192 protein-coding genes, 7 tRNA genes and 1 pseudogene (2 of these 200 cut by a window edge) are annotated in these 230,686 nt (G+C 73.2%); 103 read left to right on the top strand and 97 right to left on the bottom strand.

The features are described 5' to 3' along the window. Positions 1-592, top strand: the 3' portion of a protein-coding gene (locus ACZ6KF_RS03305; RefSeq protein WP_356627281.1) for a YidC/Oxa1 family membrane protein insertase. 116 nt of this gene lie to the left of the window's left edge; the window shows 592 of its 708 coding nt (coding positions 117-708); its start codon lies beyond the left edge, outside the window; the stop codon is at positions 590-592. A 157-nt stretch (positions 593-749) separates the two neighbouring features. Next, the gene (locus tag ACZ6KF_RS03300; protein ID WP_469158426.1) at positions 750-1,607 is read left to right on the top strand and encodes a fumarylacetoacetate hydrolase family protein; all 858 of its coding nucleotides are present in this window, start codon (positions 750-752) and stop codon (positions 1,605-1,607) included. 136 nt (positions 1,608-1,743) lie between these two features. Here ACZ6KF_RS03300 and ACZ6KF_RS03295 read toward each other — a convergent pair whose 3' ends face one another. Next, entirely contained in the window at positions 1,744-2,262 is a 519-nt protein-coding gene (locus tag ACZ6KF_RS03295; RefSeq protein ID WP_356627283.1) for a heme-degrading domain-containing protein, read from the bottom strand. Beyond that, positions 2,259-3,344: a Gfo/Idh/MocA family protein gene (locus ACZ6KF_RS03290; RefSeq protein WP_469237078.1), complete on the bottom strand. Its 1,086-nt coding sequence runs from the start codon at positions 3,342-3,344 to the stop codon at positions 2,259-2,261. Before ACZ6KF_RS03290 ends, ACZ6KF_RS03295 begins: the two co-directional genes overlap by 4 nt. A gap of 56 nt (positions 3,345-3,400) precedes the next feature. Between ACZ6KF_RS03290 and ACZ6KF_RS03285 the strand changes: the two genes are divergently transcribed. The 6 genes from ACZ6KF_RS03285 to ACZ6KF_RS03260 all read left to right on the top strand — a co-directional run bounded on the left by ACZ6KF_RS03285 (position 3,401) and on the right by ACZ6KF_RS03260 (position 8,688). After that, on the top strand, positions 3,401-4,675 hold the full coding sequence (locus ACZ6KF_RS03285) for an ROK family transcriptional regulator (protein ID WP_469237075.1): 1,275 nt from the start codon (positions 3,401-3,403) through the stop codon (positions 4,673-4,675). A 216-nt stretch (positions 4,676-4,891) separates the two neighbouring features. After that, positions 4,892-5,797 (top strand): hypothetical protein, encoded by a 906-nt coding sequence (locus ACZ6KF_RS03280; RefSeq protein ID WP_469237073.1) that lies wholly within the window; start codon positions 4,892-4,894, stop codon positions 5,795-5,797. Between the two features lie 181 nt (positions 5,798-5,978). Then, positions 5,979-6,239 carry a hypothetical protein gene (locus tag ACZ6KF_RS03275; RefSeq protein WP_469237071.1) on the top strand — a complete coding sequence of 87 codons (261 nt, stop codon included), beginning with the start codon at positions 5,979-5,981 and terminating at the stop codon, positions 6,237-6,239. Positions 6,240-6,349: 110 nt separating this feature from the next. Continuing rightward, positions 6,350-7,129 (top strand): HAD-IIA family hydrolase, encoded by a 780-nt coding sequence (locus tag ACZ6KF_RS03270; RefSeq protein WP_356627288.1) that lies wholly within the window; start codon positions 6,350-6,352, stop codon positions 7,127-7,129. Positions 7,130-7,473: 344 nt separating this feature from the next. Beyond that, positions 7,474-8,013, top strand: a complete 540-nt coding sequence (locus tag ACZ6KF_RS03265; protein WP_356627289.1) for a hypothetical protein — start codon at positions 7,474-7,476, stop codon at positions 8,011-8,013. Between the two features lie 6 nt (positions 8,014-8,019). Continuing rightward, on the top strand, positions 8,020-8,688 hold the full coding sequence (locus tag ACZ6KF_RS03260) for a class F sortase (protein ID WP_356627290.1): 669 nt from the start codon (positions 8,020-8,022) through the stop codon (positions 8,686-8,688). A 93-nt stretch (positions 8,689-8,781) separates the two neighbouring features. Here the strand turns inward: ACZ6KF_RS03260 and ACZ6KF_RS03255 are convergent. Continuing rightward, positions 8,782-8,855 (bottom strand) — tRNA-Lys (locus ACZ6KF_RS03255). A gap of 207 nt (positions 8,856-9,062) precedes the next feature. On the opposite strand from ACZ6KF_RS03255, the gene ACZ6KF_RS03250 reads away from it, so the two are divergent. After that, the gene (locus ACZ6KF_RS03250) at positions 9,063-10,085 is read left to right on the top strand and encodes an SPFH domain-containing protein (protein WP_469177805.1); all 1,023 of its coding nucleotides are present in this window, start codon (positions 9,063-9,065) and stop codon (positions 10,083-10,085) included. Positions 10,086-10,175: 90 nt separating this feature from the next. Beyond that, positions 10,176-10,781: a lytic polysaccharide monooxygenase auxiliary activity family 9 protein gene (locus ACZ6KF_RS03245; protein WP_356627292.1), complete on the top strand. Its 606-nt coding sequence runs from the start codon at positions 10,176-10,178 to the stop codon at positions 10,779-10,781. 134 nt (positions 10,782-10,915) lie between these two features. Here ACZ6KF_RS03245 and ACZ6KF_RS03240 read toward each other — a convergent pair. The 6 genes from ACZ6KF_RS03240 to ehuB form a co-directional block, all read right to left on the bottom strand. Next, positions 10,916-10,989 (bottom strand) — tRNA-Lys (locus ACZ6KF_RS03240). Positions 10,990-11,089: 100 nt separating this feature from the next. Further along, entirely contained in the window at positions 11,090-11,848 is a 759-nt protein-coding gene (locus ACZ6KF_RS03235; protein WP_356627293.1) for an IclR family transcriptional regulator, read from the bottom strand. Between the two features lie 146 nt (positions 11,849-11,994). Further along, on the bottom strand, positions 11,995-12,777 hold the full coding sequence (gene ehuA / locus ACZ6KF_RS03230; protein WP_469158434.1) for an ectoine/hydroxyectoine ABC transporter ATP-binding protein EhuA: 783 nt from the start codon (positions 12,775-12,777) through the stop codon (positions 11,995-11,997). Next, positions 12,767-13,417, bottom strand: coding sequence for an ectoine/hydroxyectoine ABC transporter permease subunit EhuD (gene ehuD, locus ACZ6KF_RS03225; RefSeq protein WP_356627295.1), 651 nt, complete (start codon positions 13,415-13,417; stop codon positions 12,767-12,769). Before ehuD ends, ehuA begins: the two co-directional genes overlap by 11 nt. Then, a complete protein-coding gene (gene ehuC, locus ACZ6KF_RS03220; RefSeq protein ID WP_356627296.1) occupies positions 13,414-14,061 on the bottom strand; it encodes an ectoine/hydroxyectoine ABC transporter permease subunit EhuC in 648 nt (215 codons plus the stop codon). Before ehuC ends, ehuD begins: the two co-directional genes overlap by 4 nt. Then, positions 14,058-14,978, bottom strand: a complete 921-nt coding sequence (gene ehuB / locus ACZ6KF_RS03215; protein ID WP_469237067.1) for an ectoine/hydroxyectoine ABC transporter substrate-binding protein EhuB — start codon at positions 14,976-14,978, stop codon at positions 14,058-14,060. The genes ehuC and ehuB overlap by 4 nt, the downstream gene beginning before the upstream one ends. Before the next feature lie 134 nt (positions 14,979-15,112). On the opposite strand from ehuB, the gene ACZ6KF_RS03210 reads away from it, so the two are divergent. After that, the gene (locus tag ACZ6KF_RS03210) at positions 15,113-15,853 is read left to right on the top strand and encodes a maleate cis-trans isomerase family protein (protein WP_356627298.1); all 741 of its coding nucleotides are present in this window, start codon (positions 15,113-15,115) and stop codon (positions 15,851-15,853) included. A gap of 131 nt (positions 15,854-15,984) precedes the next feature. Next, complete coding sequence (locus ACZ6KF_RS03205) at positions 15,985-17,103, top strand: LLM class flavin-dependent oxidoreductase (RefSeq protein ID WP_469158436.1); 1,119 nt, start codon at positions 15,985-15,987, stop codon at positions 17,101-17,103. Here the strand turns inward: ACZ6KF_RS03205 and ACZ6KF_RS03200 are convergent. After that, a complete protein-coding gene (locus ACZ6KF_RS03200) occupies positions 17,082-18,944 on the bottom strand; it encodes a putative bifunctional diguanylate cyclase/phosphodiesterase (RefSeq protein WP_469237065.1) in 1,863 nt (620 codons plus the stop codon). The two genes, ACZ6KF_RS03205 and ACZ6KF_RS03200, sit on opposite strands and share 22 nt — an antisense overlap. Positions 18,945-19,308: 364 nt before the next feature. On the opposite strand from ACZ6KF_RS03200, the gene ACZ6KF_RS03195 reads away from it, so the two are divergent. After that, the gene (locus tag ACZ6KF_RS03195; RefSeq protein ID WP_356627368.1) at positions 19,309-20,649 is read left to right on the top strand and encodes a M6 family metalloprotease domain-containing protein; all 1,341 of its coding nucleotides are present in this window, start codon (positions 19,309-19,311) and stop codon (positions 20,647-20,649) included. Between the two features lie 104 nt (positions 20,650-20,753). Here ACZ6KF_RS03195 and ACZ6KF_RS03190 read toward each other — a convergent pair. From ACZ6KF_RS03190 to ACZ6KF_RS03160, 7 genes are all read right to left on the bottom strand, one after another. Further along, a tRNA-Lys gene (locus ACZ6KF_RS03190) sits at positions 20,754-20,827 on the bottom strand. Then, positions 20,818-21,414 (bottom strand): bifunctional DNA primase/polymerase, encoded by a 597-nt coding sequence (locus tag ACZ6KF_RS03185; RefSeq protein WP_356627301.1) that lies wholly within the window; start codon positions 21,412-21,414, stop codon positions 20,818-20,820. Before ACZ6KF_RS03185 ends, ACZ6KF_RS03190 begins: the two co-directional genes overlap by 10 nt. 267 nt (positions 21,415-21,681) lie before the next feature. Beyond that, complete coding sequence (locus ACZ6KF_RS03180) at positions 21,682-22,044, bottom strand: hypothetical protein (protein WP_356627302.1); 363 nt, start codon at positions 22,042-22,044, stop codon at positions 21,682-21,684. An 821-nt stretch (positions 22,045-22,865) separates the two neighbouring features. Continuing rightward, entirely contained in the window at positions 22,866-24,206 is a 1,341-nt protein-coding gene (locus tag ACZ6KF_RS03175) for an AAA domain-containing protein (RefSeq protein ID WP_356627303.1), read from the bottom strand. After that, complete coding sequence (locus ACZ6KF_RS03170; RefSeq protein WP_469237063.1) at positions 24,203-25,804, bottom strand: hypothetical protein; 1,602 nt, start codon at positions 25,802-25,804, stop codon at positions 24,203-24,205. The genes ACZ6KF_RS03175 and ACZ6KF_RS03170 overlap by 4 nt, the downstream gene beginning before the upstream one ends. Beyond that, complete coding sequence (locus ACZ6KF_RS03165; protein WP_356627305.1) at positions 25,795-26,949, bottom strand: hypothetical protein; 1,155 nt, start codon at positions 26,947-26,949, stop codon at positions 25,795-25,797. Before ACZ6KF_RS03165 ends, ACZ6KF_RS03170 begins: the two co-directional genes overlap by 10 nt. Next, on the bottom strand, positions 26,900-28,114 hold the full coding sequence (locus ACZ6KF_RS03160; RefSeq protein ID WP_469237061.1) for a phosphatase PAP2 family protein: 1,215 nt from the start codon (positions 28,112-28,114) through the stop codon (positions 26,900-26,902). The genes ACZ6KF_RS03165 and ACZ6KF_RS03160 overlap by 50 nt, the downstream gene beginning before the upstream one ends. 203 nt (positions 28,115-28,317) lie before the next feature. Here ACZ6KF_RS03160 and ACZ6KF_RS03155 point away from each other — a divergent pair, with 203 nt between their 5' ends. Further along, a complete protein-coding gene (locus ACZ6KF_RS03155; RefSeq protein ID WP_356627307.1) occupies positions 28,318-28,914 on the top strand; it encodes a histidine phosphatase family protein in 597 nt (198 codons plus the stop codon). A gap of 12 nt (positions 28,915-28,926) precedes the next feature. Here the strand turns inward: ACZ6KF_RS03155 and ACZ6KF_RS03150 are convergent, their stop codons facing one another. Continuing rightward, on the bottom strand, positions 28,927-30,372 hold the full coding sequence (locus ACZ6KF_RS03150; RefSeq protein ID WP_469237059.1) for a hypothetical protein: 1,446 nt from the start codon (positions 30,370-30,372) through the stop codon (positions 28,927-28,929). 331 nt (positions 30,373-30,703) lie between these two features. On the opposite strand from ACZ6KF_RS03150, the gene ACZ6KF_RS03145 reads away from it, so the two are divergent. Then, positions 30,704-31,102 (top strand): hypothetical protein, encoded by a 399-nt coding sequence (locus ACZ6KF_RS03145; RefSeq protein ID WP_356627309.1) that lies wholly within the window; start codon positions 30,704-30,706, stop codon positions 31,100-31,102. 159 nt (positions 31,103-31,261) lie between these two features. Further along, on the top strand, positions 31,262-32,128 hold the full coding sequence (locus ACZ6KF_RS03140; protein WP_469237057.1) for a spermidine synthase: 867 nt from the start codon (positions 31,262-31,264) through the stop codon (positions 32,126-32,128). A gap of 124 nt (positions 32,129-32,252) precedes the next feature. On the opposite strand, the gene ACZ6KF_RS03135 is transcribed toward ACZ6KF_RS03140, so the two are convergent. Then, positions 32,253-32,852 carry a hypothetical protein gene (locus ACZ6KF_RS03135; RefSeq protein ID WP_469177824.1) on the bottom strand — a complete coding sequence of 200 codons (600 nt, stop codon included), beginning with the start codon at positions 32,850-32,852 and terminating at the stop codon, positions 32,253-32,255. Positions 32,853-32,959: 107 nt separating this feature from the next. On the opposite strand from ACZ6KF_RS03135, the gene ACZ6KF_RS03130 reads away from it, so the two are divergent. The 3 genes from ACZ6KF_RS03130 to ACZ6KF_RS03120 all read left to right on the top strand — a co-directional run bounded on the left by ACZ6KF_RS03130 (position 32,960) and on the right by ACZ6KF_RS03120 (position 36,704). Further along, positions 32,960-33,670: a response regulator transcription factor gene (locus ACZ6KF_RS03130; protein ID WP_469158443.1), complete on the top strand. Its 711-nt coding sequence runs from the start codon at positions 32,960-32,962 to the stop codon at positions 33,668-33,670. Next, positions 33,667-35,127: a sensor histidine kinase gene (locus ACZ6KF_RS03125; RefSeq protein WP_469237054.1), complete on the top strand. Its 1,461-nt coding sequence runs from the start codon at positions 33,667-33,669 to the stop codon at positions 35,125-35,127. Before ACZ6KF_RS03130 ends, ACZ6KF_RS03125 begins: the two co-directional genes overlap by 4 nt. 110 nt (positions 35,128-35,237) lie before the next feature. Further along, complete coding sequence (locus tag ACZ6KF_RS03120; protein WP_469237052.1) at positions 35,238-36,704, top strand: glycoside hydrolase family 18 protein; 1,467 nt, start codon at positions 35,238-35,240, stop codon at positions 36,702-36,704. Positions 36,705-36,867: 163 nt separating this feature from the next. Here ACZ6KF_RS03120 and ACZ6KF_RS03115 read toward each other — a convergent pair whose 3' ends face one another. The 4 genes from ACZ6KF_RS03115 to ACZ6KF_RS03100 all read right to left on the bottom strand — a co-directional run bounded on the left by ACZ6KF_RS03115 (position 36,868) and on the right by ACZ6KF_RS03100 (position 41,751). Beyond that, positions 36,868-38,397 carry a GH1 family beta-glucosidase gene (locus ACZ6KF_RS03115; protein WP_469237050.1) on the bottom strand — a complete coding sequence of 510 codons (1,530 nt, stop codon included), beginning with the start codon at positions 38,395-38,397 and terminating at the stop codon, positions 36,868-36,870. A 107-nt stretch (positions 38,398-38,504) separates the two neighbouring features. Next, the gene (locus ACZ6KF_RS03110; RefSeq protein WP_356627316.1) at positions 38,505-39,407 is read right to left on the bottom strand and encodes a carbohydrate ABC transporter permease; all 903 of its coding nucleotides are present in this window, start codon (positions 39,405-39,407) and stop codon (positions 38,505-38,507) included. 11 nt (positions 39,408-39,418) lie between these two features. Then, positions 39,419-40,432, bottom strand: coding sequence for a carbohydrate ABC transporter permease (locus ACZ6KF_RS03105; protein WP_356627317.1), 1,014 nt, complete (start codon positions 40,430-40,432; stop codon positions 39,419-39,421). 5 nt (positions 40,433-40,437) lie between these two features. Continuing rightward, the gene (locus ACZ6KF_RS03100; RefSeq protein WP_356627319.1) at positions 40,438-41,751 is read right to left on the bottom strand and encodes an ABC transporter substrate-binding protein; all 1,314 of its coding nucleotides are present in this window, start codon (positions 41,749-41,751) and stop codon (positions 40,438-40,440) included. Positions 41,752-42,106: 355 nt separating this feature from the next. Here ACZ6KF_RS03100 and ACZ6KF_RS03095 point away from each other — a divergent pair, with 355 nt between their 5' ends. Both ACZ6KF_RS03095 and ACZ6KF_RS03090 read left to right on the top strand, forming a co-directional pair. Continuing rightward, positions 42,107-43,162 carry a LacI family DNA-binding transcriptional regulator gene (locus ACZ6KF_RS03095; RefSeq protein ID WP_356627320.1) on the top strand — a complete coding sequence of 352 codons (1,056 nt, stop codon included), beginning with the start codon at positions 42,107-42,109 and terminating at the stop codon, positions 43,160-43,162. 428 nt (positions 43,163-43,590) lie between these two features. Beyond that, entirely contained in the window at positions 43,591-43,869 is a 279-nt protein-coding gene (locus ACZ6KF_RS03090; RefSeq protein ID WP_356627321.1) for a hypothetical protein, read from the top strand. Positions 43,870-43,909: 40 nt separating this feature from the next. On the opposite strand, the gene ACZ6KF_RS03085 is transcribed toward ACZ6KF_RS03090, so the two are convergent. From ACZ6KF_RS03085 to ACZ6KF_RS03075, 3 genes are all read right to left on the bottom strand, one after another. Next, positions 43,910-43,982 (bottom strand) — tRNA-His (locus tag ACZ6KF_RS03085). A 118-nt stretch (positions 43,983-44,100) separates the two neighbouring features. After that, positions 44,101-44,703: an oligoribonuclease gene (gene orn / locus ACZ6KF_RS03080; protein ID WP_356627322.1), complete on the bottom strand. Its 603-nt coding sequence runs from the start codon at positions 44,701-44,703 to the stop codon at positions 44,101-44,103. 108 nt (positions 44,704-44,811) lie between these two features. Beyond that, on the bottom strand, positions 44,812-46,068 hold the full coding sequence (locus tag ACZ6KF_RS03075; RefSeq protein ID WP_356627323.1) for a helix-turn-helix domain-containing protein: 1,257 nt from the start codon (positions 46,066-46,068) through the stop codon (positions 44,812-44,814). Between the two features lie 778 nt (positions 46,069-46,846). Between ACZ6KF_RS03075 and ACZ6KF_RS03070 the strand changes: the two genes are divergently transcribed. Beyond that, entirely contained in the window at positions 46,847-47,374 is a 528-nt protein-coding gene (locus tag ACZ6KF_RS03070; protein WP_356627369.1) for a universal stress protein, read from the top strand. A gap of 121 nt (positions 47,375-47,495) precedes the next feature. Here the strand turns inward: ACZ6KF_RS03070 and glmS are convergent, their stop codons facing one another. From glmS to ACZ6KF_RS03010, 12 genes are all read right to left on the bottom strand, one after another. Next, positions 47,496-49,313: a glutamine--fructose-6-phosphate transaminase (isomerizing) gene (glmS, locus tag ACZ6KF_RS03065; RefSeq protein ID WP_356627324.1), complete on the bottom strand. Its 1,818-nt coding sequence runs from the start codon at positions 49,311-49,313 to the stop codon at positions 47,496-47,498. A gap of 21 nt (positions 49,314-49,334) precedes the next feature. Continuing rightward, a complete protein-coding gene (locus ACZ6KF_RS03060) occupies positions 49,335-49,592 on the bottom strand; it encodes a hypothetical protein (RefSeq protein WP_356627325.1) in 258 nt (85 codons plus the stop codon). Between the two features lie 148 nt (positions 49,593-49,740). Beyond that, positions 49,741-51,513: an IucA/IucC family protein gene (locus tag ACZ6KF_RS03055; protein ID WP_356627326.1), complete on the bottom strand. Its 1,773-nt coding sequence runs from the start codon at positions 51,511-51,513 to the stop codon at positions 49,741-49,743. Beyond that, complete coding sequence (locus ACZ6KF_RS03050; protein WP_356627327.1) at positions 51,510-52,040, bottom strand: GNAT family N-acetyltransferase; 531 nt, start codon at positions 52,038-52,040, stop codon at positions 51,510-51,512. The genes ACZ6KF_RS03055 and ACZ6KF_RS03050 overlap by 4 nt, the downstream gene beginning before the upstream one ends. Further along, positions 52,037-53,338 carry a lysine N(6)-hydroxylase/L-ornithine N(5)-oxygenase family protein gene (locus ACZ6KF_RS03045; protein ID WP_356627328.1) on the bottom strand — a complete coding sequence of 434 codons (1,302 nt, stop codon included), beginning with the start codon at positions 53,336-53,338 and terminating at the stop codon, positions 52,037-52,039. The genes ACZ6KF_RS03050 and ACZ6KF_RS03045 overlap by 4 nt, the downstream gene beginning before the upstream one ends. Continuing rightward, a complete protein-coding gene (gene desA, locus ACZ6KF_RS03040; protein WP_469158454.1) occupies positions 53,322-54,764 on the bottom strand; it encodes a lysine decarboxylase DesA in 1,443 nt (480 codons plus the stop codon). The genes ACZ6KF_RS03045 and desA overlap by 17 nt, the downstream gene beginning before the upstream one ends. Positions 54,765-54,944: 180 nt before the next feature. Beyond that, positions 54,945-55,817, bottom strand: a complete 873-nt coding sequence (locus ACZ6KF_RS03035) for a siderophore-interacting protein (RefSeq protein ID WP_356627330.1) — start codon at positions 55,815-55,817, stop codon at positions 54,945-54,947. A 55-nt stretch (positions 55,818-55,872) separates the two neighbouring features. Next, positions 55,873-56,919 (bottom strand): ABC transporter substrate-binding protein, encoded by a 1,047-nt coding sequence (locus tag ACZ6KF_RS03030; protein ID WP_469158455.1) that lies wholly within the window; start codon positions 56,917-56,919, stop codon positions 55,873-55,875. Between the two features lie 532 nt (positions 56,920-57,451). Next, positions 57,452-58,612: an acyl-CoA dehydrogenase family protein gene (locus ACZ6KF_RS03025; RefSeq protein ID WP_356627370.1), complete on the bottom strand. Its 1,161-nt coding sequence runs from the start codon at positions 58,610-58,612 to the stop codon at positions 57,452-57,454. 8 nt (positions 58,613-58,620) lie between these two features. Then, positions 58,621-59,565, bottom strand: coding sequence for a hydroxymethylglutaryl-CoA lyase (locus tag ACZ6KF_RS03020; protein ID WP_469237046.1), 945 nt, complete (start codon positions 59,563-59,565; stop codon positions 58,621-58,623). Then, positions 59,562-61,523 (bottom strand): acetyl/propionyl/methylcrotonyl-CoA carboxylase subunit alpha, encoded by a 1,962-nt coding sequence (locus ACZ6KF_RS03015; RefSeq protein WP_469237044.1) that lies wholly within the window; start codon positions 61,521-61,523, stop codon positions 59,562-59,564. Before ACZ6KF_RS03015 ends, ACZ6KF_RS03020 begins: the two co-directional genes overlap by 4 nt. Before the next feature lie 11 nt (positions 61,524-61,534). Then, on the bottom strand, positions 61,535-63,151 hold the full coding sequence (locus tag ACZ6KF_RS03010) for a carboxyl transferase domain-containing protein (RefSeq protein WP_469158457.1): 1,617 nt from the start codon (positions 63,149-63,151) through the stop codon (positions 61,535-61,537). Between the two features lie 87 nt (positions 63,152-63,238). Here ACZ6KF_RS03010 and ACZ6KF_RS03005 point away from each other — a divergent pair, with 87 nt between their 5' ends. After that, positions 63,239-63,847 (top strand): SACE_7040 family transcriptional regulator, encoded by a 609-nt coding sequence (locus ACZ6KF_RS03005; protein ID WP_356627335.1) that lies wholly within the window; start codon positions 63,239-63,241, stop codon positions 63,845-63,847. On the opposite strand, the gene ACZ6KF_RS03000 is transcribed toward ACZ6KF_RS03005, so the two are convergent. Both ACZ6KF_RS03000 and ACZ6KF_RS02995 read right to left on the bottom strand, forming a co-directional pair. Then, positions 63,826-64,413 (bottom strand): hypothetical protein, encoded by a 588-nt coding sequence (locus tag ACZ6KF_RS03000; RefSeq protein ID WP_469237041.1) that lies wholly within the window; start codon positions 64,411-64,413, stop codon positions 63,826-63,828. The genes ACZ6KF_RS03005 and ACZ6KF_RS03000 overlap by 22 nt on opposite strands. An 82-nt stretch (positions 64,414-64,495) precedes the next feature. Further along, positions 64,496-65,539 carry an esterase-like activity of phytase family protein gene (locus ACZ6KF_RS02995; RefSeq protein WP_469237040.1) on the bottom strand — a complete coding sequence of 348 codons (1,044 nt, stop codon included), beginning with the start codon at positions 65,537-65,539 and terminating at the stop codon, positions 64,496-64,498. A gap of 225 nt (positions 65,540-65,764) precedes the next feature. Between ACZ6KF_RS02995 and ACZ6KF_RS02990 the strand changes: the two genes are divergently transcribed. Next, positions 65,765-66,568, top strand: a complete 804-nt coding sequence (locus ACZ6KF_RS02990; RefSeq protein WP_356627338.1) for an endonuclease I family protein — start codon at positions 65,765-65,767, stop codon at positions 66,566-66,568. A gap of 380 nt (positions 66,569-66,948) precedes the next feature. Beyond that, positions 66,949-67,314, top strand: coding sequence for a peptidase inhibitor family I36 protein (locus tag ACZ6KF_RS02985; RefSeq protein WP_356627339.1), 366 nt, complete (start codon positions 66,949-66,951; stop codon positions 67,312-67,314). Positions 67,315-67,344: 30 nt separating this feature from the next. On the opposite strand, the gene ACZ6KF_RS02980 is transcribed toward ACZ6KF_RS02985, so the two are convergent. Next, complete coding sequence (locus ACZ6KF_RS02980; RefSeq protein WP_356627340.1) at positions 67,345-69,030, bottom strand: thiamine pyrophosphate-binding protein; 1,686 nt, start codon at positions 69,028-69,030, stop codon at positions 67,345-67,347. Then, positions 69,027-70,022, bottom strand: a complete 996-nt coding sequence (gene speB / locus ACZ6KF_RS02975) for an agmatinase (RefSeq protein WP_469158460.1) — start codon at positions 70,020-70,022, stop codon at positions 69,027-69,029. The genes ACZ6KF_RS02980 and speB overlap by 4 nt, the downstream gene beginning before the upstream one ends. Before the next feature lie 110 nt (positions 70,023-70,132). On the opposite strand from speB, the gene ACZ6KF_RS02970 reads away from it, so the two are divergent. Further along, positions 70,133-71,695, top strand: coding sequence for a PucR family transcriptional regulator (locus tag ACZ6KF_RS02970; protein ID WP_469237039.1), 1,563 nt, complete (start codon positions 70,133-70,135; stop codon positions 71,693-71,695). Between the two features lie 87 nt (positions 71,696-71,782). Then, positions 71,783-72,571 carry a phosphatase gene (locus ACZ6KF_RS02965; RefSeq protein WP_356627342.1) on the top strand — a complete coding sequence of 263 codons (789 nt, stop codon included), beginning with the start codon at positions 71,783-71,785 and terminating at the stop codon, positions 72,569-72,571. A 194-nt stretch (positions 72,572-72,765) separates the two neighbouring features. Here ACZ6KF_RS02965 and ACZ6KF_RS02960 read toward each other — a convergent pair whose 3' ends face one another. Continuing rightward, entirely contained in the window at positions 72,766-73,638 is an 873-nt protein-coding gene (locus ACZ6KF_RS02960; RefSeq protein WP_469237036.1) for an acyl-CoA thioesterase, read from the bottom strand. A gap of 35 nt (positions 73,639-73,673) precedes the next feature. Further along, positions 73,674-74,831: an acyl-CoA dehydrogenase family protein gene (locus tag ACZ6KF_RS02955; protein ID WP_356627344.1), complete on the bottom strand. Its 1,158-nt coding sequence runs from the start codon at positions 74,829-74,831 to the stop codon at positions 73,674-73,676. A gap of 190 nt (positions 74,832-75,021) precedes the next feature. On the opposite strand from ACZ6KF_RS02955, the gene ACZ6KF_RS02950 reads away from it, so the two are divergent. From ACZ6KF_RS02950 to ACZ6KF_RS02940, 3 genes are all read left to right on the top strand, one after another. Then, complete coding sequence (locus ACZ6KF_RS02950; RefSeq protein ID WP_356627345.1) at positions 75,022-78,741, top strand: ABC transporter ATP-binding protein; 3,720 nt, start codon at positions 75,022-75,024, stop codon at positions 78,739-78,741. 72 nt (positions 78,742-78,813) lie between these two features. Next, positions 78,814-79,203, top strand: coding sequence for a hypothetical protein (locus tag ACZ6KF_RS02945; protein ID WP_469237034.1), 390 nt, complete (start codon positions 78,814-78,816; stop codon positions 79,201-79,203). Positions 79,204-79,348: 145 nt separating this feature from the next. Further along, positions 79,349-80,776, top strand: a complete 1,428-nt coding sequence (locus tag ACZ6KF_RS02940) for a S28 family serine protease (RefSeq protein WP_469158465.1) — start codon at positions 79,349-79,351, stop codon at positions 80,774-80,776. Positions 80,777-80,870: 94 nt separating this feature from the next. On the opposite strand, the gene ACZ6KF_RS02935 is transcribed toward ACZ6KF_RS02940, so the two are convergent. After that, positions 80,871-82,703, bottom strand: a complete 1,833-nt coding sequence (locus ACZ6KF_RS02935; protein ID WP_469237032.1) for a glycoside hydrolase family 3 protein — start codon at positions 82,701-82,703, stop codon at positions 80,871-80,873. Between the two features lie 214 nt (positions 82,704-82,917). Here ACZ6KF_RS02935 and aroA point away from each other — a divergent pair, with 214 nt between their 5' ends. After that, complete coding sequence (gene aroA, locus ACZ6KF_RS02930) at positions 82,918-84,156, top strand: 3-phosphoshikimate 1-carboxyvinyltransferase (protein WP_356627349.1); 1,239 nt, start codon at positions 82,918-82,920, stop codon at positions 84,154-84,156. Next, positions 84,153-84,815, top strand: coding sequence for a GNAT family N-acetyltransferase (locus ACZ6KF_RS02925; RefSeq protein WP_469177853.1), 663 nt, complete (start codon positions 84,153-84,155; stop codon positions 84,813-84,815). The genes aroA and ACZ6KF_RS02925 overlap by 4 nt, the downstream gene beginning before the upstream one ends. On the opposite strand, the gene ACZ6KF_RS02920 is transcribed toward ACZ6KF_RS02925, so the two are convergent. From ACZ6KF_RS02920 to ACZ6KF_RS02910, 3 genes are all read right to left on the bottom strand, one after another. After that, entirely contained in the window at positions 84,799-85,602 is an 804-nt protein-coding gene (locus ACZ6KF_RS02920) for a sugar phosphate isomerase/epimerase family protein (RefSeq protein WP_469237029.1), read from the bottom strand. The genes ACZ6KF_RS02925 and ACZ6KF_RS02920 overlap by 17 nt on opposite strands. Before the next feature lie 33 nt (positions 85,603-85,635). Further along, positions 85,636-86,235, bottom strand: coding sequence for a dihydrofolate reductase family protein (locus ACZ6KF_RS02915; protein ID WP_356627352.1), 600 nt, complete (start codon positions 86,233-86,235; stop codon positions 85,636-85,638). A gap of 251 nt (positions 86,236-86,486) precedes the next feature. Then, positions 86,487-87,548 carry a LacI family DNA-binding transcriptional regulator gene (locus tag ACZ6KF_RS02910; RefSeq protein ID WP_356627353.1) on the bottom strand — a complete coding sequence of 354 codons (1,062 nt, stop codon included), beginning with the start codon at positions 87,546-87,548 and terminating at the stop codon, positions 86,487-86,489. Positions 87,549-87,962: 414 nt separating this feature from the next. Here ACZ6KF_RS02910 and ACZ6KF_RS02905 point away from each other — a divergent pair, with 414 nt between their 5' ends. From ACZ6KF_RS02905 to ACZ6KF_RS02895, 3 genes are read left to right on the top strand one after another with little or no spacing between them, the layout of a single operon-like run. Continuing rightward, the gene (locus ACZ6KF_RS02905) at positions 87,963-89,114 is read left to right on the top strand and encodes a Gfo/Idh/MocA family protein (RefSeq protein ID WP_356627354.1); all 1,152 of its coding nucleotides are present in this window, start codon (positions 87,963-87,965) and stop codon (positions 89,112-89,114) included. Further along, the gene (locus ACZ6KF_RS02900; RefSeq protein ID WP_469237027.1) at positions 89,111-90,262 is read left to right on the top strand and encodes a dihydrodipicolinate synthase family protein; all 1,152 of its coding nucleotides are present in this window, start codon (positions 89,111-89,113) and stop codon (positions 90,260-90,262) included. The genes ACZ6KF_RS02905 and ACZ6KF_RS02900 overlap by 4 nt, the downstream gene beginning before the upstream one ends. Next, positions 90,259-91,095, top strand: coding sequence for a sugar phosphate isomerase/epimerase family protein (locus tag ACZ6KF_RS02895; RefSeq protein ID WP_469237023.1), 837 nt, complete (start codon positions 90,259-90,261; stop codon positions 91,093-91,095). Before ACZ6KF_RS02900 ends, ACZ6KF_RS02895 begins: the two co-directional genes overlap by 4 nt. Positions 91,096-91,177: 82 nt before the next feature. Here ACZ6KF_RS02895 and ACZ6KF_RS02890 read toward each other — a convergent pair whose 3' ends face one another. Together ACZ6KF_RS02890 and ACZ6KF_RS02885 are read right to left on the bottom strand one after the other, a co-directional pair. Beyond that, a complete protein-coding gene (locus tag ACZ6KF_RS02890; protein ID WP_469237020.1) occupies positions 91,178-93,157 on the bottom strand; it encodes a pentapeptide repeat-containing protein in 1,980 nt (659 codons plus the stop codon). A 23-nt stretch (positions 93,158-93,180) separates the two neighbouring features. After that, on the bottom strand, positions 93,181-93,624 hold the full coding sequence (locus ACZ6KF_RS02885; RefSeq protein WP_469237017.1) for an ATP-binding protein: 444 nt from the start codon (positions 93,622-93,624) through the stop codon (positions 93,181-93,183). Positions 93,625-93,850: 226 nt separating this feature from the next. On the opposite strand from ACZ6KF_RS02885, the gene ACZ6KF_RS02880 reads away from it, so the two are divergent. From ACZ6KF_RS02880 to ACZ6KF_RS02860, 5 genes are all read left to right on the top strand, one after another. After that, positions 93,851-94,702: a helix-turn-helix domain-containing protein gene (locus ACZ6KF_RS02880; protein WP_469237015.1), complete on the top strand. Its 852-nt coding sequence runs from the start codon at positions 93,851-93,853 to the stop codon at positions 94,700-94,702. An 8-nt stretch (positions 94,703-94,710) separates the two neighbouring features. Beyond that, the gene (locus ACZ6KF_RS02875; RefSeq protein ID WP_469158471.1) at positions 94,711-94,905 is read left to right on the top strand and encodes a DUF397 domain-containing protein; all 195 of its coding nucleotides are present in this window, start codon (positions 94,711-94,713) and stop codon (positions 94,903-94,905) included. Next, entirely contained in the window at positions 94,905-95,102 is a 198-nt protein-coding gene (locus ACZ6KF_RS02870) for a DUF397 domain-containing protein (protein WP_469237013.1), read from the top strand. Before ACZ6KF_RS02875 ends, ACZ6KF_RS02870 begins: the two co-directional genes overlap by 1 nt. Positions 95,103-95,192: 90 nt before the next feature. Further along, positions 95,193-97,475, top strand: coding sequence for an SF1B family DNA helicase RecD2 (gene recD2, locus ACZ6KF_RS02865; RefSeq protein ID WP_356631455.1), 2,283 nt, complete (start codon positions 95,193-95,195; stop codon positions 97,473-97,475). Between the two features lie 209 nt (positions 97,476-97,684). Then, a complete protein-coding gene (locus ACZ6KF_RS02860; protein ID WP_356631457.1) occupies positions 97,685-98,974 on the top strand; it encodes a citrate synthase in 1,290 nt (429 codons plus the stop codon). A 583-nt stretch (positions 98,975-99,557) separates the two neighbouring features. Here ACZ6KF_RS02860 and ACZ6KF_RS02855 read toward each other — a convergent pair. The 3 genes from ACZ6KF_RS02855 to ACZ6KF_RS02845 all read right to left on the bottom strand — a co-directional run bounded on the left by ACZ6KF_RS02855 (position 99,558) and on the right by ACZ6KF_RS02845 (position 101,148). Then, positions 99,558-99,797 carry a heavy-metal-associated domain-containing protein gene (locus tag ACZ6KF_RS02855; RefSeq protein ID WP_356631459.1) on the bottom strand — a complete coding sequence of 80 codons (240 nt, stop codon included), beginning with the start codon at positions 99,795-99,797 and terminating at the stop codon, positions 99,558-99,560. Between the two features lie 214 nt (positions 99,798-100,011). Continuing rightward, complete coding sequence (locus ACZ6KF_RS02850) at positions 100,012-100,269, bottom strand: hypothetical protein (protein WP_356631461.1); 258 nt, start codon at positions 100,267-100,269, stop codon at positions 100,012-100,014. Between the two features lie 84 nt (positions 100,270-100,353). Then, entirely contained in the window at positions 100,354-101,148 is a 795-nt protein-coding gene (locus ACZ6KF_RS02845) for a TetR/AcrR family transcriptional regulator (protein ID WP_469177869.1), read from the bottom strand. A 164-nt stretch (positions 101,149-101,312) separates the two neighbouring features. Between ACZ6KF_RS02845 and ACZ6KF_RS02840 the strand changes: the two genes are divergently transcribed. Continuing rightward, positions 101,313-103,607, top strand: coding sequence for an MMPL family transporter (locus ACZ6KF_RS02840; RefSeq protein WP_469237010.1), 2,295 nt, complete (start codon positions 101,313-101,315; stop codon positions 103,605-103,607). 71 nt (positions 103,608-103,678) lie between these two features. After that, complete coding sequence (locus tag ACZ6KF_RS02835; RefSeq protein WP_469237007.1) at positions 103,679-104,722, top strand: zinc-dependent alcohol dehydrogenase family protein; 1,044 nt, start codon at positions 103,679-103,681, stop codon at positions 104,720-104,722. A 108-nt stretch (positions 104,723-104,830) separates the two neighbouring features. On the opposite strand, the gene ACZ6KF_RS02830 is transcribed toward ACZ6KF_RS02835, so the two are convergent. Continuing rightward, a complete protein-coding gene (locus ACZ6KF_RS02830; RefSeq protein WP_356631467.1) occupies positions 104,831-105,031 on the bottom strand; it encodes a helix-turn-helix transcriptional regulator in 201 nt (66 codons plus the stop codon). A 342-nt stretch (positions 105,032-105,373) separates the two neighbouring features. Between ACZ6KF_RS02830 and iolC the strand changes: the two are divergent. The 5 genes and pseudogenes from iolC to mmsA form a co-directional block, all read left to right on the top strand. Beyond that, a pseudogene (gene iolC / locus ACZ6KF_RS02825) lies at positions 105,374-106,318 on the top strand (5-dehydro-2-deoxygluconokinase); the annotation flags it as partial. Positions 106,319-106,680: 362 nt separating this feature from the next. Then, positions 106,681-107,571: a Cgl0159 family (beta/alpha)8-fold protein gene (locus tag ACZ6KF_RS02820; protein WP_469237003.1), complete on the top strand. Its 891-nt coding sequence runs from the start codon at positions 106,681-106,683 to the stop codon at positions 107,569-107,571. Between the two features lie 8 nt (positions 107,572-107,579). Next, entirely contained in the window at positions 107,580-108,410 is an 831-nt protein-coding gene (iolB, locus tag ACZ6KF_RS02815; protein WP_356631471.1) for a 5-deoxy-glucuronate isomerase, read from the top strand. After that, on the top strand, positions 108,407-110,284 hold the full coding sequence (gene iolD / locus ACZ6KF_RS02810; RefSeq protein WP_469237001.1) for a 3D-(3,5/4)-trihydroxycyclohexane-1,2-dione acylhydrolase (decyclizing): 1,878 nt from the start codon (positions 108,407-108,409) through the stop codon (positions 110,282-110,284). The genes iolB and iolD overlap by 4 nt, the downstream gene beginning before the upstream one ends. A 14-nt stretch (positions 110,285-110,298) precedes the next feature. Then, positions 110,299-111,801 carry a CoA-acylating methylmalonate-semialdehyde dehydrogenase gene (gene mmsA, locus ACZ6KF_RS02805; RefSeq protein ID WP_469236999.1) on the top strand — a complete coding sequence of 501 codons (1,503 nt, stop codon included), beginning with the start codon at positions 110,299-110,301 and terminating at the stop codon, positions 111,799-111,801. Positions 111,802-111,888: 87 nt separating this feature from the next. Here the strand turns inward: mmsA and ACZ6KF_RS02800 are convergent, their stop codons facing one another. After that, positions 111,889-112,731, bottom strand: coding sequence for an SCO4651 family lipoprotein (locus tag ACZ6KF_RS02800; RefSeq protein ID WP_469236996.1), 843 nt, complete (start codon positions 112,729-112,731; stop codon positions 111,889-111,891). Positions 112,732-113,010: 279 nt separating this feature from the next. Here ACZ6KF_RS02800 and ACZ6KF_RS02795 point away from each other — a divergent pair, with 279 nt between their 5' ends. From ACZ6KF_RS02795 to ACZ6KF_RS02770, 6 genes are all read left to right on the top strand, one after another. After that, positions 113,011-115,674, top strand: coding sequence for an alpha/beta fold hydrolase (locus ACZ6KF_RS02795; protein WP_469158482.1), 2,664 nt, complete (start codon positions 113,011-113,013; stop codon positions 115,672-115,674). Further along, positions 115,671-116,558 (top strand): ABC transporter permease, encoded by an 888-nt coding sequence (locus ACZ6KF_RS02790; protein WP_356631481.1) that lies wholly within the window; start codon positions 115,671-115,673, stop codon positions 116,556-116,558. The genes ACZ6KF_RS02795 and ACZ6KF_RS02790 overlap by 4 nt, the downstream gene beginning before the upstream one ends. Before the next feature lie 148 nt (positions 116,559-116,706). Beyond that, entirely contained in the window at positions 116,707-118,269 is a 1,563-nt protein-coding gene (locus ACZ6KF_RS02785; protein ID WP_469236994.1) for a vWA domain-containing protein, read from the top strand. Between the two features lie 104 nt (positions 118,270-118,373). Further along, entirely contained in the window at positions 118,374-120,326 is a 1,953-nt protein-coding gene (locus ACZ6KF_RS02780; protein ID WP_469236992.1) for an AMP-dependent synthetase/ligase, read from the top strand. Positions 120,327-120,618: 292 nt separating this feature from the next. Beyond that, positions 120,619-120,846, top strand: coding sequence for a chaplin (locus tag ACZ6KF_RS02775; protein ID WP_356631487.1), 228 nt, complete (start codon positions 120,619-120,621; stop codon positions 120,844-120,846). A 121-nt stretch (positions 120,847-120,967) separates the two neighbouring features. After that, positions 120,968-121,843: a chaplin gene (locus tag ACZ6KF_RS02770; RefSeq protein ID WP_469236990.1), complete on the top strand. Its 876-nt coding sequence runs from the start codon at positions 120,968-120,970 to the stop codon at positions 121,841-121,843. Positions 121,844-122,047: 204 nt separating this feature from the next. On the opposite strand, the gene ACZ6KF_RS02765 is transcribed toward ACZ6KF_RS02770, so the two are convergent. Both ACZ6KF_RS02765 and ACZ6KF_RS02760 read right to left on the bottom strand, forming a co-directional pair. Further along, a complete protein-coding gene (locus ACZ6KF_RS02765; protein ID WP_469236987.1) occupies positions 122,048-123,316 on the bottom strand; it encodes an FAD-dependent oxidoreductase in 1,269 nt (422 codons plus the stop codon). Next, positions 123,316-124,605, bottom strand: coding sequence for a carboxylate--amine ligase (locus ACZ6KF_RS02760; protein ID WP_469158487.1), 1,290 nt, complete (start codon positions 124,603-124,605; stop codon positions 123,316-123,318). Before ACZ6KF_RS02760 ends, ACZ6KF_RS02765 begins: the two co-directional genes overlap by 1 nt. A 129-nt stretch (positions 124,606-124,734) precedes the next feature. On the opposite strand from ACZ6KF_RS02760, the gene ACZ6KF_RS02755 reads away from it, so the two are divergent. Further along, complete coding sequence (locus ACZ6KF_RS02755) at positions 124,735-125,967, top strand: glycoside hydrolase family 26 protein (protein ID WP_469236985.1); 1,233 nt, start codon at positions 124,735-124,737, stop codon at positions 125,965-125,967. A 31-nt stretch (positions 125,968-125,998) separates the two neighbouring features. On the opposite strand, the gene ACZ6KF_RS02750 is transcribed toward ACZ6KF_RS02755, so the two are convergent. Genes ACZ6KF_RS02750 through ACZ6KF_RS02705 form a run of 10 tightly spaced genes read right to left on the bottom strand, consistent with a single transcriptional unit; the run spans position 125,999 to position 136,766 of the window. After that, on the bottom strand, positions 125,999-127,207 hold the full coding sequence (locus ACZ6KF_RS02750) for a GNAT family N-acetyltransferase (protein ID WP_469236982.1): 1,209 nt from the start codon (positions 127,205-127,207) through the stop codon (positions 125,999-126,001). Further along, positions 127,204-127,845, bottom strand: a complete 642-nt coding sequence (locus tag ACZ6KF_RS02745) for a YveK family protein (RefSeq protein WP_356631499.1) — start codon at positions 127,843-127,845, stop codon at positions 127,204-127,206. The genes ACZ6KF_RS02750 and ACZ6KF_RS02745 overlap by 4 nt, the downstream gene beginning before the upstream one ends. After that, positions 127,842-129,074 carry a glycosyltransferase gene (locus ACZ6KF_RS02740; protein WP_469236980.1) on the bottom strand — a complete coding sequence of 411 codons (1,233 nt, stop codon included), beginning with the start codon at positions 129,072-129,074 and terminating at the stop codon, positions 127,842-127,844. Before ACZ6KF_RS02740 ends, ACZ6KF_RS02745 begins: the two co-directional genes overlap by 4 nt. Next, on the bottom strand, positions 129,074-129,829 hold the full coding sequence (locus ACZ6KF_RS02735) for a polysaccharide deacetylase family protein (protein ID WP_469158490.1): 756 nt from the start codon (positions 129,827-129,829) through the stop codon (positions 129,074-129,076). Before ACZ6KF_RS02735 ends, ACZ6KF_RS02740 begins: the two co-directional genes overlap by 1 nt. Continuing rightward, positions 129,813-131,465, bottom strand: coding sequence for a murein biosynthesis integral membrane protein MurJ (gene murJ / locus ACZ6KF_RS02730; protein WP_356631505.1), 1,653 nt, complete (start codon positions 131,463-131,465; stop codon positions 129,813-129,815). The genes ACZ6KF_RS02735 and murJ overlap by 17 nt, the downstream gene beginning before the upstream one ends. After that, on the bottom strand, positions 131,462-132,778 hold the full coding sequence (locus ACZ6KF_RS02725) for an O-antigen ligase family protein (RefSeq protein WP_469236976.1): 1,317 nt from the start codon (positions 132,776-132,778) through the stop codon (positions 131,462-131,464). The genes murJ and ACZ6KF_RS02725 overlap by 4 nt, the downstream gene beginning before the upstream one ends. A 3-nt stretch (positions 132,779-132,781) precedes the next feature. Then, positions 132,782-134,206 carry an exopolysaccharide biosynthesis polyprenyl glycosylphosphotransferase gene (locus tag ACZ6KF_RS02720; protein ID WP_469236974.1) on the bottom strand — a complete coding sequence of 475 codons (1,425 nt, stop codon included), beginning with the start codon at positions 134,204-134,206 and terminating at the stop codon, positions 132,782-132,784. Next, positions 134,203-134,460, bottom strand: coding sequence for a hypothetical protein (locus tag ACZ6KF_RS02715; protein ID WP_469236971.1), 258 nt, complete (start codon positions 134,458-134,460; stop codon positions 134,203-134,205). The genes ACZ6KF_RS02720 and ACZ6KF_RS02715 overlap by 4 nt, the downstream gene beginning before the upstream one ends. After that, on the bottom strand, positions 134,457-135,635 hold the full coding sequence (locus ACZ6KF_RS02710; RefSeq protein WP_469236965.1) for a glycosyltransferase: 1,179 nt from the start codon (positions 135,633-135,635) through the stop codon (positions 134,457-134,459). Before ACZ6KF_RS02710 ends, ACZ6KF_RS02715 begins: the two co-directional genes overlap by 4 nt. 51 nt (positions 135,636-135,686) lie before the next feature. After that, entirely contained in the window at positions 135,687-136,766 is a 1,080-nt protein-coding gene (locus ACZ6KF_RS02705) for a DUF3344 domain-containing protein (protein ID WP_356631515.1), read from the bottom strand. Between the two features lie 236 nt (positions 136,767-137,002). Between ACZ6KF_RS02705 and chpG the strand changes: the two genes are divergently transcribed. The 5 genes from chpG (at position 137,003) to ACZ6KF_RS02680 (ending at position 139,921) form a co-directional block, all read left to right on the top strand. Next, complete coding sequence (chpG, locus tag ACZ6KF_RS02700) at positions 137,003-137,242, top strand: chaplin ChpG (RefSeq protein ID WP_356631517.1); 240 nt, start codon at positions 137,003-137,005, stop codon at positions 137,240-137,242. 221 nt (positions 137,243-137,463) lie between these two features. Further along, positions 137,464-137,739 (top strand): hypothetical protein, encoded by a 276-nt coding sequence (locus tag ACZ6KF_RS02695; protein ID WP_469236963.1) that lies wholly within the window; start codon positions 137,464-137,466, stop codon positions 137,737-137,739. A gap of 179 nt (positions 137,740-137,918) precedes the next feature. Further along, on the top strand, positions 137,919-138,536 hold the full coding sequence (locus ACZ6KF_RS02690; protein ID WP_469236959.1) for a vitamin K epoxide reductase family protein: 618 nt from the start codon (positions 137,919-137,921) through the stop codon (positions 138,534-138,536). Between the two features lie 127 nt (positions 138,537-138,663). Further along, positions 138,664-139,071, top strand: coding sequence for a tyrosinase family oxidase copper chaperone (locus tag ACZ6KF_RS02685; protein WP_356631523.1), 408 nt, complete (start codon positions 138,664-138,666; stop codon positions 139,069-139,071). After that, positions 139,055-139,921 carry a tyrosinase family protein gene (locus ACZ6KF_RS02680; protein ID WP_469236955.1) on the top strand — a complete coding sequence of 289 codons (867 nt, stop codon included), beginning with the start codon at positions 139,055-139,057 and terminating at the stop codon, positions 139,919-139,921. Before ACZ6KF_RS02685 ends, ACZ6KF_RS02680 begins: the two co-directional genes overlap by 17 nt. A gap of 156 nt (positions 139,922-140,077) precedes the next feature. Here the strand turns inward: ACZ6KF_RS02680 and ACZ6KF_RS02675 are convergent, their stop codons facing one another. Together ACZ6KF_RS02675 and ACZ6KF_RS02670 are read right to left on the bottom strand one after the other, a co-directional pair. Beyond that, a complete protein-coding gene (locus ACZ6KF_RS02675) occupies positions 140,078-140,347 on the bottom strand; it encodes a chaplin (RefSeq protein ID WP_356631527.1) in 270 nt (89 codons plus the stop codon). A gap of 171 nt (positions 140,348-140,518) precedes the next feature. After that, positions 140,519-140,594: transfer RNA gene (locus ACZ6KF_RS02670), tRNA-Arg, on the bottom strand. Positions 140,595-140,913: 319 nt separating this feature from the next. Between ACZ6KF_RS02670 and ACZ6KF_RS02665 the strand changes: the two genes are divergently transcribed. The 7 genes from ACZ6KF_RS02665 (at position 140,914) to ACZ6KF_RS02635 (ending at position 150,552) form a co-directional block, all read left to right on the top strand. After that, the gene (locus tag ACZ6KF_RS02665; RefSeq protein WP_356631529.1) at positions 140,914-142,527 is read left to right on the top strand and encodes a dynamin family protein; all 1,614 of its coding nucleotides are present in this window, start codon (positions 140,914-140,916) and stop codon (positions 142,525-142,527) included. A gap of 3 nt (positions 142,528-142,530) precedes the next feature. Then, positions 142,531-144,831 (top strand): YfjP family GTPase, encoded by a 2,301-nt coding sequence (locus tag ACZ6KF_RS02660; RefSeq protein WP_469236952.1) that lies wholly within the window; start codon positions 142,531-142,533, stop codon positions 144,829-144,831. Between the two features lie 348 nt (positions 144,832-145,179). Beyond that, complete coding sequence (locus ACZ6KF_RS02655) at positions 145,180-145,665, top strand: single-stranded DNA-binding protein (RefSeq protein WP_469236949.1); 486 nt, start codon at positions 145,180-145,182, stop codon at positions 145,663-145,665. Between the two features lie 273 nt (positions 145,666-145,938). Next, entirely contained in the window at positions 145,939-147,357 is a 1,419-nt protein-coding gene (locus tag ACZ6KF_RS02650; protein WP_469158496.1) for a Cys-Gln thioester bond-forming surface protein, read from the top strand. Positions 147,358-147,767: 410 nt separating this feature from the next. Further along, a complete protein-coding gene (gene ettA / locus ACZ6KF_RS02645) occupies positions 147,768-149,432 on the top strand; it encodes an energy-dependent translational throttle protein EttA (RefSeq protein ID WP_356631537.1) in 1,665 nt (554 codons plus the stop codon). Between the two features lie 2 nt (positions 149,433-149,434). Next, positions 149,435-149,878 carry an acyl-CoA thioesterase gene (locus ACZ6KF_RS02640; RefSeq protein WP_469236947.1) on the top strand — a complete coding sequence of 148 codons (444 nt, stop codon included), beginning with the start codon at positions 149,435-149,437 and terminating at the stop codon, positions 149,876-149,878. After that, on the top strand, positions 149,875-150,552 hold the full coding sequence (locus tag ACZ6KF_RS02635; RefSeq protein ID WP_469158497.1) for a DUF8185 domain-containing protein: 678 nt from the start codon (positions 149,875-149,877) through the stop codon (positions 150,550-150,552). The genes ACZ6KF_RS02640 and ACZ6KF_RS02635 overlap by 4 nt, the downstream gene beginning before the upstream one ends. Before the next feature lie 39 nt (positions 150,553-150,591). On the opposite strand, the gene ACZ6KF_RS02630 is transcribed toward ACZ6KF_RS02635, so the two are convergent. Then, on the bottom strand, positions 150,592-151,005 hold the full coding sequence (locus ACZ6KF_RS02630; protein ID WP_356631543.1) for a globin: 414 nt from the start codon (positions 151,003-151,005) through the stop codon (positions 150,592-150,594). Between the two features lie 100 nt (positions 151,006-151,105). Here ACZ6KF_RS02630 and ACZ6KF_RS02625 point away from each other — a divergent pair, with 100 nt between their 5' ends. Then, positions 151,106-152,161: a methyltransferase domain-containing protein gene (locus ACZ6KF_RS02625; RefSeq protein WP_469236945.1), complete on the top strand. Its 1,056-nt coding sequence runs from the start codon at positions 151,106-151,108 to the stop codon at positions 152,159-152,161. On the opposite strand, the gene ACZ6KF_RS02620 is transcribed toward ACZ6KF_RS02625, so the two are convergent. The 8 genes from ACZ6KF_RS02620 to ACZ6KF_RS02585 form a co-directional block, all read right to left on the bottom strand. After that, a complete protein-coding gene (locus ACZ6KF_RS02620) occupies positions 152,158-154,221 on the bottom strand; it encodes an FHA domain-containing protein (RefSeq protein WP_469236942.1) in 2,064 nt (687 codons plus the stop codon). The genes ACZ6KF_RS02625 and ACZ6KF_RS02620 overlap by 4 nt on opposite strands. Before the next feature lie 76 nt (positions 154,222-154,297). Further along, the gene (locus tag ACZ6KF_RS02615; protein ID WP_469236940.1) at positions 154,298-155,644 is read right to left on the bottom strand and encodes a vWA domain-containing protein; all 1,347 of its coding nucleotides are present in this window, start codon (positions 155,642-155,644) and stop codon (positions 154,298-154,300) included. 101 nt (positions 155,645-155,745) lie between these two features. Next, positions 155,746-157,077, bottom strand: coding sequence for a PP2C family serine/threonine-protein phosphatase (locus ACZ6KF_RS02610; protein ID WP_469236937.1), 1,332 nt, complete (start codon positions 157,075-157,077; stop codon positions 155,746-155,748). Between the two features lie 3 nt (positions 157,078-157,080). Beyond that, a complete protein-coding gene (locus ACZ6KF_RS02605; RefSeq protein ID WP_469236935.1) occupies positions 157,081-159,600 on the bottom strand; it encodes a serine/threonine-protein kinase in 2,520 nt (839 codons plus the stop codon). 22 nt (positions 159,601-159,622) lie between these two features. Next, a complete protein-coding gene (locus ACZ6KF_RS02600) occupies positions 159,623-160,933 on the bottom strand; it encodes a hypothetical protein (protein WP_469236934.1) in 1,311 nt (436 codons plus the stop codon). Positions 160,934-161,006: 73 nt separating this feature from the next. Next, on the bottom strand, positions 161,007-162,026 hold the full coding sequence (locus ACZ6KF_RS02595) for a glutamate ABC transporter substrate-binding protein (RefSeq protein ID WP_356631557.1): 1,020 nt from the start codon (positions 162,024-162,026) through the stop codon (positions 161,007-161,009). Between the two features lie 14 nt (positions 162,027-162,040). Further along, a complete protein-coding gene (locus tag ACZ6KF_RS02590) occupies positions 162,041-163,516 on the bottom strand; it encodes a hypothetical protein (protein ID WP_469236931.1) in 1,476 nt (491 codons plus the stop codon). Between the two features lie 285 nt (positions 163,517-163,801). Continuing rightward, complete coding sequence (locus tag ACZ6KF_RS02585; RefSeq protein ID WP_469158504.1) at positions 163,802-164,905, bottom strand: mechanosensitive ion channel family protein; 1,104 nt, start codon at positions 164,903-164,905, stop codon at positions 163,802-163,804. Between the two features lie 341 nt (positions 164,906-165,246). On the opposite strand from ACZ6KF_RS02585, the gene ACZ6KF_RS02580 reads away from it, so the two are divergent. Continuing rightward, positions 165,247-165,783, top strand: a complete 537-nt coding sequence (locus tag ACZ6KF_RS02580) for an HNH endonuclease (protein ID WP_188179413.1) — start codon at positions 165,247-165,249, stop codon at positions 165,781-165,783. 148 nt (positions 165,784-165,931) lie between these two features. On the opposite strand, the gene ACZ6KF_RS02575 is transcribed toward ACZ6KF_RS02580, so the two are convergent. The 3 genes from ACZ6KF_RS02575 to ACZ6KF_RS02565 are packed head-to-tail and all read right to left on the bottom strand — an operon-like array spanning position 165,932 to position 168,515. Further along, the gene (locus tag ACZ6KF_RS02575; RefSeq protein ID WP_469236928.1) at positions 165,932-167,251 is read right to left on the bottom strand and encodes an FtsX-like permease family protein; all 1,320 of its coding nucleotides are present in this window, start codon (positions 167,249-167,251) and stop codon (positions 165,932-165,934) included. Then, positions 167,248-167,985, bottom strand: coding sequence for an ABC transporter ATP-binding protein (locus tag ACZ6KF_RS02570; protein WP_469236926.1), 738 nt, complete (start codon positions 167,983-167,985; stop codon positions 167,248-167,250). The genes ACZ6KF_RS02575 and ACZ6KF_RS02570 overlap by 4 nt, the downstream gene beginning before the upstream one ends. Then, positions 167,982-168,515: a PadR family transcriptional regulator gene (locus ACZ6KF_RS02565; protein WP_469174609.1), complete on the bottom strand. Its 534-nt coding sequence runs from the start codon at positions 168,513-168,515 to the stop codon at positions 167,982-167,984. The genes ACZ6KF_RS02570 and ACZ6KF_RS02565 overlap by 4 nt, the downstream gene beginning before the upstream one ends. Positions 168,516-168,648: 133 nt before the next feature. Here ACZ6KF_RS02565 and ACZ6KF_RS02560 point away from each other — a divergent pair, with 133 nt between their 5' ends. The 3 genes from ACZ6KF_RS02560 (at position 168,649) to ACZ6KF_RS02550 (ending at position 171,490) form a co-directional block, all read left to right on the top strand. Continuing rightward, positions 168,649-168,858 (top strand): hypothetical protein, encoded by a 210-nt coding sequence (locus ACZ6KF_RS02560; protein WP_356631569.1) that lies wholly within the window; start codon positions 168,649-168,651, stop codon positions 168,856-168,858. Next, positions 168,859-170,988 (top strand): 4-alpha-glucanotransferase, encoded by a 2,130-nt coding sequence (gene malQ / locus ACZ6KF_RS02555; RefSeq protein ID WP_469236923.1) that lies wholly within the window; start codon positions 168,859-168,861, stop codon positions 170,986-170,988. Between the two features lie 232 nt (positions 170,989-171,220). Further along, positions 171,221-171,490 (top strand): hypothetical protein, encoded by a 270-nt coding sequence (locus ACZ6KF_RS02550; protein WP_356631573.1) that lies wholly within the window; start codon positions 171,221-171,223, stop codon positions 171,488-171,490. A gap of 170 nt (positions 171,491-171,660) precedes the next feature. On the opposite strand, the gene ACZ6KF_RS02545 is transcribed toward ACZ6KF_RS02550, so the two are convergent. Further along, entirely contained in the window at positions 171,661-172,251 is a 591-nt protein-coding gene (locus ACZ6KF_RS02545) for a TetR/AcrR family transcriptional regulator (RefSeq protein ID WP_356631575.1), read from the bottom strand. 197 nt (positions 172,252-172,448) lie between these two features. On the opposite strand from ACZ6KF_RS02545, the gene ACZ6KF_RS02540 reads away from it, so the two are divergent. Then, on the top strand, positions 172,449-173,990 hold the full coding sequence (locus tag ACZ6KF_RS02540; protein ID WP_469236921.1) for an FAD-dependent monooxygenase: 1,542 nt from the start codon (positions 172,449-172,451) through the stop codon (positions 173,988-173,990). 4 nt (positions 173,991-173,994) lie between these two features. Here the strand turns inward: ACZ6KF_RS02540 and ACZ6KF_RS02535 are convergent, their stop codons facing one another. Further along, positions 173,995-174,519 carry a MarR family winged helix-turn-helix transcriptional regulator gene (locus ACZ6KF_RS02535; RefSeq protein ID WP_356631579.1) on the bottom strand — a complete coding sequence of 175 codons (525 nt, stop codon included), beginning with the start codon at positions 174,517-174,519 and terminating at the stop codon, positions 173,995-173,997. 134 nt (positions 174,520-174,653) lie between these two features. On the opposite strand from ACZ6KF_RS02535, the gene ACZ6KF_RS02530 reads away from it, so the two are divergent. Then, positions 174,654-175,721, top strand: a complete 1,068-nt coding sequence (locus ACZ6KF_RS02530) for an EamA family transporter (RefSeq protein WP_356631581.1) — start codon at positions 174,654-174,656, stop codon at positions 175,719-175,721. Between the two features lie 1,032 nt (positions 175,722-176,753). On the opposite strand, the gene ACZ6KF_RS02525 is transcribed toward ACZ6KF_RS02530, so the two are convergent. Then, complete coding sequence (locus ACZ6KF_RS02525; RefSeq protein WP_469236917.1) at positions 176,754-177,881, bottom strand: HesA/MoeB/ThiF family protein; 1,128 nt, start codon at positions 177,879-177,881, stop codon at positions 176,754-176,756. A gap of 39 nt (positions 177,882-177,920) precedes the next feature. On the opposite strand from ACZ6KF_RS02525, the gene ACZ6KF_RS02520 reads away from it, so the two are divergent. Together ACZ6KF_RS02520 and ACZ6KF_RS02515 are read left to right on the top strand one after the other, a co-directional pair. After that, positions 177,921-178,073: a hypothetical protein gene (locus ACZ6KF_RS02520; protein WP_356631585.1), complete on the top strand. Its 153-nt coding sequence runs from the start codon at positions 177,921-177,923 to the stop codon at positions 178,071-178,073. Between the two features lie 13 nt (positions 178,074-178,086). Further along, a complete protein-coding gene (locus ACZ6KF_RS02515; RefSeq protein WP_469158512.1) occupies positions 178,087-179,337 on the top strand; it encodes a M14 family zinc carboxypeptidase in 1,251 nt (416 codons plus the stop codon). 524 nt (positions 179,338-179,861) lie between these two features. On the opposite strand, the gene pepN (ACZ6KF_RS02510) is transcribed toward ACZ6KF_RS02515, so the two are convergent. After that, complete coding sequence (gene pepN / locus ACZ6KF_RS02510; protein WP_469236914.1) at positions 179,862-182,435, bottom strand: aminopeptidase N; 2,574 nt, start codon at positions 182,433-182,435, stop codon at positions 179,862-179,864. Positions 182,436-182,827: 392 nt separating this feature from the next. After that, positions 182,828-183,844: an aspartate-semialdehyde dehydrogenase gene (locus ACZ6KF_RS02505; protein WP_356631591.1), complete on the bottom strand. Its 1,017-nt coding sequence runs from the start codon at positions 183,842-183,844 to the stop codon at positions 182,828-182,830. Positions 183,845-184,069: 225 nt separating this feature from the next. On the opposite strand from ACZ6KF_RS02505, the gene ACZ6KF_RS02500 reads away from it, so the two are divergent. Both ACZ6KF_RS02500 and ACZ6KF_RS02495 read left to right on the top strand, forming a co-directional pair. Continuing rightward, positions 184,070-184,612, top strand: coding sequence for a sigma-70 family RNA polymerase sigma factor (locus tag ACZ6KF_RS02500; protein WP_356631593.1), 543 nt, complete (start codon positions 184,070-184,072; stop codon positions 184,610-184,612). 1 nt (position 184,613) lies between these two features. Then, entirely contained in the window at positions 184,614-185,369 is a 756-nt protein-coding gene (locus tag ACZ6KF_RS02495; protein WP_356631595.1) for a hypothetical protein, read from the top strand. Positions 185,370-185,643: 274 nt separating this feature from the next. Here the strand turns inward: ACZ6KF_RS02495 and ACZ6KF_RS02490 are convergent, their stop codons facing one another. Next, positions 185,644-188,952, bottom strand: a complete 3,309-nt coding sequence (locus tag ACZ6KF_RS02490; RefSeq protein WP_469236911.1) for a S8 family serine peptidase — start codon at positions 188,950-188,952, stop codon at positions 185,644-185,646. Positions 188,953-189,323: 371 nt separating this feature from the next. Here ACZ6KF_RS02490 and ACZ6KF_RS02485 point away from each other — a divergent pair, with 371 nt between their 5' ends. Both ACZ6KF_RS02485 and ACZ6KF_RS02480 read left to right on the top strand, forming a co-directional pair. Beyond that, positions 189,324-189,770, top strand: a complete 447-nt coding sequence (locus tag ACZ6KF_RS02485; protein WP_356631599.1) for an NUDIX hydrolase — start codon at positions 189,324-189,326, stop codon at positions 189,768-189,770. A 340-nt stretch (positions 189,771-190,110) separates the two neighbouring features. Beyond that, on the top strand, positions 190,111-191,874 hold the full coding sequence (locus ACZ6KF_RS02480; protein WP_469236909.1) for a TIGR03767 family metallophosphoesterase: 1,764 nt from the start codon (positions 190,111-190,113) through the stop codon (positions 191,872-191,874). Between the two features lie 22 nt (positions 191,875-191,896). Here the strand turns inward: ACZ6KF_RS02480 and ACZ6KF_RS02475 are convergent, their stop codons facing one another. Both ACZ6KF_RS02475 and pepN (ACZ6KF_RS02470) read right to left on the bottom strand, forming a co-directional pair. Next, positions 191,897-192,940, bottom strand: a complete 1,044-nt coding sequence (locus ACZ6KF_RS02475) for a hypothetical protein (protein ID WP_469236908.1) — start codon at positions 192,938-192,940, stop codon at positions 191,897-191,899. A gap of 228 nt (positions 192,941-193,168) precedes the next feature. Then, on the bottom strand, positions 193,169-195,739 hold the full coding sequence (gene pepN / locus ACZ6KF_RS02470) for an aminopeptidase N (RefSeq protein ID WP_469236905.1): 2,571 nt from the start codon (positions 195,737-195,739) through the stop codon (positions 193,169-193,171). 159 nt (positions 195,740-195,898) lie between these two features. Between pepN (ACZ6KF_RS02470) and ACZ6KF_RS02465 the strand changes: the two genes are divergently transcribed. After that, entirely contained in the window at positions 195,899-196,537 is a 639-nt protein-coding gene (locus ACZ6KF_RS02465; protein WP_356631607.1) for a mycothiol-dependent nitroreductase Rv2466c family protein, read from the top strand. A 6-nt stretch (positions 196,538-196,543) separates the two neighbouring features. Here ACZ6KF_RS02465 and ACZ6KF_RS02460 read toward each other — a convergent pair whose 3' ends face one another. Then, positions 196,544-196,732, bottom strand: a complete 189-nt coding sequence (locus tag ACZ6KF_RS02460; RefSeq protein WP_469158517.1) for a hypothetical protein — start codon at positions 196,730-196,732, stop codon at positions 196,544-196,546. Positions 196,733-196,960: 228 nt separating this feature from the next. Further along, positions 196,961-197,602, bottom strand: coding sequence for a superoxide dismutase (locus ACZ6KF_RS02455; protein WP_356631611.1), 642 nt, complete (start codon positions 197,600-197,602; stop codon positions 196,961-196,963). Positions 197,603-197,982: 380 nt separating this feature from the next. Here ACZ6KF_RS02455 and ACZ6KF_RS02450 point away from each other — a divergent pair, with 380 nt between their 5' ends. Continuing rightward, a complete protein-coding gene (locus tag ACZ6KF_RS02450) occupies positions 197,983-198,573 on the top strand; it encodes a biotin transporter BioY (RefSeq protein WP_356631613.1) in 591 nt (196 codons plus the stop codon). Positions 198,574-198,671: 98 nt separating this feature from the next. Here the strand turns inward: ACZ6KF_RS02450 and ACZ6KF_RS02445 are convergent, their stop codons facing one another. After that, positions 198,672-200,126 (bottom strand): amino acid permease, encoded by a 1,455-nt coding sequence (locus ACZ6KF_RS02445; RefSeq protein ID WP_356631615.1) that lies wholly within the window; start codon positions 200,124-200,126, stop codon positions 198,672-198,674. A gap of 197 nt (positions 200,127-200,323) precedes the next feature. Here ACZ6KF_RS02445 and ACZ6KF_RS02440 point away from each other — a divergent pair, with 197 nt between their 5' ends. Together ACZ6KF_RS02440 and ACZ6KF_RS02435 are read left to right on the top strand one after the other, a co-directional pair. After that, positions 200,324-200,809, top strand: a complete 486-nt coding sequence (locus tag ACZ6KF_RS02440) for a ribose-5-phosphate isomerase (protein ID WP_356631617.1) — start codon at positions 200,324-200,326, stop codon at positions 200,807-200,809. A gap of 552 nt (positions 200,810-201,361) precedes the next feature. Continuing rightward, positions 201,362-202,171, top strand: coding sequence for an Fpg/Nei family DNA glycosylase (locus ACZ6KF_RS02435; RefSeq protein WP_469158519.1), 810 nt, complete (start codon positions 201,362-201,364; stop codon positions 202,169-202,171). Positions 202,172-202,193: 22 nt separating this feature from the next. Here the strand turns inward: ACZ6KF_RS02435 and ACZ6KF_RS02430 are convergent, their stop codons facing one another. Continuing rightward, the gene (locus ACZ6KF_RS02430) at positions 202,194-203,486 is read right to left on the bottom strand and encodes a GNAT family N-acetyltransferase (protein ID WP_356631621.1); all 1,293 of its coding nucleotides are present in this window, start codon (positions 203,484-203,486) and stop codon (positions 202,194-202,196) included. Between the two features lie 163 nt (positions 203,487-203,649). On the opposite strand from ACZ6KF_RS02430, the gene ACZ6KF_RS02425 reads away from it, so the two are divergent. The 3 genes from ACZ6KF_RS02425 (at position 203,650) to ACZ6KF_RS02415 (ending at position 205,682) form a co-directional block, all read left to right on the top strand. Then, the gene (locus tag ACZ6KF_RS02425) at positions 203,650-204,837 is read left to right on the top strand and encodes a PP2C family protein-serine/threonine phosphatase (protein WP_356631623.1); all 1,188 of its coding nucleotides are present in this window, start codon (positions 203,650-203,652) and stop codon (positions 204,835-204,837) included. After that, positions 204,834-205,298 carry an HD domain-containing protein gene (locus tag ACZ6KF_RS02420; protein WP_469236902.1) on the top strand — a complete coding sequence of 155 codons (465 nt, stop codon included), beginning with the start codon at positions 204,834-204,836 and terminating at the stop codon, positions 205,296-205,298. The genes ACZ6KF_RS02425 and ACZ6KF_RS02420 overlap by 4 nt, the downstream gene beginning before the upstream one ends. A 189-nt stretch (positions 205,299-205,487) precedes the next feature. Next, positions 205,488-205,682, top strand: a complete 195-nt coding sequence (locus ACZ6KF_RS02415; RefSeq protein ID WP_356631627.1) for a hypothetical protein — start codon at positions 205,488-205,490, stop codon at positions 205,680-205,682. A gap of 86 nt (positions 205,683-205,768) precedes the next feature. Here the strand turns inward: ACZ6KF_RS02415 and ACZ6KF_RS02410 are convergent. Then, a tRNA-Gly gene (locus tag ACZ6KF_RS02410) sits at positions 205,769-205,842 on the bottom strand. Positions 205,843-206,006: 164 nt separating this feature from the next. Between ACZ6KF_RS02410 and ACZ6KF_RS02405 the strand changes: the two genes are divergently transcribed. From ACZ6KF_RS02405 to clpX, 5 genes are all read left to right on the top strand, one after another. Next, positions 206,007-206,083: transfer RNA gene (locus ACZ6KF_RS02405), tRNA-Pro, on the top strand. Positions 206,084-206,375: 292 nt separating this feature from the next. Continuing rightward, positions 206,376-207,761: a trigger factor gene (gene tig / locus ACZ6KF_RS02400; RefSeq protein ID WP_356631629.1), complete on the top strand. Its 1,386-nt coding sequence runs from the start codon at positions 206,376-206,378 to the stop codon at positions 207,759-207,761. Between the two features lie 528 nt (positions 207,762-208,289). Then, a complete protein-coding gene (locus tag ACZ6KF_RS02395) occupies positions 208,290-208,901 on the top strand; it encodes an ATP-dependent Clp protease proteolytic subunit (RefSeq protein WP_356631656.1) in 612 nt (203 codons plus the stop codon). 77 nt (positions 208,902-208,978) lie between these two features. After that, a complete protein-coding gene (locus ACZ6KF_RS02390) occupies positions 208,979-209,659 on the top strand; it encodes an ATP-dependent Clp protease proteolytic subunit (RefSeq protein ID WP_356631631.1) in 681 nt (226 codons plus the stop codon). Positions 209,660-209,830: 171 nt separating this feature from the next. Beyond that, positions 209,831-211,117 carry an ATP-dependent Clp protease ATP-binding subunit ClpX gene (gene clpX, locus ACZ6KF_RS02385; protein WP_356631633.1) on the top strand — a complete coding sequence of 429 codons (1,287 nt, stop codon included), beginning with the start codon at positions 209,831-209,833 and terminating at the stop codon, positions 211,115-211,117. 74 nt (positions 211,118-211,191) lie between these two features. Here the strand turns inward: clpX and ACZ6KF_RS02380 are convergent, their stop codons facing one another. Continuing rightward, positions 211,192-212,136 carry a hypothetical protein gene (locus tag ACZ6KF_RS02380; RefSeq protein WP_469236898.1) on the bottom strand — a complete coding sequence of 315 codons (945 nt, stop codon included), beginning with the start codon at positions 212,134-212,136 and terminating at the stop codon, positions 211,192-211,194. Between the two features lie 136 nt (positions 212,137-212,272). On the opposite strand from ACZ6KF_RS02380, the gene ACZ6KF_RS02375 reads away from it, so the two are divergent. From ACZ6KF_RS02375 to ACZ6KF_RS02330, 10 genes are all read left to right on the top strand, one after another. Next, positions 212,273-214,897 carry a valine--tRNA ligase gene (locus ACZ6KF_RS02375; protein ID WP_356631637.1) on the top strand — a complete coding sequence of 875 codons (2,625 nt, stop codon included), beginning with the start codon at positions 212,273-212,275 and terminating at the stop codon, positions 214,895-214,897. Positions 214,898-215,144: 247 nt separating this feature from the next. After that, positions 215,145-216,671 carry a bifunctional tetrahydrofolate synthase/dihydrofolate synthase gene (gene folC / locus ACZ6KF_RS02370; RefSeq protein ID WP_469158521.1) on the top strand — a complete coding sequence of 509 codons (1,527 nt, stop codon included), beginning with the start codon at positions 215,145-215,147 and terminating at the stop codon, positions 216,669-216,671. Positions 216,672-216,676: 5 nt separating this feature from the next. Further along, positions 216,677-217,033, top strand: coding sequence for a DUF4233 domain-containing protein (locus ACZ6KF_RS02365; protein WP_356631641.1), 357 nt, complete (start codon positions 216,677-216,679; stop codon positions 217,031-217,033). A 64-nt stretch (positions 217,034-217,097) separates the two neighbouring features. After that, a complete protein-coding gene (gene ndk, locus ACZ6KF_RS02360; RefSeq protein ID WP_356631643.1) occupies positions 217,098-217,508 on the top strand; it encodes a nucleoside-diphosphate kinase in 411 nt (136 codons plus the stop codon). Between the two features lie 221 nt (positions 217,509-217,729). Next, the gene (locus ACZ6KF_RS02355) at positions 217,730-218,749 is read left to right on the top strand and encodes a rod shape-determining protein (protein WP_019325389.1); all 1,020 of its coding nucleotides are present in this window, start codon (positions 217,730-217,732) and stop codon (positions 218,747-218,749) included. Between the two features lie 142 nt (positions 218,750-218,891). Next, a complete protein-coding gene (gene mreC, locus ACZ6KF_RS02350) occupies positions 218,892-219,863 on the top strand; it encodes a rod shape-determining protein MreC (RefSeq protein ID WP_356631645.1) in 972 nt (323 codons plus the stop codon). Positions 219,864-219,876: 13 nt separating this feature from the next. Then, positions 219,877-220,554, top strand: coding sequence for a rod shape-determining protein MreD (gene mreD / locus ACZ6KF_RS02345; protein WP_356631647.1), 678 nt, complete (start codon positions 219,877-219,879; stop codon positions 220,552-220,554). Positions 220,555-220,628: 74 nt separating this feature from the next. Next, complete coding sequence (gene mrdA, locus ACZ6KF_RS02340) at positions 220,629-222,872, top strand: penicillin-binding protein 2 (protein ID WP_469236892.1); 2,244 nt, start codon at positions 220,629-220,631, stop codon at positions 222,870-222,872. Further along, positions 222,869-224,068, top strand: coding sequence for a rod shape-determining protein RodA (rodA, locus tag ACZ6KF_RS02335; protein ID WP_469158523.1), 1,200 nt, complete (start codon positions 222,869-222,871; stop codon positions 224,066-224,068). Before mrdA ends, rodA begins: the two co-directional genes overlap by 4 nt. A gap of 109 nt (positions 224,069-224,177) precedes the next feature. Further along, on the top strand, positions 224,178-226,109 hold the full coding sequence (locus ACZ6KF_RS02330; RefSeq protein WP_469174581.1) for a TIGR03960 family B12-binding radical SAM protein: 1,932 nt from the start codon (positions 224,178-224,180) through the stop codon (positions 226,107-226,109). Positions 226,110-226,214: 105 nt separating this feature from the next. Here ACZ6KF_RS02330 and ACZ6KF_RS02325 read toward each other — a convergent pair whose 3' ends face one another. Both ACZ6KF_RS02325 and ACZ6KF_RS02320 read right to left on the bottom strand, forming a co-directional pair. Beyond that, positions 226,215-226,925: a cation efflux transmembrane domain-containing protein gene (locus tag ACZ6KF_RS02325; RefSeq protein WP_469236889.1), complete on the bottom strand. Its 711-nt coding sequence runs from the start codon at positions 226,923-226,925 to the stop codon at positions 226,215-226,217. After that, positions 226,925-227,260, bottom strand: coding sequence for an ArsR/SmtB family transcription factor (locus ACZ6KF_RS02320; protein ID WP_356637511.1), 336 nt, complete (start codon positions 227,258-227,260; stop codon positions 226,925-226,927). Before ACZ6KF_RS02320 ends, ACZ6KF_RS02325 begins: the two co-directional genes overlap by 1 nt. A gap of 195 nt (positions 227,261-227,455) precedes the next feature. On the opposite strand from ACZ6KF_RS02320, the gene ACZ6KF_RS02315 reads away from it, so the two are divergent. Then, the gene (locus ACZ6KF_RS02315; protein ID WP_356637509.1) at positions 227,456-228,256 is read left to right on the top strand and encodes a TIGR03936 family radical SAM-associated protein; all 801 of its coding nucleotides are present in this window, start codon (positions 227,456-227,458) and stop codon (positions 228,254-228,256) included. 251 nt (positions 228,257-228,507) lie between these two features. Beyond that, a protein-coding gene (locus tag ACZ6KF_RS02310; RefSeq protein ID WP_469236887.1) for an Rne/Rng family ribonuclease crosses the window boundary here: on the top strand, positions 228,508-230,686 show its 5' portion. 1,907 nt of this gene lie beyond the right edge of the window; only the first 2,179 of its 4,086 coding nucleotides appear in the window; the start codon lies at positions 228,508-228,510; the stop codon falls past the right edge of the window.

The following is a 230,686-nucleotide window of genomic DNA, read 5'->3' as shown; positions in this document are numbered from 1 at the left end:
GCTGCCGCTCTCGCTGGCCGCCGCGCGAGGGCACAAGGCGCGGGCGGCGCTGCAGCCGAAGATCGCCGAGCTGCGGAAGAAGCACGCGAAGGACCCCGAGCGGCTGCAGCGGGCCGTGCTCGCGCTGCATGCCGAGGAGAAGGTGTCCCCGCTCGCCGGCTGCCTGCCGGGGCTGCTGCAGGCGCCCGCCTTCCTGCTGCTCTACTACCTCTTCTCCAGCCCTTCCATCGGCGGTGAGGCCAACGCCCTGCTCGGCGAGCGGCTGCTGGGCGCGCCGCTGGGCGACCGGTGGGCCGACGCGCTCGGCGCGGGCGGGGTGTTCGGGGAGGCGGGGATGGTGTACGTCGTGCTGTTCGCGGTCGTCGCGTGCGTCGCCGGGTTCACCTTCCGGCGTACGCGGCGGATGGTGGCCGCCGGTGAGTTCGGCGGGGGCGACCAGGCGGTGCCGGGGGCGGCGGCCATCGGCAGGGTGATGCCGTTCGTGTCGTTCTTCACGCTCGTCACCGTGGCCGTGGTGCCGCTGGCCGCCGCGCTGTACGTGGTGACCAGTACGACGTGGAGCGCGGTGGAGCGGGCGGTGCTGTACCGCTAGCCGCAAAGGGGCGTGCGGTGCGGGGTTGTGGGCCTCGCCGGCCAGGTCCAGTACGTGAACGGGGTCTTGCGGAGTGGACCTTGCCCTTGGAGGATCGACCAGTCCTCCGGTGGCTGCACCCGCCCGAGGGCGCCCGTGACCGAGGGAGACTGTGATCATGAAGCTGCTGCGAGTCGGTACGGCCGGGGCGGAGCGGCCCGCGCTGCTGGACGCCGAGGGTGTGCTGCGGGACCTGTCGGGACTCGTGCCGGACATCGACGGAGCACTGCTCTGCGACGACGCGGCCCTCGGCCGGATCCGGGACGCGGCCGACGCCGGGGAGCTGCCCGCGCTGGAGGCGGACGGGCTGCGGGTCGGGCCGCCGGTGGGGCGGATCGGCAAGATCGTGTGCATCGGGCTGAACTACCACGACCACGCCCGCGAGACCGGCGCCGAGCCGCCGTCCGAGCCGGTGATCTTCTTCAAGGCCGCGGACACGGTCGTCGGCCCGTACGACACCGTGCTGGTGCCCCGGGGTTCCGAGAAGACCGACTGGGAGGTGGAGCTGGCGGTCGTCATCGGGCGTACCGCCCGCTATCTGGAGTCGGCCGAGGACGGGCTCGCGCATGTCGCGGGGTACGCGGTCGCGCACGACGTCTCCGAGCGGGAGTTCCAGATCGAGCGGGGCGGCACGTGGGACAAGGGGAAGAACTGCGAGACGTTCAACCCGCTGGGGCCGTGGCTCGTGACCGCCGACGAGGTGGGCGACCCGCAGAAACTGGGGCTGCGGCTGTGGGTGAACGGGGAGCTGAAGCAGGACGGGACGACCGCCGAGCAGATCTTCTCCGTGGGGGAAGTGGTGCGCTACGTCAGCCGGTTCATGGTGCTGTACCCCGGTGACGTGATCAACACGGGGACGCCCGCGGGGGTGGCCATGGGGCGGCCGGAGCCCAAGCCGTATCTGCGGGGCGGGGATGTGGTGGAGCTGGAGATCGACGGGCTGGGGCGGCAGCGGCAGGTGTTCGGCCAGGCGTGACGGTCCCTCGGGGCGGGGCCGGTCCCCTGGGGGCGCGGGTGACTGTGCGGGCCCGTCGTGGCCTGTCGCACAGTTCCCCGCGCCCCTGAACGCGCGGTTTTCCGCGCCCCTTCAGGGCGTCGCTCGTCCCGGCGTTCTAGAGGTTCAGGTACTCCTCCAGCGCCTCCACCACGAAGCGGTGGTCCTGGAGCTGGGGGAGGCCCGAGACCGTCACCGCGCCGATGACGCCCACGTTCTCCACCGTGATCGGGAAGGAGCCGCCGTGGGCCGCGTACGCGTCCGGGTCCAGGCGGGAGGAATCCTCGAACGTCGTGCCCTTGGCGCGGAACCGGGCGCCCACCAGGTACGACGCGCTGCCGTAGCGCTCGACCACGCGGCGCTTGCGGTTGATCCAGGCGTCGTTGTCGGGGGACGAGCCGGGCAGGGCGGCGTGGAAGAGCTGCTGGCCCGCGCGGTGGATGTCGACGGCCACCGGCGCCTGGCGCTCCTGGGCCATCCGGACCAGGAGGCAGCCGAGGTTCCAGGCGTCGTCGTTGGTGAACTGCCGGAAGACCAGGCGGCGTTCCTGCGCCTCCAGTTCCTCGATGCTCGGCGTCAGCTCGGGGGTGATCTTCGGGGTCAGCGGGGTCGTCGCGTGCTTGTGCGTGCTCGTCACAGCGTCACCGTCACTCCGTCTCGGGCCGAACGGCGAGCCGCCTCCAGGACGTCGAGGGCGGCGGCCGCCTCCAGCGCGGTCACCGGGTTGGGGCCATCCTCCAGCAGTGCCTTCGCCACCGCCGCGTAGTACGCCGGGTAGTCGCCCGGCAGGGTGGGCTCGGGCCGGCCGCCGCCGGTCAGCGGGGACTCCCCGGAGCCGACGCGGCCCCACAGCGTCTCGGGCTCCGTTCCCCAGTCGGCGCCGGCCGATCCGGGACGCAGGCCCTCGCGCAGGGCGGCCTCCTGCGGGTCGAGGCCGTACTTCACGTACCCCGCGCGCGAGCCGAGCACCCGGAAACGCGGGCCGAGCTGGGCGGTCGTGGCGGAGACGTAGAGGTGGGAGCGGACGCCGCTCGTGTGCGTCAGCGCGAGGAACGTGTCGTCGTCGGTCTCCGCGCCCGGCCGCCGTACGTCCGTCTCCGCGTAGACGGACGCCACCGGGCCGAACAGCACCAGCGCCTGGTCGACGACATGGCTCCCGAGGTCGTACAGCAGCCCCCCGATCTCGGCCGGGTCACCGGACTCGCGCCAGCCGCCCTTCGGCTGCGGGCGCCAGCGCTCGAAGCGGGACTCGAAGCGCCACACGTCGCCCAGCTCGCCGGCGTCGAGCAGCCCCCGCAGGGTGAGGAAGTCGTTGTCCCAGCGGCGGTTCTGGAACACGGAGAGCAGCAGGCCCCGCTCCTCGGCGAGCGCCGCGAGCTCCCGGGCCTCGGCCGCCGTGCCCGCGACCGGCTTGTCCACGACGACCGGCAGGCCCGCCTTCAGGGCGGCGGTGGCGAGCGGCACGTGCGTCTTGTTCGGGGACGCGACGACGACCAGGTCCAGCTCGTCCGCGCGGTCGAACAGTTCGTCGGCCGTGGCGGCGACGCGTACGTCCGGGAACTCGGCGCGGGCCTGCTGCTGCCGCTCGGGGTTCGAGGTGACCACCGTGTCGAGGGCGAGGCCCTCGGTGGCGGCGATCAGCGGGGCGTGGAAGACGGAGCCGGCGAGGCCATACCCGATCAGGCCCACGCGGAGGGGAGTACCAGTCGTACCAGTCATGGCACCCACTTTCGCAACGCTGTTGCCAAAGTGCAAGCGGTGAGGAAAATGGGGGTGTGAACAGGTCGAACGCGGTCTCCCCGGTCCCGTCCGCCGCCGCGGGGGTCAACCTGCCGGCGCTGCGCAGCCACAACGCCGCCCTCGTCCTGGACCTGCTGCGCACCGCCGGCTCCGACGGCATCTCACGGCTCGAACTCGCCGACCGCACCGGTCTCACCCCGCAGGCCGTCAGCAAGATCACCGCCCGGCTGCGGGCCGAGGGGCTGGCCGCCGAAGCGGGGCGCCGCGCCTCCACCGGGGGCAAGCCGCGCACGGTCCTGCGCCTGGTGCCGGACGCCGGGCACGCGGTCGGCGTCCACCTCGACCGGGACGAGCTGCGGGCGGTGCTGGCCGACCTGACAGGGGCCGTGGTGGAGGAGCGGAGGGCCCCGCTCGGGCTGGGCGCGGGCGCCGACGCCGTGGTCGACGGGCTGGTGGGCGAGGTGCGGGCACTGCTCGCGGACGCCGCCGGGGCCGTGCGGCGCGGGGCGGTCCTCGGCGTCGGGGTCGCGCTGCCGGGGCCGCTCGACCATGCGCGCGGGGTGCTCCACCGGGTCACCGGGTTCCCGGAGTGGGACGGCTTTCCGCTGCGGGACGCGCTGACCGAGCGGCTCGGGATGCCGGTCGTGGTCGACAAGGACACCAACGCCGCCGCGCTGCGGCTGGCGGTCGGCGGGGGCCTCGACGGGGTGGCCGACGGGGCGGCCGACGGGGCCTTCGCGGGCGGGGCGGGGTCCTGCGTCGGCGGCGAGGGCGGTGCCGTCGTGGCCGAGGGCGGGTCCTTCGTCGGAGGGAGTGATTCCTTCGTCGGCGGGAGTGGTTCCTTCGCCTACCTCCACCTCGGCACGGGACTCGGCGCCGGGCTGGTGATCGGCGGGCAGGTGCACCGGGGGGCGCGGACCGGGGCCGGGGAGTTCGGGCACCAGGTCCTCCAGCTCGACGGGCCGCCCTGCACCTGCGGCGACCGGGGCTGCGTCGAAGCGCTGTGCCTGGCCGCCGTGGCGCGCGACGACATCGGCGAGGCGGCCCGCGTGCTCGGCGCGGGCGCCGCGAACCTCGTCGGGCTGCTCGACATCGACCTGGTGCTGCTCGGCGGCCGTACGGTGACGGCGGCGCCGGACGTCTTCGTGCGCGGGGTCGCCGAGGTCGTCGGGGCGCGCGCCCGGCGCGAGGGCGGGGGCGGGGGCACGGCGGAGGCGGTGCCGGTGCGGGTCGCGCCGGGCGGGGAGCGGGCGGTGGCGGAGGGGGCGGCACAGTTGCTGCTCGCGCCGCTGTTCGGGCGGGGGGAGTGAGAGGGGTCGGGGTCGGCCGTTCCGGGCGAGGAGGAGCGCCTGGGACTCCCTGTCCGGGCGGGGCGTCCGGGCTCCGCCGCCCGCGCGGGCGTGAGCGCCCGACGCCACCGTCCGGGCGAGGGAAAACCCCCGCGGTGCACTGATCGGGCGTCGTTGCTCCGCCATCCGGAGCGGTGGCCGCGCGGACGTCACCGGTCGCGCCCAGGTTGGGTGTTCATGCGACTGCGTACGTCCGCCCTGCTCGTCCTGTCCCTCGCCCTCGCCCCTCTGGCCCCCCTCCCCGCCCACGCGGCCCCCCACCCCGACCCCGCCCCCGACTGCGCCGCCTCCACCGCCCGCCGCTTCCCCCTCACCACCCGCATCCACGGCGGCCCCGACGCCTACGCGGCCGGCGGCGGCCACGGCGACTGGTCCCTCGACCTCACCAACACCACCGACCGCCCCTGCGCCGGCGTCCACCCGGTGGTCGTCCTGGTCGACGAACGGCGGGACCTGAGACCGGGTCAGGTGAGCCTGGAGTTCTCCGACGGTCCACGCGCGCACCGGGTGCGGTTCGAGGCGACGGAGGAGGACGAGCTGGTCGGCGCGTTCGGCGGCCGGTTCCCGGGGTTCACGGTGGCGCCGGGGCGGACCCTCACCGTGCGGGTGAGGCTGGCGATCGCCTCCGACGCCGTACCGAACGAAGTCACCGCCAACGCGGCGGTCGTCCGGCGGCGTGCGGGGGACGGCGACTGGGTGGGGCAGTCGAACGACTACCGCTTCCGCATCGAGGGCGGCGACACCGAGGCGGGCGACGCCGACGCCGTCGAGCCCGGAGAGGCCGCAGGCCGAACGGCGCCGGGCGATCCGGCCACGGACTCCCGTCAGGACCCGCCCCCGCGGGACCCGCGCCCTTCCCCGGGCGCCCCCGCTTCCGCCACCCCGACCCCCGACGCCTCCCTCTCCCTCACCGAGGAACCCGCCGACGGCCTCGCCGACAACCCCGGCGGCGAACCCACCGACGCCCTCAACCACCGCCTCGCCGCCACCGGCCTTCCCGCCCGCCGCGGCGCCCTCGCCGCGACCGGCGTGCTGTTCCTCTCCGCCGGCAGCGTCCTGCTCCTGGCCAGCCGACGCCGCTGACGCCGACCTCCGTCGCCGCTGAACGTCCCGGTGACGGGCCTGTCGTGCCGTTCGGTGACACCACCCGTGCCCATCGCGGAGTCGCCGACCGACCAGCCGGCCGGCGCGGGTGTGGCCGAACAGCCGGCCGGGATGCCGGCCTCGCCTGCTTCGACTCCGCCCTGGCCGGTGCGGCCACCCGGTGACCGGCGGCCGCACCGCCATCCTGACCTGCACGACCTTCTGCCGGCAGGAGAACCCGCAGAAGGGCGAGGTCACCGTCTCCTACGACGGTGGGGCGCCCGTCACCGTGCGCACCTGCACCGCCGACGTGCCCTCCCGCACCGGGACGGTGACCCTCCAGGTCCCGGCCGGCACGTCCACCGCCCGCGTCCGGTTCCGCCGCACCGCGGGCGACAACTGGTTCCGGGTGATCGACGGGGTCCGTTCGGCGCAGTCCTGACTAGGCTGAAGGGCGTCGGTACGCCGTGGTTCCGGCGCCCTTCCCGCACGTACTGCAGGACGTCTCGGCACGTACTTGCACGACCCACGCACGCCAGGAGTTCGAAGCACATGGCAGAACGCAAGCCGATCGAGTCGTGGCTCACCGACATGGACGGTGTCCTGATCCACGAGGGCGTGCCGATCCCCGGCGCCGACGCCTTCCTGAAGAAGCTCCGCGACACGGAGCGGCCGTTCCTCGTCCTGACCAACAACTCGATCTACACGCCGCGCGATCTGCACGCCCGGCTGCGCCGCATGGGCCTCGACGTGCCCATCGAGAACATCTGGACCTCCGCCCTGGCCACCGCCAAGTTCCTGGACGACCAGCGGCCCGGCGGCTCGGCGTACGTCATCGGCGAGGCCGGTCTGACCACCGCCCTGCACGACATCGGCTACATCCTCACCGACCACGAGCCCGACTACGTCGTCCTCGGCGAGACCCGCACCTACTCTTTCGAGGCCATGACCAAGGCCGTACGGCTGATCAACGCGGGCGCCCGCTTCATCTGCACCAACCCCGACGAGACCGGCCCCTCCACCGAGGGCCCGCTTCCGGCGACCGGCGCCGTCGCCGCGCTGATCACCAAGGCGACCGGCAAGAAGCCCTACTTCGCGGGCAAGCCCAACCCGCTGATGATGCGCACCGGCCTGAACGCCATCGGCGCCCACTCCGAGACCAGCGCCATGATCGGCGACCGGATGGACACCGACGTCCTCGCCGGCATCGAGGCCGGGATGCAGACCTACCTGGTGCTCACCGGCCTGACCCGGCCGGAGCAGGTGGAGAACTTCCCCTACCGGCCGTCGAAGATCGTCGACTCGATCGCGGACCTCGTCGAGCGGATCTGACGGTTCGCGCCGGATACGCCCGCGATCGGAACCGCGGGGGATACCCCCGAGATCGGAACCGACGGGTCGCGGGGGGGATACCCCCGGGATTGGAACCGACGGGTCGCGGGGGGATACCCCCCGGGATTGGAACCGACGGGTGACGGGTCGCGGCGGACACGCCCGCGATCGTGAACCGACGGGTCGCCGGGGGACACCCCTCGACCGGACCTGACGGTTCACGGGGGGACAGTCCCCCTAAACCGGACAGGCGGCAGATCTCACCCGAGCGGAGCAACCCCGGTGCCGTCGAGGATGCGGTGCCGGGGCCCGCGGGGGAGCCTTCGGACAACTGGAGGTTCACGATGGGCTCACTGCCACTCACCGTCCGTGCCGGCGTCCTCGCCGCCGGCCTCGCCGTGGCCGCCCCGCCGGCGCACGCGGCCGGCGGCGGGGTCTCGGTCAGTCCCTCCACCCCCGCCCCCGGCAGCGACCTCGCGCTGCGGGTCACCGGCTGCCCCGGCGCCACCGGCACCGCGGCCTCCGCCGCCTTCGTCGCCGACGCCCTGCTCACCGGCGCCGAGGGCACGCTGACCGGCGAGACCCGCGTCCGCTCCATGCTCACGCCGGGCACGTACGAGGTCCGGGTCGACTGCGCCAGCGAACGAACGCCCAGGACGCTCCGGGCGGCCCTCACCGTCGCCGGCGCGGACGCCCCCTCCGCCCCCGCCTCCCCGGTCGCCCCCGTCACCGCCGGAGGGGGCGGTGCGGCCCGCCTCGCCTCGGTGGACGCCGCCGAGACCGGCCCCAACATCGCCCAGACGGTGACCGGCCTGGTCCTCGCCGGCGTCGCCGCCGTGGCCGTGGTGCTCACCGGCGCCCGCCGGAGCCGCAGGACGGACTGAACGGCCATGCACGACCCGGAACACTCCACCGGCGCCGGCCGCCTGGTCATGGGCCTGACCTGGGCGGCGCTGCTGCTCGGGCTCTGGCTGTGGGGACAGGGGGCGACCGACGTGCCGCACGGGACGGCCGCCGCCCCGGCCACCGGTGACATGGCCGCGGCCGGCCGCCCGCCCCGCGCCGCCCTGCCGTCCGCCGCCCGGCCCCTGCCCGACGCCCTGCCCCAGCGCCTGGACGTCCCCGCCCTCGGCGTGCGCGCCCCGGTCGTCGCCCGCGGCCTCGACCGGCGCGGCGCGCCCGAGCCGCCGCCCTACGACCAGTCCGGCGTCGTCGGCTGGTACGCGGCCGGCGTCCGGCCCGGCGCCAGGGGAGCGGCGCTGCTGGTCGGGCACGCCGACACCGAGACCCGCCCGGCCGTCTTCCACCGCCTCGACCTGCTGCGGCCTGGCGAGCGGGTCCGGGTCGTCCGCGACGACGGCACGATCGCCGAGTTCACCGTCGAGGACGTCGCCGTCCTCACCCGCGACCGCTTCGACGCCCACCGGGCCTACGGCGTCCGGCAGCCCGGGCGCGCCGAGCTCCGGCTGATCACCTGCGCGGGCGTCTTCGACCGGGAGACCCGGAGCTACTCGGCCAACGTCGTCGTCTCGGCGTATCTCACGGGCGCCGGCCCCTGACGGCTCCGGCTCCGGCCCTTGACCGGCTCCGGCTCCGGCCGTTCCCGGGCAAAGCGAAAGGCCCCTCGCTGCTGCGAAGGGCCTTGCTGTCGGTGCGCCGCCAGGGACTCGAACCCCGGACCCGCTGATTAAGAGTCAGCTGCTCTAACCAACTGAGCTAGCGGCGCCTGCTGACGTCGTTAACTCTACATGACCTGCGCGGGTGCCCCGGACCACCGGCCGGGGTCCGCGAGGGGGGCGGGAAGCGCCCGGCGCAGGGGACGGGGGCGGCGTACATCATTCGGACCGTCAACATGCGAGCCGGAAAGACAGTTGTGAAACTGATCGTCGTGCACCGTCCTGGACGTCTCCGCCCGGAGTGTGAGGGGAATCGCATGACGGCTCCGGCATCCGAGCACTTCGATCCCCCGGCGGACCGTCGCGACGTCGAGGCGGTCCGGTCGGCCCCGGCCCGTGCGGCCCGGCTCATCCACACCGAGGCGACCACCGAGATCCCCGTCCACCTGCTCTTCCGCGACGATCCCGACCCGGTGGCCACGCCGCCGGGGCCGTCCGTGGTGGGCAGCCGGCAGGGGAGCGGGGAGCAGCCCCGGGTGCGCCGCCCGGTCCCGCTGCGGGCCCGCCCGGTCCCGCGGGTCGACCCGGCGCTCACCGAGCGGCCGGGGCGGGTGCTGCCCGGCGCGGCCGGGGTGCTCGCCGGCGCGGCGGGCGCCGCCGGGTGCGCGGTCACCTCCTGGTGGGCGGGCGTGCTGCCGCCGGTCGCCGTGGCCGCCCTGGGGCTGCCGGCGTCCGCCGCGACCGGGCCTGGACCGGCGCAGTGGGCGTCGTACGCGGGCGCGGGCGCGCTCGCCCTGTTCGGCTTCGGAGGGCTCGCGCGCGGGCGCACGGGGCGCGCCTGGGTGCTCGGGCTGTTCGGCCGCTACCGGGGGACCGTTCGGCACACCGGCCTGATGTGGGTCAACCCGCTGCTGCTGCGTCGCCGGGTCGACGTACGGCTGCGGCACTGGCGCAGCGAACCGATGCCGGCGGTGGACGCGAGCGGGGCCGCGCTGCGGGTGGTCCTGCTGGTGGTGTGGCGGGTGCGCGACACCGCGCGGGCCGCGCTCGGAGTCGAGGACCACGAGGCGTACCTGCGCGCGTGCGTGGAGGCGGCGCTGGTCCGGGTGCCGGTGGAGGCGCCGGGCTCGGGGCGGGGCACGGTCGCGGCGGCGGGGCAGACGCTCACCCGGCTGGCTGCGGCGGACACGGCGCCGGTCGGCCTGGAGGTGTTCTCGGTGCTGCCGGTCCGGGTCGAGTACGCCCCCGAGGTGGCGGCGGAGAGGAGCCGGCGGCGGATCGCCGCGCCGGACGACGCCACGGCGGGGTTCTGCGCGAGGTGTGGTGAACCCGGTCCGTGATTGGTATGGACATGTTCAACTCACGGCAATAATCTGAACTTGGTCTAGACCTGCAAGCTCAATGATCCTCCCCACATCAGGAGCGGCAGTATGCGCAAGAAGACCAAGTTGTCCGTCGCGATGGTGGGCCTGGCCACCACGGGAGCGCTCGTGCTCTCGTCCGGCGGCGCCAGCGGTCACGGCTACACCGACCTGCCCATCAGCCGGCAGAAGCTCTGCCAGAACGGCACCGTCACCAACTGCGGCAACATCCAGTGGGAGCCGCAGAGCGTCGAGGGCCCCAAGGGCTTCCCGGCCGCGGGCCCGGCCGACGGGCGGATCTGTTCCGGCAACAACACGCCGTTCGCCCAGCTCGACAGCCCGCGCACCCCGTCGGGCGGCGCCTGGCCGGCGACGAAGGTGACCGGCGGCCAGAGCTACACCTTCCGGTGGCAGTTCACGGCCATGCACGCCACGAGCGACTTCAAGTACTACATCACCAAGCCGGGCTGGAACCAGAACCACGCCCTCGCCCGGTCCGACCTCAACCTCACCCCGTTCCTGACCGTCCCCTACGGCGGTCAGCGTCCCCCGCAGACCCTCTCCCACAGCGGAACACTGCCGACCGGGCTCAGCGGCCGGCACGTGATCCTCGCGGTGTGGACGGTCGCGGACACGGCGAACGCGTTCTACGCCTGCTCGGACGTCACGTTCTAGCGGTGACGTTCCGGACGTAATGGTCCGGACGTAATGGTCCGGAACGTGACGCTCTGCACGTCACGTTCCGGACATGGCGTTCCGGTCGGGACACGCGAAGGAGCCCCCCGCTCGCGCGAGGGGCTCCTGTGCTGTGCGCCGCCAGGGACTCGAACCCCGGACCCGCTGATTAAGAGTCAGCTGCTCTAACCAACTGAGCTAGCGGCGCATGACTCCCGCCGTCCGCTCCGCGCGGTCGGCGACGAAGAAAATAGTACCTGGTCCGCGGAGGTGCTTCCGACCACCGCGGACCAGGCACCGGCCTGCGCCTACACCGTCAGCGACAGGAGCATCCCGGCCGCGTTGCGGTTGAGCGTGTCCGCCGCCTGGCGCAGGCGGTGGGCCTGCTCCACCGGCAGCGACAGCGCCAAAGACCCCACCGAGGCGCCCGCGGTGATCGGGACGGCCGCGCAGACCGTGCCCACCGCGTACTCCTGGAGGTCCAGCACCGGCGCCGTGGGCGGCTGGGCCGAGAGCCGGGACAGCAGCAGCCTGTCGCTGGTGATCGTGCGCGACGTCAGCCGGGCCATCCGGTACCGGGCCAGATGGTCGCGCCGGCCCGCGTGGTCGAGCTGGGCGAGCAGGCTCTTGCCCATGGCCGTGGCGTGGGCGGCGTGGCGGAAGTCCACCCACTCGTGCGCGGCCGGCGCCGCGGGACTCTCCGCGTACTGGTCGATCCGTACCTCCCCGTCGACGTACCGGCCGAGATACACCGCGGCTCGTACCGAGTCGCGCAGCCGGTTGAGGTTGTGCTGGAGCTGCTCGCGCACGGCCTGGTCACGGCCGTGCGACGAGCCGAGGCGGGCGAGGGCGCCGCCGGTGACGTACGCCCCGTCGGTCACCTGCTCGACGTAGCCCTCGCGCCTCAGCATGAGCAGGAGCGTGGTCAGGCGCTCCGGGCTCATGCCGGTGTGGCGGGCGATCTGGGTGTCGGTGACACCGGTGGAGTGCCGCGCCACCGTCTCCAGGACGCGCAGGGCGTCCTGAGCCGAGTGGTACGGCGCGGTCGGCTCGTGCTTCAGCGCCACGGTTTCCCCCTGTGCGCTTGCTGTCTTGCCGTAATCCGGACGGCGGATATGTCCTCACGATAGCCGTGGGGGAGTGCGCCGTAGGTGAATGTCGAACGGATTACGCCCCGAGGGACGGCCGCACCCCGGGTTGGCATATGCCGACGTCACAGCACCGCGCCGAGGAACTCCCGGGTCCGCTCGTGCTCCGGGTCGGCGAAGATCTTCTCCGGCGTCCCCGACTCGATGATCCGGCCCGAGTCGAACATCAGGACCTGGTCGGAGATGTCCCGGGCGAAGTTCATCTCATGGGTGACGCAGAGCATGGTGATGTCGGTGCTGCGCGCGATGTCCCGCAGCACGTCCAGCACGCCCGCGACCAGCTCCGGGTCGAGCGCGGAGGTCACCTCGTCCAGCAGCAGCACCTGCGGCCGCATGGCCAGCGCCCGCGCGATCGCCACGCGCTGCTGCTGGCCTCCGGACAGCCGCGAGGGCCGGGCGTCGCACTTGTCGGCCAGCCCGACCATGTCCAGCAGCTCTCGGGCGCGCGCCTCCGCCTCGTCCCTGGACAGACCGAGGACGGTGACCGGCGCCTCGGTGACGTTGCGCAGGACGGTCATGTTCGGGAACAGGTTGAACTGCTGGAACACCATCCCGATCTTCTTGCGCACCTCGCGGCGCCGCTTCTCGGAGGCGGGGAACAGCTGTTGCCCGTCGACGGTGATGGTGCCCTCGTCGGGCTTGGTGAGGGTCATCAGCAGCCGCAGAATCGTGGTCTTGCCCGATCCGGACGGGCCGATGAGGGTGACGTGCCGGCCCGCGTCCACCGAGAAGTCCAGGTGGTCGAGGACCGTGTTCTCGCCGAACCGTTTCGTCACCCGGTCCAGACGGATCAGCGGGGACCGCTCGGGGAGGGCGTCGGCCGGCTGCTTGCTGCTGTCAACGGACAAGACGTCGCTCCAGGGTGCGCAGAAGAAGGGAGGCCAGGTACGAGACGACGACGAAGGCGACGCCGATCACGGTGAGGGGCTCGGTGAACCGGAAGTGCTCCTGGGAGAACAGCCGCGCCTGACCCAGCATCTCCAGCACGGTGATCGCCATCAGCAGCGGCGTGTCCTTGAGCATCGACATCACGTAGTTGCCGAGCGCCGGCACCACCCGGCGGACCGCCTGCGGAAGGATCACCGCCCGCCACGTCCGCGTCACCGGCAGGCTCAGCGCCGTCGCCGCCTCCCACTGGCCGGCCGGCACCGCCTCGATGCCGGCCCGGTAGACCTGCATCGTGTACGTCGAGTAGTGCAGCCCGATCGCGAGGACGCCGGTGGCCATGGCGGAGAAGGCCAGCCCCCACTCCGGCAGTACGTAGAAGAGGAAGAACAGCTGCACCAGCAGCGGCGTGTTGCGCACGAACTCCGTGAACGCCCCGACCGGCCAGCGCACCCAGCGGGTCGGCACGCGCATCAGCAGCGCCCACACCAGCCCCAGGGCGAAGGAGATCAGCGAGCCCAGCACCAGCGCCTGCAGGGTGACGGCCAGGCCGTCCCAGAAGTGCGGCATGAAGTCGCGTACGGCTTGCCAGTCCCAGTTCACCGGGCCACCCCCGCCTTCAGCCGGCGCTCCAGGCCCCGCATCAGCCGGGTGAGCACGAACGCGATCAGGAAGTAGATGACGAGCACGTACGCGTAGATCTCCGCGCTCTCCTGGAGGGCGAGCCGCACCAGGTTGCCGCTGAACGCCAGATCGCCCATGCCCATGACCGACACCAGGGCGGTGCCCTTGAGCAGTTCCACGAGCAGGTTGGAGAAGGAGGGGATCATCTCGGGCACGGCCTGCGGCAGCAGGATCAGCCGCATCCGCTGCCAGGGCGTGAAGCCGAGCGCGATGCCGCCCTCCCGCTGCGCGGGGTCGACGGCGTTGAGCGCGCCGCGCACGATCTCCGTGCCGTACGCCCCGTAGGTCAGGCCGAGCGCGAGCGTGCCCGCCCACAGCGGCACCAGCTGCCAGCCGAAGGCCAGAGGCAGCACGAAGAACACCCAGAAGATCATGACCAGCGCCGAGGTGCCGCGGAACACCTCGGTGTAGAGGCCCGCGAGGAAGCGGACGATCCACAGCCGGTGGGTGCGCGCGACGCCCACGACGAAGGAGACCGCCGTCGCCAGCAGTCCGCTGAGGACGAGCAGCTGGATCGTGACCCAGACGCCCCCGAGCACCAGTTCCCACAGTCCGGAAGTCATCCGCCGCACAGCTCCTTCGCGGTCAGCTCCGTCATCTCGGCCTCGGTGAACCCGAACGGCCTGAGGATGCGGAGCAGCTCGCCGCTGTCCTTGAGCTTGTGCAGCTCGACGTTGAAGGCGTCGCGCAGCTTCGTCTCGGTGGGCCGGAACGCGAAGGCGCCGCCGTCGATGCGCGGTTTGCCGTCGACGACCGGCTTGAACGGCTCGGTCGCCTCGGTCCTCGGGAACTTCTTCACCACGTCGCGGGCGGTGACCGCCGTCGCGGCGAACACGTCCACGCGCCCGGCCTCCACCGCGTTCAGCCCGGCGACCTGGTCGGGGACGATGAGGAGGTCGCTCTCCGCGTACCCGGCCTCGACCGCGTACTGGATCTGCGCGTAGCCGGTGCCGGTGGCGAACCGCGCCTTCTTCGCCACGACGTCCCGGTAGTCGCGCAGCCCCAGCGGGTTGCCCTTGCGCACGACGAACGAGTCGAGCATCTGGTAGTCGGGGTCGGCGAAGATGACCTGCTCGCAGCGCTCCGGGTTGACGTACATGCCGGCGGCGACGACGTCGAACTGCTGCGAGTTCAGCCCGGGGATCAGCGAGCCGAACTCGGTCGGCACCGGCTGGACCCGGTCCACCCCCAGCCGCTTGAAGACGACCTTGGCCAGTTCCGGCGCCTCGCCGGTCAGCTCGCCGTTCCTGTCGATGTACCCGAAGGGGATCTCCCCGGCGATGCCCAGCCGAACCACGCCCGCCGCCCGGATCCGTTCCAGCAGGTCACCGCCGTCCCTGCCCGACTCGGTCGCCACGCGCGAGCAACCCGAGGCGCCGAGCACGCCGAGCGCGGCCGCTCCCGCGAGCAGCGAGCGACGGGTCGGACCTGGCGGGCGGGGTCTGTTTTCGGCTGTCCCTGTTCCCTGTGGTGAAGCCATGGGCGCGCGGCTACCCAAAGTCCATTCCGCTTATGCGGACGGCTTTGGACGGCTTTCGGGCGAAGGCGGGTACCCGAGGCGGTGCCGCGAACGGCAGGACCGGTACCACTCGCAGGGATCAGCAGGAGGCTGACATGACCGCACTCGGAATTCTCTACCCGGGGCATCCGGCCGAGGACGACTATCCGCGCATCGAGCAGCTCCTGGGCAGTGACATCCGGGTCGACCTCGTCCGCACGGAGGGCGAGGAGCGGTTGCGGGGGGCTACCAGGGAGGACGTGCTGCGCGAGCTGGGCGCCCCGCAGCGGCTGGCGGCGGGCGTGGAGGAGCTGCGGCTCGCCGGGGCGGAGGCGGTGGTGTGGGCGAGCACCGAGGGCAGCTTCGTGCACGGCTGGGACGGCGCCCTGGAACAGGCGCGGTCGCTCGCGGTCGCGGCCGGGATGCCGGCCTCCTCGACGGCGATCGGCTTCGTGCACGCGGCGCGCGAGCTGGGGGTGCGCCGGGTGGCGGTCGGCAGCACCGCCCCGCGGGAGGTGACGGCGCTGTTCGGCCAGTTCCTGCGGGCGGCCGGCCTCGAGGTGGTCTCCGTGCGGGCCGGCGCCGGCGGGGCCGCGGCGGACGGGGCCGGCTGGGGCGAGGCCGAGCTGCGGGGGCTGGTCGGCGAGGCGGACCACCCGGACGCCGAGGCGCTGCTGCTGCCCGACGCCGCCCTGCGCACCGCCGCCCACCTCACCACCCTGGAGCGCGGGCCGGGCAAGCCGGTCCTCACCGCCAGCCAGGTCACCGTGTGGGAGGGACTGCGCCTGGCGGACCGCCGGGTCAACGCTCCCGTCCTCGGCGCCCTCTTCACCCGGGAGCCGCTCGTGCAGGCGTGAGGCCGGGACCGGGGAACGCGGGATCGGGGAACAAGCGGGGGGCGCCTCCTGTTGGCACCGTGCGTACGGAGACGGACCGTACCGCGACAACCCACGCACGCGGCACGGCGACGACGCAGGAGGCACCCCAGGTGGCGGCAGACGAGAACCGGGACGGCACCACGCACCCCGACGAGATCCGCGGCCGGACACGGGGCTCGGCCCCCGTCCCGCTGTCCGTGCTCGACCTGGTCACCGTCGGCGCCGGCCGCACCGCCACCGACGCGCTGCGCACGAGCGCGGCCCTGTCCCGGCTCGCCGAGTCCCGCGGCTACCACCGCTACTGGGTTGCCGAGCACCACTCCATGCCGGGCGTGGCCTCCTCCTCCCCGGCCGTGATCCTCGCCCACCTCGCCGCCCACACCGAGCGCATCCGGCTCGGCTCGGGCGGCGTGATGCTGCCCAACCACGCCCCGCTGGTCATCGCGGAGCAGTTCGGCACGCTGGAGGCGCTGGCCCCCGGCCGGATAGACCTCGGCCTCGGCCGCGCCCCCGGCACCGACGGGGCCACGGCCGCCGCCCTGCGCCGCACCGACCGGCTGGGCGAGGGCGCCGACGACTTCCCCGAGCAGCTGGCGGAGCTGACCCGCTTCCTGGACGACGACTTCCCCGACGGCCACCCCTACCGCCGCATCCACGCCGTACCGGGGCCCGTGCAGGCGACCTCGCCCGGCGGCGTGCAGTCCCCGCACCGGCCGCCGATCTGGCTGCTCGGCTCCTCCGGCTTCAGCGCCCGCCTGGCCGGGCTGCTCGGCCTGCCGTTCGCCTTCGCCCACCACTTCTCGGCGCAGAACACCATCCCGGCCCTCGACCTGTACCGGGACTCCTTCCGCCCGTCCGCCGTGCTGGACGAGCCGTACGCCCTCATCGGCGTCTCCGCGCTCGCCGCCGACGAGGAGCGCGAGGCCCGCCGCCAGGTGCGCGCCGGCGCGCTCAGCATGATCCGGCTGCGCTCCGGCCGCCCCGGCCTGATCCCCACCCCGGAGGAGGCCGAGGCGTACCCGTACAGCCCGCTGGAGCAGGAGGTCGCCGACTCCTGGACGGCGAACGTCATCCACGGCACCGCCGACGAGGTCCGCTCCGGCCTGGACGACCTGCAGAAGCGCACCGGCGCCGACGAACTGATGATCACCGCCAACGCGCACACCGGCGAGCTGCGGCTGCGCTCCTACGAGCTGATCGCCGACGCCTACGGGTTCCCGACCGCCTGATTGGCCTGCCCGGCCCGGTCCGACGGACGTCCCAGCAGCTCGGAGATGCGGTCCGGGGGCACCGGCCGGGAGTACAGCCACCCCTGACCGGTGTCGCAGCCGATCCTGCGCAGCCGGGCCGCCTGCGCCGAGGTCTCCACGCACTCCGCGGTCACCGTCAGCCCCAGCCGGTGGGCGAGCTGGATCATCGCCTCCACGATCACCTCGTCCGCCGGCGACGCGCCCGCACCGGCCTCCTCGTACTGGAAGCCCCGCACGAACGACCCGTCCAGCTTCAGCACCGACACCGGCAGCCGGCTCAGATAGGCGAGGTTGGAGTAGCCGGTGCCGAAGTCGTCGATGGCGATGCGCACGCCCATGTCGCTGAGCGCCTGCAGGGCCTGGAGGGGCCGGCCCGCCGAGCCCATCACCGCCGACTCGGTCAGTTCCAGCTGCAGCAGGTGCGGCGCGAGGCCGGTCTCGTCGAGGATCCGGGCCACGTCGGCGACCAGGTCGGAGTCCCAGACCTGGCGCACGGCGACGTTGACGCTGACGAACAGCGGAGGCTCGCACGGGTGCTCCAGCTGCCAGCGGCGGGCCTGCCGACAGGCGGTGGCCAGCACCCAGCGGCCCAGCGGCACGATCGCCCCGTCCTCCTCCGCCAGTCCGATGAACCGATTCGGCGTCAGCGTCCCGAACTGCGGGTGGTTCCAGCGCACCAGCGCCTCCACTCCGCTCAGCCGACCGTCCGCCATGCCGACCAGCGGCTGGTACTCCAGCGTGAACTCGCCCCGCTCGATGGCCGGGCGGAGCGTGGAGGCGAGCGCCTGACGGGTCATGCGGTGGGCGTTGCGCTCCGGGTCGAACAGCGTCCAGCGGGACTTGCCGTCAGCCTTCGCCCAGTACAGCGTCGTGTCGGCGGCCTGCATCAGACCGGTGGCGGAGGTCCCGGCCACCTGCCGCTCCACGACCCCGATCGACGCGGACAGCGACAGCCGCCGCCCCGCCAGGTCGAACGGCTCCTGAAGCGCCGTCAGCACCGCCTCGGCCAGGTCGGCGACCTGCTCGGTGCCGGTGGAGCCCTCCACCAGCAGCGCGAACTCGTCGCCCCCGAGCCGCGCCACCAGCGGCGCGCTCGCCCTGCCGTACCCGGCCTCGTCCGCGCACGCGGTCAGCCGCTCGGCCACGGCGGCCAGCAGCAGGTCGCCGATGCGGTGGCCGAGGGTGTCGTTGATGGCCTTGAAGCCGTCCAGGTCCAGATAGCACAGGCCGACCCGGCCGGTGCCGCCGCGCGCGTACGACTCGACGTCCAGCGCGGCCGACAGGCGCTCGAAGAACAGGGCGCGGTTGGGCAGCCGGGTCACCGGGTCGTGCATCTGCAAGTGCCGCAGCCGCGCCTGGAGCTCCTGTCGGTCGCTGATGTCGGCGGCGGCCATCAGCACGCCCCCGGCCTCCCCGGGCAGCGGGGAGACGGTGACCTGCACCCAGACGCTCGCCCCCGCCGCGCGCTTCAGCCGCCGGGTGCAGCGCAGCCGCGCGTCCCGGCCGCCCAGCAGTTCGCGGTACGCGTGCCGGGAGCGCGCGTCCGACGCCAGGTCGACCAGGTCGGCGGCCGGGCGCCCGGCCAGGGCGCCGGGGACGACGCCGAGCAGCGCCCCGAACGCGTCGTTGGCGCTGACGACCAGACCGTCCCGGTCGACCACCGCCATCGCGAGCGGCGCCGACCCGAACGCGGCCCGGAACGCGCCGAGCCGCTCTCCGGCACGGCCGCCGGTACCACCCGGCGCATCATGATCACTGTCTGTGACGGCCGGCCGGATGAGGTCTGCCGCGGGCGCCGGCCCTTCGGACGTTCCGCTCACCGCTCGCTCCCGCAGTGCACTCGATCTGCTCGATCTCTGCTCGATCTCTGTCCGGGCAGGAAAGGTCAGGAAAGTGTGCCGATCATAGAGGTTGGCCCCGGAGTCCTGCAGCCACTGTCCAGTGTCCCGGAACCCTTTCGAATCCACGCGCTGTCCCGACAGATCGTTTCTGCCCACTCCGGACCCGGTTCCCTCCTCTACCGACCAGTTGTGACGGACCGTGAACAATCCCAGCGCGTAGACCGCGTGTCGCCCGAACGGCCCTCACTCGTCCGGTGCAGACAAACAGGGCATACAGGAATTTAGTCACACAGGCTGGGTGCGGTGTCCCGCGAACCGCACCCGGAGGTCTCCCGTGCCGCGTCTGCCGCGTCCGCTCCCGCGCCCCCGACTGCGCGGCGCCGCGGCCGTGTTCACCACCCTCTCCGCCCTCGCCGCCACCTCCCAGGTCACCGGCCCCTCGATCGCCGAGCCCCTCGCGGCCCCGCCCTGCGCCCTCGCCCGCACCGACGCACACCACTCGGAGGGCCTGGACACCTGGAACGCCGCCTATCCGCGGCCGGACCGCACCCTCGACGCGGTGATGGTGTTCCTGTCCTTCCCCGACGCGCGCCCGGCGACCACCCCGGCCGAGCTGGCCGCCGACCACTTCCCGGTGACCAGCCAGTACTTCGCGCGTGCCTCCTACGGCAAGTTCCGCCTGCGCGCGCACCCGCTGCCGCAGTGGATCCGCATGCCGCGGCCGTCCGCCGACTACGCCATACAGCGGGACTGGACCCCGCGGCACCGCGCCGCCTATCTCCGCGACGCGCTGGCCGCCGTCGACGACCGGGTCGACTTCTCCCGCTACGACGTCGTCTACTTCGTCGCCGACCCGGACGCGCCCGGCGTGGACTCCGACGCGACCAAGGTCGTCAACCTGGAGCGCCCGCTGCGCGCGGACGGCACGGACATCCGCCGGGTCGTCACGGTGTTCGAGCAGCATCCGCCGGACCGGCTGGTCCTCGCCCATGAGACCGGGCACGTGTTCGACCTGCCCGACCTCTACCACCGCCCGTCGGACGGCAGGGGCGACTGGGACACCTACGTCGGCGACTGGGACCTGATGGGCAGCCAGTTCGGGATGGCCCCGGATCTGTTCGCCTGGCACAAGTGGAAGCTGGGCTGGCTGGAGCCGCGGCAGGTGGTGTGCGTACGGGGGGACGAGCCGGTGCGGCTGACGCTGGAGTCGCTGGGGGCGGGGCCGGGGGCGGTGCCGGTTGCCGGTGCGGCGGGCGCGACGGGTGGCGCGGCGGGGGCCTGGGCCGGTTCGACGGGTGCGGGGGCCGGCCCGACGGGGGCGGGGGGTGGGGCGGCCGGGGTCCGGCCCGGACGCGGGATCAAGCTCGCGGTGGTGCGGACCGGGCCCGACACCGTGCTCGCCTTCGAGGCGCGCGGTGCGGTCGGCAACGACCGCACCGCCTGCCGGCAGGGCGTCCTCGTGTACCGGGTGCACAGCGGGGAGGAGTCCGGCGGCGGGCCGGTCCAGGTGATCGACGCCCATCCGCGCACCGAGGCCTGCTGGGAGAACTCGGTCTACCCGCCGCTGGCCGACGCGCCGGTGGGCGTGGGGGAGAGCTTCGCGGTGCCGGGCGAGGACGTGCGCGTGGAGGTGGAGGGACGTACGGCGACGGGGGCGTGGACGGTGCGGATCTCGCCCGCGTGAGCCGGGCGGGGGCGCCGGCGTGAGCTGAGGCGGGGGCGTCGGCGCGTCTGCGTGCGCATACGACGATGGCGGGCGATCCACGATCGCCCGCCATCCGCATCATGTGCGCCGCCAGGGACTCGAACCCCGGACCCGCTGATTAAGAGTCAGCTGCTCTAACCAACTGAGCTAGCGGCGCCTGCTGACGTCGTAGACCTTAGCACCCTGCTCGGCGGGAGGAAAAATCGTTATGCGCACCGCGGCGCGGGCCGCCCGCACGGCCGCCCAGACCAGGATCTCCGGCCCGGGGAGCCAGGGCTGCCTGGTGTCCGGGGCGACCAGCCAGCGCGATCCCGAGCCGGGAGGCGTGTCGGGGTCGGCGGGGTCGGGGGCCGGCTCGGCGGTCGGGGCGGGGACGGTCACCGCGTCGCCGTTGCCGTGGCACAGGAGCGGCGGGATGTCCTCGGCGCGGCTGCCGCCGGAGCTGCCCCACTCCTCCCACTCCAGCAGGGACGGCAGCCGCTGGGCGGTGCCGGGGGCGGCGAACAGGAGGATCCGCCCGCGGTACGCCGCGACCGGCCCCGAACCCGGGCCCTCCTCCCACAGCCGGTCCAGCATCCGGCGGCCGAAGACCGCGGGCGCGCTGACGATGTCGAAGGCGGAGCCGCAGGGCAGGACGACCGGTGCGTCGGGCCGCTCGGCCCAGAGCGCCAGCGTGCTACGCGGATACGTTCCTGCCGAGGCGAGCCATGCGGCGCCGTCCGGGGTGATCGTGCTGCTGCTCATGGCAACAACATCTACCGGTCGTGAGCGGTCCGTTTCTCTGAGTTGCGGGAAATGGGGGCAGGGAAGCCACGAAGGGAGTATCTTTCGCGCGCCACGGGCATATGCCCGGCGGGTTGCGGGTTGCGGGTTGCGGGTTGCGGGTTGCGGGTTGCCGGGCTCGGGTCGTCGGTGGCCCGGTGGCCCGGTCGCCGGTTGGCGGCGGCCGGCCGACGGACTCCGGCTCTCGGCCGACGGTGCGGGTCGCGGGTGTCGGCCGACGGGCGCCGGTCACACCGGGTCCGGACCCCGCCCTTCCGCACCGCGCATCAGGTCCCGCCCGAACTCGACCATCTTCCTGGCGTAGTCCTCGGTCCACTCCGCCTGCTCGGCGATGTCCGCGGCCGTCAGCCGGTCGAACCGCCGGGGGTCGGCGAGCTGCGCCGCCGCCATCGCCTGGAACTCCACCGCCCGGTCCGCCGCCGCCCGGAAGGCGAGCGTCAGCTCCGTGGCCCTGGCCAGCAGCGCGCGCGGGTCGTCGATCGACTCCAGGTCGAAGAAGTGCTCCGGATCGGCGGCCGCTTCCGCGGGCTCGAAGAGCAGGGGCGCGGGGCGTAGCCGCGGTTCGTTCCGACGCGGCGTGGGCTCCGCCATGTCTTGTCCTCCTCGTACGGTTCGGGGGGCGCCCCCAAGGGCGGACCACCGTCAATTGTCTCGCGCCCGCGCAAGGGGGCGTCCGCCCGAGATCGAGGGCTGGTGGAGGTTGGGGGGAGATGGGGCGTCGGTGCTGGTCGGGGGCGTGCGGGTGGGGTGCGCGGGCGTCGGCGGGGGTGGCGGGCAGGGGAGGTCGTCCGCACCGGCAGGGTGGCGGATGGTCGAGGCGCGTCCCTACAGGCGGGGGCGGTGGGCAGCGGAGGTCGTCCGCATCGCGCGGGGGTGGGCCTGCCGTCGTCGGCGTGGGCGGGTTCGCCGTTGTCCGGCGCCCGGCATAGCACCCACCGGGCAGAGCCCGGTCCGCGCGGACCCCGCGCGGGCGACCCGGCCGGGTTGCCGCCCGGCGCACCGAGGCGGCCCGCCCGTGTGCCGCCCGGCGCACCGAGGCGGCCCGCCCGTGTGCCGCCCGGCGCCGAGGTGAGAGCGGGCCGAGCGGTCCGCACGGGGCGCGGGCCGTGAGGGACCCGGTGTTCCGACCGCGCGGGCGCGACCCCGCCATGCCGAGGCGGGGAGCCGCACCGATCGGTTTAGCACGGGGGCACGGGCGGTGAGGGACCCGGTGTTCCGACCGCGCGGGCGCGACCCCGCCATGCCGAGGCGGGGAGCCGCACCGAGCGGTTTCGCCCGGGGGCACGGGCGGTGCGGGGCCCGGTGTTCCGGCTCCGCGCGCGCAGCTCATCGTGCGGAGCCCGATGTACGCCCGGCCCGGCCCGTGTGCCGCCCGGCGCCGAGGTGGGAGCGGGCCGAGCGGTCCCGTCGGGTCACGGACGGTACGGGACCCGGTGTTCCGCCAGGTGGGCCAGGACCGCGTGGTTGGCCTCCCAGCCGTCCGGGAACTTCACGAGCGTTCCCAGCTGGACCGGTTCCGTGGACGGGTAGGCGTCCAGGAGGTCGCCGACGCCCTCGCGGCAGACCACGATGCACGCGTGCCGGTGGCGGGAGGCCAGCACGCACAGGCGGCCCGTCTCCAGATGGAACGCCGTCGCGTCGGGGCGGCCGGACAGCGGATGCAGGACGACCGTCACGTCGTACTCCCGCCCCTGCAGCCGGTTCGCCGTGTCCACCGTCACATCGCTCACGCCCAGGTCGGCGAGTGCCGCGCGGACCGCCGCCGCCTGGTCCCGGTGCGCCGTGCCCACGGCGATGCGGGCCGGCGTCAGCGGTGCCGGCTCGGGCGAGCGCTCAGAGACGGCCGCGCCGTCCCGGTCCAGCAGCCGCCGCACCACCGCGGCCACCGCCCGCACCGCCTCCGGGTCCGTGCGCGGGGTGTGCCGCGCGGGCAGCTCCAGCAGGCCCCAGCCCGACCGTGCCGCCTCGTCGATCACCCGGTCCGGCCCCGAACCGTCCGAGGGCGTCGCGAAGGCGAGCCGCCGGTCGCCGTGGTCCGTGCCGCTGCGGAACGGCGTGTACGGGTAGAACGCCGCCGACACCAGCGGCGCGGCCGACGCGGGCAGCCGCCAGGACACCGGCAGCCGGTGCTGCGGCAGGTCCGGGTTGTGCGCGAGCAGCGTCGTCACCGCCGACGCCGACGGGTCGTACGACAGCCCCGCCCATTGCTCGCTGCCCACGATCGCGAACGGGTCCAGCTGCCCCGGGTCGCCCACGAACAGCGCCCGCTCGAACAGTCCGGCCACCGCCAGCAGCGCGTCCGAGCGCATCTGGTACGCCTCGTCCACGATCGCGTGCGCCCACGGCTCGTCGGCCTTGACGTGCGCCCACTTCGCCGCCGTGGAGATCACGACCGGCAGCCCGGCCAGGTCGCCCGCCTTCGCCGACTTCCGTACGTGCGGCAGGTCGTCCAGCGCCTTGTCGTAGGCGTCGGCGTCGCTGCTGTGCAGCCGACCCACCGGCAGCCCGGGCTCCTTCTCGGCCAGCCTGAGCACCAGGTCGTCCACCTGCGCGTTGGTCTGCGCGACGACCATCAGCGGGCGCCCGGCCTCGGCCAGCTCCAGCGCGGCGCGCACCACGAGCGTGGACTTGCCCGCGCCGGGCGGGGAGTCCACGACGACGCCCCGGTGCGTGCCGTGCAGCGTGTCGCGGAGGATCGCGTCGGTGGCCCGGGCCGCCGCGGCGCCGGGCTCGAAGGCGGTCTCCGTGGTCACAGGACGTCCTCCTCGGTCGCGGCGTCGGCCGGCTCGGGCGTGGGCTGCTCGCCGGGCGGCCCGCCGTGCGTCCACGGCGTCTGCTCGGGGTCGGGCAGCTTCGCGCCGCCCCGCTGCTCGTGCTCGAACAGCGTGAAGCACACCGCGTCGCCCTTCTGCGGCACCGAACCGGCCTCCGGCTCCTTGCCGCGGCCCATCTTGTCGAGGACGCGCAGCACCACCACCGTGCCCTCGCCGTCGTCCTCCCGGCTCACGCACTCGGCGGTCTGGGGCTTGCCGCCGAGCGAGCGGTACGCCTTCGCCCGCTCGGCCAGATGCGGCCGGTCGTCCGTGCGGACCACGACCAGCGGGCGCGGACTGGGCCGCTTGCCCTCGCTGTACGCCATGACCACGTCCACGACATCCCCCGCGAACGCCTCCCCGGCCAGCCGCCGCCCGGCCATCACCAGCGGGTCGTCCAGCGCCTCCTGCGCCTCCAGCCGGGCCTGCTCGCGCTCCCGCGCGGCGAGCTTGTTCGCCGCCGTCACCGCGTCGTCGCGGCGCGGCTGCGGCGGCTCGCCCGCCAGCACCCGGTCGCGGTGGCCGGTGAACGACCAGCGGTCGCGCGTCCACCGCTCCTCCACGTGCGCCCCCTCGGGCAGCGCCCGCAGCAGGTCGATCCCTCGCCACACCGCGTCCCAGGTGGGGCGCGTACGACTCTCCACCAGGGCCCGGATCTCCCGCTCCGCGGCGGTCAGCTCCCCGAGCCACGCGTCGGCGCCGGCGCCGTCCTCGGCGGCGGCCAGCGCGGAGCGGGCACGGTCGTAGCGCTCGATGGCGGGGGCGAGCAGCTTGTTGTCGAAGGCCGGGTCGGTGGCCGGGCCGGCGGGCGGGCACAGCAGCTGGCCCTTCCCGTCCCGCTCCAGCTCGGCACGGAGCGCCGCCTCGGCCCCGGAGAGCCCGTCCGGCGGGTCGATCCAGGCCAGCAGTGCGCCCAGGTGCTGGTCCTCCAGGCTGGACTGGCCGGTCGCCCAGTGCCGCGCGAGCACGTCGGTCAGCGCCAGCAGCAGCGAGGAGCCCGGCACCCTGGCCCGCTCGCCGTAGTGGGTCAGCCAGCGCCCGAGCAGCGGCACCCTCGGCGGCGCCGGGTACGGCGTCTCGGGGTCCTGCTCCGCCGTGCGCCGGAACCGCATGGAGCGGCCCAGCAGCCGTACGAACTCCACGCCCGCGCGGCTCGGCACGATCAGCTGGGCCGCGTCCGCGCACAGGTCGACCTCGACCTTGACCCGCTTGCCCGTCTCCGGGTCGGTCTCGGTGCGCTCGGCCGTCTCCACCTGCTCGGCGTGTGCGTCGATGTGCGGCAGGACGACATCGGCCAGCTCGGCGAGGAACGCGAATCTCAGGTCCCGGTCGCGCGGCTGCGGCACCACCAGCAGGCGCGGGGCGTCCCGGTCGGCGCCCACCAGCGCGCCCAGCGGGGCGCCGGCCTCACCGGCGGTGGTCAGCGGCACGAACACCAGCGGCCGTTCGGACAGATGCCGGTGCCGGACGGTCGCGGTGGGCTGGGCGCGACCGGTGTCGACGGCCTCCAGCCGGGCGAGGGTGGTGATCAGCGACACGGGGCGCCCTCCGGGGAGTCCGTGGCGGGGTGGGTCCGGCGGCCGAGGGCCTGCGCGCGTAGCCGCGCGGCCCGCCGCAGCGCCGCCACGGCCGGGTCGTCCGGGTCGCCGGCCTCGCCGCGGGCCGCCGCCAGGACGTCGCCGACGGTCGTCAGCCCGCCCAGTTCGGCGCGGGCCGCGCGGCCGAGCGAGGTCACCGCGTCCGCCGCGCGGGACCGCTCCCGGCAGTGGAAGGCCAGCTCACAGGCGGACAGGCACTCCGGCGCGTACGTCGCCGGAACCGACTCGACGGCCTCGGCGAGCCGCTCGGCCGGCAGCCCCGGATCGAAGCAGACGCCGTCCGGGAGCGCGGCGGCGATGTCCTCGATGCGGGTCAGCCGGGCGAGCTGGCGGCGCGTCACCGCGTGCTGCTTGCGCACGTCCACGGCGGAGGCGGCGGGCAGGTTGGAGAAGTCCTTGGGGCACACCAGCAGCACCCGGTGGCCGACCGGCGGGGCCGTGTCGAGCCGGGCGGCGACCTCCTCCAGCGCGAGTACGTAGACGGCCGCCTGCCGGGCCGCCGCGCCCACCTTCGCCGGGTCCGCGGAGCCGTCCAGCATCGGGAACGACTTGATCTCCACGACCGTCCAGCGGCCGTCCGGGTGCACCACGACCGCGTCCGGCTCCAGGAACGCCGGGGAACCGGCGACGTCCAGCGCCAGCATCGGGTGGTCCAGCAGCGTCCAGCCGCCCGCCTCGACGGCCTCGCGCAGCGCCAGCGCGGTCCGCGCGGTCCGTCCCTCGGGGCCGATCGCGGACAGGTCCGGGGCGCTCGCCCCCACGGGCGGCTCGGCGCCCGGGTCCAGCTTCTCGTGCGCCAGCCGCAGCAGTTCGGCGCCGCCGTCCGCCTTGACCTTGGCCTCGAAGGCGTTGCCGCGCGTGAGGGCGAACTGCGACTGCCCGAAGGCCGACGGCGAGCCCAGCGCGCCCGCGACCGCCGCCTTGTCCACCCCGGCGCCGTCGAGGATCGCCCGCCGCGCACAACCCGGGTTCGCGGCGAGGGCCGCGAGGGCGCGCGCGTCGAGTGCCTTGGCCGGTACGTCGGGACCGCGCAGCTCAGCGAGCCGCTGCCGGAGCGCCGTCCCCCCTGTCCGGGGAGGAGGCACCCGGCTCGGCTCCCGGTCCGAACCGTGACTCGCGCTGCCGTGGTATTCGCTCACCCGCCGAAGTCTGGCATCCGCCACTGACAACCGAGGCACGCGCGGTCAGGGAGTCCAGCGAGACGGCCGTGCCGTCCGCGGCGGAAAGTGAATCCCCGACCGGCGCCGACACCGAATCCCCGGCCTGCGCGGAACCGGAACCCCCGGCCCGGACGGTGACGGACTCCTTGGCCCGGACGGTGACGGACTCCTTGGCCGGGACGGTGACGGACTCCTTGGCCGGGACGGTGACGGACCCACCGGTCGGTGCGGAGACGGACCCGGCGGCCGGTGCGGCGCCGGCATCCGCGGCCTGCCGGGAGGCGGCCCGGGCCGCCCGGACGACGACGCGACGGGTCGTCAGCCACGTCCGCGCCCGCTCAGCCCCCCGCGTCACCCAGGGCGCCGCCAGGTACCCGGCGCCCATCACGGCGGCGCCGGCGACCGCGTCGAGGAAGTAGTGGTTCGCGGTGCCCATCACCACGATCGTGGTCACCAGCGGGTAGACGACCGCCGCGATCCGCGCCCAGCGCGTCCCGCCGAACCGCCACAGGATCACTCCGCACCACAGCGCCCAGCCCACGTGCAGGCTCGGCATGGCCGCGTACTGGTTCGTCATGCCGCCGAGCCCGCGCGGCGCGCTCGCCTCGCCGGCCCACCAGCCGTACCCGCTGTACTGGGCCATCGTGTCCACGAAGCCGTACCCCGCCGACAGCAGCCGCGGCGGGCAGGTCGGCACCAGGGTGAAGCCGATCAGCCCGATGAACGTGGACGTCATCAGCCAGGTGCGCGCCGCCCGGAAGTGCGCGGCACGGCGCCGGAACAGCCAGATCAGCAGCGCCGGCGTGAGCACGTAGTGCAGCGAGGCGTACCAGAAGTCGGCCGGCACGCCGAGCCACGCCTCGCGCGTGAACAGCCGGTTGAGCGGGTGCTCGGCGTTGAGGTGCAGGGCCTTCTCGATGCGCAGGATCGCCAGGCCGTGGTCGACGGCGGTGGTGACGTCGCCCCGGGCGAGGAGCCGGCCCGCCGAATAGCACGCGTACACCAGAAGGATCAGCGGCAGCTCCGTCCACCAGCGCAGCCGGAGGCGCGAGGACGCCGCCTCGATGCCCGGTGTCTCGGCGTGCGGCATCCGATCGCCCTCCCCCTTCTCAACGCGCGGCCCCGACCCGCCCGGTGGCCGGTCATCCCACTTTACGGTGTATGTGTCGGGCCCCCGAGAAGTGCCTTCCGGTGCTGAGAGACGCAGAGATCGCCCGCCGGGTTGCCCTGGGACAGGGTGCGCGATGATGGAGGGGTTCCGCCGCTGATTTCCCTCGGAAGGTCGATTTTCCCATGGCACCGCGCATCCTGCTGGCCCGGCACGGACAGACGCAGTGGTCGCTGTCCGGCAAGCACACAGGCAGGACCGACATCCCCCTGCTCGACGAGGGCAGGCGGGGCGCGAAGCTGCTCGGGGAGCGGCTGCACCAGCCGCCGTACGACGGTCTGCGCGGCGTCGAGGTGCGCACCAGCCCGCTGGCACGCGCGCGCGAGACCTGCGAGATCGCCGGATTCGGCGACCGCGCGCAGACCTGGGACGCGCTGCTGGAGTGGGACTACGGCACGTACGAGGGCCTCACGCCCGCCGAGATCCAGGCAGCCCGGCCCGGCTGGCTGATCTGGCGCGACGGCGTTCCCGGCGGAGAGTCCCTCGCCGGGATGACCGCCCGCGCGGACGAGGTCGTCGCCTGGGCGCGCGAACGGGACCGGGACGTCCTGATCTTCGCCCACGGCCACATCCTGCGCTCCATCGGCGCCCGCTGGCTGGGTCTGCCCCTCGACTTCGCGGCCCGCATCCGGCTGAATCCGACCTCGCTGTCGGTGCTGGGCTGGGCCTACGGCGAGCCGGCGATCGAGAGCTGGAACGACCTGGGCCACCTCGCGGGCTGACCGCCGCTGCGGCTACACCGCGCGCGGCACGGCGGCGTGCCGTTCCAGGAAGTCCGACACCTCCGGGGCGCGCCGGTGGGGGAGGAGCACGCGCGCGGTGCCGGCCAGCATGGTCCGGATGCGGGACGACTGGACCTGGTTCAGCAGGTCCAGCACCCGCATGCCGGCGGCCGCCGCCTCGTCGGGGCTGCCGCCGCGGGCGAGGTCGTCGGCGAGCTCGGCGGTGTAGAGGGCGATGTTGCGGCTGAAGTGCGGGTCCTGGAGCTCGGCCGCCCGGCGGGCGTGCCGGGCCGCGCGCGGCCAGTCGCCGAGGGTGGACCAGCACTGCGCCTCCAGGGCCTCCAGTTCGGCCTCGCCGTAGAAGCTCATCCACTCGGGGTCGGCGTCCGAGGGGCCTCGCTGGAAGAGGGCGTGGGCGCGGGTGAGGGCCTGTCGGCAGCCGGTCGGGTCGGAGAGCCCGGCCCAGCCGCCGGCCTCGCGCAGCGCTAGCAGCGACATCAGCCGGTCGGAGCCGAGAGGGCGCGCGATGCGCTGAGCGGCCTGCGCGGCGCGCAGCGCCTCGCGCGGGCGTCCGGCGTCCCGCGCGAGAAACGCCGTGTTGCAGAACGCGTGCGCCTCCAGGGCCGCGTCGCCGGTCATCCGGGCCGTGGCGAGCGCCTCCGCGTAGTGGGAGCGGGCGTCCTCGAACCGGCCCGAGTCGTGTGCCAGCCAGCCCACGGAGATGGCGAGCTCACCGGCGCCCGAGTACAGCCGGTCGGCGGTCGCCTGCCGGGTCGCGCCGGCGTCGAGCAGCGCGTAGGCGGCGCGCAGGGGTCCTGCCGCGCGCCGGTAGAGGCCGTCGGCGCCGTGCCGGTCGTCGAGCAGCCGGATTCTGCGGACGGCGTCCTCGAGGGCGCCGGCCTCCTTCGAACCGACGCGGCCGGGCGGACGTTCCGCCGCCGAGGCGTCGAAGGCGAGCCCGAAGGGGCCCAGGGAGGCGGCGGCCACGGTGGCGCCGCCCCCGGTCATGAATGCGCGACGCAGCACGTCGCTCTCCTCGTAGTTGAAGTGCGTGTCGTACGGATCCTGCGTGTCATACGGCTCGTACACCCGTTCCGTCTCAGGGGTGGCGAGTTCCGGACGGGGCGTGGGCGCCGACGGCGGCTCCGCGGCGGCGGCGCGCGCCCCCCGTCCGCGTACGGACGAGCGTGGCGCGAAGCCCAGGTCGGCGAGCGTGCGGCCGGGGAACATGTGCAGGAACACCCGTTCGTACGCGTAGTTGGGGCAGCGGATCTCGCCCGCCTCCACCCGGCCGATGTACCGGGCGTCACAGCTGACCTGCTCGCCGATCTCCCGTGCGGCCCGGCGGACCGCGGCCGCGAACTCGGCCGGTGAGCGCCGGCCGCGCAGCCGGCGGAAGGCGAGGTTGGGCCGGGGCGGGCGGTCGGGTCGAGACGAGGTCACCGTTGACGACGCCATGGCCGGGTCCTCTCGTGCGAACCGTCGAACCATGCCGGAGCGGGGACGAGTTGACCGCGTGGTCGGTGCGCTGTCCTGTTTTCCGGCGGCAAGAACGTACCTTCTGGGGCGGGTCCACCACACGGAGTTTGGTGGCAAAAGGGATATCCCGCCCGTGATCTGCCATGAACTGCCATCCTTTGCGGGGCACTTTGGCCGTAGCTCTTGACGCGGCCGTGCGTTGAGCACCGTGGACCGGGAACGGCCCGATTCCCGTCCTGTTCGACCTTGTTCCTCGTGGTTCTTCGTCGTTCCTCGTCGTTCTCAGTGCTCGTTCAAGGAGGGATTTCCGGTGGAGGTTGGCTCGGACACCGGCCGGAACCTCGACGCCCGCGCGTGGGACGTCGTGACCGTGCCGGCCCGGCAGGGGCTGGAGGCGGTCGACATCCTGCGGCGCGGCGCCGGGGACGAGGCGGTCGGCCCCGTGCTGCACGACGACACCGGCGACACCCTCGGCTTCGTCGTGCCCCCGGGCACCGCGGCCGCCTGGGACGTCCCCGGCAGCACCTGCACCCACACCCACGCCGAGGGCAACGGCCCGCCCGCGCGGCCCCCCGCCACGGGCACGGCCGGCGGCGGTTCCTGGCTCCTCCCGCCCGGCACGACCGAACCGGCCACGGACCCGGCGGTCCTGCGCGAGGCCCTGGACGAGGCGGCCCGTCTGATCGAGGCGGCGGACAGCTGCCGCTGACCGGCGCCGGCGGTCGGCAGCGGGCGGCTGCGTCGGCAGCGCGGGCCGATGGCGTCGGTGGCGTGCGACGCGGGCGGCAGCCGAACCCGCCCCTCGGACACGGGTGCCGCTGCCCGGCCCTGGGCGGCGGCACCCCGCGCGCCTTGCGAAAATGGTCCGATGGGAAAGTCCAGGACCCCCCGGCGGGCGCCGGCCGCAGACTCGGTCGTCGAAACCGTCGACGGCGGGCTCGCGCAGTTGATACCCGACCGGGACCGGGCGCGGGCCTGGACGCTGCTGATCGACGGGGCGCCGCAGTCGCACGTCGATCTGGACGATCCGGCGTATCTGTCCTTCGAGTACCAGCGCCGCCTCGGCCACGTGGCCGACCTCGCCGCCCCGCCCGGCAAACCCGTGCACGCCGTCCACCTGGGCGGCGGCGCCTTCACGCTGGCCCGTTACGTCGCCGCCACCCGCCCCCGCTCCACCCAGCAGGTGGTCGAGCGGGACGCCGCCCTCGTCCGGCTCGTCCGGCGCGAGCTGCCCCTGGCCCCCGGCGCGCGGATCCGGGTGCGCTCCACCGACGCCCGGGAAGGCCTCGGCAAGATTCCGGACGACTGGGCCGACCTCGTCGTCGCCGACGTGTTCAGCGGGGCGCGCACTCCCGCGCACCTGACCTCCACCGAGTACCTGGACGAGGTGCGCCGGGCGCTGCGGCCGGGCGGGCTGTACGCCGCCAACCTCGCCGACGGACCGCCCCTCGCCCACGTACGCGGCCAGATCGCCACCGCGGCCTCCCGGTTCGCGGAACTCGCCCTCGTCGCCGACCCGGCGGTGCTGCGCGGCAAGCGCTTCGGCAACGCCGTCCTCGTCGCCTCCGACGGCCCGCTCCCGATCCCCGAGCTGACCCGCCGCGCCGCCTCCGACCCGCACCCCGGCCGGGTCGAACACGGCAAGGCGCTCACCGACTTCGCCGGAGGCGCGGCACCGGTCACGGACGCCGCGGCCGTCGCCTCACCCGCGCCGCCCGCGTCCGTCTTCCGCTGAGACCCGCCCGGCAGGAGGCCTCCGCCCGCGCCCGGCCCGGCGGTCACCGGTCTCGTCCCAGCCGGTTCGACCGGCGCCCGGTCTCCGCCTTTGCGGCTCGGCGGACGCCTCGCCTCCGCCCGGCTCAGTACGTGCCGATCTCCACCCGCGGCGGCCCGTCGTGCCAGGTGCAGAACACCGACACCCGGTCGGCGCCCGCGCTGAACTCCACCCGGATCCACGTCTGCGTCTTCCACACCTGCATCGACCAGCCGGGACCGGGGCTCGCCGACACGAGCGTCGCCGACGTCCTCCCCAGGTCGAAGACGACCCGGCCTCCGTCCGTGGCGTAACTCCTCACCTCGCCGGGCCCGTCCGCCGACGCCGAACCACCGGCCGTGGCCGAGGCCGTGGCGGCGGAGTCGGGTCCGGCGGTGGCCGTGCGGCCCGAGTCCGAGTCCGGTCCCGGGTCACGGTCCGCCCCGGTCGCCGGCGCCCCGGACGGCTCCGGCGACGGCTTCCCGCCCGGCGCCGGACTCGTCGACGGCGCCGGACGCCGTGTGCTCGCCGAGGTGGCCCGCGGCTCGGGCGAGGCGGCGCCCGCCGCGACCGGAAGGGCGCGCGGCGGGTCGTACGCCGTCCCCGCCATGACGCTGTGCACGCCCCACCACGACAGCGTGGTCGCCGCGCCGGTGGCGAGCGACCAGGCCAGTACGTGTACGAGTCCTCTGAGCATCGCGGTCATACTGCCACGGGGGTTGTCCACAGGGTCGTCACGGGGAGTTGTCCACAGGGCAGAGGTTGTCCACAGGCCCCGGACCGGGCCGGTCCGGATGGCGTACGGTGCGGCGCATGGCAAGTGTTCTCGTGGTCGAGGACGACCAGTTCGTACGCTCGGCGCTCATCCGGCACCTCACCGACGCCTCGCACACGGTGCGCAGCGTCGGCACGGCGCTCGAGGCGCTGCGCGAGGTCGCCCACTTCCGTTTCGACGTGGTCATCCTGGACCTCGGGCTGCCCGACCTGGACGGGGCCGAGGCGCTGAAGATGCTGCGCGGCATCACGGACGTGCCGGTGATCATCGCCACCGCCCGGGACGACGAGTCGGAGGTGGTCCGGCTGCTGAACGCCGGCGCGGACGACTATCTGACCAAGCCCTTCTCCGTCGACCATCTGTCCGCCCGGATGGCCGCCGTCCTGCGCCGCTCCCGCACGCCGGCGGGCGACGCCCCCGCCTCCCCGATACTGCGCGTCGGCGGCCTGACCGTGGACCCGCTGCGCCGCCAGGCCGAACTCGACGGCATACGGCTGGACCTGACCCGGCGCGAGTTCGACCTGCTCGCCTTCCTGGCCGGTCGGCCCGGTGTGGTCGTGCCGCGCCGGGAGCTGCTCGCGGAGGTGTGGCAGCAGTCCTACGGCGACGACCAGACCATCGACGTCCATCTGTCCTGGCTGCGGCGGAAACTGGGCGAGACCGCGGCCCGGCCCCGCTATCTGCACACCCTGCGCGGCGTCGGCGTGAAGCTGGAGCCGCCGGCCGCGGAGACGGGGCCGGCGCGATGAGATGGGCACTGGTCAAGGTCTCGCTCGCGGTCACCGCCATGGTGGTGGTCGCCTTCGCGGTGCCGCTCGGCCTGGTCATCCGGGAGATGGCCCGCGACCGCGCCTTCTCCGACGCCGAGCGCGACGCGGCGGAGATCGCCCCGGCGCTGTCCATCACCACCGACCGAGCCCAGCTCGAACGCGTGGTCGCCTCGGCCGGTTCCGGCGAGGGCATGGCCGTCCACCTCCCCGGCGGCGACGGCGCGGACGCCTTCGACATCGGCCGGCAGCGGGCCGGGGACGCGGACATCGCCGCGACCCGGAGGATGGGCCGCGCCTCGACCGCGGAGGCGCCCGGCGGCTCGGCCCTGCTGCAGCCGGTGGCGCTGAGTTCGGGGCGGATCGCCGTCGTGGAGGTCTACATACCCGACACCGCCGTCTCCAAGGGCGTCGGCGCCGCCTGGGCGGTGCTGGCCGGCGTCGGTCTGACGCTGATCGTCGGCTCCGTCGCGGTCGCCGACCGGCTGGGCGCGCGGATGGTGCAGCCCGCCCAGCGCCTGGTCGAGGGCGCGCGCGAACTGGGCGACGGCAAGCTCGGAGCGCGCGTGCCCGAGCAGGGACCCCGCGAACTGCGGCTGGCGGCGGTGGCGTTCAACTCCATGGCCGACCAGGTCGTCCAACTGCTCGCCAACGAGCGGGAGCTGGCCGCGGACCTCTCGCACCGGCTGCGCACCCCGCTGACCGTGCTCCGGCTGAACGCCGCCTCCCTCGGCGACGGTCCGGCCGCCGAGCAGACCCGCGCCGCGGTCGCCCAGCTGGAGCGCGAGGTCGACACGATCATCCGCACCGCGCGGGAGGCCAAGCCGCAGACCGCGGCGGCCGGCCCCGGCGCCGGGTGCGACGCGGCGGAGGTGGTGCGCGAACGGATGGAGTTCTGGTCGGCGCTGGCGGAGGACGAGGGCCGCAAGGTCCGCGTGGCCGGCGTGGACCGGCCGGTGCGCATACCCGTGGCCCGCGCCGATCTGGCCGCCGCCCTCGACGCACTGCTCGGCAACGTCTTCCGGCACACCCCGGAGGGCACCGCCTTCGCGGTCGACGTGCACAACGGCGAGGACGCGGTGATCGTCCTGGTGTCCGACGCGGGGCCGGGCATACCGGATCCGGAGGCGGCGATGGCGCGCGGCCGGGGATCGGGCAGCGACGGGTCGACGGGGCTGGGACTGGACATCGTGCGCCGGCTCGCCGAGGCCACCGGCGGGGACGTGCGCATCGGGTCGTCGGTGCTGGGCGGCACGGAGGTGCGGATCTGGATCCAGCTGGACGGCCGGGAGGGCGCGTCCGTGCGACGCGGTCACCGGGGCATGCGCCGCCGCCGGCCGAGCAGGCCGAGGAGGACCGGCAAACCGAGCCAATCCGTCGAGCGGGAGGAGAGGGACGAATCGACCGCCGGTTTTAACCGCTCCCGATCCCTCCCTTAAGCCCGCCCTAAGATCACCGACCGCCGTCCGGATCGGGCCGTTCGCCCGGTTCCGGATCGCTAGCGTGCTGCCGCACCTCACCCCCGTGAACAGCGAAGGCAGGCACGTTGATGACCACGCACCGGCGCAGGATCAGTGGCAGGAACAAGGCGATCGGCGGGGCCGTGGCGGCGGCCGTGGCCGCGGGCGGCGCGTTCCTGTTCACCGGCACCGCGCAGGCGGCCGGCGTCGGCGCGGCGTACACGAGGACCAGCGACTGGTCGACGGGCTACACCGCGCAGTACGTCGTCACCAACGACAGCGGGCAGACCAGGGCCGACTGGACGCTCCGGTTCGAGCTGCCGGCCGGCGCGAAGCTCGGCTCGCTGTGGAACGGGCAGTCGAGCGTGAGCGGACAGCGCGTCACCGTGAAGCCGCCCACCTGGGACAAGGAGGGCCTGGCCGCGGGCGAGTCGGTCACCGTCGGCTTCGTCGTCAACGGCTCCGGCGACCCGACCGGCTGCGTCATCGACGGCGCCAAGTGCTCCGCCGACGACTCCGCCACCCCCGAGCCCACCGGCCGCCCCACCGGCCCCGCCACCCCGGCCCCCACCCCCACGCCGACCCCCACCCGCACCGGCGCCCCCGCACCCACCGCGACCCCCACCGCCACCCCCTCCGAGAGCACCGGCACCGGCACCCCGGCCGGCGCGGCCTTCGCCCCGTACGTCGACACCTCGCTCCACCCGGCGTTCGACCTGCTCAAGAGCGCGGAGACGACCGGCGTGAAGGACTTCAACCTCGCCTTCGTCACCGACGGCGGCGGCTGCACCCCGAAGTGGGGCGGCGTCACCGACCTGGCGAGCGACGCGGTGGCCGCCCAGATCGGCGCGCTGCGCGCCAAGGGCGGTGACGTGCGGGTCTCCTTCGGCGGCGCGGCCGGCCGCGAGCTGGCCACCGCCTGCTCCTCGGCCGACGCGCTGAAGGCGGCGTACGAGAAGGTGGTGAGCGCCTACAGGCTCACCAAGGTCGACTTCGACGTCGAGGGCGGCGCACTGCCCGACAAGGCGGCCAACACCCGCCGCGCCCAGGCCATCGCCGCACTCCAGCGTGCCCACCCGGAGCTGGACGTCTCCTTCACCCTCCCGGTCATGCCCGAGGGCCTCACCCAGGACGGCGTCGGCCTGCTCGCGGACGCCAAGGCCAACGGGGTGCGGATCGACGCGGTGAACATCATGGCGATGGACTACGGACCGGCGTACAGCGGTGACATGGGCACGTACGCCGAGCAGGCGGCCACCGCCACCCAGGCGCAGATCAAGAGCGTCCTCGGGCTCTCCGACAGCGCGGCCTGGAAGACGGTCGCGGTCACCCCGATGATCGGCGTCAACGACGTCACGACCGAGATCTTCACCGTGGAGGACGCCACCCAGCTGGTGAACTTCGCCAGGTCCAAGGGGCTCGGCTGGCTGTCCATGTGGTCGGGCACCCGCGACAAGCAGTGCCCCGGCGGCGCCAAGAACCAGGCCGACCCGACGTGCAGCTCGATCCTCCAGCAGGACTTCGCCTTCACCAGGGCGTTCGCGGCCTACAAGTAGCAGGCCCCGCGACCCGCGAGGGGCAAGCCCGCGGTCTGTGAGCGGCAAGCCCCGCGACCCGCAAGGAGCAAGCCCCGCATGCTGCACGGGGCAGGCCCAGCAAAAACGGGGCGCGACACCCCCCCAGGTGTCGCGCCCCGTCCCCCGACCCTGCCGCCCGGTCTCAGACCTCCGCGACCGGCGGCAGGGCTTCCGAGACCGGCGGGAGGGCTTCCGCGACCGGCGGCAGAGCTTCCGAGACCGGCGGGAGGACGTCCGTGACCGGCGGCAGCGCGCCCGTGCGGGCGGCCTCGCGGTACCACAGGGCGCTCGACTTCGGCGTCCGCTCGAGGGTCGCGTAGTCGACGTACACCGCGCCGAAGCGCTTGCCGTAGCCGTACGCCCACTCGAAGTTGTCCATCAGCGACCACAGGAAGTACCCGCGCACGTCCGCGCCGTCAGTGATCGCCCGGCGCACGGCGGTCAGGTGACCGTGCAGGTAGGCGATGCGCTCGGGGTCGTGCACCCGGCCGTCGGGGTCGGGCTTGTCGTCGTAGGCCGCGCCGTTCTCGGTGATGTACAGCGGCAGGCCCGGGGCCTCGCGCGTGTAGCGCATGATCAGCTCGTGCAGGCCGCTCGGGTCGATCGTCCAGCCCATCTCGGTGCGGTCGCCCGGCGTCTGGTGGAACGCCACGTCGTCGGCGGCCGGCCAGGGGGAGTGCTCGCTGGTGCCGTGACCGTCGGCGCGCGGCCCCTTCGGCGCGTTCTCGACCGAGGAGACCAGGGTGGGCGTGTAGTAGTTCAGGCCCAGGGCGTCCAGCGGCTGGTGGATGGCGCTCAGGTCGCCGTCCTGGACGAACGCCCAGTCCGTGAGCGAGGCCGTCGAGTCGAACAGCGACTGCGGGTACGCGCCGTGCAGCATCGGGCCGTGGAAGACGCCGTTGGCCCGGTCGTCGATCTTCTTGGCCGCCGCCAGGTCGCCCGGGTCCTGCGACAGGGGGCGCACCGAGGCGGAGTTGAGCGACACCGCGACCGAGTTGCGGGCCGGCATCACCGAGCGCAGGGCGGTGGTGCCCAGGCCGTGCGCCAGGTTCAGGTGGTGGGCGGCGCGCAGGGAGGCGGCCGGCTCGGTGCGGCCGGGCGCGTGCACGCCGGAGCTGTAGCCGAGGAAGGCGCTGCACCAGGGCTCGTTGAGGGTGATCCACTGCTCCACGCGGTCGCCCAGGGCCTCGCCGACGATCTGCGCGTACTCGGCGAACCGGTAGGCGGTGTCGCGCTCCGGCCAGCCGCCCGCGTCCTCGAGCTCCTGCGGCAGGTCCCAGTGGTAGAGCGTGATCGCGGGCTTGATGTCGTGCGCGAGCAGCTCGTCGACCAGCCGGCGGTAGAAGTCCAGGCCGACCTGGACGGCGGGGCCGCGGCCGGTGGGCTGCACCCGGGACCAGGAGATCGAGAAGCGGTACGCGCCGAGGCCCAGGTCCGCCATCATCGCGACGTCGTCGCGGAAGCGGTGGTAGTGGTCGACAGCGATGTCACCGGTCTCGCCGCCGGCCGTCTTGCCCGGCGTGTGGCTGAAGGTGTCCCAGATCGACGGGGTACGGCCGTCCTCCCGCACCGCCCCCTCGATCTGGTAGGCGGACGTCGCCGCGCCCCAGAGGAAGGCGGGAGGAAAGGTCACGGGGTTCGCCGGGGTGGCCGGATTCACGGGCTCAGGCATGGAAGCGCTCCCATTGGGTCGTAAGACCGACGAGTAGGGGGAGGGGGAAGGAAGTGAGGAAAGGGGCCGAGGCGGCGGTGGCTCGGCCCCCGGGGAGGAGGCGGGCGTCAGCCCTTGACCGCGCCCTGCATGATGCCGCCGACGATCTGCTTGCCGAAGATCGCGAAGACGAGCAGCAGGGGCAGCGTGCCGAGCAGCGCGCCGGCCATGATCAGGGACTGGTCGGGGGTGTACCCGCGGCCCAGGCCCGCCACCGCGACCTGCACGGTCGGGTTGCCGGTCTGGGTCAGGACCAGGAACGGCCACAGGAAGTCGTTCCAGGTCTGGACGAACATCAGCATGCCCAGGACGGCCATCGCGGGCCTGGCGGCCGGGAAGACCACGTGCCAGACCACGCGCCAGCTGCTCGCGCCGTCCACCCGGGCGGCCTCGATGATCTCGTCGGGCAGCGCCTGGATCAGGTACTGCCGCATGAAGAACACACCGAAGGCGCTGACGAGCGACGGCAGGATCACCGCCTGCAGCTGGTCGGTCCAGTCGAGCTTGGCGACCATCATGTACAGCGGGATCACGCTGAGCTGCGGCGGCACCATCATCGTCCCGACGACGATCAGCATCAGCGCGTTGCGGCCCTTGAACCGCAGCTTGGCGAAGGCGAACCCGGCGATCGTCGACAGCACGACGATGGTGATCGCCGAGATGCCGGCCACGATGGTGGTGTTGAGGAACGCCTCGCCCAGGTTGGCGTCCGTCCAGGCGATTTCCAGGTTGTCCATCAGGTTCGCGCCGAACCAGAACGGCGGCGGGCTCTGCGCCAGCCGGGCGTTGTCCCGGGAGGCGGCGATCGCCGTCCAGATCAGCGGGAACAGCGAGACCAGCGTGAACAGTCCCAGAAGCACATAGGCGAGCGGACCGGCGTGCATGGTGCCGCCCGCGCGCGCTGCCTTCGACCGGCGTGCGCGCGCCGGCTTCTTCTCGGTGTCGTCCGCTGGAGTCAGTGTCGTCGTCACGGCCGGTTCTCCTAACTACTGGCGCGCAGCCGGCGCGAGATGACGTAGTTGACGATCCCGATCAGGATGAGGATCAGGAACATCGCCCAGGCGATCGCGGAGGCGCGGCCCAGGTGCTGGTTGACCCAGCCCTGCTCGTACAGGTAGAGGCCGAGCGTCTGGAACTGGTGCTGGGATCCGCCCGACGCGCCCTTGTTCGCGTCGAACAGCAGCGGCTCGCCGAACAGCTGCGAGGCGCCGATGGTCGACACGACGACGGTGAACAGGATCGTCGGCCGCAGCGACGGCAGCGTCACGTGGAAGAACTGCTGCCAGCGGTTGGCGCCGTCCAGCGCCGCCGACTCGTACAGGTCCTGCGGGATCGCCTGCATCGCGGCCAGGTAGATCAGCGCGTTGTAGCCGGTCCAGCGCCAGATGACGATCGAGGAGACCGCGAACTGGGAGGGCCACTTGTCGTTCTGCCAGTCGACGTCGTCGAAGCCGAGACCGCCCAGCACCCAGTTGATCATGCCGTAGTCGCGGCCGAACAGCAGCACGAAGACCAGCGACGCGGCGGCGATCGAGGTGGCGTACGGGGCGAGCATGACGACCCGGTAGAAGGTCGAGGCGCGCAGCTTGTAGTTGAGGATGTGGGCCAGGCCCAGCGCCATCAGCAGCTGCGGGACGGTCGAGATGACCCCGATGGTGAGGGTGTTCTTCGCCGCGTTCCAGAAGAAGTCGTCGTCGAAGATCCTCGTGTAGTTGCGCAGGCCCACCCACTCCATGTCGGTGGGCGCGGTCAGCTCCACCTGGTGCAGCGAGGCCCAGCCCGTGTACACGAGCGGGAACAGTCCGAACGCCAGGAAGAGCAGGAAGAAGGGCGAGACGAACGCGTACGGGCTCCAGCGCATGTCCCGCTGCCAGCGGCGGGACAGCCGGGCCCTGCGCTTCTCGCTCTCCGGGTCCGGAGCGTTCTTCGACGAGCGGGCCGGGGCCGCGCCCCCCTTGACGGGGGACGCGGCGGCGGTGTCGTGCCCAGTGGTCATACGGGTCACTGGTCCAGGTTGTTGTCGATGGTCTTCACGGCGTTGTCCCAGGCCTCCTTGGGCGACTTGCCCTGGGCGACCAGGATGACGCCGTTGTCGGTCAGACCCTGCTGGATGATCTGGTCCTTCGGGCCGATCACCTGGACGGGGCTGGCCTTGGCGGCCTCGGCGAAGATCTCGCCGATCGGGGCGTCACCGGTCATGTCGTTCTTGGCGCCGGTGACCTCGGGGGTGTCGTACGCGGCCGGGGTGCTGGGGAAGCTGCCCTGCACGGCGAACAGCTTGGCCTGCTGCTCGGGCGCGGTGAGCCAGGCGGCGAGCTTGGCGGCTTCCTCGGTGTTCTTGCCGGCCTTCGGCACGGCGAGGAAGGAGCCGCCCCAGTTGCCGGACTTCGGAGCCTGGGCGACGTCCCACTTGCCGGCCGCGTCGGGCTTCGACTTGCCCTTGATGTAGCCGAGCATCCACGGCGGGCAGGACATCGCCGCGAACTTGCCGTTGGCGATGGTGGTGTCCCACGCGGGCTGGAACTGCGTCTGGTTGCCGACGAGCCCGTCCTCGGCGGCGGCCGCGGTCAGGTCGAAGGCGTTCTTGACGGCGGGGTTGGTCTTGTAGATGACCTCGCCCTCGGCGTCGTAGAAGCGCTCCTCCTCACTGGAGAGGATGGCGTTGATCAGACCGCCGGGCGAGTCCATGAAGGTGGTGCCCTCGGGCGCCTTCTTCTGGTAGTCGCGACCGGTCTCGACGAACTTCGCCCAGTCGCCCGCCCACAGCTTGCCGACTTCCTCGCGGTCGGTCGGCAGGCCGGCCTTCTCGAAGAGGTCCTTGCGGTAGCAGATGGCCATCGGGCCGACGTCCGTGCCCAGACCGACGGTCTGGCCCTCGGGAGTGGTGGCCTGGGCCCACTTCCACTCCAGGTAGTCGGCCTTCTTGCCGTACTTCGAAAGGTCGAGAAGCTTCTCCGACTGCGTCTGCACCACCTCGGCGATGTTGCCGACTTCGACGCCCTGGATGTCCATCAGGCCACTGTTGGTGGTCAGATGGTTGACCAGCGCGGGATAGTAGTTCTCGTTCCGCTCGACGACGTTCTCTTTGATGGTGATGTCGGGGTTGAGCTTCATGTACTCGTCGTAGAGGCCGGCCTCCTTGAAGCCGAACGTGCCGAAGAGTCCCAGGGTGATGGTGGTCTTGCCGCCACCGCCCTCCGACGACTTGGTCTCGTCGTCGCCGTCATCGGCACAACCGGCCAGCAGGCCGGCGCCCAGCGACGCGACGGCCGCGAGAACCACCGCCTTGCGGCGGATTCGGATAGGTGCTCGCATAACGTCCTCCTGTTGCCTGACGTGCCGACCCCCCGGCCAGAAATACGTGGTTGTTGCCCGTAGATGTTCTCGCTGCGGCTCGGGCGGGGAACGTGCGGGTTGTGTATGTGTCAGGTACCGTGGGAGCGCTCCCATCGGTGATGTGTTGAAGGTTCGTGGGTTCGAGCGGGGGTGTCAAGGGCACGGACGCGGAAGCGTGTGTTCAGTTATCGGCCTGTTAACTGGAACACGACGGTCCGGCCGGAATCCACCCCCCGGTCCGTCTGCGACTCGGAGTCCCGGTCCGTCCTGCGCCGAGGGGCGGTGTCACTGTTAGATTCCAGGCCAACGGTGCAGGACGGGAGGGCGTCAGACCATGGCAAGCCACGGAACGCGGGGCCGCAGCGGCGGTCGGCCGACCCTCGAAGAGGTCGCCGCACGTGCCGGCGTCGGCCGGGGCACGGTCTCGCGGGTGATCAACGGCTCGCCACGGGTCAGCGACGCCACCCGGGCGGCCGTCGAGGCGGCGGTCGCGGAGCTGGGTTACGTCCCGAACACGGCCGCCCGCGCGCTCGCCGCGAACCGCACCGACGCCATCGCCCTCGTCGTCCCCGAGCCGGAGACCCGGTTCTTCGCCGAGCCGTACTTCTCCGACATGCTGCGCGGCGTGGGGGCCGAGCTGTCGGAGACGGAGATGCAGCTGCTGCTGATCTTCGCGGGCAGCGACCGGGAGCGCCGCCGGCTCGCCGAGTATCTGGCCGCCCACCGGGTGGACGGCGTCCTGCTGGTCTCCGTCCACGCGGACGACCCGCTGCCCGACATGCTGTCCCAGCTCGAGATCCCGGCGGTCATCAGCGGCCCGAGATCCGCGCAGGAATCGCTGACCTCGGTCGACTCCGACAACTACGGCGGCGCCCGCTCAGCCGTCGAACACCTGCTCAGTCGGGGACGCCGGCGAATAGCGCACATCACCGGCCGCCTCGACGTGTACGGCGCCCAGCGGCGTTCCGACGGCTACCGCGCGGCCCTGCGCGACGCCGGCCACGCGGTGGACGAGCAGATGATCGAGTCCGGTGACTTCACCGAGGAGGGCGGCCGTCGCGCCGCGGCCGCACTGCTGGCCCGCTGCCCCGACCTGGACGCCATCTTCGCCGCCTCCGACGTGACGGCGGCGGGCGCCCGCCAGGCCCTGCGCGAGGCGGGCCGCCGCATCCCGGACGACGTCGCCCTGGTCGGTTACGACGACTCGGCCATCGCCCGCCACATGGACCCGCCGCTGACGAGCGTCCGCCAGCCGATACAGGACATGGGCCGCCGCATGATCGACCTCCTCCTCTCGGAGATCGCCGACCGCCGCCCGGCGGCGTCCCGGGGGCTGGAGCGCCGGCAGGTGGTACTGGCGACGGAACTGGTGGAGCGGGCGTCGTCCTGACGGCCACGGGGGCCTCCTGACGGCCACGGGGGCCCTGGGCGGGTGAGCGCCCCGCGCGTACGCCCGGTGCGGGCCCACCGGTCTGCACGTGCGCGTCGCTCGTATACGGCTCTCCAGCGCCCCGCTGCCCGCCTCCGGCCGACGGACGGCAACCCGGACGGCAGCCGCCCGGCCCACGCCGCCTGGGAGGGTCCCTGCGGCCTTTTGCGAGGGCCTGTCGCGGGGAGTGGGGAAGGCGGGAGCCGACCGGGGCGGCGGAGGCATCGGCGTGGCCGACGGCACCGGCGCAGCCCGGGACGCGCCCGCTCGGCCGTTCCGTGGGCCCGCAAGGCCCCGGCATGGCCCGTCCAGGGCACGACGCATCGCGCGCGCACCCTTGATGGGCGGGTTGTGGAGGATGTGTGCGGGTCCGTGCGTAAGATCCGCGCGTGGGACACACCTTCGAGGAACTCGTGGCGAAGCAGCGCGCCGTGGCCGAGGCGCACGCGCGGGTCGTGCAGTTGCGCGACTCCTTCGGTCCGCCGACCCAGGAGGGCGGCTGGAACGAGAACCAGACCGAGACGTACGAGACCGCCTGGCGGGCCTGGCGCGACCTGGACCGCGACGTCCGCGCGACGGTGGCGGAGTTCGCGAAGACGGAGGGCCGCTCCCGCCAGGAGGTCGAGGCGGAGCTGGAGCGGGCGGTGGCGGAGCCCGGTGACGACTGAGGGCCGATCCGCTTCCACGGACCGGCCCTCAGTCGTACAGGGTGAGTGACGGGACTCGAACCCGCGGCATCCTGGACCACAACCAGGTGCTCTACCAGCTGAGCTACACCCACCATGACCGGCTTGGGAATCAGACTGCTTTCCCCGACCGGCCGAGAAAAAGTGTACAGGGTCCGAAGGGGTGCTCGCGCCCGGCATTCCCGGGGGTCCGCACGGGCCCCGGCCGGGCGGCTACTCCGAGGGCAGGACGTGCTTCGCGGCGATCGTCCTGGCGGTGTCGGAGTCCGGACCGGGCTGGGGGACGAAGATGGCCTCGCGGTAGTAGCGCAGCTCCGCGATGGATTCGCGGATGTCGGCGAGGGCGCGGTGGTTGCCGTTCTTCTCCGGGCTGTTGAAGTACGCCCTCGGGTACCAGCGGCGGGCCAGCTCCTTGACGGAGGAGACGTCCACGATGCGGTAGTGCAGGTAGTCCTCCAGCGTCGGCATGTCACGCAGCAGGAAGCCGCGGTCCGTGCCGACGGAGTTCCCGCACAGCGGCGCCTTGCCCGGCTCCTTGACGTGCTCGCGGACGTAGGCCAGCACCTGCTCCTCGGCGTCCGCCAGCGTCGTGCCGCCCGGCAGCTCGGCCAGCAGCCCGGAGGCGGTGTGCATCTGACGCACCACGTCCGGCATCGTCTCCAGCGCCCGCTCCGGCGGCCGGATGACGATGTCCACCCCTTCGCCGAGCACGTTCAGCTCGGAGTCGGTGACGAGGGCGGCAACCTCGATGAGCGCGTCGTCGGACAGCGAGAGGCCGGTCATCTCGCAGTCGATCCACACCATGCGATCGTTCATGCGTCCACATTACGGCCGACATCCGCCGGTGGACGCCCCGCGTGCGGGCGGTAATGACAGGGGCCGGGATCCGTGACGGATCCCGGCCCCGAGGTCATCCGGCCCGGCTCACGCGCCGCTGCGCTGCCCGGGCAGGCTCGCCCGGCCGCCGACGTACGCCTCGCGCGGATGGTCCTGGGCGAGGGACGGCGAGGCGCCGATCGCGCTCGCCGCCGTCCGCCGGGACTGCAGCGGCACCGGGCTGTCCGGGTGCAGCGCCGTGCCCGGCAGGCCCGACGGCGTGGCCGCCGACCCCATGGGCGTGGACGGACCCGGCTGGCCCTCGCCGTCCGACGCCCGCTCGGACTGCGGCCGGCGCGCCCGGTAGGCCGCCCGGTACGCGGCCGGGGACGAGCCCAGCTGGCGGCGGAAGTGCCCGCGCAGCGCAACCGGCGAACGGAAGCCGCAGCGGCCCGCCACCTCGTCCACCGAGTAGTCCGACGTCTCCAGCAGTCGCTGCGCCTGCAGCACCCGCTGGGTGATCAGCCACTGCAGGGGAGCGCTCCCCGTCAGCGAACGGAACCGGCGGTCGAAGGTGCGCCGGCTCATGTACGCACGAGCGGCCAGCGTCTCCACGTCGAACTGCTCGTGGAGGTGTTCCAGCGCCCAGGCGACGACCTCGGCCAGCGGGTCGGCGCCGATCTCCTCCGGTAAAGACCGATCGAGGTAGCGCTCCTGACCGCCACTGCGGCGCGGCGGGACCACCAGCCGGCGGGCCAGCGCGCCGGCCGCCTCGTTGCCGTGGTCCGTCCGCACGATGTGCAGACAGAGATCGATTCCGGCCGCCGTGCCCGCGGACGTCAGCACGTCGCCGTCGTCGACGAACAGCTCCCGTGGATCGACGTGCACCGACGGATAGCGCTTGGCCAGCGTCGGCGCGTACATCCAGTGGGTGGTGGCCGGCCGTCCGTCCAGCAGTCCGGCCGCGGCCAGCACGAAGGCGCCGGTGCACAGACCCACGATCCGTGCGCCCTCCTCGTGTGCGCGGCGCAGCGCGTCGAGCGCCTCCTCCGGTGGTGGGGAGGTGATCGAGCGCCAGGCCGGCACGACGACCGTGCCCGCTCGGGAGATCGCCTCCAGACCATGTGGCGCGGTGAGTTCGAGACCCCCCGTGGTCCGCAGCGGGCCTTCCTCACCGGCGCACACCAGCAGCCGGTAGCGCGGCACGCCGGCGTCCTGACGGTCGATTCCGAACACCGACAGCGGGATGGAACTCTCGAAGATGGGGCCGCCGCTGAACAGCAGCACCGCGACGATCTCCTTGCGGCGGCGTCCGGAGAGCTTCCGGCCCGCTCCATCCGGCGCGGCAGTGGAGTCGTGGCTCATACTGCTAAGCCCCCCTCGGTGGTCGCGGCTCCTCGGTTGTGTCGCACCTGCACGTTTCCCCTCGGTCCTGCACGAGTCCCCCGCCGTAAGACAGTCAAGATCGAATCTACTGTGTTGCGCTGCGCCGGGTTGGCCAGTTCGGCGCCCGACGCATTGTCGACTTGGCAACTTGGCGTGAAGCATTCGATCACGAAGCGTTGCACTCGGGGAGCGTGCAGGGAAGTGCGCCTCGTGGCAGTGGCCAAACCGCGTAGGGTGCGGGAACCCTCCGAGACCCTTTCCGTGCAGGTGGAACGTGGGTTGGGGGGTGCTCATGACCCCTGATGCACACCCTTCGGAAGTTGGCTGAAAACAAACGTTCGTGTGCGCGGAAACCGGTCAACCGACCGGTGTGCGTCCCCCGTGGGCGCCGACCGCCCCGACGGGGGCCCTCCGGAACGGAGTTCGCGTCCAGGGCGCCGGCGTGACGAACCTCCTCCGCGGGGTGCGCGGGGTCCCGGGAGCCCACGCGGTCCGACGCCCGTCCGTCCGATCGGTCGCCGCCCGGTGGGCCGCAGATGAATGCCGGGCGAACCGCCTGTACGGGACAGCGACCATTGCGTTACCGGCGCCCCCTCGTGCATGCTCCGGTGAACCACTGCGTGCGTGCGCGGAAACCGGGCGAAGGAGGCGTATCGCCGTACCCTTGGGGGTATGGGGTTGGGAAGATGATTCCCGGACACAGCTCCGCCGCCGCACTGTCGTCCCACCCGTGAAGGATCACAACGCCGAGACAGCCATGGCCGGTCACGAATTCTTTGAACCCGCGGACCGCAAGCGGCCGGTCGCCGACCCCACGGCGGCCGATCCCCTGGCGGCGGACGAGTCGCGCCACGCGTGCGACCCCGCCTTCAAGCACGGCGTCGTCGTCGGCTTCGACGGCTCCACCTCCAGTGAGCGCGCCCTTGCCTACGCGATCGGCATGGCGCAGCGCTCCCGCGCGGGCCTGATCATCGTCCATGTGGCCAACCGGCTGCCCACCACGGTCTGGGCCGGCTGCGAGCCGCCCGTCTTCGTGGACGTCCCCGACCACCGCACCGAGGTGCTGGGCCTGGAGCTGGCCTGCGCCGACTACCTGGCCGAGGTGCCGTGGATCCTGGTGGAGCGGGGCGGCGACATCTGCCACGAGCTGGAAGAGGTCGGGCGGGAGTACGAGGCGGACGCGATCGTGGTGGGCTCCACCCACGGGCTCGTCGGGCGCATCTTCGGCTCGGTGGCGGGCCGGCTGGCCAAGCGGGCGAAGCGGCCGGTCGTCGTCATCCCGTAGGTCCGGCATGCGGACGGCCGCGCCCGGCCCCGCGGACGGCCGATCCGGCACACGACAGCAGCGGCCCCTCGCCCGCCACCGGGCGCGAGGGGCCGCTGCTCGTACGGGGTGCGGGGTGCTCCTACTCCACCGTCACCGACTTCGCCAGGTTCCGGGGCTTGTCGATGTCCCGGCCCAGGGCCAGGGCCGTGTGGTAGGCGAGGAGTTGGAGCGGGATGCCCATCAGGATCGGGTCCAGCTCGTCCTCGTTCTTCGGTACGACGATCGTCTGGTCGGCCTTCTCCTGCTCCTGGTGGGCCACCGCGAGGATCTGGCCGCTGCGGGCCTTGATCTCCTCCATCGCGGCGCGGTTCTTCTCCAGCAGGTCGTCGTCCGGCACGATCGCGACCGTCGGCAGCGCGGGCTCGATCAGCGCGAGCGGGCCGTGCTTCAGCTCGGAGGCCGGGTAGGCCTCGGCGTGGATGTACGAGACCTCCTTCAGCTTCAGCGAGGCCTCGCGGGCGACCGGATAGCCGCGCACCCGGCCGATGAAGAGCATCGAGCGGGCCTCGGCGTACCGCAGGGCCAGCTTCCGGATCTCCTCCTCCTGCTCCATGATCTCGGCGATCTGGCCGGGGAGCCTGCGCAGGCCCTCGATGATCCGCTTGCCGTCGCGGACCGAGAGGTCACGGGTGCGGCCCAGATGCAGGGCGAGCAGCGCGAAGGCGACGGTCGTGTTGGTGAAGCACTTGGTGGAGACGACGCAGACCTCGGGCCCGGCGTGCACGTAGATGCCGCCGTCCGCCTCGCGGGCGATGGCCGAGCCGACGACGTTGACCACGCCCAGCACCCGCGCGCCCTTGCGCTTCAGCTCCTGGACGGCCGCCAGCACGTCGTACGTCTCACCGGACTGGGAGACGGCGACGTACAGCGTGTCGGGGTCGACGACCGCGTTGCGGTAGCGGAACTCGGACGCCGGCTCGGCGTCGGCGGGGATGCGGGCCAGCTCCTCGATCATCTGGGCGCCGATCATGCCCGCGTGGTACGAGGTGCCGCAGCCGAGGATCTTCACCCGGCGGATCCGGCGGGCCTCGCGGGCGTCCAGGTTGAGGCCGCCGAGGTGCACGGTGGAGAAGCGGTCGTCGATGCGGCCGCGCAGCACGCGGTCCACGGCCTCGGCCTGCTCGTGGATCTCCTTGTGCATGTAGGTGTCGTGGCCGCCCATGTCGTAGGAGGCGGCCTCCCACTCCACGGTGGTGGGCTCGGCGGTGGTGCGGGTGCCCTCGGTGGTGTAGGTGCGGAAGTCGTCGGCCTTGAGGGTGGCCATCTCGCCGTCGTCGAGGGTGACGATCTGCCGGGTGTGGGCGACCAGGGCGGCGATGTCCGAGGCGACGAACATCTCCTTCTCGCCGATGCCGAGGACGACCGGGGAGCCGTTGCGGGCGACGACGATGCGGTCGGGGAAGTCGGCGTGCAGCACCGCGATGCCGTACGTGCCCTCGATGAGCCGCAGCGTGTCGCGGACCTTGTCCTCCAGCTTGACCGCCTGCGAGCGGGCGATGAGGTGGACGAGGACCTCGGTGTCGGTCTCGGAGAGGAACTCGACGCCGTCCGCCTCCAGCTTGCGGCGCAGGTCGGAGGCGTTGTCGATGATGCCGTTGTGGACGACGGCGACCTTGCCCTCGGCGTCCAGGTGCGGGTGGGCGTTGACGTCGGAGGGGGCGCCGTGGGTCGCCCAGCGGGTGTGGGCGATGCCGGTCGTGCCCTTGAACCGCGCCGGGACCTTGGTCTCCAGGTCCCGGACCCGGCCCTTGGCCTTGACCATCCGCAGGCCCGACGCCTTCGGGGAGGTGACGACGATCCCGGCCGAGTCGTAGCCGCGGTACTCCAGGCGCTGCAGGCCCTCCAGGAGCAGCGGGGCGACGTCGCGCTTCCCGATGTAACCGACGATTCCACACATACAGGTATGACCCTCAGTTCCTCAGCCGTAGACGATGCGCCGCAGCTGCCGGAGCGAGAGCTCGGGCGGGGCCACGGCGCGGTACTGCAGTTCCGCCGCGATCCGTTCGAAGATCTCCGCGTTCACCAGGCCCTGGGCCTGCAGCTCGCGGTGGCGGCGACGGACGAATTCCTCGGTCGTCTCGTCGAAGTAGGCGAGCACGTCCTGGACCACACGCAGCGCCTCGCCCCGGCTGAGGGGCGTGGACCGCGTCAGATGATCGAGAAGTTCGTCGTGCACCCGGTAGATCCTGCGGCAGTGGAAGGAGATGCGCAACAATGCTGCCCGGAATCGGGCAGGACAAGGCGACGGGCGCCTCGGAGGACCGTCTCCGGGGCGCCCGTCCGGTCGCGTCAGGGGCGTGTCGTCACGGCCCCGCGATGGGTTGTCACAGCCCCGCGATGGGGTTCGTCAGGTTGCCGACCAGCTGCAGGGCGGCCGAGGGGTCCGCGAGGTCGACCATCTGCCTGTTGTTGCGCAGCTGGAGCCGGTTGAGGCAGGACAGCGCGAACTCAGGGGCGAACATGTCGTACCGCTCGAACTTCTCGGCGAGTTCCGGCACCGACCGCTGGTACTCGCGGGTGACCTCGGCCACCGTCTTCCAGAAGGCGTCCTCCGTCAGGACGCCCTCGGTGGCGAGGTTCGCGGCGAGGAAGCGGAAGAAGCAGTCGAAGACGTCCGTGAAGATCGACAGGAGTTTCATGTCGTCGGGGACCTCGGCGCGGATGCGCCGCACCTCGGGCGGCAGCGCCGCGTCCGGGTCCATGACGACGATCTCCTCGGCGATGTCCTTGTAGATCGCCCGCTGCACGACGCCGTCCTCGAGGACCAGGATGACGTTCTCGCCGTGCGGCATGTAGACGAGGTCGTAGGCGTAGAAGCTGTGCAGGAGCGGGGTGTAGTAGGCCCGCAGGTAGCGCCGCAGCCACTCCTCGGGGGCGAGCCCCGACCGCTCGATCAGCGCACCCGCCACGGACGTGCCCTCGTGGTCGACGTGGACCAGACAGGCCATGGTGGCGAGGGTCTCGCCGTCCTGGAGGGAGGGCACGGGGCTCTCCCGCCACAGCGCGGCGAGCATCTTGCGGTACGGCGAGTAGCGGTCGGTCGCCCGCTCGTACTCCAGGTGCCGGTAGCCGACCGCGGCCCGCTCGCGGATGATCGACAGGCCCGTCGACTTCAGCACCGGGTCGCCGTCGATCAGCTGGGCCAGCCAGTCGTTGATCGCCGGCGTGGCCTCCATGTAGGCGGCCGACAGCCCGCGCATGAAGCCCATGTTGATGACGGACAGGGCCGTCTTGACGTAGTGCTTCTCGGGGTGCGAGGTGTTGAAGAAGGTGCGGATGGACTGCTGGGCCAGGTACTCGTCGTCGCCCTCGCCCAGGCACACCAGGTGCTGCCGGGCGACCTCCGCGGCGAAGGTGACGCTGAGCTTGTTCCACCACTGCCAGGGGTGGACGGGCATGAGCAGGTAGTCGGCCGGGTCCAGCCCCTTGTCGCGCAGGACGCCGTGGAAGCGCTCGACGGTGTCCGCGCCCAGCTCCTGGCGGACGAAGGACTCGTACTCGATGCCCACGCCCGCGGTGAACGCCGCCCGCGAGCGGTGCGCGGCCAGCCACACCAGGCGGATCGGGCTCGCGGTCTCCGGGGCGTACGACAGGTACTCGTGGATGCCGAAGCCCAGCCGCCCGTTGTTGGCGACGAAGCAGGGGTGGCCCTCGGTCATGCCGGTCTCGATGTCCTGGAAGCCTGCGCGGGCCAGTTCGGCGGACGTGACCCGCGGCTTGGCGAGCTTGTAGCAGGTGCCGGAGAGGGTGGAGGAGATCTCCTCCAGGTAGACCGGGAGGATCTCGTCGCTCAGGCCGAGGGCGTCCTTCAGCTCGATGAAGAAGTCCAGCGCCGCGAGCGGGAGTTCCGTCCCGCCCTGGTGGCGGGTGATCGACTCGGCGTCGATCTGCCAGTGGTCGAGGGCGCGGCGGACGGCGGCGAAGCGGTACGCGGTCGCGCCGTCGTCGCTGCGGACGACGTACCGGCCCGCCCCGGTCTCCTCGGGCGTGATCAGCCGCTCGTGCGCGAACTCGGCGAGCGCCTTGCGGATCAGCAGGCGGTTGGCGCGCTCCCAGCGTTCGGGGGACAGGTGGTCCACGGCGTCGGCGAGGCTCATACGGCCACCCCCGTCGCGGCCAGGAACTGCTCCCTGGTGCAGAAGCTCAGCAGCGCCGTCTTCTCCGGCTTGCGGATCTCGCGCTCCGGCACGAAGCCGACGGCCTCGTTCAGGGCGTGCACCGCCTTGTTGGCGACGTCGGGCTCCACGACCACGCGGGCGGTGGCCGGGTCCTCGAAGAGACGGGCCATGACGGCCGTGATGACCGAGCGGGTGAAGCCGTGCACGGGCCGGTCCGTCGGCGGGGTCAGGAAGTGCATGCCGACGTCGCCGGGCTGCGGCTCGTACAGGCCGACCAGCTCGCGGTGGGCGGGGTCGTAGCGCTCCATGAGGAAGGCGGGCTCGCCGCCCTGCAGGCCCAGTTCGGCGTGGTGGTGCTCGTCGGCCGCGATCTCCATGTAGGCGCGTTCGACGTCCTCCAGCCGGGCGTCCTGCATCATCCAGAACGCGGCCTTGGGGTGGGTGACCCACCCGTGCAGCAACTCGGCGTCCTTCAGCGGGTCGAGGGGGCGGAACGTGAAGGTCATACGGCGAACTCCTGGAACGCGATCGACTTCTCGACGGGGTAGTACTCGCTGCCGAGCAGCTCACGGATGATGCAGCTGTTGCGGTACGCGCCCATGCCGAGGTCCGGCGAGGTGATGCTGTGGGTGTGGACGCCCGCGTTCTGCAGGAAGACGCCGTGGCCGGTGACGTCGATCGCGTAGGTGCGGGTGACGTCGTAGCGGCCGTGGCCGTCGAAGCGGAGGCGGTGGCGGATCGGTTCGAGGAAGGCCGGCGGCTCGTAGTGGTAGCCGGTGGCCAGCACCAGGCCCTCGGTCTCGATCTCGAAGTCCTTGCCCTGCTCGTCCTGGTGGAAGCCGAGCCGGTAGACGCCGTCCTCGTGACGCGCGGTGCGCAGCGTGGAGTTGGTGAGCAGCCGGGTGGGGACCGGGCGGTCGCCGCTCTCGACGTGCTTCTGGTAGAGCAGGTCGAAGATCGAGTCGATCAGATCCGAGTTGATGCCCTTGAACAGGCCCTTCTGCTGCTTCTCCAGCCGGTAGCGGGTCTCCTCGGGCAGCGCGCGGAAGTAGTCGATGTAGTCCGGGGACGTCATCTCCAGGGTCAGCTTGGTGTACTCCAGCGGGAAGAACCGCGGGGAGCGGGTGACCCAGTTGAGCTGGTAGCCGTGGACGTCGATCTCGGCGAGCAGCTCGTGGTAGATCTCGGCGGCGCTCTGCCCGCTGCCGACGATCGTGATCGACTTCTTCGACCGCAGCTCGTCCTTGCGGTGCATGTACTGCGCGTTGTGGAAGAAGTCCCCGCCGAGTCCCCGGCAGGCCTCCGGGACGTACGGGACGGTGCCGGTGCCGAGGACCAGCCTGCGGGCGCGGTACGTCCCGCCGCGCTCGGTGCGCACGGCGTACACCCCGTCCGTCTCGTCGTACGTCACCTCGGTGACCGTCGTGCCGAAGCGGATGCTGCTCAGCTTGCCGGCGGCCCAGCGGCAGTAGTCGTCGTACTCCACGCGCAGCGGGTAGAAGTTCTCGCGGATGTAGAACGAGTACAGCCGGCCCTTCTCCTTGAGGTAGTTCAGGAAGGAGTACGGCGAGGTCGGGTCGGCGAGGGTGACCAGGTCCGACATGAACGGCGTCTGGAGGTGGGCGCCGTCGAGGAACATGCCGGCGTGCCACTCGAAGTCCGGCTTGGACTCCAGGAAGACGCCGTCCAGTTCGCCGATCGGCTCGGTGAGGCAGGCCAGGCCGAGGTTGAAGGGGCCGAGCCCGATGCCCACGAAGTCGTAGGTCTTGTCGCTGGACTGGGCGGCTTCAGGAAGCGCGGTCAAGGGATTCTCCCAGGTACTGCTCGGCGTGGCCGGCGATCAGGTCGAGTACGGCGGCGATGTCGTCCGGCGTGGTCTCGGGGTTCAGCAGGGTGAACTTCAGGTAGTGGCGGGCGCCGACCTTGGTGCCCGCGACGATGGCCTCGCCGGAGGCGAACAGGGCCTTGCGGGCGTAGAGGTTGGCCCGGTCGACCTCGGCGGGGTCGGTGACGTTCGCCGGGACGTAGCGGAAGACCAGGGTGGACAGGGTCGGCTCGACCACCACGTCGTAGCGCGGGTCGGCGGCGAGCAGCTTCCAGCCCTCGGCGGCGAGGTCGCACACCTCGTCGAAGAGCTGTCCGATGCCGTCGGCGCCCATGACGCGCAGGGTCACCCACAGCTTCAGGGCGTCGAAACGGCGGGTGGTCTGGAGGGACTTGTCCACCTGGTTGGGTATACGTTCCTGCACCATGCGGCGCGGATTGAGGTACTCCGCGTGGTAGGTGGCGTGCCGCAGCGTGGTGGCGTCACGGACCAGCACGGCCGAGGAACTCACCGGCTGGAAGAAGGACTTGTGGTAGTCGACGGTGACCGAGTCGGCGCGCTCGATGCCGTCCAGCAGGGCGCGGCGCTTGAGCGAGGTGAGCAGTCCGCAGCCGTAGGCGGCGTCGACGTGCATCCAGGCGCCGTACTGGGAGCACAGCTCGGCGATCTCGGGGAGCGGGTCGATCGAGCCGAAGTCGGTGGTGCCGGCGGTGGCGACGACGGCCATCGGGACCAGGCCCTCGCGCCGGCAGCGCTCGAGCTCGTGGGCGAGGGCGACGGTCTGGAGGCGCTTGTCGTGGTCGACGGGGATGGGGACCACGGAGTCCTGGCCGAGGCCCAGCAGTTTCGCGGACTTCTTCACGCTGAAGTGGCTGACCTCGGAGGCGAAGATGCGCAGTTTCGCCAGGCTGTCGGTCTTCGCCTCCTCGCGGGCCAGCAGCAGCGCCTGGAGGTTGGACTGGGTGCCGCCGGAGGTGAACACGCCGTCCGCACAGGGCCCGAGGCCGATGCGCTCGGCGGTCCAGTCGATCAGCCGGCGCTCGATCAGGGTGCCGCCGGCCGACTGGTCCCAGGTGTCCAGGGAGGAGTTGACGGCGGACAGGATCGCCTCGCCGAGCACCGCCGGGATGACGACCGGGCAGTTGAGGTGGGCGAGGTAGCGGGGGTGGTGGAAGTAGACGGCGTCCCGGAGGTAGACGTCCTCCAGTTCGTCCAGCACCGCGGTGGTGTCGTGCAGCGGCTTGTCGAGATCGATCCGCTCGATGAGGGGGGCGAGGGCGTCGACGCTGACGCCGGTGAACGGCCTTTCTGCGGTGGCGAGTTTGGCAGCCACCCGCTCGACTCCCTCGGTCACGGAGCGGCGGTAGTGCTCCGCGGTGGTGTCGTTGAGCAGGTGCGAGCGCATGTGGGGGTCCTCCGATGGGGACGGTCCGTGCGGGCGGAAGAAGGATCGGAACCCGAGGTTCAACTTAGGGTAGCCTAACCTAAGTTGATCTGTGGTGCGGCAGCCTCGTTCGTGACCGCCGTCACGTCGGACGGCGGTCATGTCAGGGCGGGTCGACCGGCGGCTCGGAGCGCCGGCCGGCTACTCCTCGCCCATCTCGCGCAGTTGCTCCTCGGTCAGCCCGTGGCGCCAGTAGCCCACGAAGGTGACCCGGCGGCGGTCGATGCCGCGTTCGCCGACGAAGTGCCGGCGCAGCTGCTTCACACAGCCCGACTCGCCGGCGATCCAGACATAGGGGTGCTCCGCGTCCGCGAGCTTCGCGTCACGGATGACGGGGAGGGCCAGGGGGGAGTCCTGGCCGGGGGAGTCGCCCTGCACCAGCCACTCGATCTCGGCATCGGCCGCCGTCTCGATCTCCTGGACGTCGCCGGCGTCGCGCACCTCGATCCAGGCCTTCACGGGCGTACCCGCCGGCAGCGCCTCGATGATCGCGGCGGCGGCGGGCAGGGCGGTCTCGTCCGCCCACAGGACGACCAGGTCGGCGTCCTCGGGCGGGCGGAAGCGGATCGAGCGGTTGTCCGCGATCCGGGGGCCGATGAGCACGACCCGGTCGCCGGGCTTCGCCCCGGCGGCCCAGCGGGAGGCGGGGCCGGCCGGGGTGGCGGAGCCGGGCTCGACCCCGTGCAGCACGAAGTCGATGTCGATCTCGGTGGTGACGCCCTGCGCGTCGCGGCGCAGGGACCGCAGGGTGTACGAGCGCATCACCGCCCGTACGTCCTCCGGGAGTTCCTGCCACCCCCGCCACCAGTCCTCGCCCATCTCGATGGGCACGGCCGGCGCGTCCTGTCCCGGGTGGGGCAGGAACAGCGACAGTGACTGGTCCTGTCCGTCGGAGCGGAAGTCGGCCAGGTCCGGCCCGGCGAAGGCGACCCGGACCAGCGACGGGCCGAGCCGTCGCGTCCGTACGACCTGGAGGGAGAAGAAACGGAACGGTACGGCCGCGGCAGCCGTCATCGGGACTCCTGAATGTCGGTCAGGGGCGGAAGGGCGACGGGAGGGCGGAGCGGGGTCAGCCGACCTTCTTGGCCTTCTCGATGGCCTCGGCCAGGGTGGTCAGCAGCGGGGTGCACTTGGCGTAGGAGAGGATCGGCTCCGGCGAGCGGGCGATGACCTGGCCGGCCTTGACGGCGGGCAGCTTCTTCCAGGTCCCCTCGGTGATGTCGGCGGGCTGGATGGTCTGGGAGCGGTCGTCCATCATGATGATGTCGGCGTCGTACTTGTCGACGTTCTCCCAGCTCAGGCCCTCGTACCAGCCGCCGCCCTCGGCCTTGGCCTCCTCCGGCGGCTCGACGAAGTTCACGCCGAGGGCCTTGAAGTACTCCAGGTCGATGGAGAGGTTGGTGCCCGAGACGTAGAACAGCTCGGTGCTCGCGGAGCCGGCCATCACCTTGATCTCCGGGCGGGCCTTCGCGGCCTTGCGCAGGCGCTCGGCGGCGGCCTCGAAGTCCTGCTTGGCCTTGGTGACCTCGGCGGCCTTCATGTCCGCGCCCAGCGACTCGGCCAGCTCCCACACCCGCTGGAGCGGCTCGGTGATCTGCCGGTCGTACACGGAGACGGCGACGCTCGGGGCCAGCTTGGCGATCTTGTCCTTGGACGCCTCGGGGACGTACCAGAGGGTGCCCGCGTCGTCGAACGTGGTGGAGATGAGCAGCTCGGGCCGGAAGGCCGCGTACTGCTCGACGTTGAACTGGTCCCAGACGTTGCCGAAGACGGTCAGCTTGCTGACGTCCATGTCGCCGGCCTGGACGTCGGCCTTGCCGTCCTGGGTCTTGGTGGGACCGAAGACGCCCTCGACCTCGATGCCGTAGTCGTGGAGCGCGGCGGCGACGCCGACGAAGGCGACGATCCTCTCCGGGGTCTTGTCCAGCTTGACCGTCTCACCGCGGTCGTCCTTGAAGGTCCAGGGACCGGAGGCCTTGGCGGACGCCGTGGAGTCCGAGCCGCCGCTCTTCGTGTCGTCGTCGCCGCAGGCTGCGAGCACGGCACCGAGGCCGAGGGCACCGCCGGCGGCGAGGATGCCGCGACGGGTGAGGTGGGTGGCACGGGCGTTGGACATGAGTGTGGCTGCTTTCGAACAGGGCGGAGGGCCCGCCGGACAATTCGAAGGTAGGTTAGCCTAACCTCAGATCATCTTGTCCAGAGGCGGGTGACGATCATCCGTCATCACGTGACCCACCTGCGACGCGCCGTGTCGGCCGGGGCCCGTCAATCTCCGGGCCGGTTCTCGCAGTTGTGATCCTCTGGCCTCGAACGACAGGTTTTTTCGGCCAGGTCGGTCTTCCGGTGTTCGAACTACCCGCCGGTCGCGGTGCGTAAGGCCCGGGGCGCGAAACGTGATCAACACCACGCGGGGTGGAGCGGGTGCGGGTGGGAGCTGGGGCCGCGTCAGGAGGGCGCGCGGTGGGGGCCGTGGGGGCCGTGGGGTGCCGTGGGGTGCCGGGGGCGGTGCCGACGTGCAGGGCCGTCGTGCGGGGTCGGGGTCGGCGGGGTCGGTGTACGGGGCGTCGGGCCGAGCGGCCGCCGCCCTCGACGCCCCGTACGCCCCCGTGCACGCCCCCTGACACCGTCGTGCGTCGCCCGGGCGGCCGCTACCCTGCCAGCCCCAACTCGCGGGCGATCAGCATCCGCTGGACCTCGCTCGTGCCCTCGCCGATCTCCAGGATCTTGGAGTCGCGCCACATGCGGGCCACCGGGTACTCGTTCATGAAGCCGTAGCCGCCGTGGATCTGGGTGGCGTCGCGGGCGTTGTCGACGGCGATCGTGGACGAGTACAGCTTGGCCAGGGCCGCCTCCTTCTTGAAGGGCTCGCCGGCCACCAGGCGGGACGCGGCGTCGCGCCAGGCGAGGCGGGCCGTGTGGGCCTTCATCTCCATGTCGGCGATCTTGAACTGGATTGCCTGGTTCGCGCCGATCGGGCGGCCGAAGGCGTGACGTTCCTTCGCGTACTTGACCGACTCGTCCACGCAGCCCTGCGCCAGCCCCGTGGCCAGCGCCGCGATGGCGATGCGGCCCTCGTCCAGGATGCGCAGGAACTGGGCGTACCCGCGGCCCTCCTCGCCCAGCAGGTTGGCCGCGGGGACGCGGACGTCGGAGAAGGACAGCTCGCGGGTGTCGGAGGCGTTCCAGCCGACCTTGGAGTACGGGGGCGCGACCGTGAAGCCCGGGGTGCCCGAGGGGACGATGATCGCCGAGATCATCGGTCTGCCGTCCGGCTTGCGGCCGGTGACGGCGGTGACGGTCACCAGGCCCGTGATGTCGGTGCCGGAGTTGGTGATGAAGCACTTGGTGCCGTTGATCACCCATTCGCCGGTGTCCGGGTCGAGCCGCGCCGTCGTGCGCGTCGCGCCCGCGTCCGAGCCGCCGTCCGGCTCGGTCAGGCCGAACGCGCCCAGGATCTCCCCGGAGCACAGCCGCGGCAGCCACTCGCGCTTCTGCTCGGGCGTGCCGAACAAATGCAGCGGCATCGCGCCCAGGGAGACGCCCGCCTCCAGGGTGATGGCCACCGAGGAGTCCACGCGGGCCAGCTCCTCCAGGGCGATCCCCAGCGCCAGGTAGTCGCCGCCCATCCCGCCGTACTCCTCCGGGAACGGCAGCCCGAACAGGCCCATCCGGCCCATCTCGCGGACGATCTCGTACGGGAACTCGTGCCGCTCGTAGTGGTCGCCGATCTTCGGGGCGACGACGTCGTGCGCGAACTCCTCCACGGTGCGGCGGAGTTCCTCCAGCTCGGGGCTCAGACGGTGGTCCATGGCGGTGATCACGGCTCCTGGTGGGAGAGGGCTCGGACGGTGCGGGACGGGCTGGGCCGGCCCAGGCGGCCCGCCATCCAGACGCTGGTGGCGACGAGGCCGTCCAGGTCGACCCCGGTGTCGATGCCGAGGCCGCGCAGCATCCACACGAGGTCTTCGGTGGCGAGGTTGCCGGTGGCGGACTTGGCGTAGGGGCAGCCGCCCAGCCCGCCGGCGGAGGCGTCGACGGTGGTGACGCCGTGCTGCAGGGCGGCCAGGGTGTTGGCCAGCGCCTGCCCGTAGGTGTCGTGGAAGTGGACGCCGAGGGCGCCGGCCGGGACGCCGGCCTCGAAGAGCGCGGCGAGCAGCGCGCCGACATGGCCGGGCGTGCCGACGCCGATGGTGTCGCCGAGGCTCAGCTCGTCGCACCCCATGTCCAGCAGGGACCGGCACAGCCGCACCACCTGCGCGACCGGCACCGGGCCCTCCCACGGGTCGCCGAAGCACATGGAGAGGTACCCGCGCACGTGCAGGTCCTCCGCCTTGGCCCGGCTCACCACGGGGGCGAACATGGCCAGCGCCTCGTCCACCGTGCGGTTGAGGTTGGCCCGGGCGAAGGCTTCGCTGGCGCTGGCGAAGACGGCGATGCGGCGGGCGCCGAGCGCGAGCGCCCGGTCGAGGCCGCGCTCGTTCGGCACCAGCACCGGCAGCGCCACGCCGGGCAGGTCGTTCACCATCGGCAGCAGCCGCTCGGCGTCCGCGAGCTGCGGCACCCATGTGGGGTGGACGAAGCTGGTCGCCTCGATCGTGCTCAGCCCGCAGCCTGCCAGCCGGCGGATGAACTCCGCCTTGACCTCGGTCGGGACGGTCTCCTTCTCGTTCTGCAGGCCGTCGCGGGGGCCCACCTCGTGGATCCGCACCCGGGCAGGCAGTCCCGGCGCCGGTACGGTCATCGGCAGCCCGTGCGCCGTCATCGCGCCGCCTCCTGTCCGGGCTCCCGCTCCGCTTCCCGTCCCGGTTCCCGCTCCGCCTCCCGTGGCGTGATCACGGCCAGGACCTGGTCCATGGCGACCGTGCTGCCGGGCGCGACGTCCAGCTCGGCGACCGTGCCGGCGTGCGGGGCGGAGATGACGTGCTCCATCTTCATCGCCTCCACCACCAGCAGGCTCTGACCGGCCGCCACCTCGTCGCCGACGGCGACCTTCACGACCGTGACCGTCCCCGGCATGGGCGCGGTCAGCGAGTCGGCGCCCGCGTGGGCGGCCCGGCCGAGGGACGCGGCGACCGGATCGTGGTCGCGCACGTGCCAGGCGTCGCCGTCCCGGCCGAGCCAGTCGCCCGCCCGGTGGAAGGTGTGCCGTACGCCGTCCAGGGTCACGGACACGCGGTCGGCGGCGACCGCGTGCTCGCCGCGCGGGGTGTACGTCACCGGCTCGGAAACCCGCAGCGGGAAGGCGGCGGGCCTGGTGGCGCCGCCCATCCGCCAGCCGCTCGGCACCGAGAACGGGTCCGTCCAGCCGTCGCCGCGCGGGCGCAGCGCGTCCAGCCGTACGGCCGCCGCCGCCTCGTACACCTCCTCCGGCACGTCCGTCGCGACCAGCGACTCGGCCTCCCGCTCGACCAGCCCGGTGTCCAGGTCGCCGGCCACGACCGCCGGGTGGGCCAGCAGCCGGCGCAGGAACCCGGTGTTGGTCGGCACGCCCAGCACGACCGTGTCCGCGAGGGCGGCACGCAGCCGGCGCAGGGCGATCGCGCGGTCGGGGCCGTACGCGACGACCTTGGACAGCATCGGGTCGTAGAGGCTGCCGACCTCCGTGCCCTCGCTGAGCCCGGAGTCCGTGCGGACGCCGTCGCCCTGCGGCTCGCGCAGCCTGAGCACCGTGCCGCCGGAGGGCAGGAACCCGCGGGAGGGGTCCTCGGCGCAGACGCGGGCCTCGATGGCGTGACCGGTCAGGGCGATGTCGTCCTGCCCGAACGGCAGCGGCTCCCCGGCCGCCACCCGCAGCTGCCACTCCACCAGGTCGAGACCCGTCACCAGCTCGGTGACCGGGTGCTCCACCTGGAGGCGGGTGTTCATCTCCATGAAGTAGTACGACGAGGGGTCGCCGCCCGGGACGATGAACTCCACCGTGCCCGCGCCGACGTACCCGCAGCTGCGCGCCGCCTGCACCGCCGCCTCGCCCATCGCGGCCCGCGTCGCCTCGTCCAGGAGCACGCTCGGCGCCTCCTCGATCACCTTCTGGTGCCGGCGCTGCAGGGAGCACTCGCGCTCGCCGAGGTGGACGACGTGGCCGTGGGCGTCGGCCAGGACCTGGATCTCGATGTGCCGGGGCCGGTCGACCCACCGCTCCACCAGGAGGGTGTCGTCGCCGAAGGACGCCGCCGCCTCGCGCCGGGCCGCCGCGATCTCCTCGTCCAGCGCGGACAGGTCCCGCACCAGCCGCATGCCCTTGCCACCGCCGCCCGCGCTGGGCTTGAGCAGCACCGGCGCGCCCAGTTCACGGGCGGCCTCGGCGAGCTTGGGGTCGCGCCCGCCCGGTACCACGGGCACCCCGGCCGCCTGCACCGTCTCCTTGGCGCGGATCTTGTCGCCCATCAGGGCGATCGCGTCCGGCGGGGGGCCGATGAAGACCAGGCCCGCCTCGGCGCAGGCGCGCGCGAAGCCGGCGTTCTCGGCGAGGAAGCCGTAGCCGGGGTGCACGGCCCGGGCGCCGCTGCGGCGGGCGGCCTGAAGCAGCCGCTCCACGGACAGATAGCTCTCGGCCGCGGGCGGCGGTCCGATCCGCACCGCCGTGTCCGCCTCGCGGACGTGCCGGGCGTCGGCGTCGGCGTCGGAGAAGACGGCCACCGAGCGCACGCCCAGCGCGCGCAGCGTCCGGATCACGCGGACGGCGATCTCACCGCGGTTGGCCACCAGAACTGTGTCGAACATGGGTCCCCTCCTCACATCCGGAAAACGCCGAACCCGGGGTCACCGAGGGGCGCGTTGGCGCAGGCGGTCAGGGCCAGGCCCAGCACCTGCCGGGTCTCCAGCGGGTCGATGACGCCGTCGTCCCACAGGCGGGCGGTGGCGTAGTAGGCGTTGCCCTGGCGCTCGTACTGGGCGCGGATCGGGGCCTTGAAGGCATCCTCGTCCTCGGCCGGCCACTGCTCGCCGCGCGCCTCCAGCTGGTCGCGCTTGACGGTGGCGAGGACGGAGGCGGCCTGCTCGCCGCCCATCACGGAGATCTTGGCGTTGGGCCACATCCACAGGAAGCGGGGGGAGTAGGCCCGGCCGCACATCGAGTAGTTCCCGGCGCCGTACGAGCCGCCGACCACGACCGTCAGCTTCGGCACGCGCGTGCAGGCGACGGCCGTGACCATCTTGGCGCCGTGCTTGGCGATGCCGCCGGCCTCGTAGTCCCGGCCGACCATGAAGCCGGAGATGTTCTGCAGGAACAGCAGCGGGATGCCGCGCTGGTCGCACAGCTCGATGAAGTGGGCGCCCTTCTGGGCGGACTCGGAGAACAGGATGCCGTTGTTGGCGACGATGCCGACCGGGTGGCCGTGGATGCGGGCGAAGCCGGTGACCAGGGTCTGTCCGAACTCCGCCTTGAACTCCGCGAACCGGGAGCCGTCGGTGATGCGGGCGATGATCTCGCGCACGTCGTAGGGCGTGCGGGGGTCGGCGGGCACGGCGCCGTACAGCCCGTGGGGGTCGACCTTCGGCTCGACGGCGGGCCGCACCTCCCAGGGCAGCGGGCCGCGCGCGGGCAGGGTGGCGACGATGGTGCGCACGATGCGCAGCGCGTGCGCGTCGTCCTCGGCGAGGTGGTCGGTCACGCCCGACACGCGCGCGTGGACCTCGCCGCCGCCGAGCTCCTCGGCCGTGACGACCTCGCCGGTGGCGGCCTTCACCAGGGGCGGGCCGCCCAGGAAGATGGTGCCCTGGTTGCGGACGATCACGGCCTCGTCGCTCATGGCCGGGACGTACGCCCCGCCGGCGGTGCAGGAGCCGAGCACGGCGGCGATCTGCGGGATGCCGGCCCCGGACATCCGGGCCTGGTTGTAGAAGATCCGCCCGAAGTGCTCCCGGTCGGGGAAGACCTCGTCCTGCATGGGCAGGAAGGCGCCGCCCGAGTCGACCAGGTACAGGCACGGCAGCCGGTTCTCCAGCGCCACCTCCTGGGCGCGCAGGTGCTTCTTGACGGTCATCGGGTAGTACGTGCCGCCCTTGACGGTGGCGTCGTTGGCGACGATCACGCACTCGCGCCCGCTCACCCGCCCGATCCCGGCGATCACCCCCGCGGCCGGGGCCTGTCCGTCGTACATCCCGTCGGCCGCCAGGGGCGCCAGCTCCAGGAAGGGCGAGCCGGGGTCCAGCAGGCCGTCCACCCGGTCGCGCGGCAGCAGCTTGCCGCGAGCGGTGTGCCGGGCCCGGGCCTTCTCACCACCTCCCAGACGGGCGGCGGCCAGCTTGGCCCGCAACTCCTCGACCAGCGCGAGATGCGCGGCCTCATTGGCCTGCCAGGCCTCCGACGCGGGATCCGCCGCGGTCGTCAGCTCCGGTGCCTGGTCCATCCTCGCGGCCCCTTCATTGTGTTAGTGACCGTTAACGCGTTGCCCCCAGGTTAACGACCGCTAACCTCCCTGTCTAGAATCGCTTCCATGGCCACCAGAACGGACGCCCCGACCCGCCGCGAGCAGATCCTCAAGCAGGCCGCCCGGCTCTTCGCCGAGCGCGGCTTCCACGGCGTCGGGGTCGACGAGATAGGCGCCGCGGTCGGCATCAGCGGCCCCGGTCTCTACCGGCACTTCGCGGGCAAGGACGCGATGCTCGCGGAGCTGCTGGTCGGCATCAGCGGCCAGCTGCTGACCGGCGCGAAACGCAGGCTCGGCGAGGCCGGAGGCGTGGCGCCGGGGAAGGTCCTCGACTCGCTCATCGAGGGCCACATCGACTTCGCGCTCGACGACCGTCCCCTGATCACCCTGCACGACCGCGAGCTGGACCGCCTCCGGGACACCGACCGCAAGCTGGTCCGCCAGCTCCAGCGGCAGTACGTCGAACTGTGGGTGCAGGTCGTCCGCGACGCCTACCCGGCCCTGGCCGAGCCCGCGGCCCGCTCGGCCGTGCACTCGGTCTTCGGCCTGCTCAACTCCACCCCCCACCTGGGCCGCGGGGGCTCCCTGCCCGGCCGCGGCGCGACGGCGCAGCTGCTGCACCGCATGGCGCGGGGCGCGTTCGCGGCGGCGGCTCAGGCCTCCGGCGAGGACTGAGCGGTCCGGGGGAAGCCCAGCGCGTCGAGCAGGCCGTCGAAGAGGTCCTCCACGAAGGGCTCGTGCGCGCGCAGCAACTCCTTGATCCACGTCCGCTCCGCCGCGGCCCACGCGAGCGCGCCCGCGGCGTCGGCGGGCACGTCCGCGTCCAGCTCCGCGCGCTTGCGCCGCACGGCCTCGTCGAACTCGGGGGTGCCGATCCACAGGCCGGTGTCGTCGACGTCCTCGGGCTCCTCGGTGAGCAGGGCGGCGGCGTTGTCCAGGTTGAGCCATGCCCGCCGGCGCCGCCCGCCGGTGCCGAGCCCCGTGACGAGGGCGACGCCGCTGTCCGAGACGTCGGCGACGCAGACCGGGGCGCCGGTCGGAGCGACCAGCGCGGGGAGGTCGTCGTCACTCCAGAGCCCGTGGGTCAGCTCCAGGGTCTGCCATCCGCCCGGCCGCGGCTCCCCCGCGTGCACGGCGTCGCCGGGCTCCGGGCCGAGGCCGGCGAACACGGGCGCTGCCGCCGGCGGGCGCGGGCTGCGGGCGAAGAGCGGGTGACCGGAGAAGCCCACGGGAACTGCCATGGGAGAGAGACGGTGTGCGCACTGTACGGGCGACCGCCGACATCGCCGGCCGGCGGCCTCCCGGGTCTCCCGCGTCGCTCGCTCAGCCGTTCGCGCGCACCCGCAGCGAGTAGAAGCGCGTCGTCTGGGCGGCGTTCTGGTTGTCGTCGCTGGCCAGGAGGACGTCCAGGGCGCCGCGGTCCCGGCCGGTGGCCGTCATCGCCTCGATGTTGTCGAGGAGCGGGTTGGGCTGCGGCTGCTTGGCCGTGGCGCCCAGGTCGGGGCAGTCGGCCAGGTCGGCCAGCAGGGTCTTGCCGACCAGGCGTACGCCGTCCTGCCCCGTCAGGTACGTGGTGTCGCCGACGTCCGTGGCGTGGCGCGGGTCGGCCAGGTAGAGGCGGACGGTGTTGCCGACCCCGGCGGTGAAGCCGCGCTCCAGGACGAGCAGGCGGCCGTCCGGCGTGGCGGTGATCTCGGGGACGCCGAGCCCGGCGTCGGCGCGGTAGGCGTACTGCGCGCCCGGCGTGAAGCCGCCGCGCCCGCGGTTCCAGGTCTGCAGGCGCACGATCCCGGCGCTGTCGCCGGACAGGGCGTACTCCATGGAGGCGATCAGCGTCCGGCCGCCCGGCAGCAGGGTCAGGCCCTCGAACGTCCCGTTGACCGCGGCGCGCCCGGCCGGGGCGACCCGCAGGGCGTCGGGCACGGGCAGCCGGCCGAGGATGCGGCCGTCGCGCGAGTAACGGCGTACGGAGGGCTCGGTCTCGGAGGAGACCAGGTACGTGCCGTCCCGGTCCACGACAAGGCCCTCGGAGTCCAGCGCGGCCCCGTTCTCGTCGGCGAGCGGCACCACGCCCCGCGGCCGGAGCGTGCGCGCGTCCAGCGTGAACAGCGCGGAGCGGTCGGAGAGCGCGGCCAGCGTGCCGTCGCGGTGCGGGGCGAGGGCGGAGAAGTTGCCCACGAAGGTGTTCTCGTACGTCGTCTTGTCCAGGGCGTCGGAGAAGCCCCGGACGGAGACGGACGGCGAACAGGCGTTCTCCCGCGAGCCGTTCGGGTGGGCGGCGGCGGGGCCGGCGGCGGTGAGGCAGGCGGCGGCCGACAGCGCGGCGGTGGTGGCGGCGAGTGCGGTGCGTACGGTTCTCAGGCGCATGGGCGTCACCGTAGGGCGGGCCGGTGACGGCGGGGAGGCGGGGCAGTGAAGGGCCGGTCGCCCGCGGCCCGGGCATGGTGGCTCGTCGGCAAATCGCCCGACCCTGCCTCCACTTGACGGTTTCCGTCATGCGCACGACACGTTAAGTTCACGCCCGGGAGCCCATGTCCATGTCACGCTCCCGTTTGCCCGCTCACTCAACACGCGTAGAACGGACGTCCCCTCATGCCCGCGACGCAGACACGCCGCTGGAAGTCCGTGGCGCTCGCCACGTCGGCCGTACTGGTCGGCCTCACCCTCCCCGCCCTGACCGCGACCCCGGCCGGCGCCACCACCACCGCGTACGACAGCACGTACTACGCGCCGGCGATCGGCAAGACCGGCACCGCGCTGAAGTCGTCCCTCCACACGATCGTCAGCAAGCAGACGAAGATCTCCTACTCTGCCGTCTGGGAAGCGCTGAAGGTCACCGACCAGGATCCCGGCAACACCAACAACGTCAGGCTGCTCTACTCCGGCATCTCCCGCAGCAAGTCCCTCAACGGCGGCAGCACCGGCAACTGGAACCGCGAGCACGTCTGGGCCCAGTCGCACGGCGACTTCGGCACCTCCGCCGGTCCCGGCACCGACCTGCACCACCTGCGTCCCGAGGACGTCCAGGTCAACAGCATCCGCGGCAACAAGGACTTCGACAACGGCGGCAGCAGCTTCACCAACAGCGGTGGCAGCCTCACCGACTCGAACTCCTTCGAGCCCCGCGACGCCGTCAAGGGCGACGTGGCCCGCATGATCCTCTACATGGCCGTCCGCTACGAGGGCGGCGACGGCTGGCCCGACCTGGAGCCCAACGACGCGGTCACCAACGGCAGCGTCCCGTACCACGGGCGCCTGTCGGTCCTGAAGCAGTGGAACGTCGAGGACCCGCCGGACGCCTTCGAGGAGCGCCGCAACCAGGTCATCCACTCGACCTACCAGGGCAACCGCAACCCGTTCATCGACCACCCGGAGTGGGTCGAGGCGATCTGGTAGCCCGTCGGCCGGCATCCGCCGGGCACCGTCACACGGAGCCCGGCGGCGCCTCTTCCACGCTCGCGCTGCCTGCCCCGAAGCGGCCGTCGGCCGCAGTGCGTCGATCGTGGACGGCGTGCTCCGCGGGAACGTCCCAAGCGGTGGCCGGGTCCACGCGGCGCCCCCGGCACGGGCGGCGCGCCCCGCGCCACCGGTGCGCCCGCGTGACCGGCGCTCGCCATGGCCGGTGATCGCGCCGTCGGGCCTCCGGTTCGCTCCATGAGGTGGTGTGGGCGCCCACCCCGGGCGTGGCGTCGCGGGACGTGGGGACCATGGCGTCACCCCGGCGGTCCCGTCGGGGCGATGCCGTCCCGCAAACACCGGAAGAACTGGAGCGTCCCATGAAGCTTCGTACCTGGTCCGCCGCCGTCGCGCTCGTCCTGACCGCCCTCGTCCTGCCGGCGCAGGGGGCCGCCGCGCAGCCGCAGGAAGCCGCCGCCCCGCCGTCCTGCCCGGACGGGTCGATCTGCTTCTACAGCAAGGAGAACTTCCGCGGCAGCACCTGGGAGTGGACGGCGCGCAGCGGTTACCGCGACATGCCGTCCTTCCTCCACGACCACGTCGGCTCGTTCGTCGCCAGCACCCGCGCCTGCTTCATCAACTGGTCCCCGGTGGAGAAGCGGGACGTCTTCAACGGCGACTGGCGCTCGCGCTACCTGAGCGACTTCGGCGGCCGGATCGACGGCGTGGGCCGCGGACCCTGCTGACCGGGCCGCCGCTCGCGCCGCCGGCCCCGCTCACCCCGTGTGCGTCGGCGCGAACATCCGCAGTACCGCCGGGAGCACCACCACCGACGGCCCCGGGGTCCCCAGTGCCTTGGTCAGGTCCGCCGTCAGGGTCCCCGGGGTCGTGCGGACCGCGGGGACGCCGAAGGACTCGGCGAGGGCCGCGAAGTCGGGGCCGGTCAGGTCGGTGGCCGTGGGGGCGCCGTAGGCGTCGGTCATGTACTCGCGCAGGATGCCGTAGCCGCCGTCGTCGACGATCAGCCAGGTGACGTCCAGGCCGTACTGGCGGGCCGTGGCCAGCTCGGCGACCGAGTAGAGCGCGCCGCCGTCGCCGGAGACCGCGAGGACCGGGCGGGTGGGGTCGGCGACGGCCGCGCCCAGGGCCGCCGGGAAGGCGTAGCCGAGGCCGCCCGCGCCCTGCGCCGAGTGCATGGTGTTCGGGGCCTTGGGGTCGAAGGCGGACCAGGCCCAGTAGCCGAGGATCGTCATGTCCCAGAAGGACGGGGCGTCGGCCGGGAGGGCCGCGCGCACCGAGGCCAGGACGTCCTGCTCCACAGCGAGTCGCTGGCCGGCGAGCCGTTCGCGGACGCGGTCGAGGACCGCCCGCACCCGCGCGGGGGCGGCGGTGTCCTCGCGCGGCCCGACCGTCTCCAGGAGGGCCTGCAGGGCGAGGCGGGCGTCCGCGTGGATGCCGAGGGCCGGGTGGTTGGACTCCAGCTTGCCGAGGTCCGCCTCGATCTGGATCACCCGCCCGCGCGGCCGGAACGTGTGGTAGTTCGAGGAGAGTTCGCCCAGCCCCGAGCCGACCACCAGGAGCACGTCGGCGTCCTCCAGGAAGTCGGTCGTGTGCCGGTCCTCCAGCCAGGACTGAAGCGACAGCGGGTGGTTCCAGGGGAACGCGCCCTTGCCGCCGAAGGTCGTCACCACCGGGGCCGAGAGCCGTTCCGCCAGCTGCCGCAGCTTCTTGGCGGCGTCCGCGCGGACCACTCCGCCGCCCGCGACGATCGCCGGGCGGGCCGCCCGGGACAGCAGGTCGGCGGCCACGGCGGTGAGTTCGGGGCGGGGCGGGAGGTCCTCGGGGGTGGCGTCGACCGCCGTGACGACCGGCAGCGCGGCCGGGGCCGTGAGGACGTCCTGCGGGATCTCCACCCACACCGGGCCGTGCGGGGCGGTCAGCGCCGACCGCCAGGCCGCCGCGATCGCGGAGGGGATCTGCGACTGGCTGCGGACGGTGTGCACGGACTTGACCACGCCCCGGAACGACGCGGCCTGGTCGGGCAGTTCGTGGAGGTAGCCGCGCCGGCCGCCGCCGAGGCCCGCCGTCGGGACCTGGCTGGCGACGGCCAGGACCGGGGCCGAGGCCGCCGCCGCCTCCTGGAGCGCCGGAAGGGACATCAGCGCACCCGGCCCCGTCGACAGCAGCAGCGGCGCCGCCTCGCCGGTGATCCGGCCGTACGCGTCCGCCGCGAACCCGGCGTTGTTCTCCGTGCGCAGCCCGACGTAGCGCAGGTCCGAGCGGCGCAGGGCGTCGAACAGGCCGAGCGCGTGCTGCCCGGGCAGGCCGAAAACGGTGGTCGCGCCGAGCCCGGCCAGCGTCTCCACGACCAGGTCCCCGCCCGTGCGGCCGGGAGGAGGATGCAGCGCGGCCTCCGTCTGGGCGGCCGTCGGGCGCAGTTCCAGGTCGTGGTCGTGGGTCACTTGCCCTCGCTCTCCTCGCGGTTCTCCTCGCGGGCGGCGGCGATCCGGCGCGACATGATCGTGGTCAGTTCGTACGCCGTGTGGGAGGCGGCCACCGATGTGATCTCGGCGTGATCGTACGCGGGGGCCACCTCGACCACGTCCGCGGAGACCAGGTTGCAGGAGGCCAGGCCCCGCAGGATCTCCAGCAGCTCGCGCGAGGTCATGCCGCCGGCCTCGGGCGTGCCGGTGCCGGGCGCGTGGGCCGGGTCCAGGCAGTCGATGTCGATGGAGATGTACAGGGGGCGGTCACCGATGCGCTGGCGGAGCTGGTCGGCGACCTCGTCGGCGCCGCGGCGGTAGACGTCCGCCGAGGTGACGATGCCGAAGCCCATCTTCTCGTCGTCGGTGAGGTCCTGCTTGCCGTAGAGCGGGCCGCGGATGCCGACGTGGGACAGGGCGGAGGTGTCGAGGACGCCCTCCTCGACGGCTCGCCGGAACGGCGTGCCGTGCGTGTACTCGGCGCCGAAGTAGGTGTCCCAGGTGTCGAGGTGGGCGTCGAAGTGGAGCAGGGCGACCGGGCCGTGCTTCTTCGCCACCGAGCGCAGCAGGGGCAGGGCGATGGTGTGGTCGCCGCCGAGGGTCATCAGGCGGGCGCCCGTGCCGAGCAGCTCGTCGGCGGCGGCCTCGATGGTGTCCACGGCCTCGTTGATGTTGAACGGGTTGACCGCGATGTCGCCGCCGTCCGCGACCTGCGCGAGGGCGAAGGGGGAGGCGTCCTGCGCGGGGTTGTACGGGCGCAGCAGCCTCGACGCCTCGCGGATGGCGTTGCCGCCGAAACGGGCGCCCGGCCGGTAGGAGACGCCGGAGTCGAAGGGCACGCCCACGACGGCGACGTCGGCCGTGCCGACCTCGTCCAGGCGGGGGAGGCGGGCGAAGGTCGCGGGGCCGGCGTAGCGCGGGATGCGGGAGGAGTCGACGGGGCCGCGAGGCGTGTCGTTGCTGCTGCTCATGGGGGCGCTGCCTACTTTCCTGCGTTTCACTGTGCTGCGGGCCGGGACCGAGCCTAGGTGGCCGCAGGGCCGAGACGAAGAGTACGTTTCCTCCATTCACGTCATGCCGAATGGAGGAAACGCACACCGTGTCGGACGCCGCCTCCCCGCCCAGCCCACAGGCCCCGACTACCCCATATGCCCTGAACCCCCCTTCCGCCCCGCCGCATCCACCGGTCCCGCCTTCCCCACCCGTCCCGCCGACCCCTCCGGTCCCCCTCGCCGCCCTGCTGGCCCGCGACGACCTGGCCCTGCGGCAGCTCGCCGGGCCGTCGGGTCCGGACGTGGCGATCCACTGGGCGCACACCTCGGAGATGGCGGACCCCTACCCGTACCTGCTGGGCGGCGAGCTGCTGCTCACGGCCGGGGTGCACATCCCGGACGGGGCGGAGCAGGCGTATTTCGACGGCTATGTCGCGCGGATCGTCGACGCGGGCGGCGCGGCCCTCGGGTTCGGGGTGGCTCCGGTGCACGACACGGTGCCGGACGCGCTGGTGGCGGCCTGCGAGGCGCGTGGGCTGCCGCTGCTGGAGGTGCCGCCGCGGACCACCTTCTCCGGCGTGGCCCGCGCCGTCGGGCAGCTGGTCGCCCAGGCCCGGCTGGCCGAGCTGCGCCGGGTGACCGAGGCCCAGCGGAGCCTCGCGGCGGCGGCGTCCCGACCGGACCCGGCGCCGGCGGTGCTGCGGAGGCTGGCCCAGTGGGTGCGCGGCCGGGCGGTGCTGTACGGGCCGGACGGCACGGAGCTGGCGGCGGCCGGGCGGACGCCGGGCGAGGAGGCGTCGGGGGCGCTGGCGGGGCTGGCGCGCGCCGTCACCGAGCGCGCCTCGGCGTCGGCGTCGGACACCGTGGGCGCCGCGCACCTCACCGCGTACGCCCTCGGCGCCGGGCGGGGTCATGTCCTCGGCGTCGCCGCGCCGGGACGGGAACCCGGCGACCACACGATCGCCTCGGTCGCGGCGGTGCTGCTGACCCTCCTCACCGGCGAACGGCACGGCGCCGGCGCCGCCGCCCGCTCCTCCGCCCTCGTACGGCTGCTCCTCGGCGCGCGCCCGCAGGACGTGGCCCCGCTCCTCGGCGAGGGCCCCTGGCTGGTGGCGCACGCCCTGCCGGACGCGCCGCCCGCCGACCCGACGGCCGCCTCCGCCCTCGGCGCGGCGCTCGGCACCGCCCTGCTCGACCTGGCGCCGGACGTCGTACGGCTGCTGCTGCCCGCCGGCCGGGATGTGGCCCCGCAGCCGGGCTGGACCCTCGGCGTCAGCGCCCCGGCCGGTCCCGAGGCGTGGCCGGCCGCCGACGCGCAGGCCGCCCGCGCCCTGGCCCGCGCCCGCGCCATCCGGGCGCCCCTCGCCCGGCACGGCGCCGACCGCGCGGGACTGAGCGCACTCCTCCCCGAGGCGGAGGCGCAGGCTCACGCCCGTGCACTGCTCGCGCCCCTGGCCGCCGTCCCCGCGCTCCCCGAGACCCTGCGCACCTGGCTGTCCCTGCACGGCAGTTGGGACCGCACCGCCGTGGCCCTGTCGGTGCACCGCAACACCGTGCGGCAGCGCATGGCCCGGTGCGCGGCGCTGCTGGACGCTGACCTGGACGATCCGGACGTGCGGATGGAACTGTGGTTCGCCCTGCGGCACATGTGAGGCGCCCGGGACGGCCGGGGAGTGACGCACGTCCCAGCGGACGGGACGCCCGGGACGCGCACAGGCGTCTGCCCCACAATGGGAGCCATGCCGATATCCGGGACACCCAGCCGCGCCGAACTCGTCGAACACCTCGTGAGGACCCGTATCGCGGGCGACGTGGCCACCCCTCGTGAGAACAACCTCTCCCACTACCGTCAACTGGCGAACGGCGTCCGCAACTTCTGGCTCGGCCTGGAGCTCGGCGACCGCTGGACCGACGAGCAGGACGTGCTCGCGGTGATGGCGGAGCGGGTGGGCGTCAACGACGACCCCGAGTACCGGTTCGGCCAGGACACCATCGACCCCGAGCTGACCGTCGCCGGACTGGAGCGGCTGGCGGCCCGGCTGCGCAAGGCGGCCGACGGCGGGCAGCGGGTGCTGTTCGCGACCGGTCACCCGGGCGGCCTGCTCGACGTGCACCGCGCGACGGCCGCCGCGCTGCGGGCCGCGGGCTGCGAGATCGTCGTGATCCCGGAAGGGCTGCAGACGGACGAGGGCTATGTGATGCAGTTCGCGGACGTGGCGATGCTGGAGCACGGCGCGACGCTGTGGCACACCCACTCGGGCGAGCCGATGAAGGCGATCCTGACCGCCCTGGAGCGCGAGGGCCGCCCCCTGCCCGACCTGGTCGTCGCCGACCACGGCTGGGCGGGCTACGCCGGTCAGCACGGCGTCGACTCCGTCGGCTACGCCGACTGCAACGACCCGGCCCTGTTCCTCGCGGAGGCCGAGGGCACCGTCCAGGTGGCGGTCCCGCTGGACGACCACGTGGTCAGCCCCCGCTACTACGACCCGATGACGGCGTATCTGCTGTCGGAGGCGGGACTGGCGTAACGGGCCGCGCGCCCCCGCACGGGCGCGCGTTCCCCCCATCGGAAGCCGCCGGAAGCCGCCGGAAGCCGCCGGAAGCCGCCGGAAGCCGCCGGAAGCCGCCGGAAGCGGCCGGAAGCAGTTGAGAGGCCGCCGGAAGCCGCCAGAAAGCCGTTGAGGACGCCCGAAGCCTTCGGAGGCCGCCGGTGCGCGCCGCCTCAGCCCTCGCGCGGCACCCGCAGCACGCCCTCCTGGATCACCGATATCGCCAGCCGCCCGTCCTGGGTGTAGATGCGGGCCTGGCCCAGGCCCCGGCCGCCGTGGGCCGTCGGCGAGTGCTGGTCGTACAGCAGCCACTCGTCGGCGCGGAACGGGCGGTGGAACCACATCGCGTGGTCCAGCGAGGCGCCGACCACGTCGCCGACGGCCCAGCCGCCGCGGCCGTGGGCGAGCAGCACGGAGTCCAGCAGCGTCATGTCGGAGACGTACGTCGCGAGGACGACGTGCAGCAGCGGGTCGTCCGCGAGCTTGCCGTTGGCGCGGAACCACACCTGGGAGTGGGGCGCGCGGGGCTCGCCGTACCGGCCGAAGGGCGGGTCGTCGACGTAGCGCAGGTCGACCGCGGCGCGGGCCTCGATGAACCGCTCGACCGTCTCGGGGTCGAGGTGCGGGTAACCGCGCAGGCGGTCCTCGGAGGTGGGCAGCGTGGCCGGGTCGGGCGCGGGCGGCATCGGAGTCTGGTGGTCCAGGCCCTCCTCGGGCCGCTGGAAGGACGCCGACAGGGCGAAGATCGGCTTGCCGTGCTGGACGGCGACGACCCGGCGCGCGGTGAAGGAGCGGCCGTCGTTCATGCGGTCGACGGTGTAGACGATCGGCGCGCCCGGGTCGCCCATGCGCAGGAAGTACGCGTGCAGGGAGTGGGGCAGCCGGTCCGCGGCGACCGTCCGGCCGGCGGCGACGAGCGCCTGGGCCGCGACCTGCCCGCCGAAGACGCGGGGGACCACGGCGGAACGGGACGTGCCGCGGAAGATGTCCTCCTCGATCTGCTCCAGGTCGAGCAGATCGAGGAGGTCCTGAAGTGCCTGGTTCATGGCACCTTTTCTACTGGCCGGTAATTGCGGGGACCTTACAGGCCCATATCCTTCGCGATGATCATCTTCATGACCTCGCTGGTGCCGCCGTAGATCCGGTTGACCCGGTTGTCCGCGTACAGGCGGGCGATCGGGTACTCGTTCATGTAGCCGTAGCCGCCGTGCAGCTGGAGGCAGCGGTCGATGACGCGGTGGGCGACCTCGGTGCAGAACAGCTTGGCGCTTGCGGCCTCGGCGGCGGTCAGCTCGCCGGCGTCCAGGGCCTCCAGCGCGCGGTCGGCGACGGCCTCGGCGGCGTCCACCTCGGCCTGGCAGGCGGCCAGCTCGAACTTGGTGTTCTGGAACGCGGCGACCGGCTTGCCGAACACCGTGCGCTCCCGCACGTAGTTCTTGGCGAACCGCACCGCGGCCTTGGCCTGGGCGTAGGCGCCGAAGGCGATGCCCCAGCGCTCGGAGGGCAGGTTGGCGCCCAGGTAGGAGAAGCCCTTGTTCTCCTCGCCGAGCAGGTCCTCGACCGGCACCTTCACGTCGACGAACGCCAGTTCGGCGGTGTCGGACGTCTTCAGGCCCAGCTTGTCCAGCTTGCGGCCGACGGAGTAGCCCTCGGACCTGGTGTCCACGGCGAACAGCGAGATGCCGTGCCGGCGGTCCTCGGCGGTCGGCGGGGCGGTGCGGGCGCAGACGATCACCTTGTCGGCGTGCACGCCGCCGGTGATGAAGGTCTTGGCGCCGTTGAGGACGTAGTGCGTGCCGTCCTCGGAGAGCCGGGCGGTGGACTTCATGCCCGCGAGGTCGGAGCCGGTGCCCGGCTCGGTCATCGCGATCGCCCACATCTCCTCGCCGGAGACGAACTTCGGCAGGAAGCGCTTCTTCTGCTCCTCCGTGGCGAGCATCTTGATGTACGGGAGGGCCAGCAGCACGTGCACGCCGGAGCCGCCGAAGGTGACGCCCGCGCGGGCGGTCTCCTCGTACTGGATCGCCTCGAACTTGTGCGTGTCCAGGCCCGCGCCGCCGTACTCCTCGGGCACGTTGATGCCGAAGACGCCCAGCTCGCCGAGCTTGTAGTAGAAATCGCGGGGCGCCTGGCCCGCCGCGAACCACTCGTCGTACACCGGCACGACCTCGGCCTCGATGAAGGCGCGCAAGGTCTCCCGGAACGCCTCGTGATCCTCGTTGAACACCGTACGGCGCACGCCGCCACCTCCACGGGTACATGTCTAAGCGCTTGCTCACTCACCGTACCGGCGGGTAGGAACCGCGTCCAGACCGTCCGCCGGGTAACCCTCGTCACTCGCCGCGGCGCCCCGCGGGATGAAATCCGCCCCCACCGGTGTTGGTGCCTTCCGGCAGATCAGGTCCGTCGGCAGAAACGGAAGGCACCGCGTGGGCGCGCAACGGGGATGGGCACGACGGCTGGCCGGGTACGCCTGGCGTCATCCGAAGGACGTCGTCCTGGCCCTCGGGTCCTCACTCGCCGGCATGGCCGTGATGGCGCTGGTGCCGCTGATCACCAAGGTGATCATCGACGACGTGATCGGCGACAGGAGCCGCGCCATGGCCCCCTGGGCCGGCGCCCTCGTCGTGGCCGCGCTGCTCGTCTACGTCCTCACCTACATCCGCCGCTTCTACGGCGGCCGGCTCGCCCTCGACGTCCAGCACGACCTGCGCACCGAGATGTTCGAGACGATCACCCGGCTCGACGGCCGCCGCCAGGACGAGCTGTCCACTGGCCAGGTGGTCGGCCGGGCCACCAGCGACCTCCAGCTGATCCAGGGCCTGCTGTTCATGCTCCCCATGACGATCGGGAACTTCCTGCTCTTCCTGATCTCCCTGGTGATCATGGCGTGGCTGTCGGTCCCGCTCACCCTCGTCGCCCTCGCCGTCGCCCCCGCCATCTGGTGGATCGCCCAGCGCTCCCGGACCCGGCTGCACCCCGCCACCTGGTACGCGCAGGCCCAGGCCGCCGCCGTGGCCGGCGTGGTCGACGGCGCGGTCAGCGGCGTCCGCGTGGTCAAGGGCTTCGGACAGGAGGACCAGGAGACCGGGAAGCTGCGCGAGGTCGGCCGCAAGCTGTACGCGGGACGGCTGCGCACCATCCGCCTCAACAGCCGCTACACCCCTGCCCTCCAGGCCGTTCCCGCCCTCGGCCAGGTCGCCATGCTCGCGCTCGGCGGCTGGCTCGCCGTCCGCGGCGACGTCACCCTCGGCACCTTCGTCGCCTTCTCCACCTACCTCGCACAGCTCGTCGGCCCGGTGCGGATGCTCGCCATGGTCCTCACCGTCGGCCAGCAGGCCCGCGCCGGCACCGAGCGCGTCCTGGAGCTGATCGACACCGAGCCGACGCTCGCCGACGGCGCCCTGGAACTGCCCGCCGACGCCCCCGCCACCGTCGAGTTCGACGACGTCTCCTTCGGCTACGACCCCGACCGCCCCGTCCTCCAGGGCCTCTCCTTCGAGATCCGCCCCGGCGAGACCCTCGCCGTCGTCGGTTCCTCCGGCTCCGGCAAGTCCACCGTCTCCCTGCTCCTGCCGCGCTTCTACGACGTCACCCGCGGAGCCGTCCTCGTCGGCGGCCACGACGTGCGCGAGCTGACCCTGGACTCCCTGCGCGCCGCGATCGGACTCGTCCCCGAGGACTCCTTCCTCTTCTCCGACACCGTCCGCAACAACATCGCCTACGGCCGCCCCGATGCCACCGAGGAACAGATAGAACAGGCCGCCCGCGCGGCCCAGGCCCACCGTTTCATCGCCGAGCTGCCCGACGGCTACGACACCAAGGTCGGCGAGCACGGCCTGACCCTCTCCGGCGGCCAGCGACAGCGCGTCGCCCTCGCCCGCGCCATCCTCAGCGACCCCCGCCTGCTCGTCCTGGACGACGCCACCTCCGCCGTCGACGCCCGCGTGGAGCACGAGATCCACGAGGCCCTCCAGCAGGTCATGCGGGGCCGCACCACCCTCCTCATCGCCCACCGCCGCTCCACCCTCAACCTCGCCGACCGCATCGCCGTCCTCGACGGCGGCCGGCTCGCCGACATCGGCACCCACGAGGAACTCCAGCGCCGCTGTCCCCTCTACCGCCGCCTGCTCACCGACCCCGACGAACTCGGCGGCGTCTCCCCGGGCCACGCACGGCCCGCCGCCCCGCCGGAGGACACCTCCGTCCGCGAGGAGCTGGACGCCGAGTTCGACGCCGAGCGCGGCGTCACCCCCCGGCTGTGGAGCGGCGACCGCGAGCCGAAGGACCCCGCGCTGGCCGGCACCCCGGCCACGCCCGAGCTGCTCGCCCAGGTCGACGCCCTCCCGCCGGCCGACGGCACGCCCGACGTGGACGAGGCGCGGGCGGTGCGCGCGGAGGAGTCGTACGGCCTGAAGCGGCTGCTGCACGGGTTCGGGCTGCCGCTGCTGGTCAGCCTCGGGCTGGTCGCCGTGGACGCCGGGATGGGCCTGCTGCTGCCGGTGCTGATCCGGCACGGCATCGACAGCGGCGTCGGCGAGGCCGCCGTCGGCGCGGTCTGGGCGGCCTCGCTGCTGGGCCTGCTGACCGTGCTCGCCCAGTGGGCCGCGCAGACCGGCGAGATCCGGATGACCGGCCGCACCGGCGAACGCGTCCTCTACGCGCTGCGGCTGAAGATCTTCGCCCAGCTCCAGCGGCTCGGCCTCGACTACTACGAGCGCGAGCTGACCGGCCGGATCATGACCCGGATGACCACCGACGTCGACGCGCTGTCGACGTTCCTGCAGACCGGCCTGGTCACCGCGTTCGTCTCCGTCGTCACCTTCTTCGGCATCATGGCCGCCCTGCTGGTGATCGACCTCCAGCTCGCCCTCGTGGTGTTCGCCACGCTGCCGCCGCTGATCATCGCCACCTACTTCTTCCGCAGGGCCAGCGTGAAGGCGTACGAACTCGCCCGCGAGCGCGTCTCCACCGTCAACGCCGGGCTCCAGGAGACCGTCGCCGGACTGCGGATCGTGCAGGCGTTCGGGCGTGAGCGGGACGGCGCCCGGCGGTTCGCCGAGAGCAGCGACAGCTACCGTCAGGCCCGCATCCGCGGCCAGTGGCTGATCTCGGTCTACTTCCCGTTCGTGCAGTTCCTGTCCTCGGCCGCCGCCACCGCGGTGCTCGTCGCGGGCGCCGGCCGGGTGGACGCGGGCACCCTGACCACCGGCGCGCTGGTCGCCTACCTGCTCTACATCGACCTGTTCTTCGCCCCCGTCCAGCAGCTCTCCCAGGTGTTCGACGGCTACCAGCAGGCCTCCGTCTCCCTCGGCCGCATCCAGGAACTCCTCCAGGAGCCGACCTCCACCAAGAGCGCCGACGAGCCCCGCGAGGTGCTCTCGCTGCGCGGCGAGATCGCCTTCGAGGACGTGCACTTCGCCTACGGCGACGAAGAGGAGGCCCTGGCCGGCATCGACCTGCGCATCCCCGCCGGGCAGACCGTCGCCTTCGTCGGCGAGACCGGCGCGGGCAAGTCGACCCTGGTCAAGCTGGTCGCCCGGTTCTACGACCCGACCCGCGGCCGGGTCACCGCCGACGGCCAGGACCTGCGCACCCTCGACCTCACCTCGTACCGGCACCGGCTCGGCGTCGTCCCGCAGGAGGCCTACCTCTTCCCCGGCACCGTCCGCGACGCCATCGCCTACGGCCGCCCCGGCGCGACCGACGCCGAGGTGGAGGCGGCGGCCCGTGCGGTCGGCGCCCACGAGATGATCGCCCGCCTGGAGGGCGGCTACCTCCACCAGGTCGCCGAGCGCGGACGCAACCTCTCCGCCGGGCAGCGCCAGCTGATCGCGCTGGCCCGCGCCGAGCTGGTCGACCCGGACGTGCTGCTCCTCGACGAGGCGACGGCCGCGCTCGACCTGGCCACCGAGGCGCTGGTCAACCAGGCGACGGACCGGATCGCGGGCCGCCGTACCACGCTGGTCGTCGCGCACCGGCTGACCACCGCCGCCCGCGCGGACCGGGTCGTCGTCATGGACCACGGCCGGGTCGCCGAGGACGGCACGCACGACGAACTCCTCGCGCGCGGCGGCCGGTACGCCGAGCTGTGGCGCACCTTCGTCGGCGCGCCCGACCCCGAGGAGACGGTCGGCGTCCGCGGCTGAGCAACCATCCGGCGTACGTCCCGCGTCCGTACACCAGTACGCTCATCACTGGGGTGACGGGGAGGACGAACAGTGAACGGGAGAGCGATACGACGCCGGGCGGCGCTCGGGACGGCGCTGCTGACCGCGTCCGGACTGCTCGCGCTCGCCGCGCCCGCCGAGGCCCACGCGGCGCCCTCAACCTGCGCCGGACGCAAGGTCAGGACGCTGCCCTTCTCCACCGGTTCGGTGCAGGTCTACAAGAGCGGCGGCTACGTCTGCGCCCTCACCCTCGCGAAGAACCCGGGCCCCCGGCGCACCATGTCGGTCAGCGTCCAGGCGCGCGGCAGCCGCCCGGTCGTCGACAAGGGCGAGTACCGCAGGCACGCGGGTCCGGTGACCGTGCACGCCGGGCAGCGCTGCGTGTGGGTCAAGGGCTCGGTGTCGAGCGGCTCGGTCAGCTCGGGCTGGATCCTGTGCTGACCGCCTGACCGCCTGACCGCCTGACCGCCTGACCGCCTGACCGCCTGACCCCCTCCGGCCCCTCACGCGCCGTCATTCCCCCTGGTGCACAGTCGTGTTCCTCCGATAGCTTCCGGCGCACATCTGTTCTCACAGGGGAGGGTGCATGCGCAAGGCGCTCAGATGGCTGCTCGCGCTCACCGTGTTCATAGGCACGCTGAGCACGGCCGGGGCGGCCACCGCCGCCCAGCCGGAGGCCACCGGTACGACGGACATCAGGGAGAGGCTGCTCTCCATACCGGGGATGAGCCTGGTCGAGGAGAAGCCGTACCCCGGCTACCGCTTCTTCGTCCTGAACTACACCCAGCCGGTCGACCACCGGCGGCCGTCCCAGGGCACGTTCCAGCAGCGGATCACCGTGCTGCACAAGGACGTCTCCCGTCCGACGGTCTTCTACACCGGCGGCTACAACGTCTCCACGACGCCCAGCCGCCGCGAGCCGACCCAGATCGTGGACGGCAACCAGGTCTCCATGGAGTACCGCTACTTCACCCCGTCCCGGCCCGCGCCGGCCGACTGGAGCAAGCTGGACATCTGGCAGGCCGCCACCGACCAGCACCGCATCCACCGGGCGCTGAAGCCGGTCTACTCGCAGAAGTGGCTGTCCACGGGCGGCTCCAAGGGCGGCATGACCGCCACCTACTACGAGCGTTTCTACCCGCGCGACATGGACGGCGTCGTCGCCTACGTCGCCCCCAACGACGTGGTGAACCAGGAGGACTCCGCCTACGACCGCTTCTTCGCCACCGTCGGCACCGAGGAGTGCCGCGACCGCCTGAACGGCGTCCAGCGCGAGGCCCTGGTGCGCCGGGAGGCGCTGGAGAAGCGCTACGAGGCCTACGCCGCCGAGAACGGCTACACCTTCCACACCGTCGGCAGCCTCGACAGGGCGTACGAGGCGACCGTGCTCGACTACGTCTGGGGCTTCTGGCAGTACAGCCTGCTCTCCGACTGCGACACCATCCCGGCCGACGCGGAGAACGCCACCGACGACGAGATCTGGACCTCGATCGACACGATCGCCGGGTTCTCGTTCTACACCGACCAGGGCCTGGAGCCGTACACGCCGTACTACTACCAGGCGGGCACCCAGCTCGGCGCGCCCACCATCCACTTCCCGCACATCGAGAAGCAGTACGTCCGCTACGGCTACCTGCCGCCGCGGTACTTCGTGCCGCGGGAGATCCCGATGAAGTTCGAGCCGGGCGCGATGCGCGACGTCGACCGCTGGGTCCGTCACAACGCCGACCGGATGCTGTTCGTCTACGGCGAGAACGACCCGTGGGGCGCCGAGCCGTTCCGCCTCGGCAAGGGAGCGCGCGACTCCTACGTCCTCACCGCGCCCGGCGCCAACCACGGCGCCCGCGTGGCCGGCCTGGTCGAGGACGAGAAGGCCCTCGCCACCGCGAAGATCCTCGAGTGGGCGGGCGTCGCCCCGGCCGCCGTCCGCGCGGACGCGTCCAAGGCCAAGCCGCTGGCCCGCTACGACGCCAAGCTGGACAAGCGCGGCCCGGAGCGGACGCTGCGCCCGTAACCGACGGCCGTACCGGCACCACCCGTCGCCCGGCTCCTGGTCTCCAGGGGCCGGGCGCTCGCCGTCCGCCCGCTCCGTACGTCCGTCCGTCCGCTCAGTACGTCAGCCCGTGCCCCAGCGGATACAGCACAGCCGACGGGTCGTCCGCCCGCTGCACCGGCACCGGAAGCCGCCCGTCCGGGGACACCCTCCCGGCGATCGCCCGCGCCGCCGCCCGCAGTTCGACGTCCGTCCAGGAGTACGTGGCCAGGTACGCGCGCACACGCGGCAGGTGGGCCACGTCGTACGGGTTGCGGATCGCCACCGCGACCACCGGACGCCCGGTCGCCAGCAGCCGTTCCACCAGCGTCTTCTGCGTGCTGCCCGCCGTGACGTTGTACGTCGCGACCACCACGGCGTCCGCCTGCCCGGCCGCCGTCACCGCCCGCTCGACGACCGCCGAGGACGGGGCCGTGCCCGTCGACAGAGCCGTCGCCGTGAAACCCAGCTCCGTCAGCGCGGCGGCCAGCACCCGCGTGGGCGGGCCCGTGGTGCCGGACGGCGAGGCCGGGTCGGCGCCGACCACCAGCAGCCGGGGATGCTCGCCGCGGGACAGCGGGAGCAGCCCGCCCTCGTTGACCAGGAGCGTCGTGGTGCGGTCGGCGATCCGGTCGGCCGTCGCCAGATGCGCGCGCCGGCCCACCACCCGGCCGACCTCGGCCTCGTCGGCGTAGGGCTGCTCGAACAGGCCCAGCTTCGCCTTCAGCCGCAGCACCCGCAGGATCGATTCGTCGAGCCGGGCCTCCGTCAGCTCGCCGTCGCGCACGGCCCGCAGGACGGCGTTCCAGGCGAGGTCCAGCTTGGGCGGGTTGAGCAATTGGTCCACGCCCGCCTTCAGCGCCAGCACCGGCACCCGGTCGTCGCCGTACTTCGTCCGCACGCCCGCCATGTCGAGGGCGTCGGTCACCACCACCCCGTCGTAGCCGAGCCGTTCGCGCAGGAGGCCGGTGACGATGGGGCGGGACAGGGTCGCCGGGTCGCCGGAGTCGTCCAGCGCGGGGACCAGGATGTGCGCGGTCATGATCGAGTCGATGCCGGCCTCGATCGCGGCGCGGAACGGCGGCGCGTCCAGCGCCTCCCACTGCTCCCGCGTGTGGGTGATGGTGGGGAAGCCGTAGTGGCTGTCGACCTCCGTGTCGCCGTGTCCCGGGAAGTGCTTGGCGGTCGCCGCGACCCCGCTGCCCTGGTACCCGGCGACCTCGGCCGTGACCAGCCGGGCCACCGCGTCCGGGTCCGCGCCGAAGGAGCGCACGCCGATCACCGGGTTGGCCGGGTTGACGTTCACGTCGGCGACGGGAGAGTAGTCCTGCCGTACGCCCATCGCGCGCAGCTCCCGGCCCGCGACCCGGCCCAGGGTGCGGGCGGCGCCGTAGGAACCGCTCGCGCCGATCGCCATGGCTCCCGGGAACAGGGTGGCCGGCTTGCCCACGCGGGCGACGATGCCGTGCTCCTGGTCGGTGGAGACCAGCAGCGGCAGGCCCCGCTCCGGTGCGAGGGAGGCCCGCTGGAGGCCGTTGGACAGGCCGGCGATCTGGCGCGGGTCACGGGTGTTGTGCGCCCACACGAAGTAGATGACGCCGCCCAGCCGGTACTTGGCGACGACCTCGGCGGCCGTCCGCACGCCGAAGTCGGCGAGGTTGGCGTCCACGTCGGCCTGTTCGGGGGCGGTGGCGGAGTGGCCGTAGACGCGGGAGACGAAGAGCTGGCCGACCTTCTCCTCCAGCGTCATCCGGGAGATCAGGGCGCGCAGGGCGTCGTCGTCCGGCCCCGCCGCCCGGGCGGATCCGCCCACGGCGAGGGCGGCCGTGACCCCGGCCGTGGCGGCGAGGACGGTGCGCCGGGAGGCTGTGGCGGGTCGAGCGGTGTTTCCCGTGCTGGTGTGGTGCACGTGCGCTCCTTCCGGAGGAGGTCCGCTGAAGGATCTGAAGGAAACTTCCGAGGAGTCACCAATATCCGGGAAGTTTCTGCCGGTCAAGGGAGTGCACAGTACCCGGCGGCCCGGCCCGTCGCCCCCGTGGACACGGCCCCCGCGCGGGCCGCGGTCCCGGTCCATCCCGTGGACGCCCTGGCGCACGGGGCCGCCGCCGCCCGATCATGAGTCCATGCCTGTAGCCGAGATCCCCGGTTCCAAGTCCATCACCGCCCGCGCGCTGTTCCTCGCGGCGGCGGCCGACGGAGTCACCACCCTGCGGCGGCCGCTGCGCTCGGACGACACCGAGGGCTTCGCCGAGGGGCTGACCCGCCTCGGCTACCGGATAGGCCGGGCGCCGGACGCCTGGCAGGTCGACGGCCGCCCGCAGGGACCCGCCGTCCCGGAGGCCGACGTCTACTGCCGCGACGGCGCCACCACCGCCCGCTTCCTGCCCGCCCTCGCCGCCACCGGCCGCGGCACCTACCGCTTCGACGCCTCGCCCCAGATGCGCCGCCGCCCCCTGCTGCCGCTCACCCGCGCCCTGCGCGACCTCGGCGTGAACCTGGTCCACGAGGAGGCCGAGGGCCACCACCCGCTGACCGTCCACGCGTCCGGCGTCGAGGGCGGCGAGGTCACCCTCGACGCGGGCCAGAGCTCCCAGTACCTCACCGCGCTCCTCCTGCTCGGCCCGCTCACCCGCACCGGCCTGCGCATCAGGGTCACCGACCTGGTCTCCGTCCCGTACGTCGAGATCACCATCGCGATGATGCGGGAGTTCGGCGTCGAGGTGCGCCGGGAAGGAGACGTCTTCGTCGTCCCGCCCGGCGGCTACCGCGCCACCGCCTACGCCATCGAGCCGGACGCCTCCACCGCCAGCTACTTCTTCGCCGCCGCGGCCCTCACCGGCGGCGAGGTCACCGTCCCGGGCCTCGGCGAGGGCGCCCTCCAGGGCGACCTCGGCTTCGTCGACGTCCTGCGCCGGATGGGCGCCGACGTGGAGACCACCGCCGACCGCACGACCGTCCGGGGCACCGGCACGCTCGGCGGCGTGACCGTCAACATGCGGGACATCTCCGACACCATGCCGACCCTCGCCGCCATCGCCCCCTTCGCCTCGGGACCCGTGCGCATCGAGGACGTCGCCAACACCCGCGTCAAGGAGTGCGACCGCCTGGAGGCATGCGCGGAGAACCTCCGCCGCCTCGGCGTGACCGTGGAGACCGGCCCCGACTGGATCGAGGTCCGGCCCGGAGCGCCCGGACGCGGCACCGAGATCAAGACCTACGGCGACCACCGCATCGTCATGTCCTTCGCGGTCGCCGGCCTGCGCGCGCCGGGCATGACCTACGACGACCCCGGCTGCGTGCGCAAGACCTTCCCCGACTTCCACGAGGCGTTCGCGGCGTTCCGGAAGGAGCTGGGGGCGTGACCTTCGACCTGCGCACGCCGGTCCTTGAGGGCACGCTGGTGCGCCTGGAGCCGCTGGAGCACCGCCACGCGGCCGGCCTCGCCGAGGCGGCGCAGGAGAACCGGGACACCTACGGCTACACCCTGGTCCCCGGCCCCGACGACGTCGGCGACTACATCGACGGCCACCTCGCCCGCGCCGCCGCCGGCCGCCAGGCGCCCTTCGCCCAGGTGTCCCTGGCGACCGGCCGCGTGGTCGGCTCGACGTCCTTCTGGGACCCGCGCTGCTACCACTCCGCCGACCGCCTGGACGCCGTCGAGATCGGCTACACCTGGCTGGCCCGCTCGGCCCAGGGCACGGGCGTCAACGCCGAGGCCAAACTCCTGCTCTTCCTGCACGCCTTCGAGGAGTGGGGCGTCGCCCGCGTCGACCTGAAGACCGACGCCCGCAACGCCCGCTCCCGCGCGGCCATCGAGAGCGTCGGCGCCCGTTTCGAGGGCGTGCTGCGCAACTGGTCCCGCTCCTGGGCGCCGGGCGAGGAGGGCCTGTCCCGCGACTCGGCGATCTTCTCGATCACGGCGCAGGAGTGGCCGCAGCGGCGGCGGGCGCTGGAGGAACGCGTGGCGTCGTACGCGGCAGGGTCTCGGACCGAGGGGCCCGGCGTCACGCCGACTCGTTGAGCAGCCGCCCCAGGTGCTCCCGGCCGGCGGCCAGCAGGCCGGGGAGCGGGGCGGCGGCCTCGTACCACCGCTTCTCGTACTCCCAGCACAGCCAGCCGTCCCAGCCGTGCCGGGAGAGCACCTCGACGCACTCGGCGATCGGCAGGACGCCCGCGCCGAGCGGGAGCGGGGTCGTGTCGTCGGGGGAGGCGATGTCCTTCACCTGGACGTAGCCGAGGTGCGGGGAGAGGGCGGCGAAGGTCTCCGACGGCTGCTCCCCGCCGAGCCAGGTGTGCATCACGTCCCACAGGGCCCCGGCGTTGCGGTGCCCGACCGGTCCGAGGACGCGGATGACGTCGGCGCCGGTGCGGTGCGAGTCGTGGGTCTCCAGCAGGACGCGCACCCCGGCGTCGGCGGCGTACTCGGCGGCGGTGCCCAGACGCCGGGCGGCGACGGCGTCGGCCTCCTCGGGCGGCTGGCCGTTGACGTCGGCGCCGGGGAAGACGCGGATGTACGGGGCGCCCAGGTCGCGGGCCAGGTCGAGCAGGGCGCGGATCTCGTCGAGCACGGGCCCGTCGTCCCCGGGCGCGGCCACGCGGGCGTACCCGGCCAGGCCGAGCACCTCGACGCCGGCCGCCTTGAACGCGGCGGCGGCCTCCTCGCGCGCGTCCGTGTCGAGGCCGGGGTGCACCGGTTCGTCGGGGTGGGCGCGCAGCTCGACACCGTGATAGCCGTGCGCGGCCGCCAGTCGCAGGACGTCCGGGAGGGGCATGCCGGGGACACCGAGGGTGGAGAACGCCAGTTTCATGCCCTCAGCTTGGTACACACCCGCCCCACGGGGCTACCGCGCCTCGGCCCGCCGGTAGACGCAGACCTGGGCGCCCGCGGGCCCAGCGGCTGCCGAGACCGGCTCGAACACCGTCTTGCGCCCGCCCTCCGGGAAGATCGACTTGCCGCCGCCGAGGATCACCGGCGACACGATCAGCCGCAGCTCGTCGACCAGGTCCTCGGCGAGGAGCAGCCGGGCGAGGGTGGGGCTGCCCATGACGAGCAGGCTGCCCTCCCCGTCGGCCACGCGCAGCTTGCGCACCTCGGCGACGGCGTCGGCGGCCGGGATCAGCGTGCTGTTCTCCCAGGTCAGGTCGGTTTCGGCGAGGGTGCCGCTGACGACGTACTTCCGGATGGAGTTCATCCGGTCGGCGAACGGGTCCCCCGCCCGCTCCGGCCAGGCCCCGGCCATCGTCTGCCAGGTCCGCCGCCCGAACAGCAGCGCGCCGGCCTCGTCGAGGGCCGCGTCGAAGGCGCCGCCGACGACCTCCGGGTCGAAGAAGTCGTGCGACCAGCCACCGTGGGCGAACCCGCCGTCGGTGTCCTCCTCGGGCCCGCCGGGGGCCTGGACGACGCCGTCGAGGCTGATGAACTCGCTGATGACGATGCGCATGGGGTGGCTCCTCGTGCTTCCGAACGTGTGCGACGGGCCCGAACGTGTGCGGTGTCCGGACGCCTGCGATGTGTCCTGCGTCCGCGGTGCCCGGACACCGGCGGTGTCCGAACGTCCGTCCGGGACGTATCCGAATGGCTTACGGCGATGAAGACCGCGGCGCCGCGCGAAAATCATCGCTCGGCCGGAACACGAGTGCGACGGCGCCGGGGGCGACCCCGTCGCTCACCCGCACTCACTCCGGCCGTCCCTCACCCCACCGCCCCCGTCGTCCGCGGCGCCCCGGAGGATCCCCGCACCATCAACTCCCCCCGCGCGGTGGCGATCCCCCCGGGCGGCGGCTCCTCCCGCCCCATCGCGATCCGCCCCGCCCGCGCCCCCGCCTCCGCCAGCGGCAGCCGCACCGTCGTCAGCGCCGGCACCGCGTCGATGCTGAACGGCAGATCGTCGAACCCGGCGACCGACACGTCCTGCGGGATCCGCAGCCCCGAATCCCGCAGCGCCGCGCACGCCCCCAGCGCGACGGAGTCGTTCGCGGCGACCACGGCCGTGAGCGTCGGGTCCCTGCGCAGGAGTTCGAGCGTGGCCTCGTAACCGGAGCGCCGGTCGTAGCGCCCGTGCACCGTCCAGCGCGGGTCCTCCTCGATGCCGGCCTCGGCGAGCGCCGCCCGGTGGCCCTCCAGCCGGTGCCGGGTGGTCGTCCGCTCCTCGGGACCCGCGATGTAGCCGAGCCGCCGGTGGCCCAGGCCGATCAGGTGCTCGGTGAGCTGTTTGCCGCCGCCCCGGTTGTCGAAGGTGAGGGCGATCGCCGCGGTGTCCGGTGCGGGCGGGCGACCGCAGAGCACGACGCGGGTGCCGGCGTTCGCGAGCTTCACGAGCTTCGCCGACACCGCCGCCGCGTGCGCCGAGTCCTCCACCGCGCCGCCGGTCAGCACGACCGCCGCGGCCCGCTGCCGCTGCAGCAGCGTGAGGTAGGTCAGCTCCCGCTCCGGGGAGCCGCCGGTGTTGCAGACGACCGGGAGCCGTTCGCCGCCGGCCCGCCCGCCGGGGCCGCCGATCTCGGACTGGATGGCGCTGGCCATGATCCCGAAGAACGGGTCGGCGATGTCGTTCACCAGGATGCCGACCAGGTCGGAGGTCGCGGCGGCGAGCGCGCTCGCGGGGCCGTTGAGGACGTAGTCCAGCTCGTCCACGGCCTTCAGCACCCGTTCCCGGGTGGAGGCGGCCACGGGATAGTTCCCGTTCAGCACCCGCGACACCGTCGCGGGGGAGACCTGTGCGCGGGCCGCCACGTCCGCCAGGGTCACCGTCATCTCGTCGTCCTCCGGTCGCGCATCTGGTCCCCACCTGTCCTCGTCCACCACCAGGACGTCACGTCCTGCCGCAGCGCGTCCCGCCCGTGCGGCAGTACGTCCGTCCCGCCGCGGTACGCCACGCGTACGCCACCTCACTCCATCTCACGTCAGGTCGCGTCACGTCTCGTCCTGCGTCCTTGACGTCGTACACGTCACGCACCGGGCCGCGGTTGCGAACAGACCTTATGGCCCCCGCCCCGCGGCCGTTGGCGCGCCCGATCGACCCGAACAACTCGAAACGGTCACACCCTTGTCCGGACCCCTGGTCAGAGGCTAGCTTCTCATCAGATAGAAAGCGCTTGCTGTACGGCTTACCCGTCACTCGGGCAACACAGAAATCAGGGCGCCCGCGCGCCCGCGAAGGGAACAAACGTGACACGCAAGACGGTGCGTATCGCCATGAACGGCGTGACCGGGCGCATGGGCTACCGCCAGCACCTCGTCCGCTCGATCCTGGCCATCCGCGACCAGGGCGGCCTCGACCTCGGCGACGGCACCGTGCTGTGGCCCGAGCCGATCCTCGTGGGCCGTCGCGAGCACGCGCTGAACGCGCTTGCCGAGCGCCACGGCCTCGACCACGTCTCCACGGACCTCGACGCCGTCCTCGCCGACGACACCGTGGACATCTACTTCGACGCCCAGGTCACCTCCGCGCGCGAGGAGGCCATCAGGAAGGCCATCGCGGCGGGCAAGCACATCTACACCGAGAAGCCCACCGCCACGGGGCTGGAGGGCGCCCTGGAGCTGGCCCGGCTGGCCGCCGAGAAGGGCATCAAGCACGGCGTCGTCCAGGACAAGCTGTTCCTGCCCGGCCTGCTCAAGCTGAAGCGCCTGATCGACGGCGGCTTCTTCGGCCGCATCCTCTCCGTGCGCGGCGAGTTCGGCTACTGGGTCTTCGAGGGCGACTGGCAGGAGGCCCAGCGCCCGTCCTGGAACTACCGCTCCGAGGACGGCGGCGGCATCGTCGTCGACATGTTCCCGCACTGGGAGTACGTGCTGCACGAGCTGTTCGGCCGGGTGAAGTCCGTCCAGGCCCTCACCGCCACCCACGTCCCGCAGCGCTGGGACGAGAACGGCAAGCCGTACGACGCCACCGCCGACGACGCCGCCTACGGCATCTTCGAGCTGGACGGCGGCGCGATCGCCCAGATCAACTCCTCCTGGACGGTCCGCGTCAACCGCGACGAACTGGTCGAGTTCCAGGTCGACGGCACCGAGGGCTCCGCCGTCGCCGGCCTGCGCAACTGCCGCGTCCAGCACCGCAGCCTCACCCCCAAGCCCGTCTGGAACCCGGACATCCCGGCCACCTACTCCTTCCGTGACCAGTGGCAGGAGGTCCCGGACAACGCCGAGTTCGACAACGGCTTCAAGGCGCAGTGGGAGCTGTTCCTCAAGCACGTCTACGCGGGCGCCCCCTACCACTGGGACCTGCTGGCCGGCGCCCGCGGCGTCCAGCTGGCCGAGCTGGGCCTGCAGTCCTCGGCCGAGGGCCGCCGCATCGAGGTTCCGGAGATCGCGCTGTGAGCATCCGCCTCCCCGACGCCGACGGCACGCTGCGCACCTACGAGCCGCGCACCGAGCCCCTCGCGCTCACCCCGGGCGCCCCCATCACCTCCCGTACGGTCTTCTCCGCGGCGCACGTCGTCGCCGACCCGTTCGCGGACGTCACCCCCGACTCCCCGGCCGCCGTCGACTGGGACGCCACCCTCGCCTTCCGCCGCCACCTGTGGTCGCACGGGCTGGGCGTCGCCGAGGCCATGGACACCGCCCAGCGCGGCATGGGCCTGGACTGGGCCTGCGCGGCCGAGCTGATCCGCCGCAGCGCCGCCGAGGCCAAGACGGTCGGCGGCCGCATCGCCTGCGGCGTCGGCACCGACCAGCTCGCCGCCGGCGACCTCAAGGAGGTCCGCGCGGCCTACGAGGAGCAGCTCGCCGTCGTCGAGGAGTCCGGCGCGCAGGCCATCCTCATGGCCTCCCGGGCACTCGCCGCCGCGGCCCAGGGTCCCGAGGACTACCTGGAGGTCTACGGCCACCTGCTGCGCCAGGCCTCCGAGCCGGTCGTCCTGCACTGGCTCGGCCCCATGTTCGACCCGGCGCTCCAGAGCTACTGGGGCTCGGACGACCTCGACGCCGCCACGGACGTGTTCCTGGAGGTCATCGCCGCCCACCCGGACAAGGTCGACGGCATCAAGGTCTCCCTGCTGGACGCCCAGCGCGAGATCGACCTGCGCCGCCGGCTGCCGCAGGGCGTGCGCTGCTACACCGGCGACGACTTCAACTACCCCGAGCTGATCGCGGGCGACGACCAGGGCTTCAGCCACGCCCTGCTCGGCATCTTCGACCCGCTGGGCCCGCTGGCCGCCGAGGCGGTGCGCGTCCTGGACACCGGGAACACGGAGGGCTTCCGTGCCCTGCTCGACCCCACGGTCGACCTCTCCCGCCACCTGTTCCAGGCCCCGACCCGCTTCTACAAGACCGGCGTCGTCTTCCTGGCCTGGCTGGCCGGCCACCAGTCGCACTTCACGATGGTCGGCGGCCTCCAGTCGGCCCGCTCCCTCCCGCACTTCGTCCGCGCCTACGAACTCGCCGACGGTCTCGGCCTGTTCCCGGACCCGGCGCTCGCCGAGGAGCGGATGAAGAACCTGCTCGCGCTGTACGGAGTGACGCAATGACCGGTGACCTCTCCCGCTTCTCCATCAACCAGATGACGGTGAAGCAGCTGTCCCTGCCCGAACTGGCCGAGGCATGCAAGGAGCTGGGCGTCGGCAACGTCGGCCTGTGGCGCGAGCCGGTCCAGTCCTACGGCGTCGAGGCGACCGCGAAGCTCGTGCGCGACGCGGGCCTGGCCGTCACGACCCTGTGCCGGGGCGGCTTCCTCACGGCGATCGACCCCGAGGAGCGGGCGGCGGCGCTGGCCGACAACCGCCGCGCGGTCGACGAGGCGGCAGCGCTGGGCACCGACACGCTGGTCCTGGTCTCGGGCGGCCTGCCGTCCGGCTCCAGGAACCTGCGCTCGGCCCGCGAGCGCATCGCCGACGCCCTCGCCGAACTCGGTCCCTACGCCGAGGAACACGGGGTGAGACTGGCCATCGAGCCCCTCCACCCCATGTTCGCCTCCGACCGCTGCGTGGTCTCCACCCTCGCCCAGGCCCTGGACATCGCGGAGCGCTTCCCCGCGCACCAGGTCGGCGTGACCGTGGACACGTACCACATCTGGTGGGACGACACGGCCCCGCTGCAGATCGCCCGCGCGGGCGCGGCCGGCCGCATCCACACCTTCCAGCTCGCCGACTGGACCACCCCCCTCCCGGAGGGCGTCCTCAACGGCCGCGGCCAGATCGGCGACGGCGCGATCGACATGCGCGAGTGGCAGTCGTACGTGGAGACGGCGGGCTACACGGGCCCGATCGAGGTCGAACTCTTCAACGAGGACCTGTGGGCCCGCGACGGCCGTGAGGTCCTGGCGGAGACGGCGGCGCGGTTCGTGGAGCACACGGAACGCTGAGCCGACGCCCCGCCGACGGGCCTTCGACTCCCGTCCCGCCGCACGAACGGCGGGACGGGAGCCGAGGGCCCGTGTCGCGTGGTCAGCGTTTGACGCGACTGCGGACGGCGAGCACGGCCAGGCCGAGGAGGACGGGTTCGACCAGTCGTGAGGTCATCTCGGTGTAGGTGCCGGTGGTGGTGAGGTCCTGGCCGGAGGAGCGGAAGACCACCGAGTTGACCACCACCCGCAGACCCTTCTCGAACCGTGCGGTCGTGACGCGTCCGGTGAGCGGGCCGGTGGGATTGACCGGGTCGGGCGTGTCGGTGGTGAGGACGATCTCCTGCCCGGCCCGGACCTGGCGTCCGGTGGTCCGGGGCTTCGGGTCGTCGGAGGGCAGGCCCCACATCATCATGACGGCGACGGTGAGGGCCATGAGGCCTCCCAGCCAGGCCAGTGCGCGGGCGGCCCGCAGCCCGTACCCGGACAGCGCCCAGTAGAGGGCCAGCAGCGCCCGCTCGCCCCAGGGCCGGGTGGAATCGTGGCGGCGCATCTCGCACTCGCCGTAGTAGAAGTCGGCGGCGTCCGGCTCGTTCTTCCCGTCCTCCAGGGACTTGCGCACCTGCCGGTACAGCGCCGCCACGGCGGCCGGCTTGAGCGCGGGAGCGTCCTGCGGCGGGCTGTCCCAGCCGCCGGGGGCGTAACGGGCGGTGCGCGCCCGCCAGTGGTGCTCCTCGGTCAGGGTGTTGCGCCGGCTCCACCGCCAGGGGAAGCGCCGGCTCCAGCCGGCGGGCGTAGGGGCGAACGTGCACCAGCCGTCGACCTTGAGCTGGTCGAGATGGATGGCCCCGGCGAACCGGCAGGTGCTCAGGTCGATGTCGTGCAGGGCGAGGTGGGCGGTGTCGACGCCGCCGAGCGAGGTGAGGCGTACGCCGGGCCGCAGACCGGCGAGGGCGGTCTCCGGCAACGCCTCGGCCACGCGGCCGGAGCCGGGGAAGGGCGTGGGGCGGGCGGAGACCAGCACCGGGTACTCGAGCACCGCGTCTCTCAGGTCCAGCTCGGCGTACCGCAGGTGCAGCGTGGCGGTGGACGCCCACCGGGTGCGCGCGCAGCTGACTCGGCGGGCGGCGATCTCCAAGGTCACGGGCTGCTGGAAGACGGCGGCGTCCAGTCTGACCCGCTTACCGCACACCAGCGGGCCCAGGTGGGTCGCCTGTTCGAAGCGCGCCTCTCTGAACAGGGCGAGGTGGGAGAAGCGCGCACCGGCGAATCGGGCAGCGCCGGAGAAGGATGCCTCGTCGAACCAGGCAGTGCCGGAGAAGGACGCTCCACCGAACCAGGCATCACCGGAGAAGGACGTGCTGCCGAACCAGGCGACGCGGGAGAAGGCTGCCTGCTCGAACCAGGCGTCGCCGGAGAACGAAACGCTGCTGAACTGGGCATCGCCGCGGAGGGAAGTCCCGGTGAACCAGGCGATGCCGTCGAAGGACGCTCCGCCGAATTGGGCATCGCCGCCGAAGGAAGCCTGGTCGAACCACGCGTCACCGGAGAAGGACGCTTCACCGAATTGGGCGTCATCGGCGAAGGATGCCTGGTCGAAGCGGGTGCTGCCGGAGAAGGACGCCTCGTTGAACAAGGCATCGTCGGAGAAGGCCGCCTCCTGGAAATGGGCGTCGGCGAAGGATGCCCTGTGGAGTCGTGTGGTGCCGGAAAAGGACGCCTGGTTGAACAGGGCGTCGCCGGAGAAGGCCGCCTCCTGGAAATGGGCATTGTCGAAGGATGCCTGGCTGAACCAGGCGGCGCCCGTACGGGGTTTGCCCGTGGCGGGGTCGGTCAGCGCGGCGAGTAACTCGCCCAGCAGTTCACCAGTGAACGGCGTGCCCCGATGGTCGATGTCGGCGCCCGGCGACAGCGTCGCGAGGTGGGCGCGGCGGTCGGCGTCGTCCAGGTGGGCCAGACAAGCGGTGTAACCGGTCACGCGGATGCCCCGGCAGCCCACCGGATCGGCCGGAGCGGCGTCGTGGCCGCAGTGCGGCCACGACGGTGGGGTGGCGGACGGCGGTTCGGGCGCTGCGGACGTCATGACCGAGGAACGTACCCGTGTCGTCAGGGAGTTGGGGCACGTCCGGGTACGGCTGCCTGCTCGGAGGCCAGCTCGCACCACACGTACTTGCCCCGGTTGCCGAGCCGGGTCAGGGGATGCCAGCCCCACAGATCGGAACACGCCCGCACGAGCCCGAGCCCGCGCCCGTGCTCCAGTTCGCCGAGCCGTTCAAGGTCGGCGGGCGGCTCGGGTGGTGCGGGGTCGGCGTCCCAGGCGCCGATGCGCAGGGTGCCGGGCGGTGACCAGCACACGCGGAGGGCGGCGGGGCCTTTGGTGTGCAGTACGGCGTTGGAGACCAGCTCGGCGGCGAGCAGTTCGGCGGTGTCGACCAGCCCGATCTGCCCGTGCAGGGTGAGGATCAGGCGCAACGTGCGTCGGCTGACGGTGACGGCGCGGGGGTCGTTGGGGATGGAGAGGGAGTACTCCCAGGGCTCGATTTTGGGCATGGGGAAGCTCCGTGAGATCGAGGGGGGTCAGTGGCGGCGGGCGTGCGGTGTCATTGCCGCAGCCGTCATGGCAGGACGGAGCGGTGCGCTTCCGGTTCCCGAAGAATCCGCAGAGTATGCGGTACGTCACCGACCGTAGGGCTAACTTGTCATCCGGGGCAAGTCGGTCGCGTAAACTGACTCCCAACGGGGCTGTTTCCCCGACGTGTTGCACGAGGGGCACTGAATGGTCTTGAGGCGTGAACCCACCGCACGCCAGGTGCGGCTGGGGACGGAACTGCGTCGGCTCCGCGAGGCGGCCGGGTTCACTGGCCGTGAAGCTGCAGCGCTGCTCGGGACGGGGCGAGTGCAGATCAGTCACATCGAAGCCGGGCTCACAGGTGTGAGCGAGCAGCGACTCCGTAGCCTCGCATCCCACTACGCCTGCACGGATGAAGAGTTCGTCGATGCCTTGGTCGCCATGGCCACTGACCGAACTCGGGGCTGGTGGGAGGACTATCGAGGCACCCTCTCGACGCTGTTCCTGGACTTGTCAGAGTTGGAGTACCACGCCACCTATCGATGGGACGTGGACTTCCTGCATGTCCCAGGGCTGCTTCAGACGGAGGACTATGCCCGGGCGGTGTTCTCGTGTCGCGTGCCGGAGCTGCCGGAAGAGGATGTGGAGGCGCGCGTGCGGCACCGCTTGCAACGGCGCAGCGTCATCGAAGGGCCGAAGCCCATCCCGTACAGCGTCGTCGTGCACGAGGCGGCACTGCGGATCAGGGTGGGAGGTCGCCTCGCCTCGCAGGCGCAACTCGTCCACCTGCTCCAGTGGTCGGAGGCCGAGCACATCACTGTGCGTGTCATTCCGTTCGAGCTGGACGGCTTCGCGGACGTCACCGCCGCGATGGTCTACGCCGGTGGTGCCGTGCCGAAGCTGGACACTGTGGTCCGCGACGGTCCGCATGGTGCGCTGTTCATCGACTCCGAGGCCCAACTCGCCGTCTTTCGAACGCTTTTCCGTAGAGTGGTGGCGGCGTCACTCCACCCTGTGCGGTCGCGTGACCTCATCCACAGACTGGCCAAGGAACTGTGAGGCGTCCTGTGTCCATCCCCGACAACTGGCGGAAGTCGTCGTACTCCGGCAGCGGCGACGGAAACGCCTGCGTCGAGGTCGCCACCACCCCCACCCGCGTAGCCGTCCGAGACACCAAGGACCGCCCCCGAGCCACCCTCACCTTCGGCATCCCTGCCTTCGCCCCCTTCCTGGCAGCGCTCAAGACGAAGCCGGAGATCTGATGACGTCGACCGAGGCATGGCGAAAGTCCTCGTATTCCGGCGACGGCGAGGGTGACGACTGCGTCGAGGTCACCACCACCCCCACCCGCGTAGCCGTCCGAGACACCAAGGACCGCCCCCGAGCCACCCTCACCTTCCGCGCCCCCGCCTTCGCGCCCTTCCTGGAAGCCCTCAAGCGCGAGCCCGGACTGCGCTGACCGTCCGGGGCGGTCGCCGGACCCGCGCCGCCCCGCGGAGCGGCAAGCGCACCGGCCCCGCTGTCAGCGCGGGCCGGTACCGTCGCAGTCATGGCACAACCAGCAGGCGGCGAGGGCGGCGAGCGCCGGCTCGCCGTGCTCGAAGGCGTCCTCGAGCGCATCACCTACGCCAACGAGGAGAACGGCTACACCGTCGCCCGCGTCGACACCGGGCGCGGCGCCGGCGACCTGCTCACCGTCGTCGGCGCGCTGCTCGGTGCGCAGGTCGGCGAGTCGTTGCGGATGGAGGGGCGCTGGGGGTCGCATCCGCAGTACGGCAAGCAGTTCACCGTGGAGAACTACACGACCGTCCTGCCGGCCACCGTCCAGGGCATCCGGCGCTATCTCGGCTCGGGTCTGGTGAAGGGCATCGGACCCGTGTTCGCCGACCGCATCACCCAGCACTTCGGGACCGACACCCTCCGGATCATCGAGGAGGAGCCCAAGCGGCTCATCGAGGTGCCCGGCCTCGGCCCCAAGCGCACCAAGAAGATCGCCGACGCCTGGGAGGAGCAGAAGGCGATCAAGGAGGTCATGCTCTTCCTCCAGACCGTCGAGGTGTCGACGTCGATCGCGGTGCGGATCTACAAGAAGTACGGCGACGCCTCGATCTCCGTGGTCAAGAACCAGCCCTACCGTCTCGCCGCCGATGTGTGGGGCATCGGCTTCCTCACCGCCGACAGGATCGCCCAGTCCGTCGGCATCCCGCACGACAGCCCCGAGCGGGTCAAGGCGGGCCTGCAGTACGCCCTCTCGCAGGCCACCGACCAGGGCAACTGCTACCTCCCGGAGGAGCAGCTGATCAAGGACGCGGTGAAACTCCTCCAGGTCGACACCGGCCTGGTCATCGAGTGCCTCGCCGAGCTGGCCGAGCCGCCCGAGGACGGCGGCGATCCGGGCGTCGTACGGGAGAAGGTGCCCGGGCCGGACGGCGGCGGCGAGCCGGTCACCGCGGTCTATCTGGTGCCGTTCCACCGCGCCGAGCTGTCCCTGTCCGCCCAGCTGCTGCGCCTGCTGCGCACCGACGAGGACCGGATGCCGGGCTTCCACGACGTCGCCTGGGACAAGGCGCTGGCGTGGCTGAAGGGCCGTACGGGCGCGGAGCTGGCCCCCGAGCAGGAGGCCGCCGTCAAGCTGGCGCTGACGCGGAAGGTCGCCGTCCTCACCGGCGGTCCCGGCTGCGGCAAGTCGTTCACCGTGCGGTCGATCGTCGAGCTGGCCCGCGCCAAGAAGGCGAAGGTGCTGCTGGCCGCCCCCACCGGCCGCGCCGCCAAGCGCCTCGCCGAGCTGACCGGCGCGGAGGCATCCACCGTCCACCGCCTGCTGGAGCTCAAGCCCGGGGGCGACGCCGCGTACGACAAGGACCGGCCGCTGGACGCCGACCTGGTCGTCGTGGACGAGGCGTCGATGCTGGACCTGCTCCTCGCCAACAAGCTCGTCAAGGCCGTGCCGCCGGGCGCCCACCTGCTGTTCGTCGGCGACGTCGACCAGTTGCCCAGCGTCGGCGCCGGCGAGGTGCTGCGCGACATGCTGGCCGACGGCAGCCCGGTCCCGGCGGTGCGCCTGACGCGCGTGTTCCGCCAGGCCCAGCAGTCCGGCGTGGTGAGCAACGCGCACCGGATCAACGCCGGGCAGCATCCGCTCACCGACGGGCTGAAGGACTTCTTCCTGTTCGTCGAGGACGACACGGAGGCGGCCGGCCGGCTCACCGTGGACGTGGCCGCACGGCGAATCCCGGCCAAATTCGGGCTCGACCCGCGCCGGGACGTCCAGGTGCTGGCCCCCATGCACCGCGGCCCCGCCGGCGCCGGCGTCCTCAACGGCCTCCTCCAGCAGGCCATCACCCCGGGCCGCCCCGACGTGCCGGAGAGGCGGTTCGGCGGCAGAGTCTTCCGTGTCGGCGACAAGGTCACCCAGATCCGTAACAATTACGACAAAGGGAAGAACGGCGTCTTCAACGGCACGGTCGGCGTGGTGACCTCGCTCGATCCGGTCGACCAGCGCCTGACCGTGTTGACGGACGAGGACGAGGAGGTGCCGTACGAGTTCGACGAACTGGACGAGCTGGCCCACGCCTACGCCGTGACCATCCACCGTTCCCAGGGCAGCGAGTACCCGGCGGTGGTCATCCCGGTGACCACCGGCGCGTGGATGATGCTCCAGCGGAACCTCTTGTATACGGCCGTCACACGGGCCAAGCGGCTGGTCGTCCTCGTCGGCTCGCGCAAGGCGATAGGGCAGGCGGTGCGCACGGTGTCGGCGGGCCGGCGCTGCACGGCGCTGGACCACCGGCTGGCTCCGGGACCACTCTTGCGGACCCCTCCGATGGCTTGATCGTAAAAAATGATCGATCAAATGAGTCGGAAAGGTCACACAGACCTTCCGCAAGGGCAACGGAGGGTGGAGGATGAGCGGTTGGCGGCACTGAGTGCCGCCATTAAGCCCAATGGTCGACCCCGAGTGCACTCTCCTGAGCCAAATGGGGGATGGTAGAGACAGTCAGGGCACCTCGAAGATGAGGCACTACGTCGGTGAGGGAAGACGTGAGCGACAACTCTGTAGTACTGCGGTACGACGGCAGCGAGTACACCTACCCGGTGATCGACAGCACCGTCGGGGACAAGGGCTTCGACATCGGGAAGCTCCGGGCCCAGACCGGTCTCGTGACCCTGGACAGCGGTTACGGCAACACCGCCGCGTATAAATCCGCGATCACCTACCTCGACGGCGAGCAGGGAATTCTCCGGTACCGCGGCTACCCGATCGAGCAGCTGGCCGAGCGCTCCACCTTCCTGGAGGTCGCCTACCTGCTGATCAACGGCGAGCTGCCGACCGTGGACCAGCTCACCGGCTTCAGGAACGACATCACGCAGCACACCCTGCTGCACGAGGACGTCAAGAACTTCTACCGGGGCTTCCCGCGCGACGCCCACCCGATGGCCATGCTGTCCTCGGTCGTCTCCGCGCTGTCCACCTTCTACCAGGACAGTCACAACCCGTTCGACGAGCGGCAGCGCAACCTCTCCACGATCCGGCTGCTCGCCAAGCTGCCGACGATCGCGGCGTACGCGTACAAGAAGTCGATCGGTCACCCGTTCGTCTACCCGCGCAACGACCTGGGCTACGTCGAGAACTTCCTGCGGATGACCTTCTCGGTCCCCGCACAGGAGTACGAGCTGGACCCGATCGTCGTCTCCGCGCTGGACAAGCTGCTCATCCTGCACGCGGACCACGAGCAGAACTGTTCGACCTCCACGGTCCGCCTGGTGGGCTCCTCGCAGGCGAACATGTTCGCCTCGATCTCCGCCGGCATCAACGCCCTGTGGGGCCCGCTGCACGGCGGCGCCAACCAGTCCGTGCTGGAGATGCTGGAGGGCATCCGCGACGCGGGCGGCGACGTCGACTCCTTCATCCGCAAGGTGAAGAACAAGGAGGACGGCGTCCGCCTGATGGGCTTCGGCCACCGGGTCTACAAGAACTTCGACCCGCGCGCCAAGATCATCAAGGCCGCCGCGCACGACGTCCTCTCGGCCCTCGGCAAGTCCGACGAGCTGCTGGACATCGCGCTGAAGCTGGAGGAGCACGCGCTCTCCGACGACTACTTCGTCTCGCGCAGCCTCTACCCGAACGTCGACTTCTACACCGGCCTGATCTACCGGGCCATGGGCTTCCCGACCGAGATGTTCACGGTCCTGTTCGCCCTCGGCCGCCTGCCGGGCTGGATCGCCCAGTGGCACGAGATGATCAAGGAGCCCGGTTCCCGCATCGGCCGCCCGCGCCAGATCTACACGGGCGTCGTCGAGCGCGACTTCGTGCCGGTCGAGGCGCGCTGACCGCGGGCTTTCACCCCGAACGACAGAAGGCGCCCTGGCGCCGGTCCCCCCACGGGCCGACGACCAGGGCGCCTTCCCATGTCCCGGTACGGATTCCCCCCACGGGATCCGGCCGGGCGCCTGTGAGAACCAGCGCCTGAATCGCTGTGTCATGAGCTCTGCCGGGACAGCGCACGCAGGGAGGGCCGCTCAAAGCTTCCCGGTGTACGTGTCCCGGCAACGCGACTCCAGGGAAGTCCCCCAAGACATCCCCGGATGCCAGTCGGCGCCCCCCAAGACGCCTTCTGACATCGCCAACTTAGACCCTCGAATCCCTTCGATGGTTACGTTCACACCACTGTGATCTGCGTCTCTTGCATATGTCCTGAAAGATGCCGAGAGACCCGATCAGGTGAACGAGGCCCAGCGTAAGGAAGCTGCGTGAGCCTTGTGAAGAGCTTATGTGAGGCCCGCGCGGGACTCCAAGGGGATGAGCGCCCCGATTTCGGTGAAATAGTGAAATGAGAATGGTATTCAGCGGGAACGTCCGCGGCGTTGAGTGGAAGGGCCGCGGCGCTCGGCGCGGCCCGGCGCCGGGAGTGTCTCAGGCGCGGCCGACCAGCTCGAAGCCGGCCTCGTCCACGGCGTCGCGCACGGCCTCCTCGTCCAGCGGGGCCTCGGAGACGACGGTGACCTCGCCGCTGGCGGCGACGGCCTTCACGGAGGTGACGCCGGGGATCTCGGAGATCTCACCGGAGACGGCGCCCTCGCAGTGGCCACAGCTCATGCCGCCCACCTTGTAGACGGTGGTCACGGAACCCGGGGTGTCGGTCTGGGTGGTCATGTCGTCGCTCCTCCATCGTTCCAACTTCTCCGACCCTTTCAACTGTATACCCCTAGGGGGTATTCCGGGCGCTCCTCCGCCGTGAGCGGACGGCCGTGGCGCGGAGTGCGTCGCCGGATGTCCCCCCGCCCGGCGCGCGGACTCGTTGCGCGGCTCGTCGTGGGGGCGCGTCGCGCGGGGCTCGCTCTGGCGGCCCGCTTCGCCCGTTCCCCGTCTACCGCCGTCGGCTCCGTCGACCGTACGCCCACACGGCCAGCGCGGCGGGGATCACCGGGCCGCCGAGGAGGAGTGCGGCGGGCAGGCGGGCGGGGTCGCCGACGCAGGTGACGAGGACGGTGATCGCCCACACGGTCGTCCAGCCCCACAGGCAGCGGCGCCAGAAGACGAGCTGCGGCTCGGGGCGGGGTGGCGGGGGCTTCCGTGGGGCGGGGATGCGGGCCCGGGGCGCGCCGGGCGGCGGGGAGTGGGTCACGCTGTCCCCTCCTGCTCGTCCGGTCCTGCTCGTCCGGTCGCCGTGCCGCGTGTCCGATTCGTCCGATGCCTCTGGTCCCGAACCCTATGCGGTCTCGGCGTGCGGCGCAGTCCGGGACGGTCCGGCGTCGGCCATGGGTTCGAGGTAGCGCACCAGTACGGCTTTCAGCTCCCGGATGTACTCCTCGCGCTCGGCGCCCTCGTGGGCGAGGACCAGTTCCAGACCCGCCTTGTACAGGCTCAGGCAGACGTTCGCGGTGCGGGCGACGTCGGCCTCGCTCGCCTCGGGCAGCAGGGAGGTGAGCAGCGTCGCGACGCGCTGGAGCAGGGTCGCGTGCAGGGCGTCGTGCTCGTCGGTGATCCGGCCCGGGATGTCGGGGCCGTGCATCAGGGCGAAGAAGACCGGGTGGCGGCAGTTGAACTCGATGAACCGGTCGACGGCGGCGTGCACGGCCTCCTCCAGCGGTGTGGAGGGGTCCACGGGGGCGAGCGCCTCGCCGTAGGCGTTCCGCATCTCGTGCATCAGCCGGTCGCCCAGCTCGACCGCGATCGCTTCCTTGTTCGGGAAGAACTGGTAGAGCGTGCCCGGTGAGACGCCCGCCTCGCGCGCGATGGCGTTGGTGCTGGCGGCCGTGTAGCCGGTCGTGCAGAAGACGGTGGCGGCGGCCTCCAGCAACTGGGCCACGCGCCGCTCGCCGCGCGCCTGGCGCCGGCGTGGCTTGGCGTCGGCGGTGGCCTCGCCGGTTCCGCCGGTTCCGCTGGACTCGGTGGGTCCGCCGGATTCGGCGGTTCCGCCGGTTCTGTCGGTCCCGCCGGTTCCCTTGGCTTCGCCGGTCCCGCCGGATGCGGTGGTTCCGCTCGTCTCGCTCGTCTCGGACACGAGTTATCCCCAACTCTCCGAACGCGATTGACAAACGCGAGTGGTCGCTCGCATTCTAAAGAAACGCGAGCGATGTCTCGTGTTCGCCAGTCTATTGGCAATGGTCGGTCCATGGTGCCTGCCCGCACGCCGCGGGTGGGCCAGGGTGAAGGGGACACCGCACGATGACCGAAGTCAGCAGCCCGCGCCGCACGGACGACGGGCCGCCGCGGCCCGGCGGGTGGACGCGGTTCGTGACCGCCCGGCCCCGGCTGTCCCTGTTCGCCGCCCTGGTCCTGACCGTGCTCGCGGTGCTGGCCGGCGGCGGGGTGGCCGAGCGGCTGGGCAGCGGCGGCTGGGAGGACCCCGCCGCCGAGTCGACCTACGCGACCAGGGCCCTGGAGCGCGAGTTCCCCGGCTCGCAGCCGAACCTGCTGTTGCTGGTGGACGCCGGGAGCGCCTCGGTGGACGACCCGGCGGTCGCCGCGGAGGCGGACCGGCTCGCCGATCGGCTGGCCGCCGAGAAGGGCGTCGCCGGGGTCGGCTCCTACTGGCAGTCCGGGTCGCCCTCCCTGCGCGCCGAGGACGGCCACGAGGCGCTGATAGCCGCCCGGATCACGGGGGAGGAGAAGGCCGCCCAGGAGACCCTGGAGCGCATCGCGCCCGCCCTGCGCGGGACCCACGGCCCGGTGGAGGTCCGGATCGGCGGAATGCTCGCGGTCCGGCACGAGATGCAGACGATCATCCAGGAGGACCTCACCCGGGCCGAGCTGATCGCCCTGCCGGTGACGCTGGTGCTGCTGGTGATGGTCTTCGGCAGCGCGGTCGCCGCGCTGCTGCCGCTCGGCATCGGCATCGTGGCCATCCTGGGCACCAACGCCCTGCTGCGCGGTCTGACGGAGTTCACCGACGTCTCGGTCTTCGCACTCAACCTGACCACGGCCCTCGGGCTCGGTCTGGCCATCGACTACGCGCTGTTCATCGTCCGCCGCTTCCGCGAAGAGCTGGCCACCGGGGCCGCGCCGGTGACCGCCGTGGGCGTCACCCTGCGCACGGCGGGCCGCACGGTGCTGTTCTCGGCCCTGACGGTCGCCGTCTCGCTGGCCGCGATGATGCTGTTCCCGCAGTACTTCCTGCGGTCCTTCGCCTACGCCGGCATAGCGGTGGTGCTGCTCGCCGCGGCGGCCGCCCTGATCCTGCTCCCGGCGGCGCTGGTGCTGCTCGGCCACCGGGTGAACGCCCTGGACGTGCGCCGGCTGTTCCGTCGCGGGCGGTCCCCGGAGCCGGCCGACGCGGAGAAGGGCCGGGCGGAGGCGGGCGCGGCCTGGGGCCGCACGGCCTCGCTGGTGATGCGGCGGGCCCCGTTCTTCGCCCTGGGGACGACCGCGGTGCTGCTCCTGCTCGGGCTGCCCTTCCTGGGCGTGAAGTTCGGCACCGCGGACGACCGCCAGCTCCCGTCGAGCGCCGAGTCCCATGTGGTGCAGCAGCACATCAGGGACGGCTTCCCCGGCAGCCCCGGCGGCGGCCTGGAGGTCCTGGCCGAGGGGCGGGCGACCGAGGCCGAGTACGCCGACTACAAGCAGCGGGTCGCCGCGCTTCCCGGCGTCCTGCGGGTCGAAGGGCCTCTGGTGCGGGGCGACGCGGCGTACTTCACGGTGCTGCCGGAGGGCGAGGCCGTCGACGAACCCGCCCAACGGCTGGTGGACGGACTCCGCGCGGTGGACGCCCCCTTCGACACCGCCGTCACCGGCACGGCCGCCGTCCTGGTCGACTCCAAGGACGCCCTGGCGGAGCGGCTGCCCTGGGCGCTGGCCTGCATCGCGGTCGTCACCCTGCTGCTGGTCTTCCTGCTCACCGGCAGCGTGCTGATACCGGTCCAGGCGGTGGTGCTGAACGCACTCAGCCTCACGGCGATGTTCGGCGCGGTCGTCTGGGTCTTCCAGGACGGGCACCTGTCCGGCCTGCTCGGCTTCACCACCACCGGCTCCATAGAGACCACCCTGCCCGTCCTGATGTTCTGCGTGGCCTTCGGCCTCTCCATGGACTACGGCGTCTTCCTGCTCTCCCGAATCAAGGAGGAGCACGACCGCACCGGCGACCACGACCAGGCGGTGCGGCACGGACTCCAGCGCACCGGCGGTCTGATCACGGCGGCGGCGGTCATCCTGGCGGTGGTCATGGTCGCCATCGGCACCTCCCGCGTCACCAACACCAAGATGCTCGGACTGGGCATCGCCCTGGCGGTGCTGATGGACGCCATGGTCGTCCGCAGCCTGCTGGTCCCGGCCGTGATGCGGCTGACCGGCCGCGCCACCTGGTGGGCGCCGGCACCGCTGCGCCGCCTCCACGCCCGCTTCGGACTCGGCGAGGGCGAGGAGCCGGCCGCGGCGCCGGGGGCGGGCCGCACGCGGGAGCACGGTGCCGGTGGCGGCGAACAGGAAGGGGAGTCCGCCCGGGACACGGTGGCGGCACGGGGTTAGCGTTCCGCCGGGAGCGGTGGTGACCGCCCGGGGCGTCGGCCGCGGGCGGCGGCGGAAGGGCAGGGCGGCGGATGCGGGCTGTGGTGTTCGAGCGGTTCGGGGAGCCGGCCGGGATACGGGAGGTGGCCGACCCGCGGCCCGCGGAGCACGGGGTGGTCGTGCGGGTCGAGGCCACGGGGCTGTGCCGCAGCGACTGGCACGGCTGGCAGGGGCACGACCCGGACATCACGCTGCCGCACGTTCCCGGCCATGAACTCGCCGGCGTCGTCGAGCAGACCGGTGCGCGGGTGACCGCCTGGCGGCCCGGCGACCGGGTCACCGTGCCGTTCGTCTGCGCCTGCGGCGCCTGCGCCTCCTGCGCGGCGGGCGACCAGCAGGTGTGCGAGCGGCAGACCCAGCCCGGCTTCACCCACTGGGGCTCGTTCGCCCAGTACGTCGCACTGGACCATGCCGACGTGAACCTGGTCGCCGTGCCCGCGGAGATGTCCTTCGCGACGGCCGCCTCGCTCGGGTGCCGGTTCGCCACCGCGTTCCGGGCGGTCGTGGGGCAGGGCAGGGTCGCCGCGGGGGAGTGGGTCGCCGTGCACGGCTGCGGCGGGGTCGGGCTGTCCGCGGTGATGATCGCGGCGGCGTCCGGGGCGCGGGTCGTCGCCGTCGACGTGTCGCCGCGGGCCCTCAAGCTGGCGCGGACCTTCGGCGCGGCGCACTGCGTCGACGCGCGCACCACCGAGGACACCGCGGCGGCGGTCCGCGAGCTGACCGGCGGCGGGGCCCACCTGTCGCTGGACGCGCTCGGCTCGCCCGCCACCTGCGCCGCCTCCGTCAACGGCCTGCGCCGCCGCGGACGCCACGTCCAGGTCGGCCTGCTCCCCTCGCCGACCGGTACCACGCCCGTGCCCATGGCCCGCGCCGTCGCCCTTGAGCTCGAACTGCTCGGCAGCCACGGCATGGCCGCCCACGCCTACCCGCCGATGCTGGAACTGGTCCGCACCGGCGCCCTGCGCCCCGACCTCCTGGTCACCTCCACCATCCCGCTCGACGCGGCCCCGGCCGCCCTCGCCGCCCTGGGCGCGGCCCCGGGATCGGGGGTGACCGTCATCGAGCCGTGGCGGTGAGCCGGGGGGCGACCGCGAGGGGCGGCCCGCTCGTCCAGGACGGCCCCGCCGCATTCCGGGACGACCGTGCCCCGCTCCAGGGCGGGGCACGGGGCGGCCGACGGCCCGTCAGTCCGCCGCGCGGCCCCGGTTGCGGGGGCGGGCGGCGACCCAGGCGCGGACGGTGTCGGCGTACCAGTAGGGCTTGCCGTTCTCCACATGGTCGGGCGGCGGGAGCAGCCCGTGCTTGCGGTACGAGCGGACCGTGTCCGGCTGCACCCGGATGTGGGCCGCGATCTCCTTGTAGGACCAGAGCCTTCGGTCGGTCATGATGTGCACCTCCCCGCGCGCGCCGCGGCGGCGGCCGGGGGACGGCCGCCGGTGGAGCCGGACGCGCGCTGGCGATCATCGAGCCTGCGCCCCGTCAACGACGCGGAGTTCGCAGGGGGCGGGGGCCGTGGCCGGATGTGACACAGGGCGTGCGGATGCATGACATCTGTGACACGACGGTGGCGTTTGTGACAGAACTGGAGCAGCGGCCCGCGCCGTCCGGGCGCGCTGTCGTCGCCGTCGTCCGAATGTCCGGACAAACCGTTGACAGGGTTCCCGGCGGAGACTAGAAACCCGGAAGAGCGAGCCGCGACCCACCCGCGACGGTGCGAAGGGATCTCGATGGCGTACGACCTGATCACCATGGGGCGGATCGGCGTGGATCTCTATCCGCTGCAGACCGGGGTGCCGCTCCCGCAGGTGTCGACCTTCGGCAAGTTCCTCGGCGGCTCGCCCGCCAACGTCGCGGTCGCCGCCGCCCGTCTGGGCCGCCGTACCGCGGTGATCACCCGCACCGGCGACGACCCGTTCGGCGCCTATCTCCACCAGGCGCTGCGCGACTTCGGCGTGGACGACCGCTGGGTCACACCCGTGCCGGGGCTGCCCACCCCGATCACCTTCTGCGAGGTGTTCCCGCCGGACGACTTCCCGCTCTACTTCTACCGCCACCCCAAGGCCCCCGACCTGGAGCTCGACGCCCACGACCTCGACCTGGACGCCGTGCGCGCGGCCGGGATCTTCTGGGTGACCGGCACCGGCCTGAGCGAGGAGCCCAGCCGCACCGCCACCCTCGCGGCCCTCGCCCACCGCGCCAAGGCCGGTCCGACGGTCTTCGACCTCGACTGGCGCCCCATGTTCTGGACCGACCCGGCCGCCGCCCGCCCCTTCTACGCCGAGGCCCTGCGCCATGCCACCGTCGCCGTCGGGAACGTGGACGAGGTGGAGGTCGCCACCGGAATCCGCGACCCGCATGCCGCCGCCCGCGCCCTGCTCGACGCCGGAGTGGAGCTCGCCGTCGTCAAGCAGGGCCCCAAGGGCGTCCTCGCCGTCGGCGCGGGGGGCGAGTCGGCCGAGGTGCCCCCGCTGCCCGTCGACGTCCTCAACGGCCTCGGCGCCGGGGACGCCTTCGGCGGCGCCCTCTGCCACGGCCTGCTCGCCGGCTGGCCCCTGGAACGGACCATGCGCCACGCCAACGCCGCCGGCGCGATCGTCGCCTCCCGCCTGGAGTGCTCCTCGGCCATGCCGACCGGCGAGGAGATCGCGGCGGCCCTGGAGGCGGGTGCGGTGCCCTCCGGGACGGCCCGCCGGGCGGCGCCGACCGTCCCCCGGGCCGGCGGGACGACCGCGCGGACCGACCGGACGACCGGCGAGGCCGACCGCAAGGCCGGCGGGACGACCGCGCGGACCGACCGGACGACCGCCGAGGCCGACCGCAAGGCCGGCGGGACGACCGCCCGGACCGACCGGACGACCGCCGAGGCCGACCACAAGGCCGGCGGGACGACCGCCCGGACCGACCGGACGACCGCCGAGCCGGACCAGACCCCCGCCGAGGCCGCCGAGGCCGCCGCCGAGCCGGATCAGACGGCCCAGCAGACCGATGAGACCGCCCCCGGGGCCGCCGGCCACACCACCCCCGAGGCCGACCCATGCCCGTAGACGTCGCCGAGCTGGTCCGCATCCGCACCCGGCACCCCCAGGCCGTCGTCGAAGCCGCCGCACGCCGGCCGCGAAGGCCGCTGCTCGGCGACGACGACCGGCTGATGGTCGTCGCCGCCGACCACCCCGCCCGCGGCTCGCTCGGGGTCGGCGACCGGAAGCTGGCCATGGCCAACCGCGCCGACCTGCTCGAACGCCTCTGCCTCGCGCTCTCTCGCCCCGGCGTCGACGGCGTCCTCGCCACCGCGGACATCCTGGACGACCTGCTGCTGCTCGGCGCCCTGGACCGCAAGGTCGTCATGGGCTCGATGAACCGCGGCGGACTCCAGGGCGCCCGCTTCGAGCTGGACGACCGCTTCACCGGCCACCGCCCCGAGGACATCCGGCGCCTCGGCTTCGACGCGGGCAAGCTCCTGCTGCGCATCGACTACGACGACCCCGGCTCCCTCGACACCCTGGAGTCCGCGGCCCGCGCCATAGACGAGATGGCCGCCCGCGGACTCCCCGTGTTCGTGGAGCCGTTCATCACCCGCCGCGACGCCTCCGGGCGGCTGGTCAACGACCTGTCCGCCGAGGCCGTCGTCCGTTCCCTCGCCATCGCCTCCGGGCTCGGCGGCACGTCCGCCTACACCTGGCTGAAGGTGCCGGTCACCGACAACCCGGACGACATGGCCCGCGTCATGCAGACCACCACCCTGCCCGCCGTGCTGCTCGGCGGCGACATCGGGGACACGCCCGAGGACCGGGACGAGGCGTACGAGAAATGGCGCGGCGCCCTTCGCCTGCCGACCGTCCGTGGGCTGGTGGCCGGCCGGTCGCTGCTGTATCCGGCGGACGGCGACGTGGCCGCCGCCGTGGACACCGCCGTAGGACTGCTGTGAGGGGTCGTATGAGCAACCGTCTGCATCTGCCCAGGGGCGCCACCTCGGGACCACAGTACGCCGTCGACGTCGACCCGGAGCTGGCCGGCTGGACCCACTGCAGTCTGCGCGTGGTGGAGCTGGAGCCGGGCGGGACGCACATCTTCACCACCGGGGACAGCGAGTGGATCGTGCTGCCCCTGGAGGGCGGTTGTACCGTACAAGCGGGCGGGACGGCGGGCGAGGTGTTCCAACTCCTCGGACGCGAAAGCGTGTTCGCGTCGGTCACCGACTTCGCGTACGTACCGCGCGACGCCCAGGCACAGATCGCCTCCGGCGCGGGAGGCCGCTTCGCCCTGGCAGGAGCGAAGTGCGAGCGACGACTCCCCGCCCGCTACGGCCCCGCGCCGGAGGTACCCGTCGAACAGCGCGGCAGCGGCAACTGCGCCCGCACGGTGCGCAACTTCGCCGCCGCCGACGCCTTCCCCTGCGACCGGCTGATCGCCGTCGAGGTGATCACCCCCGGCGGCAACTGGTCCTCGTACCCGCCGCACAAGCACGACGAGCACCGGCCCGGCGAGGAGTCCCGGCTGGAGGAGATCTACTACTTCGAGATCGACGGCCGAAACGGCCTCGGCTACCAGCGGGTCTTCCCCTCCCGCGAGGGCGGGGCCGACCTGCTCGCCGAGGTCCGCTCCGGCGACACCGTCCTGGTGCCCGACGGCTGGCACGGTCCGTCCATCGCCCAGCCCGGCCACGACATGTACTACCTCAACGTCATGGCGGGCCCCGGCGAGAGCCGTGAGTGGCGCATCCGCTTCCACCCGGACCACACGGCCGCCGCAGGGGGTTACCGATGACGATCAGGCTGACGGTCGCGCAGGCGCTGGTGCGCTTCCTCACCGTCCAGTACACCGAGCGGGACGGCGTCCGCCGCCGGCTGATCGGCGCCACCTGGGGCATCTTCGGGCACGGCAACGTCGCCGGGATCGGCCAGGCGCTCGTGGAGCACGCCGGCGCGATGCCGTTCCACCAGGGGCGCAACGAACAGGCCATGGTGCACGCCGCCGTCGGCTACGCCCGCCAGTGCGACCGCCTCTCCACGCACGCGGTGACCACCTCCATCGGCCCGGGCGCCACCAACCTGGTCACCGGCGCCGCCCTCGCCACCGTCAACCACCTGCCCGTCCTCCTCCTGCCCGGCGACGTCTTCGCCGCCCGCCCCGCCGACCCCGTCCTCCAGCAGCTCGAAGTGCCGTACGCGGGCGACGTCTCGGTCAACGACACCCTGCGCCCCGTCTCCCGCTACTTCGACCGCGTCACCCGCCCCGAAGCCCTGATCCCGGCCGCGCTCCAGGCCGTGCGCGTGCTCACCGACCCCGTCGACACGGGCGCCGTCACCCTCGCCCTCCCGCAGGACGTGCAGGCGGAGGCGTACGACTGGCCGGACGACTTCTTCGCCGAGCGCACCTGGGCCGTACGGCGTCCCGGCGCCGACCCCGCCGAACTGGCCGAGGCGGTCCGGGCCGTCCGTGCCGCCCGGCGGCCCCTCGTCGTCGCCGGCGGCGGGGTGCACCACAGCCGGGCGGAGACGGCCCTCGCCGAGTTCGCCGAAGCCACCGGCATCCCGGTCGCCTCCACCCAGTCCGGCAAGGGCGCCCTGCCCCACGACCACCCCCAGGACGTCGGCGGCATCGGCCACACCGGCACCGCCGCAGCCGACGCCCTGGCCCGCACCGCCGACCTGGTCATCGGCGTCGGCACCCGCTACACGGACTTCACCACCGCCTCCGGCACCCTGTTCGCCGCCGACGGCGTCCGCTTCCTCAACCTCAACATCGCCCCCTACGACGGCCACAAGCTCGCCGCGCTCCCGCTGATCGCCGACGCCCGCAGCGGCCTCGCCGAACTCACCGAGGCGCTGCGCCTGCACGGCCACCGCGTCGAGCCCGGCTACGCCGCCGAGTACGCCCGCGACAAGAAGCGCTGGGAGCGGCGCGTCGACGCCGTCTACGCCGCTCCCGACCCGGACGCCCGGCCCACCCAGACGCAGGTCCTCGGCGCCCTGGACGCCGTCGTGGACGAGACGGACGTGATCATCAATGCGGCCGGCTCCCTCCCCGGCGACCTGCACAAACTGTGGCGGACCCGGTCGCGGGACCAGTACCACCTGGAGTACGGCTACTCCTGCATGGGCTACGAGATCCCCGCCGCGATCGGCGTCAAGCTGGCCGCGCCGGACCGGCCGGTGTGGGCGCTGGTCGGCGACGGCACCTATCTGATGATGCCCACCGAGATCGTCACCGCCGTGCAGGAGGGCGTCGCGATCAAGGTGCTGCTGGTGCAGAACCACGGGTACGCCTCCATCGGCGGCCTGTCCGAGTCGGTCGGTGCGGAGGGGTTCGCCACCGCCTACCGCTTCCCGGCCGCCGACGGCACGTACACCGGCGCGCCCCTGCCGGTCGACCTCGCCGCCAACGCCGCCAGCCTCGGGATGCGGGTGCTGCGTGCCCGCACCGTCCGCGAACTGCGCGCCGCGCTCACCGAGGCGCGGGCCGCGGACACTCCCACATGTGTCTACGTCGAGACCGAAACGGCAGACACAGTGTCGGGCGCGCCCGAGGCGCAGGCCTGGTGGGATGTACCCGTGGCCGAGACCGCGACCAGGCCGTCCGCGGTCAAGGCCCGCGAGCTGTACGAACGGCACGTCTCGACCCGACGCCGCCATCTGTGAAGGAGCACCCGGTCATGACGAAGATCGTCAACCACTGGATCGGCGGCAGGTCCGTCGACGGCACGTCGGGCGCGTACGGGCCGGTCACCGACCCGGCGACCGGCGCGGTCACCGCCAAGGTCGCCCTCGCCTCGGCCGACGAGGTGGACGCCGCCGTCGCCGCCGCCAAGGAGGCCTACGTCACCTGGGGCCAGTCCTCGCTGGCCCAGCGCACCTCGGTCCTGTTCTCGTTCCGGGCACTGCTCGACGCCCACCGCGACGACATCGCCCGGCTCATCACCGCCGAGCACGGCAAGGTGCACTCCGACGCCCTCGGCGAGGTGGCGCGCGGCCTGGAGATCGTCGACCTGGCCTGCGGGATCAGCGTGCAGCTCAAGGGCGAGCTGTCGACGCAGGTCGCGAGCCGCGTCGACGTGGCCGCGATCCGGCAGCCGCTGGGCGTGGTGGCGGGGATCACGCCGTTCAACTTCCCGGCCATGGTGCCGATGTGGATGTTCCCCCTCGCCATCGCCTGCGGCAACACCTTCGTGCTCAAGCCCAGCGAGAAGGACCCCTCGGCCTCCGTACGGCTGGCCGAGCTGTTCGCCGAGGCGGGCCTGCCGGACGGCGTCCTCAACGTCGTCCACGGCGACAAGGCGGCCGTCGACCGGCTCCTGGAGCACCCCGACGTCAAGGCGGTCTCCTTCGTCGGCTCCACCCCCATCGCCCGCCACATCCACACCACCGCCTCCGCCCACGGCAAGCGCGTGCAGGCCCTCGGCGGCGCCAAGAACCACATGCTGGTCCTGCCCGACGCCGACCTCGACGCGGCGGCCGACGCGGCGGTCAGCGCGGCCTACGGCTCCGCGGGCGAGCGCTGCATGGCCATCTCGGCCGTCGTCGCGGTCGGCGCGATCGGTGACGAACTGGTCGAGAAGATCCGCGAGCGCGCCGAGAAGATCAGGATCGGCCCCGGCGACGACCCGGCGTCCGAGATGGGCCCGCTGATCACGCGTGAACACCGCGACAAGGTGGCGTCGTACGTCACCGGGGCCGCCGACGAGGGCGCCGAGGTCGTCCTCGACGGCACCGGCCACACCGTCGACGGCTACGAGGACGGCCACTGGATCGGCATCTCCCTGCTCGACAAGGTGCCGACCACCGCCAGGGCCTACCGGGACGAGATCTTCGGCCCCGTCCTGTCCGTCCTGCGCGTGGACACCTACGAGGAGGGGGTGGCGCTCATCAACGCCTCCCCGTTCGGCAACGGCACCGCGATCTTCACCCGCGACGGCGGCGCGGCCCGCCGCTTCCAGCTGGAGGTGGAGGCCGGCATGGTCGGCGTCAACGTGCCGATCCCGGTCCCCGTCGGCTACCACTCCTTCGGCGGCTGGAAGGACTCCCTCTTCGGCGACCACCACATCTACGGCAACGACGGCACGCACTTCTACACCCGCGGCAAGGTCGTCACCACCCGCTGGCCGGACCCGGCCGACGCCCCCGCGGGCGTGGACCTGGGCTTCCCGCGCAACCACTGACGCCCTGACGCCCTATGTCCTGACTCCTGACGCCATCGACCGAACCGCGCCCCGTCCCGACGTCCGCCGGGTCGGGGCGCCGGCGCGTCACTGGCCTATCGCCGTGTCCCGCTGCTCCCTGACCTGCTCGCTGAGGTCGCCGGTCCGGGCCGCGGGCGGAGCCGTGATCCGCTCGGTCGTCCCGAACTTCACGAAGTCCATGGTCACGGTCATTCCGGCGCCGGTCTGCGAGATGCGCACGGGCAGGTCCTCGGCGTCGACCCAGATGTCGGCCGTCAGCTTCCCGCCGTCCGCCTCCAGGGCGGCGAGGGCGGCCTTCTTCTCCGCGTCGGTGAGCCTGGACCCGCTGACGTGGTCCGCGCTGAGGCTGCCCCGGTAGTGGGTGGTCCTCTTGCCGAGGACGATCTCCTCGCCGAGGCCCTTCACCTGCGTGGAGGCGGTCATGTAGCGCAGGGTCGCCGTCGGGTCGGCGGTGGCCGCCATGTTCTCGGCGCCAGTCTCGCCCATCACCGCGGAGACGTCGATGCGCATCCACTCCTTGCCCTGCAGCGGACCGCTCGGCTGGGGGTCGACGTCGTAGTAGTAGGCGCCGTCGACCATGATCACCCGCGTGGTCGGGGCGTCCTGGAGGGCGCTCATCTGCGCCGCGGCGGTGTCCATCTCGACGTCCATCGCGGGGCCGTCGCCCCAGGAGTACGTGCCGTCCATGGCGATCGGCCCGCCGCCCGTCGCCTTCAGCTCGGTCGTCGTCTCGATCCGCGCCGAGCCCAGCTCCTCGGTCCGGTCGGTGGCACGGGCGAGCGCGGCCAGGATCCGGTCCGCGTTCCGCGCCGCCTCGCCCGCCTTCCTCGTCGTCTCGGCACCGCAGGCGGTCGTCGCCAGCAGCGCCGCCGCGGCCCCCACCCAGGCGGCCGTGTACCGCACCTTCATCCGCGTCCCACTCCAAAGCCGTGTGTCGGTTGTGAGCGACGACCCTGGCGAGCCCCACTGACAGTCCCGGCGCACGGGGACGATGATCCTCCCTCACCGCCGGGCCCCGCGAGACCGGCGGCATACCGCGAGACCGGCGGCATACCGCGAGACCGGCGGCGTCCACGGCGGCGTACCACGAACGCGGTACGCCCGGCCCGGCCCGTACGCCCGCAGGAGGGCCGGGGGCTCCACCCGACGGCGGCATCGGTTGTCACGGGCGGGCCGTACCGTTGACGCATGGATCTTCGACTGAGGCGCGTGGGCGGGCGGCTGCGGACGCTGCTCGGCGGACCGCGGCGGACCGTCGCCGCCGGCGCCGCCGTCGTCGTGCTCGCCGCCGCCGGCACCTGGACGGCCGTCGCGGACGACGCCGCGCCCGCGGTGCACCGTGCCGACCGGGTCATGGCCATGGGCGACGGGATCCGCATCGACACCTCGTACTTCACGGCCGGTGACTCCGGCCGTCGGCCCGCCGTCCTGCTGGCGCACGGCTTCGGCGGCAGCAAGGACGACGTGCGCGGCCAGGCCGAGGACCTCGCCCGCGACGGCTACGCGGTGCTGACCTGGTCGGCGCGCAGCTTCGGCCGCTCCACCGGGAAGATCGGGCTGAACGCCCCGGACGGCGAGGTCGCCGACGTCTCCCGGCTGATCGACTGGCTGGCCGAGCGCCCCGAGGTCCGCCTCGACCGGGCCGGCGACCCCCGCGTGGGCATGGCCGGCGCCTCCTACGGCGGCGCGGTCGCCCTGCTCGCCGCCGGGCACGACGGCCGCGTCGACGCCATCGCCCCCGCGATCACCTACTGGAACCTCGCCGACGCGCTGTTCCCGAACGGCGTGTTCAAGAAGCTGTGGGCCGGCATCTTCGTCAACTCCGGCGGCGGCTGCGACCGGTTCGAGGCGCGGCTGTGCGCGATGTACGAACGCGTCGCCGAGTCCGGCGCCCCCGACCCCGAGGCCCGCGCGCTGCTGGAGGAACGCTCACCGGTCGCCGTCGCCGACCGGATCGAGGTCCCCACCCTCCTGGTGCAGGGCCAGTCCGACTCCCTCTTCCCGCTCGGCCAGGCCGACGCCGCCGCACGCGCCATCAAGGCCAACGGCGCCCCCGTCGACGTCGACTGGATCGCCGGCGGCCACGACGGCGGCGACCCGGAGTCCGACCGCGTCCAGGCCCGCGTCACCGCGTGGTTCGACCGCCACCTCGACGGCGACGAGTCCGCCGCCACCGGCCCCGCCTTCCGCGTCACCCGCACCGGAGGCGTCGACTCCACCGACGGCGAGGCCCTGCTGCGCGGCGCGAGCGCCGACGCCTACCCCGGCCTCGGCAGCGGCCGGCGCGCGATCCCCCTGACCGGACGCGAGCAGACCTTCGACAACCCGCCCGGCGCCGGCCCGCCCGCCGTCTCCGCCCTGCCCGGCATCGGCGGCGCCGGCGGCCTGGCCCAGCTCTCCTCCCTCGGCGTCGGCGTCTCCCTCGACTTCCCCGGCCAGCACGCCCGCTTCGACTCCGCGCCCCTCGGCGACGACCTGCGCATCACCGGCTCGCCCACCGTCACCGTCCGCGTGAGGTCCACCTCCGAGGACGCCGTCCTGTTCGCCAAGGTGTACGACGTCGGCGCCGACGGGCGGCAGCAGGTGCTGCCCTCCCAGCTGGTGACGCCGGTCCGGGTCGAGGGCGCGAAGTCCGGCAAGGACGTGACCATCGCCCTCCCGGCCGTCGACCACGAGCTGGACAAGGGCCACCGGTTGCGCCTGGTCCTCGCCTCCACCGACCTCGCCTACGCCTCACCGGCCGCCCCGGCGTCGTACACCGTCTCTCTCCGGAGCGACCTGTCCGTCCCGACCGCCCCCGGCGTGACGACCGCCGCCGCCCCGCTGCCCGCCTGGGTGTGGTGGCTGCCGCCGACCGGCGCCGTGGCCGCGCTGGCGCTGCTGCTCTCGGCCCGCCGCCGCACCGCCACCCCGCCCTCGGACCCGGCCCTCGCCGACGTCCCGCTGCAGATCACCGGCCTGAGCAAGCGGTACGCCAAGGCGGCCGACCGGTACGCGGTCCGGGACCTCTCCTTCCGCGTGGAGAAGGGCCAGGTCCTCGGCCTGCTCGGACCCAACGGCGCGGGCAAGACGACGACCCTGCGCATGCTGATGGGCCTGATCGTCCCGGACGGCGGCGAGATCCGCGTCTTCGGCCACGCCATCCGCCCCGGCGCCCCCGTGCTCTCCCGTGTCGGCGCCTTCGTGGAGGGCGCGGGCTTCCTGCCCCACCTGTCCGGCCGGGAGAACCTGGAGCTGTACTGGCGGGCCACCGGCCGCCCCGCCGAGGACGCCCACCTGGACGAGGCCCTGGAGATCGCCGGACTCGGCGACGCCCTCGCCCGCGCGGTGCGCACCTACTCGCAGGGCATGCGCCAGCGCCTCGCCATCGCCCAGGCCATGCTCGGCCTGCCGGACCTGCTCATCCTGGACGAGCCGACCAACGGCCTCGACCCGCCCCAGATCCGCGAGATGCGCGAGGTGATGATCCGCTACGCCGCAGCCGGCCGCACCGTGATCGTCTCCAGCCACCTCCTGTCGGAGGTCGAGCAGTCCTGCACGCATCTCGTGGTGATGGACCGGGGCCGCCTCGTGCAGGCGGGCCCCGTCGCCGAGATCGTCGGCTCCGGCGACACCCTCCTCGTCGGCACCGCCGTGCCCCTGGAGGAGCCCGTCGCCGAGAAGGTGGCCGCCCTGCCGGGCGTGGTCTCGGCCGTGCGCACCGACGACGGACTGCTGGTCCGCATGGACGCCGCGAGCAGCCCGGCCCACCTGGTCGCCGAACTCGTACGGCTCGACGTGCCCGTCACCTCCGTCGGCCCGCACCGCCGGCTCGAGGACGCCTTCCTGACCCTGATCGGAGGTTCCGCATGAGCGGCACGACCGCCCAGGGCGGCAGCACCCTCGCCGCGGGCGCCGATGTGGCCTCCGGTTACCGGGCCGGCCGCACCCTGCCGCTGCGCGTCGAACTGGCCCGCCAGCTCAAGCGCCGCCGCACCCTGGTCATGGGCGGCATCCTCGCCGCCCTGCCGTTCGTCCTCGTCGTCGCCTTCGCGATCGGCGGCGAGCCCGAGGGGCGCGGCGACCGCATCACCCTGATGGACACGGCCACGGCGTCCGGGGCCAACTTCGCCGCGGTCAACCTCTTCGTCTCCGCGGGCTTCCTGCTGGTGATCCCGGTCGCCCTGTTCTGCGGGGACACGGTCGCCTCGGAGGCGAGCTGGTCGTCCCTGCGCTATCTGCTGGCGGCGCCCGTGCCGCGGGTCAGGCTGCTGTGGTCCAAACTCGTCGTCGGGCTCGCGCTCAGCCTGGCCGCGATGGTGCTGCTGCCGGTCGTGGCGCTGGCCGTCGGCACGGTCGCCTACGGCTGGGGGCCGCTGGAGATACCCACCGGCGGCGTGCTGGAGGCGGGCACGGCGGCGCAGCGGCTCGTGGTGGTCGTGGGGTACATCTTCGTGTCCCAACTGGTCACCGCCGGGCTCGCGTTCTGGCTGTCCACCAAGACGGACGCTCCGCTCGGCGCGGTCGGCGGCGCGGTCGGCCTGACCATCGTCGGCAACGTCCTCGACGCCGTGACCGCCCTCGGCGACTGGCGCCACTTCCTGCCCGCGCACTGGCAGTTCGCCTGGGCCGACGCCGTACAGCCCCGCCCCGAGTGGTCCGGCATGATCCAGGGCACGGCGATCTCCGTCACGTACGCCCTGGTGCTGTTCGCCCTGGCCTTCCGCGGTTTCGCCCGCAAGGACGTGGTCTCCTAGGTCACCGGAGGATCACCCGCCGGTCTCGGAACCCCCTCGCCGTAGCCCCTTCGAGACCCAAGCGCAACGTCTCGTCGCGCACGTTCCCGCCCGCCGCGCCGTCACAGTCACCGGAAGGCGACACCAACCGGCACAGGGGGCAACGGAGATGAACGCTCACGGAACACGGCGGCTGCGCGGGGCGCTGGTCGCCCTCACCGCGGCCGGCGGCCTGCTGCTCACCGGCTGCAGCGCGAGCCACACCGAGGAGGGCGCCGCGGGCGCGTCCCGCAAGGGCGGTCAGGAGGCGCCGCTGCCCGCCCCGGACAGCGGTCGCGTCACCGGCGGCGGACAGGGGTACGGCGAGGAGGGCTCCGGCGGGCAGGGCGACGAGTCCTCCCGCGAGGTCGCTCCCGCGCCCGACCTGCTGTCCACCTTCGCCCTCGACGTCGACACCGCCTCCTACGGCTACGCCCGCCGCGTCCTCGCCGAGGGCGGCCGGCCCGACCCGTCGACGATCCGTCCCGAGGAGTTCGTCAACAGCTTCCGCCAGGACTACGAGCGCCCCGACGGCAACGGCTTCACCGTCTCCGTCGACGGCGCCCGCACCGGCGAGCGGGACTGGTCCCTGGTCCGCGTCGGCCTCGCCACCCGCGCCGCCGACGAGCGCGAGCGCCCGCCGGCCGCCCTCACCTTCGTCATCGACGTCTCCGGCTCCATGGCCGAACCCGGCCGCCTGGACCTCGCCAAGGAGTCCCTCGGCGTGATGACCGACCGGCTGCGCGACGACGACGCGGTCGCGATCGTCACCTTCACCGACGAGGCCGAGACCGTCCTGCCGATGACCGGCCTCGGCGGCAACCGCGACCGGATCCACGAGGCCGTCGCCGGGCTGGAGCCCTCGGCGTCCACCAACCTCGGCGCGGGCGTCGAGACCGGCTACGCCACCGCCGTCGCGGGACTGCGCGAGGGCGCCACCAACCGCGTCGTCCTGGTCTCCGACGCCCTCGCCAACACCGGCGACACCGACCCCGACGCCATCCTGGAGAAGATCGGCGAGGCCCGCCGCGCCCACGGCATCACCCTCTTCGGCGTCGGCGTCGGCAGCGACTACGGCGACGACCTGATGGAACGCCTCGCCGACCGCGGCGACGGCCACACCACCTACGTCTCCACCCCCGAGGAAGCCCGCGAGGTCTTCTCCCGGGACCTGCCCCGGCACGTCGACCTGACCGCCCGCGACGCCAAGGCACAGGTGGCCTTCGACCCGCGGACGGTCGCCGAGTTCCACCTCGTCGGCTACGAGAACCGCGCGGTCGCCGACGAGGACTTCCGCGACGACCGCGTCGACGGGGGAGAGGTCGGCCCCGGCCACACCGTCACCGCCCTGTACGCGGTGCGCGTCCGGCCCCGCGCCGACGGACACCTCGCCACGGCCACCGTCCGCTGGCTCGACCCGAAAACCCGCGCCCCGCACGAGGAGTCCGGCCGGCTGGATGCCGCCGCCCTCGACGGCTCGGTGCGCGAGGCGTCCCCGCGCTTCCAGGTCGCCGCCGTCGCCGCCTACTTCGCCGACGCCCTGCGCCGCCCGGACCCGCAGGCCCGCCGGCTGCCGGGCGCCCGCCCCCTGTCCGAGCTCGCCGAACACGCCGACCGGCTGGCGGCCCTCACCGAGGACGAGGACGTACGGGGACTGGCCGAGGCGGTGGACCGGGCGAGCTGGATCGCCTGAACCGGCGACCGGAATCGAACACTACCCATTGACGCTCCAGTACGCGACAGTAAGTTGACTTGCTGTCAACAACGACGGTCGCCGTCTCGCCACCGGGAGCGCCCATGGGCTTACGCAGGGATCTGAAACGGGCCGAGCGGCGCGCCGGCCTCAGCGCCCGCGCCACGGTCGAGCTGTTCCGGGACGACACCGGCCGGGTCCGTGAGGTGCGCACCGCCCCGCTGGCCCCCGGCGCCCCCGCCGGCAGCCTGGCCGACCTGCCCTACGGCACCGCGGCGGCCGACCCGGGCGCGGTCGTCCTGCGCCGCAGGACGACCCCCTCGGGGCCCTGGCGGCCGGTCACCGCTGCCGCGTTCGCCCGCGAGGTCACCGCCGTCGCCAAGGGCCTCGTCGCCGCCGGGCTCGCACCCGGCGGCCGGGTCGCCGTGATGTCCCGCACCCGCTACGAGTGGACCGTCCTGGACTTCGCGATCTGGGCCGCCGGCGGGGTCACCGTTCCGGTCTACCCGACGGCCTCCATCGAACAGGTGGACTGGATCCTGCGCGACTCGGGCGCCCGGCTCGTCGTCACCGAGACCACGGGCGACACCGCCACCGTCGCCGTCGCCACGGCCGCCCACCCCGTGTCCCCGCGCATCTGGCAGTTCGACGACGGCGCCGGCGCCCTCGTCCACCTCGCCGCACTCGGCGACCACCTCCCGGACGAGGAGGTCACCAAACGCCGTACCGTCCTCAACCCGGGCGCGGTGGCGACCGTCTGCTACACCTCCGGCACCACCGGCCGGCCCAAGGGCTGCGTCCTCACCCACGCCAATCTGCACGCCGAGGCCGCCAACACGGTCGAGCTGCTCCACCCCGTCTTCAAGGCGGTCGGCCGGCGGCCGGCCTCCACCCTGCTCTTCCTCCCCCTCGCCCACATCCTCGGCCGCGCCCTGCAGATCGCCTGCCTCATGGCCCGGATCGAGGTCGGTCACTTCCCGAGCGTCAAGCCCGACGAACTGCGCCCGGCACTGAAGGAGTTCCGGCCCACGTTCCTGGTCGGCGTCCCCCACCTGTTCGAGAAGGTCCACCAGACCGGCCGGGCCACCGCCGAGCGGATCGGCCGCGGCGCGTCCTTCGACCGCGCCCACCGCGTCGCCGTCCGCTACGGCGAGGCGTACCTGAACCGGCTCCTCGGCCGCGGCAGGGGACCCGGCCCCCTGCTGTGCGCCGCGCGGGCGCTGTACGACCTGCTCGTCTACCGGCGCGTGCGCAAGGAGCTGGGCGGCCGGGTGCGCCACGCCGTCAGCGGCGGCTCCCCGCTCGACCGCGAGCTGAACCTGTTCTTTCTCGCAGCGGGGATCGCCGTCTACGAGGGCTACGGACTGACCGAGACCACCGCCGCCGTCACCCTGGTCCCGCCGCGGAGCCCGCGCCCCGGCACGGTCGGCCTGCCGGTCCCCGGCGCCTCGGTGCGCATCGCCGACGACGGCGAGGTGCTCATCAGGGGCGCCACCGTCTTCCGGGGCTACTGGAACGACCCGGCGGCCACCTGCGAGGTCCTGCGGGACGGCTGGTTCGCCACCGGGGACCTCGGGACGCTGGACGCCGACGGGTGCCTCACGATCACCGGCCGGAAGAAGGACATCATCGTCACCTCCGGCGGCAAGAACGTTTCACCGGCGGTGCTGGAGGACCGTCTGCGCAGCCGCCCGCCCATCGGCCAGTGCCTGGTCGTCGGCGACCACCGCCCCTACGTGGCCGCGCTGATCACCCTTGACCCCGAGGCGGTCGCCCACTGGCTGTCCGTGCGCGGGCTGCCCGCCGACACGCCGATGTCCGAGGTGATCGCCGACCCGCGGATGCGGGCGACGGTGCAGCAGGCCGTCGACCACGCCAACGAGGCCGTCTCGCGCGCCGAGTCGATCCGGGCCTTCGCGCTGGTCGAGGGGGCGTTCACCGAGGAGAACGGCCTGCTCACGCCGTCCCTGAAGGTGCGGCGCCAAGCGGCGACGGAGGTGTACGCGCAGCAGGTCGAGGAGCTGTACGCGCAGGCGCGGATCAGGCCGATCGGGTGAACTTCCGCAACCAATTCCCGTGGCGACGGTTGATGAGTCCGAAGGACACACGCGTAGCCCCGAGGAAAGGAACGCGAAGTGAAGACCGACTGAGGGATTTGTCGCTCACCTGGCGGTATTGCGCTGCGCGGAGTGGAGCATCTGAGTGAACTTCCCGGCCTCCCACGTTCCGTGGTTTCTCCGGCTGTCAATTCCTGGTGTGCAGGCTGCAGGTCATGGTGCGAGCCGTTCAGTTGTGCTCGCTCGGCTTATCGGCCGTCACACGGGCATGACCGCAGAGAAGGGAAAGTTCATGAAGAAGAGCGCTGCTGTCGTCGCTGGCGCGATCATGGTCCTCGGTATGGCCACCCCGGCCTTCGCCGACGCAGAAGCCAAGGGTGCCGCAGTCGGCTCCCCGGGCGTTCTTTCGGGCAACGTGGTCCAGGTCCCTGTGCATGTGCCGGTCAATGTGTGCGGCAACACGGTCAATATCATCGCCGCCCTGAACCCGGCAGCCGGCAACAAGTGCGTGAACAAGTAACGTCGTTCCGCACCAGCCGACAGGCTGCGTCACGGCCGGCCTCGGGACCGAATCCATCGGGTCCCGAGGCCGGCTTTTCCCGGTTCTTTCCCTTATTTCTCCAAGCAGGAAGACTAGTAGATTGCGACAGAAGACCCTGAACAGGGGAATGGTCGCGGCGGCCGCCGCGACGAGCATTCTGTCCCTGTACGGCAGCCCCGCCCTCGCCGATTCGCAGGCGGAAGGGGCGGCCAAGAACTCGCCGGGCGTCGCGTCCGGCAACACCGTCCAGGTCCCGGTGCACGTGCCGATCAACCTGTGCGGCAACACCGTGGACGTGATCGCCGCGCTCAACCCGTCGTTCGGCAACGCCTGCGCCAACGACGGTGACGCGGCCGGGACCAAGGACGCCGCCAAGAGCGCGCCCGCCACCAAGAGGTCCGGCGGCACGCCCGAGGACGACACGTCCGGCACGGACCGGGCGGGCGCTCCCGAGGACGACGCGTCCGGCACGGACCGGGCGAGCGCTCCCGAGGACGACGCGTCCGGCACCGACCGGTCGGGCGACGACGGCGGCTACGGCGACATCGACGGCGCCTACGACGACCCGGACGCGTCGGCGGAGGGCCTCAGCGAGGGGTCGCCCGGCGTCCTGTCCGGCAACACCATCCAGGTCCCGGTCGACGTGCCGGTCAACGTCTGCGGCAACAGCGTCAACCTGGTGGGCGCGCTCAACCCGGCGTTCGGCAACGAGTGCGAGAACGGCGACGAGGGCTACGGCACGCCCCCGAAGACGCCGCCGGTGAAGGAGAAGCCCCCGGTCAAGGAGAAGCCTCCGGTCGAGGAGGAGGAGCCGCCCGCCCCGGAGGAGGAGGCCCCGCCGGTTCACGAGGAGCCCCCCGCCCTGCCCGAGACCGGCAGCAGCGAGAACCTCATGGCCGCCTCGGGCGCCGGCGCCGCCATGATCATCGGCGGCGCGATCCTGTACCGCCGCGCCCGCACGGCGTCCCGCAGGTAACCACGCCCGCACCCGCGCACACCCCCACCCCGCCCCGGCGACGCCCGACCGTCGCCGGGGCGGGGTGTTTTCCGGCCCTTCCCGCAAAGGCGGCCGGTGCGGAACGCCCCGAGCGCCGTGCCGCCCACGCGGGAACACCTCGGCGCGGGGCGCTCCAAGGTGCCGTACGGCCTCCCCGGGGGCGCCCCGCGCCGTACCGCGCCCTCAGCCCTGCGCGACCGGAGTCGAACGCCTGCCCCCCGGCGCCGGGATCCGGGCGCTCCACGGGCCCTTGCGCAGGCGGGAGCCGACGCCGCGCAGCACGGTCGGGGCCGTGAACGTCGCGCCGTAGACGAAGCGCATCGACGGGCCGAAGGCCGTCGCCGTGGGCAGACCGGCCAGGAACAGGCCCGGCTGGGAGGTCTCGAAGTCGCGCCCGACCGCGGGGGAGCCGTCGGGTTCCGTGGCGAGCGAGGCGCGCAGCTCGTCGGAGAGGAGACCGAGTCGGTCGGCACGCGGGCGGAAGCCCGTTGCCGCGATGACATGGCCGGTCTCCAGCGAGCGCGTGCCGGCCGTGCCGTCCGCCGCCCGGTGGGCGATCTCCAGGCGCACCCCGTCACCGGCGGGACGGGCCGCCGTGACCTCGTGCCCCAGCAGCACCTCAACCGCCGGTTCCACCCGGTCCCGTACCCACCAGGCGCCCGCCGGGCCCAGGGCCGTCGCCGTGATCGCCGCCCGGCGCCGGCCGGGGAGCCGGTGGAAGAGGCCGGGGCGCTCCGCGTAGAACCAGTTGCGCCAGCCGGGGCCCAGGCCGCTGTGCGGGGAGCGGGCCGACTGCCACCAAGGGCGCTCCCACGGCGGCGGGACGTCGTTCCAGCACAGCCGGTCGGCGCGGGCCAGCACCCGCACGGAGGTGCCCTGTTCGGCGAGCAGCGCCGCCGTCTCCAGGGCCGCCTGACCTCCGCCGACCACCGTGACGTCCCGCCCGCGGAACCGGTCCAGGTCGCGGTGGTCGCTGCTGTGGGTGACGCGGGAGGAGCCGAGGCCGCGCAGCGCCGCGGGGATCTCCGTGAACGGCATGACGCCGACGGCCAGCACGACCGTACGGGCGTACAGGACCGCGCCGTCGTCCAGGACCGCCTCGAAGCCGTCCGGGCAGGGCGCCAGCCGGGTCACCGTCCGCTCGTCGACCTCCGGCACTGCGTGGCGGGCGAACCACAGGCCGTACTCGGCGAAGGTCTCCACCGGGATCGGGTGCCCGTGCCGGGCGTCGACGCCCAGGCCCGCGCAGTACACGTCGAGCCGGCGACGTCCGGTCGGGTCGGACAGGTTGGACGCCCACGGCTCCGACTTCAGGAACATGCCGCGCGGCATGTGGTCCCGCCAGGACGCCATCGGCCGCCCGTGCACGCACAGCCGCAGGCCCGCGGCCGCGGCGTGCGCCGCGACGGACAGTCCGTAGGGGCCCGCGCCCACCACCAGGAGGTCGTACATCAGCAGTTGCTCGCTTTCTCGTCGTCGGTCAGGGCGGCCGGCACGGCGGCCGGCTCGGTGGTCGGCGGGGCCTGGCGGGCAGGTGGGACGGGAGCCTGCACGGGGGCCGCCGGCCGGGTGTGCAGCCGCTCGGCCAGCCGGCGCAGCACGTGCCGGGTCCACAGGGCGCTCATGGCGAAGCCGGGAGCGAGGTCGTCGCCGGCGTGCCAGGCCAGCTCCCGGCCGCCGCGCGTGGGGCGCGGCAGGTTCAGCGGGGCGTAGTTCTCCACGACGAACGTCCGCCCGGGCCGCGGCGCCCCCTCCGGCAGCGGCCGGTGCGTCAGGTCCAGGTGCAGGGCGCGGACGACGTCCAGTCCGGCGGCGTCGGCGAACAGCCGGAACTGCGCGCCGGGGCGCGGGTTGAAGTCCAGCAGGTGGTAACGGCCGGTCGTGGCGCAGCGCCGGAAGTCCAGGTCGAGGACGCCCCGGTAGCCGAGCGCGGCGACGACGCGCTCGGTCAGCGCCGTCACCTCCGGGTTCGGGGTCCACTCGCCGACCGCCGTCAGCCCGGCGGTGCGGGGCCAGGCGTGCAGCTTGCGCCCCGTGCCCCCGCCGCGCACCGCGCCGGACCGGTCGGCGTAGCCGTGGCTGAACCAGTCCAGATCGGGCCCCGGCGGCAGGAACTCCTGGAGCAGCAGCCGGCTGCCCGCCTCCGGGGAGCGCTCGTACAGCTCCCGCGCCTCCTGCGGAGAGCGCACCAGGACCGTGCTGCGCAGTCCGCCGCCGGGCGGCAGCAGCCAGGGCCGGCTCCACTTGGCCACCACCGGCAGCCCGAGCCGCCAGGCGTCCGAGGCGGCTTCCGCGGGGCCGGCGGGGATCAGCGTCCGCGGGTGCGGCACGTCGAGCGTGGCGCACAGGGCGGCCAGTTCGGCCTTGTCGGCGACGCGTTCGGGCAGCGCGGCCGGCGATTCCGGGAGCAGGTAGGAGGGCGCGAGGACCTCCCGCGCGCTGTCCACCGCGACGGCGCCCGCGTCGTCCATCGGGATCAGCACGGCGGGCCGCTCCACCTTCGCGGCCACCCGGCGCAGCACGGCGGCGACCTCCTCGGCCGTGGCGTCGGGGGCGGGCGGCGGATGCAGCCGGGTGACGTACCGGGAGCTGCGGACGGGACTGCCCGCGCAGTCGGCGACGACGTGCACGTCCACGCCGGCTCTGCCGAGCGAGCGCACGGCGCCGAGGGTGCCGTGGTGAAAGGGATTCCGGTCCGTCCGCAGCAGGACCGCGGGGACTCGGGTGTCGAACAACGACACGGTCGTATTTCCTTCGGGTCGATTTCACCCGTGCGGACCGGCGACACACTCGTACGCCACAGCCGCACTGGCGGAAAGCACACTCATATGACTGGGTGTCAGTAACTGACCGAGTGGAGAGGAGCAGGCATGGCCGCAGAGCAGCGACGGTCCCGGTTGCGCCGGGCGGCGTGCGTCGTGGCGACGATCGCCGCGTCGGCCGCCCTGGCCGCGGGTCCGGTGTTCGCCGCGGGCCTGGGCGTGGTGGTGACCCCGCCGTCCGCTCCGCCGCCGCCCCCGCCGGCGACCCGGCCGATGCCGTTGCCGCCGGCCGCCCCCGAGGCGGAGGCCGAGGCCGAGCCCGCCTTCGGCGCCTACCTCCACTACGGGGAGCAGGGCGTGGCCCGGATGGCCGAGCTGAGCCGCTGGCTGGGCGGCGCCGACCTGCGGGTCGGGCACACGTATCTGCCGGGCGACCGGTGGAGCAACATCGAGGGCGCGCCGGCGTTCCTCCAGGCCTGGGCCGACTGGCGCGCCGCGCGCGAGGACCGGATCTTCGTCCTGAACGTCCCCATGCTGGAGGGCAACGAGGAGAAGTTCGACGACGCCGAGGTGCGGGCGCTGCTGCGGCAGGGCGCGGCCGGGCGGTTCGACCACCACTTCCGCGCGCTCGCCCAGCGGCTGGTGGGGCTCGGGTTGACGGACACCGTCCTCGTGCTCGGCTGGGAGATGAACGGCGAGACCTACACCCATCGCTGCGGGCCCGACCCCGTGGCCTGGAAGCGGTACTGGAACCGGATCGTCACCGCCATGCGCGCCGTGCCGGGCCAGGAGTTCCGGTTCGACTTCGCCCCCAACCGCGGCCGGGACGCCATCGCCTGGACCGAGTGCTATCCGGGCGACGACACGGTCGACGTCATCGGCATGGACTCCTACGACCAGCCGGAAGGGGTCACCTTCGACGAACAGGTGAACGAGCCGTACGGCCTCCAGGACCACGTCGACTTCGCGAAGGCGCACGGCAAGCCGGTCTCGTACCCCGAGTGGGGCCTGTTCCGCAACGACGACAACCCCGTCTACATGCAGCGCATGCTCGACTGGATGGACCGTCACAGGCCCCTCTACAACACGCTCTCCGACTACTGCCCGCACGGGGTCTGGCAGTGCGACGCGAACCCGCAGTCGGCCGCCGTCTACCGGTCGTTCCTCTACGGCCGCGGCGCGGAGAAGAAGCCCGCCGACCAGGTCACGCCGCCACCGGCGCCCACGGTGCCCACCGAGCCGCCGCAGGACTGCTCGCCCCTGATGCCGGACGACTGGATGGAGCACTGGCTCGGCGGGGAGCTGTGCGTGAAGCTCGACTGGTGGTCGCGCATCCGGTGACCGTTCCCCGGCGGGTTCCGGTGACCGTGCTTCAGGAACTGCGGTCACCGTCGCGCTCCTTCCGGCGGCGCAGCAGCTCCCCGCCCAGCCGCCGCAGGCCCGCCCCGTACAGCGCGGCCCGCAGCAGCGGGGCCGTGCGCCGCCGGGCCAGCAGCAGCCGCCTGTTGACCACCGGCTCGGGGCGCCAGTGGTGCTTGTACGGCTCGTTGCCGCGCAGCAGGCTCAGCGTGCCGGGTCCGCCCGGCCGGACGTGCTCGGCGCAGGCGTCCAGCAGCATCACCGCCACGTCCGCCCTGCGCTCCCGCAGCCGCGGATGGGCGCCGTACAGGTAGCCGCCCGCGAGCCGCCGGGACAGCAGCGTCAGGTCGACGGCCACCACCTCGCCGTCCAGCCGGAACTCCGTCACCACGGCGTCCCCGGAGAGCACCATCGGCCCCGCCGAGCGCACCAGATGGTCGCGGAACCGGGGCCGCAGGTGCTCCGGCGTCACCCCGCGCCCCTCCCACTGCAGCCGGTGCAGCTCCAGCATCCGGCCCAGCGCGCGCTCCGCCTCGCCCGGCGGTACGACGCGCCGCTCGACGCCGAGGGCCTGCAGCTTGCGGAGCTTGGCGCGGAACCGTTGCCGGGCCTTGGCCGACGGCAGCCGGTCGATCAGGCCGTCCATGGGCAGGGCGGGCAGTTCCAGGCAGACCGAGTCGTCCACGCGCCGGCGCGGGCCGGTCCAGCGGTCGTAGACGCGTTCGACGGCGGCGCCCGGCCGGACCTCCCGGAAGTCGATCAGCGCGGTCCGGGCGGCCTGGGCGAGCCCTTCGGTGAGCGCGGCGACCGCGGCCTCCCCGTGCTCGTCGTCGAGCAGGACGTCCGCGTAGTCGGAGATCGGCCCGCCGAGCGGGACCAGCGCCGGCAGCGGGCGGCGCACACGCATCAGCGGGGCCGCCGCGACGAGTTCACCGCCGGAACCGCCGAGGGCACCCGAGCCGTCGGAGACGCCCGCGCCGCCCGCGTCGTGGGCACGGACCAGGATCAGCCTCAGCCCGCCCGGGCTGCCGTACGACAGCCACCAGGAGTGCAGCCAGGCGTGGCTCTGGAACGGCGTCGCGGAGGGCGAGCGGGCGTGGAGGCGGGCCCAGGCGGGGGCGAGGCCGGCGAAGGCGCGCTCGTCGGTGACGACCTCCGTGCGGTAGACCGGCGCCGGGGGACGCCGTACCGGCGCCGCCTCCGTGCGGTAGCCCGCCGTCACAGCGGCCGGTGGGCGTCGACGGAGACGGCCGGGCCCGGCACGGAGGCGGCGCGGCCCGGGTCCTCGGCGGCGCGCCGGGGCCTGACCAGCAGTGCCAGTCCGCCCAGCAGCCCGCCCGCGCTCGCCCCGACCAGCCCGGTCACCGGCGCGGACGCGGAGGACGGCTCGGCGGGTTCGGGGGCGCGGGCGAACTGCCGCAGCTCGACGCGGGTGTCGTCGGAGGCGTCGCCCGCGTGCCGGGTCAGGGCGCGGGCGACCGCGTTGGCCATGTCGGCGGCGACGTCGGGGCGTGCCGAGTCCGCGGAGACGGCCACCATCGGGGCGTCCGGCGAGGTGGCGGTGCGCACGCTGTCCCGGAGGGTGCCGACGGGGACGCCCGCCCACACCTGCGCGTCCCCGAGCACCGCCAGCTGCGTGGCGACCTTGCCGTACGCCTGCGCGAAGCCCAGGGCCGCGGCCGGGTCCGACTTCTCGGTGGGGACGGCGACGACATAGCTGGTCGCCGTGTAGGTGGGCGTGTGCAGCACGCCGTACGCGCCGCCGAGCAGTCCGCCCGCGAGGACGCCGGCCGCGAGCAGCGACCACGGGGGCAGCGTCCGCAGGCGGGACAGCGGGCCGGGGGCGGGGGTGTCGGTCATGACGTGCGGGCTCCCTGGGGTGACGGAGACGGGGACGGTGAAGGGGCCGCTGCCGGTGACGCGGCCACGGCCGGGGGAGGGGCCGGGACCGAGGGCGCCGTCGCCGGCGGGCGCGGGGCGGCGAGCGCGGTCGCGTAGACGTCCATCAGCCGGGCGGCGCTGCGGGTGATGCAGTAGTGCCGGGCGGCGTCGGGGGCGGTGCGGGGGCGCGGGCCCGCCGCGCGGGTCTCGGCGACGGCGCGGGCGAACTCCTCCGGGCCGCCGGTGATCCGGCGCGCGCCGGGCGCGCTGTGCGGGGGCAGGTCCTCGACGGCCGGGCAGGACGCGTACAGCACCGGCAGCCCCGACGCCAGCGCCTCCACGACCGCCAGCCCGAACGCCTCCTCGGGCGAGGGCGAGACCAGCACGTCCATCGCGTCGGTGAGGGACGGCAGGTCGGGTCCGGGGGAGCCGTCGGGCAGATAGGGGCGTTCGCCGGTGAACAGGACCCGGTCGGCGACCCCGGCCTCGTGGGCGGTGCGCCGCAGCACGTTCTCCTCGGGGCCGCCGCCGACCAGCAGCAGCCAGTGGTCGCGGGGGAGGAGGGCGAGGGAGTGCACGGCGACGTCGAAGCGCTTGCCGGCGGCGAGGCGTCCCACCGCCCCGACGACGTACGCGCCGCCGGGCAGTCCGAGCCGCTGCCGGGTGCGCAGCCGCCGCACCGGGTCGAAGCGGAAACGGTCAAGGTCGATGCCGTTGGGCACCACCTCGACGCGGGCCGCGGGCACGCCCCAGCGGCGCAGCCGGTCGGCGACCGTGGGGGAGACGGCGACGGTGGTGCTGCCCAGGCGCTCCCCGGCGAGGTAGAGCGCGCGCACGCCCGGTGTCAGCCGGCGGCCCTCCATCCGGGAGTCGCCGAGGGAGTGCTCGGTGGCGACGACCGCCCGCACCCCGGCGATGCGGGCGGCGATCCGGCCGTAGAGGCAGGCCCGGTACAGGTGGGTGTGGACCAGGTCGTAGCCGCCGGCGCGGATGTGGCCGACCAGCCGGGGCAGCGCGGCCAGGTCGCTGTTGCCGGCCATGCCGAGGCAGGTCACGCGCACCCCGTCGGCGGCCAGTCCCTCGGCGACCGCGCCCGGGTTGGTGAGCGTCAGGACGTCGCAGTCGACGGGCAGATGCCGCAGCAGCAGCCGCAGTTGCTGCTCCGCGCCGCCGACGCCGAGGCCGGTGATGATGTGCAGCGCCCTCATCACACGCCCTCCACGGGACGGCGGCGCAGCCGGTGCAGCCGGTGCTTCAGCAGCAGCCGTACGCCGGTGTCCCGCTGCCCGATGTGGACGCGGGGCAGGGCGTGCGGGCCGGTGAGCGGGCCGGGGTCGATCGCGCAGGCGTACGCGTACCCGGCGTCCCGCACGGCGCGCACGGCGCGTTCGTCGAGCGTGCCGTACGGGTAGCAGAACCCGGCGACCGGAGCACCGGTCAACTCCGAGAGCAGCGCTCTGCTGTCGGCGGTCTCGGCGCGCAGGGTCGCGTCGTCGGCGCGGGTGAGGTCGACGTGCGTCAGCCCGTGCGAGCCGATCTCCACGCCGGCCTCGGCCGCCTGCCGGACGCCGTCCGCGGTCAGCAGCGGCTTGCGCGGGCCCAGCGGGTCCCAGGCGTTGTCGCCGCCGAGCCGTCCCGGCAGCACGAACAGGGTGGCCGAGCAGCCGCGCCGCAGCAGTACCGGCAGCGCCGCCCCGACGAAGTCGGCGTAACCGTCGTCGAAGGTCAGCCCCACCAGGCCCGCGTCCTCCCCGCGGGCGCGCGCGGCGAGCAGCTCGGCCACGGACACGCCCCGCAGCCCGCGCCGGCGCAGCCAGTGGAGCTGGTCGTCGAGGCGGTCGGGGGTGACGGTGATGCGGTAGGGGTCGTTCGAGCAGTCGCCCACCGAGTGGTACATCGCCACCCAGGGGACGGGAGCGGGGCGGGGTGCGACACGTGTGCCGGCGTCAACGGGTACGGACATGCGGAAGCCTTCGGGTCGCGGAACGTACATGACGGAGTGCCGAGGTCACGCCCTGGTCGCCCAGGGCGCGCCCGAGCAGGGCGAAGACGACGATCACGGTCGGGCAGCCGGCGAGCAGACCTGCCGCCGGCGCGTCGGCCCGGCTCGCGGCGTACGCCCCGGCCGCCGTGGCGACCGCCGCCGCGAGCACCGGCCGGCCCAGCGCGCCGAGCACCCGCCGCACCCGCACCGGCACGACGCTGTGCGGCGCCCGCCGGCCCCCGCGCTCGCGCATCCCGGCGAGCAGCAGCGCGGCGGTCAGGGTGATGCCGGCGGCATTGGCGGCGGCGATCCCGTGGACGCCCAGCGGACCGGCGCTCAGCGCGCCGATGCCCGAGGTGGCGGCGATCCCGGCGGCCATCGCGCCGAGCGGGTACCAGGAGGGCCGGCCGTCCGAGAAGTACGAGCGGACCAGCGCGCCCACCAGCGTCTGGCCGAGCAGCCCGAGCGCGTACACCCGCATGACGCTCGCGGTCGCCGCCGTGTCCGCCGCGCCGAACGCGCCGCGCTGGAACAGCACCTCGACGATCTGCGGGGCGCACGCGACGACCACGGCGGCGCCCAGCAGCACCATGCACGCCGCCAGCGCCAGGTCACGCTCCACCCGGTCCCGGGCCCGCCCGGTGTCGCCGTCGGCCAGGGCCCGCGCCACCACCGGGAAGGTGACCGTGCACAGCATCAGCGACAGCGTCATCGGGACCTGCGCGACCTTCTGCGCGTAGTTCAGGTGCGAGATCGCCCCCGGCTCCAGATGGGAGGCGAGGAAACGCTCGATGAGCACCTGCGACTGACGGCACAGCGCGAACAGCAGCACCGCGCAGACGACGGCGGCGCCCATTCGCCGCTCCGGCCCGGACGCCGCCCCGGCCGCCCCGACGGCCGCCTTCCCGCGCAGCTCCCGCCACAGCGCCGGCAGCTGTACGGCCACCATCAGGCAGCCGCCCGCCGCCACGCCCACCGCCGCCGAGCGCACCCCCCAGCGCCCGCCCAGCGCGACCATCGCCGCGATGATGCCGGCGTTGTAGGCGACGTAGATCGCCGCCGGCGCCAGGAAGCGGCGGTGGGCGCGCAGGGCCGCGCTGCAGTACCCGGCGAGCCCGAAGCTGAGGAGACAGGTGGCGGTCAGGCGGGTGCAGTCGACGGCGAGGGAGCGGTCGGACAGGCCCGGAGCGAGGGCGGCGACCAGCTGCGGGGCGGCGAGCGCGGTCAGGGCCGACGCGGCCACCAGTGCCGACGCCACGCGGGGCAGGGACGTGCCGACCAGGGCGCGGACCGGGTCGCCGGGGGCGCCCTGCGCACGCCGGGCCAGGGCAAGGCTGAACGCCGGGATCAGCGCCAGCGCCAGACCGTCCTCGATGAGCAGCGTCGCCGCGAACTCCGGGACGGTCCAGGCCACCAGGAAGGCGTCCGTCTCGGTGCCGGCGCCGAACAGCCGGGCCAGCGCCTGGTCGCGGGCGAGCCCCAGCAGCGCGCCGGCGACGGAGAGGGCGGCGGTGACGAGGGCGGCCCGGGCGAGGAAGCCGCGCGTGGCGGCGCGCTCCCCGGGAGGGCTCTGCGCGGGCCGGACGACGGCCGTGTCCTGCGAAGTCACCGTCATCGCCGCGACGCCCCCTCGGCCCGCCCGCCGGACAGCGCCCACCAGGCCGCCGCCCCGAAACCCACCGCCGTCAGCGTCGTGGAGGGCCCGCCGATGTCGGCGTAGCAGAAGTCGGTCAACTGCCACACCAGCAGCCCGCAGGCGACCAGCGCGCAGTCCGGCCCGCCGCCCCGCCGCCGGCACCGCAGCAGCCCCCGCAGGGCGCACACCAGCAGCGCCAGCCAGCTCCCCACGAGCGTCAGCAGCCCGATCAGCCCCTGCTCGCTCAGCACCAGCAGATACATGTTGTGCGGCGACAGCAGCGGCTGGCGCCGGTAGGCCACGCCCGCGCCCTCGGTGTCGCTGCCCGACGACAGAGCCAGCGGGGCGTGCGCGTCCCGGTGCTCGGGAAAGCCCTTCAGCCCCACCCCGGTCAGCGGCCGCTCGCGCCACATGCCCACGGCCGCCGCCCACATGCTGTACCGGTCGGTCACCGACTGGTCGGGGGAGTCGGCGACCTGCGTGATGCTGGCCATCCGCTCCTGCAGCAGCGCCGTGCCCACACCGAACCCGCCCACCAGCACCACGCCCGCCGCCACCGCCGCCGCGCCCACCGCGAGCGCCCGCCGCGCCCCGGCGAGGGCCAGCTGCACCGCGCAGGTCAGCGCGGTGGCGATCCACGCGCCCCGGCTGAACGACAGGGCGAGCGGCGGCAGCAGCAGGAGCGCGCACCCGGCCGCCGCCCACCGATGCCTCACCGACGCCCCGCCGCCGAGGGCCAGCCCGAGCGCGCAGACCACACCGAGGGAGACCACGCTCGCCATCCCCATGACGTCCTGCGGTCCGAAGGTGCCGACAGCGCGGATCGGCTGCCCCTGGTACGAGGCCCCGGTCCCGGTCGCGTACTGGTGCACGCCGACCGCCCCCTGCCACACGGCGAGCCACACCAGCGACCAGGCCACCAGCCGGAAGTCGCCCCGGCCGCGGATCAGCAGCAGCACGGCCGCCGGCACCAGCACGAACACCTGGAGGTAGCGCCCCAGGCCGGTCAGCCCCGCCCCCGGCGACGCCGCCCCGGCCGCCGCCACGGCCAGGCCCGCCACCGGCAGCCCCAGCACCAGCGCGGCCGTACGGGACAGCGGACGGCGCCGCTGCCGCAGCAGCCGTACGACGCAGAACCCGACCAGCACGGCGGACGCCGCGTCGGCGGGGGTGGCCCCGCCCCCGCCGCCGGGGCCCACGGGCAGCCCCAGCAGGGCGACCACCGCCACCACGGGCAGCACGGGCGTGGCGGGCAGCGGGAAGGGGCGGGGCAGCGCCGGGGCCAGGCTCATCGCTCAGCTTCCCGTCTGGCGCACGAGCGCGGTCGCGGTGCGCAGCAGGATGCAGACGTCCTGCCACAGCGACCAGTCGTCGATGTAGGCGTTGTCGAACCGCGCCCGGTCCTCGATCGAGGTGTCGCCGCGCAGCCCGTTGATCTGGGCGAGACCGGTCAGCCCGGCCGGCATCCGGTGGCGGGCCGCGTAACCCGGGTAGGTCTGGCTGAACTGGGCGACGAAGTAGGGCCGTTCGGGACGCGGGCCGACCAGGCTCATGTCGCCCCGGAAGACGTTCCACAGCTGGAGCAGTTCGTCCAGCGACGTCCGGCGCAGGAAGCGGCAGAACCACGGCATGTCGTGGGCGTTGGCCACGCTCCAGCGGGTCGCCGCCTCGTGCTCGTCCACCGGGCGGTGGGTGCGCAGCTTCAGCAGCGTGAACGGGCGGCCGTCCAGGCCGATCCGCTCCTGCCGGAACACCACGCCCGGCCCGTCGTTGATCCGCAGCACCAGCGCGCACACCAGCAGCAGCGGGCTGACCGCCAGCAGCAGCGCCCCGGACACCACCACGTCCAGCACCCGCTTGCCGGCCCCGCCGCGCCGCCCCGCGCCCCAGTCCAGGGGGCGGCAGGAGAAGCCGGCGAGGTGTTCGCGCGCCCCGTGGGAGGGCGGGTCGGCGTCGAGTTCCCACACCGTGCACCCCGACTCGGCGAGCGCCCGCAGCACGGGCTCCTGCTCGGACCGCACGCTGGGGTGCACGGCGAGGACGTCGCGGACGCCGTTCTGGATCAGCGCCCGCTGGACCTCCTCCCCGGTCGTCAGCACCGGCAGCCCTTCGCCGCCGTCCGCCCGCTCGGTGACGATCCCGACCGGCCGCACCCCGCACGCCGGGTGCCGCAGCACCGCCGCGGCCACCCGCCGCGCGGTCGCCGCCGGACCGACCACCAGCGCCGCGCGCGGATGCCGCAGCAGCGCCGCGCGCCGCCGCCGGTGCACGAGGGCGCGGGCCGCGCAGCCTGCTGCGGCGTGCACCAGGTACCCGGCCGCGAGGGTGCGGGCGGGCAGGGCGTGCTGCGGGGCGCACGCGGCGGTCAGGGCGGCGAGGGCCAGCCAGGCCACCGCGATCCGCCCGCACACCGTCGGCAGTTCGTCCAGCACGCCCTGGAGCCGCCGGGGCGGCCGGTGCGGGCGCAGCAGCAGCGCACCGGCCACCAGCAGGGCCACCTGGAACGGGCGCTGCCCGGCGAGGACCGCGGCGGCCGGCAGGGCGGCGGCGAGGTCCGCGGCCAGCAGCGGCAACGGAGACGGCGGACGGACCGGGGGCCGGCGGACGGGAAACCGGAACCCGGCGCCGGCGCGGCCGGGCGCGGGCAGGACCGAGACGTGCGCGCCGGGCGCCGGGACGGTGCCCTGCGCGGGGTCGGCGGCGGTGCTTTCCGTACTCACGGGTGGCTGGGCTCCCTGTGCTCGGTGGGCACGGCGTGTGCCGCGGGCCCGGCGGCCGGTTGCGGGTGGTGGGGGTGGGTGGCCGCGCGGGCCGTGTGCCGTACGTCGTGCGTGGGGGTGGTGGTGGTCGCCGGGGTGCCGGTGGCCGGTTGCGGGTGGCGGGGATGGGTCGCCGCGCGGGCCGTGTGCCGCACGTCGTGCGTCGGGGCAGGCGCGGGGGCTGCGGTGGTCGCCGGGGTGCTTTCCGTACTCACGGGTGGCTGGGCTCCCTGTGCTCGATGGGCACGGCGTGCGCCGCGGGGACGGCCGGGACCGCGCCCAGCAGCGCGCGGTACAGGTCCGCCACCGCCTCGGCGGTCCGCCGTACGTCGTGCGCGGCCAGGACGTGGCGCCGGCCCCGCTCGCCGAGCGAGGCGCGCAGCGGCGGGTCGGCGAGCAGCGCGGCGATCGCCCGGGCCAGCGCGGCCGGGTCCTCCGGCGGTGTCAGGCAGTGCGCGGCGTGCCCGGGCGGCAGGCTCTCGCGGGCGCCGTCCACGTCCGTCACCACGACGGCCCGCCCGCAGGCCATCGCCTCCAGCGGGGCCAGCGCCATGCCCTCCCAGCGGGACGGCAGGACGACGAGGTCGGCCGCCTGGTACCAGGGCACGGGATCGGCGACGTCCCCCGCGAACAGCACCGGCTCCGGGGCGCGCAGTCGGTGGCGGTCCGGTCCGTCGCCGACCAGCGCGAGCCGCGCCCCCGGCCTCCGCCAGACCACCTCCTCCCAGGCCGCCAGCAGGACGTCCTGGCCCTTCTGCCGGCACAGCCGCCCCACGCAGACCACGAGGGGCGCCTCCGGATCGTCGTCCGGGAGCAGCGCGGCCCGGGCGGCGGCGGAGGGGGCGGGGCGGAAACGCGCGGTGTCGATGCCGTTGGGGACGACCGTCCACCGCGCGCGGACGCCGGCCCGCTCCCCCGTCTCCCGCTCGGCGGCGCTCACGCACACCGTCCGGTCGGCCCAGCGCGCCCCGAACCGCTCCCACCCCAGCGCCAGCGCCGCGGTGGGTCCGCCGACCGCCTCGAACGACCAGGCGTGCGGCTGGAACACCGTGGGGATCCGCCCCCGCACCGCGAGCCGCACCGCGAGCCCCGCCTTCGCGCTGTGCGCGTGGACCAGCGCGGGCCGCACCTCGTCGACGAGCCGCGCGAGCCGGCGCACCTCACCGGGCAACGACAGCCCCGGCGCGCGCGTCGCCCGCCACGGCCGCACCTCGGCGCCCAGCGCCCGCAGCGCACCGGCGAGCGGCCCGTCCGGGCAGGCGACGGCGACGCGGAGCCCGGCGGCGAGCTGAGCCCGGGTCAGATCGGTGACGTACCGGGCGACACCGCCGTCCACGGGCTGGGCCACGTGCAGGACCCGTGGCGGGGGATCGGTTGCTGACTGGTGCATGCGCGGTCTTCCTCGCTCACGAGTGCGGCTCGGGACGGGCGGGCGGAACGGTCACCGTGAGGCGCCCGCGGCGACGAAGAGCACCCCGGCCCAGGCCTCGTCGCTCCCGCCGGTCAGCCGCAGGGCGATGCGGTGGGCGCCGGTGCGCGCGGCGTCGCCGAGGCCGAACACGTCGGAGTCGTAGCCGAGGGTGTGCGCGTACGCCGGGACCCGTTTGCCCGACGCCCCGCTGATGGTCGAATTCAGCACGTCGTCGCGGGGGTTGGCGGCGTCGCCGAGCAGCGCGGGGGCCGCCCGGCCGGTGAACAGCGCCAGCGACTCCCCGGTACGGCCGCGGTCACCGTCGTAGGCGACCAGGCCGACCTGACCGGTCGCGTCCGGCGGCAGGCCCGGCAGCAGGATCTCCCGGCCCGCGCCGAGGACGTCGAACCCGTCCCACAGCGACAGCAGGCGCAGCGGCTCCTTCGGGTTCGCGTACGCCACGACGAGCGTCCAGCCGCCCCACGCCCCGGCCGCCGACCTGCCCATCGCCACGTTGAGCTGCGCCACCGTGTACAGGCCCGGCCCGCTGCGCCGCACCAGGCCGGTGACGTCCGCCGAGGCCTGGTAGGCGTCCGCCTCCGGGGCCACCCGGTGGCCCACGACGGTGTCCGCGAGGACCTCCTGGTACCGGCCGCCGGGTTCGGCGACCAGCACGCGCGCGTTGTCCTCGCTCGGCTTCTGCTCGCCGACGCGCAGATTGCCGCCCCAGTACAGCCGCGCGTACGACACCGAGGAGCCCTTGGGCAGCCGGACCTCCGCGCGGGAGGAGTTGTAGGTGTTCGGGTCGCGGTCGACGTCGACGTAGGTCATCTGGAAGTCGCCGTTGACCGCCGGGCGGCCCGCGCGGGCGGCCGGGCAGACAGCGGCGCCGGCCGCGGACCGGGGCGCCGGACGGCAGGTGACGGCGGTGTTCGCCGCGCGGACGATGCCGCCGCGCTGCACCGCCCCGTACCGCTGGGCGAAGGGGACGTGTTCCGCCTCCGGCACGGGCGGCGCGCCCGCGCGGGCGGCGGCCGGTGCGGCGATCGCCGCGAGGGCGAGGGCGCCCGCTGCCGCGCGGCGCAGCAGCGGACCCAGGGAGTTGCTCATGACCGGCGTTGCCCTTCCGGGAAGCGGCCCCCTGCAAGGGGCGCGTCGGACGAGCGGCAACTCTAGCCACTAACCGGACTAATACCTCGAAACCCCTCAATCGTGTCGGATTGGTGAAACTGTCCCACCTGTCACATCACCCCTTTGGGGGCGCAACTCCCGGCCCTCCCGCGCGTTGACACAACGCCGGGCATCCGCCCGGATATTTTTGTGTCAACCCCAAGGAGCATTTCTCCATGTCGCGTATCGCGAAGGGCCTGGTTCTGACCTCCGTCGCCGCTGCCGCCGTGGCCGGCACCGCCGGTGTGGCCACCGCCGACAGTGGCGCCAAGGGTGTCGCCGCCCACTCCCCGGGCGTGCTGTCGGGCAACGTCATCCAGGTTCCGGTTCACATCCCGGTCAACGTCTGCGGCAACACCGTCAACATCGTTGGTCTGCTGAACCCGGCGTTCGGCAACGAGTGCACGAACAAGTAGCGTTCTCCGCGCTCCGGCCGGCCGCTCTTCCCTGACGGGAGGGCGGCCGGTTCCTTTTGGCGCCCTCTTTCTTTTTGTATTTCTTATGCATTCCGAGGGTTCGGAAATCCGAACGGGCCGCAGAAACCCTCTGCGGGCAGGGTTTCCGCTCCGGCCGGAAATCGTTGGGCAGGGCGCAACAATTTCCTCCGGCGGCCCCGGCCGCCGACGAAAGGACCACGATGAAGCCTCTGCAGGCCGCCGCTGTCGTTGCCGGATCCCTCGTCGTCGCCGGCGCCGCCGCGCCCGCGTTCGCCGCCCCGGCCGGCCCCACCCCGCCCACCAGCGTCACCGGCGCGGTGAAGACGATCACCTCCCAGCCCGTGGACGTCATGCCGCTGCGGCAGGAGACGCACGCGCTCGACACCGAGAAGGAGGGCTCCGTGCTGCACACCGCCAACAGCACGACCGAGAGCCTCAACCGGGCCCGCCTGCTCGGCGGCATGCCGGTGCGCTGACGCCCGGGACCGCCGGCGCGTGCGTCGCTCGATCGGGTGGAGCGGGCCGGGGCCGTCGTCCGCACGGGTGAGAACCCGGCGGGCCGCCCCGGGCCCCGCCACTAAGGTCGCGCCGTGACCACCGCACCCGGCGCGACCCGCCCCCTCCCGATGCCGCCGGCCCGCGGCCCGCGCTCCTGATGGCCCGCACCGCCGCCCACCGCGCCCGCCCGCCGGCCCCCACCGCCGGCGCCGGCCGCGCCCTCGCGGTGCTGCTGGTGCTCACCGGAGCCGCGGGGCTGCTGGCCTCCTGGGTCATCACCCTGGACAAGTTCAAACTCCTCGAGGACCCGGACTTCACCCCCGGCTGCAGCCTCAACCCGGTGGTGTCCTGCGGCAGCGTCATGGAGAGCGACCAGGCCGCAGCGTTCGGCTTTCCCAACCCCATGCTCGGACTGGTGGCGTACGGCATGGTGGTCTGCGTCGGCGTGAGCCTGCTGGCGGGCGCGGTCCTCCCCCGCTGGTACTGGCTGCTCTTCGCGGCAGGCTGTCTGTTCGGCGTCGGATTCGTGTCGTGGCTGCAGTTCGAGTCGCTCTACCGGATCAACGCGCTGTGCCTGTGGTGCGTCCTGGCGTGGATCGCCACGATCCTCATGTTCTGGTACGTCGTCTCCTTCGCCGTACGCCGCTCCTTCCTCCCCGCGCCGCCCGGACTGCGCACAGTGCTCGACGAGTTCACCTGGATCCTGCCGGCGGTGCACCTCGGGGTGATCGGCATGCTGATCCTGACCCGCTGGTGGGACTTCTGGACGAGCTGACCGGACGGCCGGCCGCCGGTCGGATGGTCCGCCGGTCGGATGGTCCGTCTGGAGGCGTGCGGGGTTCGGGAACGGGGCCGGACGGTTATGGCGGTACGGACCACCCGAACCGCACGAGGAGCACCCCATGGCCGTCAACGCGGGCGAACCCAGACCCCGGCGGAACGTGATGCGAGGCCTGCTCGGCTCGGCCGCCGCCCTCGCCCTGGCCCCCGTCGTCGCGGCGTCCCCTCCCCCCGAGGAAGCACTCCCCGAAGAACCCCGCGAGGTCGTGGTGTTCGAGGAGGTGTACCGGGGCCGCAGAATCCGCGGCGTCAGGTCCCTCGGGGACCAGGAGGTGCGGGTCACCGTGGACGGCCGGCCACTGCATCTGATGCGCCGCGCGGACGGCGGCTGGCTCAGCACGGTCGACCACTACCGCTCGTACCCGACCCCGCAGGAGGCCGCCCGCGCGGCCGTCGACGAACTGGGCCCGGGCGAGTCGCTGCGGGAGCCGCACGACGCCGGAGGGGGACACCGTGGCGTACGTCCGTAGGGACGTCAGCACGCTGACACGCGCAGAGAAGCGGCGCTTCGTCAACGCCCTGCTGGTGCTCAAGCGCCGCGGCGAGTACGACGAGTTCGTGCGCACGCACATCGCGTTCTACACGGCCGACGGCGAGGACGGCCTGCGCACCGCCCACATGACGCCGTCGTTCCTGCCCTGGCACCGCCGGTTCCTGCTGGAACTGGAGAAGGCCCTGCGCCGCGTCGATCCGTCGGTGACCATCCCCTACTGGGACTGGACCCGCGACCGCACGCCCACCTCGGCGCCCTGGACCGACGACCTGCTCGGCGGCAACGGACGGCCCTGGGACCGCCGGGTGACGACGGGACCGTTCGCCTACGCCGAGGGCAACTGGACCCTCACGGAGAACGTGACGGACACCAAGTTCCTCACCCGTGACCTCGGCCGCGCCCGCGATCCGATCCAACTGCCGACCAGGGCCGACGTCGAGTGGGCCCTCGCCGACCCCGTGTACGACGCCCCGCCCTGGGACTCGACGGCGCGCCGGGGTTTCCGCAACAAGCTGGAGGGCTGGGGCGCGGGCCGGGGCAGCGTGTCCTGGCGCAACCACAACAGGGTGCACCGCTGGGTCGGCGGGGTGATGGTGGGCGGCGCCTCCGTCAACGACCCCGCCTTCTGGCTGCACCACGCCTTCGTCGACCTGCTCTGGTCACGCTGGCAGCGCCGGCACCGCGTACACCGGTACCTCCCGGCGAAGCCGCCGGGCCGCGGGGACGCCCAGCACGGCCGGGTGATCGCCCGGCACCAGCGGCTGCCTCCGTGGGACGTGACGCCGGATCAACTGGAGGACCACACGCGCTTCTACCGCTACGCGTGAGTCCGCGTCCGGGCGACGGCCGGTGAGTCGGGCCCGCCCCGGCCGGCCGCGTGGCACGGGAGAGCCCCGGCGCTCGGGGCTGCCGGGGCTCTCATCGGGTGCGGCGGGTACCGCTGGGTGTCGCGCTGTGCGGCGGTGGTGCGGGCGCTGCGCAGGTCAGCCGCCGTACGCGCCGGACTTCTTGCCGTCGCTGTTCTCGCAGGTGTTGCCGGCGGCCGGGTTCAGCAGCCCGCCGATGTTGACGGTGTTGCCGCACAGGTTGATCGGCACGTGGACCGGGACCTGGATGACGTTGCCGGACAGCACGCCCGGGGAGTGGGCGGCGACGCCCTTGGCGCCCGCGTCCGCCATGGCCAGACCGGCCCCGCCGAGAACCACGGCGCCCGTGCCGACGGCCACACCGGCGGCCTTCGCGATGCGAGACATCACGTTCTCCTTCTGACTCGGTGAGCGCGACAGCAGGACGCGCCGCCGCACTTTCCGCTCAACGCGGGGAGCGGGAGTCGGTCACGGGAATGATGTCCGTATCACCCGTTTTGAGGGGAAGGGTGAGTGGAGAGGCCCGATGGTCGTGCTGGCCGGAACCGGCCTGCTGTGTGGCGCCCCCGGCAGGACTCGAACCTGCGGCCAAGCGCTTAGAAGGCGCCTGCTCTATCCACTGAGCTACGGGGGCCGGTGTGGTGGCCTCTGTCGTGGTGCCCGCGTGCGGGCCGAACCGTGACGTCGCCGGGGTCAAGGATAGGGCTCCCGGCTCCTTGACCCTGTCGCTTCGCCTCCGTGGCTCAATGTGGAGGTTCAGTGAAGCGGTCCGATAATCGCAGGCAGGTGGCAAACGTGCAGCGCTTTTCGCGCCTCGCGCGCCGGGTGTTGTGTACTCGTTATGCCTGCGCTGTGCCTCTGTCCCCCTCGCCCTATGCGCCCCTTCTGTTCTGTCGGCGCGCAGACATGCTCATATGCTTCAGATATCCCATAAAATTGGGCATTCTTCGCATGTGGTGACCTTGGACGTACGGCCTCAGCTGCTCGACGCACTTTCCGCGCTGCGCGACCGCGTCGCCGCCGCACGCTTTCCGCTCCCGCTGGCGGGCGCTCCACGCGCGCGTGCCAACCGCGACGAACTGCTCGCCCAGCTCGACGACTACCTGGTGCCCCGGCTGAGAGAGCCCGACGCGCCCCTGCTGGCCGTCATCGGCGGCTCCACCGGTGCGGGCAAGTCGACGCTGGTCAACTCCCTGGTGGGCCGCAGGGTCAGCGAGGCGGGCGTACTGCGGCCGACGACGCGCACGCCGGTGCTGGTGTGCCACCCGGAGGACCACCACTGGTTCAGCGGCATGAGGGTGCTGCCCGGCCTCACGCGCGTGTGGGCGCCCCCGCAGGAGACCGGGGAGGACGACGATCTCCTCCTCCCCGGGGAGGACCAGACGCGCGTCCTGCGGATCGAGACCGTGGAGACCCTGCCGCCCGGCCTCGCCCTCCTCGACGCGCCCGACGTCGACTCCCTCGTCGCCGACAACCGCTTCCTCGCCGCCGAGCTGATCTGCGCCGCCGACATCTGGATCATGGTCACGACGGCCGCGCGGTACGCCGACGCCGTCCCCTGGCACCTGCTGCGCACCGCCAAGGAGTACGACGTCACCCTGGTCACCGTCCTCGACCGGGTGCCCCACCAGGTCGTCTCGGAGGTCTCGCGGCAGTACGGCGCGCTGCTCACCAAGGCCGGGCTGGGCGACGTGCCGCGTTTCACCGTGCCCGAGCTGCCCGAGTCGGCGTGGGGCGGCGGCCTGCTGCCGGCCACCGCCGTCGCGCCGCTGCGGACGTGGCTCGTCCACCAGGCACAGGACCCCGCGGCCCGGCAGCACGCCATGGCCCGCACCGCCTACGGCGTCCTGGCCTCCCTCCGGACCCGGCTGCCCGAGCTGGCCGGGGCCGCCGCCGCCCAGTACGCCGCCGCCCTGCGGCTCACCTCGGCCGTCGACCACGCCTACGACAGCGAGCACGCGCGCGTGCGCGGCCGGCTGCAGAGCGGGGCCGTGCTCGCGGGGGACGCGCTCAAGCGGTGGCGGGCCTTCCCGCTCGACTGCACCGCCGGGGAACTGCTCGACGCCCTTGTGGAGAGCCTGAGCGACCTCGTGCTGTGCTCCGTCACCGCCGCCGACGAACGGATCGACGAGGCCTGGCGGCGTGAACCGGCGGCGGGCGCGCCCGAGCTGGAGGACCCCGAGTCGACCCCGGAGAGCGCCGAGCACCGCATCGGGATGGCGGTGCGGCGGTGGCGGCGCGAGCTGGAGGAGTACGCCGAGGACGAGGTCCGCGCCCTGGACCGGAGCGTCGCGCCGGATCCCGAGGTGATCGCCGCGCTGGTCGCCACGGCGCTGCTCGGCGGGCGCCGGGCCAGGGTGGCGGGGGAGGGGCTCGCCGAGCGGCTCGGCGCCCACGGCGCGCTGCGGCTGCGCGACCGGGGCGGGCGGCTCCTCGTGGAGTACGTGGACCGGGTCATGAACGCCGAGCGCGAACGCCGTATGGCCCCGCTCGACGCGCTCGAGGTCCAGCCCGAGCCGCAGGCCGAACTCATCGCCGCGCTGTCCGTACTGCAGAAGGAGAGGTGACCGGTGACTGCCGTCACTGACCAGGACCAGGACCACACGGACCACACCGAGCACACGGAGCACACGGAGCACACGGAACAGGCCGACCGTGCCCGCGACGGGGGCGGGGGCGGGGGCGAGGGCGGGGGCGAAGGCGGCGAGGCCGGGAGGACGGGCGCCGAGGTCTCTGCCGCGGACGGTTCGGGTGCGGAGGGCTCAGCTGCCGGGGAGGCGGCCGACGAGGGGTCGGCTTCCGGGAAGGCCGGTTCCTCGAAGGCCGGCTCCGGGGCGACGGGCTCGGGGGACGGCGATCCCGGAGAGTCGGGTTCCCGTGGAGGCGAGGGCGCCGTGGAGGACGGCGTGGCCTCGGACGGGGACGCCGCGACCGACGGAGGGCGCCCGGAGGGCCGTACCGGAGCGGGCGGCTCCGCGGACGGGGATGCCGGGGATGCCGCGAAGGACCGCTCCGAGGAGGCCGGTTCCGCGGAACGGGAAGCCGGTGAGCGGCGGTTCTGGAGGAGCAGGCGCAAGGCCGCCGACACCGGTACGAAGAAGGGGGCCGGACGCGCCGTGGAGCATCGCGCGCGCGGGCGGGCCGACGATGTCTTCGGCGCGGACGCCGAGGACGCCTGGGACGACGGGCTGATCGCCCGGCGGGTGAACGAGGCGACCGCCGTCGAGCAGGCCGCCGTCGTGGAGCACCGGGCGTCGAGCCCGCAGACCGTGACCCCGCTCGCCTACGACGGCTCGCTGCGCTCGCGGCTCGACGCGCTGCGCGAGCTGGTGGGCCTGTCCCGCGCGCGGCTGGACAACCGGACCCTCGCCGAGGCCGGCCGGGTCCTGGACGAGGCGGCGGCCCGGCGCAAGCTCTCCGGACAGCACACCGTCGTCGCCATCGCGGGCGCCACCGGCAGCGGCAAGTCCCAGCTGTTCAACACGCTGGCCGGGGTGACCATCTCGGAGACGGGCGTACGGCGCCCCACCACCGCCGCGCCCATCGCGTGCAGCTGGAGCGACGGGGCCGCCACCCTCATCGACCGGCTCGGCATCCCGGGCCGGCTGCGCCGGCGCCCGCTGCAGAGCCCGGAGGCGGAGGCGCAGCTGCGCGGGCTGGTCCTGGTCGACCTGCCCGACCTCGACTCGGCGGCCGTGCACCACCGTGAGCAGGCCGAACGGGTCCTGGAACTGGTCGACGCGGTCATCTGGGTCGTGGACCCGGAGAAGTACGCCGACGCCGTGCTGCACGAGCGCTATCTGCGTCCCATGGCCGGGCACGCGGAGGTGATGTTCGTCGTGCTGAACCAGGTCGACCGGCTGCCCGGTGAGGCGGCCGACCAGGTCCTCGACGACCTGCGGCGGCTGTTGGACGAGGACGGGATCGCCCTCGGCGAGTACGGCGAACCGGGCGCGACCGTGCTCGCGCTGTCCGCCCTCACCGGGGAGGGAGTCGCGGAACTGCGCGAGGTGCTCGGCCAGTTCGTGGCGGAACGGGGCGCCGCGGCACGCCGAATCTCGGCGGACCTGGACGCCGCGGCGGCACGGCTGTGGCCCGTCTACGCCACGCGCCGCCGGCCGGGGCTGAGCGAGGAGGCGCGGGACGAGTTCTCCGCGCGGCTCGCGGACGCCGTGGGCGCGACGGCCGCGGGAGAGGCGGCCGAGCGGGCGTGGCTGCGCAACGCCAACCGCGCCTGTGGGACGCCCTGGCTGCGGTTGTGGCGGTGGTACCAGGAACGGCGCGAACCGCCCACTGGGCGGCTGCCGGTGCGCACGCAGGCCGATGAGCAGGCGACGGCGCGGCAACGGGTCGAGCAGGCGGTACGGACGGTCGCCGACCGGGCGTCGGCGGGGCTGCCCGCGCCCTGGGCGCAGGCGGTGCGCGAGGCCGCCGTGCGCGGGTCCCAGGGGCTGTCGGAGGCGCTGGACGAGTTGACGGCACGGGCCGGGCTGCCGCCGGGCCGGCCGCCGACGCCGGGCTGGTGGCCGGTGGCCGTGCTGGTGCAGGCCTGCATGACCCTCCTCCAGATCGTCGGGGGGTTGTGGCTGGTCGGGCAGATCGTCGGGGTCATGTCGCCGAACCTCGGGGTGCCGGTGCTGCTGATGGTGTCCGGGATCGTCGGAGGCCCGATCGTGGAGTGGAGCTGCCGGATGGCGGCGCGGGGACCGGCCCGCAGATACGGCCTGGAGGCGGAACGCCGGCTCCGGGAGGCCGCGGCCGGGTGCGGACGGGCGCGGGTGCTGGACCCGGTCGCGGCGGAACTGCTGCGGTACCGGGAGGTGCGGGAACAGTACGGGCGGGTGATCGGGGCGCGGGCTGGGGGGAGGTAGCGGGGAGGGGGACCGGCCGCGGGTCGGCCTCCCGTCCTCTCGGTGCCTCGCCCTTCAGCGCTTCGTCCTTCGATCCTTCGATCCTTCGGTGCTTCGGTGCTTCGGTGCTTCGGTGCTTCGGTGCTTGGGCCCTTGGCGCTTGGGCCCTCGGTTCCTCGATCGGGTGGCGGAGTTTTCCACAGGTGGGGGACGGTCCACAGCGCCCGGCGGGCCCGGCCCGGCGGAGGCAGTCTGGTTCCGCGGCGATCACGACCGGCGAGGTCGCCGCATCAGACGCAGCCGTACGGGACGGGCCCGTCGGCGTGTCCGCCCGGCGCGTGAACGGCCGGGCGGGGAGGGACGAGTGAGATGAACGAGACGCTGATCTGCGCGGTGGGCAACGTGGCGACGCAGCCGGTGTACCGGGAGCTGGTGGCGGGGCCGTCGGCGCGGTTCCGGCTGGCGGTGACCGCGCGGTACTGGGACCGGGAGAAGAACGTGTGGGCCGACGGGCACACCAACTTCTTCACGGTGTGGGCGAACCGCCAGCTGGCCACCAACGCGGCGGCCTCTCTCTCGGTGGGCGACCCGGTTGTCGTGCAGGGCAGGCTGAAGGTCCGCACGGACGTGCGCGAGGGCCAGAGCTGGACGTCCGCGGACATCGACGCCGTGACGATCGGCCACGATCTGGCGCGCGGCACCTCGGCGTTCCGGCGCGGCAACGGCAAGACCGAGAGCGGAGCGGCGGGTTCACCGTCGCAACCGGAGCCGTCGTGGGAGACGCCGGCCGGAGAGGAGGGGTCCGGGGCGGCCGGTGACCATCAACGCGCCCTGGAATCAGCAGCGGTGACGTGACGTCGGCCGTGACGGCGGCCATGCCCGTCGACTGACCGAACTGCGGCTTATCGGCGATTGCGTTACTGAACGCCCCGAGTGGATTTGTCGATAAGCCCAGTTCATGGGCGGTCCTGCGATAACGATTCCGATTCGGATCACCGGCCGACTCGATCACCGGGAAGGCTGATGCGCCCGCGTCCTTAGGATGCGGGAGTTGGCTCTTGTGCCGTGATGATTCTGCTGGCGGGACCGCCCCCCACGTCAACGGGTCCCGCCCGGAGGGGAATTTAGGTGTTTGCTTCGTTCTCCGCACTGTCCGTACGCGGTCGCGGGGCGGCCCGCCTCGCCGCCGTGACGATGGTGTCCGGGCTCGCCGCCGGAGTGCTGGCGACGGCCGGTCCCGCCGTCGCGGCCGGAACCGGGGCGGTGCGGGGCCAGGGCGGAGCGACCGCCACGATGGGCGGTCTGGAGACCTACGGCACGGCGGTCCTCCACACCGACGAGGGCGACCAGGAGATATCCGCCGGCCTGTTCGAGATGTCCGTCGAAGGCGGCGGCACGCTCCAGACGTACTGCGTCGACATCCAGAACCCGACGCAGAAGGACGCCAAGTACCACGAGACGCCGTGGAGCGGCACCTCGCTCGGGGCCAATGACGACGCCGGCCGGATCCGCTGGATCCTGCAGAACTCCTATCCGCAGGTGAACGACCTCGCGGCGCTCGCGCGGCGGGCCGGCATCGACAGCGGGCTCAGCGAGCAGGACGCGGCGGCCGGCACCCAGGTGGCGATCTGGCGCTACTCCGACGGCGCCGACGTCGAGGCCGCCGACCCGCAGGCCGAGAAGCTCGCCGATCACCTGGAGAAGAACGCCCGCGACGCCGCCGAACCCGGGGCGTCCCTGACCCTGGACCCGTCGGCGCTCTCCGGCCACCCCGGCGAGCTGCTGGGCCCGGTGACCGTGCACACCAACGCGGACAGCGTCACGGTGGCCCCGCCGGCCGACGCCGAGACCAGCGGCGTGCGGATCGTCGGCAAGGACGGTGAGGACGTCACCACCGCGCGCGACGGCAGCGAGCTGTTCCTCGCGGTGCCCGAGGACGCCGACGACGGCTCCACCGAGGTGACCCTCCAGGCCTCCACCACCGTGCCGGTCGGCCGGGCCTTCGCCTCCGAGAGCCGCAGCCAGACCCAGATCCTGGCCGGCTCCAGCGCGTCCACGGTCTCGGCGACCGCGAGCGCCACCTGGGCGGCGACGGGCGCGATACCCGCGCTGTCCGCCAAGGAGAACTGTGCCGAGGGGGCGGTCGACATCACGGCCGTCAACGAGGGCGACGCGCCGTTCGTCTTCGAGCTGATGGGCGTCGAGCACAGCATCGCGGCGGGGGAGTCGGAGACGGTGTCGGTCCCGTTGCAGGAGGACCAGGCCTACGACTTCACGATCACCGGCCCCGGCGGTTACGACCAGCGCTTCGCCGGCGTCCTCGACTGCCTGACCCGCACCGACGAGGCCGAGCAGGCGGGCGACTCCCCGCAGCTCCTCGCCGAGCCGAGCCCGGCCACGGTGGGCAGCACCGACGCCGACGTCAACCTCGCCGCCACCGGCAGCTCCAGCGCCACCCCCCTGATAGGCGGCGCGGCCATCGCCCTGGTCGTCATAGGAGGCGCGGCCCTGGTGCTCGTACGAAAGAAGAAGACGCCCCAGGACTGACCCTGCGGCCCGGGCCCCGTACTGGGAGTGCTCGGACGTGGTCGGTCCCGGCCGGTCAGGCGGGGCGCCACGCGGGCCACCGGAGCGGGACGTTGCTCGCGGGGCAGAGGCCGGAGTCGCCGGGGCGGCCGCCCAGCGTGCCCCGGCTCGCGAAGAGCCACCGTGCGAGCCCCAGGGTCGGGACGACCACCAGCAGCGCCGGCGGCGACGGGCCCGCATCGGAGGGTCTCCGCCCCGGAGGGAGGTGCCAGGGGTGGTCGGCGCTCGCCGGCGCGGTCGGTCGGCCTCCGTCGCAGGGAAACCCCAGGTCAGGACCGCCGGATCGGACGGGTTACCACCCAGGGATGGACGTACGGCAAGATGGGGTGTATCTGCCCACTGCCAGATTTCAAGCTGCCGGACGGTTTCTCTTGGCTGAGTTCATTTACACCATGCGCAAGGCGCGCAAAGCGCACGGCGACAAGGTGATCCTCGACGACGTCACCCTGAACTTCCTGCCGGGGGCGAAGATCGGCGTCGTCGGCCCGAACGGCGCCGGTAAGTCGACCGTGCTCAAGATCATGGCGGGGCTGGAGCAGCCGTCCAACGGCGACGCCTTCCTCTCTCCCGGCTACAGCGTCGGCATCCTGCTGCAGGAGCCCCCGCTGACCGAGGACAAGACCGTCCTGGAGAACGTCCAGGAGGGCGTCGCCGAGATCAAGGGCAAGCTCGACCGGTTCAACGAGATCGCCGAGCTGATGGCGACCGACTACTCGGACGCCCTGCTCGACGAGATGGGCAAGCTCCAGGAGGAGCTGGACCACGCCAACGCGTGGGACCTCGACGCCCAGCTGGAGCAGGCCATGGACGCCCTGGGCTGCCCGCCCGGCGACTGGCCCGTCACCAACCTCTCCGGCGGCGAGCGGCGCCGCGTCGCGCTGTGCAAGCTGCTGCTGGAGGCGCCCGACCTGCTGCTCCTGGACGAGCCCACCAACCACCTCGACGCCGAGTCGGTGAACTGGCTGGAGCAGCACCTCGCCAAGTACGCGGGCACCGTCGTGGCCATCACCCACGACCGGTACTTCCTGGACAACGTGGCCGAGTGGATCCTGGAGCTCGACCGCGGGCGCGCCTACCCCTACGAGGGCAACTACTCCACGTACCTGGAGACCAAGGCGACCCGTCTCAAGGTCGAGGGCCAGAAGGACGCCAAGCGCCAGAAGCGGCTCAAGGAAGAGCTGGAGTGGGTCCGCTCCAACGCCAAGGGACGGCAGGCCAAGTCCAAGGCCCGTCTCGCGCGGTACGAGGAGATGGCCGCCGAGGCCGAGAAGATGCGGAAGCTGGACTTCGAGGAGATCCAGATCCCGCCGGGCCCGCGCCTGGGCAACGTCGTCGTGGAGGTCAACAACCTCCACAAGGCCTTCGGCGAGAAGGTGCTCATCGACGACCTCAGCTTCACGCTGCCCCGCAACGGCATCGTCGGCGTCATCGGCCCGAACGGCGCCGGCAAGACCACCCTGTTCAAGATGATCCAGGGTCTGGAGCAGCCCGACTCCGGCACCATCAAGGTCGGCGAGACCGTCAAGATCTCCTACGTCGACCAGAGCCGCGAGAACATCGACCCGAAGAAGACGCTGTGGGCCGTCGTCAGCGACGAGCTGGACTACATCAACGTCGGACAGGTGGAGATGCCCTCGCGGGCCTACGTCTCCGCGTTCGGGTTCAAGGGTCCGGACCAGCAGAAGCCGGCCGGCGTGCTCTCCGGCGGCGAGCGCAACCGCCTGAACCTGGCGCTCACCCTCAAGCAGGGCGGCAACCTGCTCCTCCTCGACGAGCCGACCAACGACCTCGACGTCGAGACCCTGTCCTCGCTGGAGAACGCGCTGCTGGACTTCCCCGGCTGCGCCGTGGTCGTCTCCCACGACCGGTGGTTCCTGGACCGGGTCGCCACCCACATCCTCGCCTACGAGGGCGAGTCCAAGTGGTTCTGGTTCGAGGGCAACTTCGAGTCGTACGAGAAGAACAAGATCGAGCGGCTCGGTCCGGACGCCGCCCGTCCGCACCGTGCCACCTACAAGAAGCTGACCCGGGGCTGATCTTGCGGCACATCTACCGCTGCCCACTGCGCTGGGCGGACATGGACGCGTACGGCCACGTCAACAATGTGGTGTTCCTCCGCTATCTGGAGGAGGCCCGTATCGACTTCCTGTTCCGCCCGGACAAGGACTTCCGGCAGGGGTCGGTGGTGGCGCGCCACGAGATCGACTACAAGCGGCAGCTCGTCCACCGGCACGCGCCCGTGGACATCGAGCTGTGGGTCACCCAGATCCGGGCCGCCTCCTTCACCCTCTCCTACGAGGTGAAGGACGGCGACCAGGTCTACGTCCGCGCCTCGACGGTCATCGTGCCGTTCGACTTCGAGGCGCAGCGTCCGCGCCGGATCACCGCGGAGGAGCGGGAGTTCCTGGAGGAGTACATGGACGACGCGGACGCCGCCGACGCCGGCGGCAGTGGTGGCGAGGGGGAGGCCGTCGCGGCATGACGGTGCTCCACCTCGCCGACGACGGGGAGGCCGCGGACCTCGCGGCCTTCCTGTCCCGGCTGCTCCACTACGACCGTGGAGCCGCGGTGCGCCTCCAGGCCGCGGGCACCGCGCTCGCCGTCTTCGGCCGGCCTCCGTCCTTCGAGGTGCTGGCGGTCCGCGCGGTGCGGCTGGCCAAGCCGTACGAGAACGGGCTGGACGTCACGCTGGACGTGACCGTGTCCGCAGGTGAACTGCTGGAGGCCGTGGACGGGACGGCGGCCACGGCCGCGGTCCCCGGCGCGGTCACCGGGCCGCCGTGGGCCGGGGTGCTGCCCCCGCGCGGAGGCTGGCGGACGGAGGCCGGGCTGCCCGGGGCGGACGAGCTGCGGGCGCTGGTCGCCGCGGCGGTCGCCGAATTCCGCACCAGGTCCCAGGAGTTGCCGGCCGAGAGCCGGACCCGGGCCGAACTGGACCGGATCGGGCGCGAGATATGGTCCCGGACGGTCGGACGGACCGCGCTCCCGGTGCGCGCCGTGCACGCCGCACAGTCCTTCGGCTTCGTCCGGCCCGGCACCGGCGACCAGGAGCTGGGGCTGCTCTCCTCGGGCGCCTGGCTGCGCCTGCGGACGCCGTACGGGTCGGTCGCGGTGCGGCGGGCGGGGCTGGGGGCGCTGGGCGTCAGCGTGCGCTGACGCCCGCCCGCGTCGGGGCCGGTGACGGGGCCCGTGAGGTCAGTCCGGAGTGTTGATCATCGAGGCGGCGGCGTACGTCAGGTAGTTCCACAGCGTCCGCTCGTGCTCCTCGGACAGGCCCAGCTCGTCGACGGCGTCCCGCATGTGCTTCAGCCAGGCGTCGTGCGCCGCCCGGTCGACGGCGAACGGGGCGTGGCGCATCCGCAGCCGCGGGTGCCCGCGGTTGTCGCTGTACGTCGTCGGACCGCCCCAGTACTGCATCAGGAACAGGACCAGGCGCTCCTCGGCCGGACCCAGGTCCTCCTCGGGGTACATCGGCCGCAGGATCGGGTCCTCGGCGACTCCCTCGTAGAAACGGTGGACCAGGCGGCGGAAGGTCTCCTCCCCGCCGACCTGCTCGTAGAAGGTCTGCTCCTGAAGCGTGCCGCGCCGAATCTCATTCACGCCGTCCATGGTCTCAGACGCGGGGACCGAGGTCTGCGGCCCTAGGACCACGGATACCACGAGGCGCCGGGCGCTCGCCTCGCGGCGGGAATCGCAGGACAGTGGACCCATGGGTGCGCAGGCTCTCGACACGGACACGGGCGACGACGGTCCCGAGCGCGGCGAACGCCGCGAGGGCGACTGCGAAGGGCTGGAGGCCGTCGCCGCCTCGGCGCGGGCCGCGCTGGTGCGGGAGATCGACGCCGACGGGGCCTGGGAAGCGGACCCGGTGTGGCGGGAGGCCTTCGCGGCGGTGCCCAGGCATCTCTTCGTGCCGTACTACTACGTGGGCGTCGTCGGCGGCTACGAGCGGCACTGGGGGGAGAGCCCCGATCCCGCCGCGCGTGAGCGCTGGGTGCGCGGCGCCTACGAGGACGCCCCGCTGGCCACCCGGCTGCGCGACGGCGAGCTGCTCTCCTCCAGCAGTCAGCCCTCGCTGATGGCGATGATGCTCGTCGCGCTGCAGGTGGAGGACGGCCACCGGGTGCTGGAGATCGGCGCGGGGACCGGCTACAACGCGGCCCTGCTCGCGCACCGGCTCGGCGACGGCGGTCTCGTCACGACCGTCGATCTGGAGCCGGAGATCACCGAGTCGGCGCGGCGGCACCTGGACGCCGCCGGGTACCACCCGGTCGTCGTCACCGGGGACGGCGCGCGCGGTGTGCCCGAACGCGCTCCCTACGACCGCATCATCGCCACCTGCGCCCTGCCGTCGATTCCGCGCGCCTGGCTCGCCCAGTGCCGTCCCGGCGGGCGCATCCTGACGCCGTTCGCCACCGGACTGGTCGCGCTCGACGTCCGGGGCGCCGGGCAGGCCGAGGGCCGCTTCCTGCACACGTCCGCCTTCTTCGTCCCGCTGCGTGGCGGCGCCGGGGCGGAGCCGGAACCGGCGGCGCTGGGCGGGATACCGCTGCGCGGCCGGGACAGCGACTCGTTCCGCTTCCTGGTGGCGCTGACCCGCGGCAGGCTCGACCCCCAGGAGGCGTACGCGCTGTGGGAGCGGGAGGGGGAGCCGCCGCGCGAGCGGTACGGGATCACCGTCAGCGGCGAGCACGCGTGGGCGTGGCTGGACGAACCGGAGGGGCCGTACGCCTGGCCCCTCCCGTCGTCCTCTGCGCAGCGTTAGCCGCGACGGATGGTGATCGTCGTCCAGGCGCCGACGTGGACGCGGTCGCCGTCCTGGAGCGGCACCGGCACGAAGGGCTGGATCGGCTCCTCGCCGCCGTTGACCGTGGTGCCGTTGGTCGAGTTCTGGTCGACGATCGCCCAGCTGCCGTCGGGCTGCTGCACCAGCACCGCGTGCTGGTGCGAGACGCCCGGGTCCTCCGGCGGCACCGACAGGTCGATGTCGGGGGTGTCGCCGGTGGAATGGCGGCGCCGGCCGATGGTGACCTGGTTGCCGGAGAGGGTGCGCTGCTGTTCCGGTGAGTACGCGGGCAGGTTGAGGCCCGCGGCCTCCGGGCCGGAGCGCTGCATCATCGCCATGAAGTACGCGCGGTCGGGGCCGATCGTCGCCGTCCAGGTGGCGGGCCGCTGCGGGCCGCCGGGGTGCGGGTAGCCGTAGCCGCCGGGCTGTCCCTGTCCCTGTCCCTGGCCGGGGCCGGTGTGGGAGGGCGGGGGGAGCACCCAGTCGTCGTCGGCGCCGCCGCCGAAGGGCGCGCCGCCGCCCGGCTGCTGCCGGCCCGGCTCCTGCGGGAAGCCGGGGTGAGCGGGCGGAGCGGACGGACCACCGGGCTGGTGGAACGCCTGCGGCGCGCCGGGACCGCCGGGCGGGGTGGGGCCGGGCGGCGGGGGCGCCGGCCGCGCCGGGTCGCCGCCGAAGCCAGAGGGGCCGCCGGGGCCGCCGGGCGGGCCCGGGTTGCCGAAGCCGCCGGGACCGTCCGGTCCGCCGGGACGGCCGGGGGCGCCGGGACCGGGGCCCTGCGGGCTGCCGGGTCCGCCGAAACCACCGGGGCCGCCGGGACCGTCCGGTCCACCGCGTCCGCCGTGAGCACCGGGTCCGTTGGGACCACCGGATCCCCCCGGACGACCGAAGTCACCCGGGCCGCCAGGGCCCCCGGGCCCGGGGCGCTCGCCGAACACGCCGGAGCCGCCCGGGCCCCCGAAGCCGCCGGGCCCCTCCGGCCCACCGCGCCCACCCGGCCCACCGAAGTCGCCGGGACCGCCGGGACCGCCGGGTCCGCCGGGTCCACCGCGCCCACCGGGTCCGCCGGGACCACCGGGGTTGCCGAAGCCGCCGGGACCGTCCTGCCCGCCGCGCCCGCCAGGACCGCCGGGCGCGCCCGCGCCGCCGGGTCCCCCGGGGCCGCCGGGGTTGCCGAAGCCGCCCGGTCCGTCCTGCCCGCCGCGGCCACCGGGTCCGCCCGGACCACCGAAGTCACCCGGCCCACCGAAGTCGCCGCGACCACCGGGACCGCCGGAGCCGCCAGGTCCCCCGGGGCCGGGGCGTTCGCCGAACATGCCGGACGGGCCGCCCGGGTTGCCGGGTCCTGCCGGTCCACCCGGGCCGGGGCGCTCGCCGAACGGGCCTCCCGGTCCGCCCTGGCCGCCGGGCCCTCCCGGTCCACCCGGACCGGGACGCTCACCGAACGGGCCTCCGGGCCCACCCGGACCCGGACCACCGGGGCCCTGCGGCCCGCCGGGGCCGCCGGGGTTGCCGAATCCGCCCGGTCCGTCCTGGCCCCCGCGTCCACCGGGACCGCCCGGACCACCGGGGCCTGCCGGACCACCCGGGGCCGAACCGAACGGCGGCCCCGACGGGATCGGCTCCGCCGGGCGGTTGACCTGGGACGGGCGGGAGCCCTGGTACTCGTAGGAGTCCGTCCCGCCGAACGACGGCGGCTGGAAGCGCGGTGCGGGCGTCGACGGGCGCGGGGCGGCCGGGGTGTACGACGTCGCCGTGTTGGTGAGGAAGTTCCACCGGCACTCCTCGCAGAACGGCGCGGCGCCCTCACGGGGCGTACGGCACTGCGGGCACAGCTCGGGCGGCGAATCCGGAACCGCGGACGGGTGCGGACGTCCGCCCTGTTGACCGCCGTTCGGCCCGCCGGGCGGCGGGAAGCCGTAACCGCCGGTGGGCGGCGGCGGGGGCGGGGGTGGCGGAGGCACGGCACCGGCCATGCGGTGACCGCAGACCTCGCACCAGTCGTCGGAACCCGACTGGTGTCCGTTCGGGCAGGTCGGCATGTCGGCGCTTCCCCCTCTCCTTTCCGGCCGGTGCGGCCGGATTTCTCCAACCCCCAGGGGCCGGGCTCGCTCTGTGTCACTTCTTCACGCGAACAGTCTTCGTGGACCGCGTCTCGAGCGTCATCTCGTCGGCGTCCGCGACCTTCGCCTTCAGTCGCACAGTACCTGTCGCGGCATCGACCACGTCCACCACCTTCGCAAGGAGTTTCGCCGTATCCGCGTTTCCGGAGGCGCCGGCGAGCTGAACGGCGCGGCCCAGTTTGGCCGTTGCTCCGTCCAAGTCTCCCGCTTTGCGAAGTTCCAGCCCCTGTTGGATGACCTGGGCCAGTTCGGCCTGGCCGGTGTAGTGGGCGACCTGGGGGTTGATCGACGTCGAGGCCGTCATGTCGTCGGTCCAGACGGCCCGTACGAGACCCTGCGCGCCGAGGTTGCGCACGCCGCCGTCGGGCTCCGGAACGACCAGCGAGACGCGGGCCGCGAGCATCTCCCGGCCGAGGCCGGCCGCCGGGACCTCCACGCATACGTGGTAGTCACGGGACTCGTCGCCCCAGGAACCGGTGGGATAGTCGCCGGCGCGCGGACCCGCCTCGGTGCGCCGGCCGGTCAGATCCACGACGGCGGGGGCGACCTGCTTGACGAACCTGATCGCGGTGCCCACCGGCGTCCACAACCGCAGGGAGACGTCCGCGACCTCCTTGCCCATGGCCGTCTCCATCATCCGCGTGAAGTCCGCGGCGAGACCGGCCGGGTCGGCGACGATGTCGGCGGTGCCGAGCAGGGCGGAGGCCACGCCTGTGACTTCTTTCACTTCCCAGTCGGTGCCCACGCCACGGGCGTCACAGGTGAACCGTCCCGCGCAGGCGTCGAGCGCGGCCTTCAGGTCCTGGGCCGACTCGTGCTCGTTGCGGCCGTCGGTGAGCAGGATGCCGTGCCGGATGGCGACGTCCGCCGAGGACAGCAGCCGGTCGGCCAGCCGCAGCCAGGTCCCGATGGCGGTGCCGCCCCCGGCGTGCAGCTTGCGCAGCGCCTGCTTGGCCTGAGCACGAGTGGTGGCGTCGGCGACGGCGAGCCGGCCGCCGCCCGGGTAGACCTCCGTGGCGACGTGCGTACCGCCGATCACCGCGAAGCGCACCCCGTCGCGCAGGGTGTCGACGGCCGCCGCGGTCGCGTCGCGGGCGTTGCGCATCTTGGTGGGCGGGTAGTCCATCGACCCCGAGCAGTCCACCATGATCGCCACGGCGGCGGACGGCCCCTGCCCCGGTGAGAAGAGATGCGGCGCCGTCACGGCGCTGCCGATCGTGCCGCCCCCGGTCGCGGTGACCGTGACGATCGCGTTGACCTCCCGGCCGCCCTCGGGCAGATACTCGTTCTGGTACACGTCCACCGAGAACTGCGGCACGCCGGACTTCGAGAAATTGGCCATGCGTTGTCGGATTCCCCTTGAAACGCCCCCTGCGGGGTGGGGCGATGACGAAGTGCGGACCGGCCCCCTCCGGTCCGTCGAGGCCTTCCCCGTGTACGGCCCTACGCCGATCCTGCCCCCTGCGCGGGGGCCGGGAACGGCACGACCGCCACTGTTACGTTGTCGTGGCCCCCGCCGTCGAGGGCGTGGCCGACCAGGACGCGGGCGGCGTGCAGCGGGCGTTCGGCGGCATCGGGCGGCAGCACGCGGGCCATCTCGTCGGCCGCCTCGGCGTAGTTCCACAGGCCGTCGGTGCAGACCACGACCACTCCCGGGCGGTCGGGCTTGAACGCGGCGGTGTGCGGCTCGAGTTCGTAGGCGTCCGCGCCGAGCCAGCCGGTGATCGCGTGGGCGCGCTCGTCGGCGTAGGCCTCGGCCTCGTTCATCAGGCCCGCCGCGACCATCTGCGCGGCCCACGAGTCGTCCTCGGTCAGCCGGGCCGGTACGGCCGACCGGTCCAGGGGCACCCAGTAGGCGCGGCTGTCGCCGACCCAGCCGACCACCAGCAGGCCGGCGGTGACCACCGCGCCGACCAGGGTGCAGGCGGGGGCGTTCTGGTGCGGGGCGTGCTCGCGTGCCGTCTCCGGCTCCTGCGCCAGGGCGTTGACCGCCCGGGAGGCGGCGACGATCGCCTCGTGCATGGCCTGCTGCGGGTGAGCGCCCAGCGGCAGCGCCGCCAGCAGCGACTCGCCGGCCGCGCGGGAGGCGGCGAGCGAGGCGTCGTCGGGCCGGGTCGCCGAGGAGACGCCGTCGCAGACGATCGCCACCAGGGCGGGGGAGCCGTCGGGCAGCGCGGCGTGCCCGACGCTGAACGCGTCCTCGTTGCGGTGGTGGCGCAGCCCGCGGTCGCTGACGGCGGCCACCGGGCCCGACTCCTGTTCCATGTGATCGCGTTCACGGGGCTGGGCGTGCCCGCAGTTCTGGCAGTAGCCGTCGCCGTCGACCCGGCCCACCCGGCACGCCACGCACAATGCGGCGGGCGCCACGGCCGGTTGAGCGGATCGTGCCGGTTGTACCGGTTGGGCCGATGAGGCGGGCGGCGCCGGCACGGCCGTGTCCGCCGTCTCGGCGAGGCGCGGGTCCGGGGCCTGGAGGGGGTAGTCCTCGGCCTCCAACGGGTGGTTCCCGGGCCCCGGCGGCTCCGAGGGGTACGTCGCCGGCTCCGGGGCATACCCCGTCGGCTCCGCGGCCCGGTCGAACCGCACACCGGTGGGCTCGGCGGACGGCGGCTGCGGGGCCGGGCCGTTCAGCGTGGGCGTCGGACGGTCGTCCGGCCGCGGCGGCACGGCCGACAGGTCGTACCCGCACGCACCGCAGAAACGGTCACCCGGCTCGAGCGGTTCCTCGCAGCTCGGGCACCTCGACAAGGCGGCCTGCTGGGGCATCTGCGACATCAACTACACCCATGTCCGGGGGCGGTAACGATTGGCACGTTCCACCAGCTCGATCCTCTCCTCGCCGCCCCGCGCCAGCCGGGCCAGCGTGCGGTACGAACGCTCCAGGCCGAAGCGCAGGCCCCGTTCGTCCAGGCCGCTGCCGAGCAGCGTCCGGCCCCCGGCGGCGGAAGGCGCGGAACCCTGACCACCGGAGAGTATCCAGTCCAGGGCGCACCCGAGCACCTCGGCGACCAACTGCTCCCGCCGCGCCGGGTCCAGGCGGTACGCGTCGAGCGCCTCGACCTGTGCGGCGGCGGCGGTCAGGTCCTCCAGGAAGGGTACGTCGGACCCGGCCGCCGTTCGGCGCCGCAGCCGCGCCCGCACGGCCGCCACCCGCGCGGCCGTGTAGTGGATGGACGCCTCCGGCACCGACTCCAGGGTCCGTACGGCGCTGTGCCGGTCCCCTGCCGCGAGCTGCACCCGGGCCAGCCCGAACGCCGCGCTCACACAGCTCGGGTCGGTCGCCCACACCAGACGGTAGTACTCGGCGGCGTTGTCGAGCTGGCCGAGCACCTCCGCGCACAGGCCGAGGGCCAGCTTGGGGACGGTCTCGCCGGGGAAGGCGTCGTAGATCGCGTCGAAGGCGAGCGCGGCGCCCGCGTGGTCACCGGTGCCGAGCGCGGCTACGCCCCGGTACCAGACGACCCGCCAGTCGTCCGGGCGCTCGGCCTCCAGCGCGCCGAGGGCGGTCAGCGCCGCCGCCGGGTCGCCGTTCTCCAGCCGGGCCCGGACCTGCCGCAGCCGTGTCTCGACCGACGGCGCCGGCGTCGCGGCCAGCGCGGCGAGCAGCTCGGCCGGCGCGCTGACCGGCAGGCCCGCGAGGAAGCCGGCGTTGGGGTCGGCGGGGTCGATCCGGGGGACGGGCAGCGCGAGGGACGCGGCCCCGGTGTCGACGGGCTCGACCAGCCCGGACGCGCCCCCGGACGCGGCGGCGCCCCCCGCGGCGGACCCCCGGCCCCGCCCCGCACGCGCCCCCAGCAGCGAGACCTCGCCCTCCAGCGCCGGGAACAGCTCCGTGTCCGTCACGCGCAGTTCGGGGCCGAACAGGGTCGACAACGCCGGCCGCGCCCGGCCCGTCTGGAGGGACACGACCTCCCGCAGGACGCCGGTCAGCTGCTCCGCCATCTCCTCGGCGGAGGCGAATCTGCGGTCCGGGTCGGGGTCGGTGGCGCGGACCAGCAGTCGGTAGAACGACTCGTACCGGCGGAAGACCTCGATGCGGTCGGGGTCCGGCAGGGAGTCGACGTAGACGTTGGTGTAACCCTGGAAGTCGAAGGCCAGCACCGCCAGCGTGCGGCCCACCGTGTACAGGTCGGAGGCGACGGACGGGCCGACCTCCGCGACCTCCGGGGCCTGGTAGCCGACCGTGCCGTAGATCGCCGACTCGTCGTCGTCCATGCGGCGCACCGCGCCCATGTCGATCAGCTTGAGCTGGTCCTCGGTCTGGATGGCGTTGTCGACCTTGAAGTCGCAGTACAGCAGGTTGCGGCTGTGCAGATGGCCGAGGGCCTCCAGCGCCTCGATGCCGTACGCGCAGGCCTGCTCCACCGGCAGCGGGTCACGCCGGCCGTCGGGAGTGCGGCGGGCGTTGGCGATCTCCTTGAGGGACTTGCCGCCGACGTACTCCATGACGATGTACCCGTCCAGCGAACCGGTGCGCTGGTCGAGATGCTCGACGAAGTTGTAGATCCGCACGATGTTGGCGTGCTCGATCTCGGCGAGGAAGCGCCGCTCGGAGATCGCGGCGGCCATCGCGTCCTGGTCGCCGGTGTCCAGCAGGCCCTTGAGCACCACCCACCGGTCGGAGACCGCGCGGTCCACGGCGAGGTAGATCCAGCCCAGGCCGCCGTGCGCCAGACAGCCCGCCACCTCGTACTGGCCGTGCACGATGTCACCGGCCCGCAGTTTCGGCACGAACGAGTACGGGTGACCGCACTTGGTGCAGAAGCCCTCCGTGCGGCCCGGCCGCTCCCCGCGCGCCCGGCCCACCGGCGCCCCGCAGTCGGAGCGCGAGCAGAACCGCTTGCGCTCGGGCACCTCCGGGTTCTCCAGCACCATCGAACGCGGGTCCGGCCGCGGCACCTGCGGCACCTGCACCAGCCCCGCGCCCAGCCGCCCCCGCGAGGAGGCGGAGGAGGAGGAACCGGAGCTGCGCACCGACACCGAACGGCCGGTGGTCCGCCCGGACAGCGCCTGCGACAGCCGCCCGGACACCGAACGCCGGGACCGTGAGGAGCGCGAGGACGGCGACGACGCGGAGCCCGCACCGGTGCCGCGGGCACTCCCGGTGCGCGAACTCCCGCCCGACCCATCCGTGTTCCGGCCGCCGCCCGCGACCCCGGTGGGCGGCGAGGCGACCAGGCCCGAGGGCGACACGACCGGTGCGAGGCCGCAGGTGTCGCAGTACAGCTCGCCGCCGCCCACGTCCTCGTACGATCCGTCGCAGCCGGGCCGCTGGCACCTGTCCGGTGGCTGACTCATCGCGCCGCCTCCCCCTCGTCGCTCACGCGCCCGGCCCCCGCTGCTCCTGCCGGTCCTGGGCGTCCTGCGGCCCGCCCTGGCCGGGCACCCGCGGGGCGGAGCCCAGCAGTTCGGCGGCCGCCCGCTGGTAGCGCAGCACGGCCTGCTCGGCGACGCGCAGGTCGCAGGGCGCGCTCCACAGCATCCGGCGCGCCGCGTCGTACTTCTCGACCAGCTCCGGGTCCTCGGCGAGCCCGTGCCGGGCCACCTTCGCCTTGTAGGCGTCGAGCCGGCCGCGCAGCTCGGCGCGGACCGCGAGCGGCGCGGTCACCGCGGTCAAGGACTCGCGGGCGCGCAGCAGTTCGTCCTCCGCCTTCTCCTCCAGGGACTCCAGCAGCGGGGAGAGCCGGTGCCACTGGGCGTTCCTGCGGTACTCGGCGGCCGTCGCCAGCTGCTCCTGGAGCGCGGTCGGCGGCCCGCTGACCACGGGCACCTCGGTGGCGGCGATCTTCGCCAGCACCTCGCCGCGCGCGGTGCGGGCCTCGGCGAGCGTGCGGTCCGCGCGGGAGAGCACGTCACGCAGCCTGATCAGCCGCTGCTCGGCGTCCTGGCGGACCGTCAGCACGGCGTCGATCTCCCGCCGTACGTCCTCCAGCGCGCGGGCTTCCCGGTCGTACACCGTCGTGTCGGGCCTGCCGCCGCCCGGCGCCGAACTGCCCTCGGCGGGGATCCAGTACGCCAGCGGGTCGGACACCACCTCCTCGCGCAGCCGGGTCAGCGTGCGCGTGATCCGTTCCAGGTCGTCGCCCGCCGGGTGCTCGCCGGGGCGCACGCCGACGGAGTGCGCGAGCTCGCGGGTGCGGCGCAGTTCGGCGGCGAGTAAATCGATGCGGGCGGGCAGCGCCGACCAGACCGCGTCGGCGGCGACGACCATGTCCAGCGACCGCGCGTACAGCTCGTTCATCCGGTCCACCAGCGCGGCCAGCGTGAACCGCTCGCCGAGCAGGCTGCCGCCGGAGATCGTGACGCACTCGCCGCGCAGCAGCTCGGTCAGCTCCGCCAGGTCCTCGCGGCTGGACCAGCGGCGCCGGGCGCGGATCTCGCGGGCGGAGCGCAGCGCGCCCGTGTAGGCGTCGAAGTACGACCACAGCAGGGTGATCGACTCCTCCGTGGCCTGCCACCGCTCTTTGGTCTCGCCCGTCAGCCCGGCGCCCTCGAGAAGTCTGCGGCCCGCGTGGTCCTGGAGGGCGAAGAGCGAGGTCTCGATGGCCTCGTGCTCCGCGCCGAGCCGCGCCAGCGCACGGTCCACCTCGTCCCGGTCCATCACCGGACCGGAGGCTCCCGTGTCGCCCATCGATCACCTCTCGTGTGCTGGTCCGCGTGTCGGTACTGCTGCGGCTCCGGGGCCCGGGGTCGCCGGTGGTCCGTCACCTGTAGGTCGGCGTCGGCGCCGTCGCCGACTCCGAGTCTCCGGGCAGCGTCGCCGACAGCCAGGTGTCGTACGCCGCCTTCCAGCCGCCGTCCCGACGGTAGTCCTCCAGGACGCGGTTGACCCGGCGTACCAGATCATCCGCCTCCTGATGCATGGCCACCCCGTAGTACTCGGTGGTGAACAGGCCGCCCTTCAGCTCCACCGAGGGGTCCTGCGCGGCCTGGCTCGCGGCCAGCGCGCCGTCCGTCACCACGGCGTCCACCTGGCCGAGCTGGAGCCGGACGAGGCAGTCGAGCTGGTTGGGGACGGTGGTGGAGATGTCGGTGGAGGCGTCGAGCACGCCGGCCTTCCTGTCCGCGGCCAGCTTGTCGTACGCCGTCGAACCGGCCGCCGAGCAGATCCGCTTGCCGTCGAGCGTGTCGTCGTACCCCGTGACCGGCGAGGACTTGGGGGCGAGGACCTGCTGGCCGGTGGTGAAGTAGGGCGCGGAGAAGGCGACGTCCTTCAGGCGGGCGCAGGTGATGGTCATGGTGCGCACGACCATGTCGACCTGGCCGCTCTCGATCGCGGCGATGCGCTCGTTGGTGGGGATCGCCTTGAAGCGTATGCGGTCGGCGTCGCCGAGCAGTTCCCGCGCTATACGGCGCGCGAGGTCGATGTCGAAGCCCTCCAACTCGACGTCCCGCGCGGTGCTGTTGGGGTCGCGGTAGCCCCAGCGGTAGCTGTTCTGGTCGACGCCGACGACGAGGTGGCCGCGCCGCTCGATCTCCGCGATCTTCGCGCCGTCGGCGGTGGCGGACGGGGCGAGGGACTGGTCCTGCGGGTTCTCGCACTGCTCGGCCCTGGCGTGGGTGCCGTCGGCGACGCCCCGGCCGCCGAGGCCGGTGCTGCCGTCGCCGTGCGGCCGGGCGTGCGGCAGGTGCAGGGCGAAGGCGACCGCGAGGGCGCAGACGATCGCCATCGCGCCCACGCCGCCCCAGCCCCTGATGCTGGCCCGCAGGCGTCGTGCGAGCATGGTCGCGCCCCCCATCACCGGTACTCCGAAAGCCTGCGGCCGATGCCGAGCAGCGCGCCGGCCGCGCCCAGCACCGCGAGCGCCGCCGTGCCGAGGGGCAGTCCGGTCATCGCGTCGCGTCCGTCGCCCGCCGCCTGTTCGAACTCGCGTTCCTCGTGGGCCAGGGCTGTCGCGAGGTTGTCGTCGACGCTGTCGAAGCACTCGCCGGTCGGCTCGTCGGCCTTGGAGCCGATGACCTTCTTGAGGGCGTCCTGGTAGTCGCCGCGGTCGTCGGCCTCGCGGGCCTCGCGGTGGCGGTCCTGCCAGACCTTCATCGCGCCGCCCGCCGCTCGCACGGGACGGGCGCCGTCCGTGTCGTCGGCGAGGTCCCCGGCCTTCTGCAATCCGTCGGCGAGCTGCCGCATCGAGGTGCGGAACTCGACGTCGAACTTGTCCTCGAACTCGCCGGGCGCGGTCTCGACGGTCTCCGCGCCGCGGCTGACCAGGGTGAGGTTCTCGTTGCCCCGCGCCTTGAGGGAGGCGATGCGGGCGTCGTGGAGGACGTTGAGGGAGCGCACGCCGTGATCGTAGGAGTCGTGCAGGCCCGCGCGGGCGACGGTGTGCCCGACGACGAGCCAGAGCAGGACGGCGGCGGTGGCGGCGGTGGCGGCGACCATGCCGCGGTTCAGGACGCGGTGGGTGCGGCGGTACTCGCGTCGCTGCGCCCACAGGAGCGCGGCGAGGGCCAGGACGCCGAGGGCCAGGGCCGCCCAGGGGTAGGGGGTGGCGTGCCCGTAGTCGGCGCGCAGGCGGGTGTTCTCGCTCGCGTAGAGCCGCTCGGCCTCCGGGAGCATCTCCTTCTGCATGGTGTCGTTCGCGTAGCGCAGGTAGGCGCCGCCCAGGGGGTAGCCCTGGCGGTGGTTGGCGCGGGCGCGCTCGACGAGGCCCTTGTACTCGGGCAGGAGCCGGTTCAGCTTGGCGATGCTCGCGGCGGCGGCGGAGCCGGGGTCGGAGCTGTGGGCGGCGGTGACGAGGCGGGCGGCCGCGGTGCGGACGCCGCGCTCGTAGCGCTCGCGGGTTTCTGCCGGTTCCTGGCCGCCGGCCAGGAAACCGCTGGACGCGGCGGTGTTGGCGTCCGCGAGCGACTGGTAGATGTCGGCGGCGGCGGAGCTGAGCGGCTGGCTCTTGCCCAGCACGTCGTCGGCCGCGGCGGCCCGCTCGGTGGTCTGCCAGGCGGCGACCGCGCCGAACGCCACGACCAGCAGGGCGAGGACGGCGCCGATGACGCGCAGCCGGCCCGGTTCGGTGGTGGCGGCCGACCGCAGCCGGTCGACGCCCTCGGCGAACGCGGTGCGGCGGGCGGGAGGCACGGCCGACGGGCCGGGCGACGGTGCGGGGCCGGCGGGGGCCGTGCGGGCGTACGGCGCCGGGCCCGCCTGGGCCGGGATGCCGGGCGTCGTGGGCGCGCCGGGGCCCTGCGGCGGTGCGCTGCCGCTCGGCGGGTGTGCCACTGTTGACCTCCCCCATGGTCATCCGTCGCCGCAAGTATCCCCGCGGGGACCGGGAATCCGCACCGGCCTTACGGGATCTTGATCGGCAACGCGGCCGCCCGGTGGTGCAGTGCCCCCTGCCCATGAATACGCCGCCCGAGCCGGTTCGGTTCCCCCGCCGCCATTTCCTCTCTTCCGCCGTGGTCGGCGTCGCCGGCGGTGTGACCGGCCGTGCCCGCCGTGCTCGGAGGCGTCGGCGGCGTGGCAGTTACTTGGTCATGCTCGGAGGCGTCGGCGGCGTGGCAGTTACTTCGTCGTGCCCGGCGGCGGCAGCGGGGTGGCCGCCTGGGCCTGCGGGGAGGCGGTGTTGGCGTAGGCGGACGGGGCCGCCATGGCCGCCGTGGGGTCGGCGGCCGGCTCGTCCTCCGGCTGGGCCGGGAGGCCGCCGACGATGCGGATGCCCTCCGCGTCGAAGCGGCGCTTGATCCGCCAGCGCAGCTCGCGCTCGACGGTCAGGGACTTGCCGGGCATGGTCTTCGCGGAGACGCTCACGACCATCGAGTCGAGCAGGACGCTGTCCAGGCCCAGGATCTCGACGGGGCCCCACAGCATCTCGTTCCAGGGCTCCTCCTTGCCGAACGCCTCGCCCACCTCCGACAGCACGGCCTTGACCCGGTCCAGGTCCTCCGACGGCCGCACCGTGACGTCGACGCCGGCCGTGGCCCAGCCCTGGGAGAGGTTGCCGACCCGCTTGACCTCGCCGTTGCGGACGTACCAGATCTCGCCCTTGTCGCCGCGCAGCTTGGTCACCCGCAGCCCGACCTCGATGACCTCGCCGGAGGCGACGCCCGCGTCGATCGTGTCGCCGACGCCGTACTGGTCCTCCAGGATCATGAACACGCCGGAGAGGAAGTCGGTCACCAGGTTGCGCGCGCCGAAGCCGATGGCCACGCCCGCGACGCCCGCCGACGCCAGCAGCGGCGCGAGGTTGATCTGGAAGGTGGACAGCACCATCAGCGCGGCCGTGCCGAGGATGACGAAGCTCGCGACCGACCGCAGCACGGAGCCGATCGCCTGGGAGCGCTGCCGTCGGCGCTCCACGTTCACCAACAGGCCGCCGATCGCCGTGCCGTCCACCGACGGCACGCTGCGGTTCATCCGGTCGATCAGCTTGGTGATCGCCCGCCGCACCATCACCCGCAGCACGGCCGCGACCACCACGATCAGCAGCACGCGCAGGCCGATCGCGAGCCAGGTGGACCAGTTCTCCTCCACCCAGCCGGCCGCGTGCGTCGCGCTCTCCTGGGCGTCCCGGAGGGTGGGCACCGACGGGGCGGTCCCGGACGGCGACGGGGACGGCGCAGGCGACGAACCGGCGACGGCGGCGAACAGGGCGGTGGGCAGGGACACGGCAGGTACCTCCAGGTGCAGCGGTCTGCCTCCGGTACGCACGGGTTGCGGTCGCAAAGGTCACGGAAAGATCACCGGGCGGGCAGGCCATCCACACTAACGGGGCATTCCGCGGGCATCCGTCGGGGTGTTCGAGGGAGAGAGCGCGTACATGTGGGGATGAACTGGGGGATTGGCCGGTGGGACGATCCGTTCATGCTCCCGGGGAGGAATCCGATGTGGTCGAAAACACTCCCAGCCCGTTACCGGGACATGGTGGCGCATTCACCTGGCCTGAGGGGAGACTGACTGCAGATCGTCCCGGCGCGAGCCACGCGCCGCCGGCGTACAAGGAGGCATCCGTGCCGCATGTCCTGGTCCTCAACGCGTCGTACGAGCCGCTCGGCGTCGTACCGCTCCGCCGCGCGCTCGTCCTCGTCCTCGAGAACAAGGCCGTCTGCCTCGAGGAGTCCGGCGCCTATCTGCACAGCGCGACCGTCACAGTCCCCGCACCCAGCGTGGTCCGGCTCAAGCGATTCGTACGGGTTCCCTACCGGGGGCCCGTTCCTCTGACCCGCCGGGCGCTGTTCGCCCGCGACGGGGGCCGGTGCATGTACTGCGGTGGCGTCGCAACCAGCGTCGACCACGTCATCCCGCGCTCACGCGGGGGCAAACACGTCTGGGACAACGTGGTGGCCTCGTGCCGCCGCTGCAATCACGTCAAGGCCGACCGCCACCTCGTCGAACTGGGCTGGCGCCTGCGCCACAAGCCGGCCCCGCCCACCGGTCTGGCCTGGCGCATCATCGGCACCGGCCACCGGGACCCGCGCTGGCTGCCGTACCTCCAGCCGTACGGCGCGGACGACGCCCTGGCCCGGATCGACGGCATCTCCGCCTGACGCGATCCGGGCTTTCGTATGCCCGGGGGCTGCGCCCGCGGCCCTCGGGCGGGCGCCGGTCGAGGCGTGAGCCGAGGGCCGGGATCGCCGACGGCGAGCCGGCGCGGCCGGGGCGACCCCCGTCCGCCCCGTCGTGCCCGCCCGCCGGTCACGCGTACCGCAGTTCCTCCGGACGCAGCGTCCGCCGCAGGAACGGCAGCGACGTGGCCGCCGTCAGAAGGCACACCGCGTACACGCCCACCGGCACCAGCAGAGCCGCCCACGGCACCGAGCCGTAGCCCGTGCCGATGGCCATGCCGCCCAGGCCCGCCAGGAGGACGGCCGGGGCCAGGGGGAGGGCGGTCTCCAGGAGCAGGGCGCGTCCCAGCACCGCCCGCGGGACGCCGGCCGCCGCCTGTGCGGCCAGGCCGCGGCGCCGGCTCGCCAGTGACTCGGCGGTGCCCACGGCCAGGGAGAGCAGGGTGATCGCCAGCGCGACCCCGATCGCGGCGGCCGTCAGATCGAGGCCGGTGGTGTAGAAGGCGCGGTCCAGGTACTGCGGCTTGTCCAGGACGTCCAGCAGGGACCGGCGGATGCCGACGAAGGCCGTGCCGGTCAGGGTCACCAGCAGGACCGCCGCGTGGGTGCGGGCCGCCGCCCACGGGTCGGCGCGCAGCCGTTCCGCCGCGATGAGGACCGCCGCGTCGTCCGTACGGGCCGCCAGCCATGCCCCGGTCAGCCTCGCCGTCGCGCCGGCCAGCCACAGCACGGCCGTCCCGGTCGCCACGAGCAGCACGAACACGAGCAGCGGCCCCGAAGCGCCGGACCGGCCGCCCGGCCCGTCGGACAGGGCGGCGTACGCCCCGAGCGCCGCGCCCACGAACAGCAGCACCCCCAGCACGAACAGCACCCCCGGCCCGCGCCGTGGCCGCACCCGGCGCACCCATCCCAGCGGCGAGGCCACCACCCGGCGCAGCGCCAGCACGCTCACCAGCGCCCCCACCACCGGCACCGCGACCGCCACCAGCGCGATGCCGGCCCACGCCCACACGGACGGCGACCCCCACCGCACCAGCAGGACCAGCACCGAGAACACCGTCCCGACCACCGACCCCGCCAGACACGTCAGCCCCGCCTCGGCCCCCGCGATCCGCCGCACCTGCCACGGCGAGGCGCCCGCCAGCCGCAGTCCGGCCAGCCGCCGGTCCCGGTGCACCGCGCCGATCCGGGCGCACTGGCCCAGGAATCCGAACACGGGGATGAGCAGGAGCAGCAACGCCGTCACCACGCCCTGCCGCTCTCCGGGGCGGTCCAGCAGGCCGTGGGCGATCCCGACGTCGTGCCACCCGCGCAGCGACGCCAGCACCACGGCGGTCAGCGCGAAGCCGGCCGCGAGCAGCGCGCCCAGCGCCGTGAGCACGATCCGCCACCACTCGTGCCGGTCGGAGCCGAGCACCAGCAGCCGGGCCAGTCGCAGGTCCGCGCTCACCGGCCCGCCTCCGCCCGGTGGGTGTCCGCGACGGCGACGGCACCGTCGTGCAGTGTGATCTCACGGTCCGCGTACGCGGCGACCCGCGCGTCGTGCGTGATCAGCAGCACGGAGGCGCCCGCCTCGCGGGCCGTGTGCACCAGGACGGTCATCACCTGCTCGCCGGCCAGCGAGTCCAGGGCGCCGGTCGGCTCGTCGGCGAAGACCACCTTCGGGCCGGTCACCAGCGCCCGCGCCAGCGCCACCCGCTGCGCCTGCCCGCCGCTCAGCTCGCCCGGCCGCAGCTCCTGCTGCCCCCGCACCCCGAACCGCTCCAGCCACTCCCCGGCCCGCGCCCGCGCCTTGCCGCGCCCGGTCCCGGCCAGCAGCAGCGGCAGGGCGACGTTGTCGATCGCGGTCAGCTCGGGGATCAGCTGCCCGAACTGGAACACCACCCCGAACTCCGTGCGCCGAAGCTCGCTCAGCCGCTCCTCGGGCAGCTGGTCGACGCGCTCGCCGGCGTAGGTCACCGCGCCCTCGTCGGGCCGGACGATGCCGGCCAGGCAGTGCAGCAGCGTGGACTTCCCACTGCCGCTCGCGCCGGTCACGGCGAGGATCTCGCCGGCGGCCAGCTCGACCGAGGCGCCGCGCAGGGCCTTGGCCGCGCCGTGCGCCTTGACCAGGCCGCGGGCCGCGAGCAGGGGCGTCGCCCCGGCCGCGCGGGCGACGCTCCCGGTGGTGAAGTCTGCGCTCATGTCTTGTCTACCTCCGCGGTGAGGGGAGCGAGCCGGGCGGCGGTGGTGGTCATCCAGCGCAGGTCGGCGTCGAGGTGGGTGAGGGCGTAGTCGGCGGACAGGACCGTCGAGAGGTCGGCGCCGACGGCGGTCTTCACGGCCGTCAGCTCGCGCATCCGCGCCATGTGCGCGGCGCGCTGGTCGCGCAGGTAGCCCTCCGGGTCGCCCGCGGCGAGGATCGCCACGACGACCTTGGCGAAGATCTCGTTGGCGACGAACGGCGCGGGCGGCGTGACCTCCCTCACCCAGCGGGCCAGTTCGTCGGCGCCCTTGGCCGTGGCGCGGTACAGCGTGCGCTCGGGGCCGTGGTCGGCGTCGGTGCCCTCGACCTCGGCCAGTCCGTCGCGGACCAGCCGCTGCAGGGTTGTGTACACCTGCCCGTAGGCCAGCGGTCGGGCCTGCGGGAAGCGTGCGTCGTGCCGTCGCTTGAGGTCGTAGCCGTGGCTGGGACCCGTGGCGAGCAGCCCGAGCAGTATGTGGCGGGTGCTCATGATCCTCAGTATGTACTGAGTACATGTACTGAGTGAATAGCTCAGAAGGATGAATCGGATCGGAAACTGAGGGCGTCTGCCTCCGCGTTGGCTGGGTAGGGCTTGCGCATACGCAACCGACGAAGGAGGCCACATGGCCGCGTCCGCCCAACTGCTGCTGTCGGCACTGTCCAAACGCCCGGCGGAGCCGTCCGCCCTCCCCGCCCCCCACGCGTGCGCCTTCAGCGCCGAAGGCGCCTGCTCCGAGGCCCCCCTGACCAGCGAACCACCGCTCCCCGACGCCGAGCCCCTCACCAGCGAGCCCCCGCTCGCCACCCCGGACGCCGACTGCGCGAGGCCGTAGATGACCGCACCCCGCCCGGCCGACCCTCCCGGCGACGACCTGCGCGCCCTCGCCGAACTGCACGGCGTGGCCCCCTCCTACCGCCCCTCGCCCGACCGCACGGTCACCGCCTCCGCCGCCGCGCTCACCCGCACCCTCGCCGCCCTCGGCGTCGACGCGAGCACCCCCGCGGCCACCCGCGCAGCCCTCGCCGCCCGCCGCGACGAACTCGCCGGGCGCCTGCTGCCGCCGACGGTCGTCTGCTGGGAGGGAGCCGGCCCGCCCCCGGCACTGACCGCCCTGCCCGAGGGCACCCGGCTGCGCGTCGAGACCGAGCAGGGCGAGACCCGGTCCGCCGTCGAGGGACTCCCGCCCGGCGTCCACCGGCTGACCGCCGCCGCGCCCGACGGCCGCACCGCCGAGGCCCACCTGATCGCCGCCCCGGCCCGGCTGCCCACGCCCACGGGACGCTCGTACGGCCTCCTGGTCCAGCTCTACTCCCTGCTCTCGCACCGCTCCTGGGGCATGGGCGACCTCGGCGACCTCGGCGAGCTGACCGCCTGGGCCGGACGCGCCCTCGGCGCCGGGTTCATCCAGGTCAACCCGCTGCACGCGGCCGTACCCGGCGCCCCCACCGACCCCTCCCCCTACCGGCCCTCCTCCCGCCGCTTCCCCGACCCGGTGCACCTGCGGATCGAGGACGTCCCCGAGTACGCCCACGCCACCCGCGCGGACGACCGCGAACGGCTCCTCGCGCTGACCGAACGGGCCGGCCGGCTGCGCGAGAGCGTGCTGGAGAAGGGCGAACTGATCGACCGCGACGCCGTGTGGGAACTGAAGCGCGCGGCGCTCGAACTGCTGCACGAGGTGCCCCTCGGTCCCGGCCGCACCGCCGCCTACGGCGACTTCCTCGCCGCACAGGGCCGCGCCCTGGAGGACCACGCCACCTGGTGCGCGCTCGCCGAGATCCACGGCCCCGACTGGCACACCTGGCCCGCCGGCCTGCGCGACCCCCGCTCACCGCAGACCGCGCGCGCCCGCCGGGAGCTGATGGACCGGGTCGACTTCTGGTCCCGGCTCGCCTGGCTCACCGATGCCCAGCTCACCGCCGCCCAGCGCACCGCGCGCGAGGCCGGGATGCCGGTCGGCATCGTGCACGACCTCGCCGTCGGCGTGCACCCGCGCGGCGCCGACGCCTGGGCGCAGCAGCACTACTTCGCCGCCGGCATGTCGGTCGGCGCCCCGCCCGACGCCTTCAACGCCCGCGGCCAGGACTGGGGCCTGCCCCCCTGGCGGCCCGACCGCCTCGCCGAGTCCGGCTACGCCCCCCTGCGCGACCTGCTGCGCGCCCTGTTCCGCTACGCCGGCGCACTGCGCGTCGACCACGTGATGGGCCTGTTCCGGCTGTGGTGGGTGCCGCAGGGGCTGCCGCCGACCGAGGGCGCCTACGTCCGCTACGACGCCGAGGCCATGCTCGCCGTGGTGGTGCTGGAGGCCTCGCGGGCCGGGGCGCTGGTGATCGGGGAGGACCTGGGCACCGTGGAGCCGGGCGTACGGGAGACGCTGCGCGAGCGCGGGGTGCTCGGCACGTCCGTGCTGTGGTTCGAACGGGACTGGGACGGCGACGGCCGGCCCCTGCCCCCCGAGGACTGGCGCGCCGACTGCCTCGCCACCGCGACCACCCACGACCTGCCGCCCACCGCCGCCCGGCTCGGCGGCGAGCACGTCGAACTGCGCGACCGTCTCGGCCTGCTCACCCGCCCGGTGACCGACGAACGGGCGGAGGCCGCCGCCGACACCGGCGAGTGGCTGGAGCTGCTGTCCGGGCTGGGCCTGCTGCGGGGCGGCGGCGGCGCGGGCACCGCGTCGGAGGAGGCCGGCATCCAGGCCGTTCACCGCTTCCTGCTGCGCACCCCGGCCCGGCTCGTCGGCGTCTGGCTCCCGGACGGCATCGGTGACCGGCGTCCGCAGAACCTGCCGGGGACCTGGGACGAGTATCCGAACTGGCGGCTGCCGATCGCGGACGGCGAGGGGCGCCCCGTGCCGCTGGAGGAACTGGCCGCCTCGCCGCGGCTGCGGGCGCTGATGGAGGTGCTGCGGGAGGAGGGGGGTGCGGCGCACCGTCCTGAACGCGGACTGCCACCGTCCTGAACGCGGACTGCCGTCCTGAACGCGAACTGGCGTCCTGAACGCGGGACGCCGGGCTGCGGCGGGGCGGCGGTACGCCCTCCTGACGCCGGACGGCGGCGGGGGCGGTGGCGCGCTGTCCTGGACGTGGGACGTGTGACGCGGGACACCGGACGCCGGACGTGTGACGCCGGTGCGGGCCCGCTACGGCACCCCGGCCGCGCGGGCCCGCACCGGGTTCGGTACTTTTGGCACCGTGGACAAGAAGAACGCCCTGCGCGTCGGCGCCCTGGCCGCCGGTACGACGCTGATGATGCTGCTCATGTCGTCCCCCGCGCTCGCGCTCACCCGCGACGACGGCGACGACCCCGGCACGGGCCTGAGCGTCGTCGAGACGCTGGGCCTCTACGTCGTGGCCCCGCTCGTGCTGTTCGCGGTCATCGCCGGTCTGGTGATGGTCCTGGACAGGTCGCACGACCGGAAGGACCCGACCAGCTCCAACATCACCACCAAGGCCAACGTCTAGCCGACAGCCGAACACCCGGCATCGTCCGGCCTGCGGACGCCGCACGCGTTTCCGAGGGCGCCGTCCCCTCCTTCGTACCCCTGCGCATCGCGCGGTACGAGGGTGGGGAGGGCGCCCTCGGCGTGTTTCCGCCTCCTGCGAGGTCGCCTTCGAGGTCGCCCTCGCCTTGCTCAGGGGCTCGGTGCGGTGAGGTAGCGCTGCACCGTCGGGGCCAGCCAGGCGACGATCTCCTCGCGGGTCAGCTCCACGGCGGGCGGGAAGCGCAGGACGAAACGGGTGAGCGCCAGCCCGAGCAGCTGCGTCGCGAACAGCGCGGTGCGGGCGGGGACCTGTTCCGGGTCGGGGCAGACCTGCCGGGCCGCCGGCAGCAACTGCTCCCGGAAGATGCCCTGCATCCGCTCGGCACCGGAGCTGCTGGTCGCGCCGACCCGGAGGAGGGCGGTCAGCACCTCGTTGTCCTCCCAGGTGTCGAGGAAGTGCTCGACGAGGGCGCGGCCGATCTCGGCGCGGGGGAGTGCCGCGAGGTCGGGGAGTTTCAGGTCGACGGCGACGGCCGCGGCGAAGAGGCCCTCTTTGTTGCCGTAGTAGCGCATGACCATCGACGGGTCGATGTTCGCGTCCTTGGCGATGGCCCGGATGGTGGCCCGCTCGTATCCGTCGGCGGCGAAGCGCTCGCGCGCGGCGGCGAGGATCGCGGTACGGGTGGTGTCGGAGCGGCGGGGGGCCGGGGCGGCCGGGGGCTCCTGCTGATCGGCTGACATGCCGCCGACTTTAGGCCAACCGCTGTTGGACAACAAGTGTTGGCCAACGCATGTTGGCAAGCGCCTGTCGGCCAATGCCCGTTGGTCAACATCTGTTGGTCAACGGGTGTTGACTGCGCCATGCGTCCGGCCTACTGTTGCCAACAACGGTTGGCCAACGGTCGTTGACCAACAAGCGTTGGCACTCTGGAGGTCCCATGAGCACCACCAGCCCCAGCACCGGCAGCCCCACCTCCGCCCCCAACCCCGGCGCCACCCCCACCCGCGTCCTCGTCGTCGGCGCCGGCCCCACCGGCCTCCTGCTCGCCGGTGACCTCGCCGCCGCCGGAGTCCCGGTCACCGTGGTCGAGAAGCGCCCGCACCGGATCAGCAACCTCTCCCGCGCGTTCGTCCTCCACGCCCGCACCCTCGAACAGTTCGACGCCCGGGCCCTCGCCGACGAGATCGAGGCGGCGGGCCGCCCTCTCGACCGCCTCCGCCTCTTCGGCCGGCTCACCGTCCGGCTCGACACGCTCCCCTCCCGCTTCAACCACCTCCTCGTCATCCCGCAGTACGAGGTGGAGAAGGCGCTGGAGCGGCGGGCGCGGGAGGCCGGCGTGGAGTTCCGGTACGAGACCGAGGTGACCGGCCTCGCCCAGGATGCCGACGGGGTGACCGTCGGGACGCGGGGTCCGGCCGGGGCGGCGCACCGGTTGCGTGCGGCGTACGTCGTCGGGGCCGACGGCGTGCGCAGCGCGGTGCGCGACGCGGTCGGGCTGCCGTTCCCCGGCAGGTCGGTCATCCGGTCCGTCGTCCTCGCGGACGTGCGCCTCGCCGAGCAGCCGGAGAGTCTGCTCACCGCCGACGCGGCCGGCGACGCCTTCGCGTTCCTTGCGCCCTTCGGCGACGGCTATCACCGCGTCATCGGCTGGCGCCGCGATCATGACGTCCCCGACGACGCGCCCCTCGACCTGGAGGAGATCAAGGAGATCACCCGCCGCACCCTCGGCCGGGACTTCGGGATGCACGACGCCCGCTGGATGTCCCGCTTCCACAGCGACGAGCGCCAGGTTCCCGCCTACCGTGTCGGCCGGGTCTTCCTCGCGGGCGACGCCGCGCACGTGCACACCCCGGCCGGCGGGCAGGGCCTCAACACCGGTCTCCAGGACGCGGCCAACCTCGGCTGGAAGCTGGCGGCCGTCCTGAACGGCCACGCAGGCGACGCCCTGCTCGACACCTACCACCGCGAGCGTCACCCGGTGGGCGCGTCCGTGCTCCGCAGCAGCGGCGCCATCGTCCGCCTGGCGATGGCCCACCGGCCCTGGGCGCGGGCCCTGCGGGCGGCGGTCACCGCGCTGCTCGACACCGTCCCCGCCGCCCACCGCAAGGTCGTCGGGGAGATCACCGCCCTCGGCCACCGTTACCCGGCGCCCCGCGGCGCCCACCCCCTGACCGGCACCCGCGCGCCCGACGTCGCCGTCACCGACGGCCGCCTCCACGCCTGCCTGCGCGGCGGACGCTTCGTCCTCGTCACGCCCCGGACGGACGAACGGACGGACGGCAGGACGGACGACGGGCGGGACCCGGCCGGCGACGACCGTCTGGCCGTCACCCACTGGACCGGCGACCGCCGCACCACCGTCCTGGTCCGCCCGGACGGCTACGTCGCCTGGGCCTCGGACGCCGCCGGCCCGGCAGCCGTCGAGGCCGCCCTGACCGCCCACCTGGGAGTCCGCCGAGCCGTTGGGGCTGCCGGCTAGCGCGTCAGCGCCCCGGCCCCTCCGCCCCCGCCAGCAACTTCCGCAGCAGGTCGGCCAGTTGGTCGGCCTGCTGGGCGTCGAGGGAGGACAGGGCCTGCGTCTGGGCGGCCAGGCCCGCGCCCACCGCCTGTTCGATCAGCTCCAGGCCCCGCTCGGTCAGGGTGACCTGGAGGCCGCGCCGGTCGTGCGGGTCGGGGGAGCGGCGGAGCAGGCCGGCGCGTTCGAGCTTGTCGAGGCGGCCGGTCATCCCGCCGGTGGTGAGCATGAGGGCGGCGGAGAGCTGGCGGGGGGAGAGGGCGTACGGCTCGCCGGAACGGCGCAGGGTCGCCAGCACGTCGAACTCCCCGCGCGAGATGCCGAAGCGCGCGTAGGCCTGCTCCATCCGGTCGCCCATCGCCCTGGCCAGCCGGAAGATGCGGCCGAAGACCTCCATCGGGCGGGTGTCGAGGTCGGGCCGTACGGCGCCCCACTGGGCCACGATCGCGTCGACCGGGTCGGGGGCGGGAGCGGGGGTCGGGCTCTGGCTCATGAGGGGAGTATCCCCGGCGTCTTCGATCGGCCGCAAGAAAGTGGCTTGGCGGGAAGTTGCTTAGTGCTAAGCTAATCACTGGCTACTCACTATCTAGTGATGTACTCGCGTCCGCCTCCCGAAGGAACCCGGCCATGACACGGTCCGCGACCGTCCCCTCAGCCCCGACCGTCCCGACCGTTCTGCTCACCGCCCTCGCCCCCGTCTCCTGGGGCACCACCTACGCGGTCACCACCGAGTTCCTCCCGCCCGACCGCCCCCTGTTCACCGGCCTGGTGCGCGCGCTGCCCGCCGGTCTGCTGCTGCTCGCCATGGCCCGGGTGCTGCCGCGCGGCGTGTGGTGGGGCAAGGCCGCGGTGCTCGGCGCGCTGAACATCGGCGCCTTCTTCCCGCTGCTGTTCCTGTCGGCGTACCGGCTGCCCGGCGGAATGGCCGCCGTCGTCGGCTCGGTCGGGCCGCTTTTCGTCGCCGGGCTGGGGGCGCTGCTGCTGGCGGAGCGGGCGACGGCACGGACCTGGCTGACCGGCGTCGCCGCCGCGTCCGGCGTCAGTCTGGTCGTGCTCGAGGCGGCCGGTGCGCTGGACGTGCTCGGCGTGCTGGCGGCCGTCGCCTCCACCGCGTCCATGTCGGCCGGCACCGTCCTCACCAAGCGCTGGGGCCGGCCGGAGGGGGTGGGCCCGCTCGCCCTCACGGCCTGGCAGCTGACGGCGGGCGGCCTGCTGATCGCCCCCGTCGCCCTCCTCGCCGAGGGCGCGCCGCCCGCGCTGGACGGCCGTGCGGTGGGCGGCTACCTCTATCTCGCCGTCGCCAACACGGCGGTGGCGTACTGGCTGTGGTTCCGCGGCATCGGCCGGCTCACCGCGACCCAGGTCACCTTCCTCGGCCCGCTGTCCCCGCTGACGGCCGCCGTGGTCGGCTGGGCCGCCCTCGGACAGGCGCTCACCCCGCTCCAGCTCGCGGGCATGGCGGTGGCGTTCGGCGCGACGGTGGCGGGACAGCTCGGCGGCCGGTCCGCCCGTCCCGCCCGCCGCCCCCAGTCCTTCGCACTCACCCCGCCCCCCTCCGCTTCCTCCCCCTCTCCTTCCCCCTCCGCTCCCGCCGCGCCCGCCACCATGTACGCGCCCACAGCACATGCACCCCGCCCAGCGCGACCGTCACGACTCCCGCGTCCAGTCGCCGCGTCGCCGAGGATCCGGGGCTGACGAGGGAGGTGACGGCGTTGGCCAGCAGGGCGGCGTCGGCGGGCAGGGTCACCGTCGCGAGGAAGGCCAGGCACAGGGCGGTGCCGGTGACGAGGACCGCGCTGTACACGCGCACCGCCCGCCGTTCGTGGGCCGGGAGCCGGCGGCTCGGGTCCGGCGCGGCGCGGCCCAGCAGCCGCAGGCCGAGGTGGCGGGCGTAGGCCCGGCCGTCGCCGTACAGGTCGCGGCAGCGGAGCAGGTCCTGGAGGACGAAGTAGACGTCCGTGCGCATGAACAACATCAGCTGGAACGGCAGCGGCAGCAGCGCCAGCACGGTGAGCGCGGCCAGGACGCGGTGGGCGGTGCCGTCGGTGGCGCCCGCGGCGAGGGCGGCCACGGAGGCGACGGCGAGGTTGACGGCGCTGCCCGCGAGGTAGGCGGTGAGGCGGTGGCGGCGCGGGGCGAGTTCGATGCCGCTGATGTCGGTCTGCATCACCAGGAACTGCAGCCGGGTGCCCAGCCGTATCCGCGCCGGCACGCCGGTCGCGCGGGCGGTGACCAGGTGGGCGCACTCGTGGAGCAGCAGCAGCGCCCAGCCGGCCGCCGCCCCGAAGGCGACGACGGCGCTGCCGTGCTCGCTCCACAGCAGGGTGCGGTGGCCGATCGGGACGCCCGGCCGGGCGAGCAGCGCGGCGGCGATCAGCAGACCGACCATCACGGGCGCCACCGGACTCAGCGCCCAGCGCACGTGCCGGGGCCGCAGCCGGGGCAGTGTCGGCTTCTGCGGGACCGGCGACGGCACCGGCCGGCCGTCGATCTCGGCGACGAAGCCGAGCCCCACCAGCGCGTCCACGAAGTCGGCCACGTCGACGTCCTGCCCGGTCTCCCGGCGCAGCCGCTCCGCCGTCTCGGCGCTGCTCAGCCCCGCCCCCAGCAGGTCGAGGGCGCGTTTGCCGACGCCGGGCAGGGCGACGAACCGGCCGGTGGCCATCCGCCCCACGATCCACTCGTCGCCGTCGGGGCGGGAGGCCAGTTCGTGCAGCCGGACGCGGCTCACGTCCGCACCCCGCCGCAGGCGGCGCAGTCCGCCTGCCGGGGGAAGCGCTGGAGGTGCGGTTCTCCGGGCAGCATGAGGTTCACGCCGAAGCGGAAGCCCGGTTCCAGGTCCGGTATGCCGGTGAGCAGGGCGAGGGCGGCGTGCGCGAGGAGCGCGCCGGACAGGCCGGCGGTGACGGCGGACGCCGGGTTCCAGGGCATACGGGGTGAGGCCACCCGCTCGTCCTGGCCGGGCGCCAGCCGCAGCTCGCGCCGGGCGGCCTCACCCACGCGCAGGCACTCCCAGCAGGCGCCCCGCCCGGGCACGTACACCCCCGCGGTCACCAGCGGCCCCCGGTAGCCGGCGTCGACCCAGGGCAGACCCGCCGCGATGCAGGCCCGGTTGACCCAGCGCCGCAGGTCGTCGGGGCGGTCGGCGGCCAGGACCAGCAGGTCGGGGTCGCCGCCCGCGAGCAGGGCCGTCAGGTCGGCCGGGCCGCGCACCTCCAGCCGCTGCCCGGTGACCGTCACGTCCGAGTTCAGCGCCCGCAGCGTGGCCACCGCGGCCTCCGTCTTGGGGCGGCCGATGTCGTCCTCGCGGAACAGCGGCTGCCGGTTGAGGTTGGACAGCTCCACCACGTCCGGGTCGACGCAGTGCACCTGTCCCACACCGGAGGCGACCAGGCTCTGCGCCGCGTGGCCGCCGGTGCCGCCGACGCCCAGCACCAGCACGCGGGCCCGGCGCAGCAGGAGCTGCGCCTCCCACGGGCTCGTCCGCGGACCCCGGTCCATCCAGCGCAGCAGCGGCACGCCCCGGCTGTAGCGCTCCCGCTCCCGACCGGACACCGGCACGGGCGCCGCCGCGTCCTCCAGGAACCCGGCGGCCAGCAGATCGGCCATGGCCTGCCAGACGTCATCCCCGGTCACGTCCCCGTGTCCGGCCAGCACCCGGGCCACCACGGCGGACGGCGCCCGCGACCCGTCCAGCGCCTCGACGAGCAACCACACCCAGCCCTTGGGGTCGGCGATCTCCGCGCCGATGCCGTGCACGACGCTGCCGATGCGCACATGGCCGTCGACCGTGCGGTAGGGGCGGTGCTCGGGCTTGACGCGGGGGCGTCGCAAGGACCTGACATCGGTGGTCACGCGGTCACCTCTTGGTAGGTATCGGCACCCTTGACACAGTTGTTCACCCCAACGAACCTGGGCAGGAAACCGCGAAGCGGGCCGTTGTTCAGCCAACTTCCTTGGAAGGAGCCGCACATGGCCGAGAAGATCGTGATTCGCCCGCTGGACAAGAAGGAGACCACCGGGGACAGCAACTCCCAGGGCGCCTGATCGGAGCACCAGCGTGCGGACTACGTGGTATCCGGCCGTCGGCGAACTGGAGCGCCGGGCCCGCGCGCTGGCTGCCTCGGCGCCCGGGGCGCTGCGCCTGGGCGCCGTCGGCGAGAGCAGGGCGGGACGCCCGCTGTGGCTGCTGTCGGCCGGCCACGGCGAACGGCAGATCCTCACCGTCGCCGGCGCCCACGCCAACGAACCCGTCGGCGGCGCGTCGTCCCTGCGTCTCGCCGCCCTCCTCGCCCGCCGGCCCGCACTGCTCCAACGGCTCGACTGCACCTGGCACTTCCTGCTCTGCCTCGACCCGGACGGGGCGCACCTGGCGCAGGGCTGGGCGCCCAGGGAGCCGGAACCCTCGCTGGAGGAGTGCCATCGGCACTTCTACCGGCCCGCGTTCGCCCGCCAGCCCGAGTCGCTGCCCGTGCAGGACGCTCCGGGACCGCCGGTGCCGCCGATGCCCGAGTCGGCGACGCTGGTCCGGCTGCTGGACGAACTGCGGCCGGTGGCCCAGTTCACACTGCACGGCATCGAGTTCGGCGGCGCGTTCGCGATGCTGACCCGGCCGGTGCCCGGCGCCGGGCAGGCCTTCCGGGACACGGCCGCGCGGTTGCGCGTCCCGCTCGACCACCATCCCTGCGACGGCCCGGACTGGCTCCCCGAACCGCCCGGGGTGCTGCTGCTGCCAGGCGACCGCGGCGGCAGCGAACGCGACCCGAGCGGCTTCACCGCCGAGAGCACCTGGCTCCACCCGCGCAAGTACGGCACCCTGACCACCCTCGTCGAGGCGCCCGCGTGGGGGGTCCCCGGGGTGTCCGACCCGCGGCCGGCCCCCGACCCGGAGCGCGCGGTCGCCCGCGTCGCCGAGGTGCTGCTGGGCCGCGCCCGCGACCTCGCCGCCGTCCTGGGCGATCCCGGCGCGGACGCCGTCCCCGACGACCTGCTGCCCCTGCGCGACGCGGCCCGCGAGTTGATCGAGGTCGCCCCCTCGGTCGCCGCGACCTGGACCGCGGAGGAACTCACCGGCTCCCGCGGCCACTTCGCCACCCTCGGCATCGCAGCCCGCCGCATTCCGCTGCGCGCGGCGTCCATGATGCGCCGGGCCCTCGCCCGCACCGACCCGCGCACCGCGGACGTGCTCGGGGACCTGGTGCGCGAGTGGTGCCAGGAGCTGGAGAAGACGTACGAGCCGGTGTGGCTGCCGGTGCCGGCGCAGACGGGGCTGCACGTGCGGACCATGCTGGACATCGCCCGGCGGGTGTGAGGCGGCGGCGACGGGCGGGACGCGGCGGGGATCGGGCGGCGTCGAACCGGGCGGAAGGGCGGGCGGCGGCCTCCGGTGACGAGGCCGCCGGCGGCCCGTGGGGGAAGCGGACGGCGCCCCGTCGAAAGGGAACGGCGAACCAGCCGGCAGGCGCCATCCGGCGCAGTCGCCCCTGCCGACCGCTGCGGACCACAGCCGTGCACAGCCGCGCACGTCGCCCGCGGCGGACCGCAGCCGTGCGTGCACAGCCGCGCACGCCGCCCACGCCGCCGGCGGCGGACCACAGCCGTGCACAGCCGCGCACACCCCCCCCACCGCCGCTCGCGGCCGACCACAGCCGTGCACGCCGCCCACAGCCGTGCACGCCACCCACTGCCGCCCGCGGTGGACCGCAGCCGCCCACTGCCGGGAAGCACGCGAGCGCCGCCACTGCCGAGTAGCAAGCGGGCGGCACCCGCCCAAAGGCAGGCACCGCCCGCGAAAAGAGACCGGGCGGCGACGACCAACGGCCCCCGCCCGGAGGGCTACGCGTCCGCGGCCTGCGCCTTCAGCGCCCGCTCGATGCCCGACCGCGACTCCGACACCAGCCGGCGCAGCGCGGCGTTCGGCTCCGCCGAGGCCAGCCACGCGTCGGTCTTGGCCAGCGTCTCCGGGGAGACCTGGACCGCCGGGTAGAGGCCGACCGCGATCTGCTGGGCCATCTCGTGCGAACGGGACTCCCAGACGCCCTTGACCACCTCGAAGTACTTGTCGGTGTACGGCGCGAGCAGCTCCCGCTGGTCGGTCTGGACGAAGCCGCCGATGACCGCCTCCTGCACGGCGTTCGGCAGCTTGTCGGACTCCACGACCGACGCCCACGCCTCCGCCTTGGCCTCCGGCGTCGGCCGGGCCGCCCGCGCCGTCGCCGCGTGCCGCTCGCCGGCCGCGGTGCGGTCCCGCTCGTACTCGGCGGCGATCTCCGTCTCGTCGTAGCGGCCCACCGCCGCGAGCCGCTGTACGAACGCCCAGCGCAGCTCGGTGTCCACGACCAGGCCCTCGACCGTCTGGGAGCCGCCGAGCAGCGCCTCCAGCAGGTCCAGCTGCTCCGGCGTCCGGGCCGTCGCCGCGAAGGCGCGCGCCCACGCCAGCTGGTGGTCGCTGCCCGGCTCGGCCGTCCGCAGATGGGCCAGCGTCGCCTCCGTCCAGCGGGCGAGCAGCGACTCGCGCCCGGCGGGGGCGGCGTACAGGTCGATCGCCAGCTTCACCTGCCGCTGCAGGGACTGGACCACGCCGATGTCGGACTCCTTGCCGATGCCGGACAGCACCAGGGACAGGTAGTCGCGGGTGGCCAGCTCGGCGTCGCGTGTCATGTCCCACGCCGACGCCCAGCACAGGGCGCGGGGCAGCGACGACTCGAAGTCGCCGAGATGCTCGGTGACGAAGGCGAGCGAGGCCTCGTCCAGCCGGACCTTGGCGTACGACAGGTCGTCGTCGTTGAGCAGGACGACGTCCGGGCGGCGCCGGCCCACCAGCTGCGGCACGGCGGTCCGTTCGCCGTCGACGTCCAGCTCGATGCGGCCGCCGTCCGCGTCGCGCACCAGCTTGCCGCTCGCGGCGTCCAGGTCGTACAGCCCGATCGCGATGCGGTGGGGCCTCAGCGTCGGCTCGCCCTTGGCGCCGGCGGGCAGCGCCGGGGCCTCCTGGCGGACGGCGAAGGAGGTGACGACCCCGTCCGCGTCGGTCTCGATCTCCGGGCGCAGGACGTTGATGCCGGCCGTCTCCAGCCAGGCGCGCGACCAGTTCTTCAGGTCCCGGCCGGAGGTCTCCTCCAGCGCGCTCAGCAGGTCCGACAGGCGCGTGTTGCCGTACGCGTGCCGCTTGAAGTAGGCCTGCACGCCGCGGAAGAACTCGTCCTCGCCGACGTAGGCGACGAGCTGCTTGAGCACCGAGGCGCCCTTGGCGTAGGTGATGCCGTCGAAGTTGACGAGGACGTCGTCCAGGTCGCGGATGTCCGCCATGATCGGGTGCGTGGAGGGCAGCTGGTCCTGCCGGTAGGCCCACGTCTTCATGGAGTTGGCGAACGTCGTCCACGAGTGCGGCCAGCGCGAGCCCGGCGCGTCGGCCTGGCAGGCGATCGACGTGTAGGTGGCGAACGACTCGTTCAGCCACAGGTCGTTCCACCACTCCATGGTGACCAGGTCGCCGAACCACATGTGGGCCAGCTCGTGCAGGATGGTCTCCGCGCGCGTCTCGTACGCCGCGTCCGTCACCTTCGACCGGAAGACGTACTGGTCGCGGATGGTCACCGCGCCCGCGTTCTCCATCGCGCCCGCGTTGAACTCCGGCACGAACAGCTGGTCGTACTTCTCGAACGGGTACGCGTAGTCGAACTTCTCCTGGAACCAGTCGAAGCCCTGCCGGGTGACCTCGAAGATGGCGTCCGAGTCGAGGTACTCGGCGAGCGAGGGACGGCAGTAGATGCCGAGCGGCACGCTCCGGCCGTCCTTCTCGTACACACTGTGCACCGAGTGGTAGGGGCCGACGATCAGCGCCGTGATGTACGACGAGATCCGCGGCGTCGGCGCGAACACCCAGACGTTGTGCTCGGGTTCGGGGGTGGGCGAGTTGGAGATGACGGTCCAGCCCTCCGGCGCGCGCACGGTGAACTGGAAGGTCGCCTTGAGGTCCGGCTGCTCGAACGAGGCGAACACGCGGCGGGCGTCCGGGACCTCGAACTGGGTGTAGAGGTAGGCCTGGTCGTCCACCGGGTCGACGAACCGGTGCAGGCCCTCGCCGGTGTTGGTGTACGCGCAGTCCGCGACGACGCGCAGGATGTTGCGCCCCTCCAGCAGACCGGGGAGCGCGATCCGGGAGTCGGCGAAGACCTCGGCCGGGTCGAGCGAGTCGCCGTTCAGCGTCACCTCGTGCACGGCCGGCGCGACCAGGTCGATGAAGGACGTGGCGCCGTTCTCGGCGACGTCGAAGCGCACCGTGGTCACGGACCGGTAGGTGCCGCCCTTCTGCGCGCCGGAGAGGTCGAGATCGATCTCGTACGAGTCAACGGTGAGCAGCTTCGCCCGCTGCTGCGCCTCTTCGCGAGTCAGGTTTGTGCCAGGCACGCGGTCATCTCCTCGTGATGTGTGGGTTGCGTCATCCTTCCATGTGGCCTGTGGAGATCGCGATGTGCTTGGCGCCGAGCTGACTGTCGCGGCACGGATCGCCCACTGTCACCCGAACGGGTTGAACGGAGCAGGCGATCAGCTGCGGGCGGGGGCCCTCGAGCGGTTCCCGGAGCCGGACTCGGCGCGGTCACGGTTCGGCCGGGCGAGGATCAGGGCGGAGAACGTGGCGCGCATCAAGGGCCGCGAGCTGACTGCTCTGCGCAAGGAGAGCGGACTCACCCGGCAGGGTGTGGCCGCTGCAGTGGCATGAGCCCCATGGCCCCGGAGCCCGAACGCAGGGGCGTCCACCGCGACCTACGCCGGTGGACGCCCCTGTCTCGTGGCCGGGACTACTTCTTCAGCTCGGCCGCCACCAGCTCCGCGATCTGGACCGCGTTCAGCGCGGCGCCCTTGCGGAGGTTGTCGTTGGAGACGAACAGGGCCAGGCCGTTGTCCACCGTCTCGTCGCGGCGGATGCGGCCGACGTACGACGGGTCCTGGCCGGCCGCCTGGAGCGGGGTGGGGACGTCCGCGAGGGCCACGCCGGGGGCGCCGGCCAGCAGCTCCTTGGCGCGCTCCACGCTGATCGGGCGGGCGAAACGGGCGTTGACCTGGAGGGAGTGGCCGGTGAAGACGGGCACGCGCACGCAGGTGCCGGAGACCTTCAGCCCGGGGATCTCCAGGATCTTGCGGGACTCGTTGCGGAGCTTCTGCTCCTCGTCGGTCTCGTTCAGGCCGTCGTCCACGATGGAGCCGGCCAGCGGGAGCACGTTGTAGGCGATCGGCGCGACGTACTTGTCCGGCTTCGGGAACTCCACCGCCGAGCCGTCGTGGGTCAGCTTCGGGGCGTCCGCGCCGACCTTCTGCACCTGCTCGAACAGCTCGTCCACGCCGGCCAGCCCGGATCCGGACACCGCCTGGTAGGTGGCGACGACCAGCGCCTCGAGGCCGGCCTCCGCGTGCAGCGGGCGCAGCACCGGCATCGCGGCCATCGTCGTGCAGTTCGGGTTGGCGATGATGCCCTTGGGCCGGTCGGCGATCGCGTGCGGGTTCACCTCGGCCACCACCAGCGGCACCTGCGGGTCCCGCCGCCACGCCGAGGAGTTGTCGATCACGACCGCGCCCTGCGAGGCGACCTTCTCGGCGAGCGCCTTCGAGGTCGCGCCGCCCGCGGAGAACAGCACGATGTCCAGGCCGGTGTAGTCGGCCGTGGACGCGTCCTCCACCGTCACGCCGTCCAGCTCCGTGCCCGCCGAGCGGGCGGAGGCGAACAGGCGCAGCTCGGTGACCGGGAAGTTCCGCTCCGTGAGGATCCTGCGCATGACCGTGCCGACCTGCCCGGTGGCTCCGACGATTCCGACCCTCACGGTGACTCCCTCTACGTCTGATATGTGCACTGTGCCCGGCCGAGGCACCTCCATGATGCGGCCGACCCCGGCGTACCTGTCCAGTTTTTTGGCGGGGATGACCGAGGACTGGGACATGTGTGACGCACAACATGCCCCCTCCCACCCCGCCGTTGCGGAAACGTTACCGAACGTTTCCGTCGCCACCGGCGTCGTAGGAGAAACGCGGGGACGAGAGGGGTGGCTGTGCTGCGCGGAAAGGCCCGCCGCGGGCAGGGGGCGGTCCACGCGGATCACGCGGCGGACGACCCCCTGGACGCGGCTCAGGAACGCCGGGTGCGGGCCGTGCTCGCGCTCGGCGGCGTGCCGCAGGCGGACCTGCCGGACGGGGTGCAGCAGGTCCGCCTGCGGCTGCTGGAACGGGCCGCGAGCGGGCTGGAGGCGCCGCGCGACGTGTCCGCCTGGGCGGCCGTCGTCGCCTCCAACCTCGCCATGGACTGGCACCGCGCCAAGCGCCGCCAGGAACGGCTCGGCGAGCGCCTCGCCGCGCTGCGCCAGCCCAGCCTCCCCTCCGGCGAGGACACCAGCGTGCTGTCCCTCGCCGTGGCCCAGGGCCTGGACGAGCTGCCCGATCCCCAGCGGCAGGTCCTCGTCCTGCGCTTCTACGCCGACCTCCCGGTGCGTTCCATCGCCGAGGAGCTGGGCATCCCGGAGGGCACGGTCAAGAGCAGGCTGCACACGGCGGTACGGGCCCTGCGCACCCGGCTGCACGAGGACGAGGTGGTGTGACGTGACCGTCGAACACGACGGCTGTGACGGCCGGCCCGGCGACGACCGCCCGGACCCGCTGCTCGCCGTCCTCACCGGCGAACCGCTGCCCGGCGACGCCGACCCCGCCCATCTCGCCGAATACCGCGCGGCGGCCGACGACGTGGCGCTGCTCAAGCGGCAGCTGACGCTCCTCGGGGACGCCCTGGCCGAGCCCCCCGCAGCCGCGGCGCGCCCCGCCGCTCCACCGCCACGGCGTGCCGCGCGCCGCCCGCGCCCCGTCCGCGTCCGGTCCCTGGCCCTCGGGGCCGTGGGCGTGGCCGCCGCCGGCGCGATGGTGAGCGGCCTCGGCTGGCTCGCCGTGCAGGCCGGCTCCGCGTCGAACGTCACCAGCTCCGCCGACGAGGCCGGCGGCGAACGCGCCGACGCCGAGGCCAAGGACGCCGGGGCGCTCGCCGCGCCCGGCTATCTCGCCTGCGCCCGCCTGGTCGCCGAGGGCGAGGTGGCCGCCGTGGAACCGGTGCCCGGCACCCGGAAGGAACGCGTCACCCTCCGCATCACCCGCTCCTACGTGCCGGACGTGCCGGACGGGAACCGGGCGGGCGAGACGGTCTTCGTGATCGCCCGCGCCGCCGGTCTCGACGAGGGCGAGCACGTCCTGGTCGCCCTCCCGCACGGCAGCCGCACTCCGGACGCCGTCCACGTCGGCGAGCGGGACGTCGCCCGGCAGCGGCGCATCCTGGAGAACGCGCTGCCGTACGCGGGGACCTGCGAATAACGGCGTACGGCGGCCCGCGGACAAGGCGGCACCGGCACCCGCGGACGACGCAGCACGCATCCGCGGACAGCGGGCACGGCACCCGCGGGCAACGCAGCACGGCATCCGCGGACAGCGGGCACGGCGCCCGCGGGCAACGCAGCACGGCATCCGCGGGCAGCGGGCACGGCGCCCGCGGACAGCGGAAAGGGGCGGGCGCCCGACCGGACGCCCGCCCCCTGCCCGCCACCGCGGTCCGCCGTCACGCGGGTTGACGCGTGACGGCGTCACCGGGTTACGGCGTGACCTTCTCGATCTTCACGCTGCCCACGCCCGCGACCGTGCCGCGCGCGTTGACCAACTGCACCTGCCCGAAGAACTCGCGTCCCTCGGGGGCCGCCGCGGCGGCGGTGACGCTGCCCGTGACGGTCGCCGAGTCGCCCGTGCCCAGCTTCACCGGGGCCGAGCCGCCGACGTCGACGGAGCCCAGGGAGGCGGAGTAGAAGACGTCCCGGTAGTCGTACGCGGTGGAACCGGCCGGCACCGAGTAGCCCACGACCTCGATGGTGTACGCGCCGGCCGCCGGGGCGGCGAGGGAGACCCGCTCCTCGGAGTCGCCGTCGGCGGACTCGCCCACGACGTCACCGGCCGCGTCGTACACGTACAGGTCCAGGTCGGCGGCGTTGTCCGAGACGCCGCCGATCGCCACGTCCAGCGAGGTGGCGCCCGCGGGGACCTCCACGGTGGTGGTCTGGGTGGCGCCCTGCGCGATGGTCGGACGGGTCGTCTTGGACGAGCCGAGCGGTCCGCCGACCAGCTTGCCGTCGATCGCCGCGTAACCGTTGGTCACCGTCCAGGAGGCGGCGGCCGGCGTGCCGACCTTGGCTTCGGGCACGGTCACGGTCTCCGGGTCGAAGGCCGCGCCGAGGACGGTGACGTCCAGCGTGAACGGGTTGTCGAGCACCGGCGAGGTGCGCCGCGACTCGACCTCGATCTCCCAGACGCCGGGCTGCGGGTCGGCGTACGAGCGCACGCCCGGCTTGCAGCCGTTGCCGTCGAGGTAGTTGTTGTAGCAGAACGGCGTGCCGGTGCTGTCCGACGGGACGCCGTACGGGTGGATGGCGATGAACCGGGTCTGGCTCTTGTCCTTCAGCCCGCCGATCGCCACCTCCAGCGCCTTCGCGCCCTCGGGGACGGTCACGAAGAACGACTTGTGGCTGTTGCGCTGCACCGAACCGGACGCCGAGTAGGTGTACTCCAGCGGCGCCGAGACGACCACGGTGTTCAGGACCAGCTTGTCGATGCCCTCGGTGCGCGGGTCGTCCACCTCGAGGACGGCGCTCTTGAGGCCGGCGGACCGCGGGGCGGCCTGGACCTTGACGGTCACCGGCTTGTTCAGCGGCAGCAGCACCTCGTCGGAGCCGAGGATGCGGAAGGTGCCGCCGGCGTTGTTCTCGAAGTGCAGCTCGTGCCGGATCGCCCGGTCGGCGCCCGACGTACGGGTCAGGGTGACGTCGTACGTCTTCTTCTGCCCGGCCTTCAGACCGCCCTCGCGGTCGTAGACGCCGGTGCCCTGGCCGGGGGTCTTGAGGAACTGGTCGATCGCGGTGTCGACCGGAGCCTGCACGGTGTAGGTGTGCGCGGTGGCGCCGTCGAGGATCGCGTCCCAGGCGTCCTCGATGTCGATGAGGCCCGCCCCCTCCTCGTACGCCTGCACGCCCGGGATGTGGTCGGCGGTCGAGGTGAGCGCCGTGCGCAGGGTCGCCGGGGTCAGCTCGATGCCCTTGCGCTTGGCGGCGCTCAGCAGCAGCGCGCTCGCGCCGGCCGCCTGCGGGGAGGCCATCGAGGTGCCCTGGAGCATGGAGTAGCCGGGCGGCAGGCTGTAGCCGGCCTCGGCGACCGGGCCGCCGGGCGACCAGGTCTGGGTGGTGTTGATCGCGGCGCCGGGCGCGGAGAGCGTCGGCGTGAAGCCGCCGTCCTCACGCGGGCCGCGCGAGGAGAACGGCATCATCGCGTACCGCTTCTCCACCAGGGAGCCGTAGTTGGCCGCCCAGGTCTCGCGGGAGACGGTCGCGCCGACCGAGATCACCTTGTCCGCGAGGGACGGGTCGCCGATCGTGTTGGCGCCGGGGCCGGAGTTGCCGGCCGAGATGACCAGCTGGACGCCGTACTCGTCGATGAGCCGGGTGTACAGCTCGGCGCGCGCGTTGTTGCCGTCGTTCAGCGCGGGCAGGCCGCCGATCGACATGTTGACGATGTCGACGCCGCGGTTGACGACGAGGTCGATCATGCCCTCGGTCAGCGCGACATTGGTGCAGCCGCCGGACCAGGTGCAGGCGCGCGAGGAGACCAGCTTGGCGCCGGGCGCCGCGCCGTTCATCTCGCCGCCGAACAGGCCGTTGGCGGCGGTGATGCCGGCCACGTGGGTGCCGTGCGAGCCCTCGATGACGCCGATGCTGACGTAGTCGGCCTTGGCGCCGGCCGCGTTGTAGACGACGTCCTTGCGGATCTCGATCACGAACGGGATGCGCTCGGCGATCGCGGTCGCCGGGTCGTCGGTGCCGAAGTAGCCGACCTGGTACCCGTCCTTGTAGGGCTTCATCGCCGTGTCGTCGGTGAAGTCCAGGTTGTCGTTCAGGTCGACGCGCGCGGTGCCGGAGGCGGCGTCGTAGAGCACGCCCCAGATGTCCGTGGTGTCGCCGTCGCGGTTCAGGTCGCCCGCCATGTCGCCGCCCGTGGTGGCCGACTCGGCGAAGTAGTTGAACTTGAACGCGCCCTCGGGGGCCTTGAACGTCTCGGTGCCCTGCGCGGTGGTGGTGACGGTGAACGACGGTCCGCCGACCGAGGTCGTCATCCGTCGCCAGGTGCCGTCGCCGTCGGCGACCGGGTCGGTGGCGGTGACCCAGTCGACGATCTTGCGCTCGCCGGTCGTGGTCTTCTGCAGCGCCGGGTGGCCGAGGTCGACGCCCGAGTCCAGGATGCCGATGGTGACGCCGCGGCCGTCCGCCCTCGGGTGGTCCTCGACGAAGTCGACGGCGCCGGTCTCGAAGGACGGGTTGTACGGGTTCTCGGCCGGGGTGTGCCGTCCGGGCGCCGGGTACGTCCCGGTCGCGGCGGCGGGCGCGCCCTTGGCCCGGTCCCCGCTCGGCGTCGGGTCGTCGAGCGGGATCTCCTCGCGCAGGTCGATGCCGTGCACGGAGGACAGCTTGGCTGCGGCGGCGATGGCCGCGTCCGCCTCGCCGGTGGGGACGGTGGCCCGGACGTATCCGAGCTTGTCGTACGTACGGCCGACCAGACCGCCCTCGACCGAGTCGAGCTGCTCGGCGACGCGCTCGGTCTGCCCGGGCGCCGTCGCCACCATCATCGTGACGCTCTTGGCGCCGTCGGCCTTGGCCTCGGCGAGCAGGTCGGCGTCGTCGGAACCGAGCTTTTCGTGGGCGGACTTGACGCCGGGGTCGGCGGCTGTGGCGGGGGCCGGGTCCGCGGCGAGGGCCATCGGAACCGGTCCGGCCGCCGAGAGCGCGGCGACGAGACCGGCGGCGACGGCGATCCGGGCCACGCGTCTGGCGCCCGATATCGGTTCGCGCTGGGGGGTGAAGGTCATCGGCATCCCTTGTTGGTAAAGGAATCGAGCGTGAGGCGGTCAAGGCCGGTCGGGCCGAACGGCCTTGACCGCCAGGTCCGGAACTCGGTCCCGGACGAGCGCTCAGCCTGGTACAGGGGACGGTTGTTCGGGAGAAGTTGGCCGAATCGAAATCGATGTGTGGGGAAAACCCCCGATGTGCGTTCCGGGGCATGGCGGACGTCACCACCGAAAACGGGCGCGGAGTTTCATTGCGCCCGTGTTACGCACCCGGGAGAGCGGCGGCGGGCGCGTCCCCGGAGGTGACCGAAACGCCGCCGTGCGCCGCCTTGCGCAGGTCCGGGCCCCGATACTCCGCCGCCGATCCGGACGCGGCGGGTTAACGTCCGTGCGTGCGCAAGACGTTGAGGGTGGCGGCCTACGCCATATGCGTCCGTGACGGGCAGGTCCTCCTCGCCCGCTCCCCGGCCCCCGACGGAGTCCCCGAGTGGGTGCTGCCCGGCGGCGGCATGGAACACGGGGAGGACCCCTACGACACCGTCCGCCGCGAAGTCCGCGAGGAGACGGGCTACGACATCGAGGTCACCGCCATCCTGGGCGTCGACTCCCTGCGTCTGACCTCCCCGCGCCGCCTGCGCTCCCCGTCCGACCACCACGGAGTGCGCCTCCTTTACGAGGGCACGGTCGTCGCCGGCGAACTGCGCCCCGAGATCGGCGGCTCCACGGACATGGCCGCCTGGCACCCCCTCGACGCGGTCCCGGCCCTGCGCCGCATCGGCCTGGTGGACCTCGGCCTGAGACTGTGGCGGGAGCGGCCGGCCTCGGGGCGGGTGGGGTAGGGGCGGCGACCTGCGGACCCGGACCCGGCCCCGGCCCCGGACCCGGACCCGGACCCGGACCCGGACCCGGACCCGGACCCGGACCCGGACCCGGACCCGGACCGACATGCCGCGATTTCCCGCAAGATGAACACCGCGTGACCGGTCGACAGCCGGTCGGGGAGCGGGCGTGGGCGGGCAGGCGGCCCCGTGATCCACGTCCCGCGATCGGCGCTGCGCGTTGGCGTCTCATTAACGCGCAGGCCATTCCCGGTGCCAACGATCCCCAGTGAGCGGGGGGCCCGCGCAAGCGGCCGTCCGCGGTCACTGCCGACGCGTTTCGCACTCGGGGAGATCGCGCATGTCGCGCACACGCTCTGTCGCCAGCTCCGCCGCCGCCCGGGCGGCGGTCGATCGCCGTACGCTCCTCGCCGCCGCCGGTGCGGTGTCCCTGTCCGCCGGCGTGGGATACGCCCTGCGGCCCACCGAGAGCGAGGCCGCCCCCGCCGCGGCCGAGCACGAGGCCGCCGTCGCCTCCTCCCGCAAGGCGCCCGCCGCGCCCCTCGCCCCCTACACCCGCGGCACCACCCTCGCCTCCGTCGCCGCGCCCCGCACCTCCTCCGGCTACCGCCGCCTCGGCGACGGCCCCGGCTGGAAGCGGGTCGTGCGCAGCGAACTCGCCACGCCCAAGTCGGGCCGCGCGGACCGCCGTACCGCGCTCGCCGCCTTCGTGCAGCTCACCGACCTGCACATCATCGACGCCCAGCACCCGCTGCGGCTGGAGTTCCTGCGCTCCGCCGACGTGCACGCCTGGCGTCCGCAGGAACTGCTCAGCGTGCAGGGCGCGGTCTCCCTGGTCGAGCGGGTCAACGCGCTGCGGGGCGCCCCCGTCACCGGCGCCCCGCTGCACTTCGCCATGACGACCGGCGACAACACCGACAACAACGCCCGCACCGAGCTGGAGTGGTTCCTGACCGTGCTGAGCGGCGGGCGGGTCACCCCCAACTCCGGTGACCCGCGGCACTACGAGGGCGTGCAGAGCAGCGGGCTCAAGCAGTTCTGGCAGCCCGACTCCACCGTCCGCGACGCCGACAAGCAGCGCGGCTTCCCGCACCTGGACGGCTTCCTCGCCGCCGCCATGCGCGAGGTGCGCAGCCCCGGCCTCAACCTGCCCTGGTACTCCACCGTCGGCAACCACGACTCCCTCCCGCTCGGCTGCTACGGCCACGGAGACCCGTACCTCGCCGAGTTCGCCGCCGGCGGCAAGAAGCTGATGGCGCTGTCCGCCGCCGAGGCCAAGAAGCTCCAGGACTCCATCAAGACCGCCCGCGACCCGCTCGGCCTGCTCTACCGCGACCTGATGCGCGCGCACGCCCGGGACCTGCGCTCCATCACCCCCGACGAGCGGCGCGCCCCCTACACCGCCGTCGAGTACGTCAAGGCCCACCTCGACCCCGCGTACACCGGCCCGGGCCCCGTCGGCCACGGCTACTCGGGCGCCAACGTCGAAGCGGGCACCCAGTACTACAGCTTCCGCATCGCCGACGACGTCATCGGCATCAGCCTCGACACCACCGACCCTGGCGGCCACTACGAGGGCTCCATCGGCGCCGGTCAGCTGACCTGGCTGCACCGCACCCTGCGCCGGAACAAGGACGCGTACGTCGTCGTCTTCAGCCACCACACCAGCAAGACCATGGACAACCCGCGCCCCGACCCCGCCCGGCCGAACGAGCGGCGGCACAACGGCGACGACGTCCTCGCCGTGCTGGGCCGCCACCGCAACGTCCTCGCCTGGGTCAACGGCCACATCCACCGCAACGACATCACCCCGCACACGGGCTCCGCCGGTCACTCCTTCTGGGAGATCTCCACCGCCTCCCACGTGGACTTCCCGCAGCTGGCCCGCGTGATCGAGCTGGTCGACAACAAGGACGGCACCCTCTCGGTGTTCACGACCCTCGTGGAGTCGGCCGCGCCGCACACCACCGACTTCACCGACCTCTCCCAGACCGGCCTGGCGGCCCTCTACCGGGAGATCTCCTTCAACGCGCCCGGCGCCCGCACGGACCTGGCGGGCGAGGCCCGCGACCGCAACACGGAGCTGGTGCTGAAGAAGGGGTAGAGGCACGTCGGACACCCCCGGGTCACTGCCGGGGCAGGACGACCAGGTAGGCGGCGGGCTCCCGGTCCGCCGACGCCATCAGGGCCGTGCGCAGGACCGCCGCCTGCTCGTGCGGCGACTCCCGCAGCCGCTTCGGCGTCACCCGCACGACCGTGACGCCGAGCCGCTCCAGGCGCTCCCGCCTGCGGACCCACTCGGCCCACTGCGGGTCGTCCTCGTGGCGCCGGCCGCGGGCGTCCAGCTCGACGGCGACGGCGTGCTCCGGCCAGTAGGCGTCGACGGCGCCGAGGCCGGGGCCGCCGGGAAGGCGCAGCTCGACGTCCCACAGCGGGTCCGGCAGCCGGTGGTCCCGCACCAGCCGGTACAGCCGGTCCTCCGCCAGGGCACGCCCCTCGGCGAGCAGGGAGTCGACGGCGTCCACGACGTGCGGGCGGTTCAGCAGCCGCGCCCGGGTCAGTTCGCGCACCACCGAGGCCGGGTCGCAGTGGCGGGCCCGTACGGCCTCGGTGAGCAGTCCGCGCACGTCGGTCGGGTCCGTCAGCCGGGCGACCGCGTCGGCCAGGGCGCGCGGCACGGGCGCGACCGGCAGACCCGCCGCCCGGCCGGGGGCGGGCAGCGCGGCGGTGCGCACGACCCGCACGAAGCCGGTCGACCGGATCCGGCGCAGCCGGGGGACCAGCACGTCGACGCGGTCCAGGGCGGCGAGCGGGGGAGCGGCGGCGAAGCCGTGCAGTTTCAGCGCCGCCAGGCCCGTGAGCATCGCCTCCGGGTAGGCGGCGCGGGGGGCTCCGCCCGGCTCCGGCTGGGACGGCACCCGCGGCAGCGCCTCGCGGGAGGCGTAGGTCAGGGCCGCGTGCAGCCGCTCCTCGACGGTCGGCCGGCCCGGGTGCAGCAGGAACACGCCGGGCAGCAGCTGCTGCCAGGGGCCGCCGGGCCCGCACCGCTCGGTCGTCTCGGCGGCCGTCACGCCCCGCGCGCGAAGCTGCGCGGTCGTCAGGAGGCGGCCGTGGACGTCGGCCGGGGGAACGTGCAGGGGACGCGGCGGGAGCGGGGTGTTGTGGTTCATGATGCGGCGATTCCCGCCCGGGACCCCGCCCCTAACCGCTGTTACACGCCCGTCGACAAATGCGGACAACGCCGCCCTGAAGTACGCGTGTTCGGATGCCGAAAACCCCTGGCCGCGCGTGAGCGGACCAGGGGTTACGGGCGTCCTGTGCCGGTTCGGCAACAAGCGGCTCGGAGCCCCGAACGGGACGGGAGTCCGCGAGCCGCGTGCCCCTTCCGCTCGTGGCGCTCAGGCCCGCGCGTCGCACTCCTGAGCGCGCAGCGCCCGCGCCAGGTCGTCGCGGGCCTCCAGCACCAGGCGGCGCAGTGCCGGGGCCGCGTCCTCGTGGGCCGTCAGCCAGGCGTCCGTCGCCTCCAGGGTCGCCGGGGAGTCCTGGAGGGACGGGAAGAGGCCGCGGACGACGTCCATGCCGATCTGGATCGACCGCTCGCTCCAGATCCGGTCGATCACCGCGAAGTACTTCCCGGCGTACGGCGCGAGCAGTTCGCGCTGCGACGACTGGGCGAAGCCCGCGATGGTGGCCTCGACCAGCGCGTTGGACAGCGCCTTGGACTCCACGACCTGCGCCCACGCCTGCGCCTTGACCGCCTCGGACGGGCGGGCGGCGAGGCACCGCACCTGGTGGCGCTTGCCGGACGCGGTGTCGTCACGGGCCAGCTCGCGCGCCAGGGTCCGCTCGTCGGCGAGCCCGTGCGCGGCCAGCGGCTCCAGGAACGACCAGCGCAGCTCCTGGTCCACCTCCAGACCGTCGATCTTCTCCGTGCCCTCCAGCAGCCCCTGCAGCAGCTCCAGTTCCGCCCGCCCCGAGGCGGCCGTCGCGAAGAAGCGGGCCCAGGCCAGCTGGTGCTCGCCGCCCGGCTCGGCCGCCCGCAGCTCGCGCAGGGCGCCCTCGCCCAGGAGCCGCTCGCCCGTCGGCCGCCAGGCGGGGGACGCGTAGTGGACCAGTGCCGAGTGCGCCCAGGCGTGCAGCATCTGCAGGACGCCGATGTCCGACTCGCGCCCCGCGAACCGCAGCACGAGGTCCACGAAGTCCCGCGTCGGCAGCAGCGCGTCCCGCGTCATGTTCCACAGCGCCGACCAGCACAGCGCCCGGGCCAGCGGGTCGGTGACGTCGCCCAGCCCCTCGCGCAGCGCCGCCAGCGACGTCTCGTCGAAGCGGATCTTGCAGTAGGTGAGGTCGTCGTCGTTGACCAGCACCAGGTCGGGCGCCTCGGCCCCCGCCAGCTCCGCGACCACCGTGCGCGGTCCGTCGACGTCCGCCTCGGCGCGCGCGTAGCGCTCCAGCGCACCGTCCCCGTCGCGCCGGTACAGGCCCACCGCCACCCGGTGCGGGCGCAGCTCCGGGTGCGACTCGGCGGCCTCCTGCACCACCGCCAGCTCGTCGATCCGCCCCTCGGCGGTCAGCAGCACCTGCGGGGTGAGGGAGTTGACGCCGGCCGTCTGGAGCCAGGCCCGCGACCAGGCGGCCATGTCCCGCCCGCTGGTCTCCTCCAGCACCGCCAGCAGGTCGCCGAGGCGCGTGTTGCCGTACGCGTGCCGCTTGAAGTACCGGCGGGCGCCCTCCAGGAAGGCGTCCTGGCCGACGTACGCCACCAGCTGCTTGAGCACCGAGGCGCCCTTGGCGTAGGTGATGCCGTCGAAGTTGAGCTTGGCGTCCTGGAGGTCGCGGATGTCGGCGGTGACGGGGTGGGTGGAGGGCAGCTGGTCGGCGCGGTAGGCCCAGGCCTTGCGGCGGTTGGCGAAGGTGATCCAGGCGTCCCGGAAGCGGGTGGCGCCGACGTTGGCGAACGTGCCCATGAAGTCGGCGAAGGACTCCTTCAGCCACAGGTCGTCCCACCACACCATGGTGACCAGGTCCCCGAACCACATGTGCGCCATCTCGTGCAGGATCACGTTGGCGCGGGCCTCGTACGACGCGCGCGTCACCTTCCCGCGGAAGATGAACTCCTCCCGGAAGGTCACCAGCCCCGGGTTCTCCATCGCGCCCAGGTTGTACTCGGGCACGAACGCCTGGTCGTACTTGCCGAACGGGTACGGGTAGTCGAAGTGGTCGTGGAAGAAGTCCAGGCCCTGCTTGGTGACCAGGAAGACGTCGTCGCTGTCGAAGTGCGGGGCGAGACCCTTGCGGCACATCGCGCCGAGCGGGATCTCCAGGGTGCCGCCGTCGGGCAGGGCCCGGGTGTAGGTGTCCGTGACGTAGTGGTACGGGCCCGCCACCACGCAGGTGATGTACGTCGAGATGGGGCGGGTCTCCGCGAACCGCCAGACGCCGTCGGCGCGCCGGCCGGCGCCGTTGCTCCACACCGTCCACTCCTGCGGCGCGCGCACCTCGAAGCGGAACGGGGCCTTGAGGTCCGGCTGCTCGAAGCAGGCGAACACCCGGCGGGAGTCGGCCGGTTCGTACTGCGTGTAGAGGTAGACCTCGCCGTCCTCCGGGTCGACGAAGCGGTGCAGCCCCTCGCCCGTGCGGGAGTAGGCGCACTGGGCGTCGACGATCAGCTCGTTGTCGGCGGCCAGGTCCTCCAGCGTGATCCGGCAGCCGTCGAAGACCTCGCGCGGGTCCAGGTCGCGGCCGTTGAGCGAGACGGCGGTGACCCCGGGCGCGATCAGGTCGGCGAAGCTCGACGCGCCCGGCTCGGCGCAGCGGAACCGGATCGTGGTGACCGAGCGGAAGGTACGCGGCTCCCCGCCCGCGTCGCCGACGGCGGACCGCACGTCGAGGGACACGTCGTACCCGTCGACGGACAGCAGGGCGGCCCGCTCCCGGGCCTCGTCGCGGGACAGGTTCTCACCGGGCACGGGCGGCACTCCTCGGGTCGTCACGGCAGTTCGGTCCAGCATGCGGACAGCACTGATCCTGCCATGCGCACCTGACGGGAGGCAGCCGGGAATGTTCCGCACGCGACGCGGCGTTGCCCCGACGTTCCCGGGAGAAACGCTTCCCTCATGAGGAGAGACATGTCGGACAAGACCCCCGTCGACTTCTGGTTCGACCCGCTGTGCCCCTGGGCCTGGATGACGTCCCGCTGGGTCCTGGAGGTGCAGAAGCACCGCGACATCGAGGTCCGCTGGCACCTCATGAGCCTCGCCGTCCTCAACGAGGACAAGCTGGACGAGCTGCCCGAGGACTACCGCGAGCTGCTGTCCACCAAGGCGTGGGGCCCGGTCCGGGTCGTCATCGCGGCGCAGGAGGAGCATGGCCCCGAGGTCCTCGGCGACCTCTACACCGCGCTCGGCACCCGCATCCACAACCGGGGCGAGGGACCGGGCAAGGACGTGGTCGCCGCCGCGGTCAAGGACGTGGGCCTGCCCGAGTCCCTGATGGACCACTGGGACGACACCCCGTACGAGGCCCAGCTGCGCGCCTCCCACAAGGAGGGCATCGAGAAGGTCGGCCAGGAGGTCGGCACCCCCGTCATCGCGGTGCCCGGCCCCGACGGCGAGGAGATCGCCTTCTTCGGCCCGGTCGTCACCCCCACGCCCAAGGGCGAGGAGGCGCTGCGCCTGTGGGACGGCACCCTCGCGGTGGCCTCGGTGCCCGGCTTCTACGAGATCAAGCGGACCCGCACCAAGGGCCCGGACTTCAGCAACCTCTGAGCCCGGTCACTTCTCCTCGGGCTCCGGCAGCGTGCCGCCGCGCGCCCACCGGTCCTTGCGCTGCACCCGACGGCACCCCTCCTGGCGGCACCGTTGATAGGCGCCGGGCGTGAAGAACTCGTCGGGGAAGATCTCGGCGACCAGTTTCCGGACGGCCGGGATCTCGTCCCCGGTCAGTGACGTGAACCACTTCATGGAACTGCCGGGACAGTTCGGACAGCGGACCCAGGCCATGGCGCCTCCTCGGAGAGCGGGCGCCGGCGCCGGACGCGCCGCCCCGCACCCCAGCCGGAGGCTAATCCGGCCGGGGGCCGACGCGGAAGGCCCTCACGAGTCACGTCCTCGTGAGGGCCTTCCGTCTTACCGCCCGCCCCGGTGAAAGGTGAGAAGACGATCACGAGGCGGGACGCGGGGGACGCGCCGTCACGGCGCGAGCAGCAGCACGTCCGCGCGGGACTTCGCGGCCTCGTAACGCCGGGCCACGTCCTGCCAGTTGACGACCCGCCACATGGCCTCGACGAAGTCCACCTTCTGGTTGCGGTACTGCAGGTAGAAGGCGTGCTCCCAGGCGTCGAAGACCAGGATCGGCGTGGCGCCCTGCCCGACGTTGCCCTGGTGGTCGTACACCTGCTCGACGATCAGCCGGCCGCTCAGCGGCTCGTACGCCAGGACGCCCCACCCGGAGCCCTGCGTCGTGGCCGCCGCCTTCGACAGCTGCGCCTTGAAGCCGGCGAAGGACCCGAACGACTCGGCGATCGCGTCCGCCAGCTCGCCCACCCCGTCCTTCTCCAAGGGCTCGCCGCCGCCGTCGCCGGTCATGTTGTGCCAGTAGATCGAGTGCAGGATGTGACCGGAGAGATGGAAGGCCAGGTTCTTCTCCAGCCCGTTGACCGAGCCCCACTGCTCCTTGTCGCGCGCCTCCGCGAGCTGCTCCAGCGTGTCGTTGGCGCCCTTCACATAGGCGGCGTGGTGCTTGTCGTGGTGCAGCTCGATGATCTCGGGGCTGATCACGGGCGCGAGCGCGGAGTAGTCGTACGGCAGTTCAGGCAGCGTGTAGACGGGCATCACAGGTCCCCTCCGACCTCTTATTGCAAATAGTTTGCAACTACAACCTAGCAACAAAAAGGTCCTCGCGGGCGCGGAAGCGACACGAGGGCGAGTCGAGGAGGGCCGGAGTCCGTTCCGCGAGAAGGGGCGCCGGGGCGTCGGCGAGGCGAGGGCGGGATTGGTGAAAACCTACAGATGTACCCACCCCGCCCTCGAGTGACACACCCGTCCCGACCTCCGTGACGGGCATCACCCCACCCTCCTTGCCCTCATCCCCGATTGTCCGGAGCCCACCAACGCGCGCCTGCCGCCTTTGTCGGTCGGTGACGGTGATCGCCATGCCGCCCCTGGGTTAGCGTCACGGTGTCCCGAACCGCCCTCACCCCCGCGGAGTCCCCATGAGCACCGCCGTCGCCCCCGTCCGCCCCGGCCGGGTCCTCGCCGACCTCCTCCCCGCCTCGCGTGCCCGCGACATCGCGCTCGTCGCCGGCGGCGCCGCCCTCACCGGCCTCGCGGCCCAGCTCTCGGTGCCCGTCCCCGGCTCCCCGGTCCCGGTGACCGGCCAGACCTTCGCCGCGCTCCTCGTCGGCGCCGCCCTCGGCACGGGCCGCGGCTTCCTCTCCCTGGCCCTGTACGCGCTGGCCGGCATGGCGGGCGTGCCGTGGTTCGCGCAGGGCGGCTCCGGCGTCGCCGCCCCGTCCTTCGGCTACGTCATCGGCCTCCTCCTCGCCGCGACCGCCGTGGGGGCGCTGGCCCGCCGCGGCGCGGACCGCTCCCCGTGGCGGACGGCGGGCGCGATGCTGCTGGGCGAGGCGATCGTCTACGCCGTCGGCGTGCCGTACCTGGCCCTGGCGACCGGCATGTCCGCCTCCGCCGCGATCGCGGCCGGCCTGACCCCGTTCCTGATCGGCGACGCCCTGAAGGCGGCCCTGGCGATGGGCGTGCTGCCGGCGGCGTGGAAGCTGGCGGGCCGGCGCGACAAGGCCTGACGGCCGACGCCCCCGTACGACGAGCAGGGCCCCGCGGCGAGGTGGTCGCCGCGGGGCCCCGCTCCTTGTGTACGACGTCTGCGACGGCCGCTCGTCGGTCAGCCGGCGATGACGCCCGCCGCCCGCCGGGACCGGACCCGCTGCCGGATTACCGCGATGCCGAGCACCACGGCGGCGACGAGCAGCGACAGCAGGACGGTGGAGCGCCCGTCGTGCTCGGTGTCGGTGAGCATGTACCCGAGGACGAACACGATCAGCGCTGCGGCGGCCCACGTCAGATACGGGTACAGCCACATCCGCACGACCAGCTTCTCCGGCGACTCCGCCTGGATGATCTTCCTCATGCGCAGCTGCGAGAAGCAGATCACCAGCCACACGAACAGGGCCACGGCGCCGCTGGAGTTGACGAGGAAGAGGAAGACGGAGTCCGGGAACTTGTAGTTGAAGAAGACGGCCACGAACCCGAAGACCACGGAGACGAGGATCGCCGTGCGCGGCACGCCCTGACCGGTGGTCCGGGCGAAGGACTTCGGGGCGTCACCGCGCTCGCCGAGCGAGAAGGCCATGCGGGAGGCGGTGTAGAGGCCGGAGTTGAGACAGGACAGCACGGACGTCAGCACGATGAAGTTCATGATCTGGCCGGCGTGCGCGATGCCGAGGGAGTCCAGGGCGGCGACGTAGGAGCCGTCCTCCTTGATGGAGGCGGAGTCCCAGGGCAGCAGCGAGACGACGACGAAGATGGAACCCAGGTAGAAGACGCCGATGCGCCAGATGATGCTGTTGGTCGACTTGGTCACGGCCCGCTGCGGGTCCTCGGACTCGCCGGCGGCCAGGGTGGCGATCTCGCTGCCCATGAAGGAGAAGACGACGAGCAGCACGCCGGTGAGGATGGCGCCGGGTCCGTTGGGCAGGAAGCCGCCGTGCCCGGTGAGGTTGGACAGCCCCGCCTGGTCGCTGTCGACGCCGGGCAGCAGCCCGAACACGGCGAGCCCGCCGATGACGATGAAGGCGCCGATGGCGACGACCTTGATGCCGGCGAACCAGAACTCGAACTCGCCGTAGGAGCCCACGGAGACGAGGTTGGTGGCGGTCAGCACCACCATCACGATGAGCGCCCAGCCCCACTGCGGGACGGCCGGGATCCACGACTCGAGGATCGCGGCGCCGGCGGTCGCCTCGACCGCGAGCACGACGACCCAGAAGAACCAGTAGAGCCAGCCGATGGTGAACCCGGCCCAGGGGCCGAGCGCACGGTCGGCGTGCGCGGAGAACGACCCGGAGGTCGGGTTGGCGGCGGACATCTCGCCGAGCATGCGCATCACCAGCACCACGAGCGTGCCGACGAGGGCGTACGAGAGCAGGATGCCGGGTCCCGCCGTGGCGATGCCGGAACTAGATCCGACGAACAGCCCGGCGCCGATGACACCGCCGATGGCGATCATCGACAGATGCCGGTTCTTGAGCCCTGCCTGGAGTCCGGTGCCGGGTTCGCCGGCCTTCCCGGGTTCTCCTGGGCCGCGTCCGGTCTGGGTAAGAGTCGGCTGCGAGGTCATGGGAGGGATTTCCTTTACGCCGGTAGGCAGTGCCCCTTGTGGGAGTCGATCCAGTGAATCGAAGGCAAACGGATGAGGGAACCTTTGATTCCGGATCGTTACTTGAGGTTGTCCTGAGCTTCTGCCCCGCACTGTGCTCGTCGCACATGTGACACCCGCCGCAGCCCCGTACCGACCCCCGTGTCACACTCGTGCCCATGCGCGTGTACCTCGGTTCCGACCATGCCGGCTACGAACTCAAGAACCACCTCGTCGAGTGGCTCAGGGAAGCCGGCCACGAGCCCGTCGACTGCGGGCCCCACATCTACGACGCCCAGGACGACTACCCCCCGTTCTGCCTCCGCGCCGCCGAGCGCACGGCGGCCGATTCCGAGGCCCTGGGCATCGTGATCGGCGGCTCCGGCAACGGCGAGCAGATCGCCGCGAACAAGGTCAAGGGCGTACGCGCGGCTCTCGCCTGGAGCGAGGAGACGGCGGCTCTGGGGCGCCAGCACAACAACGCGAACGTGATCGCGGTGGGCGCGCGCATGCACACGCAGGACGAGGCGACGAGGTTCGTCGAGACGTTCCTGACCACCCCGTTCTCGAACGACGAGCGCCACGTGCGCCGCATCGAGATGCTGTCGGCCTACGAAACCAAGGGCGACCTCCCGCCGATCCCGGCGCACCACCCGCAGCAGTAGCGCTCCGCGCCGGGGCCGGGCCGACGACGGGCCGCTCACGAGGTGAGCGGCCGGGGCGGGGTGCCTGAACGGGCGGCTCGGGGACGTGCGTGCGGACGCCGGGCGGCTCGGCGGAGCCTCGGCGCGCGCCGTGCCGGGACAGCCGGCGCGAGGGTGGGACGAAGCCTTCGCGACGGCGCGGCGACGATGCCCAGCGGGGTGCAGGGGGAACGCAGTGCTTTCCCAGGTGCGGGCTCGGCTCCGGGGCGACCGCCACCCGCTGTCCCTGCCGACGTCGGGGCGGAGCCGCGGGCAGCCGAACCTGCTGCCCCACCGAGCCGGGCGGACCGATGCCCGGCCCGGGCCGAACCCCCGGGAGGGGTGCGGCAAGGCAGTCCCCGCCGGTCCAGGGGGAGCCCCCGGTACGACAGCCACCCCCTGCCCGACCGAGTGGGCCGGGAGGTGGGCGAACACTCGGGGTCCGGGGCGCAGACCCGGGGCGAGGGCCACCTTCCCTCCGGCCGAGTCGGGCAGGCGGGTGGGCAGAACAACGGAACAGAAGGGACCCGCACCGTGCCAGAGGGCCACACCATCCACCGCCTGGCCCAGGACTACGCCGCCCGCTTCACCGGCGGAGCCACCCGCGTGACCAGCCCCCAGGGCAAGTTCGCCGACGCCGCCGCCCTCCTCGACGGCACCCCCCTCACCACCGCCGACGCCCACGGCAAACACCTCTTCCTCGGCTTCCGCGACGACGAGTGGGTCCACATCCACCTCGGCCTCTTCGGCAAGGTGACCTTCGGCGACGCCCCCGCGCCCCCGCCCACCGACACCGTCCGCCTCCGCCTCGCCAACCCCACCTCCTACGTCGACCTCCGCGGCCCCACCGCCTGCGCCCTGATCACCGGCGCCGAGAAGGACGCGATACACGCCCGCCTGGGCCCCGACCCCCTGCGCGCGGACGCCGACCCGCAGGACGCGTACCGGCGCGTCTCCCGCAGCCGTACGACGATCGCCGCGCTGCTGATGGACCAGAAGGTCGTCGCCGGCGTCGGCAACGTCTACCGCGCCGAGGTCCTCTTCCGGCACCGCATCGACCCGTACCGCCCGGGCAGGGACATCACGCCCGCCGAGTGGGACGCGATCTGGGCCGACCTCGTGGCGCTCATGCGCGAGGGCGTACGCAACAACCGCATCGACACCGTCCGCCCCGAGCACACCCCGGAGGCGATGGGCCGCCCGCCGCGCGTCGACGACCACGGCGGAGAGGTCTACGTCTACCGCAGGGCCAACCTGCCCTGCCACATCTGTGGCGGCGAGATCCGCACCGCCGGTCTCGCCGCCCGCAACCTCTTCTGGTGCCCGACCTGTCAGAAACCCTGACGGAGCCCGGCCGGACCCACCCTCAGAACCCGTGCGGCAGCCAGGGCGCCACCGCGCTCCCGAACCCCACCGCCGCCTCCGCCAGCGCCCCGCCCCGCAGCTCCCGCACCCGCCCCGCCCGGCCCAGCGCGGCCAGGCTCACGCCCCCGAGGTACGCGGCCCCCAACTCCCGTACGGACAGCGCGAGGTCGGCGGGGTCGGCCGTACGCTCGCACACCGCCCCCTTCGCGTCGCCGCTCAGCCGCCAACGCCCGGCGTTCCAGGGGCAGAAGGCGTCCTCGACCTCGAACACCACGTCCACCGGCGTCTGGTAGGTCCGCGCGGCCAGGGCGTCCCCCACGTCCACCAGCCGCACGTACAGCGCGTCCCGCGACCGCGTCCGGCAGCGCCGGATGTCGGAGACGAGGTACTGCCAGGCGTCGTCCACGGGCCGCCCCCGCAGGGTCAGCGTGCTCGTCAGGTCGATCGAGAACAGGAACCGCCACAGCGCCGCCTCCGTCACCGGGTCGAGCGCGGCGAGGTCGTCCAGGACGACCGTCCCGTCCGCCCCGGCCTCCCCCCACTGCGACTTCACCCGGAACCGCGCGTAGCCGACGACCTCCGGACCGCCGCCCTCCCCGGCCCGCTCCGCGACCACGCACTGGAGCGGCGACGCCCCGTCCCGGTCCTGCTCCGGATCGAGCACCCCCGCCCGCTCCCAGCCGGGCCGCCGCGCCAGCATCCCGGGCCGCCCGGGCACCAGGCGTGCGTACACGGCCTCGCACGCGTCGAGGACGTCACCGGGCGGCGCGTACCGCAGCCGTACGTCGTCCGCGCCGGCCGGCGCCGACAGCCGTACCCGGGCGGTGTCGATCTCCGCGCCGAGGGAGAAGGTCGCCGCGCCGTAGCCGAACCGGCCGTAGATGGCCGGTTCGGAGGCGGTCAGCAGCGCCAGCGGCTCGCCCCAGGACCGGACGTCGTCCAACTGCCGTCGCATCATCGACGTGAGCACCCCGCGCCGCCGGTGCGTGGCGGCCACGCCGACCATCGTCACGCCCGTCGCCGGCACCACGGCCCCGCCCGGCACGGACACCCGGAAGCTGAACGCCCCCGCCGTCCCCACGCACGCGTCCCCGTCCCAAACCCCGATGAAACGCCCGAATTCGGTGAGGCTGCGCCACAACTCCCGTTCCTCGGGCGACTCGGGCGTCCCGCCGAACGCGCGGACCAGGTTGTCGAACCAGCCGTCCCACTCCTCCGGCCGTAGCAGTCGCGGCCCCGGGAGGGAGCCAGGTGCGAGGTCGGTCACGGGTCCGGCGGCGGTGTCTGAGGTCATGTCCTCATGCCTACCAGGGCCTTGCGGACGGAGCGACGTAATTTCCGTCGGACCCGGGCGCGGCGGCTTTCCGTCGAGTTCACTGTGAAGTCGAGCCTCGGACGGGGGACAAGTGGGACCACCCGTGCCAAGGAGCTGGTCCGATGGATAGGGTCCCGAACTAATGGCAGCAGGACGAGAGCGGCGCACGGCGGCCGACACGTTCACGGCCCGGTGGAAGAAGAAGTGGCACCGGGCCCGCGTCGGCGTGCGCCGAAGCGCCGTCGACTACTTCCGCGGCGACGGGTCCGACTGGATCGCCCTTGCCGGACTGCTCCTCACCGTCCCGCTGATCGCGGCCGGCACCCTCGCCAACTCGGTGTGGTGCTCGCCCGCCGCGCTGGTCCTGCCGATCGTCGCCGGCGGCCTGCTGCTGCGCCCGGCGAGCCTGCTCGGCCTGTACGCCGCGGCGGCCACGGCGCTGATCGTGGAATCGGTCAGGCTCGGCCCCTACACGGAGGGCCCGTCGCGGGTGACGCCCGGCGTCGTCCTGGTGGTCGCCGCGTGCGGCATGTTCGGCCTGCTGATCGCGCAGTTCCGCAGCCGGGTCGGGGTGCCCTGGCGGCGCGGCGGCACCATGCTGTTCGACCTGCGCGAACGCATCCGGGTGCAGAGCAAGCTGCCGAAGCTGCCGCAGGGCTGGCACCGCGAGATGGCGCTCAGACCGGCGGGCGGACAGTCCTTCTCGGGCGACTTCGTGGTCGCGGCCCGCACGAACGGCGGGCGCACCCTGGAGGTCGTGCTCACGGACGTCTCCGGCAAGGGCATGGACGCCGGCTCGCGCGCCCTGCTGCTGTCGGGGGCGTTCGGCGGTCTGCTGGGCTCGCTGCCCCCGCACGACTTCCTGCCCGCCGCCAACGGCTATCTGCTCCGCCAGGACTGGGACGAGGGCTTCGCGACCTCCATCCACCTGGTCCTCGACCTGGACTCCGGCGACTACGAGCTGTACTCCGCGGGCCACCCGCCGGGCCTCCAGCTCAACGCCGGCAGCGGCCGCTGGGAGGAGAAGGCGGCCGAGGGACCGCTGCTCGGCGTGTACGAGGGCGCGCAGTTCGACCCGGTGAAGGGCTCGCTGCGGCCCGGCGACGTACTGATGCTGTTCACGGACGGCCTGGTCGAAACCTCCGAGCGGGACATCGTCGAAGGGCTCGACCGGCTCACCGGCGAGGCCGACCGCTACGTCGCCGGCGGTTTCCACGGCGCCGCCTGGCATCTCATCGAGGCGGTGGCCAAGGACGTCAACGACGACCGCGCCCTGCTGCTGATCTGCCGCGAGGGCCCGACGGCGCTGGCTGCCACACTGTCGGCGTGACCGAGACGCCGCGCACGCCCCTGACCCTGGCCGAGGTCGAGGCCCTCGCCCGCGCCGCCCACGAGGGCCGGACCGACAAGGCGGGCCGCCCCTACGCCGAGCATCTGCACGCCGTCGCCGAAGGCGTGCGCGCCCGCGGCGGCGACGCCGACCAGATCGCCGCGGCCTGGCTGCACGACGCCGTCGAGGACGACGCCCTCTCCGAGCGGCAACTGGACGAGGCCGCGCTGAGCGGCCGTACCAAGGACGTGGTCCGCGCCCTCACCAAACGGCTGGGGGAGCCGCCCGAGGAGTACGCCGCGCGGATCCTCGCCACGCCGGGCGCACTGCTGGTCAAGGAGGCGGACCTGGCCCACAACGCCGACCCGGCCCGCCTGGCCCGCCTCGACGCGCCCACCCGCGCCCGCCTGACCCGGAAGTACGCCCGCATGCGCGCCCTCCTCGGCCTCACGGCGCAGTAGAGCCGAACGGGCCCCGGGAAACCGCTGCCGGGCCGACCGGAACGGACGTCCCGGACATCCCCGCCGTCCCCGTCGTTACGTCAGCAGCCGCATAAGAGTGGCTGGTTGGTGGCACGATGGTTCTGGGCGGGGGCGTCGGACCGGATCCCCTGGCCGGGTGCACGGAACCGACCGAGGGTGTGATCAGTTGTGGCCATTTCACTGTCAGTGGTGCTGCTGTTGGCGATCATCCTGGTGGTGATGATGCGCGGCGGCTCGATCAAGGCGGGTCCCGCCATCGTGGCGATCCTCTTCGGCTTCTTCCTCGCCTCCACCGGCATGGCCCCGTCGATCAACCGCTTCCTCAACTCCATCGCGGAAACGGTCAACTCGATCAGCTTCTGACCCTCCCGGGACACACGGGAGGTCGAGGAGACGACTCAGGCCCAGGTGAACGGGTAACCACCCGTTCACCTGGGCCTGAGCCGTGCTGGAGCGGGCGACGGGAATCGAACCCGCGTAGCCAGTTTGGAAGACTGGGGCTCTACCATTGAGCTACGCCCGCACACGAGGCGCCGCAGGTCGGTGACCGCGGCACTGCAGGCATCGTAGCGGGTCGGCCCCCGTCGTCGCACACCCCTTCCGGTCCACGCGCCGACACCGGGTGTGGGCCCGGTGAATACGGGAGACCCGCAGCCTGCGGGCATGTACCCTACGTGTCGCACCAAACGGGGTGTGGCGCAGCTTGGTAGCGCGTCCGCTTTGGGAGCGGAAGGCCGTGGGTTCAAATCCCGCCACCCCGACCACCTGCGCGATCCGCCTGTGCGTCCCGCCTGCGCGGCCGGCCGCGCGATCACGGCCCCGGCCACCGGCGCTCGACCGCGACCACCGGCCCCGATCGCCCGCCGCCATCACCCCGGGTGATCGCCTTTTGGGCGGTGTAGCCGCTGCCGTTACTATGCAAGCTGCACGCCCGTGTCTCTCAGCACTGAAGCAGCACTCACTGAGGCAGCACTGAAGTCTCCGGGCGGAGCAAATCCGCCGGGCCCGCTCTGGCCCCGGCAGAACCCGAGAAGTCAGCCACAAGGAGACCGAACCGTGAAGAGCGCCGTGGAGAACCTGAACCCGACCCGGGTTCGGCTCACTGTCGAGGTGCCCTTCGAGGAGCTCAAGGACAGCCTCGACGCGGCGTACAAGAAGATCAACCAGCAGGTCACGGTGAAGGGCTTCCGCAAGGGCAAGATCCCGGCGCGGGTCATCGACCAGCGGTTCGGCCGGGGCGCCGTGCTGGAGGAGGCCGTCAACGACGCGCTCCCGAAGTTCTACACGGAGGCGGTCAACGAGGCCGAGCTGAACGTCCTGGGTCAGCCCGAGGTCGACATCACCGAGCTGAAGGACGGCGAGACGCTGAACTTCACCGCCGAGGTCGACGTCCGCCCCGCCATCGAGATCCCGGACTACTCCGGCATCGAGGTCGAGGTCGACGCCGTCGAGGTCACCGACGAGGACGTCGAGAAGTCGGTCGAGCAGCTGCGCGAGCGCTTCGCCTCCACCACGCCGGTCGAGCGCGCGGCCGAGGACGGCGACGTCGTCACGGTCGACCTGGAGGCCAAGGTCGACGGCGAGGTCCTGGAGGACGGCGTCGCCAAGGGCGTCTCCTACACGATCGGCTCCGGCGAGCTGCTGGACGGCATCGACGACGCCGTGAAGGGCCTGGAGGCCGGTGGCGAGGCCACCTTCACCTCCGAGCTCAAGGGCGGCTCCGCGGCGGGCCGCGAGGCCGAGGTCACCGTGAAGGTCACCCAGGTCGCCAAGCGCGAACTGCCCGAGCTGGACGACGACTTCGCGCAGCTCGCCTCCGAGTTCGACACGCTGGACGAGCTGAAGGCCGACAGCCGCAAGCGCCTGGAGAACATGAAGCAGTTCGACCAGGCCACGCAGGCCCAGGAGCGCGTCCTGGAGAAGCTGCTCGAGCTGGTCGAGGTCCCGGTCCCCGAGAAGCTGCTCGAGGACGAGATCAACACCCGCAAGCACAACCTCGAGCACCACCAGCTCGGCCAGATGGGCCTCACCCTCGACAAGTACCTGGAGCTCCAGGGCAAGACCGCCGAGGAGTTCGAGACCGAGACCCGCGAGGCGGCGGTCAAGGGCATCAAGACCCAGTTCGTCCTCGACGAGCTGGTCAAGCAGGAGAAGCTCAACGTCAACCAGGAGGAGCTCACCGAGCACCTCATGCGGCGTGCGGCCTCCTCCGGCATGTCCCCGGACCAGTTCGCCCAGGCGGTCGTCGAGCAGGGCCAGGTCCCGCTCCTGGTCGGCGAGGTCGCCCGCGGCAAGGCGCTGGCCGTCGTGGTCGAGGCCGCCACGGTGAAGGACACCAACGGCGAGATCGTCGACCTGGACGACGAGGAGGACGAGACCGAGGCCGCCGCGGCCGAGTCCGGCTCCGGGACCGAGTCCGCCGAGGACAAGCCCGAGGCCTGAGCCGACGGCGTCCCGCGGCGGACGGCCGCGGGACGGCAGACAGAAGACGGGCCCCGGGGCGCGAAGCCCCCGGGGCCCGTCCGCGTCCGCGGAGGAGTCCGTGGCGGAGCGCGACGCCGCGTCGAGCATGCGGCTGCCCCCTGCGGTGCGGCCCCACCGCGTGATCCGGCATGCCCCACCGATACGGCCCCACCTCGCGGGCGGGTCCGGCCCACGCCCGACGACCCCGCCCCGACGCCCCCCGCACCCCGTGTCCCGGGCACCCCGGCAGCAGCCGCTGCCGCCCCCCTGGCCGCCCCCAGGCCACCGCCCGCCACCCGCGGACGCCCGCTCCCCGCGGGCCCCGCCGCTACGCCCCCGGCGAACACCCCCCTTCCCGGGATTCCCCGGAGGGACCCGCGCGTTAGGGTCCATGAATACGAGGGCAGGGGAGTCCCCGAGCACCGCCGGACGGCCCCAGCCCCGGCAGAACACGTGAGACGGCCCGGCGCCGTCGTAAGACGAGCAGGTGGATACGTGACGAATCTGATGCCCTCCGCCGCCGGCGAGCCTTCCATCGGTGGTGGCCTCGGCGACCAGGTCTACAACCGGCTGCTCAACGAGCGGATCATCTTCCTCGGCCAGCCGGTCGACGACGACATCGCGAACAAGATCACCGCACAGCTGCTGCTCCTTGCCGCCGACCCGGACAAGGACATCTACCTGTACATCAACAGCCCCGGCGGTTCGATCACGGCCGGCATGGCGATCTACGACACCATGCAGTTCATCAAGAACGACGTGGTGACGATCGCCATGGGCCTCGCGGCCTCGATGGGCCAGTTCCTGCTCAGCGCCGGCACCCCCGGCAAGCGTTTCGCCCTGCCGAACGCCGAGATCCTGATCCACCAGCCCTCCGCCGGCCTGGCCGGATCGGCCTCCGACATCAAGATCCACGCCGAGCGGCTGCTGCACACCAAGAAGCGCATGGCGGAGCTCACCGCCCAGCACACCGGCCAGTCGGTCGAGCAGATCACCCGCGACTCGGACCGCGACCGCTGGTTCGACGCGTTCGAGGCCAAGGAGTACGGCCTCATCGACGACGTGATCCCCACGGCCGCCGGCATGCCGGGCGGCGGCGGCACCGGGGCGGCCTCCTGACGGGCCGTACGCGCCCTTCCAGGCCCGTGCCCTCTTCCCTGCCCCTGCGACCGCCCCAGCCCCTTTCAGGAGACACCGTGAACCACTTTCCCGGCAGCGGCACCCTCGGCCCCGCCAGCGCCGAGTACACCGGCCCCACGGCCGAGTCGCGCTATGTGATCCCGCGCTTCGTCGAGCGCACCTCCCAGGGCATCCGCGAGTACGACCCGTACGCGAAGCTCTTCGAGGAGCGCGTGATCTTCCTCGGGGTGCAGATCGACGACGCCTCCGCCAACGACGTCATGGCGCAGCTGCTGTGCCTGGAGTCGATGGACCCCGACCGGGACATCTCGGTCTACATCAACAGCCCCGGCGGCTCCTTCACCGCGCTGACGGCGATCTACGACACGATGCAGTTCGTGAAGCCCGACATCCAGACGGTCTGCATGGGCCAGGCGGCCTCCGCCGCCGCCGTGCTGCTGGCCGCCGGCACGCCGGGCAAGCGCATGGCGCTGCCGAACGCCCGGGTGCTGATCCACCAGCCCTACAGCGAGACCGGCCGCGGCCAGGTCTCCGACCTGGAGATCGCGGCGAACGAGATCCTGCGGATGCGCTCCCAGCTGGAGGAGATGCTGGCCAAGCACTCCACCCGGCCGATCGAGAAGATCCGCGAGGACATCGAGCGCGACAAGATCCTCACGGCCGAGGACGCGCTGGAGTACGGGCTGATCGACCAGATCATCTCCACGCGCAAGCTGAACAACAGCTCGGTCCGCTGACGCGGATCCTGTATCGTCTGCCGCCCCTTGGCACGTTCCACGCGCAAGCGAACCGTGCCAAGGGGGGCCCGAACGGGGGGCCCGGCAAGGTACCGTCGACATAAGGCAGCACCAGGAGCCGCTGGACTCGAAAGACGTCCAGTCGTCTCCCAGGCGAAGGGGAAGCACACCGTGGCACGCATCGGTGACGGCGGCGATCTGCTCAAGTGCTCGTTCTGCGGCAAGAGCCAGAAGCAGGTCAAGAAGCTCATCGCAGGCCCCGGTGTGTACATCTGCGACGAGTGCATCGACCTCTGCAACGAGATCATCGAGGAGGAGCTGGCCGAGACCAGCGAGGTGCGCTGGGAGGAACTGCCCAAGCCGCGCGAGATCTACGAGTTCCTCGAGGGGTACGTCGTCGGACAGGAGGCCGCGAAGAAGGCCCTGTCGGTGGCGGTGTACAACCACTACAAGCGCGTCCAGGCCGGTGAGAACGGCGGCGGCGCCAGCCGCGAGGACGCCATCGAGCTCGCGAAGTCGAACATCCTGCTCCTCGGCCCCACGGGCTCCGGCAAGACGCTGCTGGCCCAGACCCTGGCCCGCATGCTGAACGTCCCGTTCGCCATCGCCGACGCCACGGCCCTCACCGAGGCCGGCTACGTCGGCGAGGACGTCGAGAACATCCTGCTCAAGCTGATCCAGGCCGCCGACTACGACGTCAAGAAGGCCGAGACCGGGATCATCTACATCGACGAGATCGACAAGGTCGCCCGCAAGAGCGAGAACCCGTCGATCACCCGCGACGTGAGCGGCGAGGGCGTCCAGCAGGCCCTGCTGAAGATTCTGGAGGGCACCACCGCCTCGGTGCCGCCGCAGGGCGGGCGCAAGCACCCGCACCAGGAGTTCATCCAGATCGACACGACGAACGTGCTGTTCATCGTGGGCGGCGCCTTCGCCGGACTGGAGAAGATCATCGAGTCGCGGGCCGGCGCCAAGGGCATCGGCTTCGGGGCGACCATCCGCTCCAAGCGGGAGCTGGAGGCCAAGGACCAGTTCGAGGACGTCATGCCCGAGGACCTGGTCAAGTTCGGCATGATCCCCGAGTTCATCGGCCGGCTCCCCGTCATCACCTCGGTCCACAACCTGGACCGCGAGGCCCTGCTGAAGATCCTCATCGAGCCGCGCAACGCCCTGGTGAAGCAGTACCAGCGCCTGTTCGAACTCGACGGCGTGGAACTCGACTTCGAGCGCGAGGCCCTGGAGGCCATCGCCGACCAGGCCATCCTCCGCCAGACCGGCGCCCGCGGCCTGCGCGCCATCATGGAGGAGGTCCTGATGTCGGTGATGTACGAGGTCCCGTCCCGCAAGGACGTGGCCCGCGTCGTCATCACCGCGGACGTCGTCCACTCCAACGTCAACCCGACCCTGATCCCGCGGGACGCGCGGGGACGGGGGCCGGGGGAGCAGAAGACGGCGTAGCAACGCCCTCGCACCGCAACCGAAGGGGCCCCGGTCGGCAATCGACCGGGGCCCCTTCGGAGTTTGAGCGGCCGTCAGGCCTTCACGCGCACGTCCTTGCGGAACTTGGCCGTGATGTCGGCGGCGTCGGCCGGGTCCGTCTTCTTCTCGGTGGCGATGGCTCCGAGGTCCATCGGCATCACGAGGCCGAGCGTGCTGTAGTCACCCCACACGCAGTAGGTCACGTTCATCTCGCTCGGACCGCCGCTGCTGCTCGAGTCGGTGGGTTCCATCTTGACGTCCTGGCACTTGAGGATCGCGCCTTCGATGGTGTCGTACGACTTCGGGTCACCGTTCATGGTGACCTTCATGTCCTCGTCCTCCTCCTTGGCGGACTCGGACTTCATGTGCGCCAGGAAGGCGTCGACGACCTTCTCCGGGTCCTCGATCTCGCCGTAGACGCCGCCGAACTGGATCATTTTCATCGTCAGAGGATTTTCCTCGTTGCCCGACTTGTACTGGGCCTCGACGTCCTTGGGGTTCTTCACCCCCCACTTCTCGGCGTCCTTGATGTCGTCGTCCGTCAGCGAGCCGCTCTCGGAATCGTCCTTCTTGTACTCGCCGGACAGCACCGTCGCCGGCATCGTCAGCTTGTGCGGGCCGTCGTCCGCGAGGTCGCCGCCTCCGCTGCTGCCCAGGACGAAGTACGCGCCCACCGCGATCGCGGCCACGACCGCCACCGCGCCGATGATCAGGCCGGTCTTCTTCTTGCCGCCGTCCGGCTGGCCCGGCGCCGGGGCGCCGTAGGGGGCCTGGCCGTAGGGGGGCTGCTGGCCGTAGGGCGGCTGCTGCGGGACGCCGCCCGGGGCCTGCTGCGGGTAGCCGTAACCGGGCTGCTGGGTGGGCGGCTGCTGGGGGTAGCCGTAGCCGGGCTGCGGGGTCTGCGGCTGCTGCTGGCCGTAGGGGCTGCCCGGCTGCCCCCCGTACGGTCCGGGCTGCTGGGGCTGCCCGCCGTACGGGCCCGGCTGGTTGTAGCTCATTACTGGGTTCCCCTCCAGATGCTTATGCTTTCCCGACATCCTGACGCAGGCATGACCGTCGCACCGCATCGGGGTGGGCACCGTTACAGAAGAATCGAGTTTCGGGACCGTGCCGTGACACCCCTAAACTGAGCGCGTGACCGAGAACGCTCAGCAGCAGCCACCAGCGCCCGACACCGAACTGCCGACCCAGTACGCGCCGGCCGACGTAGAGGGGCCGCTGTACGAGCGCTGGGTGGAGCGGGGTTACTTCGAGGCGGACGCGACGAGCGACAAGCCGCCGTACACCATCGTCATCCCGCCGCCGAACGTCACCGGCAGCCTCCACCTCGGCCACGCCTTCGAGCACACGCTGATCGACGCAGTCGTCCGCCGCAAGCGGATGCAGGGCTACGAGGCGCTGTGGCAGCCCGGCATGGACCACGCCGGCATCGCCACGCAGAACGTCGTCGAGCGCGAGCTGGCCAAGGAGGGCAAGTCCCGGCACGACCTCGGCCGCGAGGCCTTCGTCGAGCGGGTCTGGCAGTGGAAGGCCGAGTCCGGCGGCCAGATCTCCGGCCAGATGCGCCGCCTCGGTGACGGCGTCGCCTGGTCGCGCGAGCGCTTCACCATGGACGAGGGCCTGTCCAAAGCCGTCCAGACCATCTTCAAACGGCTCTACGACGACGAGCTGATCTACCGCGCCGAGCGCATCATCAACTGGTGCCCGCGCTGTCTGACCGCGATCTCCGACATCGAGGTCGAGTACCAGGACGACGACGGCGAGCTGGTCTCGATGAAGTACGGCGACGGGGACGACACCATCGTCGTCGCCACCACCCGCGCCGAGACCATGCTCGGCGACACGGCCGTCGCCGTTCACCCCGACGACGAGCGGTACAAGCACCTGGTCGGCAAGCTGATCAAGCTGCCGCTGACCGACCGCTCCATCCCGGTCGTCGCCGACACGCACGTCGACCCCGCGTTCGGCACCGGCGCCGTCAAGGTGACGCCCGCGCACGACCCGAACGACTTCGAGATCGGCCAGCGCCACGACCTGCCCGCCATCGCGGTCATGGACGAGCACGCCGTCATCACCGCCCACGGCCCCTTCCAGGGCCTGGACCGGCTGGAGGCGCGTTCCGCCATCGTCGCCGCGCTGCGCGCCGAGGGCCGGATCGTCGCCGAGAAGCGGCCCTACGTCCACTCGGTGGGCCACTGCTCGCGCTGCAAGACCACCATCGAGCCGCGGCTGTCCATGCAGTGGTGGGTCAAGGTCGGCCCGCTGGCGAAGGCGGCCGGCGACGCCGTCCGCGACGGGCGGGTCAGGATCCACCCGCAGGAGATGGAGAAGCGGTACTTCGACTGGGTCGACAACCTCCACGACTGGTGCATCTCGCGGCAGTTGTGGTGGGGCCACCGCATCCCGGTCTGGTACGGCCCGGACGGCGAGGTCGTCTGCGTCGGCCCCGACGAGCAGCCGCCGAGCGGCGAGGGCTGGCGTCAGGACTCCGACGTCCTCGACACCTGGTTCTCCTCCGGCCTGTGGCCCTTCTCCACCCTCGGCTGGCCCGAACGGACCGAGTCGCTCGCGAAGTTCTACCCGAACTCCGTCCTGGTCACCGGCTACGACATCCTCTTCTTCTGGGTCGCCCGCATGATGATGTTCGGGCTCTACGCGATGGACGGCACCCCGCCGTTCCACACCATCGCGCTGCACGGCATGGTCCGTGACCAGAACGGCAAGAAGATGTCGAAGTCCTTCGGGAACGTCGTCAACCCGCTGGACTGGATGGACAAGTACGGCTCCGACGCGCTCCGCTTCACGCTCGCGCGCGGCGCCAACCCCGGCGTCGACGTGCCGATCGGCGAGGACTGGGTCCAGGGGTCCCGGAACTTCGCCAACAAGATCTGGAACGCCACGCGCTTCGCGCTGATGAACGGCGCGACGGTCGAGGGCCCGCTGCCCGACGCGTCGCGGATGTCCTCGACGGACCGGTGGATCCTGTCGCGGCTGAACTCCGTCGTCGCCGAGGTCGACGCCTACTACGACGACTACCAGTTCGCCAAGCTGTCCGACGCGCTGTTCCACTTCGCGTGGGACGAGGTCTTCGACTGGTACGTCGAGCTGTCGAAGACGACGTTCGCGGCGGGCGGCGAGGCCGCCGAGGTGAGCAAGCGGGTCCTCGGCGAGGTCCTCGACGTCACGTTGCGGCTGCTGCACCCCGTCGTGCCGTTCGTGACCGAGACGCTGTGGACCACGCTGACCGGCGGGGAGTCGGTCGTCGTCGCCGAGTGGCCGAAGGACGGCGGCTTCCGCGACCCGGCCGCCGAGCAGGAGATCGCCACCCTCCAGTCGGTGATCACCGAGGTCCGTCGCTTCCGGGCCGACCAGGGGCTCCAGCCGGGGCAGCGGGTGCCGGCGCGCCTCTCCCTGGACGGTTCCGCGCTGGCGGTCCACGAGGCGGCGATCCGCCAGCTGCTGCGGCTCCAGCCCGAGGGCGAGAGCTTCACCGCCACGGCGACGCTGCCGGTGGCCGGCGTGGAGGTCGCGCTGGACCTGTCCGGGGCGATCGACTTCGCGGCGGAGCGCAAGCGGCTGGCGAAGGACCTGGCAGCGGCGGAGAAGGAGAAGGCCCAGGCGGAGGGGAAGCTCGGCAACGAGGCGTTCCTCGCCAAGGCGCCGGACAACGTCGTGGAGAAGATCCGTACGAGGCTGGCCAAGGCGGAGGAGGACATCGCCCGCATCCAGGCCCAGCTGGAGCGGCTGCCCTCGGCGTAGCGACACCGGCCCCGGGACCGTCAGCGGTCCCGGGGTTTCCCGCTTCTCGGCTCCCGCACGGCCCCTCGGGACGACCAGCGGCCTGGTCCGTCCGCGCCCTCATGCGACTGCGGACCGTGCGTGCTCGTCGCGCAGTCCCCCGCGCCCCGGGGACGCGCGGTCACGCCCGCCCGCACCGCCCTCCCCGAGGGTCGACGTCGCCACGGCCGCCCGACGGCGCGAGCCCCCGCGACCGTAGACTGACCCCGTGAGTGAACACCCCCCGCACGACAGCACCGGCAGTGGCAGCGGCAGCGGTGGCGATCCGTTCGAGGAGATCGTCGCCGCCGAGACCGAGCGCGACCCCGATCTCGCCGTGATCGAGGCCGGCAGCCGGACCCTGCGGACCCAGGGCGGCCCCCCGCAGGCCGACGTGCCGGGGCGGCCCGAGGACCCCGAGGTCGACAAGGCGCTGAGGGACGTCGAGGCGGAGCTCGCCACCCGCTGGGGCGAGACCAAGCTGGAGCCCTCCGTCAGCCGGATCGCCGCCCTGATGGACGTCCTGGGCGAGCCGCAGCGCACCTACCCCTCGATCCACATCACCGGCACCAACGGCAAGACCTCCACCGCCCGCATGATCGAGGCCCTCCTCGGCGCCTTCGACCTGCGCACCGGGCGGTACACCTCGCCCCACGTCCAGTCGATCACCGAGCGCATCAGCCTGGACGGCGCGCCGATCTCCGCGGAGCGGTTCATCGAGACGTACCGGGACGTCCAGCCGTACGTCGAGATGGTCGACGCGCAGCAGGACTACCGGCTGTCGTTCTTCGAGGTGCTGACCGGCATGGCGTACGCCGCCTTCGCCGACGCGCCGGTGGACGTGGCCGTCGTCGAGGTCGGCATGGGCGGCAGCTGGGACGCCACCAACGTGATCGACGGGGACGTCGCCGTGGTGACGCCCATCGACCTCGACCACACCGACCGGCTCGGCTCCACGACCGGCGAGATCGCCGGGGAGAAGGCCGGGATCATCAAACCCGACGCCACCGTGATCATGGCGCAGCAGCCGGTGGACGCGGCGCAGGTGCTGCTGAAGAAGGCCGTGGAGACCGACGCGACCGTGGCCCGCGAAGGGCTGGAGTTCGGGGTCGTCGCCCGGCAGATCGCCGTCGGCGGGCAGCTGGTGACGCTGCGCGGGCTCGGCGGCGAGTACCCCGAGGTGTACCTGCCGCTGCACGGCGCCCACCAGGCGCACAACGCCGCCGTGGCGCTCGCCGCCGTCGAGGCGTTCTTCGGCGTGGGCGCCCAGCGCGCCGAGCCGCTGAACGTCGACACCGTGCGCAAGGCGTTCGCCGCCGTCGCCTCGCCGGGCCGGCTGGAGGTCGTACGGCGTTCGCCGACCGTCGTGCTGGACGCCGCGCACAACCCGGCGGGCGCGCGGGCGACGGCCGAGGCGGTCGGGGAGGCGTTCCAGTTCAGCCGGCTCATCGGCGTGGTCGGCGCGAGCGGCGACAAGAACGTGCGCGGGCTGCTGGAGGCCTTCGAGCCGGTCTTCGCCGAGGTCGTCGTCACCCAGAACTCCAGCCACCGCGCTATGGACGCCGACGCGCTCGCTGCGATCGCCGTCGAGGTGTTCGGCGACGAGCGCGTCCAGGTCGAGCCGCGGCTGCCGGACGCCCTGGAGGCCGCGATCACGCTGGCCGAGGAAGAGGGCGAGTTCGCCGGTGGCGGCGTGCTCGTGACCGGATCCGTCATCACCGTCGGCGAGGCCCGACTGCTCCTGGGGAGGGGCTGACCACCGTGCGTACGCTCTGTGCTTCCACCCTGATCGGCGAGTTCTTCGTCATCGGCTTCGCGGCGCTCGTCGCCATGAAGCAACCGGACCTGTCGATGACGACCGTGTGGACCGTCAGCGGCGTGGCGATGCTGCTGTGCGTGCTGCTGTGCGGCCTGGTCACCCGGCCCGGCGGGATCGCCCTGGGCTGGGTGCTCCAGGCCGGGCTGATCGCCTCCGGGTTCGTGGTCCCGATGATGTTCTTCCTCGGCGTGGCGTTCGCCGGGCTGTGGTGGGCGTCGGTGCACTACGGGCGGAAGGTGGACGAGGCGAAGGCGAGGTTCGCCGCCCAGGCGGAGGCCTCTCAGCCTGACGCTGCGTGACAGCGGCGGGGAGCGGCCCTGTAGCCTTCGAACCCCGCACACCTTGATCTCTAAGGAGCCCGTCGTGACCCAGCGCACCCTCGTCCTCCTCAAGCCCGACGCCGTCCGTCGTGGCCTGACCGGCGAGATCATCAGCCGTATCGAGCGCAAGGCCGGCTGGCAGATCACCGCGCTGGAGCTGCGCACCCTGGACCAGGACACGCTGGAGCAGCACTACGGCGAGCACCGGGGCAAGCCGTTCTACGAGCCGCTGGTGGCGTTCATGTCGTCCGGCCCGGTCGTGGCGATGATCGTCGAGGGCGAGCGGGTCGTCGAGGGCGTGCGGCAGCTGGCCGGTCCGACCGACCCGATCGCCGCCGCGCCCGGCTCCATCCGCGGCGACTACGGCGTCATCGTCCGCGAGAACCTGATCCACGCCTCGGACTCGGAGGAGTCCGCCGAACGCGAGGTGAAGATTTTCTTCCCCGGTCGGTGATTCCGGCGCGCGGATGACGATCGGGGGAACGCATGGCCCCGAACGCCCCTCTCCACAAGCGAACCCGCACATGATCTGCTGACAATGGCGAAGACCCTCACGCAGTGTCCGTGCAGGCGCGTTTACGATGGAAGCCTTCACGTCACAGCACCCACCTCGCCGACCTGAAAAGCCCTCAAAAGCTCTGTGGGAAGGCCAGACGAATCCTGATGGGGAACTCAATGTCGTTCATCGGCCGTGACATGGCTGTCGACCTCGGGACCGCCAACACGCTGGTGTACGTCAGGGGTCGCGGGATCGTACTCAACGAGCCGTCCGTCGTCGCGATCAACACGAACACCGGTGGCATTCTCGCGGTCGGCGCCGAAGCGAAGAAGATGATCGGGCGCACGCCCGGCAACATCGTCGCGGTGCGTCCGCTGAAGGACGGCGTCATCGCCGACTTCGAGATCACCGAGCGGATGCTGCGCTACTTCATTCTGAAGATCCACAAGCGGCGCTATCTCGCCCGTCCGCGGGTCGTCGTCTGTGTGCCCTCGGGCATCACCGGCGTCGAGCGCCGTGCCGTCATCGAGGCGTCGTCCCAGGCCGGCGCCCGCCAGGTGCACATCATCGAGGAGCCGATGGCCGCCGCCATCGGCTCCGGCCTGCCGGTCCACGAGGCCACGGGCAACATGGTGGTGGACATCGGCGGCGGCACGACGGAGGTCGCGGTCATCTCCCTCGGCGGCATCGTCACCGCGCAGTCCATCCGTGTCGCGGGCGACGAACTGGACAACGCGATCATCCAGCACGTCAAGAAGGAGTACTCGCTCCTGCTGGGCGAACGCACGGCCGAACAGATCAAGATCACGATCGGTTCGGCGTACGACCTCGACGCCGACGAGCACACCGAGATCCGCGGCCGCGACCTCGTCTCCGGGCTGCCCAAGACCGTCGTCATCTCGGCCGCCGAGGTGCGCAAGGCGATCGAGGAGCCCGTGAACGCGATCGTCGACGCGGTCAAGACGACCCTCGACAAGTGCCCGCCGGAACTGTCCGGCGACATCATGGACCGCGGCATCGTCCTCACCGGCGGCGGCGCCCTGCTGCGCGGCCTGGACGAACGGCTGCGCCGCGAGACCGGCATGCCGATCCACATCGCCGAGGACCCGCTGGACAGCGTGGCGCTCGGCTCCGGCAAGTGCGTCGAGGAGTTCGAGGCGCTCCAGCAGGTGCTCGACGCCCAGCCGCGCAGATGACCCGCGCCGCCGACTCCGCCGTACGGGACGCTCCCGCGCTCGTACGGCGGATCGTCGGCACAGCCCTACAAGCTCTCTGACGCACAGACACGAGCTCCCCCAAAAGCATGAGTTCCGATGAGGAAGGGCACGGCCGCCGCACGTGAGGGACACACGAGAGAGCCGGCTGCTTCTGGTGCTGCTGGTCGCCATCGCGTTCGCGCTGATCACGGTGGACATCCGGGGCGGGGAGGACTCACCGGTCGACGGCGCCCGCCGGGCCGCGGCCACCGTCTTCGGCCCGATCGAGAACGGCGTGGCCTCCGCGGTCGACCCGGTCGGCAACGCCGTCGCCGCCATCCGCGACTCGGGTGAACGCCACGACCGGCTCGCCGAACTCGAACGGCAGAACGCGGCCCTGAAGGCGAAGCTCGGCAGCGACGACCGCAACCGCAGCCGGCTCGCCCAGCTCGACCGGATGCTCAAGACCGCGGGAGCCGGCCAGTACGGCATCAAGGGCGCCCAGGTCATCGCCATAGGAGCCGCGCAGGGCTTCTCCTGGACGATCACCATCGACATCGGCGCCAACGACGGCGTCGAGCGGGACATGACCGTCCTCAACGGCGACGGACTCGTCGGCCGCGTCACCACCGTCGGCCCGAACACCGCCACCGTGCTGCTCGCCACCGACCCGGACTTCACCGTCGGCACCCGGATGGAGGGCAGCGACGAACTCGGCTTCGCCTCCGGCCAGGGCGACCGCCCGCTGCGCGTCGAACTCCTCAACGGCAAGGCCCGCATCAAGAAGGGCGACCGCCTGGTCACCTTCGGCTCGCAGGCCGACAAGCCCTTCGTGCCCGGCGTCCCCGTCGGCGTCGTCTCCCGCGTCGACCCCTCCGGCGGCGACCTCACCCGCACCCTCTACGTCACGCCGTACGTCGGCTTCACCAAGCTCGACATCGTCGGCGTCGTCGTCCAGGCCCCGAAGAAGGACCCGCGCGACACCGTGCTGCCCGCCAAGCCCAAGCCCACCCCGCGCCCCACCGTGACCGTGACCGTCACCCCGGGCGCCGAGCCGCCCGGCGACGGCGGGGCGCAGCCCGAACAGCGACTCCAGCAAGAGCAGAACCAGTAGGGGAGCCGTACCGATGCGCCTGAACCGGATCCTGCTCTCCTCCGCGCTGGTCGTGGTCGCCCTGGTCGTCCAGGTCAGCGTCCTGGCCCGGCTCCACCTCCCCGGCGCCGTGCCCGACCTGCTGCTGCTCACCGTGCTGGCCTTCGCCCTGGTCTACGGCCACGTCGGCGGCGCCCTCATCGGCTTCGGCGCCGGACTGCTCGCCGATCTCGCCCCGCCCGCCGACCACGCCGCCGGACGCTACGCCCTGGTGCTGTGCGTCGTCGGCTACCTCGCCGGCCTGGTCAGACCGGAGAACGGCCGGCTGAAGTCGGCGACCGGCCCGATGGCCGTGGTGGTCGCCGCCGCCGTCACCAGCACCCTGCTCTACGCGGGCGTCGGCGCTCTCGTCGGCGACACCGCGGCCCGCCATGTGGGCCTGCCCGGACTGCTGTTCACCGCCGCCTTGTACGACCTGCTCCTCGCGCCCTTCGTCGTCCCCGGCATCATGGCCCTCGCCCGGCGCGCCGAGAACGACCCGCTGGAGGCCACCTCCGCCGCCCAGGCGACCGACATCGCCTCCGGCTGGCTCTCCTCCGGCACCGGACTGCGCATCGGAGGCCAGCGCGGCGGCCTGTCCGGGCTGAAGGCGAGGGCGGCCAGGGCCCGGGTCGCACGGGCCGGCCGCATCAAGGGGGTCAAGCGGCTGTGACGGCACGGCAGCCGGCGACCGGCGCGCACGGGTTCGCCGCACACGACATCTCCACGCACTGAGAGGGGGCAGCAGTGACCAACATCCCCGAGACCGGACGGACCCCACGCGTCCAGACCCGGCTCGTCGTCATCCAGGTTCTCGTCCTCTCCCTGCTGGCCACCCTCGGCGGCCGGCTCTGGTACCTGCAGATCAGGCAGGGCTCCGAGTACGCCAAGGAGGCCTCCGGCAACCACGTCCAGCAGGTCGTGCAGCCCGCGGTGCGCGGCTCGATCCTCGACGCCCGCGGCGTGCCGCTGGCCGACAACGAGACCCGGCTCGTCGTCTCCGCCTCCCGCACCGAGCTGATGAAGATGGACGACGACGGCAAGGCCGTCCTCACCAAGCTCGCCGGCGTGCTCGGCATGGCCCCCACGGAGGTCATGGAGAAGGTCCGGCTGTGCGACGCCAAGACGCCGCAGCCCTGCTGGAACGGCTCGCCCTACCAGCCCATCCCCATCACCGACGAGGCCACCCCGCGCCAGGCCCTGCAGATCCGCGAGCGCGCCGAGGACTTCCCCGGCATCACCGCCGAACCGCAGGCCGTGCGCCGCTACCCGAGCCCCGGCGCCGCCAACACCGCCCAGGTCCTCGGCTACCTCTCCCCGGTCACCGACGAGGAGATCAAGCAGGCCCAGGACACCGAGTCCCCGTACCTGCGCTCCGACCAGGTCGGCCGCAGCGGCCTTGAACGCCAGTACGACAAGGCGCTGCGCGGCAAGGCCGGCGTCACCCGTTACGAGGTCGACAACCTCGGGCGGGTCATCGGACAGGCCGAGTCCGATCCGGCGCAGGCCGGGTCCAACCTGGTCACCAGCATCGACGCACGTGTGCAGCGGGTCGCCGAGTACGAGCTGAACGAGGCGATGAAGGACGCCCGCAAGGGCTGGGACCGCAACACCAACCAGCGCTACAAGGCCGACTCGGGCGCCGTCGTCGTGATGGAGGCGCGGACCGGCCGCGTCGTCGCCATGGCGTCCAACCCGACGTACGACCCCAACGCCTGGGTCGGCGGCATCTCCGCCAAGGACTACCGGCGGCTCACCGGCAAGTCCTCCAACTACCCCCTGCTCAACCGGGCCATACAGGGTCAGGCCGCCCCCGGCTCCATCTTCAAGGTGGTCTCCACGGCCGCCGCGGTGCAGGCGGGCTACGACTTCGACGGCCGCTACGAGTGCTCCAGCTCCTACTCGGTCGGCGGGCAGGTCTTCAAGAACTTCGAGTCGCAGAACCACGGCGCCATCGACCTCGGCCGCGCCCTGGAGGTCTCCTGCGACACCGTCTACTACCGCCTCGCGCACAGCGAGTGGCAGAAGGACGGCGGCATCAACCCCAAGAAGAAGCCCAACGACTGGTTCTACAAGGCCGCCCACCAGTTCGGCCTCGGCAAGGAGACCGGCATCGACCTGCCCAACGAGGTCGCCGGCCGCGTGCCCGACCGCGAGTGGAAGCAGTCGTACTGGCAGGCCAACAAGGACGCCTGGTGCAAGACCGGCAAGAAGGACGGCGACTACGTCGAGAAGATCGCCTACGAGAACTGCCTCGAAGGCAACAAGATGCGCGCCGGTGACGAGATCAACTACTCCATCGGCCAGGGCGACACCCTCGTGACGCCGATCCAGATGGCCACCATCTACGCGGCCATCTCCAACGGCGGCACCCTCTACAACCCCACCGTCGGCAAGGCCGTCATCAGCGCCGACGGCAAGCGGGTCGAGGAGATCGAGCCCGAGGCCCACGGCAGGCTCCCGGTCAACAAGCGGACCCTCGCCCAGATGGACGACGCCCTCGAAGGCGTCGCCACCCGCGGCACCGCCGCCTGGCGCTTCGGCGGCTGGCCGCAGGACGAGATCCCCATGCACGCCAAGACCGGCACCGCCGAGGTCTACGGCAAGCAGACCACGTCCTGGTTCGCCACCTACACCGACGACTACGCCGTCGTCATGACCATCTCCCAGGGCGGCACCGGCTCCGGCGCCTCCGGCCCCGCCGTCCGCAACATCTACGACGCCCTCTACGGCGTCTCCGACGACGGCACCATCAACGAGAAGAACGCCCTGCTGCCCACCCCGCAGAAGAACCTCCCCAAGGTCCACGCCGACGGCTCCATCAGTGCGCCCAAGATCTCCAAGGACCCCGCGAAGGAACAGCGGGCCGGCCAGCAGCCGCCCGAGGGCGCCGTCGAACAGGCCCAGGCGCCGGCGACGGTGCGCACGCCCAGCCCCGAGAACCGCGACACGCGCAGGCGCCGCAGGGGAAGCCGGAGGACGCTCACATGACCGGCGCGAACACCTTCCAGGTCTCCGGATACGGACCCGAGCGCTCCGGCTGGACGCGGCTGCTCGCCCGCGACTCGCCCGCCCGCCGGCTGGACTGGCCGATACTGCTCGCGGCGCTGGCCCTGTCCCTGATCGGTTCCGTCCTGGTCTACTCCGCCACCCGCAACCGCACCGACATCAACCAGGGCGACCCCTACTACTTCCTGGTCCGGCACCTGCTCAACACCGGCATCGGGTTCGCCCTGATGATCGGCACCGTCTGGTTCGGCCACCGGATGCTGCGCACGGCCGTGCCGCTGCTCTACGGCGCCTCGGTCTTCCTGGTGCTGCTCGTGCTCACCCCGCTCGGCAGCACCGTCAACGGCGCCCACTCCTGGATCGTCATCGGCGGCGGCTTCTCGCTTCAGCCGTCGGAGTTCGTGAAGGTCACCATCATCCTCGGCATGGCCATGCTGCTGGCCGCGCGGGTGGACGCGGGCGACCGCCAGCACCCCGACCACCGCACCGTGCTCCAGGCCCTCGGCCTGGCCACCGTGCCGATGCTGATCGTGATGCTGATGCCCGACCTCGGGTCGGTCATGGTGATGGTCGTCATCGTCCTCGGCGTGCTGCTCGCCTCCGGCGCCTCCAACCGCTGGGTCTTCGGCCTGATCGGCGCCGGCGCCCTCGGCGCGATCGCCGTGTGGCAGCTGCACATCCTGGACGACTACCAGATCAACCGGTTCGCCGCGTTCGCCAACCCCGAACTCGACCCGGCCGGCGTCGGCTACAACACCAACCAGGCCCGCATCGCCATCGGCTCCGGCGGGCTCACCGGCTCCGGCCTCTTCCAGGGCTCCCAGACCACCGGCCAGTTCGTCCCCGAGCAGCAGACCGACTTCGTCTTCACCGTCGCCGGCGAGGAACTCGGCTTCGTCGGCGGCGGGCTGATCATCCTGCTGCTCGGCGTGGTGCTGTGGCGGGCCTGCCGGATCGCTCTGGAGACGACCGAGCTGTACGGCACGATCGTCGCGGCCGGCATCGTCGCCTGGTTCGCCTTCCAGTCGTTCGAGAACATCGGCATGACCCTCGGCATCATGCCGGTCACCGGCCTGCCGCTGCCCTTCGTGTCGTACGGCGGATCGTCGATGTTCTCGGTGTGGGTGGCGGTCGGGCTGCTCCAGTCGATCCGGATGCAGCGGCCCCTGTCCGCGTGACGGGGGCCGCCGGGGGCGCGGGGCACGCGGCGGTCCGAGCGTGCCGCCGGGCGGGTTAGGCTTGATGGTCACCCCAGTCACCCCAGCCAGCTCACGAAGGTACCCCGCGATGTCTGTCGAGTCGGTCTTCCCGCAGCTCGAAGCCTTGCTCCCGCACGTGCAGAAGCCGATCCAGTACGTCGGAGGCGAGCTCAACTCCACGGTCAAGCCGTGGGAGTCCTGTGACGTCCGCTGGGCGCTGATGTACCCCGACGCCTACGAGGTCGGTCTGCCCAACCAGGGCGTCATGATCCTCTACGAGGTGCTCAACGAACAGGACGGCGTCCTCGCCGAGCGCACCTACAGCGTCTGGCCGGACCTCGAACAGCTGATGCGCGACCACGGCGTCCCGCAGTTCACCGTGGACGGCCACCGCCCGGTCAAGGCGTTCGACGTCTTCGGCCTCAGCTTCTCCACCGAGCTGGGCTACACCAACATGCTCACGGCCCTGGACCTCGCGGGCATCCCGCTGGAGTCCAAGGACCGCACGATCGACGACCCGATCGTCCTCGCGGGCGGCCACGCCGCCTTCAACCCCGAGCCGATCGCCGACTTCATCGACGCCGCGGTCATCGGCGACGGCGAGCAGGCCGTCCTCGACATGACCCGCATCATCCGCGAGTGGAAGGCCGAGGGCCGCCCCGGCGGACGCGAGGAGGTCCTGCTCCGGCTCGCGAAGACGGGCGGGGTCTACATCCCCGGCTTCTACGACGTCGAGTACCTGCCCGACGGCCGCATCGCCCGCGTGGTGCCCAACCGCTCCGGCGTGCCGTGGCGCGTGTCCAAGCACACCGTCATGGACCTGGACGAGTGGCCGTACCCCAAGCAGCCGCTGGTCCCGCTCGCCGAGACCGTCCACGAGCGCATGTCGGTGGAGATCTTCCGCGGCTGCACGCGCGGCTGCCGCTTCTGCCAGGCCGGCATGATCACCCGCCCGGTGCGCGAGCGGTCCATCACCGGCATCGGCGAGATGGTCGAGAAGGGCCTGAAGGCGACCGGCTTCGAGGAGGTCGGCCTGCTCTCGCTGTCCTCCGCCGACCACAGCGAGATCGGCGACATCGCCAAGGGCCTCGCCGACCGGTACGAGGACGACAAGATCGGCCTGTCCCTGCCGTCGACCCGCGTGGACGCCTTCAACGTCGACCTCGCCAACGAGCTGACCCGCAACGGCCGCCGCTCCGGCCTCACCTTCGCGCCCGAGGGCGGCTCCGAGCGGATGCGGAAGGTCATCAACAAGATGGTCTCCGAGGAGGACCTGATCCGCACGGTCGCCACCGCGTACGGCAACGGCTGGCGGCAGGTGAAGCTGTACTTCATGTGCGGCCTGCCCACCGAGACCGACGAGGACGTCCTGCAGATCGCCGACATGGCGACCCGCGTCATCCAGAAGGGCCGCGAGGTCTCCGGCTCCAACGACATCCGCTGCACCGTCTCCATCGGCGGCTTCGTGCCCAAGCCGCACACGCCCTTCCAGTGGGCGCCGCAGCTGTCCGCCGAGGAGACCGACGCGCGCCTGGAGAAGCTCCGCGACAAGATCCGCGGCGACAAGAAGTACGGCCGCTCCATCGGCTTCCGGTACCACGACGGCAAGCCCGGCATCGTCGAGGGCCTCCTGTCCCGCGGCGACCGCCGCATCGGCGCGGTCATCCGGGCCGTCTACGAGGACGGCGGCCGCTTCGACGGCTGGCGCGAGCACTTCTCCTACGACCGCTGGATGAACTGCGCGGCCAAGGCGCTGGCCCCGTACGGCGTCGACGTCGACTGGTACACCACCCGCGAGCGCGGCTACGAGGAGGTCCTGCCCTGGGACCACCTCGACTCCGGCCTCGACAAGGACTGGCTGTGGGAGGACTGGCAGGACGCCCTCGACGAGACGGAGGTCGAGGACTGCCGCTGGACGCCGTGCTTCGACTGCGGCGTGTGCCCCGCGATGGACACCCACATCCAGGTCGGCCCGACGGGCAAGAAGCTGCTGCCGCTGACGGTCAAGAACTCCGCGTGAGCCGAGGGGTGTGAGCGAGGAGAGGCGCCGGACGGGAGGCCGTCCGGCGCCTCTCCCTTTCGCCGTCGCCCTCTTGCCCGGCGACGGCGTCGTGCCGGCGGGCGGTCAGGCGCAGCAGGCGCAGCCCGGACGGCAGCCGCAGGCGTCGTCCACCGCCCGCACCGGCATCGCGGAGGGGGCGCAGCATCCCTTGCCCTGCCAGGCGTCGCGCCCTTCCTTGACCGCGATGGCGGCGATGACCAGGGCGGCGATCGGGTCGGCCCAGGCCCAGCCGAGGGTGGCGTTGAGCACCAGGCCGACGAGCAGCACCGCCGACAGGTACGTGCACAGCAGGGTCTGACGCGAGTCCGCGACGGCGGAGGCGGAGCCGAGTTCCCGTCCCGCACGGCGCTGGGCGGCGGACAGGAACGGCATGACGGCGACGGAGAGCGCGGCCAGCACGATGCCGGGGACCGAACGCTCGGCCTCGCCGGCGCCGGTGAGCGCTCGGGCGGCGTCGACGGTCACGTAGGCGGCCAGCACGAAGAACGAGACGGCGATGATCCGCAGCGTGGTCCGCTCGCGTGCCTCGCGTAAGGCGTGGTCGGCGGCGGAGAACTGCCAGGCGACGGCGGCGGCCGAGGAGACCTCGACGACGGAGTCCAGGCCGAAGCCGATCAGGGCGGTGGAGGAGGCGATGGTGCCGGCCGTGATGGCGACGACCGCCTCGACGACGTTGTAGGCGATGGTGGCCGCGACGAGCAGCCGTATGCGCCGGGTGAGCGCGTCGCGGCGGGCCGGGGACGGCCCGAGGGACATGGATGTCCCGGCGGTCATCAGCAGCAGCCCTTCGTGTCGGCGTCTTGGCAGGTGCGGTCGGTCTCGACGGCCACCACGGCGGCGCGCAGGTCGTCGAGCGCGTGGCCGAGCCGCTCGTCGGCGAGTTCGTAGCGGGTGCGGCGGCCGTCGGGCACGGTGACGACCAGGCCGCAGTCCCGCAGGCACGCCAGGTGGTTCGACAGCCGGGTACGGGACACGCCGAGGGTCTCGGCGAGATCGGCCGGGTAGGCGGGGGCCGCGCGCAGGGCGAGCAGGATGCGGCAGCGGATCGGGTCGGCGAGCGCGCGGCCGAACCGGGCCAGCACGTCGATGTCGGAGGCAACAGTCAGCACGGCGTGATAGTACAGGGAATCCTGAATTCAGAGAATGCTGGATCGTTTTCCGGTCCTCTCCGACGTCACCGGTGGGAAGGCGCGGGAACCGAAGCCCGGCGCGGCACGTACTCTTGGTAGGAGTACGACCGCACTCACGAAGGACTGACGACACTGGGCAAGCGACAGCCCGAAGGCCCGCCGCCGGCACCCGCGGTGCAGCGCGTCCGTCTGCGCTACACCAAGCGCGGCCGCCTCCGGTTCACCAGCCACCGTGACTTCCAGCGCGCCTTCGAGCGTGCGCTGCGCCGCGCCGAGGTGCCCATGGCGTACTCGGCGGGGTTCACCCCGCACCCGAAGGTGTCGTACGCCAATGCCGCACCCACCGGCACGGGCAGTGAGGCGGAGTACCTGGAGATCGCGCTCACCGAAGCGCGCGATCCCGAGAAACTGCGCGAACTCCTCGACGAGTCGCTGCCCGCCGGGCTCGACATCGTCGAGGCGGTCGAGGCCCGGACCTCCGGCCTCGCCGACCGGCTGACGGCCTCCGTCTGGGAGCTGCGGCTGACCGGCGTGGACCCGGCGGACGCCGCCCACGCGGTGGCCGCGTTCAACGCGGCCGGCGCCGTCGAGGTGCAGCGGCTGACCAAGAACGGCATGCGCACCTTCGACGCCCGCCCGGCCGTGGCGAGCCTGGAGTGCCTCGGCGGACCCGACGGATCCGCAGCGCTTGCGCAGGCTGATAGGCCGAGCGACCAGCCCTGTGCGATACTGCGGCTGGTTGTTCGGCACGTGACGCCTGCCGTACGACCCGACGACGTCCTGTCCGGTCTCCGCGCCGTGGCCGACCTGGCGCCGCCGGTCCCGGTAGCGGTGACCAGGCTGGCGCAGGGGCTGTTCGATGAAGAGACCGGCACGGTGACCGACCCGCTCGCGCCCGACCGCGAGGCAGCAGCGGCCCCAACGGCCGCCCCGGCTGCCGCCGCGAAGGCGCCGACGCCGGAAGGTTCCGCGTAGGGACGGACGTCGTAGCGCCGCCCTCGTACTCGGGAGCCACCTGGGTCGGGCAGCGCACCGACCTAAAAGACTTTCGCCAGGCCGTCCGCAAATCGAGCGGACGGAACCGGCGAGACAGGACTACAGAGAGCTCCCGAGCGGCGCCCGCGCCCCGGACGGCGGCAGTCGCGCATCGCGCGAGCCGCGGACGTCACCGGCATACCCGCCGGACCAGGTGCGGCGCCCGGGAGCCTGACGGGAGAAACGCCCGCATGCTCGAGCCGACCGAACCCACCGAAGGTTCCGAACTCAACACACCCAGCGACACCCTGCCGCCGCGTCGTCGGCGCAGGGCCGCTTCACGTCCGGCGGGCCCCCCCGCCGCCACCGGCGCGCCCGCCGAGACGGTCGCGCCCGCGGTGGCCGCGGCCGAGCCCGCGGACCTCGCCGAGGAGACCACCGGGGCAGGGGAGCCGGCCGTCGCGGAGGCGGCGCCCGCTCCCCGCGCCCGCCGCCGTGTCACGCGCCGCGTGTCCGCACCCGCCGGGACGTCCGCGCAGGCCGCCGCGGAGAGCGCCGAGACCGTGGTGCCGGCCGCCGAGGCCGCCGCCACCGCGGCGCCCGCCCCGGCCGGGGCCGAGGCTCCGACGGAGGGCGGCGACGACGCCGCCCCGGCGCGTCCGCGCCGCCGGGCCGTCCGCCGCGCGTCGGCGCCCGCCGGGGCGCCGGAGGCCGCCGAGATCGTGGCGCCCACAGAGCCGGTCCCCGCAGAGCCGGTCCCCGCAGAGCCGGCCGCCGAGACCGCCGCGGCGGCGAAGAGCGCCCCCGCGGAGGAGTCCGTCCCCGCCGAAGAGCCCGCCCCCGCCCCCGCCCCCCCGACGCGCCGCCGCGCCACCCGTCGGGCGACCGCGCCCGCCGGGACCCCGGAGGGGACGGCTGCCGAAGCCGAGGTCGAGGCCGTCGCCGAGCCGGCGCAGCCCCCCGTGGAGGCCGTCGAAGCCGTCGCGGAGCCCGCGCCCGCTCCCCGCGCCCGCCGCCGTGCCACGCGCGGGGTGACGCCCGCCGCGGAAGAGTCCGCGTCCGAGACCCGGACGTCCGAGACCCGGACGTCCGAGTCCGCCCCCGCCGCCGTGGCCGACGAGCCCGCCCCCGAGGCGGAGGGCGCCACGCGCCGCTCGCGCCGCCGGGTCGTGCGCAAGGCCGCCACCGGCTTCGCCGAGCCGAAGGCCGACGCGCGCCGGGCCGCCGCCGCGGAGGCCGAGTCGCCGCGTCGTCCGGCGCGGCCCGCGGTCGCCGTGTTCCAGCCGCCGGTGTTCACCGAGCCCCAGTTCCAGACGCCCGAGCGCGCCGCCGCCGAGGCCGCCGTGGAGGCCGCGAAGCCGGCCGAGCCCGAGGAGGCCGTGGAGGCGGAGGCGGAGGCGACGCCGGAGGTTCCGGAGTCCGCCGAGGAGCAGCCCGGGTCGCGGCGCCGCCGCCGGCGCCGGGGCGCCGCCCTCGACGAGACCGAGGCGCCCGCCGTCCGGCCCGCCCCCGTTGAGGACGAGGAGCCGGAGGAGGAGCCCGAGGAGGCCGCCGACGACTCCGCCGAGGGCGACGACGGCGAGGAGACGGGTTCGCGCCGGCGCCGCCGCCGCGGTGGCCGTCGCCGCCGCCGGGGCGAGGCCGCCGACGGCGAGCACGGCGACGAGGACGGCGAGGGCGAGGGCGACGAGGTCGCCGCCGAGCAGGCCGTCCAGGACGCCGAGGACACCGCCGAGCAGGCGGAGGAGGACGCCGAGGAGGAGCACGACGACCACGGCGCGGAGAACGGCGGTTCCAGCTCCAGCAGCCGTCGCCGCCGTCGCCGCAGGCGTCGCGCCGGTGACTCCGGCACCGACGCCGAGCCCGGCTCCGACGACCCCGAGCGCACGGTCGTCAAGGTCCGCGAGCCGCGCAAGCAGGCCGAGCGCGAGCCGTCCGACGAGGTGCAGTCCATCAAGGGCTCCACCCGTCTGGAGGCGAAGAAGCAGCGCCGCCGCGAGGGCCGCGAGCAGGGCCGCCGCAGGGTCCCGATCATCACCGAGGCGGAGTTCCTGGCCCGCCGCGAGGCCGTCGAGCGCGTGATGGTGGTCCGCCAGCACGGCGACCGTACGCAGATCGGCGTCCTGGAGGACGGCGTGCTCGTGGAGCACTACGTCAACAAGGAGCAGGCCGTCTCCTACGTCGGCAACGTCTACCTCGGCAAGGTGCAGAACGTCCTGCCGTCGATGGAGGCCGCCTTCATCGACATCGGCAAGGGCCGCAACGCCGTGCTGTACGCGGGCGAGGTCAACTTCGAGGCGCTCGGCATGGCCAACGGGCCGCGCCGCATCGAGTCCGCGCTGAAGTCCGGCCAGTCGGTCCTGGTGCAGGTGACCAAGGACCCGATCGGCCACAAGGGCGCCCGCCTCACCAGCCAGGTCTCCCTCCCCG

Source organism: Streptomyces sp. NPDC046379, from assembly GCF_055587785.1.
Note: the sequence above shows the minus strand (reverse complement) of the source record. Positions and strands in the feature narration are given on the sequence as shown.

Coding starts and splice junctions, on each gene's coding strand:
- ACZ6KF_RS02820 (WP_469237003.1), top strand. CDS start 106,681: ATGCCCGTAGACGTCGCCGAGCTGGTCCGCATCCGCACCCGGCACCCC.
- ACZ6KF_RS03185 (WP_356627301.1), bottom strand. CDS start 21,414: ATGAGCAGCAGCACGATCACCCCGGACGGCGCCGCATGGCTCGCCTCG.
- ACZ6KF_RS03260 (WP_356627290.1), top strand. CDS start 8,020: ATGCACGACCCGGAACACTCCACCGGCGCCGGCCGCCTGGTCATGGGC.
- ACZ6KF_RS02780 (WP_469236992.1), top strand. CDS start 118,374: ATGGGCTTACGCAGGGATCTGAAACGGGCCGAGCGGCGCGCCGGCCTC.
- ACZ6KF_RS02705 (WP_356631515.1), bottom strand. CDS start 136,766: ATGAGCAACTCCCTGGGTCCGCTGCTGCGCCGCGCGGCAGCGGGCGCC.
- ACZ6KF_RS03030 (WP_469158455.1), bottom strand. CDS start 56,919: ATGTCCAACGCCCGTGCCACCCACCTCACCCGTCGCGGCATCCTCGCC.
- ACZ6KF_RS02380 (WP_469236898.1), bottom strand. CDS start 212,136: ATGAGCTACAACCAGCCGGGCCCGTACGGCGGGCAGCCCCAGCAGCCC.
- ACZ6KF_RS02920 (WP_469237029.1), bottom strand. CDS start 85,602: ATGAAACTGGCGTTCTCCACCCTCGGTGTCCCCGGCATGCCCCTCCCG.
- ACZ6KF_RS03115 (WP_469237050.1), bottom strand. CDS start 38,397: ATGCCTGAGCCCGTGAATCCGGCCACCCCGGCGAACCCCGTGACCTTT.
- desA (WP_469158454.1), bottom strand. CDS start 54,764: ATGCGCTCGCACCTGCTCAACGACACCACCGCGGAGCACTACCGCCGC.
- ACZ6KF_RS03010 (WP_469158457.1), bottom strand. CDS start 63,151: ATGGACCAGGCACCGGAGCTGACGACCGCGGCGGATCCCGCGTCGGAG.
- ACZ6KF_RS02785 (WP_469236994.1), top strand. CDS start 116,707: ATGAACGCTCACGGAACACGGCGGCTGCGCGGGGCGCTGGTCGCCCTC.
- ACZ6KF_RS02740 (WP_469236980.1), bottom strand. CDS start 129,074: ATGAGGGCGCTGCACATCATCACCGGCCTCGGCGTCGGCGGCGCGGAG.
- ACZ6KF_RS02695 (WP_469236963.1), top strand. CDS start 137,464: ATGAAGCCTCTGCAGGCCGCCGCTGTCGTTGCCGGATCCCTCGTCGTC.
- ACZ6KF_RS03130 (WP_469158443.1), top strand. CDS start 32,960: ATGGCAAGTGTTCTCGTGGTCGAGGACGACCAGTTCGTACGCTCGGCG.
- ACZ6KF_RS02540 (WP_469236921.1), top strand. CDS start 172,449: ATGAGCACCACCAGCCCCAGCACCGGCAGCCCCACCTCCGCCCCCAAC.
- mmsA (WP_469236999.1), top strand. CDS start 110,299: ATGACGAAGATCGTCAACCACTGGATCGGCGGCAGGTCCGTCGACGGC.
- ACZ6KF_RS03105 (WP_356627317.1), bottom strand. CDS start 40,432: ATGACCACTGGGCACGACACCGCCGCCGCGTCCCCCGTCAAGGGGGGC.
- ACZ6KF_RS02325 (WP_469236889.1), bottom strand. CDS start 226,925: ATGACCGCCGGGACATCCATGTCCCTCGGGCCGTCCCCGGCCCGCCGC.
- ACZ6KF_RS02545 (WP_356631575.1), bottom strand. CDS start 172,251: ATGTCAGCCGATCAGCAGGAGCCCCCGGCCGCCCCGGCCCCCCGCCGC.
- ACZ6KF_RS03135 (WP_469177824.1), bottom strand. CDS start 32,852: ATGACCGCGATGCTCAGAGGACTCGTACACGTACTGGCCTGGTCGCTC.
- ACZ6KF_RS02710 (WP_469236965.1), bottom strand. CDS start 135,635: ATGCACCAGTCAGCAACCGATCCCCCGCCACGGGTCCTGCACGTGGCC.
- recD2 (WP_356631455.1), top strand. CDS start 95,193: ATGGCACAACCAGCAGGCGGCGAGGGCGGCGAGCGCCGGCTCGCCGTG.
- ACZ6KF_RS02940 (WP_469158465.1), top strand. CDS start 79,349: ATGCGCAAGGCGCTCAGATGGCTGCTCGCGCTCACCGTGTTCATAGGC.
- ACZ6KF_RS03050 (WP_356627327.1), bottom strand. CDS start 52,040: ATGACCTTCACGTTCCGCCCCCTCGACCCGCTGAAGGACGCCGAGTTG.
- ACZ6KF_RS02800 (WP_469236996.1), bottom strand. CDS start 112,731: ATGAAGGTGCGGTACACGGCCGCCTGGGTGGGGGCCGCGGCGGCGCTG.
- ACZ6KF_RS02430 (WP_356631621.1), bottom strand. CDS start 203,486: ATGACCTCAGACACCGCCGCCGGACCCGTGACCGACCTCGCACCTGGC.
- ACZ6KF_RS02970 (WP_469237039.1), top strand. CDS start 70,133: ATGGAGGAAACGCACACCGTGTCGGACGCCGCCTCCCCGCCCAGCCCA.
- ACZ6KF_RS02535 (WP_356631579.1), bottom strand. CDS start 174,519: ATGAGCCAGAGCCCGACCCCCGCTCCCGCCCCCGACCCGGTCGACGCG.
- ACZ6KF_RS02610 (WP_469236937.1), bottom strand. CDS start 157,077: ATGTCGCAGATGCCCCAGCAGGCCGCCTTGTCGAGGTGCCCGAGCTGC.
- ACZ6KF_RS03150 (WP_469237059.1), bottom strand. CDS start 30,372: ATGGCGTCGTCAACGGTGACCTCGTCTCGACCCGACCGCCCGCCCCGG.
- murJ (WP_356631505.1), bottom strand. CDS start 131,465: ATGACGGTGACTTCGCAGGACACGGCCGTCGTCCGGCCCGCGCAGAGC.
- ACZ6KF_RS02995 (WP_469237040.1), bottom strand. CDS start 65,539: ATGCGCCTGAGAACCGTACGCACCGCACTCGCCGCCACCACCGCCGCG.
- ACZ6KF_RS02990 (WP_356627338.1), top strand. CDS start 65,765: ATGCCCGCGACGCAGACACGCCGCTGGAAGTCCGTGGCGCTCGCCACG.
- ACZ6KF_RS02745 (WP_356631499.1), bottom strand. CDS start 127,845: ATGACCGACACCCCCGCCCCCGGCCCGCTGTCCCGCCTGCGGACGCTG.
- ACZ6KF_RS02445 (WP_356631615.1), bottom strand. CDS start 200,126: ATGACCTCGCAGCCGACTCTTACCCAGACCGGACGCGGCCCAGGAGAA.
- ACZ6KF_RS02840 (WP_469237010.1), top strand. CDS start 101,313: ATGACCGAAGTCAGCAGCCCGCGCCGCACGGACGACGGGCCGCCGCGG.
- ACZ6KF_RS02830 (WP_356631467.1), bottom strand. CDS start 105,031: ATGACCGACCGAAGGCTCTGGTCCTACAAGGAGATCGCGGCCCACATC.
- ACZ6KF_RS03020 (WP_469237046.1), bottom strand. CDS start 59,565: ATGACGGCGCACGGGCTGCCGATGACCGTACCGGCGCCGGGACTGCCT.
- ACZ6KF_RS02985 (WP_356627339.1), top strand. CDS start 66,949: ATGAAGCTTCGTACCTGGTCCGCCGCCGTCGCGCTCGTCCTGACCGCC.
- ACZ6KF_RS02475 (WP_469236908.1), bottom strand. CDS start 192,940: ATGAACCACAACACCCCGCTCCCGCCGCGTCCCCTGCACGTTCCCCCG.
- ACZ6KF_RS03265 (WP_356627289.1), top strand. CDS start 7,474: ATGGGCTCACTGCCACTCACCGTCCGTGCCGGCGTCCTCGCCGCCGGC.
- ehuB (WP_469237067.1), bottom strand. CDS start 14,978: ATGGCTTCACCACAGGGAACAGGGACAGCCGAAAACAGACCCCGCCCG.
- ACZ6KF_RS02425 (WP_356631623.1), top strand. CDS start 203,650: ATGGCAGCAGGACGAGAGCGGCGCACGGCGGCCGACACGTTCACGGCC.
- orn (WP_356627322.1), bottom strand. CDS start 44,703: ATGAACGATCGCATGGTGTGGATCGACTGCGAGATGACCGGCCTCTCG.
- ACZ6KF_RS02765 (WP_469236987.1), bottom strand. CDS start 123,316: ATGTACGACCTCCTGGTGGTGGGCGCGGGCCCCTACGGACTGTCCGTC.
- ACZ6KF_RS03180 (WP_356627302.1), bottom strand. CDS start 22,044: ATGGCGGAGCCCACGCCGCGTCGGAACGAACCGCGGCTACGCCCCGCG.
- iolD (WP_469237001.1), top strand. CDS start 108,407: ATGACGATCAGGCTGACGGTCGCGCAGGCGCTGGTGCGCTTCCTCACC.
- ACZ6KF_RS02655 (WP_469236949.1), top strand. CDS start 145,180: ATGAACGAGACGCTGATCTGCGCGGTGGGCAACGTGGCGACGCAGCCG.
- ACZ6KF_RS02890 (WP_469237020.1), bottom strand. CDS start 93,157: ATGACGTCCGCAGCGCCCGAACCGCCGTCCGCCACCCCACCGTCGTGG.
- ACZ6KF_RS02685 (WP_356631523.1), top strand. CDS start 138,664: ATGGCCGTCAACGCGGGCGAACCCAGACCCCGGCGGAACGTGATGCGA.
- ACZ6KF_RS03070 (WP_356627369.1), top strand. CDS start 46,847: ATGGCCGGTCACGAATTCTTTGAACCCGCGGACCGCAAGCGGCCGGTC.
- ACZ6KF_RS02795 (WP_469158482.1), top strand. CDS start 113,011: ATGGATCTTCGACTGAGGCGCGTGGGCGGGCGGCTGCGGACGCTGCTC.
- ACZ6KF_RS02480 (WP_469236909.1), top strand. CDS start 190,111: ATGTCGCGCACACGCTCTGTCGCCAGCTCCGCCGCCGCCCGGGCGGCG.
- ACZ6KF_RS02455 (WP_356631611.1), bottom strand. CDS start 197,602: ATGCCCGTCTACACGCTGCCTGAACTGCCGTACGACTACTCCGCGCTC.
- speB (WP_469158460.1), bottom strand. CDS start 70,022: ATGAGCAGCAGCAACGACACGCCTCGCGGCCCCGTCGACTCCTCCCGC.
- ACZ6KF_RS02835 (WP_469237007.1), top strand. CDS start 103,679: ATGCGGGCTGTGGTGTTCGAGCGGTTCGGGGAGCCGGCCGGGATACGG.
- ACZ6KF_RS02870 (WP_469237013.1), top strand. CDS start 94,905: ATGACGTCGACCGAGGCATGGCGAAAGTCCTCGTATTCCGGCGACGGC.
- ACZ6KF_RS03290 (WP_469237078.1), bottom strand. CDS start 3,344: ATGACTGGTACGACTGGTACTCCCCTCCGCGTGGGCCTGATCGGGTAT.
- ACZ6KF_RS02460 (WP_469158517.1), bottom strand. CDS start 196,732: ATGAAGTGGTTCACGTCACTGACCGGGGACGAGATCCCGGCCGTCCGG.
- ACZ6KF_RS03120 (WP_469237052.1), top strand. CDS start 35,238: ATGACCACGCACCGGCGCAGGATCAGTGGCAGGAACAAGGCGATCGGC.
- ACZ6KF_RS02330 (WP_469174581.1), top strand. CDS start 224,178: ATGTCTGTCGAGTCGGTCTTCCCGCAGCTCGAAGCCTTGCTCCCGCAC.
- ACZ6KF_RS02635 (WP_469158497.1), top strand. CDS start 149,875: ATGACGGTGCTCCACCTCGCCGACGACGGGGAGGCCGCGGACCTCGCG.
- rodA (WP_469158523.1), top strand. CDS start 222,869: ATGACCGGCGCGAACACCTTCCAGGTCTCCGGATACGGACCCGAGCGC.
- ACZ6KF_RS02355 (WP_019325389.1), top strand. CDS start 217,730: ATGTCGTTCATCGGCCGTGACATGGCTGTCGACCTCGGGACCGCCAAC.
- ACZ6KF_RS02450 (WP_356631613.1), top strand. CDS start 197,983: ATGAGCACCGCCGTCGCCCCCGTCCGCCCCGGCCGGGTCCTCGCCGAC.
- ACZ6KF_RS02615 (WP_469236940.1), bottom strand. CDS start 155,644: ATGGCCAATTTCTCGAAGTCCGGCGTGCCGCAGTTCTCGGTGGACGTG.
- ACZ6KF_RS03100 (WP_356627319.1), bottom strand. CDS start 41,751: ATGCGAGCACCTATCCGAATCCGCCGCAAGGCGGTGGTTCTCGCGGCC.
- ACZ6KF_RS02895 (WP_469237023.1), top strand. CDS start 90,259: ATGACCGGTGACCTCTCCCGCTTCTCCATCAACCAGATGACGGTGAAG.
- ACZ6KF_RS02755 (WP_469236985.1), top strand. CDS start 124,735: ATGGCCGCAGAGCAGCGACGGTCCCGGTTGCGCCGGGCGGCGTGCGTC.
- ACZ6KF_RS02855 (WP_356631459.1), bottom strand. CDS start 99,797: ATGACCACCCAGACCGACACCCCGGGTTCCGTGACCACCGTCTACAAG.
- ACZ6KF_RS03015 (WP_469237044.1), bottom strand. CDS start 61,523: ATGTTCGACACAGTTCTGGTGGCCAACCGCGGTGAGATCGCCGTCCGC.
- ACZ6KF_RS03250 (WP_469177805.1), top strand. CDS start 9,063: ATGACGGCTCCGGCATCCGAGCACTTCGATCCCCCGGCGGACCGTCGC.
- ACZ6KF_RS02725 (WP_469236976.1), bottom strand. CDS start 132,778: ATGAGCCTGGCCCCGGCGCTGCCCCGCCCCTTCCCGCTGCCCGCCACG.
- ehuC (WP_356627296.1), bottom strand. CDS start 14,061: ATGACTTCCGGACTGTGGGAACTGGTGCTCGGGGGCGTCTGGGTCACG.
- ACZ6KF_RS02630 (WP_356631543.1), bottom strand. CDS start 151,005: ATGGACGGCGTGAATGAGATTCGGCGCGGCACGCTTCAGGAGCAGACC.
- chpG (WP_356631517.1), top strand. CDS start 137,003: ATGTCGCGTATCGCGAAGGGCCTGGTTCTGACCTCCGTCGCCGCTGCC.
- ACZ6KF_RS02735 (WP_469158490.1), bottom strand. CDS start 129,829: ATGTCCGTACCCGTTGACGCCGGCACACGTGTCGCACCCCGCCCCGCT.
- ACZ6KF_RS02960 (WP_469237036.1), bottom strand. CDS start 73,638: ATGAACCAGGCACTTCAGGACCTCCTCGATCTGCTCGACCTGGAGCAG.
- ACZ6KF_RS03155 (WP_356627307.1), top strand. CDS start 28,318: ATGGCACCGCGCATCCTGCTGGCCCGGCACGGACAGACGCAGTGGTCG.
- ACZ6KF_RS03270 (WP_356627288.1), top strand. CDS start 6,350: ATGGCAGAACGCAAGCCGATCGAGTCGTGGCTCACCGACATGGACGGT.
- ACZ6KF_RS03245 (WP_356627292.1), top strand. CDS start 10,176: ATGCGCAAGAAGACCAAGTTGTCCGTCGCGATGGTGGGCCTGGCCACC.
- ACZ6KF_RS03300 (WP_469158426.1), top strand. CDS start 750: ATGAAGCTGCTGCGAGTCGGTACGGCCGGGGCGGAGCGGCCCGCGCTG.
- ACZ6KF_RS03095 (WP_356627320.1), top strand. CDS start 42,107: ATGGCAAGCCACGGAACGCGGGGCCGCAGCGGCGGTCGGCCGACCCTC.
- ACZ6KF_RS02600 (WP_469236934.1), bottom strand. CDS start 160,933: ATGGGCGACACGGGAGCCTCCGGTCCGGTGATGGACCGGGACGAGGTG.
- ACZ6KF_RS02675 (WP_356631527.1), bottom strand. CDS start 140,347: ATGTCTCGCATCGCGAAGGCCGCCGGTGTGGCCGTCGGCACGGGCGCC.
- ACZ6KF_RS03005 (WP_356627335.1), top strand. CDS start 63,239: ATGGCCACCAGAACGGACGCCCCGACCCGCCGCGAGCAGATCCTCAAG.
- ACZ6KF_RS02605 (WP_469236935.1), bottom strand. CDS start 159,600: ATGAGTCAGCCACCGGACAGGTGCCAGCGGCCCGGCTGCGACGGATCG.
- ACZ6KF_RS02885 (WP_469237017.1), bottom strand. CDS start 93,624: ATGCCCAAAATCGAGCCCTGGGAGTACTCCCTCTCCATCCCCAACGAC.
- ACZ6KF_RS03035 (WP_356627330.1), bottom strand. CDS start 55,817: ATGACGGCTGCCGCGGCCGTACCGTTCCGTTTCTTCTCCCTCCAGGTC.
- aroA (WP_356627349.1), top strand. CDS start 82,918: ATGCCTGTAGCCGAGATCCCCGGTTCCAAGTCCATCACCGCCCGCGCG.
- ACZ6KF_RS02910 (WP_356627353.1), bottom strand. CDS start 87,548: ATGACGGTGACCCTGGCGGACGTGGCGGCCCGCGCACAGGTCTCCCCC.
- ACZ6KF_RS02490 (WP_469236911.1), bottom strand. CDS start 188,952: ATGACCTTCACCCCCCAGCGCGAACCGATATCGGGCGCCAGACGCGTG.
- ACZ6KF_RS02570 (WP_469236926.1), bottom strand. CDS start 167,985: ATGAGCGCAGACTTCACCACCGGGAGCGTCGCCCGCGCGGCCGGGGCG.
- ACZ6KF_RS03210 (WP_356627298.1), top strand. CDS start 15,113: ATGACCGCACTCGGAATTCTCTACCCGGGGCATCCGGCCGAGGACGAC.
- ACZ6KF_RS03125 (WP_469237054.1), top strand. CDS start 33,667: ATGAGATGGGCACTGGTCAAGGTCTCGCTCGCGGTCACCGCCATGGTG.
- ACZ6KF_RS03025 (WP_356627370.1), bottom strand. CDS start 58,612: ATGGACCACCGTCTGAGCCCCGAGCTGGAGGAACTCCGCCGCACCGTG.
- ACZ6KF_RS03075 (WP_356627323.1), bottom strand. CDS start 46,068: ATGAGCCACGACTCCACTGCCGCGCCGGATGGAGCGGGCCGGAAGCTC.
- ACZ6KF_RS02965 (WP_356627342.1), top strand. CDS start 71,783: ATGCCGATATCCGGGACACCCAGCCGCGCCGAACTCGTCGAACACCTC.
- mreD (WP_356631647.1), top strand. CDS start 219,877: ATGCGCCTGAACCGGATCCTGCTCTCCTCCGCGCTGGTCGTGGTCGCC.
- ACZ6KF_RS02465 (WP_356631607.1), top strand. CDS start 195,899: ATGTCGGACAAGACCCCCGTCGACTTCTGGTTCGACCCGCTGTGCCCC.
- ACZ6KF_RS02560 (WP_356631569.1), top strand. CDS start 168,649: ATGGCCGCGTCCGCCCAACTGCTGCTGTCGGCACTGTCCAAACGCCCG.
- ACZ6KF_RS02530 (WP_356631581.1), top strand. CDS start 174,654: ATGACACGGTCCGCGACCGTCCCCTCAGCCCCGACCGTCCCGACCGTT.
- ACZ6KF_RS02880 (WP_469237015.1), top strand. CDS start 93,851: ATGGTCTTGAGGCGTGAACCCACCGCACGCCAGGTGCGGCTGGGGACG.
- ACZ6KF_RS03000 (WP_469237041.1), bottom strand. CDS start 64,413: ATGGCAGTTCCCGTGGGCTTCTCCGGTCACCCGCTCTTCGCCCGCAGC.
- iolB (WP_356631471.1), top strand. CDS start 107,580: ATGAGCAACCGTCTGCATCTGCCCAGGGGCGCCACCTCGGGACCACAG.
- ACZ6KF_RS02595 (WP_356631557.1), bottom strand. CDS start 162,026: ATGCTCGCACGACGCCTGCGGGCCAGCATCAGGGGCTGGGGCGGCGTG.
- ACZ6KF_RS03055 (WP_356627326.1), bottom strand. CDS start 51,513: ATGAGCCTCGCCGACGCCGTGGACCACCTGTCCCCCGAACGCTGGGAG.
- ACZ6KF_RS02625 (WP_469236945.1), top strand. CDS start 151,106: ATGGGTGCGCAGGCTCTCGACACGGACACGGGCGACGACGGTCCCGAG.
- ACZ6KF_RS02395 (WP_356631656.1), top strand. CDS start 208,290: ATGCCCTCCGCCGCCGGCGAGCCTTCCATCGGTGGTGGCCTCGGCGAC.
- ACZ6KF_RS02690 (WP_469236959.1), top strand. CDS start 137,919: ATGGCCCGCACCGCCGCCCACCGCGCCCGCCCGCCGGCCCCCACCGCC.
- ACZ6KF_RS02565 (WP_469174609.1), bottom strand. CDS start 168,515: ATGAGCACCCGCCACATACTGCTCGGGCTGCTCGCCACGGGTCCCAGC.
- ACZ6KF_RS02790 (WP_356631481.1), top strand. CDS start 115,671: ATGAGCGGCACGACCGCCCAGGGCGGCAGCACCCTCGCCGCGGGCGCC.
- ACZ6KF_RS03140 (WP_469237057.1), top strand. CDS start 31,262: ATGGGAAAGTCCAGGACCCCCCGGCGGGCGCCGGCCGCAGACTCGGTC.
- glmS (WP_356627324.1), bottom strand. CDS start 49,313: ATGTGTGGAATCGTCGGTTACATCGGGAAGCGCGACGTCGCCCCGCTG.
- ACZ6KF_RS03280 (WP_469237073.1), top strand. CDS start 4,892: ATGCGACTGCGTACGTCCGCCCTGCTCGTCCTGTCCCTCGCCCTCGCC.
- ACZ6KF_RS03160 (WP_469237061.1), bottom strand. CDS start 28,114: ATGCCGCACGCCGAGACACCGGGCATCGAGGCGGCGTCCTCGCGCCTC.
- ACZ6KF_RS02620 (WP_469236942.1), bottom strand. CDS start 154,221: ATGCCGACCTGCCCGAACGGACACCAGTCGGGTTCCGACGACTGGTGC.
- ACZ6KF_RS02915 (WP_356627352.1), bottom strand. CDS start 86,235: ATGCGCATCGTCATCAGCGAGTTCATCAGCCTCGACGGCGTCGTCCAG.
- ACZ6KF_RS02440 (WP_356631617.1), top strand. CDS start 200,324: ATGCGCGTGTACCTCGGTTCCGACCATGCCGGCTACGAACTCAAGAAC.
- malQ (WP_469236923.1), top strand. CDS start 168,859: ATGACCGCACCCCGCCCGGCCGACCCTCCCGGCGACGACCTGCGCGCC.
- ACZ6KF_RS02775 (WP_356631487.1), top strand. CDS start 120,619: ATGAAGAAGAGCGCTGCTGTCGTCGCTGGCGCGATCATGGTCCTCGGT.